Origin of the sequence: Streptococcus sp. 1453 (assembly GCF_013276955.1) — a bacterium.
Lineage (GTDB): Bacteria > Bacillota > Bacilli > Lactobacillales > Streptococcaceae > Streptococcus.
On record NZ_VMLZ01000006.1, the window covers coordinates 1 to 230,686 of the forward strand.

A 230,686-nucleotide genomic window follows, 5' to 3' on the forward strand; every position below is an offset into this window, starting at 1 on the left:
AGAAACCAGCAAAGACGAGGTTCGCAAGCCGTGGTTGGAGTTTTTTGGTAATAAGCCCTTTACTCAACAACCCGAGCGAGCCATCAGCCAAGCAGACCAACTGCTAGATTACAAGAGCTGGTCCGAGGAGGACAGGAAGATGTTTAGTGAACAACGCAGGCGTGAAGAACAAGCCTTACTCGCTCAGGACTATGCCTTGGAACAAGCGGAGGAAAAGGGCTTAGAGCGTGGTCTTGAACGTGGACGTGCAGAGGGGATTGAACAGGGACTGGAGCGTGGAAAACTTTTTGCCTTCCTAGATATGGTTCGTCAAGGTCTTCTGACTTCCGAGGTTGCTAGTCAGCAGTTGGGTATGTCAGTATCTGAGTTTGAGGCGCTATTGAAGGCCCACCATAAATAAGACCTAAAAAATACAGAGAAACCAGCAAAGACGAGGTTCGTAAACCATGGTTGGAGTTTTTCGGGAACAAACCCTTTACCCAGCACCCCGAGCGAGCCATCAGCCAGGCAGACCAACTGCTGGATTAAAAATTCGGAAATATCGTGTAGAAAATAGTAACAGATTTTATCTCTTTGTGGGATGAAATCTGTTTTTTTGTATGATGGGCAGGTCCTACATCTGAGTGGCAAGTTCTTCGTAGGTATCCGCTATCGGTTAATTCATAGCATATATGAATGAAATAAGAACTGAACAAATCAGTCAGGAAAGTCAAAGTAATTTCTATCAATGTTTTAGAAGTACTAGTGAACTATTCCAAATTCAATATCCTATAAACAAAAATCAAAAAGCAAGCCAGGAGACTTATGTAGGATAGCTCAAAATACTAATCTTAGATTGAATAATCAATGGATTTAGAACAAATATAATGAGCTGAAGCTGGGATAGTACAAGGGGCTTTTAAAATATTGTTAGAAATTATTTTAAAATCCCCTTATCAATTTGTTCATATTTTATTTCAATCTATTATATTTCCAAGCTTGATTATCATGAGGTAAGGGCTGAAAGTGGTCTAGGGATAGGAGTGATTTTGGAGATGAGAATCGTCAAAGGAAGGAATAAGGAGATTGTGGCTCTAGGAATAGGAGATAGTGAGATGAAATAAAAGCTAACAATTCAATTTCTAACCAGCTAACCATTTAATCTTGCTGCAAATAGGTATCGAATAAGTCCCGTAAGTCTTAGACATTTTTTAGAAACTGATGATAAGCTCTTCCAATCCAAAAATAGGGAGGGTTTTTCAAACTAAAATCCGAATCCATACTTGGTTTCTAAATTAGATTTAATATATTCACACTACTAAAAACCATCCAATTATAACTATTATTATACTAAAATTTTCATAAATAAAGATATAGAAAAGTTATTAGTTTATAGGAAATAAATCAAAAAAGTGTATACCTATAATCAATATAATAAACATATGCTAAAAAATTCTCTAAAAATCAAGATTTTTGGATGATTAGATGGTAAATTCGGGGGGGGGGGGGTATGGTATAATTATTACTAGACTGTACACTGGGTGCAGTGGGTTAAATAGTTCTATCAATACTATTTAATATCATGTGAGTTTGAAGATGATAAGGCTATTTTTGTTTTCAAAACAACTTACAAAAAAGGAGAAAGATTTCATGGACATTGGAAAATATAACAAAGAAAAGGTTTTCCGATATTCGATTCGAAAATACCACTTTGGTGCTGCCAGTGTCGCGGTTGCGGCCTTGATGTTCTTTGCCAACGGGGCAGTAGCAGCGCATGAACCCATCACTCCAGCTACGACAAATGAAGTAGCTACGATGGGTTCTGATGGAAAGGCAGACGGTGATTTAGGAAGCTCGGATGAGGGAGACTCGGACAAGGTTTTAACTGACCAGCCAGCTGAACTTAAAGCAGCTGATGAGGTGAAAACGCAGGAAGCGCCAGCTGAGGAAACCAATCAAGGGCAAGCAGGAGCTGAGTCTAACTCTGCTCAGTCTGAGACAAATCCAGCTAACCAAGAACCTTCTCAAGCAGGAGAAGTAAAAGAGCAAGAAGAGCCGACCGTCGCTGATACGACAGCAGCCAAATCGACTCAAGGGAATCTGCAAGCTTTGTTGGCAAACTTAACCCTAGACTCTATGAAAGCTCTTCACGACGAAGTGGAAGCGGGTCTAGCAGCAGCTAATGCAGTTTTGAGCGACCCTAAAGCGACACAAGCACAGGTTGACGAGCAAACAAGAGCTATGGAAGCCCTAATCAGCCGTGTCAATCAAGCCTTGACACCTAGCCTAGAAACTCCAACAATCTTGGAAAAGGCAGGTTTGGCATCTACAGGTCTGACACCTACTGGACTCGCTACTCCAGACGGAGCTGCGGCTACGCAAGCAAGCGGAGGGAAGAGTCGTAGAAGAGTTTTGAGCGAGCCTACATCAGATGAAAATCAAGGTACGCCATCTGCTGGAGGAAACACAACAGCTGCTGGGACAAACTCTCAAATGACTCCGCAGGCACTCCCAACCTATACAAATACAGAAGGTAAAAATGGCGTTTATGACCTAAAAGATGAGCTAGAGTTTATCACTGATCAACTCCGAGCTAACGGAGCATCGGCAGATAAAATCCAAGCAGCCAAGGCAGCCGTTGATAAGTTCAATGAAGCCTTCTCTAAAGGTGACACTATTAGTCAAGAAGACTTTAGTGCTGCCTTAGCAGACCTGAAAAAATCACGTGAACTGATCGAAGGAGTCCTCTCTGAAAAAGAGGCTAATGGAGCGGTTGTTTCAAGTCCCCTTGAACCACGAGCTTTGAATGGTGGTTCATCTGACTATGAAGCTATTCCAACTGAGGATGAATCAGCAAGAGCTGACAATGTAACCATCCAACCGCGCACCAACGCTACAGGATGGTCAGGTTTCCGCTCGATGCCGGCAGGAGCACAAACACGTACGAGACGTGCGCCTGGACAGGATAGAGCGATAGCTACAAGAAGTGGTATAGAATCAGCGGACTACGATACAAAAACAGGTTACTTATTTGAGAGTGGTCAGAATGGTTCTCCCTACCCTAAGTATTCTTATGTATTCTATTCAAAAGGTGGAGTAGGGAATACTTATTATGAAGGTGGAAAGATTAGCGAAGCTTACCAAGGGTTTCACATCAATGTTCGACCAACAAAAACAGGTTTATACTGGCAGATAACGGTTAATGAGAACCATAAAACGCTGGGAGTCAATAAGGTTTACTTTACCCTTCCACAAGGTCAAGTTCTAAAGAGCGGATCTGTATCTGTTCAAACGTTTAATAAAAATGGTGGAACATTACTAGAAAGACCAACAGTAGCATCAGGAGAAGATGAGCTGAAGAACGCTTTGTCAAATGCTTTTAGAAATCTTCCTCAGGATTCGCCTTTTAGAGGTGCGGAACTTAAAGATGTAGAAAAAGGAACAAAAGATAAAACAAACGCAAGGATATCAAACATAGGAACAACTCAAGCTCAACGTTTTAAAGTCGGAACTTTAGAAGATATTGCTAGAGAACAAACTTACGGAGCTGGTTATCTAAACAGAGGTTTCTATAATAGACGAGATATTGAACCAAGTAATTTACAAAAATATTCAGATGCTAAATTTAACACCATTCAGAATGATGTTCGTGATGTGTATACTTTCTCGTTAAATAGTGGTGATGACCATTCTTATAAAATCACTTTTGAGACAAGTGGTTCAAACGATTTAGGTAAATTAACTTACGCTGGTGGTCTTAAGCGTGTAGAAAATGCTACTCGTCAATTAATCAACCAATGGTATGCAAGAACACCTGAAGAAAGAGACGACACGGATAAGTTCAAGTTTAAAATAAGCGGGAATGGATATTTTAAAGTTAATCAGAATACTGCGTATGTTAATTTCGCAACTTCTTATCCAGATGGTACACAAGTAAAAGCAGAAGGAGCGAATAAAGCTCTAAACTATCCAAGGTACATTGATGATCCACTTAATACCGGTACAAAAGGGGTTTTAACGTACTCTGGAGATCTTACCGTTAATGGTGCTTTCAATATTGACTTCACTTCATACGGGGAGTACAGTGATGAAAATGATCAACCAATTGAGAAACAAAAAGGGAAACAAGAAGCCAATCAGAGAAATCAGAGTTTTAGAGTAACTGATGAAGATACTAATAAGGTATATGATTTAACAACGGATGCTGGTAAGAAGCAAATGACTATGGACATTATTTCGAAACCTGGTGTTCATAATTTCCGTTATGTACGTAGATTCCCAACTGATAATTCTTCTGATGATGGGAAATTGAGCTTTGTAACAAAACCTAAGACACCAACGCTTGAAGCATTGACTAATAAAGCTGAGATTACGACAAGTGTTACCGCTAGCGGTGGTACTCAAGGTTATAACATGGTTCTCTACCGTAAGTTGGATAATGGAAACCTTGAAAAAGTTAAAATGCTCGAAAATGGCGTAGAGAAGGACGCTATAGTGAAAGCAAATGCTAAAGGTCAAGCTACCTTTACAGGTGTAGAATTAGCCCAAGGTAAGTATGTTGTTAAAACGGTTATAGATCAGGATTGGATTGATTATGACGGTAGCAAACAACAAACTGTTGAGTCAGATAATAGTACAGAGATGACTGCTACCGTTGGTCAAAAGTTTGCTACTAAACCTGTTATTACTCAGGATGTGACAGACTTATCTCTGGCAGTTAAGATTGGTCAAGATAATGCTACTAAGGCTGTAGTTCGTTATACTGATACGAATAGTAAAGAGCAAAATGTTACATTTATCAAAGGGACTGATGGAAACTGGAGCAAAGAAACAGCGACAGCAAACTCAGGGATTAGTATTCAGTCAAGTAGTAATGGAACCGCAGTGGTTACATTACCGAATGGAACAGCAAAACCAGCCTCTACTGTCTATGCTAAACAAAAGGTTGAGAATAAAGCCTATAGTGAGGAAGCATCAAAAGAGGTTTCTCAATTACGTATTGGATTAGCTAACGCGTTTGGAACAGATATTAAAGAAGGGATAAAATTTAAGACTCTGATACCTGATTTTAGAACTACTGGTAATACTCTTAAGTTCTTAGCTAAAGGAAATACAAAAATTAAAGCAATAGAGGTTACTGGAGGAGAAAACTTAGGTATTAGCTGGGTTAAAAATGGACTTGGCACAACAACTGCCTACATTGCTGCTAATAATCCAAGTGGATTTTCTAGGGATAAAGGAGGAGTGCATTCCCTGACAGTGAAGGTTACTCCAGATACAGGAAAACCAGAAACATTTGAGACTAGTGTAATTATTCCACCTAAGGCAGGTACTTTTGAAACAACTAACGAGCAACTAAAAGAAAAAGCAAGTGAAAAACCAACGATTAAAGTGAAAGACTTGAATACAAATCTTGGTTTTGGAAATATTACTTCTCCTGAACTTGAGTGGAAGGCCTATCTTGTAAAAGGTGGTAGAGATGCTGACCCTGATTATCAAAACTATTACTTTAAATCAGCTACTGATTATACAGTTTTAGCTTCATCAAGTATTACTGCTGATGGTAAGGCAACCTTTGATGCTGCAAGTTATAGACAGACGAATGTAGGAACAGATCCGTTAAAAGTCGTCACAGCTTTAGTTCACAAAGGTACTGATACAGTCTTTGATGGAGTTGTATCGCCTCTAAGCACAAGTACAGTTCAGGCAACTTCTCAGAAACAACCTTTCGCAACGAAACCAGTTCTAGCAACAACTACTAATGGAGATATTACGGCTAAAATTGGAGAAAACAGTGCAACAATAGCTGTTTTGAGCTATGAGGTTGCAAGGGGAACCAACTCTGTTATTTTTCAAAAGCAAAATGGAACTTGGATTAAGAATGATTTTGGTGCGGCACCGACAGTTACAGTGACAACTGCTACAGATGGTACAGCGATGGTTACAGTTCCATTTGGTACCGCGCGTTCAGGAACACAACTTAGTGCACAACAAAGAAGTAATGATACAGATCCAAGTGAGGCAGCTAAAATTACTGTTCCAACAGATACGACAGTACCTGAAGTTAAAATTGGGACAGGAGATAATGCTCAAACATTGCCTCAATCAAGAACTGACTCAAATACTAGGGATGCTGTATATGAAGTGGTTCAAGGTCAGGCATTCAGACCAGAACTGAAAGCTTGGGATAATTTTGAGAAGCTAACGAAATTTAGAATAGATAATTTGCGTCCTGGCATAACAGCTACTAATGCAAATGATGCCTTCAATACGACGACTAAGTACAGTCAACAAGCACCATTTAGTCCAACATTCACAGGGAATATACCTGAGAATACAGCACCAGGTGTCTATACATCTACTATAACAGTTAGCGATGGAACAACGGGTGATAAGAACTATTACTTTAAGTATAAGGTTCTTCCAACCGCTCCAACAGTGACACCTACTACTCAGACAGGTAACCAAGTGTTATCAAATGATAGAACTCTAAAGGGAACGGCTACAGCTGGTGCTAAAATCAAAGTAACAGTTGCAGGTCAGACAGTGGCTGAAAATATCCAAGTAGGAAGTGACGGACATTGGACAGTAAACCTTAGAGAAGGGTTAAATAGTAACCATGCTAACCATGCTAACCAGACTCAACTAGTTGCTAAAGACCCTGTAGCTGTTACTCAGACGGTTAATGGCGTAGAAAGTCCTAGCACAAATGTTACTGTTGCGGTAGGTTCGACAACTATTGAACCATCAGAAACAGGTGGAACTAGCTTGTACGCAGGAGCTAAAGAAGTAGTCGTAAAAACACCTCATGATGCAGGTATGTTCTACTTGAGATATACAGATAAAGATACTGGAGCTACAAAAGACTTAGGATTCAAACGCACTAGTATTGATGGGCCGTGGACTTCAGTAGATTCGACACAAGCAGTAGTAAAAGGTACTCCAACGAAAGATGGTTTCACAGAAACAGTGACAATCGCAATGAAGAAACCTATCAAAGTGGGAACAGCCAGCACGAAGACCAATATCTCAGAAGGAAACTATGGTACACCAGCAGATTGGCAAGCTATTTCTGTGACAAATGAGGCACCGACACTAGCTGGACCTCAAGGAAATACAACAACAATCGAAAAAGGTGGACAGTTAAACTTAGATACGCTAGTCACAGCTCACGATAAAGAAGACGATCAAAATGCAACACTAGGGAATGGTGTGACAAAAGAGATTGTTTCGGTAAATGGAGTTGCTGCGACAAAAACTGTCGATGTTAATAGACCAGGTTCTTATGTTGTGAAATACAAAGCAACAGATAGCCAAGGAGTATCATCGTCTGAATTAGATGTAACGGTTAAAGTTAAGCCAACAGCACCGACAGTAACTGCAGGGGATAACGGTGACGTAACAGTAAGACCAGCAATGCAGGATAATGTGAATACAGTAAGTTTCACCTATACAAATGCTAATACGACAAGTCCTACGAATAAGACGGTAACAGCCAATAAGACAAATAATAGCTGGTCACTGACAGGTGCTCCGACAGATGGTGTAACAATCGATGCCACTACAGGTGTAGTTACGATTAAAGACCGAGAAATCAAAGACAATTCACAAGTAACAGCCAAATCAGTCACGACTGATAATGTAGAAAGTACTACTGTAACAGCCAACTCAAAAGTTGGAGATCGTATAGCACCTACCTTTACTTTTAGCGATAAGTATACAGAAGTCGTGAATGGGGAACGTGTTGTTTATGTGACACCAACAGAAGACTTGGCGGATGGTTCAATTACATTAGGAACTGTAGAAGATAATTCTGGTAAGCTGAGTGAAGTAGTATTATTCCAGGGTGATTCTCAAAGCACTAATATGCAATATGAGTTGCAATATAATATAAAATCTAAAACTAATAATGGTGATTTTGCTGCTCCATATGATATTCAGATTACAGGTAAACTACCAAAATTAAATCCAGACACAAGGCGTGCATGGGACCCTAATCTTAATAATGGTAACATAGTGACTCGTTACGTTTCAGCAACAGATGCTGCTGGTAATCAACTGAAGAGTATCAGAAACGTTGCTACTGAACCGACTCGTGTTGTAATTAGACTTCTAACTCAAAAAGATAAATATACTCCTCAAATCTCAACACAGATTTTGAATAAAGATATTACTGCAAGCAATGCGACTGTGACTGCAGACGAGTTTAACAAAATCAAGGAACAGATAGACTTCTCGGCTAAAAAAGGTGACGTGAAAGTAAATCGTAATAGCACTGATTTAACTATTGAGCGTAAAGACAATGGTGCGATTAAACGTAAGGCGGATACGGATACTTATTATGTTGAGGCAACTGTGACTTATCCAGATGGAACAAGGGAAGATTTTGAAATTCCATTAGACCAAGGAGATAAAGTAGCTCCGAAGGTGAAAGTAAATGGTGTCGAATTAAAAGACAATGTGACCGAAAACCCTACTTTTGTAGTATTCCGTGGTGCTACATTTAATCCAACCTTTGAAGTTAACGATAACTCTGGAACAACAACTTATCTAAAAGCATCGGACCTTCCAACAGGGCGTGAATTCGTTAAAGACGAAAGTATGTCTAATGGAACAAATGCGCAACTCAATAGTGATAATACAGTTCCAAGTACTGCAGTTTTAGGTGAACATGAGGCAAAGGTTTTAGTTAAAGATGCTTCAAATAACCAAAAAGAATACAAATTCAAGTATATTGTTGCTGATGTTGAATTAAAAACTTCTGAAAAAACAGTAGAATTCAACTCAACATTAGGAGATGCACACGAGTTTGTTAAAGCGGTTGTTGCTTCAAATTCGGATGGAGATGATAAATACTATCCAAGATCAATGACATTCAAATGGTCTAAGGACAGCTCGGATGTAGCAAATGATACTCAACTTACGACTCCTGGAACTGTAACCTATAAAGCAGTGGCTGATTTTTATAATCAAGGTGGAAAATACACTAAAGATATTGCTGGAATAGGCAATGGAGTAACTATCTACGCACCGGATAAGATAGAAAAACCAGTTACATTTAAAGTCAAACCAACAGCGCCAACAGTAAGACCACAAGATAATGGCACTGTGCTTATTACACATGACAACCAGCCGAATGTAAATCGTATTAGTGTAACATACACAACTCAAGGAGATAATCCAAGGGAAGTGACATACACAGCGACGAAGAATGGTGATTCTTGGTCATTTGGTTCGGGTGCCCCTCTGACAGTAAATCCAACAACAGGAGAGATTAAACTTAAAGACGGTTATGTGAAAGAAGGTTCAACGGTAAAAGTTAAAGCTCTTACTACACCAACAACAGGAAATGTAGAAAGTACTGAAACTACTGAAACTGTAAGAAATAGAGACCACCAGTTCCCTACAGTAACATTCCAAAACGTAGAAACAGATGCTGATGGAAATCGCGTAGTGTATATCACACCAACAGAAGAAGCTAATTTACCAATAGCAACGTTTAATGACAATTCAGGGAAATTAGTAGCAGCTAATTTTGTTGGATATGATGGAAGTCCTACTAATTTAAGCAGTGTAAATCTTGAATTTTCTAATAGATTTGCTAAAGATAGCGCTGAAACACAACATGATGCACCAATTACATTAAATGTTACAGGTAAGTTATCGAAAACAAATCCTGCTGATAGAAATAACTTGTGGACAGATGGAGGAACGATTGGAACTATTTATGCTGATGCAGAAGATGTAGCAGGAAATAGGTTGCATGAGTCTCCAGGAGCTAAAGACAATACTAAAAACAGTCCAACACGTGTAATACTTAAAGCAAGAACACAAGCAACTAAATACATACCTACTATCACTACTCAGCCGTTGGAGAAATATATTACTAGCACGACGACAGTGACTGGGGATGAGTTTAACGCTATGAAGGAAAATTTGACCTTCACTTCGACAAAAGGTAATGTAAATGTAACTAATAAAACATCAGACTTAACAGTTGCTATGAAAGACGGTGGTTTAATTAAGTCTAAAGAGGATGGTAGTCATTATGTCGGAGCAACTGTGACTTATCCAGATGGAACAAGGGAAGACTTTGAAATCCCGGTTAAGAGTATAAAACCAGCTGTACCAACTGTAACTCCTGAAACTAACGGAGATGTTACAGCAACTCCAGTAGACGAACCAAATGTCGATAAACTAGAAGTAACTTATACTCCAGCAGATATAAATCAATTGCAAGATAATGGAGATGTGACGAAAACTCCTCAAGCAGAGACAAAAGTTGTTGCTACTAAGGATGCTAATAATCAATGGAGCATTACAGAAGGTGCGAAAGATGGTATTAGCATAGATCCGAACACTGGTAAAATTACATTGAAGGACCAAGTCGTTAAGGGTCAATCAAATGTTGTAGCTAAGGTTGTTGCTCAAAATGTTTTAAGTGACAGCGCTAGTCAAACAGCTGCTAATGGAGATACTACGTTACCAGTTATCGGTGCTTCTTCGAAACTTGTCGAAGCTGGAAAAGAAGTCAATATTCCTCTTGAGCTATCAGACGATGGAGTAGGTATTGATGAAAGTAATATCAAAGTTACAAACTTACCAGAAGGTTTGAGTTACGATGCAGTAAGCAACTCTATCAAAGGAACGTTGAAAGATGTTTCTAAGAGCGATATAAAAGTAGCTGTTTTAGATAAGAATGGTAATAAAGCTGAGAAAACTATTTCTCTAGTCGCTGTGAAGCCAAAAACAGTTTATGCAATCAGTGGCGGAACTATTGAAAATGTTGATGATGCAGCTAACTTCGTAGAAGTACCACAAGGTGTTACGTTAACTTCTGCAACATGGAAAGATGATTCTAAGCCGACAACAGAAGAAGTAGGACGAACAACTAGAACGATAACAGCAAATCTAGATGGTTATGATAACCTTGAATTGACTACCCCAGTATTCGTTTATCCAGCTGTTACTCTTCGTAAAGTGAATAACCAAGAAGTGACAACATATCATGAGGTTGTTGGTCAACCATTGACATCAGCAGTGTGGTGGACTGGAGGTAGAACGCAACCAGCTAAGCCTGATTTCTATGTAACCTTTGAAGGTGATAAACCAGCAGGAACGACTATTGAATTTGAAGGTGGAATGCCTACAAATACAACAGCGGGACTAATCACTAAAAAAATCATTGTAACTTATCCAAATGGGGCTGGGAAATTTGAAAGAGAACTTACTTTCAGAACTTATGGTTACGAGGCGAACTATCCAACAGGAAAAGACTATTTTGAAACAGAAGTAGGAAAACCATTTACAAATGTTGGTGCTGGCTCTTATGTCAAACCAAGTAGTAATTTAACTACGCCATCAAGAACGTACATAGGATGGGGGGATGGTTTTGGTTCTTCTCCAGTACAACGCGCGCAAACAACTATAGGAGTACGAGAAGAACAGGTCAATGTTCACTATGGAACTAAGGTTGAAAGTGAGCGTGGTGACGAAACACATCGTTATACAGATCAAAACATCAAAGTAACGTTAGCGGTTAAACCAAAAGCACCAACACTTCAAGGTCAAGCAGGAACTAAACCAGCTGTTACGGTATCAAACTTACCAGAAACTTCTCAGTTAGCGACAGGATCAACTGTAAAAGTCCAACTTAAAGACGCTCAAGGCACTGTTGTCGCAGAAAAAGAAATTACAGCTGGAACAACAACAGTAACATTCGTGGCAGCTGACTACAAGAAAGACTTAGCATTAGGAGAGCAACTAAACGCTAATGTCCTTGTCGCTGGAACATACAAGAAAACAATTAGAAAAAATACAACAGAAGACACTGCTTATGAAGTATCTTCTGCTAAGAGTGATTCGGTAACTGTTAAAACGTATGCTGACTTTTACAGAGATCAAGTCACTTATCCAACGAATGCTGAAAAAGTGACTTATGGTAATAGTGATATCGCTAATGGTAACTTTACAGATGCAGCCAAAGAGCGCTTTGCAGCTAAAATTCAAGAAGTTAATGCAAATAATAGTAACTTACCTGCAAATGTAACTTATACTAAGGGAACTACGGATGATAAGGCGAAAGTAGCTACGATTAACTTCCCAGAAGATGGTTCTACTATTGACATTTCTCATACGCAAGTAGCCAAACCAGAAGTTCCGACCTTTAATGCAACTGTAGGAAGTGGCGAAGACGCCAAACTAAGTGATGTGGATCGTACGATTTCTGGTACAGCGCTTGAAAGTGATACGAAGGTTGTATTGACCTTACAAACTGGTAAAACTGTTGAAATTGATGCTAATAACGGAAAAGACCCAGCTAATCTTAAAGCAGGCGAAGGTGCACTGAAAAATGGTGTCTGGACATATAAACTAGAGAATAATATGTACTTACGTCAAACAGACCAAACAGCTGAAATTGGCTCGTCAGACCAACCTGTTAAAGTAAAACAGACTGTCTTTACTGCGGAAAGTGATGAAAGCACGATTTATGTAGCCAAAGAGCGTAATTTCGCAGGGAAAACCATTACAGCAGCTCAGGGAAGTCAAACTCTGACTGACTTGAAAGCAGATGCTCGAAAAGGTATTAAATATACTGAAAAAGATGTCGAAAAAGCCTTCCCAGGTGACTTTACAGCTACATGGAAAGAACAACCTGACGTTGAAACAGTTGGAACGAGAACATATAAGGTTCAATTAACTGAAACTTCTGCAACTGGCACAAATAAAGTCGGCGAATACGATGTAACGATTACAGTGACGAATCCAGCACCAGCAGAGTTGACTTATGAGAATAAACAAAATGGTGAAACTCGTATTAAGTTACCAGATGATGCGGATAAGGTTGCCTTTACGATTCCAGGTGACAACCAACTAAATACTGTGACTGTCACACATTCAGAACGGGATGGATGGACAGTACCAGCTAACTCTGTATTTACAAAAGATGGCGACTACCTGGTTGTTAACTCGAAAGATGTTGGAGGAAACCGTAATATTACAGCTGTTGCCACTAAAGGTGATGGAAATCTTAAGAGTACAGAAACACCAACGTCAATTGCGGTGCCAACTCATGAAGTTGGAACGACTAAAATTAGCAAGGTAGTTGGTGGAGACACCCCTACAAATGAAGAATTGTTGAATGCTGTAACGGTTGATCATAAAGCGTCAGCAACCTTAAAAGATGGTACGACTTATCCAACTGCTCTTGGAACTCATACTATCGAAGTGGTAGTGACTTATGCAGATAACACTACAGAAATTGTCGAAGTTCCGTATGAAGTGAAATCTGCTGATAAGAGCCAACTACAAACAAGTAAGGACGCTCTTGAAACATCAATCGGAGATGTACCAGCAACAGCAGGTAAGACAGAAGCAAGTAAGAAAGCTTACGAAGACGCTAAGGCAGACGCAGAAACAGCGCTAGCGAAAGCAAAAGAAGTGCTCGCAGATACGAGTGCGACAGAAGCGCAAGTGAAAGATGCGAAAGATAAAGCAGACGCAGCTAAGCAAAAACTTGACACTGCGAAAGCAGGATTAGCGGATGTCGATAAGAGCCAACTACAAACAAGTAAGGACGCTCTTGAAACATCAATCGGAGATGTACCAGCAACAGCAGGTAAGACAGAAGCAAGTAAGAAAGCTTACGAAGACGCTAAGGCAGACGCAGAAACAGCGCTAGCGAAAGCAAAAGAAGTGCTCGCAGATACGAGTGCGACAGAAGCGCAAGTGAAAGATGCGAAAGATAAAGCAGACGCAGCTAAGCAAAAACTTGACACTGCGAAAGCAGGATTAGTAGATAAACCAACTTCTGTACCAAGTAATGATGGTAACACCAACAACGGTGCTAATACCGACAATAGCAGTAACAGCAATACTAGTGGCGACACTAATAACAGTGCTGACACGAACAACGGCGGTACTACCACCCCTGCTCCTAATAATAGCAACAGTGTGATACCAGATAACAGTGCCAATACTCCAGCTCCTGGTGTGACGACCGATGATAGTAGTAACACCACCCCTGTTACTCCGTCATCTACTGTTGGACAGGCTCAAGCAAGCACTCCAGCTCAAGAAACACCAGTTTCTACAAACACTCCAAACAATTCAGGCGATACAGCAACTCCTAGCGAGACTCGTCCTGTTGACAAGTCTGAACTTGCTCGATTGGTTGAAGAGCTGGAAACTCGTTTGAAAGACTTGGATGGTATTGATCAATCTGTCATCGACGCTGCGAAGGTCATTCTCGGTGAGGGTCAAGAAGCCCTTAGAAATGCTGACTTGACAGAGGCAGGCTTGAAAGAGATGACTGCCAAGGTCAAAGAAGCACTCGAATCCTTGAAAGGCAAGCAAGCGACTAAGGATGAAGAAGAAAGGAAAGAAACAAGCAAAGAGCAAGGTCATCTTCCATATGGTACCATGATTGGCAGTCTGCTCGCCCTTCTTGGTCTCCTTCTCTTCCTTATCGCGCGTCATAAGAAAGAGTCAGAACTCAAGAAATTGACCAAGGAATTGACTAAGGTTCTGCAAGAAAGCGACCTTACAAATGTAGATGCGAAAGTCCTTGACCAAGCACGAGAAGCTCTCGCTCAAGCAGTTGCCTTCCTAGCCAATGAGAAAGAGTCTGACCACACAGAAGATGAGTTGATTGAGAAACTCAAAGCTATTCTTGCTCAGTTAAGATAAGCGACATGTGAAATATCGCAGGCGACCATAGAAGTTACTACATTGCTGGATAATGACGATAGGAAAAGTTAGTCGCAAACCTGTAGTGGGAAGTTGCCAGCTTCTAGCGGGGAAGTGGTTCTGGGAACAGGACACCATCTTTTGGATGGGAATGCTTCCTCCTCTAGTATCAGTAGAAATCTTTGATGGTAGAGTAAGATAAAGAAGAAACACGAGACAAGTAAGATAGTTCATGAAATGGAACTGAAAATTGCTGGTGTGGACTCTTGAAGGGAGTAATGGATAGAAAGAAGTTGAAAAGCGTCTTTCTATCCATCTTTCTTTAGGAGTATATGTAAGCGCTTTAAAAATAGAAAGGGTAATGGAATGGGGAAACATGAAAGTAGAAAAAACAAACCTATTTTATTAGTAGGGAATGGAATCAATAGATTATTTGCAAACGAGCCAGAAGATGATGATTCCTTTAATGTAGAAAAGTTTAGAGGTGAAAAAGAAGCTGAGAAATGCTCACTACATGCTGAGATAAGCGAGTCTTTGCGTTTTCCAATGAGGATTTTAGTACTCTATAAGGGGAAAGAAGAGACTGTCGCAGAAGAACTAACTGATTTTTTGAAGGATAAGATGACGATTTCAAAAAGAAAGAAAGAGTTTCTTGAGGACTTATTAACGTTAGAAGTAGAGAATATTTTGACGACGAATTACAGCTTTGAATTTGAAAAAACAATCTGTACTAATCCATCTATTGGAAAAATCTTAAATCTATATGGATATGGGAAGGAGGGTGAAATCAGTAAAAAGGAAAAGGAGCTAGGAATTTACCAGTATATAAAATTAGGTGATCGAAAAAAACTATGGCATATACATGGAATAGCAACGAGAAAAAAGTCTATTATACTAGGACAATACTATTATGGCTATTTGCTTTCGCAGGTGATAGGATATACGTCTGAATTATTAAGGAGATGGAATTCTAAAAATGATTTTTATCATCATTCATGGATTGATTGTTTTGTAAGCAATGATGTTCATATCCTTGGTTTTGCTTTAGATTTAGCTGAAATCGATTTGTGGTGGCTACTCGCATACAAGAAGAAACATTTTGAATTTACAAAGGTGTATTTTTACTCTAAAGGTGGAGATTTAGATGATAATGTGAGAATACTCTTGTGTACATATGGCGTTATTATAAAAGAAATAAATACGGCTGACTATCATGATTTTTATAATCAAGCTATTACTGAAATAAGAAATGGGATAAAAATGGATAGAGATGTTACATAAGAAATTGTAAGAGGTCTGTTCCCTCTTGATAAAATGACTCTCATTTGACTTTTTGCACCAAAAATAGCATCATATTCGGTGCAAAGGAGGCGTGATAGATGAACGATAAGCAGGAAATAGTAAACAGGATAGAAAATTTTGAATCGAATCAAGTTTTTATAGCAAATGATTTCTTTGATATTGCAGGATATGAAACTGTTCGTAGTACATTAAATCGTCTTGTAAAAGACAAAAAGGTTACTCGCATTTTGAAAGGTATTTATTATAAACCAAAATATATAGAACTGATTGGAGAGTATGCAATGGCCTCTGTGGATGAAGTTGCTGATGCTATTGCTAGAAAATATAATTGGACCATTGCTCCATCGGGAAACACAGCCCTTAATTTACTTGGTTTATCTACGCAGGTACCAGCAAAATGGACCTATATATCAGATGGAAGATATGCCAGTTTTAATGTTGGTAAGGCAAGGATAGAATTTAAGCATAGAAATAATGGAGATATTTCAAATATGTCAACCTTAACTGCAATGGTGATACAATCTGTCAAGGCAATGGGGAAAGAGAACATTACTTCTCAGCAGATTGACTACTTACGGAAAAAATTATCTGAAGAAGAAAAGTCAACATTACTAGCTGAAGGTAAAACTACAAGTGTCTGGGTATATAGTATTATCAAGAAAATATCAGAGGTATAGGGATGTTTGAGGATAAATCGACTGGGAAAAATAAATCAATTTCTCAGAATGTTTTTAGAAGTCGCGATGTCTATTCTAGCTTCAATCCACTAGAAATTCCATAGATAGAAAACTACATAATCTCTACAGATAGGGCTGATGGAGTTGATGTGAGATGCTTTGGCTTGCTGGAGGAATTCTGGATTGCCAAACTGTATCATTGAAATTATTGCTCAAATTTGTTATGATATAAATATGAATAAAAGTAGACTGGGACGTGGCAGACACGGGAAAAAGAGACATGTATTATTGGCTTTGATTGGTATTTTAGCAATTTCTATTTGCTTATTAGGCGGATTTATTGCTTTTAAAATGTATCAGCAAAAAAGTTTTGAGCAAAAGATTGAATCGCTCAAAAAAGAGAAAGACGATCAATTAAGTGAGGGAAATCAGAAGGAGCATTTTCGTAAGGGTCAAACCGAAGTGATTGCCTATTATCCTCTCCAAGGGGAGCAAGTGATTTCCTCTGTTAGGGAGCTGATAAATCAAGATGTTAAGGACAAGCTAGAAAGTAAGGACAATCTTGTTTTCTACTATACAGAGCAAGAAGAGTCAGGTTTAAAGGGAGTCGTCAATCGTAATGTAACCAAACAAATCTATGATTTAGTTGCTTTTAAGGTTGAAGAGACTGAAAAGACCAGTCTAGGAAAGGTTCACTTAACAGAAGATGGGCAACCTTTTACACTTGACCAACTCTTTTCAGATGCTAGTAAGGCTAAGGAACAGCTGATAAAAGAATTGACCTCCGTCCTAGAGGATAAGAAAATAGAGCAAGACCAGAGTGAGCAGATTGTAAAAAGCTTCTCTGACCAAGACTTGTCTGCATGGAATTTTGATTACAAGGATAGTCAGATTATCCTTTATCCAAGTCCTGCGGTTGAAAATTTAGAAGAGATAGCCTTGCCAGTATCTGCTTTCTTTGATGTTATCCAATCTTCGTACTTACTTGAAAAAGACGCAGCCTTGTACCAGTCTTACTTTGATAAGAAACATCAAAAAGTTGTCGCTCTAACCTTTGATGATGGTCCAAATCCAGCAACGACCCCGCAGGCATTGGAGACTCTAGCTAAATATGGTGTTAAAGCCACTTTCTTTGTGCTTGGGAAAAATGTTTCTGGGAATGAGGACTTGGTGAAGAGGATAAAATCTGAAGGTCATGTTGTTGGAAACCATAGTTGGAGCCATCCGATTCTCTCGCAACTTTCTCTTGATGAAGCTAAAAAGCAGATTACTGATACTGAGGATGTGCTAACTAAAGTGCTGGGTTCTAGTTCCAAACTCATGCGCCCGCCTTATGGAGCTATTACAGATGATATTCGCAATAGCTTGGATTTGAGCTTTATCATGTGGGATGTGGATAGTCTGGACTGGAAGAGTAAAAATGAAGCATCTATTTTGACAGAAATTCAGCATCAAGTAGCTAATGGCTCTATCGTTTTGATGCATGATATTCACAGTCCGACAGTCAATGCCTTGCCAAGGGTCATTGAGTATTTGAAAAATCAAGGTTATACCTTTGTGACCATACCAGAGATGCTCAATACTCGCCTAAAACCTCATGAACTGTATTATAGTCGTGATGAATAAGCAAGAAAAAATAGGTCTGTCAGATATGTGATAGACTTATTTTTTACAAAAGATAGTACTAATTAAAAAATGTTTTATGCTATAATTGATGAATAATACTCAATGAAAATCAAAGAGCAAACTAGGAAACTAGCCGCAGGTTGCTCAAAACAGTGTTTTGAGGTTGTGGATAGAACTGACGAAGTCAGTAACAATACCTACGGCAAGGTGACGTTGACGTGGTTTGAAGAGATTTTCGAAGAGTATAAAATAGAAGGAGAAGCATATGAATACCTATCAATTAAATAATGGAGTAGAAATTCCAGTATTGGGATTTGGAACTTTTAAGGCTAAGGATGGAGAAGAAGCCTATCGTGCAGTGTTAGAAGCCTTGAAGGCTGGTTATCGTCATATTGATACGGCGGCGATTTATCAGAATGAAGAAAGTGTTGGTCGTGCAATCAAAGATAGCGGAGTTCCACGAGAGGAATTGTTCGTAACTACCAAGCTTTGGAATAGTCAGCAAACCTATGAGCAAGCTCGTCAGGCTTTTGAAGAGTCTTTAGAGAAGCTGGGCTTGGACTATTTGGATTTGTATTTGATTCATTGGCCGAACCCAAAACCGCTTAGAGAAAATGACGCATGGAAAACTCGAAATGCGGAAGTTTGGAGAGCGATGGAAGACCTCTATCAAGAAGAGAAAATCCGTGCTATTGGGGTTAGTAATTTTCTTCCCCATCATTTGGATGCCTTGTTTGAAACAGCAACTATCGTTCCAGCAGTCAATCAAGTTCGTTTGGCTCCAGGTGTGTATCAAGAGGAAGTCGTAGATTACTGTCGAGAAAAAGGAATTTTATTGGAAGCTTGGGGGCCTTTTGGTCAGGGAGAACTATTTGATAGTAAGGAAGTCCAAGAAATCGCAGCAAATCATGGAAAGTCTGTTGCTCAGATAGCCTTGTCATGGAGCTTGGCAGAAGGATTTTTACCGCTTCCAAAATCTGTCACAGCCTCTCGTATTCAGGCTAATCTTGATTGTTTCGGAATTGAACTGAGTCACGAGGAGCGTGAAACCTTAAAAATGATTGCTGTTCAGTCTGGTGCTCCACGAGTTGATGATATGGATTTCTAGAAAATCATAAAAAGAATTGTACATTATTCTAATTTTTGATATAATAGTCAGCAGGAAAGAAAGTCTTATGGCGTTCTTCAAGCGAGCTTGGGATAGTGGGAGCCAAGTAGGGCAAAATAAAGAACTGGCGCTTTCTGTAGTATTTTCAAAAACAATGAAGTAATAAATTAGGGTGGAACCGCGTTTCTGACGCCCCTAGGTTAAATTAACCTAGGATTGTCGGATGCGGTTTTTTGCTTATTCAGTCTATTGTGTGAAAGAAAGGAGAGACGTGGAAAACCTTTATCTTGTAAAAGACGATAGTCAACTAGCTGCATTTCGTGATTTTGTAGTAAGAAATACTGAAAAGTTGAAAGATTATCAATCTTTTTTAAAGAATGAACTTGCAGTCTGTGATTTACCGCAAGCCGTTATTTGGTCAAGTTTTAGTGCTGCTACACAGATTATTAGGGAAAGTACTGTTCCAGCCTATACAAATAATAGACGAATAGTTATGACGCCTGATTTAGCTGTTTGGAAAGAGTTGTATTTGTATCAGTTGCTGAACTACGAGTGTTCTCAGCAAACTCAAGCAATAGAAAGTCACTATCATTCTTTATCTGAAAATTTCCTCTTACAGATTGTAGGACATGAGTTAGCTCATTGGTCGGAGCATTTTTTAGATGATTTTGATGGTTACGACTCTTATATCTGGTTCGAAGAGGGAATGGTTGAATATATTAGTCGCAAGTATTTCTTGACAGAAGAGGAATTTCAAGCGGAAAAAATTTGTAATCAGTCTCTTGTAGAACTTTTTCAGAAGAAATATGGTTGGCATTCATTGAATGATTTTGGTTCTTCGACTTATGATAAGAACTATGCAAGTATTTTTTACGAATACTGGCGTAGTTTTTTGACAATAGATAAGTTGGTAGAAAATCTAGGTAGTGTACAAGCGGTCTTCGATTCTTATCATTTATGGGCAAATACAGATAAAAATCTTCCCTTGTTAAATTGGTTTGTTCAGCAGAAATTAATTGAAAAAGAAATATAAAAACTAAAGGAGTAAACAATGTCTAAGAAATTAACATTTCACTGCGTCAGTGGCAGAGATCTCCTTACAGTCGGACTGCCCCACGCTCAGCACTAGGATGCTGAGCTAGACGCAGTACTAACTCGTCTTGCCTCGTATAATCGACGAGGCAGACTCGTGTCGCAAGAAATCATTTTTTATTAAGGAGTATTCAATGTCTAAAAAATTAACATTTTACTGCGTCAGTGGCAGAGACCTCCTTACAGTCGGGCTGCCCCACGCTCAGCACTAGAGTGCCTGAGCTAGACGCAGTACTAACTCGTCTTGCCTCGCATGATCGACGAGGCAGACTCGTGTCGCAAGTAATTTATATAAAAAGGAGTAAATAATGTCTAAAAAATTGACTTTCCAGGAAATCATCCTTACTTTGCAACAATTTTGGAATGACCAAGGTTGTATGCTTATGCAGGCTTATGATAATGAAAAAGGTGCAGGAACAATGAGTCCTTACACTTTCCTTCGTGCTATCGGACCTGAGCCATGGAATGCAGCTTATGTAGAGCCATCACGTCGTCCTGCAGACGGTCGTTACGGGGAAAACCCTAACCGTCTTTACCAACACCACCAATTCCAAGTGGTTATGAAGCCTTCTCCATCAAACATCCAAGAACTTTACCTTGAGTCTTTGGAAAAATTGGGAATCAATCCTTTGGAACACGATATTCGTTTCGTTGAGGACAACTGGGAAAACCCATCAACTGGTTCAGCTGGTCTTGGTTGGGAAGTTTGGCTTGATGGGATGGAAATTACTCAATTCACTTATTTCCAACAAGTTGGTGGATTGGCAACTGGCCCTGTGACTGCGGAAGTTACCTATGGTTTGGAGCGTTTGGCTTCTTACATTCAAGAAGTAGATTCTGTCTATGATATTGAGTGGGCTGATGGTGTAAAATACGGAGAAATCTTTATCCAGCCTGAGTACGAGCATTCAAAATATTCATTTGAAATTTCGGATCAAGAAATGTTGCTTGAAAACTTTGATAAGTTTGAAAAAGAAGCTGGTCGCGCCTTGGAAGAAGGTTTGGTTCACCCTGCCTATGACTATGTTCTCAAATGTTCACATACCTTTAACCTACTTGATGCACGTGGTGCCGTATCTGTAACTGAGCGTGCAGGCTATATCGCTCGTATCCGTAACTTGGCCCGTGTTGTAGCCAAAACCTTTGTCGCAGAACGCAAACGCCTAGGTTACCCACTTTTAGATGAAGCAACACGAGCTAAACTCCTAGCAGAAGACGCAGAATAGTGAGTAATACTGTACTCTAAAATCGTTAGAGGCAAGTCGAAGACTTGCTAGAGGGATATGCACCGCCGTACTGTTATGTGGGGATTTTTGAAACTTTAGGTTCAAAAATCAGTCAGCTAAATCCACTTTGATGAGACTGTTGGAAATCTTGATCAATTTAGCATTGGATTTCCATACAGACTCACAGAGTTAGTTAGCGACGTCCCCAGTACCTAAGGTGCATATCAAAAAAGATTGAAGAAAATGTAAAGGAAAAAACATGACAAAAAACTTATTAGTAGAACTCGGTCTTGAAGAATTACCAGCCTATGTTGTCACACCAAGTGAAAAACAACTAGGCGAAAAAATGGCAGCCTTCCTCAAGGAAAATCGTCTGTCTTTTGAAGCCATTCAAACCTTCTCAACACCACGTCGTTTGGCTGTTCGTGTGACTGGTCTTGCAGACAAACAGTCTGATTTGACAGAAGATTTCAAGGGTCCAGCAAAGAAAATTGCCTTGGATAGTGATGGGAACTTCACCAAAGCAGCTCAAGGATTTGTCCGTGGGAAAGGCTTGACTGTTGAAGATATCGAATTCCGTGAAATCAAGGGTGAAGAATATGTCTATGTTACCAAGGAAGAAATTGGTCAAGCAGTTGAAGCCATTGTTCCTGGTGTTGTAGATGTCTTGAAGTCCTTGACTTTCCCTGTCAGCATGCACTGGGCTAACAACACCTTTGAATACATCCGCCCTGTTCACACTTTAACTGTTCTTTTAGATGAAGAAGAGTTTGATTTGGATTTCCTTGATATTAAGGGAGGGCGTGTGAGCCGTGGCCATCGTTTCTTGGGACAAGAAACCAAGATTCAGTCAGCATTGAGCTACGAAGAAGACCTTCGTAAGCAGTTTGTAATCGCGGATCCTCGTGAACGTGAGCAAATGATTGTTGACCAAATCAAAGCAATCGAAACTGAGAATGGTGTACATATCGAAATTGATGCGGACTTGCTTAATGAAGTCTTGAACTTGGTTGAATACCCAACTGCCTTTATGGGAAGTTTTGATGCCAAATACCTTGAAGTTCCAGAAGAAGTTTTGGTGACTTCGATGAAGGAACACCAACGGTACTTTGTTGTCCGTGATCAAGATGGTAACCTCTTGCCAAACTTCATTTCTGTTCGTAACGGAAACGCAGAGCATTTGGAAAATGTCATCAAAGGAAATGAAAAAGTCTTGGTCGCTCGTTTGGAAGACGGAGAATTCTTCTGGCGTGAAGACCAAAAATTAGTTATTTCAGATCTTGTTGAAAAATTAAACAATGTGACTTTCCATGAGAAAATTGGTTCCCTTCGTGAACACATGATTCGTACGGGTCAGATTGCTATTCTCTTGGCAGAAAAAGCAGGCTTGTCAGTGGATGAAACAGTTGACCTAGCCCGTGTAGCAGCCATTTACAAGTTTGACTTGTTGACTGGGATGGTTGGTGAATTTGACGAGCTCCAAGGAATTATGGGTGAGAAATATGCCCTTCTTGCTGGTGAAACTCCAGCGGTGGCAGCTGCTATTCGTGAACACTACATGCCTACTTCAGCTGAAGGAGAACTTCCAGAGAGCAAGGTCGGCGCAGTGCTTGCCATTGCAGACAAATTGGATACGATTTTGAGTTTCTTCTCAGTAGGCTTGATTCCATCAGGTTCTAATGACCCGTATGCCCTTCGTCGTGCGACCCAAGGTGTGGTTCGTATCTTGGATGCCTTTGGTTGGCACATTGCTATGGATGAGCTGATTGATAGCCTTTATGCTTTGAAATTCGACAGCTTGGCTTATGAAAATAAAGCAGAAGTTATGAACTTTATCAAGGCTCGTGTTGATAAGATGATGGGTTCTACTCCAAAAGACATCAAGGAAGCAGTTCTTGCAGGATCAAACTTTGTTGTGGCGGATATGTTGGAAGCAGCAAGTGCTCTCGCAGAAGCAAGCAAGGAAGAAGACTTCAAACCATCCGTTGAATCACTCTCTCGTGCCTTTAACTTGACTGAGAAGGCAGAAGGAGTTGCTACAGTTGATTCAGCACTCTTTGAAAATGACCAAGAAAAAGCTTTGGCAGAAGCAGTAGAAACACTCGTTTTGTCAGGGACTGCCAGTCAGCAATTGAAACAACTCTTTGCGCTTAGCCCAGTCATTGATGCATTCTTTGAAAATACCATGGTTATGGCTGAAAATGAAGCAGTCCGTCAAAATCGTTTGGCAATCTTGTCGCAATTAACCAAGAAAGCAGCTAAACTTGCACGTTTTAACCAAATCAATACCAAATAAAATCTGTTAAACGGATTAAATCTTATCATAAAGGAGAGAAACATGGATCCTAAAAAAATTGATCGTATCAACGAGCTTGCTAAAAAGAAAAAAGCAGAAGGCTTGACACCAGAAGAAAAAGTAGAACAAGCCAAACTACGTGAGGAGTACATCGAAGGGTATCGTCGCACTGTTCGTCATCACATTGAAGGGATCAAAATTGTGGACGAAGAAGGGAACGATGTTACACCAGAAAAACTACGCCAAGTTCAACGTGAAAAAGGCTTACATGGTCGTAGTCTTGATGATCCAAATTCATAATAAGTATTCTTTCTTTTAACAAAGATAGATGAAATAATAACCAAAAGACTAGCAGACACAAACTGCTAGTCTTTTGTCACTTAAAAAGGAACCAAAATGGTTCCTAAAACGGCTCTATCATTAGTAACTTGCACCGGCTGTAGCGTCTGCGCCACCACCGTGACCTCCAGCATCACCTGCATCAGAAGCTCCAGATGTGGCATCTGCGTCACCGTGGCCTCCGGCAGGAGCTGCAGCATTTCCACCAACTAGACGTTGACCAGTTGTATTGAGGTACCAGTCAAGCCATGGTTGGAAATTAAAGATAATCTCATTGATTCCAGCATATGAACCGTCTGGATAGTACATTGCTTGGTAATTGTGGGTATTGATAACGCCTTCTGGTGTTCCTGGCACAATTGTACGGACATATTCTTGGTCCCCATTACGCAATACGCCGACAACCCATTCAACGTTTTTCATTCTAGAGTCTGGCAATGAACCGTGTACAGTTCCTAAACGGTTTCCTGATTGAGCACGTACACGTTTACCAAACATTGTATTTGGATCTTGGTGGGCGTTATTAAAGTACAAGAATTGGTTATTATCATCTGCAAATGTCAATTCAAATGGCATTGCTTTCAAGAACATATCAATTTGGTTAACTGTCAAGATACCGTGGTCTAATTTAACGTAAGTATCTCCAGAAACAGCTCCAACAAGCTCAGCTGCTTTTTCTACCCATTCAGGATCATCAGGGTCAACTCCTTGAATGGTAGTTGCGATTGGATTTGTACAATATAAATCTTCTGGTGCGATTGGTTTTGGTTTTTTCAATTTTGAAACGACTCCCACATATTTTACAAAGTTGTCTAAACATGTTTCAAGGAAATTAATAGTTCCTTCATTTGTGATATTGCCCTCTGCGTCAAATGCTTCTTTGGCTTTACCAAGAAGGAATTCGTTACCTGGAAGCGTATAGGCATTGACACCTGGAGCGTCAAGAATCTTACGAAGGTGAACTTGGGCACGAGAAGTACCTTGGTCGTAGTAAGAAGCACCCACAATCATGACTGGTTTGTTTTCAAATGGATGAACTTCATATGAAAGCCATTCAAGAACAGATTTAAGAGAAGCTGAGATTGTGTGGTTGTGCTCAGGAGTAGCAATAATGACACCATCAGCACGCGTAATTCTGTTATACAAGAGACGCAATTGGAAGCTTTCATCCCATTTTTCGTCTTGGTTAAACATTGGAACTTCGTCAATTTCAAGAACTTCTAATTCAAATTTGAGTTTGAAGTGACGACGGATGAATTCCAAGAGTTTACGGTTATATGATTGATCGTAGTTTGATCCTACAAGTCCAACAAATTTCATTCTTTTTGGTCTCCTATCTTACAAATTTTCCCAGTCAAAGTCTTCAGCATCTTTGCGAAGTAATTCTTGTGCATTACGCAATTTTTCTGTGATTTTTACAAAGATACGGAAGTCGTCAAACGTGGCATCCAATTTTTTAATAACATCAAGATCCACTAGATCTCCACTTGGATTAAAGGCTTGAAGAGAATGTGAAAGCAAGAATTCATCTGGAAGGACACTTGCTTTAATTTCTGGAGCATTCAAGATTTGGCGAAGTTGCATTTGGGCGCGTGATGAACCAAGCGTACCGTAAGAAGCACCTGTAATCATGATTGGTTTGTTCAAGAGTGGGTAAATACCATAAGACAACCAAGCAAGAGCGCTCATCAAAACAGCTGGGATAGAGTGGTCATACTCAGGAGTACCGATAATAACGCCATCTGCCTCTTCGATTTTAGCAGCAATTTCCAAAATTTCAGCAGGTACTTGCTTGTCAGCTGGTTTATTGAAGACAGGAATGTCTTTAATTTCAACAAGTTCAATTTCAGCTTTTTCAGCAAAGTGTTTTTGCATGTATTGAAGCAATTGACGGTTTGTAGAACGTTTTGAATTTGTTCCAACAATAGCAATAAGTTTTAACATGAGATTTCCTTTCTCTTTTTACATAATACGATTTTAAAACTCCATTGAAACAGTTGTCTCTATAGAGTAGGAATTCCTGAAGAACAGCTTAGGTGACCTTCCTTATCAATGAGAATCGCTTCGATGCCCTCCAAACTTTCGACTTGCCAGAGGATAGAAGCAGGTCTTTCTCCAAATAGACGAGTTGTCCAGATTTCACCATCAACTGATTTATCAGAGATGATTGTGAGACTAGCGAGTTCCGTTTCAACAGGATATCCTGTTTGGCTGTCAAAAATGTGATGGTAATCTTGTCCATCGACGGTCAGGTGACGTTCATAAATGCCTGAAGTCACGACAGATTGATTGACAACAGGAATGGTCATTAAGTGATTTCCCCTCGGATTGGCTGGGTCTTGAATCCCGATTTGCCAAGGCTGATTTCCTCTTGCCTGATTTTTTCCAATGGTCAGGATATTCCCCCCCAGATTGATCAAGGCAGATGTCACTCCCTCTTCTCTAAGAAATTGTGCAACCTTATCCGCACTATAACCCTTGGCTAAACAACCAAGATCGATCTTCATTCCTTTCTGTTTCAAGAACACAGTGGAAGCAGAAGAATCTAACTCGATATAGTAAGGATTGATTAAAGCTAGCACCGCTTCAATTTCTTGAGGTTGGGCCACTTTGGCATCTGAAAAACCGATGCGCCAGGTTTGAATCAAGGGACCAATACTGATGTTGAGATGGCTAGAGGGCGCTAGGCTATGCTCTAACCCAAGTGAAATCAGCTCAAACAGGTCTGGATGAACCGTGACGGGGGCTATTCCAGCTTGATGATTGATTTCCATCAACTCAGATTCCTGACTATTGGCATTGAAGCGGTATTCTAGCTCTCTGAGTAAATCAAAGGATTTTTGGAGCAAGCTATCTGCTCGCTCATCTACTAATGAAATAGTGATAGTGGTCCCCATTAGCCGTTCAGAATGTGAACTAAGAGGCAAGCTACCAACTCCTTTCTCTTATAGAAAATAAGTTGTAATATCAAGCAATCATCTAAATTGAAGCCCTTACATTTTATTTTCATGTTATTAGAATACCATAAAGTTAGACTTTTCACAAATAAAATTTGGAAAAAGTCAAGAAATATGCTCATAAAATTCATGAGGTTTGAAAACAGGATAAATGGGGAATTATTTTTGATAAAAAATGCTGAAATAATAGTAAACCACTTGTAAACGCTAACAGTAAATGGTATACTAGTAGAGTAAATTTAAAATTGAAGGCAGGAAATTTTTTATGAGTAAAATCGTTGTAGTTGGTGCTAACCACGCTGGTACAGCATGTATCAATACCATGTTGGATAATTTTGGAAATGAGAACGAAATTGTTGTATTTGACCAAAACTCTAACATCTCTTTCCTAGGATGTGGAATGGCTCTTTGGATTGGTGAACAAATTGACGGTGCTGAAGGCTTGTTCTATTCTGATAAAGAAAAATTGGAAGCTAAAGGTGCTAAAGTCTACATGAACTCACCTGTTCTTTCAATCGACTATGATAACAAAGTAGTTACAGCAGAAGTTGAAGGAAAAGAGCACAAAGAATCATACGAAAAATTGATTTTCGCTACAGGTTCTACACCAATCTTGCCACCAATCGAAGGTGTTGAAATTGTTAAAGGCAACCGCGAATTTAAAGCAACTCTTGAAAACGTACAATTCGTGAAATTGTACCAAAATGCTGAAGAGGTTATCAATAAACTTGCTGACAATAGTAAACACCTTGAGCGCATCGCCGTTGTTGGTGGTGGTTATATCGGTGTTGAACTTGCCGAAGCCTTCGAACGTCTTGGAAAAGAAGTTGTCCTTGTTGATATCGTAGACACTGTTTTGAACGGCTACTACGACAAAGACTTCACACAAATGATGGCCAAGAACTTAGAAGACCACAACATCCGCTTGGCGCTAGGTCAAACAGTAAAAGCTATCCAAGGTGATGGAAAAGTAGAGCGCTTAGTAACAGACAAGGAAACATTTGATGTGGATATGGTTGTTCTTGCAGTTGGTTTCCGTCCAAACACAGCACTTGCTGATGGTAAGATTGAACTCTTCCGCAACGGTGCCTTCCTTGTAGATAAGAAACAAGAAACTTCAATTCCAGGTGTATTTGCAGTTGGTGACTGTGCGACTGTCTATGACAATGCTCGTAAAGACACTAGCTACATTGCCCTTGCTTCAAACGCTGTTCGTACTGGTATCGTTGGTGCCTACAACGCTTGTGGACATGAATTGGAAGGAATCGGTGTTCAAGGATCAAACGGTATCTCAATCTACGGTCTTCACATGGTTTCAACTGGTTTGACTCTTGAAAAAGCAAAAGCTGCAGGTTACAATGCAACTGAAACAGGCTTTAACGATCTTCAAAAACCAGAATTCATGAAGCATGACAACCATGAAGTAGCCATCAAGATTGTCTTTGACAAAGACAGCCGTGAAATTCTTGGTGCCCAAATGGTATCACGTGATTCTGCTATCAGTATGGGAATCCATATGTTCTCACTTGCTATCCAAGAACATGTGACAATTGATAAATTGGCATTGACAGACCTCTTCTTCTTGCCACACTTCAACAAACCATATAACTATATCACAATGGCTGCACTTACAGCTGAAAAATAAAAATAGATGAGCTATCTGGCCTTGCTTTAAGGTCAGATAGCTTTTTGCTTCATCTGTACCCACACAATTCTTCTTTTTTTATCTTGTGATTCATTCTAATCTAACTTAAAATGAAATGGTAGCTACCAATACAAATGATGAGGATAAAACAAATGACTGAAAATAGATATGAATTAAATAAAAACTTGGCACAAATGCTCAAGGGCGGTGTTATCATGGATGTGCAAAATCCTGAACAGGCCCGTATTGCAGAGGCCGCTGGTGCGGCTGCTGTTATGGCCTTGGAGCGGATTCCAGCTGATATTCGTGCAGCTGGTGGTGTTTCTCGTATGAGTGATCCAAAGATGATTAAGGAAATCCAAGAAGCGGTTAGTATTCCAGTAATGGCTAAGGTCAGAATCGGGCATTTTGTGGAAGCTCAGATTTTAGAGGCTATTGAAATTGACTATATCGATGAGAGTGAAGTTTTATCTCCAGCTGACGACCGTTTCCATGTGGATAAGAAAGAATTCCAAGTTCCTTTTGTCTGTGGTGCTAAGGATTTGGGCGAAGCCTTGCGTCGTATTGCTGAAGGAGCTTCTATGATTCGTACCAAAGGAGAACCGGGTACAGGGGATATCGTCCAAGCTGTTCGTCATATGCGTATGATGAATCAGGAAATTCGCCGCATTCAAAACCTACGTGAGGACGAACTTTATGTTGCTGCTAAGGACTTGCAAGTCCCTGTAGAATTGGTTCAATATGTCCATGAACATGGAAAATTGCCAGTTGTAAACTTCGCAGCTGGAGGCGTTGCAACGCCAGCAGATGCCGCACTGATGATGCAATTAGGGGCAGAGGGTGTCTTTGTCGGTTCAGGTATTTTTAAGTCAGGAGATCCTGTTAAACGAGCGAGTGCTATTGTCAAAGCGGTGACTAACTTCCGTAATCCTCAAATTTTAGCTCAAATCTCTGAAGATTTAGGAGAAGCCATGGTTGGTATCAATGAAAATGAGATCCAAATTCTCATGGCTGAGCGAGGAAAATAGATGAAAATCGGAATATTGGCCTTGCAAGGTGCCTTTGCAGAACATGCAAAAGTGCTAGATCAATTAGGTGTCGAGAGTGTTGAAATCAGAAATTTAGAGGATTTTCAGAAATCTCAGAGTGACTTGTCGGGTTTGATTTTGCCTGGTGGTGAGTCTACAACCATGGGCAAGCTCTTACGAGACCAAAACATGCTGCTTCCCATTCGAGAAGCCATTCTCTCTGGACTTCCGGTTTTTGGAACCTGCGCGGGTTTAATTTTGCTGGCTAAGGAAATTGCTTCTCAGGAAGAGAGTCATCTAGGAACTATGGATATGGTGGTCGAGCGTAATGCCTATGGGCGCCAATTAGGAAGTTTCTACACGGAAGCAGAATGTAAGGGAGTCGGTCAGATTCCAATGACTTTTATCCGTGGTCCAATTATCAGCAGTGTTGGAGAGGGTGTAGAAATTCTAGCAACAGTTGATAATCAAATCGTTGCAGCCCAAGAAAAAAATATGTTGGTAACTTCTTTTCATCCAGAATTGACTGATGATGTGCGCTTGCACCAGTACTTTATCAATATGTGTAAAGAAAAAAGATAGTAAAAGAGTGCAAAAAAATCACTTCCTGTGCTATACTGTAATTGAAATTTTTTTAGTTTGGGCGTTAGAACTGTTTCCTCAGTCCTAGCGTCTTTTCTTTTTGATAAGTATGCTTGGTGGAGAGTAGTTTGTAAACGATTCTGAGAATCTTATGAGCATAAGCAATGACGGCTTTCATCTTGCTTCCTCTTTGGGAAATTCGATTGTAAAACTCTAAGCAGGCAGAGCCTGCTTAGAGTTTTACATATGCTACTATTTTCGTTATAGCTAACTTTATTTCTCATTTATTAAGTATACCTAAGTTTTATGTTTAAATTTTGTATAGAATAGCTGTACCTCATAATAAAGCTATGTTTACGCTTTCAATCAAGCCTCATTTATGATACTATTATGGTAATAGAAAAAAATTCTTAGTTCGCTGAAGACCTTTATTCTAGATCCAGAGGAAATAGAAATTTTATCCATAAAAAATACGTTTCATAAGTTACTTACTTAATATTAATAGAATTCCAATATTGTATAATTAAATCAAAGATGACACTGGAATAAGGAGGATTTATTATGGTTAATAATGTAGCTGTTAAAGTCTCAAACCTTTCAAAAGAATTTTTGTTAGGACAAGACAAAACTGTCTCTATTTTGAAAGATGTTTCTTTATCTGTCAATTATGGGGAATTTGTATCAATACTTGGTGTCAGTGGTTCTGGAAAGTCTACTTTGCTAAGTTGCTTATCAAGTTTGTCTGAACCAACAAGTGGCGAAGTTGTTATCAATGGTGTAAATCCATATACCTTAAAAGAAGGGAAGCTTGCTAAATTTAGAAGGCAAGATATTGCAATTATTTTTCAAAACTATAATCTGGTCCCCGCTCTACCTGTACTAGAAAATGTTACACTTCCTCTGAGACTCTCAGGAAAGAGTGTTGATAGCAATAAAGTAAAAAAAATGTTGGATAGTTTGAATTTTAAAGCAGAACTATCATCATTAGTTGCTACCTTATCAGGTGGAGAACAGCAAAAAGTGGCTATTACTCGTGCAATAATAGCTGATAGTAAAATTATTTTTGCTGATGAGCCAACAGGAGCTCTGGACAGCGTCTCAAGAAAACTTATTTTTGAAACACTTCGTAATTTAGCGAGTCAAGGAAAATGTGTTTTTATGGTCACTCATGATATTGAGTTGGCTTCAAAAACTGACAGAGCACTCATTTTAAAAGACGGAAAAATATCTCGACAAATTATTAAACCTTCAGCTGACGAGCTCTACCAAGCACTTGAAAGTAGTAAAGATTAATTTGAGGAGGATTTATTATGCTAAAATTAATCATTTACCAATTTCAGTACTCAAAAAGACAATGGTTAGGAACAATACCATTACTATTTGTATCTAGCCTGATTGTTGGAACATCTTTATTTGGTATTGCTAGTTCAATAAAGACTGCTAATATTAACGCTTCGCAACTTTTTCAAATGCTAATAATTTTTGGCGGGACTACTCTATTTTTCCTTATTTCAAATAATATAAGACTGCTAATAGATATCTTTAAAAAGGATTACCAATTATGGGCTATCTTAGGCGCAAGCAGAACTCAGCTATCTTTATTAGTATCTGGACAGTTTTATTTAATGGCAGTGATTGTTAGTAGTATTGGTACAATACTTTCATTTATCATGGCAGATAGTTACTACAAATTTTTACAAAATTTATTAGGAAGAGATGAGTTACCTGATTTAGTTATTACAGCCAACATTCAATCAATTTTATTGAGTGTTTTTATAGTCCCAACAATTGTCGGGATAGGGGCTTACTTTTATTCAAGTCGAATACTTAAAATATCATCAATATTAAAACCAAAAAAGAAAAAAAGAAAAGTTACAGTAACTGGATTTGTTAACATCTCTGTTCGTTTATTCCTATGGTTACTATGTGTAGGTTCTATTGTTTCAGCAGGTTTTATCAGAAACAAAGAAATAATTGAAAAACAGTCAAGCATAATATTATTTTTATTAATTATTCACATCCTTATTATTCAATCACTATCTCCATCAATTCAAGTGTTTCTAATAAAATTTTTAATGAGGATATTCCCAACTGAAAATTATGTAATCAATACAGGCTTTTGGAATCTACTATCCAATCCTAGCTATTTGAAAAGTATACAAACTTCAATGAGCATGGGAGTAACTCTCATTTCTGGGTTTATTCTTTACACCCAAAATATGTATTCATTCATGAATACAGCAAACGGAGTAAACGAAGCAAGAGCTTCCTTTATTGCTTATATGTCTGCTCCAATTATTCTGATTATTACTAGTTCTATTTCTCTTACAATTTTATCTTCTAATAAAGATATTGAGGACATTAAACAGTTAAAGACAGTGGGAGTGTCAAGATTACAACTTTTTAAAATACGCATAGGCGAGGCAATAATACATTCGGTGTTAATTTTATTAGTATCAGTAATTTTCAATTTAATTATTTTAATTTTAGTTAGCTTTATTGGCCAACTTTTAGGCCAAAGTGTAGTAGATATATCGGGTTTTTGGCAACCGAGTCTTATAGTTATTTCTTTGTTAGTTATTTTTTATAGTATTACAAAGGGATTCTATATATTTCAAGATAGATAAATTGGAATAGTTACTGAACCAAAAAGAACACACTTATTGACATTGAAACCAAAGAAATACTAAAACTAAAAGGCAAGGATAAAAAACCTTGTCTTTTTTTATTTGAAAAAACAGTAAAAAAGCGCAAAAAATCACTTCCTGTGCTATAGTGTAATTGAAATTTTTTAGTTTGGGCGTTAGAACTGTTTCCTCAGTCCTAGCGCCTTTTCTTTTTGATAAGTATGCTTGGTGGAGAGTAGTTTGTAAACGATTCTGAGAATCTTATGAGCATAAGCAATGACGGCTTTCATCTTGCTTCCTCTTTGGGAAATTCGATTGTAAAACTCTAAGCAGGCAGAGCCTGCTTAGAGTTTTACATGTAATAAACAATGGCGATGTATTGGAGTGCGGACGCAGCTAGGATAAAGAGATGCCAAATCATGTGGAAATAAGGTTTTTTCTTGGCGTAAAATCCAGCTCCAACTGTATAAGAGAGTCCGCCAGTTACCATGAGACTCCAAAAGACTGGAGTTGTTTGACTGATAATGGCTGGAATGATAGTTAGCACCAACCAGCCCATAATCAGGTAAAGGGCAAGGCTAAATTTCTCATTGACCTTTTTAGAAAAGATTTTATAGAGAATACCAAAGATGGTCGTTCCCCATTGGATGGCAATAATCAGATAGCCAAACCAGTTATTCATCAAGGTTAAGACGACGGGCGTGTATGAGCCTGCAATAGCAACATAAATCATAGAATGATCAATGATTCTCAAGACATATTTGTGGGTCGAACCATAGGCCATAGAGTGGTAAATGGTGGATGAGAGGAACATGAGAAAGAGACTGATGACGAAAATGGAAACGCCGATAGAGGATAAAAATCCGTGTGCTTCATAACTATAGGTGGATGAAATAGGGAGTAAGATGAGCATGATGACTGCACCCACAGCATGGGTCACGCTATTAGCAATCTCCTCTCCAAAACTGAGTTGTTTGCTGAGTTTAAGACTAGTGTTCATTTGATTACCTCCTCTTCAGTATGATCGATTAAGTCTAGAGTTTGATGATAGAGTTTAACGGTTTGGCAGCTGGTTTGGATAATAGGGTTAGCTGGGTCAATTCCATGGTTCATGTAGTCCACAAAAGCATCGTAGAGTTGGTCTGAACTTGCTTGAGTTTGTAGAGTATTCAGTGTCTGTGCTATTTCTTGAATAGAAAATACAGACTTGAGGCTTGTGATAGCAATCAGACGGGCAATCTGTTGACGTTGGTATTTTTTCTTGTCAGGCTTTGTCAGGTAACCATGTTTGACATAATTATTGACCATAGATGCTGTTAGTCTCTTGTCTTTATCAGGAGAAATAGGGGCGCAGACCTGATTGACATAGAGCAAAACCTGGTCCAGATAGAGGTCAATGTTTGGAATTTCTGCCCATTTTGGGTAGGAAAAGGTAGTTTTCATTTCCAACTCCTTTTTATCTAGTTTTAATAACTAGATTATAAAATAACAAAAACAGAAAGTCAAGTTTTAACTGCTTGTAGAAAGACTTAAATTATGCTATGATGGGAGAAACTAGTCAGAAATGAGGAGAAAAGATGGAGATTCGTTTAGCTTTTCCAAATGAAGTAGATGCCATCATGAAGGTGATTGAGGAAGCCAAGAAATGTTTAGCAGATGCTGGTAGTGACCAGTGGCAAAATGGTTATCCAAATGCTGATATTATTATTGAGGATATAATCTCAGGTCAAGCCTATGTAGCCTTGGAAGATGGAGAACTACTAGCCTATGCTGCTGTGACTAAGAGTCCAGAGGAGGCCTATGAAGATATTTATGAGGGAAACTGGCAAGCTGGAGAGTCAGAATATCTAGTCTTTCACCGTATTGCTGTGGCAGCAGATGTGCAGGGACAGGGCGTTGCTCAAACCTTCTTAGAGGGCTTGATTGAAGGATTTGATTATCTAGATTTTCGCTCAGATACGCATGCTGAAAACAAAGCTATGCAACATATTTTTGAAAAACTTGGTTTTAAACAGGTTGGTAAAGTGCCTGTTGATGGCGAACGCTTGGCCTATCAAAAATTGAAGAAATAATGCAAAAGAAGTACGCAAAAATGCTCTACTCTTCACCAATTGGCTCCCTTTCTCTCGTAGCTGATGACCATTATTTGTATGGCATTTGGGTGCAGGAGCAGAAGCATTTTGAGAGAGGGATAGGAGATGACACGATAGAAGCAGTTGTTAGTCATCCCATTTTAAACCCAGTTATTGCTTGCTTAGATGCTTACTTTAAAGGCCAGCCTCAAGATTTATCCGACTTGCCCTTGGCTCCAACCGGAACGGATTTTGAAAAGCGAGTTTGGTCCTATTTACAGGAAATTCCTTATGGTCAGACAGTGACCTATGGACAAATAGCCCAAGATCTGCAAGTGGCTTCTGCTCAAGCAATTGGTGAAGCAGTGGGACGCAATCCTTGGTCTATCCTAGTACCTTGTCATCGTGTGCTCGGCGCAGGCAAGCGTCTGACAGGTTATGCTGCAGGAGTGGAAAAGAAAGCATGGCTCTTGGAGCATGAAGGCGCAGATTTTAAAGATATAAACAATAGAAAGTGAAACACATGTTAGAATTTATCGAATACCCAAAATGTTCAACTTGTAAAAAAGCAAAACAAGAATTAAACCAACTCGGTGTGGGCTACAAAGCCGTCCATATCGTCGAAGAAACACCCAGCCAAGAAGTCATTTTAAACTGGTTAGAGACTTCAGGTTTCGAGTTGAAGCAATTTTTCAACACCAGTGGGATCAAATACCGTGAATTAGGGCTGAAAGATAAGGTAGGAAGTCTGTCGAACCAAGAAGCAGCTGAGTTACTAGCAAGTGACGGTATGTTGTTAAAACGGCCAATTTTAGTAGAAAATGGAACTGTTAAGCAAATCGGTTATCGAAAACCTTATGAAGAATTGGGATTGAAATAGTTTTTACTTATCTCTTTGATAGATAAAATATATAGCCTCCCTGTTTCAAAGTATGATAAACTAGTAGGTAGACAAAGTCTGTATCTGACCGTAGCAAATAATTTCATTGACGGCAGAAGTATGGTAGAATGAATCATTATCAGGAGAGGATGTTTTTATGAATGTTACAACGATTTTAGCATCAGATTGGTACCAAAACTTGATGCAATTGATTCCGGATGGCAAGCTGTTTAGCTTGCGTTCGGTCTTTGATGGAATCCCAAGAATTGTCCAACAACTTCCAACAACGATTATGTTGACAATTGGTGGTGCCTTTTTTGGCTTGGTTTTGGCGCTTCTTTTTGCCATTGTGAAGATCAATCGTGTCAGGATTTTATATCCCTTGCAGGCCTTTTTTGTTAGTTTCTTAAAAGGGACACCGATTTTGGTGCAACTCATGTTGACCTACTATGGAATCCCTTTGGCTTTGAAAGCCCTCAATCAGCAATGGGGTACTGGTCTCAATATCAATGCGATTCCAGCGGCTGTTTTTGCGATTGTAGCCTTTGCCTTTAATGAGGCAGCTTATGCCAGTGAAACCATTCGTGCAGCCATTCTCTCAGTCAATCCTGGTGAGATTGAGGCGGCACGAAGTCTGGGGATGACCCGAGCGCAAGTTTATCGACGAGTGATTATTCCAAATGCGGCCGTTGTGGCGACTCCAACCTTAATCAATTCCCTGATCGGTTTGACCAAGGGAACTTCCCTAGCCTTCAGTGCGGGTGTTGTGGAAGTCTTTGCCCAAGCTCAGATTTTGGGTGGTGCCGATTATCGTTACTTTGAACGCTTTATCTCCGTTGCCCTTGTTTATTGGGTGGTCAATATCGGAATTGAAAGCCTCGGTCGTTTCATCGAGAGAAAAATGGCTATTTCTGCACCCGATACAGTGCAAACAGATGTGAAAGGAGACCTTCGTTAATGATTAAGATTTCGAATTTAAGCAAATCCTTTTCAGGACAGACTGTCTTGGATCATCTGGACTTGGATATTCAAAAAGGGGAAGTTGTAGCCTTGATTGGTTCTTCAGGAGCTGGAAAATCAACTTTCCTTCGCAGTCTCAATTATCTTGAAACACCTGACAGTGGCTCTATTCAGATTGATGATTTTTCAGTTGATTTTTCCAAAATCACTCAAGAAGAAATCCTTGCCCTACGCCGTAAGCTGTCTATGGTTTTCCAACAGTTTAATTTGTTTGAACGCCGCACAGCACTTGATAATGTGAAAGAAGGCTTGGTTGTTGTCAAGAAATTGTCTGATCAAGAAGCGACTAAGATTGCCAAGGAAGAGTTGGCTAAGGTTGGGCTTTCTGACCGTGAAAACCATTATCCTCGACATTTATCAGGTGGACAAAAGCAACGGGTTGCTTTGGCGCGTGCTCTCGCTATGAAACCAGATGTCTTGCTCTTAGACGAACCAACTTCAGCTCTTGACCCAGAATTGGTTGGTGAAGTAGAAAAGTCTATTGCAGATGCTGCTAAGTCAGGTCAAACCATGATTTTGGTCAGTCATGACATGTCCTTTGTAGCCCAAGTGGCGGATAAGATTCTCTTCCTAGATAAGGGGAAAATCATTGAGTCTGGAACTCCGGATGAGATTATCCACCATCCTAAAGAAGAGCGGACAAAAGAATTCTTCGCTAGTTACAAACGGACTTATATTTGATATAATAGATAAAGAAAAACTCAGTTAGCTGGACTAGCTGAGTTTACTCTTTAAAAAAGATAGAAATGAGAGAAATCATGCTACTGCAACTATTTTCTTTATATTTCGAGAGTTTGATCTTGACCACCATCCTCGTCCTGATTTTTTTAGGGATTTGGATTGGACTGAGAGCCATGTCGGGAGTTGATAAGACAGCCAAGGCTCGCCAAGCCCATCTTTATGATATGATTATGATTGGGGTCTTGGTTGTTCCAGTATTATCCTTTGCGGTTATGAGTTTAATTCTTGTTTTCAAGGCATAATCCTTGCATGATTGACAAGAAAGAGTTAGAATAAAGATAGTTACAACAAGAAAGAAGGAAACTATATGTACGATACTATTATTATCGGTGCTGGACCTGCAGGGATGACTGCAGCCTTGTATGCTGCTCGCAGCAATCTGAAAGTAGCCTTGATTGAAGGTGGTCTGCCAGGTGGTCAGATGAATAATACATCGGATATTGAAAATTACCCTGGATACGCTAATATTAGTGGGCCAGAATTGGCAGAAAAGATGTTTGAACCGCTTGAAAACCTTGGTGTTGAGCACATTTATGCTTATGTTGAAAATGTAGAAGATCATGGTGATTTTAAGAAAGTGATGACTGATGACCAAACATATGAAACACGTACAGTTATCGTAGCAACTGGATCTAAACACCGTCCTTTGGGAGTGCCTGGAGAAGAAGAACTGAACAGTCGAGGTGTTTCTTACTGTGCCGTGTGTGATGGTGCTTTCTTCCGTGACCAAGATTTGTTGGTAGTTGGTGGTGGAGATTCAGCTGTTGAAGAAGCCATCTTCTTGACTCGTTTTGCTAAAACTGTTACCATTGTTCACCGTCGTGACCAACTTCGTGCTCAAAAGGTTTTACAAGACCGCGCCTTTGCGAATGAGAAAATCAGCTTTATCTGGGATTCTGTAGTCAAGGAAATCAAGGGTGAAAACCGAGTAGAATCTGTCGTATTTGAAAATGTGAAAACAGGTCAAGTGACAGAACAAGCCTTCGGTGGCGTCTTTATCTATGTTGGATTGGACCCTCTTAGCGATTTTGTTAAAGAATTGAATATCCAAGATCAGGCTGGCTGGATTGTGACAGATAACCACATGAAAACTGCAGTTGACGGTATTTTTGCAGTTGGAGATGTTCGCTTGAAAGACCTTCGCCAAGTAACAACAGCAGTTGGAGATGGAGCTATCGCTGGTCAAGAAGCCTACAAGTTTATCACAGAACATAGTTAATCATAAAAAGTTTCCAATCAGATGACTGGAAACTTTTTATAGTCTATTTCGGAAAACTTCGTACATGAGAATGGCTGCAGCAACACTGGCATTGAGACTTTGAACATGTCCATTCATAGGAATGGTAATCATCTCATCAACCTGTTTTTTGATGTTGCTAGAGATGCCTTTTCCTTCATTTCCGATGATGAGGGCAATTTTCCCTTTTGTATTCCACTTGTGGCAAGGAGTCCCATTCATATCCGTTCCAAAGATCCAGAAGCCTTCATCCTTGAGTTTATCTAATGTTTGACTGAGGTTGGTCACTCGGGCAATGGGAACGTGTTCAATAGCACCTGTGGCCGTTTTGGCAACGACAGGAGTTACTCCGACAGCACGGTGTTTGGGAATGATGACACCTGAAACATTGCTCGCATCAGCGGTTCTTAAGATGGAGCCTAGGTTGTGAGGGTCAGTTAAGCCATCCAGAATCAATATAAGTGGATTTTCTTCTTGGCGTGTTTTGGCAAGGATGTGATCCAGCTCGCTATAGGCAAATTCAGACACTCGTAGAACAAAACCTTGGTGGACAGCACCTTCAGTCATCTCGGAGAGGGATTTTTTTGAAGTCCAAGAAATGGACACCTTCTTTTCTGTAGCCAGTTCCTTGACTTTCTCAACATTCTTACCTCGGAGATCTTCTTGGAGGTAGAGTTTGTTTCCTGTATTTGCAAGGAGGGCTTCGGTTACGGCGTGGACGCCATAGACAATATCATTTGTTTTCATGCCTCTATTATAACACAAAACCCCGTCTTGCAACGGGATTTTCTTTATTCTAGAATTAGTAAACCATCTTTAACTGCAAATGGGTCTTTTTCATTGATACGGTCGTAAAACATGATTCCGTTGATGTGGTCAATTTCATGCTGAACAACAATGGAGTTGTAGCCTTTGAGCTTGATACGGTGTTTTTCGCCATCCTTGTCAAAGTAGTCAACAGTGACGCGAGCATGGCGCACCACATAGCCAGGCACGTTGCGGTCAACAGACAGACAACCTTCTCCTTCGCCAAGAGCAGCGTCTTGAACCGAGTGAGAGACGATTTTTGGATTGTACATAATAGCTTGCAAGTCGTAAGCTTCCTGTGGCGTTTCGCCTTCTTCAACAATATTAGGCACTAAAACAGCGATAATGCGTTTTGAGATATCTAACTGAGGAGCAGCCAGTCCAACACCACCTCGGAGTCCCATCTTTTCAGCCATGACAGGATCTTGGGAATGTTTGAGGAATTGCATCATCTTTTCGCCAAGAATGATTTCCTGATCAGATAGGGGAAAAGTAACTTCCTCAGCAACCGCGCGTAGAGTTGGGTTCCCTTCGCGGATAATATCGTTCATATCAATTAAGTGAGCAGCTTTTGTAATACGTTCTATAGCAGACATTTTCTCTCCTTTCATTACCTCTACATGATAACACAAAATGACAAGGATTGAAAGTATTACAGCCTTTAGGATTTATAGAAAATAGATAGGAAGTTCAATTCATACTCAATGAAAATCAAAGAGCAAACTAGGAAGCTAGCTGTAGGTTGCTCAAAGCACTGCTTTGAGGTTGTAGATAGAACTGACGAAGTCAGCTCAAAACACTGTTTTGAGGTTGTGGATAGAACTGACGAAGTCAGTTACATATATATACGGTAAGGCGACGCTGACGTGGTTTGAATTTGATTTTCGAAGAGTATCAATTGTGAAAGAATTACTTATCTATGATATAATAAAAAGAAAAGGCTTGCATAAGAAAGTAGGGAGAATGAAGATGCAAAGAAGACAAGATAGAAATCAGGGTGGTTTAGCTTTTCGTTTTATGAAGGTCTTGGTAAACTTTTTTAGGAGTTATCGCAGGTGGAGCAATAAAGGATTTGTGGCGATACTCTTGCTAGCAGTTGCTTTATCAATGGGCTTGGTCTTGTTGTTTGAAAGTTTCCAAGGAATCCCTTTAACCAGTCAAAAACGAGATACTATTTCTCAAGAGGGGACTAAGCAAAAGTCTCAGGAGCAGGAAGAGGAAAAAACTGCCAGAATTATGGCCAATGGGGATTTGCTCTACCACGATGGACTTTTCTTTTCAGCTAAAAAAGAAGACGGTACCTATGACTTTCATGAGAATTTTGAGTATGTGACTCCTTGGCTTAAGCAAGCAGACTTAGCTATTGGTGACTTTGAAGGAACCATTAATAAGGATCATTATTTAGCAGGTTATCCTCTCTTTAATGCTCCTGCTGAAGTTATGGATGCCATTAAGGATGCAGGTTATCATGTGCTGGATTTAGCTCATAATCATATTTTGGATTCGCAAATTGAGGGAGTTATTTCAACGGCCGATATTATTGAGAAAGCTGGAATCACTCCAATCGGAGTTTATACGCACGAGCCACGTGATCAGGCTCCGCTGGTCATTAAGGAAGTGAATGGTATCAAGGTTGCACTGTTAGCCTATTCCTATGGTTTCAATGGCATTGAGCAGTATATTTCTCAGGAAGACTATAATCGTTATCTTTCAGATTTAAACGAAGATAAGATGAAGGCTGAAATTGAACGGGCAGAGAAGGAAGCAGATATCACCATTATCATGCCTCAGATGGGTGTTGAGTATCGCTTGGAACCAACTGAAGAACAAAAGGCTCTTTATCACAAGATGATTGATTGGGGAGCAGATATTATCTTTGGAGGACACCCACATGTAGTTGAACCATCTGAAACGGTTGAAAAAGATGGAGAAAAGAAACTCATTATCTATTCAATGGGGAACTTCATTTCCAATCAACGGATTGAATCGATGGGAGATGAAGAAAATGCTAAGTGGACTGAACGTGGCGTTCTCATGGACGTGACCATTAAGAAGAAGGATGGAAAAACAACTATCGGAACAGCTAAAGCTCATCCTACTTGGGTCAATCGAACACCAAAGGGAACCTTTTCACCAGAAGGCTATCCTTTATATCATTATCAAACCTATATCTTGGAAGATTTTATAGAGGGTGGCAGTCATCGTGACCAGTTAGATGAAGCGACTAAGGAACGAATTGATACAGCCTATAAAGAAATGAACGAACATGTGGGATTGAAGTGGGATTAGCTTGAATCCAGAGGAAAGTAAATGACGATTAAGGTAATTGCGACAGATATGGATGGGACCTTGCTGGATGCTAGAGGCCAGCTTGATCTCCCACGATTGGAAAAGATTTTAGATCAGTTGGATCAAAAGGGTATTCGTTTTGTTATCGCGACGGGCAATGAAATTCACCGCATGAGGCAACTGCTGGGGCACTTGGTGGATCGAGTGGTTCTGGTGGTTGCCAACGGTGCTCGTATTTTTGAAAACAATGAACTGATTCAGGCTCAGACTTGGGATGATGCCATTGTTGATAAGGCTTTGGCTCATTTCAAGGGTCGAGCGTGTCAGGACCAGTTTGTTGTAACGGGGATGAAGGGTGGTTTCGTCAAAGAAGGTACCATTTTTACAGACCTTGAAAGTTTTATGACTCCAGAAATGATTGAAAAATTCTATCAACGGATGCAGTTTGTGGATGAATTAACCTCTGACCTCTTTGGTGGTGTGCTCAAGATGAGTATGGTTGTTGGTGAGGAACGTTTGAGTTCGGTCTTGGAAGAAATCAATGACCTCTTTGATGGCCGTGTTCGGGCTGTATCGAGTGGCTATGGTTGCATTGATATCCTTCAAGCTGGGATTCATAAAGCATGGGGCTTGGAAGAATTACTCAAGCGTTGGGACTTGAAGGCTCAACAAATCATGGCTTTTGGTGACAGTGAAAATGATGTTGAACTGCTTGAAATGGCTGGAATTGCTTATGCGATGGAAAATGCTGATGATAAAGCCAAAGCTGTGGCGACTGCTCTAGCGCCAGCCAATAGCCGAGGAGGAGTTTATAAAGTCTTGGAAAATTGGTTAGAAAAAGGAGAATGAAGTGGCAGTACAGTTATTAGAAAATTGGCTCCTAAAGGAACAGGGTAAAATCCAAACCAAGTATCGTCACTTAAATCAAGTTTCTGTTGTTGAACCAGACATTCTCTTTATTGGGGATTCCATTGTTGAGTATTATCCTCTGCAGGAACTATTTGGGACTTCAAAAACGATTGTCAATCGAGGCATTCGAGGTTATCAGACAGGGCTGTTATTAGAAAATCTAGATGCGCATCTGTACGGTGGAGCGGTAGATAAAATTGTCCTTTTGATTGGGACAAATGATATCGGAAAAGATGTGCCTGTGAATGAGGCTCTCAATAACCTCGAAGCTATCATTCAATCCATTGCTCGCGATTATCCACTGACAGAGATTAAATTGCTTTCCATTTTGCCAGTCAATGAAGTAGAGGAGTACAAGCAGACAGTCTATATCCGCTCGAATGAAAAAATTCAGAGATGGAATCAAGCCTATCAAAAGCTTGCGTCGGCCTATATGCAGGTGGAATTTGTGCCAGTTTTTGATAGTTTGACAGACCAAGCAGATCAACTAAAAAAAGATTATACTACTGATGGACTGCACCTTAGTGTCACTGGTTATCAAGTTTTGACCAAAGCTTTGAAAGATTATCTTTACTAAATAGCTAAATAATGTTAAATTTGAGCATAATATCTTGTAAAAAATTCTAAAATCCTTTAAAATAAAAGAGTTGGAGGAATTTATGAATGTAAATCAGATTGTACGGATTATTCCTACTTTAAAAGTTAATAATAGAAAATTAAATGAAACATTTTATATTGAAACCCTTGGAATGAAGGCCTTGTTAGAGGAATCAGCCTTCCTATCACTAGGGGACCAAACAGGTCTTGAGAAGCTGGTTTTAGAAGAAGCTCCAAGTATGCGTACTCGTAAGGTAGAGGGAAGAAAAAAACTAGCTAGATTGATTGTCAAGGTGGAAAATCCCTTGGAAATTGAAGGACTCTTATCTAAAACGAATTCGATTCATCGATTATATAAAGGTCAACATGGCTACGCTTTTGAAATTTACTCGCCAGAAGATGATTTGATTTTGATTCATGCGGAAGATGATAGAGCAAGTCTAGTAGAAGTAGGAGAAAAGCCAGAATTTCAAACAGATCTGGAGTCAATTTCTTTAAGTAAATTTGAAATTTCTATGGAATTACACCTCCCAACGGATGTAGATAGTTTCTTGGAACTATCTGAAATTGGGACATCCCTTGATTTTATCCCAGCACAGGGGCAGGATTTGACTGTGGACAGTACGGTTACCTGGGACTTGTCTATGCTCAAGTTCTTGGTAAATGAATTAGATTTAGCCAGTCTGTGCCAGAGGTTTGAGTCTACAGAATATTTTATTCCTAAGTCTGAAAAATTCTTCCTTGGTAAAGATAGAAATAATGTTGAATTGTGGTTTGAAGAAGTATGAAGTGGACCAAGATTATTAAAAAAATAGAAGAACAAATCGAGGCAGGGATTTATCCCGGAGCCTCTTTTGCGTATTTTAAGGACAATCAATGGACTGAGTTCTATTTAGGCCAGAGTGACCCAGAGCATGGCTTGCAGACAGAGGCAGGACTGGTTTATGACCTAGCCAGTGTTAGCAAGGTTGTTGGCGTTGGCACCGTTTTTACCTTCTTGTGGGAAATAGGTCAATTAGATATTGATAGACTGGTAATAGATTTTTTACCTGAGAGTGATTATCCAGACATCACTATTCGCCAGCTCTTGACTCACGCAACAGATCTTGATCCGTTTATTCCCAATCGAGACCTTTTAACAGCTTCTGAATTAAAGGAAGCGATGTTTCATCTCAATAGACGAAGTCAGCCAGCCTTTCTTTATTCGGATGTCCATTTTTTGCTGTTAGGTTTTATCTTGGAAAAAATCTTTAATCAAAACTTGGATGTGATTTTACAAGAACAAGTTTTGAAACCTTGGGGAATGAAGGAAACCCAGTTTGGGCCGGTTGAGCTCGCTGTTCCAACAGTTAGAGGTGTAGAGGCAGGAATGGTACATGATCCAAAAGCTCGTCTCCTGGGCAGACATGCTGGTAGTGCTGGTTTATTTTCGACTGTAAAGGATTTACAAATCTTTTTAGAACACTATTTAGGAGATGATTTTGCAAGAGACTTGAGTCAAAATTTTTCACCTTTGGATGACAAGGAACGTTCTTTAGCATGGAATTTGGAAGGAGATTGGCTAGACCATACGGGCTATACAGGTACCTTTATCATGTGGAATCGTCAGAAGCGAGAAGCGGCCATTTTCCTATCGAATCGTACCTATGAAAAGGATGAGAGGGCTCAGTGGATTTTAGACCGTAATCAAGTGATGGACTTGATTCGCAAAGAAGAGTAAGGAGAGACATGTCAAACAGTTTAAAAGGGACTTTATTAACAGTTGTGGCTGGGATTGCTTGGGGCTTGTCAGGAACGAGTGGCCAATACCTGATGGCACACGGAATTTCGGCTCTGGTTTTGACCAACTTGCGTCTTTTAATCGCTGGTGGAATTCTCATGCTCTTGGCTTATGCCACTGCAAAAGATAAAATGCTGGCCTTTTTAACGGATAGAAAGAGTTTGCTGTCTCTTCTTATTTTTGCTCTAATTGGTCTCTTCCTCAATCAATTTGCCTATCTAACTGCTATTCAGGAAACCAATGCAGGTACTGCAACAGTGCTTCAGTATGTTTGTCCTGTCGGAATTTTGATTTATAGCTGTATCAAGGATAAGGTGGCTCCGACGCTAGGAGAAATTATTTCCATCATATTAGCCATTGGAGGGACCTTCCTGATCGCCACTCATGGGCAGTTGGACCAGTTATCTATTACACCTTCTGGCTTATTCTGGGGGCTCTTTTCTGCTCTGACTTACGCTCTTTATATCATTTTGCCCATAGCCTTGATTAAGAAGTGGGGGAGTAGTTTGGTCATTGGTGTGGGAATGGTCATAGCAGGTTTGGTCGCCCTTCCTTTTACAGGGATTCTACAGGCAACTATCCCAACAAGTCTTGATTTTCTCCTTGCTTTTGCGGGCATTATCCTTATTGGAACTGTCTTTACCTATACAGCCTTTCTAAAAGGAGCCAGTCTGATAGGACCGGTTAAGTCAAGCTTGTTGGCTTCGATTGAGCCAATATCGGCGGTTTTCTTTGCCTTTCTAATTATGAATGAACAATTTTATCCTATTGATTTTCTTGGTATGGCAATGATATTGTTTGCTGTAACTCTGATTTCTTTGAAAGATTTACTCTTAGAAAAATAAAAAGACTCTTTGTCCGTGACAGAGAGTTTTTGCGTAGTATTTTATACTCAATGAAAATCAAAGAGCAAACTAGGAAACTAGCCGCAGGCTGTACTTGAGTACGGCAAGGCGACGTTGACGCGGTTTGAATTTGATTTTCGAAGAGTATTAATTATTTTCAAGATAAAATTCAAAACGTTCGCCTACATACTGACTTTTTACGTATTCAAAAGCAGTTCCATCTTCTAGGTAGGAAACCTGAGTCAGACCAAGAATAGCATGTCCTTTTTCAACTTCTAAATAGTGGGCGATTTTTTCCTTAGCAAGGCGAGCATAAATGGTCTGTTGAGATTTGCCAATACGGTAGCCATGTTTTTGCAAGGTTTGGAAGAAATGACTGGTGATTTCTTCTTTTTTAAAGTCCTTAATGAATTTTTCAGGAATAGAAGCCACTTCATAAACCAGAGGAACTTGGTCGGCATAGCGGACCCGCTCCATTCGGATAATATTTTCCGTTGGAGAAATGCCTAACTTAGCAACTTCTTGTTCATTAGGAATAGTTTTTCTGTAGGAAATGAGCTGGCTAGAGGGAACTTTACCTTGGGACTTAACAATTTCAGTAAAACTGGTTGTCCCTCGCATCTTTTCTTGTACTCGAGTACTGGAAACAAAGGTGCCACTTCCAACTCTGCGCTCCAGAACACCTTCTTCAACTAATAGAGATACGGCTTGGCGGAGGGTCATGCGACTGACCTCAAACTGCTCTGCTAAATCTCTTTCACTGGGAAGCCTCTCCCCAATAGCCCAACGGTGCTCGTCAATATCCTTTTTAATCTGATCATGGATTTTCATATAAGCAGGTAGCATATTTTTCACTTCATTTCTATCTTTTCTCTATTTTACCCCAATAAACTAGAAAAAGTCAATCTTCGCCTTGTTTAGTTGGTAATTCGCCCTTATTTGTGATAGAATATTGAAAAAAGATATTTCTTTTGAGAAAGGAAAAAGATGAGCAACATATCAACTGATTTGCAAGATGTAGAAAAAATCATCGTGCTGGACTATGGTAGCCAGTACAACCAGCTGATTTCACGCCGTATCCGTGAGATTGGCGTTTTTTCAGAACTAAAGAGCCATAAAATTTCAGCTACCGAAGTTCGTGAAATCAATCCTGTAGGAATTATTCTATCAGGTGGTCCAAACTCTGTATATGAAGATGGTTCATTCGATATTGACCCAGAAATCTTCGAACTTGGAATTCCAATTTTGGGAATCTGTTACGGTATGCAGTTATTGACCCATAAACTTGGAGGAAAAGTTGTTCCTGCAGGTGATGCTGGAAATCGTGAATACGGTCAATCAACCCTAACACATACACCATCAGCGCTTTTTGAATCAACACCTGATGAACAGACTGTTTTGATGAGCCATGGTGATGCGGTTACTGAAATTCCTGCTGACTTTGTTCGTACAGGTACATCAGCTGACTGCCCATACGCAGCCATCGAAAACCCAGATAAACACATTTACGGTATCCAATTCCACCCAGAAGTTCGTCATTCTGTATACGGAAATGATATTCTTCGTAACTTTGCCCTTAATATTTGTAAGGCTAAAGGTGACTGGTCAATGGATAACTTCATCGATATGCAGATCCAAAAAATTCGTGAAACCGTCGGTGATAAACGTGTCCTTCTTGGTCTATCAGGTGGGGTTGACTCATCTGTCGTTGGGGTTCTTCTCCAAAAAGCGATTGGCGATCAATTGATTTGTATCTTCGTGGATCATGGTCTTCTTCGTAAAGGAGAAGCGGACCAAGTTATGGACATGCTTGGTGGTAAGTTTGGTTTGAATATCGTCAAAGCAGACGCTGCTAAACGTTTCCTTGACAAACTTGCTGGCGTTTCTGACCCTGAACAAAAACGTAAAATCATCGGTAACGAGTTTGTCTATGTATTCGATGACGAAGCAAGCAAGCTCAAAGATGTGAAATTCCTTGCTCAAGGAACTCTTTATACAGACGTGATTGAGTCTGGTACGGATACAGCTCAGACGATCAAGTCACACCACAACGTGGGTGGTCTTCCAGAAGACATGCAGTTTGAATTGATTGAACCACTCAATACTCTTTATAAAGATGAGGTTCGTGCTCTTGGTACAGAACTTGGCATGCCAGACCATATCGTATGGCGCCAACCATTCCCAGGACCAGGTCTTGCGATCCGTGTCATGGGTGAAATTACTGAAGAGAAACTAGAAACTGTTCGTGAGTCAGACGCTATCCTGCGTGAGGAAATTGCTAAAGCTGGTCTTGACCGCGATATTTGGCAATATTTCACTGTCAACACAGGCGTTCGTTCAGTTGGTGTTATGGGTGACGGTCGTACGTATGACTACACAATTGCAATCCGTGCTATCACTTCTATCGATGGTATGACTGCTGACTTTGCCAAAATTCCTTGGGATGTCCTTCAAAAAATCTCTGTTCGTATCGTAAATGAAGTAGATCACGTTAACCGTATCGTCTACGATATTACAAGTAAACCACCTGCAACAGTAGAGTGGGAGTAGTCATCTAAGGACTAATTTATATATTTTTACGAGCCAGTATCTTTGGGTACTGGTTTTTACTTTATCTGGCTTTTTGACTACTTGTTAAAACTGGGTTAATTTTCGACAGTTTATCAGTCATTATGCAAAGCATATACTCAATGAAAATCAAAGAGCAAACTAGAAAGCTAGACGCAGGTTTCTCAAAATACTGTTTTGAGGTTGCAGATGGAAGCTGACGTGGTTTGAAGAGATTTTCGAAGAGTATTAAAAGATTAGAATTGTCAAAACAATCTGTCTAGGCTTGATTTTATCGCTTATTTACTATAAAATGAGAAGGAAAAACGTCAAACTTTTATATTGCAAATAGGAGAAATCATGACAAAAACATTAAAACGTCCTGAGGTTTTATCACCTGCAGGGACTTTAGAGAAGCTAAAAGTAGCTGTTCAGTATGGGGCAGATGCTGTCTTTATCGGTGGTCAGGCCTATGGTCTCCGTAGCCGTGCCGGTAACTTTACCTTTGAACAGATGGAAGAAGGCGTCCAGTTTGCTGCCAAGTATGGAGCTAAGGTCTATGTAGCGGCTAATATGGTTATGCACGAAGGAAATGAAGCTGGTGCTGGTGAGTGGTTCCGTAAACTACGTGATATCGGGATTGCAGCAGTTATCGTATCTGACCCAGCCTTGATTATGATTGCAGCGACAGAAGCGCCTGGTCTTGAAATCCACCTCTCTACCCAAGCAAGTGCCACTAACTATGAAACTCTTGAGTTCTGGAAAGAGCTAGGCTTAACACGTGTCGTTTTGGCGCGTGAGGTTTCAATGGAAGAATTAGCTGAAATTCGCAAACGTACAGATGTTGAGATTGAAGCTTTTGTCCATGGAGCTATGTGTATTTCATACTCTGGTCGTTGTACACTTTCAAACCACATGAGTATGCGTGATGCCAACCGTGGTGGATGTTCTCAGTCTTGCCGTTGGAAGTACGACCTTTACGATATGCCATTTGGTCAAGAACGCAAGAGCTTGAAGGGTGAAATTCCAGAAGAATTTTCAATGTCAGCTGTTGACATGTCCATGATTGACCATATTCCAGATATGATTGAAAATGGAGTGGACAGTCTGAAGATTGAAGGGCGTATGAAGTCTATTCATTACGTATCAACAGTAACCAACTGCTACAAGGCGGCTGTGGATGCCTATCTTGAAAGTCCTGAAAAGTTTGAATCTATCAAACAAGACTTGGTGGACGAGATGTGGAAGGTTGCCCAACGTGAATTAGCAACAGGTTTCTACTATGGTACACCATCTGAAAATGAGCAGTTGTTTGGTGCTCGTCGTAAAATTCCTGAGTATAAGTTTGTCGCTGAGGTAGTTTCTTATGATGAGGCGACACAAACAGCAACTATTCGTCAACGGAACGTGATTAACGAAGGCGACCAAGTTGAGTTTTACGGCCCAGGTTTCCGTCACTTTGAAACCTATATCGAAGATTTGCACGATGCAAAGGGAAATAAAATCGATCGTGCTCCAAATCCAATGGAACTCTTGACAATCAAAGTCCCACAACCTGTTCAAGTTGGAGACATGGTTCGAGCTCTTAAAGAAGGTCTCATCAATCTTTATAAGGAAGATGGAACCAGCGTCACAGTGCGTGCTTAATGTAGTTGTTTAGTTTTAAAAAATTATGCAAAGTTCTATGTGTAACACCTAAATGAGATTGAAGAACGGCGAAATCCCTTAAGTCGCAAGGGGTTAGCTGTTCTTTTTTAAGTGATAAAGTCGGGTGAAATTTTGAAATCCTATATTTAAACGTAACACTCTCTATTTTTTATTGTAGAGAGTTTTTTTGTTAATAAAATGTTACAAAGTGACATTTATATATTGCATTAAGTTAGATATATGATATAATGTTGTTAAAAAGAGGCGCAACTTTTTAAAACTATAAGGAGGACGCAGGTGGCTAAAAATTTAAAATTAAAATTAGCTCGTGTAGAGCTTGATTTAACACAAGGTCAACTGGCGGAGGCTGTTGGTGTGACACGCCAGACTATTGGTCTGATAGAGGCGGGAAAATACAATCCCAGTCTCTCACTCTGCCAGTCCATTTGCAGATGTTTAGGGAAAACCCTAGACCAACTATTTTGGGAGGAAGAAGATGGTAAATAAATTCATTCATTATCAATTACTTGACGAAAGAGAAGAACAATTAATCAATAAAGCTGGGGCAGAATCCTTTTCCCTCTTTATTGGGCTTGTGCTTCTAAGCTATTTGGTGGCTGTATTAGCTCCTTCTCTTTTTAATCCGAATTTTCTAGTCTATACTCTGATAGTAGGAATTTTCTTCTTTTTTAATCGTGCTCGTTATCTGGGAGTAACCTACTATAGTCGTTTTCATTTTACGATTTTGGGTTGTTTTTTCCTAACCTTGGCGATTACGGCTCTTTTGATGTTACAGAATTATCAATTCAACATAGAAATTTATCAGCATAACCCTTTGAATGTTAAATACCTGTCTGCTTGGGTCATTACTTATGTCATTTACCTTCCCTGGGTCTTTATTGGCAATCTCGGTTTGAAGAGCTATGGCGAATGGGCCCAGAAAAAGTTTGAACAAGATATGGATGAACTGGAGAGTGGAGAATAGCTTGTTACTCTTTTCTCAATCCAGCTAAAATGTGATATAATAGTACTAATTTATTGGAACACATGAAAGTTCTTGAAAATTTTCATTGGTTTCTAGTTAAGGAAGTAGGAAAAGTATGTATCCAGATGATAGTTTGACATTGCACACGGACTTGTACCAGATTAACATGATGCAGGTTTACTTTGACCAAGGGATTCACAATAAAAAGGCGGTCTTTGAGGTGTATTTCCGCCAGCAGCCTTTTAAGAACGGCTATGCAGTTTTTGCTGGTTTGGAAAGAATTGTGAGCTATCTTGAAGACCTGCGTTTTTTAGATAGTGATATTGCCTATTTGGAGTCGCTTGGCTATCATGGGGCATTCTTGGATTATCTCCGCAATTTCAAGTTGGAGTTGACCGTTCGTTCTGCCCAAGAAGGGGACTTGGTCTTTGCTAATGAGCCTATTGTGCAGGTGGAAGGTCCTCTAGCCCAATGTCAGCTGGTCGAAACAGCTCTTTTGAACATCGTTAACTACCAGACTCTGGTGGCGACCAAGGCAGCTCGTATTCGCTCGGTTATTGAAGATGAACCCTTGATGGAGTTTGGAACACGTCGGGCTCAAGAAATGGATGCGGCTATCTGGGGAACACGCGCAGCGGTGATTGGTGGCGCCAATGGAACTAGCAACGTGCGTGCTGGTAAACTCTTTGACATTCCTGTCTTGGGGACTCACGCCCATGCCTTGGTACAGGTTTATGGCAATGATTACGAGGCTTTCAAGGCTTATGCTGCGACCCACAAAAATTGCGTTTTTCTTGTGGATACCTATGACACCCTTCGTATCGGTGTGCCAGCTGCCATTCAGGTGGCGCGTGAGCTGGGTGATCAGATTAACTTTATGGGTGTGCGGATTGATTCTGGAGATATTGCCTATATTTCTAAGAAAGTTCGTCAGCAACTGGACGAGGCTGGTTTTACAGAGGCTAAGATTTATGCTTCTAATGACTTAGACGAAAATACTATCCTCAACCTCAAGATGCAAAAGGCTAAGATTGATGTCTGGGGTGTGGGAACTAAGCTGATTACAGCCTATGACCAGCCAGCTCTTGGAGCAGTTTATAAGATTGTAGCAATCGAAGATGAAAATGGGAACATGCGCAATACGATTAAGCTGTCTAATAATGCAGAGAAAGTGTCGACGCCAGGTAAGAAGCAGGTTTGGCGTATTACCAGTCGTGAAAAAGGCAAGTCAGAGGGTGACTATATTACCTATGATGGTGTGGATGTTGCCAGCATGACAGAAATCAAGATGTTCCATCCGACCTATACCTACATCAAGAAGACCGTTCGTAATTTTGACGCCGTTCCTCTCTTAGTGGATGTCTTCAAAGACGGAAAATTGATTTACAACCTACCTAGCTTGACTGAGATTCAGGATTATGCTCGTAAGGAATTTGATAAGCTTTGGGATGAGTACAAGCGCGTGCTCAATCCTCAGCATTATCCAGTGGATTTGGCGCGTGATGTATGGCAAGACAAGATGGACTTGATTGACAAAATGCGCAAGGAAGCCCTCGGTGAAGGAGAAGAAGAATGAGTTTGCAAGAAACGATTATCCAAGAACTGGGTGTGAAACCAGTGATTGATGCCCAGGAAGAAATCCGTCGTTCCATTGATTTCTTAAAAAGATACTTGAAAAAACATCCCTTCCTTAAAACCTTTGTACTAGGGATTTCTGGAGGACAAGACTCAACCTTGGCAGGTCGATTGGCCCAATTAGCTATGGAAGAACTGCGAGCAGAGACAGGAGATGACAGCTACAAATTTATCGCTGTCCGCCTGCCTTATGGAGTGCAAGCCGATGAAGCAGATGCTCAAAAAGCCCTAGCTTTCATCCAACCAGATGTCAGCTTGGTGGTGAATATCAAGGAATCAGCAGACGCCATGACAGCTGCAGTTGAAGCAACAGGTAGTCCTGTTTCAGATTTCAACAAGGGAAATATCAAGGCACGTTGCCGTATGATTGCTCAGTATGCCCTTGCAGGTGCTCATAGTGGAGCGGTCATTGGAACAGACCATGCTGCGGAAAATATCACAGGTTTCTTTACCAAGTTTGGTGACGGAGGTGCAGATATTTTACCCCTTTTCCGCCTCAATAAACGTCAAGGAAAACAACTTTTGCAGGAACTTGGTGCAGACCCAGCCCTTTATGAAAAGATCCCAACAGCAGACCTAGAAGAAGACAAACCAGGCCTAGCTGATGAAGTTGCACTTGGAGTCACCTATGCAGAGATTGACGACTATCTGGAAGGCAAAACAATCAGCCCAGAAGCTCAAGCGACCATTGAAAACTGGTGGCACAAAGGCCAACACAAACGCCACCTACCCATCACTGTATTTGATGACTTTTGGGAGTAAAAAGGTCCGGGGGACCTTTTTAGCTTCTTGCCCTGAAATTAAAAAGCAAGAAAAACCTCCAGTGGAGGTTTTTACCCTGAGCACAGAAATAAGTAAGCGAAGAAGGTCCGGGGGATCTTTTTAGCCTCTTGCCTAGAAACTGGGGAGCAAGAATAGCCTCCAGTGGAGGTTTTCAGCCTCTCATCTTGAAATGAGAAAGCGAAGAAGGTCTGTGGGACCTTTTTAGCTTATAACCTTGAGATTCGGAATCAAAGCAAGTTTCAATGGAGATTGGACATCGAATCATCTATCAGAAAGCGAGGTAGTATCGTGAAATCTATCGGTACACAAACATTACAGACAGAACGTTTGATTTTAAGAAGATTTGTGGATAGTGATGCGGAAGCCATGTTTCAAAATTGGGCTTCGTCTGCTGAGAATCTGACCTATGTCACCTGGGATCCTCATCCTGATGTCGAGGTGACTCGAAACTCCATTCGTAATTGGGTTGGCTCCTATACAAATCCCAACTATTACAAATGGGCTATTTGTCTCAAAGAAAACCCTAAGCAAGTGATAGGAGATATTAGCATCGTTGAAATGAATGAGAATGATTCTTCTTGTGAAATTGGGTATATTTTAGGAAAAAACTATTGGGGTTGTGGCATGATGACGGAGGCCTTGAAAGCTGTGTTAGACTTTTGTTTTACTCAAGTAGAATTTCAAAAAGTCAAGGCACGTTATGCCAGTCTCAATCCAGCTTCAGGTCGTGTCATGGAAAAGGCTGGAATGTCCTATCTAAAAACTGTTGCAAATGGGGTGGAGAGAAAGTGCTATCTTGCGGACCTTATTTATTATCAGATAAGCAGGGAAGACAAGTGATTTTCTTTTCTGTTTTCATTGAAGTCAACTATTTATTGTAAATATAATAATTGACATCCCAAGTTTATTTGCAACTTTAAAATAGCATATTGATTAGTACAAGACAGATGTTCTAGTTCCTTCTTTAATCTTGTTTAGTATTAGTTAAAAAATCTCTTTGTAGTAACTTTTAGAAGGAGGATGTAATGGCAAAATCTAATACCAATAAGCGCTATGCATTACGTAAACTCGGAAAGATTTTTGGTTCTGTGATAGTCGGGCTAACTTTATTTTTAGGAGGAATCCTGAATACAAGTTTTGTTCATGCTGATGGAACAGGAGTGACATTTATTAAAGACGATACCCGCCGTAAAGGAGAGGAACCGGAGACTGATGTTGATGAAGTAGGAAATATTATTGTTAAGGTTCCGGCTAAGGATAGCGTTGAAACAAAAGTAATTCCAATCGAAACAGAATATCTCGATGACCCAACTCTTGATAAAGGATAGCAAGTGGAGGAAATACCAGGAAAAGCTGGAGAAGTAACGATTATTACAACCTATACTGTAGATGAAGAAGATGGTACAGTCACTGAGCATACCTCTCGTCAAACAAGAAAAGAGATGGAGAAAAGACGTATAAAGAGAGGGACACGAGAACCTGAAAAAGTTGTTGTTCCTGCACAACCATCTACTCCTTCATATTTTGCGTCTGTTACATCTAACCAAGGAACAGATGCAACAGTAGAACCAGATAAACCAGTTGCTCCAACAACAGGCTGGAAACAAGAAAATGGTATGTGGTATTTTTATAACACTGATGGTTCCCTAGCAACAGGTTAGGTACAAAATAATGGTTCATGGTACTACCTCAACAGCAACGGTTCTATGAAAGCCAATCAATGGTTCCAAGTTGGTGGTAAATGGTATTATGTAAATGCATCGGGTGAGCTAGCGGTCAATACAAGTATAGATGGCTATAGAGTCAATGATAATGGTGAATGGGTGCGTTAACAGATTCCTCCCTGCGACACAATTGATAATAGTATGTCTGAATATATAATTATGTATAAAAAGCTATAGATAAGATCATCTTATAGCGACTATAAAAAAGTGAACAAGCCTAGTCTTCTGTACATTAGAATTCAGGTTTGTTCACTTTTTGTTTAAGTCTTTGATTTTGAGACTGAGAGAATGACAGTCACAGTAGGGGATGAGTCTGAAACAAGCTATAATAGTCTCTTGGGAAGGTAGATATTAGTGATTGATATATTGATTTCTATGTGTCTTGCATTTTGATTTACAAACAGCGAAGAAAATATAGGAAGCTGAAATAAAATATGGATGAATCAATTTGGAAAGTCAGCGCAATATATGGCAATATTTTCGAAGCTAGGAGGAAGCATTTTAATTTCAATGTACTAGGCGTCCTCTACAGCTAGCTAGAGTTTCAATTGTAGATGTTCTTTGGTATAATATCTTAGCGATTTATTGGTATTAGAAGATTTAGAGAAATTCTTTCTCAATAAATAAACATGGCATCGCCAAAACTGAAGAAGCGGTAGTGTTCTTGAATGGCATGGTGGTAGGCATCTAAGACTAATTCACGGCCGGCAAAGGCAGAAACCAACATGACCAGAGTTGATTTTGGCAGGTGGAAGTTGGTTGAAAAGGCATCCACAACCTTCCATTGGTATCCAGGTTTGATAAAGATATTGGTCCAGCCAGAATCGGCTTGGATTTGCCCCTCAAACTTGGAACCGATAGTCTCCAAGGTGCGGATAGAAGTGGTTCCGACAGCAATGACACGACCACCATTTTCCTTAACAGAGCGAAGAGTGGTAGCTGCTTCCTCAGAAAGCTGGTAGAATTCTGAGTGCATTTCGTGTTCGTCCAGATTGTCCACAGAAACAGGTCTAAAGGTTCCAAGCCCGACATGAAGAGTCAGATAGACTAGATGAACTCCCTTAGCTTGGATTTCTGCCAGCAGTTCTTTGGTGAAGTGAAGACCAGCAGTCGGTGCTGCAGCAGAGCCACTTTCTTTAGCGTAGACCGTTTGATAGCGTTCACGGTCATCCAATTTTTCATGGATATAAGGCGGTAGCGGCATTTCTCCCAGACTTTCCAAGACTTCTAGGAAAATTCCTTGGTATTCAAAGCGGACAATGCGGCCTCCGTGAGTCAATTCTTCCGTAACGACAGCGCTGAGGCGACCATCACCAAAGCTGACACGAGTACCAACCTTGAGGCGTTTGGCAGGTTTTGCCAGAACCTCCCACTCATCTCCGGCAGTATTTTTGAGTAGGAGAAGTTCCACATGGCCTCCTGTTTCTTCCTTTTGACCATAGAGGCGGGCAGGGAGAACGCGGGTGTCGTTCATGACAAGGGCATCACCGGGTTCCAGCATATCAATAATAGAGTGGAAGTGTTTATCCTGCATTTCTCCCGTCTCACGGTTGACAATGAGGAGTTTAGAGGCATCTCGTTTTTCAAGGGGTGTTTGAGCAATCAATTCCTCGGGTAAGTGGAAATCAAAATCAGCTGTATTCATATATCTGTTCATTCTTTCTAAGTTCTAATCCTATCCATTATAACATGTTTCAAGTTTGGACGCTCTTTTTTTAGAAATTAAATCGTTTTCACTTGACAAAAATTGGTCTATACCATATAATGAATATAGATAGAAATGGAGGATGAAAAGATGAAAGTTATTAAAGTTGAAAACCAAATCGAAGGTGGAAAAGTCGCTTTTGAGATTTTGAAGGAAAAATTGGACAACGGCGCTCAAACTCTAGGACTTGCGACAGGAAGTAGCCCACTTGAATTTTACAAGGAAATTGTTGAGAGTGACCTTGATTTTTCAAATCTAACCAGTGTCAACCTTGATGAGTATGTAGGCCTTGATGGCGACAATCCTCAGTCTTACCGTCACTTCATGCAAGAAAACTTGTTTAACCAAAAACCATTTAAAGAAAGTTTCTTGCCTCGTGGTGTTAAGGATCATGCTGAAGCTGAAGTGGAACGCTACAACCAAATTTTGGCTGACCATCCAGTTGACCTCCAAATCTTGGGAATCGGTCGCAATGGACATATCGGATTTAATGAACCTGGTACTCCATTTGACAGTCAAACACATCTAGTAGAACTTGATCAGTCTACTATTGAAGCCAATGCGCGCTTCTTTGACAAGATTGAAGACGTCCCAACCCAAGCCATTTCAATGGGGATTAAAAATATCTTGGATGCCAAGTCAATCCTTCTCTTTGCTTACGGTGAATCAAAAGCAGAAGCCATTGCAGGAACAGTGTCTGGACCAGTGACCGAAAACCTACCTGCAAGTAGCCTGCAAAACCACCCTGATGTGACCATTATTGCGGATGCTGAAGCGCTTAGCCTACTTGAAAAATAAAAAGCAATGTTCTGTTGAACGCTTTCAACTCTTGTATAAATGTAAGAAAAAATCAAAATTAAACCGCATTTTTGCTTGACAATTATTCCTTTTACGTGTAGAATAAAATAGATATTGAACTTGAAGGGAGTGAAAAAAATGTCTAAAACAGTAGTACGTAAGAATGAATCTCTTGACGACGCACTTCGTCGTTTCAAACGTGCGGTTACTAAAGCTGGTACTCTTCAAGAAACACGCAAACGTGAATTCTATGAAAAACCTTCTGTAAAACGTAAACGTAAATCAGAAGCAGCTCGTAAACGTAAAAAATTCTAATTAGAAATGAAAGGCTGGAGAAATCTAGTCCTTTTTCTTTTAATACTCTTCGAAAATCTCTTCAAACCACGTCAACGTCGCCTTGCCGTATGTATATGACTGACTTCGTCAGTCTTATCTACAACCTCAAAACAGTGTTTTGAGCAGCTTGCGGCTAGTTTCCTAGTTTGCTCTTTGATTTTCATTGAGTATAAATAAATACTCCAAAGCCTGCAAAAATCTGAAATATCCTCCTACAATTTGATATAATAGTAAAAAGAACTCGATTGAAGGAGGAAATGATGTCGGTTTTAGTAAAAGAAGTGATTGAAAAGCTTAGACTAGACATTGTCTATGGCGAACCGGAATTGCTTGAAAAGGAAATCAATACAGCGGATATTACGCGACCTGGTCTTGAAATGACAGGCTATTTTGACTATTATACGCCAGAGCGGATTCAACTTTTGGGGATGAAGGAGTGGTCTTATCTGATCAGCATGCCTTCTAACAGCCGTTATGAAGTTTTGAAAAAAATGTTTCTACCTGAGACACCAGCAGTCATTGTTGCCCGTGGTTTGGTGGTTCCAGAGGAGATGTTAAAGGCAGCCAGAGAATGTAAGATTGCCATTTTAACCAGCCGTACAGCTACTAGTCGTTTGTCTGGAGAGTTATCTAGCTATCTGGATTCTCGTTTGGCAGAACGTACCAGTGTGCACGGTGTCTTGATGGATATCTATGGGATGGGCGTCTTGATTCAGGGAGATAGTGGAATCGGTAAGAGTGAGACAGGTCTTGAGCTTGTCAAACGTGGTCACCGCTTGGTAGCCGATGACCGTGTCGATATCTTTGCCAAGGATGAGATTACTCTCTGGGGTGAACCAGCTGAAATTTTGAAACACTTGATTGAAATTCGTGGGGTTGGGATTATTGATGTCATGAGCCTCTACGGTGCCAGTGCTGTCAAGGATTCTTCACAGGTTCAGCTTGCTGTCTATTTGGAAAATTACGATACGCATAAGACCTTTGATCGTCTGGGAAATAATGCAGAGGAACTTGAAATTTCTGGCGTAGCCATTCCTCGTATCCGTATTCCAGTTAAAACAGGTCGTAATATTTCTGTCGTGATTGAGGCAGCTGCCATGAATTATCGTGCCAAGGAAATGGGCTTTGATGCGACCCGTTTGTTCGAAGAACGCTTGACAAATCTCATCGCTCGAAATGAGGTGCAAAATGCTTGATCCAATTGCTATTCAACTAGGACCCCTAGCCATTCGTTGGTATGCCTTGTGTATTGTGACAGGCTTGATTCTTGCGGTTTATTTGACCATGAAAGAAGCGCCTAGAAAGAAGATCATACCAGACGATATTTTAGATTTTATCTTAGTCGCCTTTCCCTTGGCTATTTTAGGAGCTCGTCTCTACTATGTCATTTTCCGTTTTGATTATTATAGTCAGAACTTGGGAGAAATTTTTGCCATTTGGAATGGTGGTTTGGCCATTTACGGTGGTTTGATAACTGGGGTTCTTGTGCTCTATATCTTTGCTGATCGTAAACTCATCAACACTTGGGATTTCCTAGATATTGCGGCGCCTAGCGTCATGATTGCCCAAAGTTTGGGACGCTGGGGCAATTTCTTTAACCAAGAAGCCTACGGGGCTACAGTAGATAATTTGGATTATCTACCTGGCTTTATTCGTGACCAGATGTATATTGAGGGGAGCTACCGTCAACCGACCTTCCTTTATGAGTCTCTATGGAATCTACTTGGCTTTGCCTTGATTCTGATATTCAGACGAAAATGGAAGAGTCTCAGACGAGGTCATATCACTGCTTTCTACTTGATTTGGTATGGTTTCGGTCGTATGGTCATCGAAGGCATGCGGACAGATAGCCTCATGTTCTTTGGCCTTCGAGTGTCTCAATGGCTATCAGTTGTCCTTATCGGATTGGGTATTTTTATCATTCTATATCAAAATCGAAAGAAGGCCCCTTACTATGTTACAGAGGAGGAAAACTAAATGTTAGAAGTTGCATATATTCTTGTAGCCCTTGCTTTGATTGTATTTTTAGTGTATCTAATCATTACTGTACAAAAGCTTGGACGTGTTATCGATGAAACAGAGAAGACGATTAAAACCTTGACTTCAGATGTGGATGTGACCTTGCATCATACCAATGAATTGTTGGCTAAGGTCAATGTCTTGGCAGATGATATCAATGTCAAGGTGGCAACGATTGATCCACTCTTTAGTGCTGTTGCTGATTTATCTCTATCTGTTTCAGACCTCAATGACCATGCGCGTGTCTTGAGCAAGAAAGCTTCATCAGCTGGTTCAAAAACACTCAAGACTGGGGCAAGTTTGTCAGCTCTTCGTCTTGCAAGTAAATTTTTAAAAAAATAAAAAAGGAGAAACCTTATGGGTAAACTATCCTCAATCCTTTTAGGAACCGTTTCAGGTGCAGCTCTTGCCTTGTTTTTAACAAGCGACAAGGGCAAACAAGTTTGCAGTCAGGCTCAAGATTTTCTGGATGATTTGAGAGAAGATCCAGAGTATGCCAAGGAGCAGGTCTGTGAAAAACTGACAGAAGTTAAGGAGCAGGCTACAGATTTCGTTCTGAAAACCAAAGAACAGGTTGAGTCAGGTGAAATCACTGTGGACAGTGTACTTGCTCAAGCCAAATCATGTGCTCGCCAAGCGACTGAAGCATCAAAAGATCGATTCAATAATATCAAGGAGCAATGGCAAGAAAAGGCCGAAACTCTTGATGAATCAGAAGAGATTGTGATTGATATAACAGAAGAATAAAAGAAATAGTAACTATTCTAGGTCCTATAAACTCTCTAGTGGATTATACCTCTATAGAGCTTATAGGTTTTTTTATGTGGATAAAACCTTAAATAAAAAGAAATTTAATGATTTTTGAAAGTAGATAAGTATAATCTACTTTTTTGTGAATAGAGTTGTTTTTAAAAAAATATCAATATATTCACAATGTTATACTTAAATATACAATATTTTTCGAATTTTAAAGAATATAAGGCCAAATATTTGATTAAGTATGTAGAAAATAGTATAATTGAGCTGTGATAGCTGTGATAGCTGTGATGTTATTTGCTAATAGCAATCATCATAGTGATTTTTTTAGCTTAACTCTTTTTAAGGAGTTGAAGTTAGAAAGATTGCTTTTTTATTATATTTTCCTTAGGAGGAGAAATGGAACACAAATCGAATTCATATAAAGTAAATCGACAGCAAGGTGAAAAGGTACTGCGCTTTTCGATTCGTAAATATAGCTTTGGTGCAGCTTCAGTAGCTGTAGCAGCACTGATGTTTTTAGGTACGCATGCCGTTAGTGCGGATGTGATAGATGATAAAAACCAATCTGTCATAGGCGCACCGAATCCAAATGAGGAGGAATCGCCTCTGATAGAGCCTGCTCCAACATCAAAAAATGAGGAAATCAAGGAAACTGAAAAAGTTGAGGTAGCTAAGAAAACTGAGAAAATAGAAGAACCAGCTGAAAATAAAGAAGCCCTAGAGGCTAACTCTCTAAATAACGGCACATCTACTAGCGCCATAACTGCAACTAAAGATGCTGGTGCTGATAAAGTGGCAGAGAAACAAACATTAGATAAGTCTCAGTTACAAGCTAGTATCACAAACGTTCAAGAACTCTTGGATAAAGTCAACAAAGAAAAAGCTCCAGCTTCAACTCTTGCTGCAATCCAAGCAGATTTAGAAAATGCTAAAAATGCATTAAATAATAATGAGTTAACACAAGCTGAAGTAGATGCGGCAGCTAAAAAACTTAATGAGAAAAGTTTTGTCTTATCTTCAATGCCTAAGCTTGGCACTCCTGAAAAAGTAGTAAAAGAAGGCAAAAATACGATTGCTAATACTGGATCTCGTGATTCTCGTAATGGTCAAAGTATGGGTGAAGGAACTGGATTTAGGGCAGATGGTGAACGTGTGGAAGGCGCGTTAAATAACGTAAAAGAGTATATATCAGAGGATAAATTTAATGGTGGTGGAACAACTATTGGTCAACGTGCCCGAACAATTGAAAAAACATTCATGAAGGCCAAATATAGTCAAGAAGACGGCAAGAAGTTTATTACTTATGATGTTTACTTCCAAAATGATGGTAAAGCTTTGAGTGGAACTACTGGAGATGCATTTTGGTTTTATCCTCCTCGTGATCTTTTGTATAGCGGTGGTAGATATGTAGGGGATACTATTGCTGAAGCTTACTATGAACGTTATCAAAATAATGCAGGTACTGGACTGCTTTCTGAAAATCCTGGAAATTTTACTAAAGTAGATACGTATAATGCACTTGAAAAGCTTTTGAGAAATAGAAGTAATCAGGATGATAGTACCAGAAGCCAATGGGGCGATAGGATTAGTCTTTATCAATTAGATGGTGGTCCTGCTAGGGGAAATCCTAGTCAGGTACAACAAATGTTAAAAGACTTACAAACTAATGAAGAGTTAAATCGTATTATTAGATTAAATAATGACCCCAAAGGGAGTCTTCCTGAACTGTCTTATTCTCAGCTATTAACTATAAGCGGTGGGCGAAATTATGCTTATAAATATCATGTTAAGATGCGTTTGAGAGATAATGTTACTCCTGAACAAGCCAAAAAAGCGGGTGCAATAGCTGTAACCGCTAAAGAAGGAAAAGCTATCACTGCGCTTCAGGCATATGTGTATGCTGCTACTGGAACGAGATTGGAAAGTAAACCAGATGCACAATTATATCCTATAAAAGGGAAAGAAGTTACAACAACAGTTGGGGAATCTCTTGGAAATATAAGTAATCCTGTAGCATCAGATTTTGTAGTTCGAGATAATGATACTAAAGATTTCCCTGGTGACATGCATTGGAGTTGGCTAAATGGGGAACCAAGTACTAGTACAGCAGGAGTATTCAATCATCAAGTAAAAGCTACCTACAGCGACAATACTTCAAATACTACTACTGCCACACTAAAGGTTATTCCACATAAACCTGCTATTGATCAAAGTTCTGTAAATGAAAAAGCAGGGAAGACTGGGCAAACGGTTACTGTAAATGTAGGTAATGGAGTGCCTAAGGATTCTATAGTGACCTTATATAGTGATGGTACGGTTATTGGAACTGGGAAAACTACTGGAACAACTGCTACAATTACGGTATCAAAAGCATTACCGTCAACAGGGATTACAGCTAAAACAAGTGTAACAAATAACTATGGAAAAGTAGAATCAGCTTTTAGTGCGCCTGCAATACCAACACCTGAACCTGACAGAGTGGCTCCAACTGTAAAAATTGTTGATAAAATAAGAAATAATGCTGAAACAACATTAACGGATAATGTTTCAAATGCACCAACTATTGATGTTTATCGCGGTGCAAATATTGAGTTGCCTTTAAAATATTACGATAACAATGCGGCTGGTAAAGTAAACATTCAGTATGTTTCTGGACTTCCTAGCGGTGTTTGGTTCAATGCAAATGCTTCTGCGAATTCTAATGCAATCATTAGCGAATCAGGAAAAACTGAAAATGCTCAAGGAAGTTATACCGTTCGTGGTCATGTTGACGCTACTGCGCGATTAGGTATTTCTACAGTTACATTAAAAGTATCGGATGCGGCAAACGGAGATGTAAATCAAGGGAATAAAAAAGAAGTGAAATTCCGTGTTCGTGTGTTAGATCTTGACTTTGAACAAGGTGTTTCTACGCAAACCGGTGCTTCAAAAGTTTCTAAGGAAGTAGAAGTAAACCAAGCTGTAGGGGATCCAAATAATTACTTAACAGTAAATGATGGGTCACAAAGAAGCGATAGCTTATTCCCAAGTGGTATGACATTCCGTTATATTAGAGGTACAGAGTATAAGACAAACTTAACATATACTGATCCTGGTAAATATACTGTAAAAGCAGCTGCCTTCTATCCAACAACATATGTACCAACAAATGGCGAATCAGTCACTGCAACAAATGCGACAGGAGATAATGTAACTGAAATCCGTGGACGTGCTTATGTTGCTAGAGATATTGAATTCCAAGTGAAACCAACAGCACCAACTGTAACACCTCAAGAAAATGGGGATGTAATTGTTTCACATACTAACCAAAGAAATGTAAATACGTTAAGCTTTACGTACACAAATGGTAATGGAGCACAACAAACAGTTACTGCAACGAAAAATGGTAACAGTTGGACATTAGATAACCCTTCAATAGATGGAATAACGATTGACACAAGTACAGGTGCTGTAACAATTAAAGACCGTTCAGTTGGTGATGCTTCTCAAGTAACTGCAAAAGTAGCAACATCAGATAGTGTTAATAGCAATAATACTACGGCAATTGCAAAAACAGGGGATCGTGTCCCTCCAACATTTGAATTCAATTCAAAATATACAGAAGTAGTGAATGGTCAACGCGTAGTTTATGTTACACCAACAGAAAACTTATCAAATGGTTCTATTACATTAGGAACAGTAAAAGATAACTCTGGTAAGTTATTAGAAACAGTATTATTCCACGGGAATGGTTCATCTTATAACTTAGAATATGGATTAACTTATAATGACAAACCTAGAACTACTAATGGAGATTTTAATGCTCCTCACGATATTGTAATTAAGGGAACAGTTCCAAAAATTAATCCGAATACAAATAATATCTGGGAAAATGATTCAGCATTAGTAACACGTTATGTTTCAGCAATGGATGCTGCGGGAAATCAATTGAAAAACCAATCAAATGAAAATTCAAATCCGTTACGTGTACAGTTCAAGATTTTGTCACAAGCAGCTAAATATAATCCGCAAGTAGCAACGCAGACTATTAATAAAGACGTTACTGCTAATGGTGCTAGATTGTCAGATGATGAATTTAATGCCATTAAATCCAATATTACATTTACAGCTAATAAAGGTGATGTGAGAGTAGCGCATAATACTCCAGATATGAACATTACCATGAATGAAAACGGAGCAGTAAAACGTAACTCGAATGGTACTTATTATGTTGGTGCAACAGTTCGTTATCCTGATGGAACAAGTGAAACAATTCAAATTCCAGTTGAAAAATCAGATAAAATTCCACCAACTGTAAAAATGAATGGTAAAGAGTTGACTGAAAATGCAGCGGATAATCATTTCATTATTTATAGAGGTGCTAACTTTAATCCAACATTTGAAGTGAATGATAATTCTGGAGTAACGACTTATCTAAAAGCAGACGGTATTCCAAATGGTGTTTGGTTCAACAAGCAAGGAAGCGCTGATTCTCCTAAGACAGAGAATATGCCTAATGGGACAAGATATCAATTGTCAACAAATAACACTGTTGATAGTGATGCTACATTAGGTGAGCGTGAAGCGCGTGTTACTGTAAAAGATGCGTTAAATAACGAGAAAACTTATAAATTCAAATATACGATCGTAGACGTTGATGTTAAAGATAGTCCTAAGAACGTTCGATTAAACTCACAATTAGGAGATCCACATCACTTCTTGACAACTACAGCAGCCAATAGAGTTAATTCAGACGATAAGTATTTCCCAGGCGGAATGCAATTCAAATGGATTAAGAATAATCAAGAGGTAGCACAAACTACAACATTACCAACATCAGGGCATGTTACAGATTATACAGTAGTTGCTGAGTTTGCAAATGGTGCAACAAGTTATAATAAAAATATCGATGGTAAGGATGTAACCATTTATACACCTGCTAGAGTTGGAAAACCAGTTACATTTATTGTGACGGAAGATTCTCCTCCAACTGTGAAAATGACAAATCCATCTGATAATGGAACAACTGAATTATCAGGAGACGATTCAAATTCTCCAATTGTGACTATTTATCGTAATGGTCAATTAGATATTCCGTTAAGCTTCTATGATAATGAAGCAACAGGACGTGTAAATCTTCAATATGTAGAAGGATTACCAAAAGGCGTAACATTTGGAGGAACGAATAATACAGTTTCAGTTACGGGAGCAGTGGTAAATTCAAATGGTAGACATACGATTTCAGGACGTGTTGCAGCTGATGCTACATTAGGAATGTCTACAGTAACTATGAAGGTTTCAGATGGAGCAAATGGTGTAGATTCAGGAAACAAAGGGGAAGTGAAATTCCGTATCCGTGTCTTAGATGTTGACTTTGAAGAAGCAAGATCACCAGAACCAAATCAAAGTTCTATTACTGTAGAAGCAAATGTAGGTATTAACGTTCCGGATCCAAACCACTACTTAACAGTTAATGATGGAACAAACCGTACAGACCAGGGCAATTTCCCAAGTGGAATGACATTCCGTTATGTAAGTAGTGATGGAAGATCAACAACTCGTACTCTTCAATATAATGCTCCGGGCCAATATACTGTTAAAGCAAGAGCTTATTTCCCAGTAGACTATGCGGGAACAAAAGGAATTGGTGAAGTAGTTTCTGGACAAACTGGAGATAATACAGAAATTAATGGACGTCGTTATATTGAAAAAACAATTGTATTCAAAGTAAAACCAACAACTCCAGTTGTTGCACCTCAAGATAATGGGGATGTAGTAATTACTCAACGAAATGAAACGAATGTTAATCGACTAAGTGTAACGTATACTACACAAGGAGATAATCCTCGAGAGCTAACATATACTGCAGCTAAAAATGGAGATACATGGTCATTTGGATCAGATGTTCCACTTACGATTGATAGCACTACAGGTACTGTAAAAATTAAAGACCGTTTAGTACAAGATGGTTCAACTGTTAAAGTCAAAGCAATCACTATAGATGGTATTCTAAGTGATGAAGGTACAGGTGATGCTAAACCAGGTGACGCGATTTATCCAACGATTGACTTCCAAAATACGGAAACAGATGCAGAAGGATATCGTGTAGTATATATCACACCGACAGAAACAACTGACTTACCAGTGGCAACGTTGAGTGATAATTCAGGGAAATTAGTATCAGCTAATTTTGTTACATATAGTGGAGATCCTACTAACTTACGAAATGTTAATCTTGATTTTTCTAATAGATTTGTTAAAGATAATGCTGAAACACAACATGCAGCACCTGTTACACTAAATATTACAGGTACATTGGCAAAACAAAATCCTCAAAATCGATTATGGACAGAAGGGGAAAGAATAGCGTATATCTGGGGTGATGCAGAGGATGCAGCTGGAAATCGATTACACGGTTCTCCAGGAACTAAAGAAACTTCTCCGAATAGTAGAACACTGGTGGCGCTTAAAGTAAGAACACAAGCAACGAAATATACGCCGACTGTAACGACTCCACAAATTAATCGTGATATTAGAAAAGCTAATTCAACATTAACTGATGAGGAATTCAATAGCATTAAAAACACGTTAACATTTAGAACAGATAAAGGTACAGTTAATGTCGATAAAGATACAGCGGATTTATCATTTACATCGAACAAACAAGTAAATAAAAATGCTGATGGTTCGTTATATATCACAGCAACTGTGTCGTATCCAGATGGCTCTACAGAAACTGTTGATATTCCGATAACTGCGCCGGCGCAAAAAGACATTTATACACCAACGACAGTTGCGAAAACAGTAGATAAAGGAAATAACCCAACGGCAAAAGATAGCATTTCAAATGCGAATGATTTACCGATAGACACAACGTTTGCATGGAAGACAGGGACTTTAGATACATCAACACCAGGAGTAAAACAAGCGACAGTAACGGTGACGTATTCAGATAAAACAAGTGATGAAGTAACAGCTACTGTGAACGTTAGACCAACGAAACCAACGATAGCTCCAGAAGCAAATGGAGATGTTACGGTAACTCCTGTAGATGAACCGAATGTGACTAAATTAGAAGCAAGTTATACTCCAGCAGACAGTCATCAATTGGATCATAATGGAACGGTGACGAAAACTCCTCAGACCGCTACAACGATTGTGGCTACTAAGGGAACTGATAACCAATGGACGATTACAAGTGGTGGAAAAGATGGTATTAGTATTGATTCAAATACTGGTGCAATTACATTAAAAGACCAAGTTGTAAAAGATCAGACAAGTGTGACCGCTAAAGTTGCCGCTCAAAATATCGAAAGTGCTGAGGGAACTGGAACGGCTACTGATGGTGATCGAACAGTGCCAGTGATTGGAGCTTCTTCACAAATAGTAGAAGTTGGAAAAACGCTTAATATTCCTCTTGACCTATCAGATACAGGAGTAGGTATTGACGAAGGAAATATTAACGTTACAAACTTACCAACAGGTCTAAGCTATGATACAACTACTAAATCAATTATGGGTACTTTAGGTACAGTTTCTAACAATACTGTTACAGTAGCTGTCTTAGACAAGAACGGAAATAAAGCAGACAAGACAATTACGATTACAGCTGTTAAACCAAAAACAATTTTCGCTATTAAAGGTGATACTATTGAAAATGTTGATACCGCAGCTAACTTTGTAGAAGTGCCTGAAGGGGTTACTGCATCATGGAAAAACAATGATAAACCATCAACAGCAACAGTAGGAACTACGAATAAAATTGTGACAGTTAGTGTACAAGGGTATACAAGCACCAAAGATATAGATGTGCCAGTCAAAGTATATGACAAAGTGACACTCAAGAAACAAACATACGTGAATGCATTAGGAACATTATCTAATGGACAAAATCCAGCAAGTTACGTGAACGCCTTACCTAAGGGAGCAACCGTAAAATGGAAAGATGGTAAAGTTCCAGATGTAAGCAAAGCAAACAAAGAGCTAAAAGGAATTATAGAGGTTTCTCAAGCTACAGATGATCCAAACAAACCGATTAAGTATGATTTAGAAGTAAACTTACCTACTTATAGTGCAACGTTGACACACTCTAGCTATGAGACAACAGTAGGGACAGACTTTGGGAATTTTGATGCCAATAGAGGAGGATATTTCACTCACGATTATCCAGTTCAAGGTGACGCTAAGGTCAAAGGATTTTGGAGTTCTAAACGCTACTACAATGCAGGTAGAGATAAGACAGCTAATACTATAGGAAGAGTAGAAGACACGATTGGTGTATACTTCCCTAACGAAGACGGGGTGATAGATTATAATGAAAACCGTAAGCAACTATTACCTATTACCTTTGACGTCAAACCACAGGCACCAACGTTGAATGCAGAAGAGTTCAAAGGTAAATCAGGTGAAAAACCAGCCGTTACGGTATCAAACTTACCAACAAGTTCGCAGTTATCTACAGGAGCAACTGTAAAAGTTCAACTGAAAGATGCTCAAGGGAATATAGTTGCAGAAAAATCTGTTACACCTAGTGAAACATCAGTAACATTTGCAGAAACCGATTATAGAAGAGAATTATCACTAGGGGAACGATTAAGTGCTAATGTTATTGTTGATGGAACATATAAGAAACTAGTGAAAAAAGCGACTGGAACTGAGTTAGAAGATGATTCATATAGTTTATCTTCTGGTAATAGTAATGAGGCAGTTGTTAATCCGAAAGCGCCAGTGATTACGACAGAGTTAACAGGCAAAGGGAATACGAATAGCCCAGTAACCGTGAGCGTAACAGCAGAGCCAGGCTCAACAGTTAAGTTATACGATAAAGATAACAATGAGCTAGGTGAAGGCACAGCAGGAGACAACGGAGTAGCAACAATAACAGTTACGAAGAATATCCCAGCAGGAAATGTGACAGCCAAAGCAACAGACGCATCAGGAAATGAATCAGACGCTTCAGCACCAAAAGAAGCAACAGATACAACAAAACCAAATGCGCCAGTGATTACGACAGAGTTAACAGGCAAACCAGGAACTCAGGTAGAAATACCAGTCAAACCTGATACTAATGGAGGTTCTGGTCAAGATACACCTGCACCAACAAATCCAACTCCAAATGCAGTTACTCCGAATGCAGATCAGGTAGATACTAAGACTACTATTGATAATGGAGCTAAGTCAAATGATTCTCAAAATGTATTGCCAAATACAGGAACAGAATCAAATGCGACTCTTGCATCTCTAGGACTTCTTGGTATGCTAGGCGGTCTTGGACTTGCTCTTAGAAAGAAAAAAGAAGACTAAAAATTTAGTCAAATGAACATTCATTCTTTTGTATTATAAAGACAAACTAGATTGGTTCTGGGAATCGTGTTATCCATAAAATACAAAGAATGATTAGATAAAGAAAGCGAACAATGCTAGGATTTTGTTAAACGGAATTCTAAGTATTGTTCGCTTTTGTGGTATAATAATTACTATGCAGAAAAAACCAACGTCAGCCTATGTGCACATCCCATTTTGTACCCAGATTTGTTATTATTGTGACTTTTCAAAGGTTTTCATCAAGAATCAGCCGGTAGATAGTTATTTGGAACATCTGTTAAAAGAGTTTCAATCTTATGATATTCAAAAGTTGAGAACCCTCTATATCGGTGGTGGCACACCGACAGCTTTGTCAGCTCCGCAACTGGAGGTATTACTGGATGGCTTGACTAAAAACTTGGACTTGTCTGTCTTAGAAGAGTTGACCATTGAAGCCAATCCAGGCGACTTGGATGCGGATAAGATAGCCGTTTTGAAAAACTCGGCTGTCAATCGTGTTTCTCTAGGCGTGCAAACTTTTGATAACAAAATGCTGAAAAAGATTGGGCGCAGTCATTTGGAGAAGGATATTTATGAAAATATCGACCGCCTGAAACTGGCTGGTTTTGACAATATCTCCATCGATTTGATTTATGCGCTGCCAGGTCAAACCATGGAGCAGGTCAAGGAAAATGTGGCTAAAGCCATTGGGTTGGATATTCCCCATATGAGTCTTTATAGCTTGATTTTGGAAAATCACACGGTCTTTATGAATCGGATGCGACGAGGAAAATTGCCTCTGCCTAAGGAGGAACTGGAAGCTGAGATGTTTGAGTACATCATCGCAGAGCTAGAGCGAGCTGGTTTTGAACATTATGAGATTTCCAATTTCTCCAAACCCAGTTTTGAAAGTCGTCACAATCTCATGTACTGGGACAATGCTGAATACTATGGCATCGGTGCTGGGGCGTCTGGCTATGTCAATGGTGTTCGCTATAAAAACCATGGTCCGATTCGTCATTATCTCAGTGCAGTTGAGGAAGGCAATACTCGTATCACAGAGGAACACTTGAGTCAAAAAGAGCAAATGGAAGAAGAAATGTTCTTGGGCCTCCGCAAGAAATCAGGAGTCTCGATGGCGCGATTTGAGGAAAAATTTGGACTGTCTTTCGATGGACTTTATGGAGAAATTGTCAGAGACTTGGTACAACAAGGTCTCATGCAAATAGACGGTGACCGAATTCGCATGACAAAAAGAGGTCTCTTTTTAGGAGACACCGTAGCAGAACGATTTATTTTGGAGTAGGATGATGGGCTTAACTTATCAAATGAAAATGAAAATTCCTTTTGATATGGCTGATATGAACGGTCATATTAAACTTCCAGATGTGGTTTTGCTATCCCTACAAGTTTCAGGGATGCAGTCTATTGAACTAGGAGTTAGTGATAAGACTATTTTGGAGGACTATAATCTAGTCTGGGTTATCACAGAATATGATATTGAGGTGGTTCGTTTGCCTCGTTTTGCGGAAGAAATCACCATCGAAACGGAAGCTTTGAGCTACAATCGACTCTTTTGCTACCGTCGCTTTACTATTTATGATGAAGTAGGTCAGAACCTTATCCACATGATGGCGACCTTTGTTCTCATGGATCGAGACAGTCGAAAAGTCCATGCAGTAGAACCTGAGATTGTGGCTCCGTACCAGTCTGATTTTGATAAAAAGCTCATCCGCGGACCAAAGTATGAATCCTTGGACGAGCCAGTCAGCAAGGATTACCATGTTCGTTTTTACGACTTGGATATGAATGGCCATGTCAATAACAGTAAATATCTGGACTGGATTTTTGAGGTTATGGGAGCTGATTTTTTGACCCAATATATTCCCAAGAAAATCAACCTCAAGTATGTCAAGGAAGTTCGACCAGGTGGGGTGATTACATCGGCTGTTGAACGGATTGGACTGAAAAGCAAGCATGAGATTACAAGCGACGGTGCTACCAATGCCCAAGCTATCATCACTTGGCAAGAAATGAAGAAGGATTAGAGAAAAATATGAAATATAAAGGCTATTTAATTGATTTAGACGGAACCATTTATAAGGGGAAAGATCGAATTCCGGCAGGAGAGGCTTTTGTCCATGAATTGCAAAAGCGAGATATCCCCTATCTCTTTGTGACCAACAATACAACCCGCACTCCAGAGAGTGTTCAGGAGATGCTGGCTCAGAATTTTAATATCGATACACCCCTATCGACTGTCTACACAGCGACTTTGGCAACGATCGACTATATGAACGACTTGGGGCTTGAAAAGACGGTCTATGTCATCGGAGAAGCAGGCCTCAAGGAAGCCATCAAGGCGGCTGGCTATGTGGAAGACAAGGAAAATCCTGCCTATGTGGTAGTAGGTCTGGACTGGCAAGTCGACTATGAAAAATTTGCGACAGCAACTCTAGCTATCCAAAAGGGAGCTCATTTTATCGGAACCAACCCTGACCTCAACATCCCGACAGAGCGTGGTCTTTTGCCTGGTGCTGGTTCACTGATTACCCTTCTTGAAGTGGCAACACGAGTGAAGCCGGTTTATATCGGGAAACCAAATGCTATCATTATGGACAAGGCGGTTGAGCACTTAGGTTTGGAACGTGAAGAGTTAATCATGGTTGGGGACAATTATTTGACTGATATCCGAGCAGGGATTGACAATGGCGTTCCAACGCTCTTGGTGACGACTGGTTTTACCAAGGCAGAAGAAGTAGCAGACCTGCCAATCGCACCGACTCATGTGGTTTCTAGCCTTGCGGAGTGGAATTTTGATGAAAACTAAACTGACCTTTTGGGGCTCTATGCTCTTTCTCCTGTCCCTCTCAATCCTTCTGACCATTTATCTGGCTTGGATTTTCTATCCTATGGAGATTCAGTGGCTAAACTTAACAAATCGAGTCTATCTAAAACCAGAAACCATTCAATACAATTTTCATATCTTGATGAATTATCTGACCAATCCTTTTAGTCAGGTCTTGCAGATGCCTGATTTTCGTTCGTCAGCAGCTGGTCTGCACCACTTTGCGGTGGTCAAGAATCTCTTTCATCTAGTTCATCTAGTAGCTCTAGTGACACTGCCAAGTTTCTATTTCTTTGTCAATAAGATTGTGAAAAAGGGATTCTTATCTCTCTATCGTAGAAGTCTCCTAGCTCTAGTAGTCTTGCCTTTGCTGATTGGTCTTGGGGGAGTTTTGATTGGTTTTGACCAATTCTTTACCCTTTTCCATCAAATTCTCTTTGTGGGAGATGATACTTGGCTTTTTGACCCAGCCAAGGATCCGGTTATTCTGATTTTACCAGAGACCTTCTTCCTTCATGCCTTCCTCCTCTTTTTTGCCCTCTATGAGAGCTTCTTTGGCTATCTGTATCTGAAAAGTCGTAGGAAGTGAAACGAAAGCTGTTTTTAATTAACATATATAAAAATGCACATTATTTGAAACCATCGTTAAGAATGAATTAACCAAATCCAATTGTGTCAATCGTTCGCGAACAGTCTATTTTTCTTGAAAAATAGGTAAATTCCCAAACTAAGTTCTACTGCTAATCCAAGTGGAAGTTAGTCTGATAAAAATCGTAAAAACCAGTGAGAATCCGTGTCAGGGTAAATTCCACTGGTTTTAAACATGCTTGATTTTATTGCTTTTGTAACCAAAATGAATCGAAAAAAAGAGCGCACAAAATCCCCTCATCTGAAAGCGTTTCAGATTAAATTCCGCTATGGTGGAAGTTAGTGTGAGACGTTTGAATGGGGTTGAAGATTAGTTTTTAGAACTTATGTTGGAGTAATTTAGACGACTGGCAGACGTCTTCTGCAGGTATTTTAGAAATGCCGAGAAGCTTAGGAATCTCTTCTCCGTAAGTAAAGGCAAAGAGTTCATAGGCTGACTTTCCATTCAAAGCAGCGCGTTTGACACTGTTGACATGAGAGCAGACGAGATTGATATCCTCTTGAGTTAAGTTGTCAAAAGAAGTTCCTTTAGGTAGAATGTCGCGAATCAGCGTGTGATTTTTCTCAATTCTGCCTTTCTGGTCAGAGCGATTAGGGTCACAAAAGAAGAGTTTACTCTCTCCTCGCACATCCATTTCGATATCATCGACCCTGGCAAACTCTCCACCATTATCTGTCAGGATGACAGGGAAGAGTTGGAAGAAATCTTTGTCAGCTTGGTGAAGAGTGTTCTTGATGTCATAGAGGTGTTTGGTAACCTCAAGAGCAGTTTTATTATCCAGCAGTCTAGCGAAGATAAAGTTACAGAAAGATAGATTGAAGGTGAGTAAGACTTTCCCTCCCATTCTGCCCATAACGGTGTCCATTTCCAGCCAAGAGTTCAGTTGATTCAGTGCTAAATAGTTTTGGAAATCCTCATAGGAACGGCCTTTTTTAGCTTCTTTAGGGATGGAAGGTAGATTATTTTTCCGTCTTTCTTTGAATTTAACGGCTCTGACTAGGTCAATAGGAGCGATAGATAGGTATCCTTTTCGGATGTGTCGATAGACGGTTGAGGAGCTGACATCAAGATTGTGAGTTTTGAGGATATGATAGATGTGTTGTCCTTTTTTAACACCCTCAGAAATGACTTTGTCCATGTCCCAGAAGGTCTTGGAATTGAGGGGAGTTCCTTCACGAGATTCAACAAGAGTTTGTTCGTACTGCTTTTGAGCTTGCTTAGCGAGGTAGAAGATCTTTTTATAGCCACAATTCTGTCTTCTTTGAGGACATCCATTACAGACAAAGGGAGTTTTGTCAAGTAGAGGGCAAGGAAGGTTATGGCATGTAGACTCTCGGACTCGTCTGTTTCGTTTGACTTCTTTGGAGACAGTGGTCGGGTCTTTTAGAATGGACTGTCCGATAGCTTTGAAGGTTTCACCGCGCTCTAAGCCTAGTTGGATATCGTTACGGTCTGAAAGGGTAAGATGTTTATGTTTTGTCATAGTGAGCCTCATTTCTAACTCAAACGTCTCACACTTAATTCCACCATAAAAATCCGTTTTAGACTAATTTCCACTTTGGTCAAGCAAGTGGAAGTTACTTTGAGAAGTTACGTTCTTGAAAAATAGGCTTTTTTTTCTAAAAATCCCTAGTCAAGCGCTTTATTTTTTTGTATAATAGAAGTAGCAAAGTATAGATAAGAAGAGAAAAGCATGATTACACTATTTCTATCACCGAGCTGTACATCATGTCGTAAGGCTAAGACCTGGTTAGAAAAACATAAGGTTCCCTTTGTGGAACACAATATTATGACCAGTCCTTTAACAAGAAAAGAATTGCAACACATCCTTTCCTTGACCGAAAATGGTACTGATGACATCATTTCAACTCGTTCAAAAATTTTTCAAAAATTGAATATTGATGTAGAGAGTATTTCGGTATCGGAATTGCTTCATTTGATTGAGCAGTACCCTAGTCTTTTGCGTCGTCCAATTATTATCGATGCCAAACGTATGCAGATCGGTTTTAATGAAGATGAGATTCGTGCTTTTCTCCCTCGTAGTTACCGTAAGCAAGAACTAAAAGAAGCAAGAATGAGAGCTGGTATTAGTTAATGAACAAACAGTATAGTTACCCACTAGATTTGTCGTGGAGCACTGAAGAACTTGCTTCAGTGCTTTCTTTTTTTAATGATGTTGAAGCTGCCTATGAAGGCAAGGTAGAGGCTAAAAAGTTACTGGACTCCTATAAGCGATTCAAGGCGGTTGTGCCAAGCAAGAGTGAAGAAAAACGTTTGGGACGAGAATTTGAAACAGTCAGTGGCTATTCGCTTTACCGAGCAGTTCAGGCGGCTAAGGAAAAAGGGGAAGGAAAGATTTCTCTTGGAAAGTAAATTTGAATTTGCTAAAGAGCTAATTAAGAAAGCGGGTCAGTACATCCTTGACCACATGCAGGAAGACTTGCGTGTTGAGACCAAGTCCTCTCCGACAGACTTGGTGACCAGACTGGACAAGGAAGTTCAGGAACTCTTGGTTGGTGAGATTTTATCCCGTTATCCTGAGGATAAGATTTGTGCTGAAGAAGGTTGTCTGCGAGCTTCGGTTCAAGAAGGAAAGGTTTGGGTCATTGATCCCATTGATGGTACCAATAACTTTGTAGCCCAGCAGGAAGATTTTGCTGTTATGATGGCTTATTTTGAAAATGGTCAGGGGCAGTTTGGACTGATTTATGATGTGGTCAAAGGGGATTGTTATCACGGTGGTGGTAAGTTTCCGGTTTGCCGAAATAATAAGCCCCTAGCTCCCTTTCAAGCAAAACCACTTGGAAATTTTCTTATTGCAGGCAATAGTGGTATGTTGGAAACCAATGAATGGGGTCTGGCTGATTTGAGTCGAGCTGTCCTCGGTGTTCGTGTCTATGGGAGTGCGGCCATTAGTTTTGCCAAGATTTTATCAGGGCGTTTGTTGACCTATGTCACCTATCTGCAACCATGGGATTATGCTGCGGCTAGTATTTTAGGGGAAAGTCTGGGCTATCGGGTGGTGACCCTATCGGGTCAACCGCTTGATTTTCAAACCAGACAACCGGTCATGATGCTACCTCTTGAGATGCAGGAGGAAATTCACTCCTATATTTACGAAAGGAAAAGAACTTAAATGCAATTTCCAGAAGGATTTGTTGAAAAATATGAAGAGATACTAGGAGATGAGGCAAGAGATTTTCTTGCCTCTTTTGAGGAGGAAGCGGTTTCGGCCTTTCGGGTCAATCCTTTAAAAGAAGCGCAACTTTCCTTTTCTGATACCATTCCTCAAACTCCTTGGGGACATTATGGGAAGGTTTCAGGAAAATCGCCTGAACATGCTACAGGTTTGGTTTATTCGCAAGAACCCGCTGCTCAAATGGTGGCTCAGGTAGCCCAGCCCAGTCCTGGAATGAAAGTCTTGGATTTGGCAGCTGCACCAGGTGGAAAATCAACTCAGCTGGCAGCCTATCTAGCAGGGGAGGGTCTCCTTGTCTCCAATGAAATTTCAAGCAAACGGGCTAAGATTTTGGTTGAAAATATGGAGCGATTTGGGGTGACAAATGTTGTGGTGACCAATGAATCTGCTGACCGCTTGGCCAAGGTTTTTAAGGGCTATTTTGACCTCATTGTCCTTGATGCCCCTTGCTCAGGGGAAGGGATGTTCCGTAAGCAACCAGATGCTATGGACTATTGGAGCTTAGATTATCCAAGTCAATGTGCTAGTGTGCAAAGAGAAATTCTGGAAGATGCAGTAACCATGCTAGCTGAAGGTGGTCGCTTGGTTTATTCAACCTGTACCTGGGCACCTGAAGAAAACGAAGAGATTGTCAATTGGTTGCTGGAAGAGTATGATTTTGATTTACTGCCAGTAGAGCATATCAATGGAATGGTAGCTGGTATTGATTTGCCAGAAACGGCTCGGATGTACCCTCATCAGTTTAAGGGAGAGGGGCAGTTTGTCGCCCATTTACAATTTAATGGTGAAAATCCAGCCCCTAAATATAAGGAAAGTAAGAGCAATCTCAGCCGAGAACAAGTTACTTTGTGGCAGGAATTTGCCCAAAAACACTTGAAAATCAATCTAAGGGGAATCTTGCAGACTTTTGGGGACCAACTCTATCTCCTGCCAGAACTTTTGCCAGAGTTAGGGAAACTCAAGATTGCTCGCAATGGCCTGCATCTGGGTACCTTTAAGAAGAAACGCTTTGAGCCTAGTTTTGCTCTTGGTCTAGCCTTGAAACCGAGTCAGGTCAAGCAGTCGGTTGAAATTGACCAAGAAGAGTTTGTAAAGTATGTGGCTGGAGAAACTGTTCAGCTGGCAGAAAGTCTGCCAAATGGTTGGTATCAAGTTTTGGTTCAAGGCAATGGGTTGGGCTTTGCTAAGGTGACTGGAAATGTTTTGAAAAATTATTTTCCAAAAGGCCTTAGATTCAAGTGAAAATGCTAGTCAAAGTAGCTTGTCTATGTTATAGTGGAAGTATGGATTTTTTTCAAATTGTCTTTCATTTTAAGTCAAAATTGGTGGGAAAGGTAACTAAGCAACTTTCTAGTAAAATTAAGCTATCAACTCCAGTTGGCTCCCAATTTTCAAAAGAAAAATATAAATAAATAGTTGAAAAAATTCACAGCATTCACCATTATTTTCAAGGAGAAAAACAGTGAAAAAAAGGAAAAAACTCGCTCTATCCCTTGCAGCTCTTTTGCTGGCAGGTTCTTTGGCGGGATGTGCTAGCTGGATTGATCGTGGGGAATCCATGACAGCTGTTGGCTCAACGGCTCTTCAGCCCTTGGTCGAAGCAGCAGCAGATGAATTTGGCTCTATGCACGTTGGAAAAACAGTCAACGTCCAAGGTGGAGGATCTGGTACAGGTCTGTCTCAGGTTCAGTCTGGAGCCGTTGATGTAGGAAATTCAGACGTATTTGCCGAGGAAAAAGACGGTATCAACGCATCCGCTCTAGTGGATCATAAGGTAGCCGTAGCGGGCTTGGCGGTGATTGTAAATAAGGAAGTTGATGTTGAAAATCTGACAACTGAACAACTCCGTAGCATCTTCACAGGTCAAGTGACCAACTGGAAAGAAGTCGGTGGGAAAGACCTAACCATTTCCATTATCAACCGCGCGGCAAGTTCTGGTTCGCGTGCAACCTTTGATAGTGTTGTCATGGATGGTCAATCTGCCGTGCAGAGTCAAGAACAGGATTCAAATGGGATGGTCAAAAACATTGTTTCCCAGACACCAGGAGCCATTTCTTACCTAGCCTTTGCCTATGTGGATGACTCGGTGAAACGCATGAAGTTGAATGGCTATGAGCCGATTGCAGAAAATGTTACAAGTAATAACTGGCCTTTGTGGTCTTATGAACACATGTACACCCTAGGTCAGCCCAATGAATTGGTGGCAGAATTTCTTAACTTTGTCCTCTCAGATGAAGCGCAAAGCGGAATCGTTAAGGGAATGGGCTATATTTCTGTTAAGGAAATGAAGGTTGAAAAAGATGCTGTAGGAACGGTGACAGCACTAGAAGGGAGTCACTAATGAATCAAGAAGAATTAGCTAAAAAATTACTTTCTCCCTCAAAGAACTCTCGTTTAGAGAAATTAGGAAAGGGTTTGACCTTTGCCTGTCTGTCTTTGATTGTTATCATTGTGGCTATGATTTTGATATTCGTAGCCCAAAAAGGTTTGTCGACCTTCTTTGTAAATGGGGTTAATATCTTTGATTTCCTCTTTGGACAAACTTGGAATCCTTCAGGTAAACAATTTGGTGCCCTTCCCATGATTTTGGGTTCCTTTATTGTCACAATCCTATCAGCCCTTATCGCAACTCCTTTTGCCATTGGTGCGGCAGTCTTTATGACCGAAGTATCACCAAAGGGTGCAAAAATCTTGCAACCAGCCATTGAATTGCTAGTCGGAATTCCTTCCGTCGTGTATGGATTTATCGGTTTGCAGGTCGTAGTTCCCTTTGTCCGTAGTGTCTTTGGTGGAACTGGTTTTGGGATTTTGTCAGGGATTTTCGTTCTCTTTGTCATGATTTTACCGACGGTAACCTTTATGACAACCGATAGCTTGCGTGCGGTACCTCGTCATTATCGTGAAGCTAGTTTGGCTATGGGTGCCACTCGCTGGCAAACAATCTGGCGTGTGACTTTGAAGGCGGCGCGTTCAGGAATTTTTACAGCAGTGGTCTTTGGGATGGCGCGTGCCTTTGGTGAGGCCTTGGCCATTCAGATGGTGGTCGGAAACTCAGCCGTTGTCCCAACTTCATTGACAACACCTGCTGCGACCTTGACCTCTGTGTTGACCATGGGTATCGGAAATACCGTCATGGGAACCGTTGACAATAACGTACTCTGGTCACTGGCCTTAGTCTTGCTCTTGATGAGTTTGGCCTTTAACAGTGTGATTAAATTGATTACGAAAGAAAGAGGAAAGAAAAACTATGCACGCTAAGAAATTAGATAAAATTGCAACAGCTGTCCTCTACTCAATTGCAGGAATTATCGTTGCCATCTTGGCATCCTTGATTCTTTATATCTTGGTTCGTGGTTTGCCCCACATCTCTTGGTCTTTCTTGACTGGTAAATCCTCTTCTTACCAAGCAGGCGGAGGGATTGGAATTCAGCTCTATAATTCCTTCTTCCTTCTGGTCATTACCTTGATTATCTCTGTGCCCTTATCTATGGGGGCTGGGATTTTCCTAGCTGAATATGCCAAAAAAGGTCCTGTGACCAATTTTGTCAGAACCTGTATTGAAATCTTATCTTCACTGCCATCAGTGGTTGTGGGTCTCTTTGGTTATTTGATCTTTGTAGTTCAGTTTGAGTATGGATTTTCAATCATTTCCGGTGCCTTGGCCTTGACAGTCTTTAATCTTCCTCAGATGACTCGAAATGTTGAGGACAGCTTGAAACACGTTCACCATACGCAGCGTGAGGCCGGTCTGGCCCTTGGGATTTCTCGTTGGGAGACTGTGGTTCATGTGGTCATCCCAGAAGCCCTTCCAGGTATCGTGACGGGGGTTGTCTTGGCCTCTGGTCGTATCTTTGGTGAGGCGGCTGCTCTCATCTATACAGCAGGACAATCTGCTCCAGCACTTGACTGGTCTAACTGGAATATTCTCAGTGTAACCAGCCCAATCTCTATCTTCCGTCAAGCAGAAACCTTGGCTGTCCATATCTGGAAAGTCAATAGTGAAGGAACCATTCCAGATGGAACTATCGTATCAGCAGGTTCTGCGGCCGTCCTCCTCATCTTTATCCTCATCTTTAACTTTGGAGCTCGCAAACTCGGAAGCTACTTACACAAGAAATTAACCGCTGCCTAAAGGAGAAGCCATGTCAAAATATAATTGGGATGAAAAGCATATCATCACCTTTCCTGAAGAGAAAGTGGCCCTCTCTACTAAGGATTTACATGTTTACTACGGTAAAAATGAATCTATTAAGGGCATTGATATGCAATTTGAAAAAAATAAAATTACAGCCTTAATTGGCCCTTCTGGTTCAGGGAAATCAACCTACCTCCGCAGTCTCAACCGTATGAATGATACCATTGATATTGCCAAGGTAACAGGTCAAATTCTCTATCAAGGGATTGATGTCAACCGCCCAGAAATCAATGTTTATGAGATGCGCAAGCACATCGGAATGGTCTTCCAACGCCCAAATCCCTTTGCCAAGTCTATCTACCGCAACATTACTTTTGCTCATGAACGTGCAGGAGTTAAGGACAAGCAAGTCTTGGATGAAATTGTGGAAACCTCTCTTCGTCAAGCTGCCCTTTGGGACCAGGTCAAAGATGATTTACACAAGTCGGCCTTGACCCTATCAGGTGGTCAGCAGCAACGTCTCTGTATCGCTCGTGCTATTTCTGTTAAACCAGACATCCTTTTGATGGATGAACCAGCGTCAGCCTTGGATCCGATTGCGACAGCTCAGCTGGAAGAAACCATGTTGGAATTGAAGAAGGACTTTACCATCATCATCGTGACCCACAGTATGCAACAGGCTGCGCGTGCTAGTGACTACACAGGTTTTTTCTACTTGGGTGACTTGATCGAGTACGATAAGACCTCTAATATTTTCCAAAATGCCAAACTACAGTCAACCAATGACTATGTAACAGGACACTTTGGATAGAAAGGAAACAGTATGACAGAAGCGATTTTACAGGTATCAGACCTGTCCGTTTACTACAATCAAAAGAAGGCCTTGAATAGTGTTTCCCTATCTTTCCAACCTAAGGAAATTACAGCCTTGATTGGTCCATCTGGATCAGGGAAGTCAACTCTTCTCAAGGCTATCAACCGTATGGGGGATCTCAATCCAGAGGTGACCACAACTGGTTCGGTGGTTTACAACGGCCACAACATCTACAGCCCGCGTACAGATACAGTTGAATTGCGGAAGGAAATCGGCATGGTTTTCCAACAACCAAACCCCTTCCCTATGTCTATCTACGAAAATGTTGTTTACGGGCTTCGTATCAATGGAGTGAAGGACAAGCAGGTGCTGGATGAAGCAGTAGAAAAAGCCTTGCAACGAGCTTCTATCTGGGATGAGGTCAAGGACCGCCTGCATGATTCAGCTATCGGGCTTTCAGGTGGACAACAGCAACGTGTCTGCGTTGCCCGTGTCTTGGCAACCAGTCCTAAAATCATCCTCTTGGATGAACCGACTTCAGCCTTGGACCCTATCTCGGCTGGTAAGATTGAGGAAACCTTGTATGGTCTAAAAGATAAATACACCATGCTCTTGGTCACACGTTCCATGCAACAAGCCTCTCGTATCTCTGACAAGACAGGATTTTTCCTTGATGGAGATTTGGTCGAGTTTAACGATACCAAGAAGATGTTCCTCAACCCACAACACAAGGAAACAGAAGATTATATTTCAGGAAAATTTGGATAAGGAGATAAATGATGTTACGTTCTCAATTTGAAGAAGATTTGGAGAAATTGCACAACCAGTTCTATGCTATGGGACAAGAAGTGCTCTCCCAAATCAATCGGACAGTGCGTGCCTTTGTTACGCATGACCGTGATTTGGCCAAGGAAGTCATCGAAGACGATGCAGAAGTAAACGAATACGAAGTGAAATTGGAGAAGAAATCATTTGAAATGATTGCCCTCCAACAACCGGTTTCTCAGGACTTGCGTACAGTTCTAACAGTCTTGAAGGCTGTATCTGACTTGGAACGTATGGGTGACCATGCCGTTTCCATTGCCAAAGCGACAATTCGTATGAAGGGGGAGCAACGCATCCCAGCTGTTGAAGAAGAAATCAAGAGAATGGGGCGCGATGTCAAGAATTTCGTTGAAGCAGCCCTTGAACTCTATCTGAATGGTTCAGTGGATCAGGCCTATGAAGTAGCAACCATGGATGAAAAGATCAACCATTACTTTGATAGCATTCGTGACTTGGCTACAGAAGAAATCAAGAAAAATCCAGATGCCATCGTTACAGGTCGTGATTATTTCCAAGTGATTGCCTTCTTGGAACGTATTGGAGACTATGCTAAAAATATCTGTGAATGGGTTGTTTACTTTGAAACAGGTAAGATTGTCGAACTATAAAGTATTCAAATGATAAAATTATTGTGAAAGCTTACTTTTTAATACAGTAAGCTTTCATTGTATAGATGGTTTACTTTGTCAGAGGTGAATAATGAACTACATACAGAATATCAGAAAAAAAGTTGGAAAAGATAAAATTATTTTAAATTTTACCTGTGGAATATTAAGTCAATCAGGAAAAATTTTATTACAAAAACGAGCAGATAAAGGAACGTGGGGATTACCAGGTGGTGATTGTGCATAATAAGAGGTGCTTAAAACATTGATAAAATAAGAAGTTGAGTTTTTACCAATTATATATACTGTAAAAAGTTCAAAAAGAATGCTATAATTTAAAATGGAGGATATTGTCATGAAAATTAATGCTGTAGATTTATTTTGTGGTGTTGGAGGGTTGACCTGTGGTGTTCAGCAAGCAGGTATAAATGTAATAGCAGGTTATGATATAGATCCTCGTAGTCAATTTGCATACGAATTTAACAATAACGCGAGATTTATTTTAAAGGACATAAAAAAAATAGATAGCAAGGAAATTACTAATCTTTTTCCAGATGATACTGATATAAAAGTTTTAATGGGATGTGCTCCATGCCAACCTTTTTCGACTTATAGTCATAAGTATAAAAATAATGAGAATACACTTCAGAAGATGGATCTTTTAGACTATTTCGGACAACAAGTACAGTATGTTCAGCCCGATATTGTTTCAATGGAAAATGTTCCACAAATGGTCAATGAAAAGGTATTTGATAAATTTATCCAGATTTTGAATGATAATAATTACTTAATTGATTACAAAGTGGTATTCGCGCCAGATTACGGTGTTCCTCAAAAAAGAAAGAGATTATTGCTTTTAGCTTCAAAATTAGGAGAAATCAAATTAATTCCTGCACAATTTAATAAAGATAATTACCCTACACTTCGAGATACAATTGGAAATTTACCAAAATTGAAGGCAGGAGATACTGATTTAAATGATCCTCTTCATAGAAGCAGAAATCTATCTGAATTGAATATGAAGAGAATAAAGCAGTCAAAACCTGGTGGAACTTGGAAGGATTGGGACCAGGAGCTGTTACTGGAAGCTTATAAGAAAAACAGCGGAGCTTCTTTTGGATCGGTATATGGTCGTTTAGAGTGGGATAAACCTGCTAATACAATTACAACACAATTCCCAGGAATAGGAAATGGGAGATTTGGACATCCTGATCAAGATAGAGCTTTAAGTCTACGTGAAGGTGCAATGTTACAAACATTTCCGAGAGATTACTTATTTACACAACCTGAACTTGGGGGGAAATATCCTATTTCACAGGTAGCATTACAAATTGGGAATGCTGTCCCTCCGAAGTTAGGTGAAGTTATTGGAAATAGTATTAAGAAACATTTAGAGGAGGTTGCTAATGTCTAGATTAACATTTTCGATTGCAAATAATGCAGTTACACATTTAGGGAGGAACTTATATTCAACGACTCCACCAGCCTTAGCAGAGCTAGTGGCTAATTCATATGATGCGTATGCAACTGAGGTCAATATCGTTTTATCAAATGATGCGATTTCGATAATTGATAATGGAAAAGGATTAGATTTTCAAGAATTTGAAAGTAAATATGCTAGAATTGGCTCCACTAAACAGAGAGAAGAACCATTTAATGGATTAGCTGAACGCAAACCGATGGGGAAAAAGGGGATTGGAAAATTAGCTGCGTTCAGTTTGGGTAGTACATATACTGTATATTCTAAGACCAGAGATACAGACAGATGGTTGGGTTTTACATTACAATATCAAGATATGATAAATAGTGAGACCTATCCTGTAGAAGTGGAAGAAACAGATTTGCCTGAAAAATTCGCTGCATACAGTAGGTATCAGTCGGGATTTATTGTTGATATTACTGATATCAGACGCAAAATAACTGTTGCAACTAGAGAGAATATTAAAATTCAACTTTCAAGGCGCTTCTATATAAATCAGGCCAAATCATCATTTTTATTAAAAGTAGACGGTGAGGAATTGAAATTAGATTCTAATTCGTATTATGATAAATTACAGTATATGGTTTATTTGGGGTATGAAAATGAAGAGATACTTAGAGAAAAATTTCCGAATGTCATTTTGGAAGAATATCAGCAGATAGATACAATAAAAAAGTATTTTTGTAGTCAGAATATAAAGGGATGGATCGGGACAACTTACAAACCAAAAGATTTAAAAAATAATGAGGGATCTAGTTTTGCAAATATCATTATTTTAGCAAATGGTAAAATAGCTGATGAGGATATATTAAAAAGTAAACCTAACGCTCGAATAGCTAATAACTATATTGTTGGTGAAATTGAAGCAGACGAGTTTATTGAGAAATTAAATGATCCAATTACTTCTAGTAGACAAGGTCTTGACGACTCTATTTCAGAGGTTGAAGAATTAATAAATTATCTAGATTCTGTACGAAAGTATGTTATTGAGCGATGGGATGATATGAGGCAGAATCACGCAATAGCAAATTTGCCTGAACGTATTAAGAATAATCCTTCTTACAAAGATTGGCTTGAAAGCCTTACGGATCCGCAAAAAAAAATAAATAATAAACTTTTAGATTTACTATCCAGTAAATTAGATGATGAGATTTCAGTTGATGCAACAGCAGTGGATTCAATGGTAACGTCCATATCTAGTGTAATAAATAATATTGAAGCAGATGACTTGATTGCCAGTTTTGATAAAGAGAGTGACGCAGAAGTTCAGTTTGATTTATTGTTTAAATTAATGGATAACATTTCTAAAACAGAGGATTTAAACCATTCTAATCTTATAAGAAAGCGTCTTTCTGCAATTGAAGAGCTTGAACGTTTAATGTCTGAAACGAACACTCCAGAAAAATTATTTGAGAGGCATTTATCAGATAATCCATGGCTAATTATGCCTTATTGGAATATTGATAGAAATATTATAGATGAGACTGATTATTTGAAAAATCAGAGATATTTTAGATTAGATATGGACGAAAATAATTTTAGAAAAAACTTTCTTGATATTTTGATAAGAGTTGCAGAAGAAACTTATCCTATAATAGTTGAGTTGAAGAAAAATACTGCTGTTGGTTATGCTAAGGTAGGTTTTACAGATATTTATAATCAGATTACTAATTATAGAAGGGCTATGATTCAAAAAATTCCTGATTTAATAGATGTTAAGGAAAAGGATATTAAGGTTATATTTATTCTTTCGGAAGACACCGGACTTCCAGGTAAGGGACATAGTATAGAATTAAATGATTCTGAAATTAAGATGCTAGAAGACCAGAATATATCTTTATTGAAGTATAATAAGATTTTGGCTGAAGCTAAAAAGATGTATAGAGAGCATTTAAAATATCAAAGAGAGGCAAAAATAATTCCTGATTTAAGTATTGATTGTGAGTAGCAGTTTTTGTGATAGATTTTATTTAAAAGGATACAAAAGACAACGGTAGCCTCAATATCTGGATAAATATGGGTTAACTCAAATGAAGAATTTGAAAGTAAACGAATTTATATGTCCCATTCAAAAAAATATCCTGACTAATATGTGCCAGATTGAATGGACCAACGATGATATGGTCATACAAATCCGTGTCCGCAAACACTATGTCAGGTATGGAGTTGACTTACCAGATGGTGCTATTGAATTAGGAGAATCGGCTTTAGAAGCTTTAGTGCGAGAGTTTTATGAAGAAACAGGAGTCGAAGTGAGGGTGGAAAAACTCTTAAATGTTTATACAAAATATTCAGACAGTTATCCGAATGGTGATGAGGCTCAAGTTCTTACAATCTTGTATTTAGTTTCATCTGAAACTTCTATCTCTACAAATTTTTTTACAAGTGATGAAACTTTAGAATTAGGATTTTTTGATCATAGTGACATACAAAATATTGCAATTGTAAACCAGCAGCATCAAGATATGATAAATGATTTTTTTGAAAATAAGTTCCCAATAGATAGATAAACTAACCACTGTATTTCTATTTTTTAGTAAATATATTTTATGAAAATGTAAGAAAAACACTTGACAAGTATCTTGGATAGCGTTATAATTATACAAAATTAACAGAGAGGTTGTTTATTTATGAAATCAAAAAAATGGATATTTGTTTTATGTAGTTTTCTTGCAAGTTTCTTCTTAGTAGCTTGTCAGTCGGGTTCTAATGGTTCTCAGTCAGCTGTTGAGGCCATTAAGCAAAAGGGGAAATTAGTTGTGGCGACCAGTCCTGACTATGCACCTTTTGAATTCCAATCCTTAGTTGACGGGAAAAATCAGGTAGTCGGTGCGGACATTGATATGGCCCAAGCTATCGCTGATGAACTTGGGGTGAAGTTGGAAATCTCAAGCATGAGTTTTGATAATGTCTTGACTAGTCTTCAAACTGGTAAGGCTGACCTAGCAGTTGCAGGAATTAGCGCAACTGATGAGAGAAAAGAAGTCTTTGATTTTTCAATCCCTTACTATGAAAACAAGATTAGTTTCTTGGTTCGTAAGTCTGATGTAGAAAAATACAAGGATTTAACTAGCTTAGAAAGTGCTAATATTGCAGCTCAAAAAGGGACTGTTCCAGAAGCTATGGTCAAGGAACAATTGCCAAAAGCTCAGCTGACTTCCCTAACCAATATGGGTGAAGCTGTTAATGAATTACAGGCTGGAAAAGTAGATGCTGTTCATATGGATGAGCCTGTTGCCCTTAGTTATGCTGCTAAAAACGCAGACCTAGCTGTCGCAACTGTCAGCTTGAAGATGAAGGACGGCGAAGCTAATGCAGTTGCCCTTAGAAAAAATAGTGCTGATTTGAAAGAAGTAGTGGACAAGGTCATCCAAAAACTCAAGGATGACGGCACCTACCAAAAATATCTTGAAAAAGCGGCAACCTTAACAGAAGTTGAAGAATAATACTCAATGAAAATCAAAGAGAAAACTAGGAAGCTAGCCGCAGGTTGCTCAAAGCACTGCTTTGAGGTTGTAGATAAGACTGACGAAGTTCAGCTCAAAACACTGTTTTGAGGTTGTGGATAGAACTGACGAAGTCAGTAACCATATCTACGGTAAGGCGACGCTGACGTGGTTTGAAGAGATTTTCGAAGAGTATAAGAAAAAAGCAGAGTTGGAAGTCAGTCCAATTCTGCTTTTAAATAGTCTAAAACATTTTCCAGATTGTCTAAGGATACCTTGGCAAATTGATAAGGGCAGGCACCCAAGTAAGCCTCTTCAAAGAAATCCAAGCCCAGTTGGCTGTGCTTGAGACTGGCGATTTTAGGATACTGTCTGAGATCAAGTAATAAACCATCGTGTAGGGGAAAGTGAGGAAGGGGACAAGGAGTGTTAGCTAATCTTTCCTCGATTTGCTTCTGGTAAGCTTCCTGATTGGACAAGCGAGCTAGACGGTTTTTCTCAAACAATTGACTGTCAATATAGAGTGACAGGGCCTTTTGCATGATGAGGTTGCTGTCGTAGTCTAGGATATTTTTGTAGGCCACAAAGGCTTCCTTGATAGCATTTGGCAGGATGAGTGCTGTTATCCGCAGGGCTGGAAAGAGGCTGGTTGAGAAGGACTTGATATAAATGACGCGCTTCTCTGTATCCTGATAGTGGAAGGTCTGGCCCTTCTTGGAGTCCAAATCCCCCAGATAGTCGTCCTCTACGATATAGACACCATACTTGGCAGCTAAGTCAAGAATAGCTCGTTTGTCCTGCTCACAATAGGAATGCCCCAAAGGATAGTGAAAACGAGGAATGGTATAGAAAAACTTAATTTTTCCTGTTTTGAAGTGGCTTTCCAGTTCCTCCAAGTCAATTCCATCAATGCCTCGTTCAATCGTTTGATAGTCCAGACCCTGAGCAATCAAGAGGCGATTCATCCGATGGTAGGTCGGTTGTTCCACCAAGATTTCCTTGGCTTGGCTAGGGAAGGAAATTTGAGAGAGAATAAAAAGGGCTTGTTGGGTTCCAGAAGTCAGTACCAGTTGGTCAGCTTTGCAATAGAGAGCTTGATCAAAGAGGAGTTTATGAATGGATTGTCTTAAGTCTTCTAAACCTTCTTGGTTGTCATAGTAGTTGAAGAGGTAGTTTTCCCGGCCAATTAAGGTTTCATTGACACAGAGTCGGAAATCGTCATAGGCACTGGCATGTTCGTCAGTGACTTCGATTTCTAGATCCTGGTGTTGCCCTTGTTCTAGGACATAGTAACCACTCTGGGGCTTGGCATATAGGTATTGTTCGTGCCGTAATTCCAGCAGGGCGCGTTGAATAGTGTCCTTGCTGCAGTGAAAGTCAAGGCTCAGTTGACGGATAGAAGGCAGGCGACTTCCCGTTGGAAAGCGTCCAGACTCGATACCGTTTTTCAGATAGGAAACGACCTCTTGGTACTTGCTTTGTCTCTTCATTCCAGACCTCCCTTGATTTTGTTACATTGTACCCTTTTTTTTCCTTCTTGGCAATGTCTAGGGTGTTTCTCTCGTTCACATCTAGGGGCAAATGTGGTATACTTAGGAGTAACATTTATAGAATAATACTCTTCGAAAATCTCTTCAAACCACGTCAGCTTCGCCTTGCCGTAGATATGGTTACTGACTTCGTCAGTTCTATCCACAACCTCAAAACAGTGTTTTGAGCTGACTTCGTCAGTCTTATCTATCTACAACCTCAAAGCAGTGCTTTGAGCAACCTGCGGCTCGCTTCCTAGTTTGCTTTTTGATTTTCATTGAGTATAACAGATAAGAAAGTGAATGGATAAGAACGTGCAGGAACCAGTGAAATTATTTCAATACAATACCCTTGGAGCCTTGATGGCTGGCCTTTATGGTGGTACTATGACAGTAGGAGAATTGCTAGAACATGGTGACCTTGGTTTGGGAACCTTGGATTCTATTGATGGAGAATTGATTGTCTTAGATGGCAAGGCCTATCAGGCCAAAGGCTCAGGAGAACAACCAGAAATTGTAGAAGTATCACCAGATGCCCTTATTCCTTATGCAGCAGTAGTACCACATCAGGCAGAGGTTATTTTCCGCCAGCGCTTTGAGATGACGGACAAGGAATTGGAAGAACGAATCGAGTCTTATTATGATGGGGAAAATCTTTTCCGCTCGATCAAGATTCGTGGGGAATTTTCGCATATGCATGTGCGCATGATTCCTAAGTCGACACCAGATACCAAGTTTGCTGAGGTCGCAACCCACCAACCTGAATATAGTCGTGACAATGTAGCAGGAACCATTGTTGGTTTCTGGACGCCAGAGATTTTCCATGGGGTTAGTGTGGCAGGCTACCATCTGCACTTCATCTCAGATGATTTGACCTTCGGTGGTCATGTCATGGACTTTGTCATCAAGGAAGGCATTATCGAGGTGGGAGCTGTTGACCAATTGGATCAACGTTTCCCAGTCCAAGACCGTCAATACTTGTTTGCTAAGTTCAATGTTGACGAGATGAAAAAAGATATTGAAAAGGCGGAATAGGAGAAGAAAATGACCATTCATATTATCATTACCATGGTGCTGTTGCTGGCTTTCTTGATAGGGAGCATTTGGTATGCCAAAAAGAAATACCAGATTAATCTAGCTGTCTTGGGCTTGGGGGCTGTTGCCTTCTTTGTCTCTTCACAGATTTTGGAAAAACTGGTGCATATCTTAGTTTTGCATCCTCAAAAAGACGGTAGTATTGCCCTCTTGCAAGAACAACCGCTTGTTTATATCATCTATGGCCTAGCCATGGCAGCATTTTTTGAGGAAACTGCTCGTCTTGTTTTCTTCAAATGGTTGGAGAAAAAGAGAAGTTTGGAAAAGGCAGATGCCTTGGCCTATGGACTGGGGCATGGTGGCTTGGAATTGATTTTCCTAGGTCTTACTAGTTTGATTAATCTCTACATCGTTCTCTCAGCAGTTCAAACTCAGAATCCACAGGTTATGCAATTGCTGTCTGAAAATATGTTGAAAACTATCCAGTCGCTATCAGTCTGGCAGATTTATTTGCTTGGTTTTGAGCGAATCTTGGCCCTAGGTTTCCAATTACTCTTGACTGTTTGGGTTTACCAAGCTGTTCGCCAGAAGAAATGGATTTATCTCCTAGCAGCCTATGGCCTACATGCCTTCTTTGATCTGGCACCATCTCTAGTCCAAGTTGGCTGGTTGACAAATCCAGTCTTGGTTGAAGTTGTCCTAGCACTTGAACTTGTTCTGCTTGCCTATGGAACCAAGGCAATCTTTTGCAAAAAATCATAAAAAAAAGGGGGAAACCTCTTTTTTTGTTTAAAATAAGCCCAAGATTTTTTTAGGGTCGTCAAATGGTCTTAAAAATGGTATAATGGAATGAATTTTGTAAAAGGAAGAGTGACATGTCTGTAAGAGAAAAAATGCTTGAAATCTTAGAAGGAATTGATATCCGTTTTAAGGAAGCCTTGCATAGCTATAGTTATACAAAAGTAGGTGGAGAGGCTGATTATCTGGTCTTTCCACGAAATCGTTTTGAGTTGGCTCGTGTTGTTAAATTTGCCAACCAAGAAAATATTCCTTGGATGGTTCTTGGAAATGCTAGTAACATCATTGTTCGTGACGGTGGGATTCGTGGATTTGTCATCTTGTGTGACAAGCTCAATAACGTTTCCGTTGATGGCTATACCATTGAAGCAGAAGCTGGTGCTAACTTGATTGAAACAACTCGCATTGCCCTTCGTCATAGTTTGACGGGTTTCGAGTTTGCTTGTGGCATTCCTGGAAGCGTCGGCGGTGCTGTCTTTATGAATGCGGGAGCCTATGGTGGCGAGATCGCCCACATCTTGCAGTCTTGTAAGGTCTTGACTAAGGATGGAGAAATCGAGACCCTTTCTGCCAAGGACTTGGCTTTTGGTTACCGCCATTCAGCTATTCAGGAATCTGGTGCAGTTGTCTTGTCAGCTAAATTTGCTCTAGCTCCAGGAACTCATCAGGTCATCAAGCAAGAAATGGAACGTTTGACGCATCTACGTGAACTCAAGCAACCTTTGGAATACCCATCTTGTGGCTCGGTCTTTAAGCGTCCAGTCGGGCATTTTGCAGGTCAGTTAATTTCAGAAGCTGGCTTGAAAGGCTATCGTATCGGTGGCGTAGAAGTGTCAGAAAAGCACGCAGGATTTATGATCAATGTTGCTGACGGAACGGCCAAAGACTACGAAGACTTGATTGAGTCTGTTATTGAAAAAGTCAAGGAACACTCTGGCGTTACTCTTGAGAGAGAAGTCCGTATTTTAGGTGAAAACAAGTAGGAAGCTGTATTTGAAAAGCTGCTGCTATGTCATGGAAAGGGGGTGAAAGCCTATCGTTAGTGCAGATGTATGTAGGCAGTTCAATCTCCTACACGAGGTAGTGGCGGCCTGACAGAGCCCTGATCTGTTAATCTATGAAAAAGAAGGAATAAATGACAATTGAAAAAACCAATTATTGAATTCAAAAACGTCTCTAAAGTTTTTGAAGACAGCAACACCAAGGTTCTCAAAGACATCAATTTTGAGTTGGAAGAAGGGAAGTTCTATACTCTTCTAGGCGCGTCTGGTTCAGGGAAATCAACTATCCTAAACATCATTGCAGGTTTGCTAGATGCGACGACAGGAGATATTTTGCTGGACGGTGTCCGCATCAATGACATCCCAACCAACAAGCGTGACGTCCATACGGTCTTCCAATCCTATGCCTTGTTTCCACATATGAATGTGTTTGAAAATGTTGCTTTTCCACTCCGCTTGCGCAAGATTGACAAGAAAGAAATCGAGAAACGCGTAGCGGAAGTTCTCAAGATGGTTCAGTTGGAAGGGTATGAAAAACGTTCCATCCGCAAACTTTCTGGAGGACAACGCCAGCGTGTGGCTATTGCCCGTGCCATTATCAACCAACCCCGTGTGGTCTTGTTGGACGAGCCCTTGTCAGCGCTGGATTTGAAATTGCGAACAGACATGCAGTATGAACTGCGTGAACTACAACAACGATTAGGAATCACCTTTGTTTTTGTTACTCACGATCAGGAAGAAGCCCTCGCCATGAGTGACTGGATTTTCGTTATGAATGATGGCGAGATTGTCCAGTCTGGAACACCTGTGGATATCTACGATGAGCCAATCAACCATTTTGTTGCCACCTTTATCGGTGAGTCAAATATCTTGCCAGGAACCATGATTGAGGACTACTTGGTTGAGTTTAACGGCAAACGCTTCGAAGCGGTCGATGGGGGAATGAAGCCAAATGAACCTGTTGAGGTCGTGATTCGTCCAGAGGACTTGCGGATTACCCTTCCTGAAGAAGGCAAGCTCCAAGTTAAGGTCGATACCCAGCTCTTCCGTGGAGTTCACTATGAAATTATCGCCTATGACGTACTTGGAAATGAATGGATGATACACTCGACTCGTAAGGCCATCGTGGGTGAGGAAATCGGTCTGGACTTTGAACCAGAAGACATCCACATCATGCGTCTCAATGAAACAGAAGAAGAGTTTGATGCTCGTATAGAAGAATACGTGGAAATCGAAGAGCAAGAAGCAGGTTTGATCAATGCAATCGAGGAGGAAAGAGATGAAGAAAACAAGCTCTAAACTCTTTGTAGTGCCCTACATGCTCTGGATCGCACTCTTTGTCCTGGCACCCTTGGTCTTGATTTTCGGACAATCCTTTTTCAATATCGAAGGCCAGTTCAGTTTAGAAAATTATAAATCTTACTTTGCGTCACAAAACTTGACCTACCTAAAAATGAGTTTCAACTCTGTACTCTATGCAGGAATTGTGACCTTTGTGACCTTGCTTATCAGCTATCCAACAGCCCTCTTTTTGACCCGTCTCAAGCACCGTCAACTCTGGCTCATGCTGATTATCCTGCCTACCTGGATCAATTTGCTCCTCAAGGCCTATGCCTTTATCGGAATTTTTGGTCAAAATGGCTCTATTAACCAATTTTTGGAATTTATCGGAATCGGTTCGCAACAGTTGCTTTTTACTGATTTCTCCTTTATTTTTGTCGCAAGCTACATCGAGCTCCCCTTTATGATTTTGCCCATTTTCAATGTCTTGGACGATATGGACAACAATCTCATCAATGCCAGCTATGACCTAGGTGCGACCAAGTGGGAAACCTTCCGCCATGTCATCTTCCCTTTATCGATGAATGGTGTGCGAAGTGGAGTTCAGTCTGTCTTTATCCCCAGCTTGAGCCTCTTCATGCTGACCCGTTTGATTGGTGGGAACCGTGTTATTACGCTGGGAACGGCTATTGAACAGAATTTCCTAACCAATGACAACTACGGTATGGGTTCAACCATCGGTGTAATTCTCATCTTGACCATGTTCATCACCATGTGGGTGACCAAGGAAAGGAGAGAACGATGAAAAAATTTGCCAACCTTTATCTGGGACTGGTCTTTCTTGTCCTCTACCTGCCGATTTTTTACTTGATTGGCTACGCCTTTAATGCAGGCAACGACATGAACAGCTTTACAGGCTTTAGCTTGAGCCATTTTGAAACCATGTTTGGAGATGGGAGACTCATGCTGATTTTGGCTCAGACATTTTTCTTGGCCTTCCTATCAGCCTTGATAGCGACCATTATCGGGACTTTTGGTGCCATTTACATCTACCAGTCTCGTAAGAAATACCAAGAAGCCTTTCTATCACTCAATAATATCCTCATGGTTGCGCCTGACGTTATGATTGGTGCTAGCTTCTTGATTCTCTTTACCCAACTCAAGTTTTCACTTGGCTTTTTGACTGTTCTATCTAGTCACGTGGCCTTTTCCATCCCTATCGTGGTCTTGATGGTCTTGCCTCGACTCAAGGAAATGAATGGCGACATGATTCATGCGGCCTATGACTTGGGAGCTAGTCAATTTCAGATGTTTAAGGAAATCATGCTTCCTTACCTGACTCCGTCTATCATTGCAGGTTACTTCATGGCCTTCACCTATTCGCTGGATGATTTTGCCGTGACCTTCTTTGTAACAGGAAATGGCTTTTCAACCCTATCAGTCGAGATTTACTCTCGTGCTCGCAAGGGGATTTCCTTAGAAATCAATGCCCTGTCTGCTCTAGTCTTTCTCTTTAGTATTATCCTAGTTGTAGGTTATTACTTTATCTCTCGTGAGAAGGAGGAGCAAGCATGAAAAAAATCTATTCATTTTTAGCAGGAATTGCAGCGATTATCCTTGTCTTGTGGGGAATTGCGACTCATTTAGATAGTAAAATCAATAGTCGAGATAGTCAAAAATTGGTTATCTATAACTGGGGAGACTATATCGATCCTGAACTCTTGACTCAGTTTACAGAAGAAACAGGAATTCAAGTTCAGTACGAGACTTTTGACTCCAACGAAGCCATGTACACTAAGATAAAGCAGGGTGGAACGACCTACGATATTGCCATTCCAAGTGAATACATGATTAACAAGATGAAGGACGAAGACCTCTTGGTTCCGCTTGATTATTCAAAAATTGAAGGAATCGAAAATATCGGACCAGAGTTTCTCAACCAGTCCTTTGACCCAGGTAATAAATTCTCCATCCCTTACTTCTGGGGAACCTTAGGAATTGTCTACAACGAAACCATGGTAGATGAAGCGCCTGAGCATTGGGATGACCTTTGGAAGCCAGAGTATAAGAACTCTATCATGCTCTTTGATGGGGCGCGTGAGGTACTGGGACTAGGACTCAATTCGCTAGGCTACAGCCTTAACTCCAAGGATAACCAGCAGTTGGAAGAGACAGTGGATAAGCTCTATAAATTGACTCCAAATATCAAGGCTATCGTTGCGGACGAGATGAAGGGCTACATGATTCAGAACAACGCTGCTATCGGTGTGACCTTCTCTGGTGAAGCCAGCCAAATGCTAGAAAAAAATGAAAATCTACGCTATGTGGTACCAACTGAGGCCAGCAACCTTTGGTTTGACAATATGGTTATACCAAAAACAGTCAAAAATCAAGATGCCGCCTATGCCTTTATCAACTTTATGTTGAAACCTGAAAATGCACTCAAAAATGCAGAGTATGTCGGCTATTCAACACCAAACCTACCAGCTAAGGAATTACTCCCAGAGGAGAAAAAAGAAGATAAAGCCTTCTATCCAGATGCTGAAACCATGAAACACCTAGAAGTTTATGAGAAATTTGACCATAAATGGACAGGGAAATATAGCGACCTCTTCCTACAGTTTAAAATGTATCGGAAGTAGGAGTAGAACGTAAGAAAACGAATCAGTTAGAGCTGGTTCGTTTTTTTATGTAAAAGGTAATTTTTGTAACTGTATGTTTTTCTATGATAGTTGCTTATTTTCTTACCTAGTAGTATACTAAGTTTAACCTTACAGAAAGCGGTAACAAATAATGAAAATGTCTACTTTTTTCAAAAAAAGTTTCTGGCCAACCTTTTTGACTGTTCAGCAAACATATATACTATTTTATCTAAAGGATGGTTTGGATCGACAATACCTAACAACTGAGTTCATATATTTGGTGATAGGAAACTTTATATTTGCAAATATTTGCGTAGCTATCTTTAGCAATTCGAAAACTTGGGATAAAAGTTGGGATAAAAAGAAAAATGGCAGTAAGAAAAAGTATATTCTGAAAAAGTAATCTGAGATGTAGGGAATTGCTCTGATTCAACGAAGATGATTTTCAGTTGACGCAAGCTTAAAAAAACGTTATAATAAGAAAGTTGAGAATTGATTTTCAATCAACTTAGTCCAGAGAAATGGCGGTGCTGCGAGCCATCTAAGCTAGGAAGTCATGCTACTCAATCATACAATTGCATAAGAACAAGAGAATGACAAGTTCATTGAATGAAGGTGGTACCGCGGTTTTTCGCCCTTCGTGATATGAGCTTGTCTTTTGATTTTTGGAGGTGTTGATGAAAACATTTCTTGTCAAACAAAAATTTCGTCTTGGAGGCGAACGCTTCGCTATCAAGGATGACAGGGGAGAAATCGCCTATCAGGTGGAGGGATCATTTTTTAAGATTCCTAAAACTTTTACTATCTATGATGCTAATGGTGAACAGGTCAGTCAGATTAGTAAAGAAATCTTGACCTTGCTTCCTCGTTTTGAGATTCAGCTTCGGGATGGCTCGAGTTTTGTCATTCGCAAGAAGTTGACCTTCTGGCGAGATAAGTATGAGTTTGATAATCTAGGTCTTCGTATCGAGGGCAATATCTGGGATTTGAATTTCAAATTGCTGGATGATCGCGATCAGTTGATTGCGGAAATTAAGAAGGAACTCTTCCATCTGACCTCTACCTATACCGTAACGGTTCTGGAGGACGCTTATGCAGACCTAGTTATTTCCCTCTGTGTCGCGATTGACTATGTGGAAATGCTGGAAAGCCAATCACATTAAACAAGCAAATAAGGAGACAATATGAAACAACTATCTAGTGCACAAGTCCGCCAAATGTGGCTTGATTTCTGGGCGACCAAAGGTCACTCAGTAGAACCATCAGTGAGTTTGGTTCCTGTAAATGACCCAACACTTTTGTGGATCAACTCTGGGGTAGCAACCCTTAAGAAATACTTTGACGGAACCATCATCCCTGAAAATCCACGTATTACCAATGCCCAAAAAGCGATTCGTACCAACGATATTGAAAACGTAGGGAAGACTGCACGTCACCATACCATGTTTGAAATGTTGGGGAACTTCTCTATCGGGGATTACTTCCGTGATGAAGCCATCACTTGGGCTTATGAGCTTTTGACAAGCCCTGAATGGTTTGACTTCCCAGCTGAAAAACTTTACATGACCTACTATCCAGATGATAAAGATTCTTACAACCGCTGGATTGAAGTGGGAGTGGACCCAAGTCACTTGATTCCGATCGAAGATAACTTCTGGGAAATCGGTGCGGGACCGTCTGGACCAGACACAGAGATTTTCTTTGACCGTGGGGAAGCCTTTGACCCAGAAAATATCGGTCTTCGTTTGCTTGCAGAAGATATTGAAAATGACCGCTATATCGAAATCTGGAACATCGTTTTGTCACAATTTAACGCAGACCCTGCTGTTCCTCGTAGTGAATACAAGGAATTGCCACACAAGAACATTGATACGGGCGCTGGTTTGGAGCGTTTAGTAGCGGTTATCCAAGGGGCTAAGACTAACTTTGAAACAGACCTCTTCATGCCAATCATTCGTGAAGTGGAGAAATTGTCTGGTAAGGTCTATGACCAGGATGGCGACAACATGAGCTTTAAGGTTATCGCTGACCACATCCGTTCCCTTTCATTTGCTATCGGTGATGGTGCCCTTCCAGGAAATGAAGGTCGTGGGTACGTCCTTCGTCGTCTTCTCCGTCGTGCTTCTATGCATGGTCAAAAACTGGGTATCAACGAGCCTTTCCTTTACAAACTGGTTCCAACTGTTGGAAAAATCATGGAAAGCTACTACCCAGAAGTGCTTGAAAAACGTGACTTTATTGAAAAAATCGTTAAGAGCGAGGAAGAGTCATTTGCTCGTACCCTACACTCAGGTCAACACTTTGCCCAAGGTATCGTAGCAGACTTGAAAGAAAAAGGACAATCTGTCATCGCTGGTTCAGATGTCTTTAAACTTTACGACACTTATGGATTCCCAGTTGAATTGACTGAAGAAATTGCTGAAGAAGCTGGTATGACTGTAGACCGTGAAGGTTTTGAAGCAGCCATGAAAGAACAGCAAGAACGCGCGCGTGCGTCAGCTGTCAAGGGTGGCTCAATGGGTATGCAAAATGAAACCCTTCAAAACATCACTGTAGAAAGTGTCTTCAACTACAATGCTAGCCAATTGTCTTCTAAATTGGTGGCTCTCGTGGCTGACAATGCAGAAGTAGAAGCTGTATCAGAAGGAACTGCCTCTCTTATCTTTGCGGAAACGCCATTCTATGCTGAAATGGGTGGACAGGTCGCTGACCATGGACAAATTTTGGATGAGTCAGGTAAGGTTGTGGCTACTGTGACCAATGTTCAGAAAGCCCCAAATGGTCAAGCTCTTCATACAGTTGAAGTCCATGCAACACTTGCTTTGAACCAAGAATATACCTTGGCAATTGATACAAATCGTCGTCACCGTGTCATGAAAAACCATACTGCGACTCACTTGCTTCACGCTGCCCTTCACAATATCCTTGGAAACCACGCAACACAAGCAGGATCTCTTAACGAAGTTGAATTCCTTCGCTTTGACTTTACCCACTTCCAAGCAGTAACTGCAGAAGAATTGCGTGCTATTGAACAGCAAGTCAACGAAAAAATCTGGGAAGCTCTTGAAGTCAAGACAGTTGAAACAGATATTGACACTGCCAAGGAAATGGGAGCTATGGCCCTCTTTGGTGAGAAATACGGCAAGGAAGTCCGTGTTGTTACTATCGGTGACTACTCTATCGAGCTTTGTGGTGGTACCCACGTTGGTAACACTTCTGAAATTGGTCTTTTCAAGATTGTCAAAGAAGAAGGTATCGGTTCAGGAACTCGCCGTATCTTGGCAGTGACTGGTAAGGAAGCCTTTGAAGCCTACCGTGAACAAGAGGACGCTCTTAAAGCTGTCGCAGCAACTCTTAAAGCACCACAAGTCAAGGAAGTACCTCACAAGGTAGAAGGACTTCAAGAACAACTTCGTCAACTTCAAAAAGAAAATGCTGAGTTGAAAGAAAAAGCCGCAGCTGCAGTCGCGGGCGATGTCTTCAAGGATGTGAAGGAAGTCAATGGTCACCGTTACATTGCTAGCCAAGTATCTGTATCTGACGCTGGTGCCCTTCGTACTTTTGCGGATAACTGGAAACAAAAAGACTACTCTGATCTTCTTGTCCTAGTTGCTGCTATCGGTGACAAAGTCAATGTCCTTGTAGCAAGCAAGACAAAAGACCTTCATGCAGGAAACCTTGTCAAAGAATTGGCACCAATCGTCGATGGACGTGGTGGTGGTAAACCAGACATGGCCATGGCAGGAGGAAGCAACCAAGCTAAAATCCAAGAATTGTTGGATTCAGTAGCAGGTAAATTGTAATTAAGTAAAGATCTATCCATTTGGGTAGGTCTTTTTGTGAATGCAAAAAAGCCAAATCCGCTTGGACCTGGCTTGATTATCATTAGCTATTAGATTGTATTGGTTGCCCAGACACTTACCGAAGCAGCTGAGACAGGGAATTGTCCATAACCTTCCTCATCAATTGTAACTTGACCTTGGTGGTTTCCAAGTAAGTCTATGAAAGTTTGGTTAGCCCATTCTTGGCCGACAAACATAGACTTGCTGTTTTCTTGGTCATTTGAGATAAGGACTGCGATTGGGGATTGATTTTCATCACCTGAACGTACCCAACCGATACAGTTTGCGTCATCAAAGTAGTCTGTTTGCTCTCCGTAGGCCAAATCTTTTCGGATGGCTAGGAGACGGTCAAGGACTTCTTTGAAATCTTCTTGAGCATATTGCCCTGAAATCCCATAGTAGTCACCGTAAAAGACACATGGAAGGCCATTTTGGCGTAACAGAATGAGGGCATAGGCCGCTGGTTTGAACCATTCTTCAACAGTAGACTCAAGAGCCTGACCTCGTTGGGTATCGTGGTTGTCGACAAAGGTTACAGCCTTGTCAGGTTTGAGTTCAACCAAGCTATCTGTAAAAATGCCACGAAGGTCATAGTTGGAACCTGCTCGGCTAGCATCAAAGAGATTCTGGTGGAGACGAACATCGACAAGGTCAAAGCGTTCTTCCGTTTTTTCGAGATAGTCCAGATTGGCTTCCTTGTCTGGATTCCAAAATTCCCCAAAAACATAGAAATCTTGACCATATTTTTCCTTCATATCGCGGATAAAATTGCTCATAAAGAAAGAGTCAATGTGCTTAACGGCATCCAAGCGGAAACCAGCTACACCAGTCGTTTCCATGAACCAATCAGCCCAGTCATAGATATTTTGGATGACTTCAGGATGTTTAAAGTCTAGATCAGCATACATGAGGTAGTCGTAGTTTCCGTTTTCATTATCAACCAATTCCTCGTTGGCCCAACCCTTGTTGTCTCCTTGAATCAGATAAATCCCAGACTTTCGGCGTTTTGCATCGTAGTCTGTACCTGTGAAGTGGTACCAGTGCCAGTGGAAGTCATTGTAGGTATCTTGGCGACCATCGAAGGTAAAACTAGTCCAGCCATTGATGGTGAAAGGTTCTCCGAGTTCAACTGTACGGTCTACAGGATCCACTTCGATGACCTGAAAGGCTTCCCTGTGATCGGCCGCAGCCTTGTGGTTGAGTACCACATCGGCCATAGGCTGGATTCCCTGTGCTTTTAGGGCTTGAATGGCTTGAAGATAGTCTTCTTTAAAACCATACTTGGTGCGGACAGTCCCTTTTTGCTTAAACTCTCCTAGGTCAAATAAGTCATAGACCCCATAGCCGACATCTTTTTCATTGGTAGCTTTGAAAGCTGGTGGCATCCAGACGTGACTGATACCCAGATGAGCTAGGTGTGGAGCATCTTCAGCCAGACGCGTCCAGTGCTGACCATCGTGGGGCAGATACCATTCAAAGTATTGCATGAGTGTTTGATTTTGCATGATGTTTCCTCTTACTTGTCAATCTTGTTCTTTATTCTATCATAAAGTATCTCTCGGAGCAAACGTTTGCGTAAGAATAGAAGGAAACTATTGTATCTACTTAAAATAAAGTGTTGATTTTTTTGTATCAAAGTGCTAGTATAATAGTATGTAATATAGATAAAGATAGGAGTCATCCCATGATTGAATTTCAAAATGTAAGTAAGTTGTATGGTGATAAAGAGGCCTTGAGCAATCTCAATTTGCAGATTAAAAATGGGGAGATTATGGGCTTGATTGGCCATAATGGGGCTGGAAAATCGACCACTATAAAATCCCTAGTCAGTATCATTTCACCCAGCAGTGGTCGTATTTTGGTAGACGGTCAGGAGTTATCGGAAAATCGCTTGGCTATTAAACGAAAGATTGGCTACGTAGCAGACTCGCCTGACTTATTTTTACGCTTAACGGCCAATGAATTTTGGGAATTGATTGCTTCATCCTATGATCTGACTAGCTCTGACTTGGAGGCTAGTCTAGCTAGGCTATTGAACGTTTTTGATTTTGCTGAAAACCGCTATCAGGTTATTGAAACCCTTTCTCACGGAATGCGTCAGAAAGTCTTTGTCATCGGAGCACTCTTGTCCGATCCCGATATTTGGGTCTTGGACGAACCCTTGACAGGTTTGGATCCCCAGGCTGCCTTTGATTTGAAGCAAATGATGAAGGAACATGCACAAAAAGGCAAGACAGTCTTGTTTTCAACTCATGTCCTTGAGGTGGCAGAGCAAGTCTGTGATCGGATTGCCATTTTGAAAAAGGGGCATTTGATTTATTGTGGTAGTGTAGAGGACTTGAGAAAAGACCACCCAGACCAGTCTTTGGAAAGTATCTACCTTAGTCTTGCTGGTAGAAAAGAGGAGGTTGCGGATGCGTCTCAAGGTCATTAAAAAATTAGTTGATATCAATATCCTTTATTCATCTCAAGAAGCTAATCTGGCTAACCTACGAAAGAAGCAAGCCAAGAATCCTGGGAAAAAAGTAAATGTTTCCGCTAGAGTCCTAAGTTCTTACATTTTTTCCAGTCTCTTGATGCTTTTGATGTTTATAAATATAGCCTTTCGTTTTCCTTTTGAGGAAATACCAAGTTTTTTTAGTAGCATGGTTGCTATTTTACTGGTGCTTGCCTTTTCAACTTCTTTCACTGCCTTTTACAATGTCTTTTATGAGAGTAAGGATTTGGTATCGTATAGGCCCTATGCCTTTAAAGAATCAGAGATTATAATTGCTAAAGGACTGTCTGTCCTCTTGCCAGCTCTGCCTGGAATTGTACCAATCCTAGCTTATTTTCTAGTTCTCTACATTAGGCTAGCACCTTCTCTTTGGCTTGGCTTGCCTTTGATGCTGCTGTCCTTGGCCTTATTATTTGTCTCTGTTACTTTAGTGATGGTAGTGGCAGTGCATTTCTTGGCTCAGACTAGGGTCTTCAGAAAGTATCAGTCTATTTTTTCGAATGTGATGATTGGGATAGGGGTTCTCATACCTTTAATATTTGTCCTCTTTCTACAGTCGACTTTTGGAAGTATTGTTGACAAAGTTAGAGACATTCCATTTCTCCTTTATCCTCTTCATATCTTTTACAAAATAGCAGTGGAGCCTTTTTCGACAGAAGCCATAGCGGGTCTACTAGCTTGGATAGGGTTAACTCTCTTCTTGCTTTACCTGACCAAAAAGAAGGTTCTTCCTCATTTTTATGACGTGATTCTGCTTAACAGTGAGGAGAAGGTCAAGAAAGAACGTCGCAATAAGGAGAGAATTTCAACTACTAATAAAAAGGGTTTTTTCCGTATGGTTTTACGCTACCACCTCACCCTCTTGGGACAGGGAACTGGCGTGATTACAGTGCTTTTTACAAGTGCTTTCCTTCCTTATCTCATGATGATCGGTCTGATTTCCAAAATCCGAGATTCTCAGATAGTTCCAGACATTCATCCTCCATACTGGTTACCCTTGTTTTTTATAGCTCTCTTTATAGCAGTTGTCAATAACAATATCACCAGCCTGCATTCAATTGCCTTGTCCTTGGAGAGGGAAAATTTTGATTTTCTGAAGAGTTTACCCTTTGACTTTGCTCGTTATGTGAAAGTGAAATTTTGGATTATATTTGCTGTCCAGTCCTTTTTACCAATTCTGACTTTACTTGGTCTTTCTCTATATCTAGGCTTGCCCATCCTTTCGATGATTTACCTTCTTGTAGTCTGGACCCTTGCCAGTGTCATCCTTTCTTGTCACCATTATTTTAAGGATGTGAAAAATCTGTCAACCAATTGGAGTAGCATTACGGACCTAGTGAATCGTTCAAATGGTATAGTCAAAATTGTTTTACTCTTAATTTATTGTGTTATCTTGTCGATTTCAGCCCTTGTGAGCATATTCTTGGTTCAGTCTCTCGCCCCTGTCCTTGCTATCAGCTTGGGAGTAGGAGTTCTTATCCTCTTGCTTGCTCTTGCTATTTTTGGCTATCATTACTACCTGTCACGCATATTGACAGAAATAGAAAAAAGATGAGATAGTTGGTCGCTTGCTTGATAAATTTCATTTGACAAAACACTTTCATAGTTTATTATAATGTAGTTATAAAATATTAAGATTGGTAATCAAAAATATAGGGAGGAATGTTTTGAATAAGAAATATAATATAGTTCTATTATTGTTGTTTATAGTTTATTTATTTGGATATTTTTCAATTTCAAAAACGTTAATTCCTATAATGTGTCTTTTTCAAGTATTTTTGATAGAACATATATTTAGAGTTCGAAATAGAATGATGCAGATAGGTGAAATTATAATTATTGTTGCTTCTATAATATTATTTATTGATAGTATATTGAGTTTGTAACAAAAGGCTTCTCTATAGAATCAAATTTTCCAGATACCTGCTGAAGCTGATTTATCTTCTACTATCTACGTCACTAAACTTGACAGACATATATTGCAGTTACAACCTCTCTACCTATAATCTCAAAGTTAAACTGAGGCTAGTTTCTTAGTTTGCTCTTTGATTTTTGTTGATAAAAAGAAATGCTCCTCCAAGACGGAAGAGCATTTTTTATTGTGATTTTGATTCGGTTTCTGCCGACTCTGGGTGGAGTTCTTGGTAACTTGGTGCTTTGAAAAGGTCAGCACTGGTTTTGCCTTGTCGTTGGCTAAAGAGACTGGTTGATTGACTACCTTTTTCCTGCTCAATCTTTTGCAGAATTGGTAAAGAATTGAGGTAAGAAATACTTTCTGTATCAACTTTTCCAAGATGATCTGCTTGGTAGAAACGTATCAAATCGCCAGTTTGAATCTGGTCGCTGATTTTTAGCTGTTGACTAGCTGCTTGACGAACAATTTCTAGTTCAGTCTGAGCTTGTTCATCAAGATTGCTGATTTCAAGACCGCTTTCAGTATAGTAGGTTCGTCCGTCATAGCTAGTATATTTTGGCGTGACGAAGGAATTGGCAGTTCGAAAGGCAACGATTTCTTGATGATCTGGTGATAGGAGGTCTTGGCCGACTTGAAGGAAGGAATTGGACTCAATACCAAGGAGGTGTTCGAGAGTCGGTAAGATATCGATTTGTCCACCGTAGGTATTGATGATTTGCCCTTTTTCATAGCCAGGCATGACTACCATAAAAGGCACTCGTTGCAACATGGCATTATCGTAATTAGACCAGTTCTCAGAAGTCTTTCCAATCAAGGGTGCCAGGTCAGGATTGCGGGAATTGGAAATACCATAATGGTCTCCGTAGATGACGATGATGGATTTTTCATAGAGGCCACTTTCTTTGAGATAGTCAAAGAAGGCCTTGATAGCACTGTCCAGATAGTTGGCTGTTTGGAAGTAGCCATTGATCGTTTCATCTTTGGTTTTAGCCAAGGGGAAACCAAGCTCATCGCTTGTCAGATTGCTAGCATAGGGATAGTGATTGGACACCGTGATATACTTGGCATAAAAAGGCTGCTGCAAGTGCTCTAGATATTGGATAGAATCTTTCATCATGATTTTATCATTTAAACCATATTGGAAAGAATTGCTACTGTCTTGCTTGGTGAAGTAGGAAGCATCAAAGAAGTATTGGTAACCCCATTGTTTGTAGGTCGTATTTCGGTTCCAGAAGGTCCCGATATTGCCGTGAAAGACAGCACTTGATTGGTAGCCGTTTTTTGATAGGATAAAAGGCGCAGCTTGCTGGGTATTGGTACCTCCATAGTTGACCATGAAGGAACCTTGGTCAAGTCCAAACAAACCAGTTTCCAGCATGGTTTCTGCATCTGAGGTCTTACCAGCCTTGACTTGGTTAAAGATATTCGAAAAGGCTAGGGTTGATTGCGAATGGTAGAGGGAATTTAGGAAGGGAGTGACTTCATGCTCAGTTCCATCTATGTTGAGTTTATAGTCCAGCAGGAACTGTTGGAAACTTTCCAAGTGGAGATAAATCACATTTTTTCCTTTGGCCAAGCCAAAATAGTCTGGATTGGGCTTAGCAGAATGTTCTTGAATATAATCTGTAATAGGTTGAAGATCAGTCTCAGAGGCCTTGGCACGTTCCTTGTTGGCGCTGTAGGATTGGTTGGCACTATAACCTAGAAAAGCTGGTAAACTGAGGGCGCGGACAACATAATAATTCGAAAATCCTCGCGACAGGAGATCGGGACGCTCAATTTCAGCCAAGAAAAGATTAGCAGAAAAGAGCAGGGCTGAGAGAGCAGTGATAGCAACACTGGAGCGGAATTTGAAGGGTCTCCTATCCAGCTGGATGAATTTTTTATAGAAAAGGAAAGCCAGCAATGGGAAATCCATAAAATAGATGAAATCCCAAGGACGCAGTAACTCTAGTTCTGCAGTGCCGACAGACACCTTGCTGACCACCTTCATGGTATTAGCCGTGATAAAGTCGCTAAATTCTCGATAGTAAAAGACGTTAGAATAAAGCCAAATGAATAAAAGGCTATAAATAGCTATACTCAGGCCATAAAAAATCTTGGTTGACCGAGCATAGAGGGCTAGAGCCAGCAGGAGTAGTCCCAAGGGAAGGGGATTGAAAAAGGCGATAAAGGCAAGGTAATTTCCCTGCAACTTGCCCACTTGAATATCTAAATTAAAGTCAACGGCATAGGCTAATAAGGTTTTGAGCCAATATAGGATTAAAAGGGTTAGGACAAAACCCAGTCTGGTACCGACGGCTTTTTGGATTTTGTTAAAATTGCTTTTCACACATTTACTTCCTAATTTTTTATTAGTATTAGTATACCATTTTTTAAAAGAAGAGTAAAAAAGCAAGGGTAGTTTCTTTTTTGAGAATTGGCTAAAAGTTTGATATAATGGTAGTTATGAATAGAATAAGAGTCAGCAAAAGGGTTGAAAAGAAGCTCGCTAAGGGGCTAGTTTTACTAGAAGCCAGTGATCTTGAGAATGTTCATCTCAAGGATCGGGAAGTAGAAGTGCAGAGTCAGGAAGGAACCTTTCTTGGGACTGCCTACCTTTCTCAGCAAAACAAGGGCTTGGGCTGGTTTGTGAGCACAGACAAGGTGACCTTCAATCAAGCTTTCTTTGAAACGCTGTTTAGACAAGCTAAAGAAAAGAGAAGAACCTACTATCAAGATGATTTGACAACTGCCTTTCGTCTCTTCAACCAAGAGGGAGATGGCTTTGGGGGTCTGACAGTGGATCTTTATGGCGACTATGCTGTCTTTTCTTGGTATAACTCTTATGTTTATCAGATTCGCAAGGTTATCTCAGAAGCTTTTAGACAGGTTTTTCCTGAGGTTTTAGGAGTATATGAGAAGATCCGTTTTAAGGCTTTGGACTATGAATCTGCCCATGTTTATGGTCAAGAAGCACCTGACTTTTTCACTGTTTTGGAAAATGGTGTCTTGTATCAAGTCTTTATGAATGATGGCTTGATGACAGGGATTTTCCTAGACCAGCATGAGGTTCGCGGTAGTTTAGTGGATGGATTGGCTATGGGCAAATCCTTGCTCAATATGTTTTCTTATACAGCAGCCTTCTCAGTAGCTGCAGCTATGGGGGGAGCAAGCCAGACTACTTCGGTTGACCTAGCTAAACGTTCACGAGAATTGTCACAAGCGCATTTTCAGGCCAATGGAATCAGCACAGACGAGCATCGTTTTATAGTTATGGATGTCTTTGAATATTTCAAATACGCTAAGAGAAAAGGCTTGACCTACGATGTGATTGTCCTAGATCCGCCTAGCTTTGCTCGGAATAAAAAACAAACTTTCTCTGTGGCTAAGGATTATCACAAGTTGATATCTCAGAGTCTTGAGATTTTAAATCCGGGAGGGATTATCATTGCCAGTACCAATGCTGCCAATGTTTCCCGCCAGAAATTTACAGAACAAATTGATAAAGGCTTTGCAGGAAGAAGTTACCAGATTTTAAATAAATACGGTCTTCCAGCAGATTTTGCCTATAATAAAAAAGATGAAAGTAGTAATTACCTCAAGGTGATTAGTATGAAGGTTAGTAAATGAAATTGATCGTTTCAGTAATGCCAAGAAGTTTAGAGGAGGCTCAGGCTCTGGATGCCACGAGGTACCTGGATGCCGACATCATTGAATGGCGTGCCGATTATCTGCCTAAAGAAGCGATTTTGCAGGTAGCTCCAGCTATTTTTGAAAAATTCGCAGGCCGTGAGTTGGTTTTCACATTGCGAACTCGCTCTGAAGGGGGAGAAATCGACCTTTCTCCAGAAGAGTATATCCATCTAATCAAGGAAGTGGCACAACTCTATCAACCAGACTATATTGATTTTGAGTACTATAGCTACAAGGATGTTTTTGAGGAAATGCTGGACTTCCCAAATCTTGTTTTGAGTTACCATAATTTCCAAGAAACACCTGAAAATATGATGGAAATCTTGTCAGAGTTGACGAGCCTAAATCCAAAACTTGTTAAGGTTGCGGCTATGGCTCACACGGAGCAGGATGTGCTAGACTTGATGAACTATACACGAGGCTTTAAAACCCTCAATCCTGAACAGGAATATGTTACCATTTCTATGGGCAAGGTGGGCAAGGTCTCTCGTATCACTGCGGATGTGACGGGTTCGAGTTGGTCTTTTGCCAGTCTGGATGAGGCTAGTGCCCCTGGTCAGATTTCTCTAGCCAACATGAAAAAAATTCGGGAGATTTTGGATGAAGCTTGATGGCTATACACGTTTAGCTGCCGTTGTTGCCAATCCTATTAAGCATTCTATTTCCCCCTTTATTCACAACAGCGCCTTCGAGGCGACAGCTACCAACGGTGCTTATGTGGCTTGGGAGATTGAAGCGAGTGACTTAGCAGAAACGGTGGCCAATATTCGTCGCTACCAGATGTTTGGTATCAACCTATCCATGCCCTATAAGGAGCAAGTGATTCCATATTTGGATGAACTGAGTGACGAAGCGCGCTTGATCGGTGCGGTCAATACGGTTGTTAATGAGAATGGCAATTTAATTGGATATAATACAGATGGCAAGGGATTTTTTAAGAGCTTGCCTTCTTTTACAATTACAGGTAAGAAGATGACCCTGCTGGGTGCAGGTGGTGCTGCCAAGTCCATTTTGGCGCAAGCTATTTTGGACGGCGTCAGTCAGATTTCAGTCTTTGTTCGTTCAGTTTCTATGGAAAAAACAAGACCTTACCTAGACAATTTACAGGAGCAGACAGGCTTTAAAGTGGACTTGTATGCTTTAGAAGATGTTTCTGTCTTGCAAGCAAGGATTGCCGAGTCGGATTTACTGGTCAATGCGACAAGTGTAGGAATGGACGGTCAATCATCTCCAGTTCCTAAAAGCATTGTCTTATCAGAAACTCTTTTAGTAGCTGATATCATTTACCAACCCTTTGAAACCCCATTTTTGAAATGGGCTAGGAGGCAGGGCAATCCAGCGGTCAATGGTCTGGGAATGTTGCTCTATCAAGCTGCAGAAGCTTTTCAACTGTGGACAGGAAAGGAAATGCCAACAGAAGAAATTTGGCAGTCTTTAACAGAAAAATACCAATAAAGAAAGGGAGATTCTCCTATGAAAATCAGAATCGATATTCCTCATCATCCTTATGATATTCAGATTGAAAAAGATTGTCTGGCTCAGGCTGGTCAATGGTTGCGAGAACTCTGGCAACCACAAAAAGTGGTCATTGTAACAGACAACCATGTAGCTTCTCTTTATGCAGAGAAGGTCAAGCTCAGCCTAGAAGATGCTGGTTTTCAGGTAGCTGTTTTTGACTTTTTAGAAGGGGAAGAAAGAAAGAATTTAACTACTGTCCAGAAAGTCTATGAATTTCTAGTCAAGCAGGGGCTGACTCGTAGCGATGGAATCGTGGCTCTAGGTGGCGGTGTCGTTGGGGACCTGGCTGGTTTTGTAGCCTCTACCTATATGCGGGGCATTCACTTTGTTCAGATACCGACTAGCTTGACAGCTCAGGTGGATTCTTCTATCGGTGGAAAGACAGGCGTCAATACTCCATTTGCTAAAAATATGGTGGGTACCTTTGCCCAACCAGACGGGGTTCTGATTGACCCACTTGTTCTTGAAACCCTCGGAAAAAGAGAGTTGATTGAAGGAATGGGTGAAGTTATCAAGTATGGCTTGATTGAGGATCCAGAACTGTGGGCTCTTTTGACGGAGCTGGATGGTTCTGTTGAGAGCATTCTGGAACATGCAGAGACCTTGATTGAACATTCTTGTCAGGTCAAGCGCAAGATGGTGGTTGAGGATGAGCTGGACAATGGTGTTCGCCTTTACCTCAATTTTGGTCATACTATTGGCCATGCCATCGAAGCGACTGCCGGTTATGGAAAAGTCATGCATGGTGAAGCTGTAGCCATGGGAATGGTACAGATTTCCAAGGTTGCTGAGGGAAAAGGCTGTATGCCAGCTGGTATTACCCAGTCCATCACAGAGATGTGTCAGAAATTTGGCTTGCCTGTTGATTATGAAAACTGGGATGTTGACAAGCTTTATCAGGCTTTGACTCATGACAAGAAGGCGCGTGGTAATACCTTGAAATTGGTCTTGGTACCAGAGCTTGGTTCAGCGACCATTCACCCAGTTTCTCTGGAAGAGATGAAAGACTACTTGGTAAAATAAGGAGAGTGTATGAGATATTTAACTGCAGGAGAATCACACGGCCCCCGTCTGACGGCTATCATTGAAGGAATTCCAGCTGGACTTCCTTTGACAGCAGAGGGTATCAATGAGGATTTGAAACGCCGTCAGGGTGGCTACGGTCGTGGTGGTCGTATGAAGATTGAGAGCGACCAAGTTATCTTTACTTCGGGTGTTCGCCATGGGAAGACGACAGGGGCTCCTATTACAATGGATGTCATCAATAAGGACCACCAAAAATGGCTGGATATCATGTCTGCGGAAGACATTGAAGAGCGACTTAAAAGCAAACGAAAAATCACCCATCCTCGCCCAGGACATGCCGATTTGGTTGGGGGGATCAAGTACCGTTTTGATGATTTGCGGAATTCCTTGGAACGTTCATCTGCCCGTGAAACCACCATGCGGGTGGCAGTTGGGGCTGTAGCCAAACGCCTCTTAGCTGAACTGGATATGGAGATTGCCAACCATGTCGTGGTCTTTGGTGGTAAGGAAATAGATGTACCTGAAAATCTCACAGTTTCTGAGATTAAGGAAAGAGCTGCCCAGTCTGAAGTTTCTATTGTCAACCAAGAAAGAGAACAGGAAATCAAGGATTATATTGACCAAATCAAACGTGACGGTGATACCATCGGTGGAGTTGTGGAGACAGTCGTCGGAGGTGTTCCAGTCGGCCTAGGTTCCTATGTCCAATGGGACAGAAAATTGGATGCGCGATTGGCTCAGGCAGTTGTCTCTATCAATGCTTTTAAAGGGGTGGAATTTGGTCTTGGCTTTGAAGCTGGTTACCGCAAAGGTAGCCAAGTTATGGATGAAATTCTCTGGTCTAAAGAAGACGGCTATACTCGTCGTACTAACAATCTTGGCGGTTTTGAAGGTGGTATGACTAATGGGCAACCGATCGTTGTTCGTGGAGTTATGAAGCCCATTCCTACTCTCTACAAACCACTTATGAGTGTAGATATCGAAACCCATGAACCCTACAAGGCAACAGTCGAAAGAAGTGATCCGACTGCTCTTCCAGCAGCAGGTGTGGTCATGGAAGCCGTTGTGGCAACGGTTCTGGCACAAGAAATCCTCGAAAAATTCTCATCAGACAATCTCGAGGAACTAAAAGAAGCGGTAGCCAAACACCGAGACTATACAAAGAACTATTAAGGAGTTCCTATGGCAAAAACAATCTATATCGCAGGTCTTGGTTTGATTGGTGCCTCTATGGCACTTGGTATCAAACGCGATCATCCAGATTATGAAATTTTAGGCTATAATCGTAGTCAAGCTTCGAGAGATATCGCCTTGAAAGAAGGCATGATTGACCGTGCAACGAATGATTTTGCCAGTTTTGCTCCTTTGGCAGATATCATCATTCTCAGCTTGCCAATCAAGCAAACCATTGCTTTCATTAAGGAATTGGCCGACTTGGACTTGAAAGAAGGCGTCATTATTTCAGATGCTGGCTCAACCAAGTCAGCTATTGTAGATGCAGCGGAGAACTATTTGGCTGGCAAGCCTGTTCGCTTTGTCGGTGCTCATCCCATGGCCGGTAGTCACAAGACAGGGGCTGCTTCTGCGGATGTCAATCTTTTTGAAAATGCCTATTATATCTTTACACCTTCAAGCCTGACAAGTCAGGACACGCTTGAGGAAATGAAGGAACTGCTTTCAGGTCTTCATGCTCGTTTTATCGAGATTGATGCCAAGGAGCATGATCGTGTGACTTCTCAGATTAGCCATTTTCCTCATATTCTGGCTTCCAGTCTCATGGAGCAGACTGCGGTCTATGCTCAAGAACATGAGATGGCGAGGCGCTTTGCGGCCGGTGGTTTTCGAGATATGACTCGAATTGCGGAAAGCGAGCCGGGTATGTGGACCTCCATTCTCTTATCTAATCGTGAAACCATTCTGGATCGAATTGAGGATTTCAAGGAACGTTTAGATGAGGTTGGACAAGCCATCAGTAAGGGAGATGAAGAGCAAATTTGGAACTTTTTCAACCAAGCGCGTGAGCAACGCCAAGCCATGGAAATCCATAAGCGTGGTGGTGTGGATAGCTCTTATGACCTCTATGTCGATGTTCCCGATGAAGAAAATGTCATCTTGCGGATTTTGGAATTGCTACGTGGAACTTCCTTGGTTAACATCCACATCAACGAGGAAAACCGTGAGGATATTCACGGGATTCTACAAATTTCATTTAAAAATGCTCAAGATTTAGAACGAGCCGAGCACCTCATAACAGAAAACACCGACTATACAGTCGTTATCAAATAAGGAGAAAATCATGTCAAATATTTACGATAGTGCAAACGAACTCAGTCGCGGCCTACGCGAATTGCCAGAATACAAGGCTGTCAAAGCGGCTAAAGATGCGATTGCAGCAGACGCTGAGGCAAGCAAAATCTTTACAGAATATGTTGCTTTCCAAGAGGAAATTCAAAAACTAGCACAAACAGGTCAAATGCCAGATGCTTCCTTCCAAGCGAAGATGGAAGGCTTTGGCAAGCAGATTCAAGGAAACAGCCTATTGTCGGAATTCTTTACCAAGCAACAACAATTGGCCATTTACCTTTCTGACATTGAAAAAATTGTTTTCGAACCAGTTTCAGAATTGCTAAAATAAGAAAATAACTATCATAAAGTCAGAAATTTTAAGGAATTTCTGGCTTTTTATGATAAAATAAGTAAAAGTATTGCAAGTATGAGGTCCAGTATGAAACTAAAAACAAACATTCGCCACTTACACGGCAGTATCCGAGTTCCAGGTGACAAGTCTATCAGTCACCGTTCTATTATCTTTGGAAGTTTGGCTGAGGGTGAGACCAAGGTTTATGATATTCTTCGAGGTGAAGACGTTCTTTCGACCATACAGGTCTTTCGTGATCTTGGTGTAGAGATTGAGGATGAAGACGGTGTCATTACTATTCAAGGTGTAGGTGTGGACGGCTTGAAAACTCCACAAAATGCCCTTGATATGGGAAATTCTGGCACCTCGATTCGCCTGATTTCAGGTGTCCTTGCTGGTGCAGACTTTGAAGTAGAAATGTTTGGCGATGATAGTCTTTCCAAACGTCCTATGGATCGTGTGACGATTCCACTGAAAAAAATGGGCGTCAGCATTTCGGGACAAACTGAGCGAGACCTTCCTCCCCTTCATTTAAAAGGGACGAAAAACCTAAGACCTATTCATTATGAGTTGCCAATTGCCTCTGCCCAAGTCAAGTCAGCCTTGATGTTTGCAGCCTTGCAGGCTCAGGGGGAGTCCGTGATTATCGAAAAAGAATGCACCCGTAATCATACTGAAGATATGTTACAACAATTTGGTGGCCATTTAAGTGTGGAGGGCAAGAAAATCACAGTCCAAGGGCCACAAAAATTGACAGGACAAAATGTGGTTGTTCCAGGAGATATTTCAAGTGCAGCCTTTTGGTTAGTTGCAGGATTGATTGTTCCAAATTCTCGTGTGATGCTTAAGAATGTGGGCATCAACGAAACGCGTACAGGTATCATTGATGTCATTCGCGCCATGGGTGGAAAATTGGAAATAACTGAAATCAATCCAGTCGCTAAATCTGCTACCTTGACTGTTGAGTCTTCTGACTTGAAAGGAACAGAGATTGGTGGTGCCTTGATTCCACGCTTGATTGATGAATTGCCTATTATTTCCCTACTTGCGACCCAAGCACATGGTGTAACAGTTATCAAGGATGCTGAGGAACTTAAGGTTAAGGAAACAGACCGCATTCAGGTTGTGGCAGACGCTTTAAATAGCATGGGAGCAGATATTACTCCTACAGCTGATGGAATGATTATCAAAGGGAAATCAGTCCTTCACGGTGCTAGAGTCAATACGTTTGGTGACCATCGTATCGGCATGATGACAGCCATTGCAGCCCTTTTGGTTGCAGATGGAGAAGTGGCGCTTGATCGTGCAGAAGCCATCAATACCAGCTATCCTAGCTTCTTTGATGATTTGGAGAGTTTGATTCATGGCTAAGGTGTTATTAGGCTTTATGGGGGCTGGCAAATCCACAATCGCCAGAGTTTTAGATCCAAATTATCTCGATATGGATGCCCTGATTGAGAAACGCTTAGGTATGTCCATTGCGGAATTTTTCGCTGAAAAGGGAGAAGTGGCCTTTCGACAGGTAGAGTCAGAAGTTCTAGCTGATTTACTACAAACAGACCAAGTCGTGTCAACTGGTGGAGGAGTAGTCATTTCTCAACGAAATCGTGACTTACTAAAGACAAATTCTGATAATATCTACCTGAAAGCAGATTTTGAAACCCTCTACCAACGTATCGCAGCTGATAAGGACAATCAGCGCCCGCTTTTTCTAAATAATAGCAAGGAAGAACTTGCAGCTATTTTTCAAGAAAGACAGGTCTGGTATGAGGAGGTAGCCAGTCGGGTTTTGGATGTGACCAAGTTAAGCCCAGAGGAAATTATAGAGGAACTAAGATGAAAATTGCTTATCTAGGTCCCAAGGGATCATTTTCACACCACGTTGTGCAGACAGCTTTTCCTCATGAGGAATTGCAGGCCTTTGCCAATATTACAGATGTCATCAAGGCCTATGAGCAAGGATTGGTGGACTATTCTGTGGTGCCAGTTGAAAATTCTATCGAGGGTAGTGTTCATGAAACCTTGGACTACCTTTTTCATCAGGCTCGCATCCAAGCAGTGGCAGAAATCGTTCAGCCTATTCATCAGCAGTTGATGGTGGTCCCAGGCCACACTAAGATTGAAAAGATTTTTTCACATCCACAGGCCTTGGCTCAAGGAAAGAAATTCATCGATGAACAATATCCAGAGGCTCAAATCGAGGTAACAGCTAGTACAGCTTATGCGGCCCGTTTTATTTCCGAACATCCTAATCAGCCTTTTGCGGCTATTGCACCAAGAAGTTCTGCTGAAGAATATGGCTTAGAACTGATTGCTGAAGATATTCAAGAAATGGAAGCCAATTTCACACGTTTCTGGGTTTTGGGAGCTGAAGGTACAGCCATTCCCTTGCAAGCACAAACTGAGAAAATGACTTTGGCCTTGACCTTACCTGACAACCTTCCAGGTGCACTTTATAAGGCACTGTCGACCTTTGCTTGGCGAGGAATTGACTTAACAAAAATTGAAAGTCGTCCACTCAAGACAGCGCTAGGCGAATACTTTTTCATTATCGATGTGGACTATGCTGATAAGGGCCTGGTCCACTTTGCCCAAAAAGAATTAGAAGCCATCGGAATCCAGTATAAGGTTCTGGGTGCCTATCCTATTTATCCAATATCAGACCATGGAAAGGAGAGAAGATGAGTAAAGAAAATCCTCTCAGTCATCATGAAAAATTACGTTATGATTATTTGCTAAAAAATATTCACTATCTCAATGAGAGAGAAAAAAATGAGTTTGCCTATTTGCAAGAAAAGCTAACTCTTGCTAGGGTAAATAGTAGTTCCAGCTTGGAACAAGAAAGAGAAGAGCAGGTTGACTTACCAAGCTATGCAAACCGGAGTCGCTCACAATACAAATCACAAGCACTCTCTTCCCCTCCCAAAAAGAAAAGACGGAAGCTCCGTCTTAAACGCATTTTTATGGTGATTTTCTCTCTTCTAGTCTGTGTGGCTTTAGCCATGGTATTCATGTTTTTACGTGGTTATCAAGATGCTAGTGCAAAGAAAACTGCTGATGCTAAGGCAGCACAGGTTCAAGTCTTTAATGGTCAGGACACTAGAGACGGGGTTAATATTTTGATCATGGGGACGGATGGTCGAATCGGCCAAAACAGTGCTGAGACGCGGACGGACTCTATTATGGTATTAAATGTTGGCGGCTCAGATAAGAAAATGAAGCTGGTCAGCTTCATGCGTGACAATTTGGTTTATATAGACGGTTACAGCCAAGTCATTAACGGTAGAAAACAGACGGATAACAAGTTAAACGTAGCCTATGAGTTAGGAGAACAAGAGGGGCAAAAAGGGGCAGAAATGGTTCGTCAAGTTTTGAAAGATAATTTTGATTTGGACATTAAGTACTACGCCTTGGTCGATTTTCAGGCCTTTGCTACAGCGATTGACACACTTTTCCCTGATGGGGTGACGATTGATGCTCAATTTTCAACATTGAATGGGCGTCCACTAACAGAAGCTACAGTCGGAGATGATTTACATGCGACTGAGACTGAGTCTCCAACCCAGACTATTAAAGTCGGAAAACAGCAGATGAATGGCTCTACCTTGCTCAATTATGCTCGTTTCCGTGATGATGATGAGGCGGATTACGGCCGTACCAAAAGACAGCAACAAGTTTTAACAGCAATTTTAGAGCAAATTAAAGATCCTACTAAACTTTTCACTGGTTCTGAAGCTCTTGGAAAAGTTTTTGCTATGACCTCAACCAATGCACCCTATACTTTCCTCCTAACAAACGGTTTATCTGTTTTGGATGGAGCAAAAAATGGTATTGAAAAATTGACGATTCCAGAACTGGGTGACTGGGTAGATGCCTATGATGTTTATGGAGGCTTGGGTTTGCTGGTCGATCAAAACAAGTATCAGAATAAATTGTCTCAGATGGGTTTGAGATAAAATAAGATGGGAGAATCAAAGCTTGAAGGCTATTTATCTAGCAGTCAGGCTTTGATTTTTTACAGTCTGCAATAGATTTTCACCCCCTATTTGTGGTATAATGAAACGATACGATAGAAAGAATAATGAACAATATGACTGATTTAAAAGCAATTCAGGCTCGTAGTCTGGAGATGGCTGAATATTTTGTGGCCTTTTGTAAAGAACATGATTTGCTTTGTTACCTCTGTGGAGGGGGTGCTATTGGTGCCCTTCGAAACAAGGGCTTTATTCCTTGGGACGACGACCTAGACTTTTTTATGCCCCGTAAAGATTATGAGAAATTAGCAGAATTATGGCCTCGTTATGCAGATGAACGTTATTTCTTGTCAAAGAGTCACAAGGATTTTGTTGACCGCAATCTTTTTATTACCATTCGTGACAAGGAAACCACCTGTATCAAGCCTTATCAGCAGGATTTAGAATTGCCACATGGTCTGGCCTTGGATGTTTTGCCTTTGGATTATTATCCTAAAAATCCAGCTGAGCGGAAAAAACAGGTTCGTTGGGCCTTGATTTATTCACTCTTTTGTGCCCAAACTATTCCAGAAAAGCATGGTGCACTTATGAAATGGGGAAGCCGTATTTTACTGGGTGTGACTCCAAAATCTCTCCGTTATCGCATTTGGAAAAAAGCTGAGAAAGAAATGACCAAGTATGATTTGTCTGAGAGTGATGGCATTACAGAATTATGCTCAGGTCCTGGCTACATGAGAAATAAGTACCTAATCGAATCTTTTGAGGACAATCTTTTCTTGCCATTTGAGGGGACAGAGATGCCTATTCCAGTTGGTTATGATGCCTATCTCAGTACTGCTTTTGGGGATTATATGACGCCACCACCAGCAGACAAGCAGCTACCGCATCATGATGCTGTCATCGCTGATATGGATAAGTCTTATACAGAATACAAGGGAGAATATGGTGGCTAAGAAAAAAATCTTATTTTTTATGTGGTCTTTTTCTCTCGGAGGTGGAGCAGAGAAGATTTTATCTACCATTGTTTCAAATCTGGATCCAGAAAAGTATGATATTGATATTCTTGAAATGGAGCATTTTGACAAGGGATACGAATCAGTTCCTAAACATGTAGGCATTTTAAAATCCTTTCAGGATTATCGCCAAGCCAGATGGTTACGAGCTCTTTTGTGGAGAATGAGAATTTATTTTCCAAGACTGACTCGGCGCTTGCTTGTGAAAGATGACTATGATGTTGAAGTTTCCTTTACCATTATGAATCCACCACTGTTGTTCTCTAAAAGAAGAGAAGTCAAGAAAATCTCTTGGATTCATGGAAGTATTGAAGAATTTCTTAAGGATAGCTCAAAAAGAAAATCACATAGACGACAGTTGGATGCTGCGGATACCATTGTAGGGATCTCAAAAAAGACCAGCCATTCTATCAAGGAAGTCTACCCAGATTATGCTTCAAAATTACAGACGGTCTACAATGGTTATGATTTTAAGACTATCCTAGAAAAATCTCAAGAGAAGATTGCTATCGAGATTGCGCCTCAAAGTATCTGTACTATCGGACGGATTGAAGAAAATAAGGGTTCTGACCGTGTGGTGGAAGTGATACGGTTATTACACCAAGAGGGGAAAAATTATCACCTTTACTTTATAGGTGCTGGTGATATGGAAGAGGAACTGAAAAAACGGGTCAAAGAGTATGAGCTTGAGGACTACGTACATTTCCTTGGCTATCAAAAAAATCCTTATCAGTATTTATCTCAGACGAAAGTTCTATTGTCTATGTCTAAGCAAGAAGGTTTTCCTGGAGTGTATGTGGAAGCCTTGAGTCTGGGACTTCCTTTTGTCTCTACAGATGTTGGAGGGGCTGAGGAATTATCCCAAGAAGGTCGATTTGGACAAATCATTGAGAGCAATCAAGAGGCAGCTCAGGCAATTACAAACTACATGACATCTGCCTCAAACTTCGATGTCGATGAGGCTAGCCAATTCATTCAACAATTTACAATTGCCAAACAAATCGAACAAGTAGAAAAACTATTAGAGGAGTAGCATGGAAACTGCATTAATTAGTGTCATTGTGCCAGTCTATAATGTGGCGCAGTACCTAGAAAAATCGATAGCTTCCATTCAGAAGCAGACCTATCAGAATCTGGAAATTATTCTTGTTGATGATGGTGCAACAGATGAGAGTGGTCGCTTGTGTGATTCAATCGCTGAACAAGATGACAGGGTGTCAGTGCTTCATAAAAAGAACGAAGGATTGTCGCAAGCACGAAATGATGGAATGAAGCAGGCTCACGGAGATTATCTGATTTTTATTGACTCAGATGATTATATCCATCCAGAAATGATTCAGAGCTTATATGAGCAATTAGTTCAAGAAGATGCGGATGTTTCGAGCTGTGGTGTCATGAATGTCTATGCTAATGATGAAAGCCCACAGTCAGCCAATCAGGATGACTATTTTGTCTGTGATTCTCAAACATTTTTAAGGGAATACCTCATAGGTGAAAAAATACCTGGAACGATCTGCAATAAGCTAATCAAGAGAGAGATTGCAACTGCCCTATCCTTTCCAAAGGGATTGATTTACGAAGATGCCTATTATCATTTTGATTTGATCAAGTTGGCTAAGAAGTACGTGGTTAATACTAAACCCTATTATTACTATTTCCATAGAGGGGATAGTATTACGACTAAACCCTATGCAGAGAAGGATTTAGCCTATATTGATATCTACCAAAAGTTTTACAATGAAGTTATGAAAAACTATCCTGATTTGAAAGAGGTCGCTTTTTTCAGATTGGCCTATGCTTACTTCTTTATTCTGGATAAGATGTTGCTAGATGATCAGTATAAACAGTTTGAAGCCTATTCTCAGATTCATCGTTTTTTAAAAAGCCATGCCTTTGCTATTGCTAGGAATCCAATTTTCCGTAAGGGGAGAAGAATTAGTGCTCTGGCTCTATTCATAAACATTTCCTTATACCGATTCTTATTACTGAAAAATATTGAAAAATCTAAAAAATTACATTAGAACGGGGGTGAGCAAGTGATTGATGGAAAACGATTATTATTTAGTTTGACCATAGTCAGTTATGCCTTGACGCTAGTAAGTGGAATTGTGTATCTGTTTAATAATAACAATGTTAGCTTGCTTTCTACTTTATTGTTCTTACTGGTTAGTAGCTTAATTGCCTGCTGGAATGACATCAAGTATTACTTAATCCATTTTATTTTCTATTTAACTATTTTTGTCTTTCTGGTATCAAGACCGACCATTGATTATTTTAGGGATGGCGCTCTGGATACCTATCATCCGATAGCCTATCGTTTTGCCTTTATAGTCGTCATGGTTTCGATTCTGGGCTTGACCACAGGAGGCGTCCTGGCTCGTTACTTCATAGCTAGGAAGAAAATAAAAGTAGCAAATATAGGAAATTCTCTAAAAGAGGTTTATACCAAGAGGTTACGCTTTGTATCACTAGGAGTTTTTCTTCTAACCTATCCTTTCTATTTCATTCGGTTATTTGAACGACTCCTGTATCGCTTGCAGACTTCCTACTATGCCTACTATGCAAATTTTGAAAGTAAACTGCCTTATTTTACCTATATCTTATCAACCTTTACGGTCTATGCAATGTGTATGTATTTGGCAACCAAGCCAAAGAAATTGCAGGCCACAGCAGTGCTTGTCTCCTTTATTGCAGCCAATACCATTCATTTGGCAATTGGGACACGAAATCCCTTTATTTTAAGTATTTTATTTGCTTTTGTTTATTACTTTATGCGGGAGCAAACTGAAAAGGGAAAATGGATTGGGTTTAAAGAAAAGTTAGCAATTTTTGTAGGTTCTCCTATTCTCATGTTAGCGATGGGAGTGCTCAATTATGTGCGGGATAATGTCCAAGTTTCCCATACAGGTTTCTGGGATATCTTGCTTGACTTTATCTATAAACAAGGAACCAGTTTTGGCGTTCTGGCTCGAGGTTTTCTATTTAACAGTAGCCTCCCTTACCGAGATTTCCGTAATTTTACTTTTGGTCCTGTTCTTGATTATTTTGCAAGGGGAAGCTTGGGGGCCATTTTCGGAGGAAAAGCCTTTGAACATACAACCAATAGTGTGGAGCTAGCTATCGATAGTAATAGTTATGCCCACAATTTGTCCTATCTTGTTTTGAACAAGGAATACTTGAAAGGACATGGTATCGGAAGTAGTTATATCATGGAGTTGTATACAGACTATGGTATGATAGGGGTCTTTCTACTTAGTCTCTTACTCGGTATGCTATTCATAGCCATGCTGCAAGTAGCCTATCGTTCAAGAACAATCCTATTTGCCTTGTCCCTACTCATCTTGAATAATCTATTCTTTATGCCAAGAAGTAGCTTTTCAGAAAGTTTCTTCAATCTATTTACAATGCAATTCTGGGGAATTGTTCTTGTGATTATATTTGTAGCAAAAATGCTTACAAAAGAGAACCAGTATCTACTCAACAAAGGAGAAAAAAATCATGTTTGAACATTATTCAGTAGCTGATTTGTTTGCAAATCTTTATAAAAAACGAAAAGCAAATATTTTAGCTCTCATCGCTTTATTTGCTCTTATTGCTGTACCATTTACCATTAAAGCAGTTAAGAATAAAAATACTGTCAAAGACACAACAAGTTATTCAACTTATATCAGCTATAAAATCACCCCTCCAGAAGATTCAGCTAAAACGATTTTGAATCATCAAATTGGTGGTTATAGTGATTTCTACGGGAAATTGATTGATGGGAATTTGAATGGAGCTTATCTTTTCAATGATGTAGAACCGAGTGAACTGAAAAAAATTGCTAGTGAATTGGATACGACAGAAACAACCTTGAAAAATTCTACGAATGATTATTGGTGGAAAAAACTGACCGTCTACTATATGATTGACGATGCAGGGGTTGGTGTGAAAATTTTGACACCAAGTAAAGATGTCAATGACTTGTTAGAGCGAAAAATTGATGGATTGATTGAGAAATTTAAACACACTTATGCAAATGTAAAAATTGAAAAATTGGAAACCATCAACTCTAAAGAATTGAATGCAAATGGTGAGACAGCGCTTGGATTGAATGTGAAGAATTTGATTCTCCGTTTAGCTGTTATTGGAGTAGTCTGTGTGATTTTGGTTGTGATGGGAAATGTATTGGTTTATCTTTTTAACCCAACAATCAATAGAGCAGGTGATTTTTCTCAATATCAAATTGATTTTGTAACAGAGATCACAACAATTGCCAACCTAGCAGATGTCTTGTCATACAAAAATGCTGGACAAGAATTAACCATCGTTAGCTCAAACAAAGCTATTCTAGATAAATTGAAACAAAATCAAGAGTCTTTAAAAGGAATGCATTTTGTCGATTTACAAGATGTGCCATCGCTTTTAGAAAGAGATACAGTCCTTCTTGTTGAAGAGTATGGAGTGACTCGTTATAAGAAATTTGAACAAAGTCTTCAAATTCTTAGAAACCTAAATCGTTCTATCCTCGGTGTAGCAACCTTTAAATTATAAGTATTCTGATGTATCAGGTCTTCAAAGTTGGCTAAGAGCCGATTTTGAAGGCTTTTTCTATTTGTTAGCAGAAATTTCCCTTTAGAATCTTTTATAGAAAGACCCTAGGGAAAATCTAGCATGACAGAGGAGCCTTCTTTTGATAAAATCGTAAAAATCTAGTATAATAGATAGAACTGAAAGTATGAGGTTACTAGCAATGAAAATGAAACAAATTAGTGATACAACTTTGAAAATCACGATGTCTTTAGAGGATTTGATGGATCGTGGCATGGAGATTGCTGACTTTCTCGTTCCTCAAGAAAAAACAGAAGAGTTCTTTTATGCTATCTTGGATGAGTTAGAGATGCCTGATAGCTTTCTGGATACAGGTATGTTGAGCTTCCGTGTGACTCCAAAACCTGATAAGGTAGATGTCTTTGTAACTAAATCAAAGATTGACCAAAATCTAGATTTTGAAGACTTATCGGATTTGCCAGATATGGAAGAATTGGCTCAAATGTCTCCAGATGAATTTATCAAAACCCTGGAAAAAAGCATCGCAGACAAAACCAAGGATGATATCGAAGCCATTCAATCTCTAGAGCAAGTCGAAGCCAAGGAAGAAGAGCAAGAGCAGGCTGAACAAGAAGCTGAGAGCAAGAAAGAGCCTTACATCTACTACATCCTTTCTTTTGCTAAGTTGGCTGACTTGGTTACTTTTGCAAAGACAGTGACTTTTGAGATGGAAACTTCTGAACTCTACAAGATGAATGAGCGCTATTATCTGACCATTTTAGTGGATATTGAAAATCATCCAAGTCCATATCCAGCTTGGCTGTTGGCCCGTATGCGTGAGTTTGCAGACGATAGTGATATTAGTCGTTCAGTCTTACAAGAGTATGGTCAAATCTTGATGAATCACGATGCAGTGCTTAATCTGCAAAAGATTGGATAATCCTTTCTGGAAAGCTATTTCTAGATTTTAAGAAGAGCGAATCGTCTGATTCGTTTTTTCTTTTTATACTGAAATAGCGATTTACTATAATAGGAATTTTCACAAAATTCTGTTATAATGGCTATATTAGAAAATTTCGAGGAGACAAACATGACAGTTAAAATTGCTTTACTAGGATTTGGTACCGTTGCAAGTGGTGTACCTTTCCTCCTAAAGGAAAATGGAGAAAAAATCAATCAATCAGCACATTCAGAGATTGAAGTTGCTAAGGTGTTGGTCAAGGATGAAGATGAAAAGAATCGCTTGCTTGCAGCAGGGAATGACTTTAACTTTGTAACCAATGTGGATGATATTTTGTCAGATCAAGACATTACGATCGTAGTGGAATTGATGGGGCGTATCGAACCAGCTAAAACCTTTATCACTCGTGCCTTGGAGGCTGGTAAACACGTTGTTACTGCAAACAAGGACCTTTTGGCTGTCCATGGTGCAGAATTGTTAGAAATCGCTAAAGCTAACAAGGTAGCACTTTACTACGAAGCAGCGGTAGCTGGTGGTATTCCAATTCTTCGTACCTTGGCAAATTCCTTGGCTTCTGACAAAATCACGCGCGTGCTTGGAGTAGTCAACGGAACTTCCAACTTCATGATGACCAAGATGGTGGAAGAAGGCTGGTCTTACGATGATGCTCTTGCGGAAGCGCAAAGACTTGGTTTTGCAGAAAGCGACCCGACAAATGACGTGGATGGGATTGATGCAGCCTACAAGATGGTCATTTTGAGCCAATTTGCTTTTGGTATGAAGGTTGCCTTTGACGATGTAGCCCACAAGGGAATCCGCAATATCACACCAGAAGACGTAGCTGTAGCCCAAGACCTTGGCTATGTAGTGAAATTGGTTGGTTCTATCGAGGAAACTCCTTCAGGTATTGCTGCAGAAGTAACTCCAACCTTCCTTCCTAAAGCGCACCCACTTGCTAGTGTGAATGGGGTAATGAACGCTGTTTTTGTAGAATCTATCGGTATCGGTGAGTCTATGTACTACGGACCAGGTGCAGGTCAAAAACCAACTGCAACAAGTGTTGTAGCAGATATTGTCCGTATCGTTCGTCGCTTGAATGATGGTACCATTGGCAAAGACTTCAACGAATATAGCCGTGATTTGGTCTTAGCTAATCCAGAAGATGTTAAAGCAAATTACTACTTCTCAATCTTGGCACCAGACTCAAAAGGTCAGGTCTTGAAATTGGCTGAAATCTTTAACTCTCAAGATATTTCCTTCAAGCAAATCCTCCAAGATGGCAAAGAAGGTGATAAGGCGCGTGTCGTCATCATCACACACAAGATTAATAAAGCCCAGCTTGAAAATGTCTCAGCTGAATTGAAGAAGGTTTCAGAATTCGACCTCTTGAATACCTTCAAGGTGCTAGGAGAATAAGATGAAGATTATTGTACCTGCAACCAGTGCCAATATCGGGCCAGGATTTGACTCGGTCGGTGTAGCTGTAACCAAGTATCTTCAAATTGAGGTCTGCGAAGAACGAGATGAGTGGCTGATTGAACACCAGATTGGCAAATGGATTCCTCATGACGAGCGTAACCTCTTGCTAAAAATTGCTTTGCAAATTGTACCAGACTTGCAACCAAGACGTTTGAAAATGACTAGTAATGTTCCCTTAGCGCGTGGTTTGGGGTCTTCCAGCTCGGTTATTGTTGCTGGGATTGAACTAGCCAACCAACTGGGTCAGCTCAACTTGTCTAATCATGAAAAATTGCAGTTAGCGACAAAGATTGAAGGGCATCCTGACAATGTGGCTCCAGCAATTTATGGTAATCTCGTTATTGCAAGCTCTGTTGATGGGCAAGTTTCAGCTATCGTAGCAGACTTCCCAGAGTGTGATTTCCTAGCCTATATTCCCAACTATGAATTGCGTACTCGAGACAGCCGTGGTGTCTTGCCTAAGAAATTGTCTTACAAGGAAGCTGTTGCAGCTAGTTCTATCGCCAATGTGGCGGTTGCGGCCTTGTTGGCAGGAGATATGGTGACAGCTGGTCAAGCAATCGAGGGAGACCTCTTCCACGAGCGCTATCGTCAGGACTTGGTGAGAGAATTTGCGACGATTAAGCAAGTGGCCAAAGAAAATGGTGCCTATGCAACCTACCTCTCTGGTGCTGGGCCGACAGTTATGGTTTTGGCTTCTCATGACAAGATGCCGGCGATTAAGGCAGAATTGGAAAAGCAACCCTTCAAAGGAAAACTGCATGACTTGAAGGTTGATACCCAAGGTGTCCGTGTCCAAGCAAAATAAAGAATAGATGATAGGATGGGGAAACTCTCGACCAGAGGGCTTCCTATCCTTTTTTTGAAAAGAAGTTTATACTCAATGAAAATCAAAGAGCAAACTAGGAAGTTAGCTGCAGGTTGCTCAAAGCACTGCTTTGAGGTTGCAGATGTAAGCTGACGTGGTTTGAAGAGATTTTCGAAGAGTATTAGTTAAAAACTTGATAAAGGAGAAATAAAGATGGCAGAAATTTATCTAGCAGGTGGTTGTTTTTGGGGCCTAGAGGAGTACTTTTCACGAATTTCTGGAGTGCTAGCAACCAGTGTTGGCTACGCTAATGGTCAAGTCGAAACGACCAATTACCAGTTGCTCAAGGAAACAGACCATGCAGAAACGGTTCAAGTGATTTACGATGAGAAGGAAGTAGCACTCAGAGAAATTTTGCTTTATTATTTCCGTGTTATTGATCCATTATCAGTCAATCAACAAGGGAATGACCGTGGACGTCAGTATCGGACCGGTATATATTACCAGGATGAAGCAGACTTGCCAGCTATCTACACAGTGGTGCGGGAGCAGGAACGCATGCTTGGGCGAAAGATTGCAGTAGAGGTGGAGAAACTTCGCCACTATATTCTGGCTGAAGATTACCACCAAGACTATCTTAAGAAGAATCCTTCAGGTTACTGTCATATCGATGTAACCGATGCTGAGAAGCCATTGATTGATGCTTCTAATTATGAAAAGCCTAGTCAAGAGGTGTTAAAGGAAAGCTTATCAGAAGAATCCTATCGTGTTACCCAAGAAGCTGCTACAGAGGCTCCATTTACCAATGCTTATGACCAAACCTTTGAAGAGGGAATTTATGTAGACATCACGACGGGTGAGCCACTCTTTTTTGCCAAGGATAAGTTTGCCTCAGGTTGTGGTTGGCCAAGTTTTAGCCGTCCGATTTCCAAGGAATTGATTCATTATTACAAGGATCTGAGCTATGGAATGGAGCGAATCGAGGTTCGTTCTCGGTCAGGCAATGCTCACTTGGGTCATGTTTTCACAGATGGACCGCGTGAGTTTGGTGGTCTCCGTTACTGTATCAATTCTGCATCCTTGCGTTTTGTATCCAAGGATGAGATGGAAGAGGCAGGGTATGGCTATTTATTACCGTACTTAAACAAATAAAACAGAGAGGGTGGGCACTTCCCACTTTCTTCATTTTTAGAATACGAATAGAAGGGATTTATGAAACACCTATTATCTTACTTCAAACCTTACATCAAGGAATCAATTTTAGCACCCTTGTTCAAGCTACTAGAAGCTGTGTTTGAGCTCTTAGTTCCCATGGTGATTGCAGGAATTGTTGACCAATCCTTGCCCCAAAGAAATCAAGGTCATCTCTGGATGCAGATTGGTCTGCTCCTTATCTTTGCAGTAATTGGTGTTGTAGTGGCCTTAATAGCCCAGTTCTACTCAGCAAAGGCAGCGGTTGGGTTTACCAAAGAACTGACAAACGACCTTTATCGTCATATTCTTTCCTTGCCCAAGGATAGCAGAGACCGTTTGACAACTTCTAGCTTGGTGACTCGCTTGACTTCGGATACCTACCAGATTCAGACTGGTATCAATCAATTCCTGCGTCTCTTTTTGCGAGCGCCCATTATCGTTTTTGGTGCCATTTTTATGGCTTATCGAATCTCAACTGAGCTGACTTTCTGGTTCTTAGTCATGGTTGCCATTTTGACCATTGTTATTGTAGGGCTTTCTCGGTTAGTCAATCCTCTCTACAGCAGTCTCAGAAAGAAAACGGACCAACTGGTTAAGGAAACGCGCCAGCAATTACAAGGGATGAGAGTTATTCGTGCTTTTGGTCAAGAAAAACGAGAGTTACAGATTTTTCAAACTCTTAACCTAGTCTATGCTAGATTACAAGAAAAAACAGGTTTCTGGTCTAGTTTATTAACACCTCTGACTTATCTGATTGTCAATGGAACTCTTCTTGTTATTATCTGGCAAGGCTATATTTCTATTCAAGGAGGCTTGCTCAGTCAAGGTGCTCTTATTGCCCTCATCAACTATCTCTTACAGATTTTGGTGGAATTGGTTAAGCTAGCCATGCTGATAAATTCCCTCAACCAGTCCTATATCTCAGCCAAGCGAATCGAGGAAGTCTTTGCTGAGGCTCCAGAAGATATCCATTCAGAATTAGAACAAAAGCAAGTTACTAGCAATCAGGTTTTACAAGTTCAAGAACTGACCTTTACCTATCCTGATGCGGCCCAGCCTTCTCTGAGAGACATTTCCTTTGATATGACTCAAGGGCAAATCCTTGGTATCATTGGGGGAACAGGTTCTGGTAAGTCAAGCTTGGTAAAAGTCTTACTTGGTCTTTATCCAGCAGACAAGGGAAGCATTGACCTTTATCGAAATGGATCTAGTCCTCTTAATTTGGAGCAGTGGCGGTCTTGGATTGCCTATGTGCCCCAAAAGGTCGAACTTTTTAAAGGAACCATTCGTTCCAATTTGATTCTAGGTTTCAATCACGAAGTAACTGACCAAGAACTTTGGCAGTCCTTGGAGATTGCGCAAGCTAAGGATTTTGTCAGTGAAAAGGAAGGACTCTTGGATGCCCTAGTTGAAGCAGGAGGAAGAAATTTCTCAGGTGGACAAAAACAAAGGCTGTCTATCGCACGTGCAGTCTTGCGCCAAGCTCCGTTCCTTATCCTAGATGATGCGACCTCGGCCCTCGACACCATCACCGAGTCCAAGCTTTTGAAAGCTATTCGAGAAAATCTGCCAAATACGAGCTTAATCTTGATCTCTCAACGAACCTCAACACTTCGGATGGCAGACCAGATTCTCCTCTTGGAAAAAGGTGAGCTCCTAGCTATCGGCAAGCACGAGGACTTGATGAAATCGAGTCAAGTCTATCGTGAAATTAATGCATCCCAACATGGAAAGGAGGGCTAGTATGAGACGACAAACTGCAAACCAGACGCTCACACGTTTGGCAAAAGATTTAGCAAGTCATCCTTTCCTCCTTTTCCTAGCCTTTCTAGGAACCATTGCCCAAGTTGCCTTATCGATTTACTTACCTATTCTGATTGGTCAGGTCATCGACCAAGTCCTAGTGGCTGGCTCTTCACCAGTTTTTTGGCAAATTTTTCTCCAGATGCTCTTGGTAGTCATAGGAAATACTCTGGTACAATGGGCCAATCCTCTCCTCTATAATCGCCTCATTTTCTCTTATACTAAAGACTTGCGAGAGCGAATCATCCATAAGCTCCATCGGTTACCGATTGCTTTTGTTGATCAGCAAGGAAGTGGAGAGATGGTCAGTCGTGTGACCACAGACATCGAACAGTTGGAAGCTGGTTTGACCATGATTTTTAACGAATTTTTCATTGGTGTTTTGATGATTTTGGTTAGTATTCTAGCAATGCTTCAAATTCATCTCCTCATGACCCTCTTGGTCTTGCTGTTGACGCCACTGTCTATGGTAATCTCACGCTTTATTGCCAAACGCTCCTATCATCTCTTCCAAAAGCAAACAGAGACAAGGGGAATTCAGACTCAGTTGATTGAAGAATCGCTTAGCCAGCAAACCATTATCCAGTCATTTAATGCTCAGGTAGAATTTATCCAAAGGCTGTGTGAGGCTAATGACAACTATGCAGGTTATTCGCAGTCAGCTATCTTTTATTCTTCAACGGTTAATCCTTCGACTCGATTTGTCAATGCACTCATTTATGCGCTTTTAGCTGGAGTGGGTGCTTATCGTATCATGATGGGATCCACCTTGACCATTGGGCGTTTAGTGACTTTTTTGAACTATGTTCAGCAATATACCAAACCTTTTAACGATATTTCTTCAGTGCTAGCTGAGTTGCAAAGTGCTCTCGCTTGCGCAGAGCGTGTTTATGGAGTCTTAGAGAGTCCTGAGGTGGCTGAAAGTGGTAAGGAAGTCTTGACCAGTGACCAAGTTAAGGGAGCTATTTCCTTTAAACATGTCTCTTTTGGCTACAATCCTGAAAAGATTTTGATTAAGGACTTATCTATCGATATCCCAGCCGGTAGCAAGGTGGCTATTGTTGGTCCGACAGGTGCTGGAAAATCAACTCTTATCAATCTCCTTATGCGTTTTTACCCTATTAACTCAGGAGATATCTTGCTGGATGGGAAATCCATTTATGACTATAGTCGTGCCTCTTTACGCCAGCAGTTTGGCATGGTCCTTCAAGAAACCTGGCTCAAGCAAGAAACCATTCATGACAATATTGCTTTTGGCAATCCGGAAGCCAGTCGGGAGCAGGTGATTGCTGCTGCAAAAGCAGCCAATGCAGACTTTTTTATCCAACAGTTACCTCAAGGCTATGATACCAAGTTGGAAAATGCTGGAGAATCTCTTTCTGTTGGTCAAGCCCAGCTCTTGACCATAGCCCGAGTCTTTCTGGCTATTCCAAAGATTCTTATCTTAGACGAGGCGACTTCCTCCATCGATACACGGACAGAAGTGCTGGTACAGGATGCCTTTGCTAAACTCATGAAGGGGCGTACAAGCTTTATCATTGCCCACCGCTTGTCAACCATTCAGGATGCGGATTTGATTCTTGTCTTGGTGGATGGCGACATTGTTGAGTATGGGAGCCATCAGGAACTCATGGCTCGAAAGGGTAAGTATTATCAAATGCAGCAAGCAGCAGATTTTAGCTTTGAATAAGCTATTCTCTTTTGAAAGTTTATGGACAAAAAAAGTTGCCTTCGGGTGACTTTTTTGTTACAATAGCTAGAAAAATTGTTCACTGTAATACTCCATGAAAATCAAAGAACAAACTAGGAAGTTAGCCGTAGGTTGTTCAAAGCACTGCTTTGAGGTTGTAGATAAGACTGACGAAGTCAGTAACATATATCTACTCCAAGGTGAAGCTGATGTGGTTTGAAGAGATTTTAGAAGAGTATAAATTGTCTTTTAGAAAAGGAACCTAGAATGAAAGTCTTTCAGCATGTAAATATCGTGACTTGTGACCAAGATTTCCATGTTTATTTGGATGGAATCTTAGCAGTTAAGGATTCTCAAATCGTCTATGTCGGTCAAGAGAATCCAGAGATTTTAGAGCAGGCTGAGCAGATTATAGACTATCAGGGAGCTTGGATCATGCCTGGATTGGTCAATTGCCATACCCATTCTGCTATGACAGGCTTGAGAGGAATTCGGGATGATAGCAATCTCCATGAATGGCTCAATGACTATATTTGGCCTGCAGAAGCTGGGTTTACACCAGATATGACTACCAAGGCGGTCAAAGAAGCTCTGACAGAGATGCTCCAGTCGGGAACAACAACCTTTAATGATATGTATAATCCCAATGGTGTGGAGATTGAGCGGATTTATCAGGCAGTGAAAGATTCCAAGATGCGTTGTTATTTCTCACCGACCCTTTTTTCTTCTGAGGCAGAGACAACTGATGAGACCATAAGCAGAACACGATCTATCATCGAGGAAATCTTAGGATATAAAAATCCAAATTTCAAGGTTATGGTAGCTCCGCATTCTCCCTACAGCTGTAGTAGAGATTTGTTGGCAGAAAGCTTGGATATGGCAAAAGAGTTGGATATCCCCATCCATATCCATGTTGCGGAGACTAAGGAGGAATCAGGCATTATCCTGAAACGATACGGCAAACGCCCCCTTGCTTTTCTTGAAGAACTGGGTTATTTAGAGCATCCGTCTGTCTTTGCTCACGGGGTTGAATTAAATGAGCGAGAAATTGAACGCTTAGCAACTTCTCAAGTAGCTATTGCTCACAATCCTATTAGTAACCTCAAATTGGCCTCAGGGATTGCTCCAATCATCCAACTCCAAAAAGCAGGAGTAGCAGTCGGAATTGCGACAGATTCAGTTGCTTCCAACAACAACCTTGATATGTTTGAGGAAGGACGAACAGCAGCCCTTCTTCAGAAGATGAAAAGTGGAGATGCCATCCAATTTCCTATCGAAACAGCCCTCAAGGCACTGACAATCGAAGGGGCTAAGGTTCTAGGGATGGAAAATCAGATAGGAAGTCTAGAAGTCGGCAAGCAAGCAGATTTTCTCGTTATTAAACCACAAGGGAAAATCCATCTCCAACCTCAAGAAAATATGCTGTCCCATCTAGTTTATGCTGTCAAATCCAGTGATGTTGATGATGTCTATATTGCTGGAGAACAGGTCGTTAAGCAAGGTCAAGTCCTGACAGTAGAACTTTAAAAGAAAAATCACGAAAAAATTTAAAAAAAGTTTGCAAAAATCTTGCATTCTTTTTTTAACTATGCTATACTTATATACGGTTTGAAAAAACTGCCTAAGACAGTAGGGGAGCTCGACTCATAAATATCCTACCGAGGACAAAACGTATCATGTAAAAAGAAGCGTATTGTACTTTCGTGTCTAGGTTTGGGCGCGTTTTTCTTTTGGAAAAATTCCCCAAGCAAAATAATAACGGAGGTGAACACACTAATGAGTGAAGCAATTATTGCTAAAAAAGCGGAACTAGTTGACGTAGTAGCTGAAAAAATGAAAGCTGCTGCATCTATCGTCGTTGTAGACGCTCGTGGTTTGACAGTTGAGCAAGACACAGTTCTTCGTCGTGAGCTTCGTGGAAGCGAAGTTGAGTATAAAGTCATTAAAAACTCAATCTTGCGTCGTGCAGCTGAAAAAGCTGGTCTTGAAGATCTTGCATCTGTATTCGTTGGACCATCTGCAGTAGCATTTTCTAATGAAGATGTTATCGCACCAGCGAAAATCTTGAACGACTTTTCTAAAAACGCTGAAGCACTTGAAATCAAAGGTGGTGCAATCGAAGGCGCTGTCGCATCTAAAGAAGAGATTCTTGCACTTGCAACTCTTCCAAACCGCGAAGGACTTCTTTCTATGCTCCTTTCTGTACTTCAAGCGCCAGTGCGCAACGTTGTTCTTGCAGTCAAAGCGGTTGCAGACAACAAAGAAGACGCAGCTTAATCTTAAGCTACGCAGCGTAGCCTAGCTACGAAAATCTATCATAAATTTAAAACATATTTGGAGGAAATAACAATGGCATTGAACATTGAAAACATTATTGCTGAAATTAAAGAAGCTTCAATCCTTGAATTGAACGACCTTGTAAAAGCTATCGAAGAAGAATTTGGTGTAACTGCAGCTGCTCCTGTAGCTGTTGCTGCAGCTGGTGCTGCTGACGCTGGTGCTGCTAAAGATTCATTCGACGTTGAATTGACATCTGCAGGCGACAAAAAAGTTGGCGTTATCAAAGTTGTACGTGAAATCACAGGTCTTGGTCTTAAAGAAGCTAAAGAACTTGTTGACGGTGCACCAGCACTTGTTAAAGAAGGCGTTGCAACTGCAGAAGCTGAAGAAATCAAAGCTAAATTGGAAGAAGCTGGAGCTTCAGTTACTCTTAAATAAGAGGCATATACCAATTAGAATTCGGAATACTATAGTATCAGCCTTTTAGAATCGTGAACACATTTTAGAAACTGATAAATTAATTTAGTTTCCTACCAAAAACCCTACCAAAAATTAATTTGGCAGGGTTTTTGTTTTTAACAAATTTATCGTGGAGAACAATTGAATATTGTTCTCCTTTTTTTATTTTCAGGAGGGAAAATGACAAAAGAATTACAATCATCACGCTATATTGTCATTTCATTTTTAGTACGTGAAATGGGAATAGATATTGTTGAGGCCATCTCTCTTATGGCTGAATTGGAAAAAAGTGGCTTGGTTCGATTGGAATCAAGTGGAAATTTAATACTCAAAGAACTTGGAGGAGCGTTATGAAACGAATAACCGCAAATCAATATCAAACTTCAGAACGGTATTACAAATTACCTAAAATTCTTTTTGAGGATGAGAAATATATGGATATGAAACTAGAAGTAAAGGTAGCTTATTCTATTTTAAAGGATCGTTTAGAATTATCTCTCAGTCGTGGTTGGATAGATGAAGAAGGTGCGGTTTATTTAGTATTTTCTAATTCTAAACTTATGAAGCTATTAGGTTGTTCGAAGTCAAAATTACTGTCCATCAAAAAAATTCTTAAAGAATATGACTTAATTGATGAAGTTCAACAGTCTTCAAGTGAGAAAGGAAGACTAGCAAATAAGATTTATTTAGGAGAGTTGTCTTCTACCCCAGTAGCTAGTTCGAACAGGCCTAGTGTTAAAAAAAGACTAGGGCAGGACGAAAATGAAACGGCCCCCGTCTCACATTCAACCCCTAGTGAGACTGAAGTTAGTGAGACTAAATATAGTGAGACTGATTCTTTATTTATTGAGGATGAGGAGGAGAGGAATACTCAACCTATCTTGAAAAGAAAAGTAGAAAAGGTCACAAAATATGATCGAGATTATATTTGGGGATTGGTACAAGATCAATTTAGACGAGAGGGTTTTTCTGAAACAGCCAGTGAAATTGCTATGACTGATTTTGAGAGAATCTATCAGTATGCTCTTGACAATGTTCGATTTGTGAGACGAGCGGAAGTACTTGCTGAATTTGTGTTTAATGGTCTATATTCCGTTTGGAATAATCGTGTCAGAAAAGGAGGTGGTTAAATGTCGCCAATCGAATGGATATTAGTGATGCTCATTTTATTTTCAAGTGGTGTGACACTTTGGACATTGATAGTCGATCAGAAAGGGGTGATAAAGAAATGAGATTTATTGATTTATTTTCAGGTATCGGAGGATTTCGACTTGGAATGGAAAGTGTTGGACATGAGTGTATTGGATTTTGTGAGATTGATAAATTTGCTAGAGAATCTTATAAGTCCATTTTTCAAACGGAAGGAGAAATAGAATTTCATGACATACGAGATGTTTCAGATGACGAATTTAAAAAACTTAGAGGGAAAGTCGATATCATCTGTGGGGGATTCCCTTGTCAAGCATTTTCAATCGCAGGAAGACGATTGGGATTTGAAGATACTAGAGGAACTTTGTTCTTTGAAATTGCTCGGGCGGCCAAACAAATCCAACCACGTTTTCTTTTTCTTGAAAATGTTAAAGGCCTACTCAATCACGATAAGGGACGGACGTTCACCACAATCCTTACCACACTTGATGAGTTGGGGTTTGATGTTGAGTGGCAGGTGCTTAACAGTAAGGATTTTGGCGTTCCCCAAAACAGAGAGAGGGTGTTTATTATCGGACATTCTAGAAAGAAAGGTACCAGACTCTTATTTCCTTTCAGACGAGAAGGTCAAACAACTAACTCTGAGACTTTAAAAACACTAGGGAATTTGAATCCATCAAAAAGTGGAATGAGCGGTAAAGTCTATTATTCAGAAGGGCTTGCGCCAACCTTAGTTCGTGGAAAAGGAGAAGGATTTAAAGTTGCTATTCCTTGTATGACACCAGACAGATTAGAAAAGAGACAAAATGGTAGACGTTTCAAGGATAATCAAGAGCCAATGTTTACTTTAAATACTCAGGATCGCCATGGTATTGTCGTTGTTGGAGATTTACCAACTAGCTTTAAGGAAACTGGTCGCGTCTATGGAAGTGAGGGCTTATCTCCAACACTGACTACGATGCAAGGTGGAGATAAAATCCCCAAAATACTGATTCCAGAACCAATCCAATTTCTAAAAGTCCGAGAGGCAACGAAAAAAGGATATGCTCAAGCAGAAATAGGAGATTCAATCAATTTGGAGAGACCAAGTTCTCAGTATCGTCGTGGTAGAGTTGGAAAAGGCATAGCTAATACGTTAACAACCAGTGGGCAAATGGGAGTAGTAGTGGCTAGCTATGAAGGAGAAGATAAACAAGTTTATCATGTAGCCGGTGTCTTAATTGATGGGCAATTTTACCGTTTGAGGATACGACGAATCACTCCTAAAGAGTGTTTTAGACTGCAGGGCTTTCCTGATTGGGCTTTTGAAGCTGCTAGAAAAGTCTCTAGTAATAGTCAGCTCTATAAACAAGCTGGTAATAGTGTAACCGTTCCTGTGATTGCTGCAATCGCAAAGAAATTAAAAGAAATAGAGGAAAAAGATGAAAGCGTTAAATAAAGAGTCAATACTAGATTGTGATGAATTAGAAACAGAATTACATGATGCAGAAATCAGACAGCTGGATGAACAAATATTTTTGATGCCCAATTATCCATGTGAGTTTGAGGTGACATTTTTAGATGATTACCATAAAAAACACAACTACCCCCTATTTTACGAATCCTATCTTCAAAACATTATGGAATTCCTTGAAAGTCAGGATATAAAGAACGGAGCTGATGCCTTTGTAGATGATCATCAAAATCTTGTTTTTGTTTTATATGGGCAAGGCTATCGAGCCGAGGGAAAAGAGGGAATACTTACAACCCAAGTAACTGTAAAAGCTTATGATGAAGACAAGAAATCGATTAACTTCTCAAATTTATTAGATTCCTTAATCGTCTCAGAATATCAAATGGAACCGAATCTTTGGGAGGTCTCCCATGATTGATCTCTATCTAAGTAAAAATAGCCAAAGAAATCAGCTTCTTTTAGACTTCTTTCAAAACTATGGCATCGAGGTATCTTGTCATTCAGTTTCTGAAATGACAAAGGATAAATTAATTGAGATGATGAGCTATTCTTCAGATTGTTTTGAGTTTCTATCTCCCAATTTATTACGATTTAAGAACCGTGACAATCTAAGATTAACGGATTTCATTGAGATGATCTTAAAAAATCCTGAACTAACCATCAGACTTCCTCTTGCGGTTTCAAATAAGCGGGTTTATCCAAATCTGAATTTGGAAGAGGCTAGAGCTTTATTGCCAAGAGATACGAAACAATTGATTTACATGGCACAAACACATTATTTATCTAACTAAAGGAGAAGAAATATGGCTGAACGATTTTGGGAGAACTTGTCCATTATTTTGGCTGAAAGAAATATCAGCTGGATTGAGTTAACCAGAAAAATGTTTGCGGGAGAGTTTCACTATCCAAGTGAATTGAATCGTTTGTATCAAAAGATTCGCCACTACAAGATGGAACAACGAATGCCTCAAAGTCCATGGGTAGAAAGGATTGTGCAGGTATTAGATTTAGATTATGAAGATTTATTTCGGAGGTAACTATGAAAAGAATAATTCCAGTTTATATATTCCAACAAGTAAATGTCCTATTGGTATCTCTATACTTACTGAAATTTCTTTGTATAGGTGAGTTAACTATACTACAGATTCTCTATGGTTCGTCACTCATTTCTTTTTTATGGATGTATGGCCAACGCAAACAAGCTCATAAGGTCAATATGAAATCTAGGATGAAATGGCTTGGTATTGGATTCGTTAGCCTACTGATTATAAGTCTATATTTTAGTCTGATTCATGTTCAAGGGAGCACGAATCAAGCAAACTTAATTGGCCTTCAAAATCAAGTTCCTTGGTTTTCATTTTTATTGTTCTTAATCAATGCGAGTATGGTTGAAGAATTTCTGTATCGAGAAATTTTATGGAACTTTGTTAGAAAATTAGATATTCGAGTTGCTTTGACAAGTGTTTTATTTGCCTTAGCACATCATCCAGGAACCATTCTAGCTTGGTGTTTGTATGTTTCACTTGGGATGTTTTTAGGGCTTGTACGCTATAAATCTGACTTATGGGGCAGTATGGGTCTACATTTAGTGTGGAACCTATCAGTCTATGTCTTATTTTTTCTTTAATAATAGCTGGTCCGTCTTACGTATGGATTAATTTTGAAATAAAAAAACTAAATGAATTGATTTTAAAGAAATAAAATGCTAACATATATAGAAGATGTTAGCATTTTATTTCTAAGAAAGGAGAATGATATGGTTGATAAAAGAGAGAAACTGATGAACTCTTTCAATCAGTATGGTTTTTTAACTTTTAAACAAGTAATAGATGAAAATTTACACTACAAAACCTTATTAAAAATGGTTACAGAAGGAAAAATCGATGCTGAAGAAAAAGGGTTATATCGCTTACCTGATATTTATTTAGATGAGTGGTTTGTCCTTCAGTATCGATTTCCAAAGGGAATCTTTTCTTTGGAGACAGCACTTTGGTTACATGGTTTATCTTTGACCATCCCTTTTAACATGACGATGAGTTTTCCTTATGGTACGAATACCAAAAACATTAAGGAAGCAGATATATGTCCTATTATCTTACGCTCTCACTATAGTGAAGGAATTGTTGAAATAGAGCGTCTTCCTGGTCAATTTATTAAAGTTTATGAAATTGAACGAGTTTTGGTTGAATGTCTAAGACCAGTTCATCAGGTGGATCTTCAAATTATTGCACCAGCGTTTAAAAAATATTTTCAACAAAATCAAATTAATTTACACAAATTATTTTATTATGCCCAGCTATTTAAAGTAACTGATAAGTTACAATCTTATACGGAGGTGCTATCTTAATGTTTTCAAATGCGAATAGCTTTAAAGCAAAAATCAAAAATATTTCAAAAGATAAGGAAATTCCAGCTCAACAAGTACAACAACATTATTTAATTGAGCAAGTGTTAAAGATGATTTCTACTAGTTCTTACAGAGATTCCTTCATTGTAAAAGGAGGGTATCTAATAGGTCAAATGATTGGACTAGATAAGCGAACCACAATGGATTTAGATGTCACTCTGAAGGGAACCGAAATGAGCAGAGAAAATTTGATTCATATCTTTGAAGAGATTCTTTGTTCTAAAACTGATGGATTTTCATTTTCAGTAGATAAGCTAGAACCTATTCGCCAAGATGATGAATATGGAGGATTTTCATTAAAATTAAATGCAACTTTTGATACATTAAAGGAGGTTGTTTTTATTGATATTACTACTGGTGATAAGATCACACCAAGAGAAATTACTTATTCAATGACTTCTATCTTTACTAATGAAAGCATCAAGATATGGACATATAATCTAGAGACTGTACTTGCTGAAAAGTTAGAAACAATCATCAGTAGGGGACTAGCTTCGACGCGTCCACGTGATCGATATGATCTTTTCACCTTGTATAAACTTAGAAAAGAAGAGATTAATCTTGAAGTATTAAAAAATGCACTGGAGAATACGGCAGAAAAACGTAAAAGTAAAGATACTATTTATAATTGGGAAGAACAAGTGAGAGGAATTGAAATTTCTGATTATCAGAAAGAGCTATGGATTCGTTATCAACGCCAATTTAAGTATGCTAAAGATATCTCATTTGATAATTCTGTTCAGATTATTAAGGAAATTATGCAACAAATATTTTAGTACAAAAGTAACTCATTAGTAAAGCAGTGAGTTGCTTTTTTTATTATGTGACTATCAGTCCGTCTCACTTTGTTAGGTGCGAGACAAACAAATCACCCGTTAGACGGGTGGTCATGATTTTTGATTTTTTCTAAAAACCGGGAAAATCTATCTTGAAAGTACCTATTTAGGCAAGTGGATCTGTAAGCACATTTTAGTAAATAATTTGATTGCTGAATACTTGACTAATACTGCGTTTAGAGGGATATATAGTGTGTAAAAATTTCTTGTTGGGGAAAAATGAACATAAGAAAAATTGAAGCAAAGAATAACAAAAGAAAAAAGAGAATTTGTGCATATGTTCGAGTTTCGACAACCAACGGAAGTCAACTTGATTCGCTAGAGAATCAAAAAGTTTATTTTGAAAAGTTGTATGCTGAACGTGAAGATGTTGATTTTTTGGGTGTTTTTTGTGACAGAGGGATTTCAGGTTCAAAGTATGAAAGACCTGATTTTCAAACTATGCTAGATGCTTGTAGAAAAGGACAAATTGACGTTATCCATACTAAGTCAATATCTAGGTTTGCAAGAAATCTTATCAATGTTCTTAAAATCAGTCGAGAATTAAAAACTCTTGGTATTGATATCTTTTTTGAAGAGCAGAATATCCATACCTTATCTAATGAAGGTGAAGTTGTCTTGACTGTGTTAGCAAGTTTGGCTGAGGAAGAGTTACAAAGCATGAGCGGAAACCAACGGTGGAGTTTTCGTAGAAAGTTCCAGAAGGGAGAATTACTCATTAATACTAAACGGTTTTTAGGGTATGATTTAAACGAAAAAGGTGAACTTGTTATAAACCAAGTAGAAGCGCAAATAGTAAGAACCATCTTTTATAGTTATTTAGAAGGAATGGGTACACATAGGATTGCTAAAAAGCTTAATGAGGACAAGGTTCCAACTGTAACAGAAAAGAAATGGTATAATAGCACAATTTGTAGTATCTTAAAAAAACGAAAAATACAAAGGCTCTTTACTGCTTCAAAAATACTTTCATGATGGTGTAAACGGTCCAAAGAAATTAAATCAAGGACAGTTGAAACAATACTATATCGAAGATAATCATGAAGGAATTGTATCTAAGGAAATATGGGAAAAGGTTCAGGTAAAAATGAAAAGCCGTTCTCGGATCCAAGGTACAAATAAAACCTATAAATTTTCCAGAATGTTAAAATGCCAATATTGTGGTTCAACATTAAAAAGACAGGTATCTTATAAGAAAAAGATTGTTTGGTGTTGTTCCAAATATATCAGAGAAGGAAAAAAGTCATGTAAAGGTATGAGAGCCCCTGAAAGGGATATTGAAAATTGGAAACTAAGTTCACCAGTAATTGTGTTAGAAAGGATAGAAGATGGAGAAAAACATTACGGTTATCTACAGCAAACAGTCATATCTCAAATTCAGAAAACAATCAGAGTAGCCGCTTATTGTCGAGTGTCTACAGACCAAGACGAACAGCTATCAAGTTATGAGAATCAGGTCAATTATTACCGTGAATTCATCTTAAAACATGAAGATTATGAGTTGGTAGATATTTATGCAGATGAAGGTATTTCAGCAACTAATACAAAAAAACGTGAAGCTTTTAACCGACTGATACAGGATTGTAGAGAAGGTAAGATTGACAGAATTTTAGTTAAATCTATTAGTAGATTTGCTAGAAATACATTGGACTGCATTAAGTATGTAAGAGAACTGAAAAATCTAGGTATTGGAGTAACTTTTGAAAAAGAGAATATTGATAGCTTAGATTCAAAAGGGGAAGTACTACTAACTATTCTATCGTCACTTGCACAGGATGAATCAAGATCTATTTCAGAAAACTCAACTTGGGGAATTCGTAAGAAGTTTGAGCGTGATCTAGTTCAGGTAAATACTACAAACTTTATGGGATATGACAAAGATGAAAAAGGAAATCTTATTATAAACCCTGAACAAGCAAAGGTAGTAAGGTATATATTTGATAGATTTCTAGAAGGATACAGTCCAGAATTTATTTCCAAAGAGTTAAGAGAACAGGCAATACCAGGTTGCACAGGTAAAGCAAAGTGGTGCCAAGTGCTATATGGAAAATGCTTCAAAATGAAAAATACAAGGGTGATGCTTTGCTTCAGAAAACCTATACCGTTGATTTCCTGACGAAGAAACGAATTGTTAATGATGTGCAAGTTAATCAATATTATATTGAAAACAATCATGAACCAATTTTAAATAAAGAGAAGTGGGAGATTGTTCAGTTAGAAATAGCAAGAAGAAAGAGATTTAGAGAATAACATAAGCTTCAATTTTATATCATGCAGAAAGAAAACAATCACTTTACAACAAAAGTATTTTGTGCCGAATGTGGTTCAGCATTTGGTAGAAAAAATTGGACTACAAGTCGAGGTAAACGTAAGGTTTGGCAATGTAACAATCGATATAGGGTCAAAGGACAGATTGGCTGCCAGAACAACTATATTGATGAAGAAACGTTAGAGAAAGCCGTAGTAATGGCTGTAGAACTACTAAGTGAGAATGTTGACTTGTTGCACGGAAAGTGGAACAAAATCCTAGAAGAAAAGCGTCCGCTAGAAAAGCACTATAGTTTGAAGTTGGCTGAAATGATAAACAAGCCCTTGTGGGAATTTGATTATCATGAGATGTGTCAGATATTGGATAATATTATAATTACAGAGGATGGACAGATAACTGTCAGATTCTTAGAGGGAACTGAGGTAGATTTGTAGAGTAGACGAAAGGTTATAATGACAGTGGGCAACCATTGTGGTTATAGCTTTTTTTTGCATTTTTGTGATAGAATATATAATATTAGAGATAGTTGGAGTTGTAGTAAGAATTATGGAAAAAGAAACTTTTCGTGAGAGATTAAAGAGTCCTGAGTTTGAGGCGGTGATTTTGCCAATTTTTGACTTTTTTGAGCCGTTTATACATCAGGAATCAAAATTTAATGAAAGTGAAGATGAAAATGACTCTGATGAATCAGTATTGAAGTATTATCAAATGTTGGTTGAGCAGAACATCAGGGAAAGTATCTCAGTATTACGTAAAAAAGTTAGTTCAAAAGATTATGTAGCTATGAGAAGTTTTGTGTTGTCTCTTCAACAAAATACAATTCAATTTTTAACTAATGAGAAGTACAGAACGAAAGTTAAATGGAAAAAGATTTTGAATTCCTATATAAATGTTTCGAGAATTTTTTTAGAAAACGAAAAATTACAACTTCTTCACGATGGTTTTCCTGGAGTGGGGCAACAAGTAGTTTTGGCGATTAGTTTGATAGACTTACAAGAAGATAATATCAAAGCAAATGATGAAATTCAAAACATCTGTGATTTGTTTGCGAATGATCCGAATGTAATGGTTGTTCCTATTCATGGATGCTCTACTGATGTATTTAGAACAATTTTGGATAGATTCCCTGTACTGAATATTATCCATTTAGCTGGCCATACATATACGAAACCTAACGGGGAGATACTACTTTCTTTTGTAGATTCAAACATTACTTTTATAAAATTTAGTAATTGGATTTCTAACCATAGATTTTATTGTTCATTTCTTAACTGTTGTTCAACTTTAGAGTTCGCATTGTATTCACGTTTACAAAATTCAAACTTTTCTATTTTTCATAGAGGGATAGTTGAATCGAGCATAGCATATGAGTTTTCGGAACATTTCTATAAAGTGATTCAAATTAGTGGAGATTTTAATCAAGCCTGGGAACTAGCTGTTGCAAATTGTACTGAGGTCCCCTTGAATTACGTCAATTGTTAGTATGTTTAGTTATATAGGGAGGTAGATAGTGATATGGCTAATAGCACTGAGAGGATTGGCATACATCATTGTGGATGTATTGCAGAAAGAAATAGTTGGATGTTTAGAGAGCAGCCAGTTAATGATATAGGTATAGATGCTCATATGGAATTTGTTGTAGATGGTAAACCAAGACAACACCTTGCATTACAAATCAAATCAGGACCAAGTTGGTTTAGGGAGAAAAAAGATAACTGCATTATTTTTCGGACCATAAATGAGAGACAGTATAATTATTGGACGATGAATTCTCTTCCGTGTATAATTGTTCTGTTTAATCCTGATGATGGTATGTGTATCTGGCAAGAGTTAACTCCTAAAACAATTAAAAAAACTAAAGAGGGAGGAGGCAAAGGATATTATGTGAAAGTTCCGATAAATCAAGTTTTTTTGGATAAACAATCAAATAATCACCTTCTTTCCTATACGAATTTACCGCAACATATTCAAAATTATAACTTTCTACTATCTCAGAAAAAATTTATGGAAATTATACAAAATGGAGGTGAAGTTAAACTACATTCAACAGAGTGGGTTAATAAGTCTAGTGGTAAAGGTGATACTAAGTTAATTGTTAATGATGGTCAAGAAACTAAAGAGTATGCCTATCCTTATTGGTTTCCGTTTACACCGTATACCGATGTTTTTCCTCGATTATTTCCATGGGCAGATTTTTCTGTTGATGAAGAATTTCTTGAAGAAAGTGATTATGAATTATGGCAACAACTTCATTGTTGCTATGATAGTGAAATGGATGATTGGATTGTTGTAGGAGACACATTTGAGCAATTCCGCCCCAAATTAGACCCTATGCGCTACGTTGACCATGCTGGTGAAGTTGCAGAATATATGTTGATTCTCAGTTTGAATGAATTGGGAAAATCGTTCTTAGAGGTAGAGAAATTTATATCTGAAACTAGACCATACACCAAAGCAAGACCAGAATCAAAAGATGAATAAAGGAGAATAATCATGAAAAAGCTTAAACTTAATAGTGGTATGAAATCAGAAAAAACTATAGATGGATATAGACTAAATCCTACTGAGAAGTATGTTATTAATTTAAAAAATGAAATGGGATTTGCAATATCTACAATGCAAGCAATTCATATGTTTGGTTTTCCCCCAGCATTTAAAAATTGGCATGCTTGGCTATTTGAGAATGGTTTTAGTATGGAAACACCAAATCCAACAAATGAATTTGTAGCAAAGTTTTATGGAAGAGAACCTCTTTGGAAAACTCCATATTCAATGGGGATAGTTGTAAAAGCAGAGGAAGATGATGATTACTACATTGTTATGGAATGCAGTAGTAAAAATACAGGTTTCGAACACACTCAAATTCTTCTTAATATGGGTGGTTGTATGCAAGAAGATTACACCCACTTGATGTTTGAATTTCCTGAAAAATAATAATCGGTCAGTAAGTTACAGTTTGCTTTATGGATGGAGCTGAAGTCGTATTATAAAACTCTAAAAGTATAGATAAATTCTCTGTTTTTGGTATATAATAGAGTTCAAGAAAGAAGATTAGTTATCATGGAGAACGTGTTACAATGGAATATTCTTAATGAAAAAGAATTTATACTTTGAAAGAATTGTATAAATCAATATGTGGTTTAGTAGTCCAAACTGGGACTTTCATAAGTAATTAATAGTGCAGAGGTATTAACAATATGAAAATTGAGATAAGGTCTCTAAGTTTTGATAAAGTCAAAGATAAGTATGATTATTTATTGAAGGAAATTGATAAACTTCCCGAAAATGATAAGGAAATAATATTAGATTTTAGATTTCTTAGGTGGGCGGAACCGATTGCAATGATATATTTTGGTTATCAATTTAGAAAAATTATTGAAGGCCTGGAAGGAATAGTAGTTTCTATCATTGAAGGTACTGGAAAAAATAGTGGTTACTATGGATGGGCTTATTTAAATATTTTGTTCCACATGCTACTGAAGGTAAAAAATACTGGTCATGTTCAAGGAAATAATACCTATATCCCCATAACAAATATAAATGTAAAAGAAGAGTATGGGAAAAGTTTCTTACGTGGTGAATATTTCTAGAGGGGAGATTATATCATTGGTCGTGCTACTCAATTTGCGCAGATAATTACAGGTCGCAGTGAGTTGCAAGAAATATTGAAATATATTATCAGAGAAATAATTAGAAATGTTCCTGAACATTCAGGTAAAGACGATTTATGGATTTGTGTTCAATCTTGGCCTAGTAGTATCTATTCCAGAGCTCAAATTGTAATAATGGATGAAGGAATTGGAGTTCATAGGAGCTTAACGGAAAACAAATTTCATAAAAGAGAGAATGAGACCAATCTTGATTCATTACGTTCAGCAATAAGACCAGGTATATCTAAAGCATTTCGAAGAGGAACAGAAAATAGGGATACTGATAGATGGAGTAACTCAGGATTTGGACTATATGTAGTAAGTTAGTTATGTAAGAAATTAAATGGGAGATTTTTATTAATAAGTGGTGCTAACTACGTTTATACAAGTGGCGATATTGAAGAAATTGAATATGGATTGAATCAATTAGATGGAACATTAGTTGCAATTGAACTTCCACTCCAGAATACCGATATTGATAGTACTGCACTGTTGAGTTCAATAATTGAAACTGGAGAAAAAACGGCAACTCACGATATAGTTTCTATTTCTAAAGCATCATTTCCATCTAGAAATATAAAATTTTAATGTATTTAGTTCAATAGTATAATACTAATTTTGAGCAACTTGATTTCGTTCTATAGTATTGGTAGGCACTATCATTACATGTTGAATGTGTAAGCTTGTTAGTGAAACGTAGCTAATCTTCAAAAGGTTCTCCAAACCTTTTGAGTCCCACAAACGCATCATGTTGAGGCGGTAAGTTTGCTAGTCAAGGAGTAAAACGACGAAGATTAGCATTTACTTCCGCCCATGCGATAGCTGTCCGTGATTGACAAGTGCTAGCACGCAGACAGAACGGAGATAGCGAACCGCTGAGTGTGTCGCTCTGCTCGTAAAAGCTTAGAAACCTTTGAACGAAAGGGATAATGAAAGCCTTGATTGCAAGGCTTTTTGCTTTATGGTGGGTAAGTATCAGAGTGAGAAAATTTTTGGAATGAGTAGAAGTGATAGCTAGAAATTATCAGTTTCTATTTCCATTTACCCTGTGGGTACGTGTTTGTTTCCATTGACAAGGAGTTTGTGGGAATAGAAATGTACCCACCTTGTTTGAATCAAGTGAAGTGTAGTTGAAGGAAATCTGTTGAAAGCAATACTTCATTTTACCGAATAAGTAATAATTTAGGCAACTTCAAATCGATTAAAAAAAACTATTTTAAAGGTTAAGAGTAGACAAAAATTGTCCACTCTTTTTTGCAAACTCAATTTATCAATAAATGAAATGAGGGAATGTAAAATGAAATATTTTGAGGTTGAGTTAGAAAATCCTGATGAATTTTTAAAACTACAAACAGAAGATTTTGTGAAAGCTAATCGCTTGCTACTAAGGAAGATAATCCAGAGCGTTACAGTCTATGAAGAAAACTTCGTCATATCCTTTAAATCTGGCATCGAATTGGAAGTATGAGTCTCATTCCATAACTTTTATATTGAACATATCATCTTGTTGTGTTATACTATAAATTGATATAAACAAAGATGTAGGAGGAACCGAAACTATGACAGCCTCAATGCGTTTAAGATAAGCTGGCAATAAAAAAAGCAGAATCTATACCCGATGATAGGCTTTTTTGTTGTGCTTATTTATACGATATTGAGCATTCATTAGTTACGGTGAGGATATTGGTTATTTAACTATACCTTTATTTAACTATGTCTTTAATATGAATGTTTCCAAATTGTATGTATGCAGACCAAAAGCCACATTGTGGGGTTTGGCCTGCATTTTTTATTGCCTAGAATGCTATTCAAAATAGAAATTCAAGCAAAATAATATGCAGGAGATAATATAAATGGAAAAATACAACAATTGGAAACGAAAATTTTATGCAATATGGGCAGGGCAAGCAGTATCATTAATCACTAGTGCCATCCTGCAAATGGCGATTATTTTTTACCTTACAGAAAAAACAGGATCTGCGATGGTCTTGTCTATGGCTTCATTAGTAGGTTTTTTACCCTATGCGATTTTGGGACCTGCCATTGGTGTGCTAGTGGATCGTCATGATAGGAAGAAGATAATGATTGGTGCCGATTTAATTATCGCAGCAGCTGGTGCAGTGCTTGCTATTGTTGCATTCTGTATGGAGCTACCTGTCTGGATGATTATGATAGTATTGTTTATCCGTAGCATTGGAACAGCTTTTCATACCCCAGCACTCAATGCGGTTACACCACTTTTAGTACCAGAAGAACAGCTAACGAAATGCGCAGGCTATAGTCAGTCTTTGCAGTCTATAAGCTATATTGTTAGTCCGGCAGTTGCAGCACTCTTATACTCCGTTTGGGATTTAAATGCTATTATTGCCATCGACGTATTGGGTGCTGTGATTGCATCTATTACGGTAGCAATTGTACGTATACCTAAGCTGGGTAATCAAGTGCAAAGTTTAGAACCAAATTTCATAAGGGAGATGAAAGAAGGAGTTGTGGTTCTGAGACAAAACAAAGGATTGTTTGCCTTATTACTCTTAGGAACACTATATACTTTTGTTTATATGCCAATCAATGCACTATTTCCTTTAATAAGCATGGAACACTTTAATGGAACGCCTGTGCATATTTCTATTACGGAAATTTCCTTTGCATTTGGGATGCTAGCAGGAGGCTTATTATTAGGAAGATTAGGGGGCTTCGAAAAGCATGTATTACTAATAACAAGTTCATTTTTTATAATGGGGACCAGTTTAGCCGTTTCGGGAATACTTCCTCCAAATGGATTTGTAATATTCGTAGTTTGCTGTGCAATAATGGGGCTTTCGGTGCCATTTTATAGCGGTGTGCAAACAGCTCTTTTTCAGGAGAAAATTAAGCCTGAATATTTAGGACGTGTATTTTCTTTGATCGGAAGTATCATGTCACTTGCTATGCCAATTGGGTTAATTCTTTCTGGATTCTTTGCTGATAAAATCGGTGTAAATCATTGGTTTTTACTATCAGGTATTTTAATTATTGGCATTGCTATAGTTTGCCAAATGATAACTGAGGTTAGAAAATTAGATTTAAAATAAACAATATTGGAGGAAATGTTATGGAATTAATATTAAAAGCAAAAGACATTCGTGTGGAATTCAAAGGACGCGATGTTTTAGATATAAATGAATTAGAAGTATATGATTATGACCGTATTGGTTTAGTAGGAGCAAATGGTGCTGGAAAAAGCACTTTACTCAGGGTACTTTTAGGAGAATTAACTCCCCCAGGATGTAAAATGAATCGTCTGGGTGAACTTGCCTATATTCCCCAGTTGGACGAAGTAACTCTGCAGGAGGAAAAAGATTTTGCACTTGTAGGCAAGCTAGGTGTTGAGCAATTAAATATACAGACTATGAGCGGTGGTGAAGAAACAAGGCTTAAAATAGCACAGGCCTTATTGGCACAGGTTCATGGTATTTTAGCGGATGAACCTACGAGCCATTTAGACCGTGAAGGAATTGATTTTCTAATAGGACAGCTAAAATATTTTACAGGTGCACTGTTAGTTATTAGCCATGACCGCTATTTTCTTGATGAAATAGTAGATAAAATATGGGAACTGAAAGATGGCAAAATCACTGAGTATTGGGGAAACTATTCTGATTATCTTCGTCAGAAAGAGGAAGAACGTAAGAGCCAAGCTGCAGAATACGAACAATTTATTGCGGAACGTGCCCGATTGGAAAGGGCTGCGGAGAAAAAGCGAAAACAGGCTCGTAAAATAGAACAGAAGGCAAAAGGTTCTTCAAAGAAAAAAAGTACTGAAGACGGAGGGCGTTTAGCTCATCAAAAATCAATAGGAAGTAAGGAAAAAAAGATGTATAATGCTGCTAAAACCCTAGAGCACAGGATTGCGGCCTTAGGAAAAGTAGAAGCTCCGGAAGGCATTCGCAGAATTCGTTTCAGGCAAAGTAAAGCATTGGAGCTCCATAATCCATACCCTATAGTCGGTGCAGAAATTAATAAAGTATTTGGGGATAAGGCTCTGTTTGAAAATGCATCTTTTCAAATTCCGTTAGGAGCAAAAGTGGCGTTAACTGGTGGTAATGGAATCGGAAAAACAACTTTAATCCAAATGATCTTAAACCATGAAGAAGGAATTTCTATTTCGCCTAAGGCAAAAATAGGTTACTTTGCACAGAATGGTTACAAGTACAACAGTAATCAGAATGTTATGGAGTTTATGCAGAAGGATTGTGACTACAATATATCAGAAATTCGTTCAGTGCTAGCATCTATGGGGTTCAAACAGAACGATATTGGAAAAAGTTTATCTGTTTTAAGCGGTGGAGAAATTATAAAATTGTTGCTTGCTAAAATGCTCATGGGTAGATATAACATCCTAATAATGGATGAACCCAGTAACTTCCTTGACATACCAAGTTTAGAGGCTTTGGAAATACTAATGAAGGAGTACACCGGAACTATCGTGTTTATCACCCACGATAAACGATTACTCGAAAATGTAGCAGATGTAGTTTATGAAATTAGAGATAAGAAAATAAATCTGAAACATTAAATTTAAGGTAGTCGCTGGTCAGTATAGTCTGTTCTGGTTGGCGACTCCATTGTTAAAGAGTATAAAGACTTTAGATTTTATGAATATTAAAAATAGGAACAGTCAATTGAACTGCTCCTATTTTTCTGCTAAATATATTGTAGTTTTCTTATATGTATAATGATAGATTAGCGGATTCTCATCTACGGTACTTACTTCAAATATGAAGAAGTGATCGCGGTTATCTCTGGACTTTTCCTTATTGAGGACAAAGTAATTCTTACGTGAAGTCGCCATTGTTTTTAGGATATCATCAGTTAGGAAGGTCAATGGAATATTCATGTTAGAGTAGCGGTAGAAGTCACGTTCAAAATCTTGGTAGCTCTCGCTATAATAGTCCATTTGTAGGTGATTACGCTGAAACTCAAGCTGATTCATAGAGCACCTCCTCGACAAGTTCAATACTAATAATGTCTTTTAATTTCAAATTGATGTGACCTGTTGTAGTTTTTATCAAAATGAAATCTTTGGTCAGACTTGGTATTGTTCCAGTGTAGGAAACACGCTTGTTTTTTTCAATCACTTGAATGCGTGTGCGTAGCTGCCCGGCGTATACTTGACTGAGGAGTAATAATTTCTTCTCTAGTGATAAGTCAGACATGTACGTTACTTTGTTTGTATCATCAGAGAGTGCTGATGCATGTTCAGATAGGAAAAAGCCCATCCATTTTTGCATCTTTGTATCCTGGTACTCTCTTGCTGATTGAAATGGTAAATATGAACGGTCAATCATATCAAATCCTTTCTATGCAGAGGCAAGGGTATTTTTATCAAATTGAATCGTAAAACCTTGAATTCCCCCACCTGTGTAACATTCTTTAAAGCGATTGATTACCTCAGTATAGATTATCACAGATGAGCTTGTTGGCTTAATGCTAAATGTAAATTCCAATGGTAATCGGTTTTCAGATTTAGCATGTACTAGTCGTATCGATATTTCAGTTGTTTTGAGTTTTCTCTGACGAAGTTTTGAAGTTGCTGTTTCAACGATTCCATGTAAAAATCTTTCAAGCATTTCAATATCATTACATCCTTTGCTACGGATTTCTGAAAATTGTACTGTATTTTTTTCTTGTTTCATTTTAATCCCTCCAATCCACCCGCGGAATGACCACCGATAAGTTTACTGCGTTCAATATTTCTGGAACCTTCAGTTAGGACGGTTCCTTTTTGTATGGCTAAAAAACCAAACTGTTCTCTGACAACATCAATAGCTGTCTGAAGTCTATTATCTTTTTCAATTTGTTCTACATCATCAAAGAGTGATAGTAGAGTATAGCTTTCATCTACGAAGCCACTATAAGATACACCAATTTGTCTCACTGCACCAGAGGTGTATTTTTTCGGAATAATACAAGTACATGACTCACCATTGTTTTGGGGAGATTTGCGGGTTCAATTTTATTCTGAGCATTTATAGATTTTTTCATCTCAGTCCTAGAATAGCCAATATGAATAGAAACGACAGTAGTCAATACTAGGGCTACTGTTCCGTTCCACAGTATCATTTAAAAATCATTTTCACACCCTTTCGTCTATTAGTATAGAAGAAAGCTCTCAGCACATATTGAGGTAGTGGGATTGCTGGTGAAAGAAGGATAAACCCCACAGTTTCAGAGTTTAGAAAAGGCTTGATTTCAAGCCTTTTTGTCATTATCGAGAGGAGTATCAGTTTAATTGTTTGAAGTGAGGTAGTCGGAATAATAGCAGAATTATTTAAAATCTATTTCCAAATACACATGGGAGTCAAAATGGCAAAAATATAAAGGTGTCTGTGGGTGTATATTGCTCCCTTTTTTATTAGGAGTTTTTTTCTATATTTTTGGAGTAGTGATTTAAATATTGTTCATAAATACTTTTTTCTCCAAGTATTTCAAATACTTGGAGTGCTTGTTGCATTTTAGATTTTCCAGCATTAGCATCATGGTGAAATTCAAAATATCCTTGTGCGTAGAGAAATACAGTTTGTTCATAATAATTTAGTTCATTTTCTAGTAATTGTGATATTTCTTTTATTAGGTATTTACAATTTTCAAATTGTTCAATGTCAACGCTTGATATTAAGCAATTAATTGAGAGTTGCGTAACTAACTTTTTATTAGTTTTATTTAGAGAAGAGTAGATATAATTTTTTAACATTTCTTTTGTAAGTAAGAACAATGCTTCATATTTTATTGTTCGGGCACAATTTCCCAGAAGAATAATTTCATAATATCCCCACTTTTCAACTTTAAAAAGAAAGTCTGTTAATTGAAGGATTTCTTCTTCAGTTGGAGCGACATCATTATCTAGTGTGTGTATGATAGACTTTATCATTGTTTTTTCAAATGAATTTAAATTGTAATTTGAGGAATCAGAAAGTAAAGTTGAAATATTTTGGATATTTTGTAAAGAATACTCTTTTCTAATATACTGTATCAAGTTAGCAAACGATTCAGTTTTTGTATAATCATTATCATGTAAAATGAGAAATTCATCCAGAGATATATGTAATTTGTCCAAAATATTAATCAGTCGGATGCAAGATATCTCTGATTCGCCTCGCTCAAAACGAGAAATCTGTGATTTCGATAAATTATCATCAGCAATAGAGCACAAGCTGATTTGTTTCCCTTTACGAATTTTTCTAAGTGTTGTACCAAGTTTTGATTTCATATTTTTCCCACTTTCCCAACAAAATTTTAAATACTTTTTATTTATTATACAATAATTAAAAAGTAAAAGGAGGAATAATATGAAAAAAATATCAAAACTTATACCAATTTTGATATTGGTGATGGATATTATTATCATTGTTGGAGGATAAAATGCTTAGGTGTACACCTAAGTCTTTAGAATATCTAAAGACTTAGTATTAAGGAAGATATTTATAAATGATAGTCAGATTAATATTTGAATTGCCTTTGGTAATAAATCACAAATTATTATATTTAAAATAAGAATTTCCCTGCATCAGCGAACTCGTTTATATTTTATTGTTTGCAGTTTCGAGATTTAAATATTTTATTTATACGACTCATGAATCTATTATAATTGAGGTAGAAATTTTATGAAAATAGTTTTACTTGTAATTGATGCGTTAGGGCTGAAAAATGAACAGTCATTCGGAACATTAAACAGGATTTTAAAGTATAGTAGTGCAAATAATTTTTTCTCAACCTTTAATATTTGTAATAAAGAATTGAAAAAACAAGAAATAAATAACATTAATGTAAATAGTACTTATATCACTCCTTCAACTAGAATTCCAGATTCATATTTAGGACATTCTGAGATGATTGATGCAAGAATCGAAGTACAAGAAGTTTTCATTACGGAATCTTTGTGTGAAAAATTATCATTTTTATCAAAATATGGAGAAGTGAGATTAGACAATGGAATCATTTTAGTAGGAGATAAATTTGTCATTGGGAATAATGGGGAGTGTCAACCTGGCTTGAATTTAAACATTCTCTGGTTAACTAAACCAAATATAGGAGAAAAAGAAATGGACAAATTAGCTCAAAATTTGTTAAACGTTTCTAATTGTACTAGGGTGATACAAATGTGGGGAAATGAGGTAACTTTAGAAGAAGTATACAATAAAGCAATTAAGGAAAGAAATTACTTGGGCAAAACATATGAATTTCTCTGTATACCACCACTTAATATTTATAATGAAAAATATCAGGTGAAGCACTTTGGTAAGGAAGCAACTAATAGAAACTTGTTGGAAACATTGGCCGAGTCAGGAATCAATATTCAATTAATTGGAAAAGTTGGGAAAATGTTTACACTGAATTGGAATAATGTAAAGATAAACTATTCAGGAGCGGACACTCAAAAAACCATAAACGAATTGATTGAACATATCTCGAATCAAGATAATAATTGTTTTATTTTTTGTAATATTCAGGAAATTGATTTAGCTGGCCATGAACAAAATATTGAAAAATCTGTTAAAGTGTTAAGGATAATTTCGGATAATTTAATGAAAATAGTCAATGAGGTTGAAGAAGATGATATTATAATAATTACAGCTGATCATGGAAATGATCCAATGGATGGAAGCACATTTCATTCATATGAAGATGTACCACTAATTATTTTATCTAAAAAGAATATGTGTTTTAATCGCGATTTTGGTATAAGTCTGAGAGAAATCGCTTATTCAATTGAGAGGCTTTTTGGATTAAAAAGTACTGGGAAGGAGCTATTTTATAGTGAAAATTAATAGTAAGACTGCGGTTACATTTGGAAGATTCAATTACTTTTCAAAAGGTCATATATATTTCTTTGAAGAGATACTAAAAAAATGGGAAAAATTAGTGATTGTCTGTTTAGAGAACTCTACTAGTGATGAACGGTTAGACACCTCAGATGATTTGCTTCTTAATGTTTTTTACAAAGAATGTGATGCAAATTTTGAAAAGACTTTGCTTCCAATCACAACGAGATTGGAAGCGATAAATATTTTTGCAAAAAAATATCCAAATAGGGTAACGGTGACTCAAGGTGGAAGACCAGAAAACAGTCCAAACGATTTTAATAGATGTTTTCCCGTAAGTCAATTTGATCTGGTATTTAGTAAGGATTATAGCAAGTACTTTGATCTTTTAAGATTTGAAGCGTTCGAAAAAATTTTAGAGAGAAAGGTAATTGCGATACATCCTTCGAAATATATACATAATACAGAAATTGCTAGACTGTCTGATAAAAAGGATATGTTTTGGCCTGAGGTTTGGAACTACTATAAAAAGAAAGGTATCAGAGTATAAATCAATGTTTTTTGAAAATAGGGATGATATACATATATTCGAGAGGATAGTTAGTCAATTAAAAAATCATACTATTTTGCCAAGTAGTAATTTAGTTAGAAATGATGAAAGTTATTTTACATTTAGTCCATTTCAAGATACTGAGCAATTCTTTATAAAAAAATCACTAAATAGTGGAATAAAAAAACAGTTTTGTGTACGTTATATCAATAAACTAGACTTAACAAATCCATTATGCCTAAATAGCCAATTGACCATTACGATTCAAAATTATAATCGAATAAATCAAGTAAGTGAAATGGAAAAAATCATAAAGATAATTTCAAAAATTATCAATAAAAGTTTGATTATAGAGGTACCTGTATCGATAAAAGAATATTTTCATAACTTTAACGGTTCTATACGATATACCTCTGATGTTAAAAAAGCTTCTTTACCTGACGTTGAAGGAGAGCATTATTATCTAAGATTATATACAGATTATTATGATGAAAAAATTGTTGTTGGAAATTTTTTACTGGTTGATTTCAATAAAGAAACTAACATTTCACAATTAGATAGTATTTTTTTTCAAGAACGTATAGGAATGATTCAAGAAAATGTAGAATATATTTTTCAGCGGAAAAAATATCACTATTGTTATCAATTATTAAAGAGTAAACAATTAGAAGAAATCAATATTCATCGCTTATTAAATGATTTTATAACTATATCTACCTTATTTGAGAACAATATTTTACCTACTGCAAAGGGGATTGGTAGTGAGTTGTCTCGGAAAATAAAAGATTTATTCATTTATTCCAAATATTATTGTAATCTTTCCAGTGATGAATTGATTTATTTTTATAATGAATTTTTAAAATATTTTAAAATAGCTAAGCACTCGGAAAGATTATTTAGTGATAAAATAAATAAAATTAAAGTTGGTTTAAAAAACAATATCAATAGTATCAAAAATATGAATTCTCTTGATTGGGAATATTACCATAATACATATGGGATTCCGAAAGAATACTTTGGAATCATGGATCAGATTTCAATAACAGATTATAATTTTAGGAGAGCATAATGGATTATATAAAAAAAATAAGAAAAAAGGTCGGTAAGGATAAAATTTTTTTAAACTTTACTAGTGGAATACTGCATAATTCTGGGAAAATACTTTTACAAAGAAGAGCAGATAGAGGAACATGGGGATTACCTGGAGGTGCTATTGAATTAGGAGAATCAGCTGCAGAAGCGTTGGTGAGAGAATTTTATGAAGAGACGGGAATTAAAGTTATACCTGTGAAACTTCAAAATGTTTATACAAAATATACTGATTCATATCCGAACGGTGATGAAGCACAAGTTATTACTATTTTGTATTTAGTTAATGCCGTAAATGATTTTATTGACCATAACTTTAACAATGATGAAACCCTAGAATTAGCTTTTTTTGATTATGATGAAATTCAAAATCTAAAAATTGTCAATCAACAACATGAAGATATGATTAAGGATTTTTACGAAAAAGATACTCCGGTAGAAAGGTAATTTTTCATAATCGGAAAATAATATCCAATTCCTTTAGTAACTACAAAATATTTACCTGCTTTATAAAAGTGTTAAAACTAATAATTCAATAGAAAGTTAAAATTGATGAAAAATATACTTATCTTACATCCATATAGAGAAAACTATACAGATATACTCAGTTGTCTTCCTACTAATCATCACTTCACCTTACTAATTGATGAGTCAAAGAGAGAGTCGTTTAGAGTTAAATTACCCAAAAATGTTAAATTGGCTGGTGTTGCTGGAGACCAGAATACACGTAGAGAAAAGGCAGAAAAATTACTTAAATCAGAGTCTTTTGATGCGATTATACCTTTAGATGAATTTGATATCCTATTAGCGGCAGAACTGAGAGAAAAATTTCATATTGGAGGTCAAAAAGTAGATGAAGCGATTATTTTTCGTGATAAAAATGTAATGACAAAAAGAGTTAAAGAGTTAGGAGTTAGAATTCCTGAATCACAAAAAATAGATTGTTTTTCTGAACTTCAATATTTTTTTGATAGACATCAAGATATTATTTTAAAACCATTAAGTGGTGCAGGGTCTGTGGACACTTTCCGTGTTCAAACAATTAATGATTTGGTTAAACTAAAGGAAAGTTTATTTAATCAAGGGGAACAAATACTTGTTCAAGAGTATATTGAGAGTGATATTTATCATATTGATGGTTTTGTGAGCAATGGTGAAATTATCTATTGTGAGCCTTCTAAGTATCTTTATAATCCATTGTTAATCAAACAAGGAGGCTCAGCAGCAGCTGTTTCGTTAGATAAGGACAGCACTGGCTATAAGGAACTAGTAGGTTATGCTATTTTTTTATCAAGTAAATTGGATTTACAAGGGACATACTTATTTCATTTAGAAGTCTTTTATGATTTGAAGGATATTATTTTTCTGGAAATTGCCTGCAGAATCGGAGGCGCACGTATTAGGCAAAATTTAGAATATAAATTTGGTTGCAATCCTCTTAAGCTGCTGATTTATAGTATCAGCGGAGAAATATTACCTGAACTTCCCAAAGAATTTCCAAATACAGGTTGGCTTCTAACCGCAAAACGAGCAGGAACTATTAAAGAATTACCAACTATAACTAATGAGATAAAACAACAGTTTTCTATTTTTGATTATATCGAGTACGTGAAGGTGGGACAAAATTTGAATAGTGCCTTTCATAGCGCAGATGCAGTAATTGGATTATCACTATACGGTAAAGACTTTAAGAAAACTGAACAAGCGCTCCTATCTATTGAAAAGTGGCTACTGCAACATACGAGGTATAACTAATGAAGTTTTTTATTTATCGTTATCATCCATCTGGTATCGGAATTAAACCAGATATTAATTTGTCAATAATATGTCCCGAACATTTAAAAAATGTATACCTAGAGCAGTCATTTTTAGAGGAAAATATCTTTACTTTAGAGAACTTTGATTTTTCTGAATTACTAACTTTTTTTGATAACCGAGATAGCATTTCTGATATTTTTACACTTGATGAAGGATTAATGCATATTGTAGGTATTTTAAAATCTATTTTTACCAATACTAAAGATGCATGGAAAATAAATTTTGCGTATAAAGATAAAAAATTAATGAGACAAATGTTAGCCGGAAAAGTCTTGCAACCAACTCTACTTAATCCAATATCAGTGTTACCTGAGGAGTTTATGATTAAACTTCGTAGTGAAGCATCTGGGAAGGGAGTTCGTAAAGTTTCTCAAGTACCGAATTACTACACTAGTAAGGATTATTTACTCGAAACAGTTGAGCAGTTCGATGCGATGTTTACTTGTGATGGAATTGCAGTAAATGGAAAAATAGCTTATTTCTTCACCCATGAGTATGTTGGAAATATTTTAGATATTAAAGATAGCTTCTTTAATGTCATAAAAACAAATTCGAAATATAGTGACACTTCCTTTATTAAGAGATTGAAGGAAGAGACGCAGACAGTTTTGTATAACTTAGGGACTGAAGCTGTCCATCCCTTTCATGCAGAATTTTTTTATCATTCTGAAAGTGATCGATTGAGCTTTTGTGAAATTGGGAAACGGTTTGGAGGCGGAAATATTCCTTTATTGATTAAGCTGGCTTTTCAATTTGATATCCTTGAAACTTATTGGCGCTTAAAAAACGATATTTCATATCATCCAAAATGTTTAAATCAACCAAAGCGTTTTGCGTCAACATTAGCAGTTTTTCAAAATGGCAAGAGACAAGAACCTCCAGTTTTACCAGTAAAATATGACTACTTCAGAGAATATCCCGAAAAATTAGGGGAAAAAGCTACTTCATTAGAGGATTTGAGATACTTAATTACATTTTCAGCTGATATTAAAGAGGATTTTGAGCAAGTTTTTGAGAGTTTAAAGGAATATTTATATGAACAAAGAAAATAAAAATATCTTGCTGATGTTAGTTCAAGGTCAAACCACAAATTTCGGAAATATTATCTTTGATTATGCTAACAAGGTATTAATTGCGAACTTGGCAACAAAATCGTCTTTTTTTATGATGTTGTACCAATCCAGTGAATCAATTATTCAATTGCTTCTAAATTTATTTGCAGGTCATTTTGCAGATTTTAACGAACGGAAAAAAACTCTTATAATCACAGATTTAATTGCTGGCATCGTTACCTTTTTATTATTCTTATTTTATAATCCACAAAACATTTGGACTTTTATTGCTGTTAATATCATACTTGCCATTTTATTTAGTTTTAATAGACCTACATATAAGGCAATTGTTAGAGATTTATTATCGCAAGAGGGAATTTATAGATATAACTCTTTATCCAAAATCTTATCAGAGGTTGTTGCAGTCTCAGCACCATTGTTATCTGTTTTTGTTATACAGCAGTTCGGTTTTAAATATGGAATGCTAATCAATTCATTGTCTTTTTTTGTCTCAGCATTCTGCGAGTCTCATTTCCAAACTATATTTCGTAGCGAAACAAAAAAGGTCAATTTATTTAAAGGAATTAGAGAAGGTTTTAACTATGTTGTTTCTGATAAATCTCTATTAGTGATTTTAGTTGCTAGTGCTTTTTTAAATTTTTTGGATGCCATTTATGCATTCTATCTACCATTTACTTCTTCTTTTTCCGGGTTTGATCATATCTATGCTTTTATCCTTATTGCTCAGTCGTTTGGTAGTATTGTTGGTGCCTTGCTTGCTGGATTATATAAAAAGCAACTGGGGCCAAAGGAGTTCTTTCACCTATTATTACCAGCTTCCATAGCGCTACTATTGCTAGGATTTTTTCATTCTTCACAGATTGTTGTATTATTACTCTTTGGTTCGTTTACATTTTGTGTGACGGTATTTAATATCAATCTAATGTCATATCTACAAATATCAGTTGATTCAGAATTTTTAGGACGAGTGTTTAGTATCATTTTTATGATAAGCGGTCTATTTATTCCATTTGGTAGCTTTGTCGCAGCAGCTCTTGATATGAAAAGTTGGTCACTCTTTCAATATATAGGAATTGGTCAGCTATTTATTTATTTCATTGGATTTATGATTTTTATGATGACAAAATGTAATGATGAAGATAAGATATAGTAAAAGTCGTTATTAACTTTTAAAAAATATAAATAAGAATGGTAGAGCATACTCCACCATTCTTATTTATATTTTTCAATTCGAGGAAAGTTATTTTCAAACTTATATTGAGCCAGCTAATATTAGTTTACATAGCCACAAGATTTAAAATTCTAAGGTAAATTTTATAATCATATTTGTATTTTTGCTAACAAGTATATAATCCTAAAGATTAGCGGTATTTCATACGGTAAAGCAGATATATCTGAATCCGTAAAAGCAGTTCATTGTACTGCTTTTTTCTTTTACGACTTACTCTGTTTGGTTTCATGAGCAAGCCCACAAAGTGAACTAATAACAAATCGTGAGAAGTCATAGTGATGAAATTTCTGTAACAGAAGTAGTGCGAATTGCTGAACCATTAAATGAGTATCTCTCGAAGTAGAAGCGCCTATTTTGACTTTTAATCTGATAGAGTGGTAGTTTGAAAATGTAAATGATAGCTACTGTTCATAAAACATAGAATGTATGTAGGGTGTTGTGAGAGGAGCTAGAAATTAGCACTTACCTGATTATTCCAACAACCCCAAAAATGTGATAAAAATTTCAACTACTCTTATCTATAATAAAGCTACCTGTTCTTTGAAAATTGAATCCACTCCGTCTTGATTAGCGTGCCTGTGTAAGTAGGGACTGAGAGTATTTCCCTGTGAAGGGCAACTGGCACAAGACGTGTGTGAGAATTTTCTAACAGACACGGAGTTTATCGTTACCAGACTTAAACGATGCGACAAACTAGATAAAGGAGTTAATCATGAAGGTAGTAAACTTGTATGATTTGAAACAAATGGGAAATAAAGGTGGTTGTACCATCCAATTGATTCATCACTTTCCCTTTGGTATGGGCTTAGGACATCTCAAAAAAGACTACATTGAATTTAAACGTGTTGGTATCTTTGATGGGAAGGCAGTAGAAGTTACTCTTCGAGAACCTTATTCGAGAGATCTACTGCAGGTTGTCAAGTCGATTAAGCAACATCAGAAATTGATAGCTTATCGCTATAAAGAAGGAAAACTGCTATTTGTGAAGAAGGAGGCGTCAGATGTCCTCTGAACAACAGGAACGAATGGCAGTTCAATATGCAGAGCGTAGTCTTTTATTTACTGTAAAAAGTCTTTTAAAGATTCTAGAATGGTCTAGACGTCAGGCTTTAGCACAGGATTCCGCCTATAAGATAGGAGTGCAGAAATTAGAAGAATTGCTACAATCTCCCTATGCGATTGATACGATTAATCTGAAAAAAGATTTTTTAGACAAACCAATTGATATAGAGAAATTTAAAGCTTTTTTAGAAAAAGAAGAGATTCCTTTAGCCATCGCTTGGCAAGGGGATTCTCTACATTTCTACGCGAAAGACCGTTCGATTTTAGACAATCATTTAGACCATCTTTTAGAAAAAATGGTTAATGATCCGGAGAAATTAGCTGATTTTACCATGGATAAGTCATTAGATGATGCTATTGATGAAGCTAAATCCCAAATTACCTTTAGACAAGAAGGAGCCGTCAAACAGAAAGAGATGGTGAGATGATGTACAGTGGAAAAAAATTCCTACTATTCTCACTGTTAGGTATCTTACTAGGCTATCTTTTTCATCGTTTGACGCTTTTGTATGATTCCTATACTGGAAATACCTTAGATAAATGGACTCATCTTCTGATGGAAGGTCAAGATGAAGTTCTTCAGTCGCCATGGAATGTTTCTTTTACTGGAAAATCAAGTGCTTTTTTTCTACTAGGTTTTGTGATGATGTTACTGGTTTATCTCTATCTAGAGACTGGTAAAAAACAATACCGAGAAGGGGTAGAATACGGGAGCGCCCGTTTTGGAACTCTAAAAGAAAAGAAGCTCTTTTACGGTAAGGAATTTTCTCATGATACGATCTTAGCACAAGATGTTCGTTTGACATTATTAGATAAAAAACCACCCCAATATGATAGAAATAAGAATATTGCGGTGATTGGAGGTTCAGGAAGTGGGAAGACATTTCGCTTTGTGAAACCCAATCTGATTCAGATGAATAGTTCTAATATTGTAGTGGATCCTAAAGATCACTTGGCCGAGAAAACAGGCAAACTCTTTTTAGAACATGGCTACCAAGTAAAGGTGTTAGATTTAGTCAATATGAAGAACTCAGATGGCTTTAATCCTTTTCGCTATATAGAAACAGAAAACGATTTGAATCGCATGCTGACTGTTTATTTTAATAACACCAAAGGCTCTGGCTCCCGAAGTGATCCATTTTGGGATGAAGCTTCTATGACTTTGGTTCGAGCTTTAGCCTCTTACTTAGTCGATTTCTATAATCCACCTAAAACAAGAGAACAGCTCATAGAAGAAAGTCGTTTAAGTCAAAAGGAATATCAAAACTTGTTGAAACGTCAAAAAAAAGAAGTGGAAGAGCGAAAAAAACGAGGTCGTTATCCAAGTTTTGCTGAAATCTCAAAACTCATTAAACACTTATCTAAGGGTGAAAACCAGGAAAAAAGTGTCTTAGAAATTCTATTTGAAAATTATGCTAAAAAGTATGGGACTGAAAATTTTACCATGCGAAATTGGGCAGATTTTCAAAATTATAAGGATAAGACTCTGGATTCTGTTATAGCTGTAACCACTGCTAAATTTGCCCTCTTCAATATTCAAAGTGTCATGGACTTGACCAAAAGAGATACCCTTGATATGAAGACATGGGGCAAGGAAAAATCAATGGTTTACTTAGTTATCCCAGATAACGATAGTACCTTTCGCTTTCTTTCAGCCCTCTTTTTTTCAACCGTATTTCAAACCCTAACAAGACAAGCAGATATTGATTTTAAGGGTCAATTGCCTCTTCATGTGAGAGTTTACTTAGATGAGTTCGCAAATATCGGAGAAATTCCAGATTTTGCTGAACAAACCTCAACAGTCCGTTCTCGAAATATGAGTCTCGTTCCTATTCTTCAAAATATTGCCCAACTTCAAGGGCTCTATAAAGAAAAAGAAGCTTGGAAAACCATTTTGGGGAACTGTGATAGCTTAGTCTACTTAGGTGGTAATGATGAAGATACCTTTAAATTTATGAGTGGCTTACTCGGTAAACAAACCATTGATGTTCGAAATACTAGTCGTTCCTTTGGCCAAACAGGTTCAGGATCCCTTTCTCATCAAAAGATTGCTCGTGACTTAATGACACCCGATGAGGTCGGAAATATGAAACGGCATGAATGCTTGGTTCGAATTGCCAATATGCCTGTCTTTAAAAGCAAAAAATACAATTCCACTAAGCATCCAAACTGGAAGTACCTAGCTAATCAAGAAAGCGATGAACGGTGGTGGAACTATCAAATCAATCCTTTGAATCAAAGACAAGAAAATTATCTTGACGACCTTAGAATTCGTGATTTAACTTTTGAATCTAGTTTAAAATAAAAATAGAAAAGAGGAAATAGATGATTACGCATTTTAAAGGTTTTGTTTATGGAGTAGACGCAAGTGCTATGTTTGCACAAGCTATGTCTTTGTTACAGAAGGGATTGATTGCAGTTGGTGCCTTTCTCGTTGTTGTGGGGATTGTCAACCTTGCAACCAACATTAAAGATGGTGGACCAGGTGTTCGGAATGCCATTCTTGAAATTGTCGGTGGTGTTATGGTAGGGGCTGCTGGAGCCTTTGTAACCCAGATTTCAATTTAGGAGGATAAACAATGACATGAATCTTAGTTTAGTCTCACCCTTTGTTTACCTTGCATCTGAAAAAATATCAGCTGAAAATTTATTTGAAGGATTTAATGTGGATTTACAATCTACGGTAGATCTGATTAAATCCCTATCTAGCTACAATCCAACAGTTTGGACTTATATGTCTAGTATTACTAAAAGTGTCATGCAGCCTCTTGGAGTTGCGATTTTATCAGTTGTTCTCATCTTAGAATTTTCGAAGATGGCAAAGAAGATTGCTAACTCAGGAGGAGCGATGACCTTTGAAGCATTAGCGCCGATGTTGATTAGTTATATTATGGTCGCAGTGGTAATTACCAACACTACCGTGATTGTAGAAGCCATCATCGGGATTGCGAGTCACGCCATTGAACAAGTGGCCTCGATTGTGGCTCACGGTGGGGCAAAGTATGATACCATCTCTGGATTAAAAGGTTCAGGATTTATTGGCCGGATGATTGTGGGATTTTTCGCCCTCCTCATTTGGCTAGTTCGGATAGTAAGTGCAGCCATGGTTAATCTTTTGGTATCTATTCGATTTATTCAACTCTACCTTATGATTCCATTTGCCCCTCTTACGATTCCAACATTTTTAAGTGATGAGTGGAAGTCTATTGGTATTGGCTATTTAAAAAATATTATGGTCTATGCGGTACAAGGGATTCTTATTTTTCTGATTGTTTCTCTTGTTCCTTTGTTTGAATCTGCTGGGAAAATAGCTGTTTCAAATGGTGCAGGAGTCTTGCAATCTCTTGCGATTATGTTTGGTAGTTTAATACAAGCTATCTTACTGATTATTGCCCTCGTTGGTTCTCAACGTACGGCTCGCTCAATCTTAGGTATGTAATTAGATAAAGGCTAGGAAGTGATTGCTTCTTAGCCTTTTTAGAAAGGAAAGTCATGAATACACGTGTCTTTAAAGACATCTCAAAATACCAACACAGGGCTTGGTTAGGTTTCACCACAAGACAAATCATTTTTGTTTTACCAGCCTTTATTGTCACAATTATTGTTTTGGGCTTGAATCTCTTTTTCTGGCAATTTGGAGATTGGTTTGTTTACGGTTTTGTGTTTGCCTTTACCATTCCCCTCATGCTTTTTGGAGTCTATAAACCCAATGATTTATATTTTGAACATTATTTGAAATACCGTCTTCATTTTGAACTAACGGTTCCTCTACGCACAATTACAGGAAAGAAAGGACCTGAACATGAAAAGAAAATCAAATACATTAAAGAAACAAAAAACTTCAATGACTAATAAAAAGAAAGAAGTTAAAGGGAAAAAAGAGGAAGTGTTACCCTCTACGGCTAATACTCTCTCTTATCAAGCCCTGTATCAAAATGGTCTGATGCAGGTGAAAGAAGATTATTTCTCACAAAGCTACTTACTTGGTGATGTCAATTACCAGACCGTTGGTTTAGAAGATAAGGGGGCAATCATTGAGAAGTATTCTGATTTGATTAACTCTTTAGATGACCAAACCAACTTCCAATTGACCATTTTTAATAAAAGATTGAATTTAGAAAAGTTTAGACAAAGTGTTTTGTATGAGGAAAAAGAAGATGGATATGATACCTATCGTAAAGAATTGAATCGGATGATGAATCAGAATTTAGACAGTGGGGAAAATAACTTTTCGGCTGTGAAACTGATTAGCTTTGGAAGAAAGGACACTAATCCCAAACAAGCCTATCGTTCCTTGTCTCAAATTGGAGAATATTTCAAGAGTGGTTTCTCAGAAATTGATGCACGATTTGAATCCTTGGCTGGAGAAGAACGGGTGAACTTGTTGGCCGATATGCTTAGAGGAGAACACCATCTTCCTTTTTCTTACCGTGATTTAACGAAATCTGGTCAGACAACTCGTCACTTCATAGCGCCTAATCTCTTAGATTTCAAAAACAAGAATTACCTACAAATAAATGACCGCTTATTGCAGATTGTCTATGTGAGAGACTACGGTATGGAATTAGGGGATCAGTTTATCCGAGACCTCATGCAAGGAGATCTGGAATTGATTGTAAGCCTTCATGCTCAAAGTTCGACCAAGGCAGATGCCATGAAGAAACTACGAACAAAGAAAACCTTAATGGAATCCCAAAAGATTGGGGAACAACAAAAACTAGCTCGTACAGGTATCTATTTGGAAAAAGTAGGTCATGTATTAGAAAGCAATATCGATGAAGCTGAGGAACTCTTAAAAACCATGACCGAGACAGGAGATAAACTATTTCAAACGGTCTTCTTGATTGGGGTCTTTGGTCAGGATGAAGAAGAACTCAAACAAGCCCTAGACACTATCCAACAAGTGGCCGGCTCAAATGACCTAATGATTGATAAACTTCCATATATGCAAGAAGCAGCCTTTAATAGTTTGCTGCCATTTGGTTGTGATTTTTTAGAGGGAGTATCACGGAGTTTATTAACATCTAATGTAGCAGTAAACTCACCTTGGACTTCAGTAGATTTACAAGACCGTAGTGGGAAATATTACGGTATCAATCAAATCTCAAGCAATATTATTACCATTGATCGCAGCCTATTAAATACACCGTCTGGTCTGATTTTAGGAACATCTGGAGCTGGGAAAGGGATGGCAACTAAGCATGAAATTATCACGACCAAAATCAAGGAATCTGGTGAAAATACTGAAATTATCATCGTGGATCCAGAAGCAGAATACAGTGTCATTGGACGAGCTTTTGGGGGAGAAATGATTGATATTGCGCCCGATTCCCAAACTTATCTCAATGTCCTTGACTTGTCTGAGGAAAATATGGATGAGGATCCTGTAAAGGTAAAATCAGAATTTCTTTTATCTTTTATCGGCAAATTATTGGATAGGAAAATGGATGGAAGAGAAAAATCGATTATCGACCGAGTCACCAGACTCACCTATCAGTCATTTAAAGAACCTTCTTTGGAAGAATGGGTCTTTGTCTTGAGCCAACAACCAGAAGAAGAAGCGCAGAATTTGGCACTTGATATGGAACTGTATGTCGAAGGTTCTCTTGATATTTTTTCTCATAAGACCAATATTCAGACAGGATCTAATTTCTTAATCTATAATGTTAAAAAGTTAGGAGATGAGCTGAAACAAATCGCTCTCATGGTTGTTTTTGATCAGATATGGAATCGTGTTGTTCGGAACCAAAAATTAGGGAAGAAGACCTGGATTTATTTTGATGAAATGCAGCTTCTCTTATTAGATAAATATGCCAGTGATTTCTTCTTTAAATTGTGGAGTCGTGTCAGAAAATATGGAGCCAGTCCGACTGGAATAACTCAAAACGTCGAAACCTTATTGTTAGATCCAAATGGTAGACGGATTATTGCCAATAGTGAATTTATGATTCTCCTCAAGCAAGCAAAAAATGACCGAGAAGAACTGGTTCAACTCTTAGGCTTGTCAAAAGAACTCGAAAAATACCTTGTCAATCCAGAAAAAGGGGCAGGACTGATAAAAGCTGGTTCAGTTGTCGTACCCTTTAAAAATAAGATTCCTCAAGGTACTCAATTGTTTGATATCATGAGTACGGATCCTGATAAAATGGCTTCTAACTAAGGGGAAGGTAAATGAAGGATAAAAGAAAAATCATACGTGCCCGAAAGGCATTTAGAAGAAGCCTAAAAGATGAGAAAAAATTCTTGAAAAAAGGAAAGAAGGAGGTAAGGAAACAGAAAAAAGATTCCGCTGTACTGGATGAAAAAGCATGGAAAAAAGAGATAAAGCAAAAGCTAGAGGAGATGAGAGAAGCTTCAAAGGAGAGAGTAAAACAAGCAAATGAAGACTACAATCATATTCTTCAAAATAGTCCTCCCTCTCTTTTGAATCGCAAAGAATTAAGAGACAGACGGTTGCCTCATGCTAGGAAACGATTGAAAATAGCCAAGAAGCAATTTAGAGAAGCCAAGGTAGAAGCAAAAGAAGAAAGAAAAGAGAGTCGTAAAGAAAGAAAAACCAATCAAAAATTTCTCTACGGTCAGGAATCGAAACAAAAATCTAATTTTTTCTTTCAAGGGAAGAGTTTAGAAGAATTAAAAGCTAAGAAAGAAGTCAAGGCCGCCAAAGAAAATTTAAAATCTACTAAACAAGCCTATAAATCCAAAAAGGTTAGTAGGAAAGCCAAAACTTTCCTTTATGTCCTTGGACGTGAAGGTGGAGAGTTAGCTTCAGAAAATGAAGATTTAGAAGGCTATCGCACACTTCAAGAGACCATTAGAAAAGGGAAACGCTACAGTCGGCTTTCTTATAATCTTGGAAAAGCTAGTGTCAAAACAGGACAAGCAACAGGTCGTTTTACCAAGAAAAGACTGACCAACACAAAAGAGCGATACCATCATTTTAAGGATGGAAAAGGATGGAAACTAGCGAAAGAGAATCCAAGTTCCTTTAAAAATCGGTTTCGAAAATTAAAGAAACAAGGTCTTACAAGTGTTCGAAATATCTATCAAAAACTAAAAGCAGCCTTTTCCTTCTTTACATTTGCGGCTGGAAATCCTGCAACCTGGATAGTTGGAGGATTAGTCTTTCTTCTCTTACTTATGATGAGCTTCTTTTTAGGATTTTCATCTGCTAGTTTGATTCAACAAGATGAATTTGAATTAACAAAAGCTTATACCCACCTAACTTGGGAAGATGCAGAATATACTCGCACAAATGACAAAGGAATTACCTATTACACAAAAGTTGATGATGTGATGGGGTATATGAACTTTAAATTCCATGACTATGAGTTAGACAAACCAGTTCACTTATTTAGTTCAGAAACTTACAAGGATTATCTATCTACTTTGTGGCATGATTTAAACGATGGGGAAGATTTGAAATCCATGCAAGACCTTTATGAAACTCCTAAGTATAAACTATCGAAAGACGATCAAGAGGAAATAAAGGAACTAAAAGAAGAGGGTGTGTATGCTTCCATGCAGGAATTGGACAATCCATTTGAGGGGAAAAGCAACGAAGATAGTCTAACCATGACTTATCGTTATGGATACTATGATTTAGACGGAAAACCTACCCTTCAGGAGTACATTCTACTAGAAGCGAAGGCTCACCAAACAATTGTCGCACCAATGGATGGAGTTGTATCTCTTGACGGAGATGATGTTATCCTTACTAACGGAAAAGGAGAGAATGAGAGTCGATTGACCTTGTATTCTATTCATAATGGCCGTGCGATTGAGGGAACAAGGGTCTTAACTGGTGATGTTATTGGTGAGACCCCAGACGATACAGGTTTGAAAGTTTCCTATCAAAAGTATAAGAACAAGAAAGAAAAATTGGTGTATGTCAATCCGCAATTTTATTTTCCAAAAGTCATTCAACTTCAGACAACTATCTTACCTGCCATTGGTCAGTTTGGTGGGGATGAGTTTGAACGAGCAAAACATATTTATGAGTTTTTGAAATCTCAAGGGGCAAGTCCCCAAGCCATTGCGGCTATTTTAGGAAATTGGTCGGTAGAGTCTTCTATCAATCCTAAACGAGCTGAAGGGGATTATTTATCTCCTCCAGTTGGCGCTACCGATTCCTCATGGGATGATGAAAGCTGGTTAGCGATAGGAGGGCCAGCCATTTATAGTGGTGCTTATCCTAATATCCTTCATAGAGGTTTGGGGTTAGGTCAATGGACGGATACCGCAGATGGTTCAACACGTCATACAGCTTTGTTAAATTATGCACGCACCCAAAATAAGAAGTGGTATGATTTAGACCTCCAACTTGATTTTATGCTTCATGGGGATAGTCCTTACTATCAAAGTTGGTTAAAAGATTTTTTTAAAAATACGGGCAGTGCAGCCAATCTCGCCCAACTCTTTCTGACCTATTGGGAAGGAAATTCTGGTGATAAACTACTGGAAAGACAAACCAGAGCAACGGAATGGTATTATCAAATTGAAAAAGGCTTTAGTCAAACAAATGGAGGACAGGCAAAAAGTGACCCACAATCCCTTGAAGGGGTTCGTGGGGACTTGTATGATCATTCTGTTCCTGGTGGTGGAGATGGTATGGCCTATGCCTATGGACAATGTACATGGGGTGTTGCGGCTCGTATGAACCAGTTAGGATTAAAGCTAAAAGGTAGAAACGGAGAGAAGATTTCAATCATTAATACCATGGGAAATGGTCAGGACTGGGTTGCGACAGCTTCAAGTCTTGGTGGGGAAACTGGCTCTACACCAAGAGCAGGTGCCATTGTTTCTTTTGTGGGAGGTACACATGGCACACCAGCCATCTACGGTCATGTGGCTTTTGTCGAGAAAGTATATGATGATGGTTCTTTCCTTGTGTCTGAGACAAACTATGGGGGTAATCCTAACTATACCTTTAGAAAAATCTCTCAAGCAGATAGTGCCATCAGTTTTGCCTATACTACGAAATAAAAGAATCATGTCATCAGTTTAGGTGACATGATTCTTATTTTTTATAGAGCGACATATTTAATGCCATAGGCTGATAACTTACTTGATGATCATCTTTAATCAATTGACTGTAAGCAACAAATCCGAACTGTTCATAAAATTGAATGACTTTAGGATGATTGATACTATCTAAAAATACCATCTGAGTTCCTACAATTGCTCGAAATTCTTCAATTTTTTGAATTACAATTTCAAATAACTCTTGTCCTGATAGTTTATTTAGCTTTGTGTTTTTGCCGAATTGACCGATAAGTAACACAGGGAGATAATCAATATTTTTGGGACTTTTCCCTTTTAGGACGAGTTTCTTTTTTAAGGATTTCTCTAAATCAGAAATATCAACAACTTTGAGAGATAAACTAAAGAATCCTATGATGTTATTTGTTTCAGTTTCTTCAACGATAAAATTACGAGAACGATGTTGTTTTTCAAAATTGGGAGCTTTATCAGATAGATAAGTCAACATCTCTTCATTACCGTTGAAATCAACATTTTCTAAAATGATAGTTTTAAATAGATCCTGAACTTGTTTCTCAGTTTTATCAGGAGCTAGCACTTGAATATTTTCAAGATATTGCTTAAGTGGTGTTACTTGAATTGTCATCTTACAGATACTTTGAAATGAGTTTATTTTTCGTTGGATCGGTAGCGTCCTGTGATTCAATAGATTTCAAGACGGCTTGTAGCTTTTTAGATGGTTTATGATTAAGAATTTTTAGAGCATCTTCGTTTGTTAGTTTTATATCACGTGTTAAACTGATTGTAGCCATTTGTTCTACCTCCTGTTTCTACTTAAATTCATTATAGCTTATTTTGAACAAAAGTTCAATCTGAAGATAGTGTATGTTTTTTACAGTGTATAAATCCAAAATAAGTTTTTCTCTTGCGTTTGTAGCTCATATTCGTTAGAATAATGGTGTAGATGAGTGGTTGGCTCATGGTCAATCTGATAGTAATCTTGGACATAAGGGCCAAGCGGTGGCGGACACCAGAACAAAATCCGATAGCAATCTTGGACGTAAGGGCCAAGCGGTGGCAGACACCAGAATAAACCGACTGACTAGGTGGCTTACAGGTTCTGTAAGTCATCTTTTTTACTTTGATAGTAACGTTTTATCATTTTAAGGAGAACGAGGTTTTGGCTCGTTCTCTTTTTTTGTTGTGATACTTCTTTCAAGGAATATTTGGTAGGATTGGAGTGAAAAAAGATTAACTAGGAAAGAAGGAAGTATATGGAAACCATTTATCAACGTGATTCGGATCAAGATGGACTGACTGATGCTCAAGAATTTGCGCTAGGAACCAATCCTCTTAGCGCAGATTCTGATGGTGATGGACGTTCAGATTTAGTGGAAGTAGAAGAAGGAACCAATCCCTTAGAAAAGGATTTACAAGACATAGACCAAACAAGTATAACTGAACCATCTTCAGTATTTATGGAAATGAAACAAAAGATTTCAGATATGATGGAGAGTCACTACAAGGAATTTATACAGGCTCTGATTAGTATTGAAACAGGGATTGAAAACGAACAAGACCTTGAAGACTTATATACTTACTACATGAGAACAGATGCCGTTTCTCTTTTGTCTAGTGATTTAGAAACCAGTCCTCAAAAGGTTGAAATGGAGATAGAGTTGTAGGGGAATCATGTGATTCTCCTATTTTCGTATAGATGAAAGGAGCAAGTATGGAAGTAATGCAATTATTGGCTATGTTTCGTGGAACAATTCAAAAAGATAGGGAGAAAATGACCCTATTTCTTCGTTATCAAGCGCAACATTTTGATGAGAAATGGCAGGATTTGGTAGAGAATTTTTTGACTGAAGAGGGCAAGTTAGAAGAGATTCCTCACGTCTATTCTTTTGATCAAGATATTATTTCTTTCCTAGAGGCTAGTTCTGAAAATAATGACCAAGATTTAGAAAGTTACACAAGAAATTTTGGACAAGCAGGTCTAAGTAAATTATCTCAATTAAGTAATTTTGAGAAAAACTTGGTGCTAGAAGTCGCAACCTATAACCTTTCCACTCGATTTTATATCCAATCTGAAAAAGAGAAGCTAACACCATTAAGTGAGCTTGTATGTCATCAGAAACAGGATGTCAATTTAGTCAATGTCTATCGGGTTGCGAATAATCTATCTGACCGCATTAGTAGAGATATAGAGGAGTTTCTTCTAATGGTTGACTCAAAAGAGCTTAAAAAAGAAGTTCTTGAGATTCATTTTGAAGAAAAAGAGGGAGATGTTCTAGCTTATTTGGGTTCAGAATTGATGGCTACTTTAGATACTGTTACGGATCTTGTCCATCATGAAGAAAACTACCAACAACTTCCACTGACACAAAAGCTGAAGATTATTACTCACTTTGATGATGTAAAGGCTATAAGCGAAAAGTCTAAGCAAGTAGCGGAATCCTTATCTCCTTCAAGCGATATTGAACAGGAAACGGAAGAAACGAACCCCTTTTCTAATGTCGATAAAATTGTAGAAGACGCTTTGAGGGAATATCCAATCGGTTCACAAGTAAGTTATAAAGGACAAGTATTTCAGTTGGTTTCGATTGAAAATGCCCAGTTAAATGACTTAGTTCGCCTAGAGCTATTCAATGATTCCAACCAGTTATTTGAAGAAAATCCTATCTTATACTTGAACAGTTTAGAAGAGATTGGACAAGTATTGTCTCTCGTAGAACTTGAAAAAGAAAATTCAGAGATTGAGATTGATTCATCAAGTGAAAGTCAGGAAATAGATTTGTTTTCCTACCTGGAAGAAGAAAATGAAAATGAAAAGGAAACAGAAACGCTTATTGTAGGCATAGAAGAGACGGATGTCCCTGTTCAAGATTTTGTTTTTCCAGATGATTTAGAGGACTTTTATCCTAAGACAAATCGAGAAAAAATTGAAACGAATATCGCCGCAATTGATCTTGTTAAAAGATTAGAAAAAGAGAGACGACAAGCAAGTCCAGAAGAACAAGAACTACTAGCCAAGTATGTTGGATGGGGTGGTCTTGCTAATGAATTTTTCGATGAACTCAATCCAAAGTATGAAGCAGAACGTTTAACTCTTAAGAGTTTAGTAAGTAAATCAGAATACTCCACCATGAAACAAAGTTCTCTCACAGCCTATTATACAAACCCAATGATTATTCGCCAGATTTGGCAAAAATTACTGGATGATGGTTTTGAGGGAGGAAGGATATTAGATCCTTCTATGGGGACTGGGAACTTCTTTGCGGCGATGCCTAGAAGTATACGAGATAAATCAGAGCTCTATGGGGTTGAATTAGACAGTGTGACAGGCGCAATCGCAAAACAACTCCACCCCAATACCCATATTGAAGTGCGAGGATTTGAAGAAGTTCCCTATCAAAATAATAGTTTTGATTTAGTCTTAACGAATGTTCCTTTTGGAAATTTTCGCATTGCCGATAAAAACTACGATAAACCTTATATGATTCATGATTACTTTGTCAAACACTCACTTGATTTAGTAAGAGACGGAGGACAAGTGTCGATTATCTCATCTATTGGGACAATGGATAAGCGGACAGATAATGTCTTACAAGAGATTAAAACCAACACTCATTTTTTAGGGGGTGTTCGTTTGCCGGATACGGCTTTTAAAACGATTGCAGGTACTCGAGTGACCACAGATCTCCTCTTCTTTCAAAAGGATCAAGCAAAGAATCTTAATGAGGAGGAACTTGTCTTTAGTGGCTCTATTCCCTTTGAGGAAGATAAGCGTGTCTGGATCAATCCTTATTTTGATGGGAAATACAACACACAAGTTTTGGGTGAATATGAAGTACGTAATTTTAATGGAGGAACCCTCAATGTAAAGGGGGAATCAGAAACATTATCTACTGATATAATGAAAGCATTCGAGAATGTGGAAGCACCTAAACAAATTGACAATTCTTTGAAAGCACCTGTTTTTATCCAAGAAGAAGTGGATAATTCGATCCCAAGTCGTATACGTGAGGACTTAGCGCTCTATTCTTTTGGATATGAGGGAAATCAAATTTATTACCGAGATACGCATGGCATTCGGAAAAGTTCAAAAGTAGACGAAATTAGTTATTATGTAGATGAGAAGGGAGATTTTAAAGCTTGGGACAGTTCTTTGTCTGAACATAAAATAGACCGATTCGTGCAACTTCATTTGACAGAAGAGGAAGCACTAGATGTTTACAAGTCAGAAGAAGCGAGTAAAAGAGGGAAATATAAGGGACTGTTCAAAAAAACTGTCTTTTATGAAAGTCCCTTATCGGATAAGGATATTAGTCGCATTAAGGGCATGGTTGATTTGAGAGAGACCTATCAATCCTTAATTGAAATTCAACGTCATCAAGATTATAGTCGGACAGAATTTCAGGTGTTACTTAGTAAACTCAATCATAACTATGACCGCTTTGTAAGTCAATTTGGATACTTGAATGCCTCAGTCAATCGGAACTTATTTGATAGTGACGATAAGTATTCTTTACTAGCAAGTTTAGAAGATGAATACATCGATTCTAAAGACCAGAAAGTAAAATATAAAAAATCTTTAGCCTTTGAGAAAGCATTGGTTAGACCAGAGAGAGAGATTACAAGAGTATCAACGGCTTTAGATGCCTTAAACTCCAGTTTATCGGATGGTAGAGGAGTTGATTTAGACTATATGGTATCAATTTATCCCGAACATAGCCAAGCTGCTATTTTAGATGAGTTAGGTGACCAGGTTTTAATGGATCCAGAAAGTTATTTAAGAGGGGAAAGAAAATATCTTTCTAAGAACCAGTTTTTGTCAGGAGATATTCTCAATAAGATAGAAGTAGTTCAACTATTAGTAGATGAAAACAACCAAGAATTTGACTGGTCTCATGCTTTAGATTTGTTAGAATCTGTTCGCCCTCCACGGATTCATCTGGCAGATATTGAGTTCAAAATAGGGTCACGTTGGATTCCTCAATCCGTTTATGGTAAATTTGCCTTTGAATGTTTTACCAATCGTGAATTTGAATTGTCTTCGCCAGATGTTGAACAAGTCATTGAAGTGAATCCTGTCGATGGCCAGGTTCATTTAAGGACATCATTTGTTTATCGCTATCCAAGTGCCAAAGATAGTAGTCTTGGAGTTAGTGGGTCACGTTATGATACAGGAAGAAAGATTTTTGAGAATTTACTTAATTCGAACCAACCGACGATTACCATGACTGTTACGGAAGGGGAAAAGAAAAAGACTATCACAGATTTGGAAAAAACCTCTGTTCTAAGAGCAAAAGAGCAGCATTTACAAGAGCTCTTTCAAGAATTTGTCTCACGGTATCCAGAAGTCCAACAGGTCATTGAGGAAAGCTATAATCGTCTTTATAATCGAACAGTTAGTCGAGAGTATGATGGTAGCCATCTAGTCATTGATGGCTTGGCACAAAACATCAGTCTTCGTCCTCATCAAGAGAATGCTATTCAAAGAATCGTAGAAGAAAAAAGAGCTTTATTAGCTCATGAGGTAGGTTCAGGAAAGACCTTGACCATGCTTGGTGCTGGGTTTAAATTAAAGGAGTTGGGGATGGTTCATAAGCCCTTGTATGTGGTGCCCTCTAGTTTGTCTGCTCAGTTTGGCCAAGAAATCATGAAATTTTTCCCTACTAAAAAAGTCTTTGTGACCACTAAGAAAGATTTTGTGAAGGCGAGAAGAAAACAATTGGTGTCACGTATCATTACAGGAGATTACGATGCCATTGTCATTGGGGATTCTCAATTTGAAAAAATCCCTGTCAGTAAGGAAAGACAGATGAATTATATCGAGGACAAACTCAATGAACTACGAGAGATTAAAACACATTCTGAAAATAAGTACACCGTTAAAGAAGCAGAGCAATCAATAAGTGGTCTTGAGAGACAATTGGAAGAACTCCAACGCTTTAATCGTGATAGTTTTATTGATTTTGAGAACTTAGGAATTGATTTTCTCTTTGTGGATGAAGCACATCACTTTAAAAATATACGTCCAATTACTGGACTTGGAAATGTAGCAGGGATTACCAATACAACGTCTAAGAAGAATGTGGATATGGAAATGAAGGTTCGACAGATTCAGGAAGAACATGATTTTAAAAACATTGTCTTTGCGACAGGAACACCTGTTTCCAATTCTATTAGTGAGTTATATACTATGATGAACTACATTCAACCAGATATCTTAAAACGCTATCAAGTTGATTATTTTGACTCTTGGGTAGGTGCTTTTGGAGAAATTCAAAACTCTATGGAATTAGCTCCTACAGGGGATAAGTACCAACCTAAGAAACGATTTAAAAAGTTTGTCAATCTACCTGAGTTGATGAAAATCTACAAAGAAACAGCCGACATTCAAACACAAGATATGTTGGATTTACCTGTTCCAGAAGCTCATATTATCCCTATTGAGAGTGAGTTAACTGAAAACCAGAAACTCTATTTAGAAGAATTGGTTATGAGGTCAGATATGGTCAAATGTGGAACAGTAGATCCGAGTCAGGATAACATGTTAAAAATTACGGGCGAGGCACGAAAACTAGCAATTGATATGCGTTTATTGGACTCTAGTTATAGTCTAGCAGACAATCATAAACTGCTTCAGGTAGTGGATAATGTTGAGAGAATTTATCGTGAAGGAATGGAAAATAAGGCTACTCAGATGATTTTTTCAGATATTGGAACACCTAAGAAAAAGGACAATGGCTTTGATGTTTATTCTGAGATTAAGGCTTTATTAGTTGATAGAGGAATCCCTAGTAAGGAAATTGCCTTTGTACATGATGCCAATAGTGATGAAAAGAAGAATAGTTTGTCTCGAAAGGTCAATGCAGGAGAGGTGCGGATTCTCCTTGCCTCAACTGAAAAAGGAGGAACAGGTTTAAATGTTCAGAGCAAGATGAAAGCAGTTCATCATCTGGATGTCCCTTGGAGACCAAGTGACATTCAGCAACGCAATGGACGGATTATCCGACAGGGAAATGAAAACAAGGAAGTGGATATTTACCACTACATTACCAAAGGTTCATTTGATAATTATCTATGGGCAACTCAGGAGAACAAACTCCGTTATATTAAGCAGATTATGACTTCTAAGGAGCCGATTCGTGCTGCAGAAGACATTGATGAGCAAACCATGACAGCTTCTGATTTTAAGGCATTAGCAACAGGTAATCCTTATCTCAAATATAAGATGGAACTAGAGAATGATCTAACTCTATTAGAAAATCAAAGACGCGCCTTTCAACGCAGCAAGGATCACTATCGTCATACAATCTCTTACTGTGAAGAAAATATGCCCATTCTTGAGAAACGATTAAGCAAGTATGAAGGCGATATTCAACAGTCTGAAATATCGAAAGACCAGGCATTTTCTATGAGGGTAGGTAAACAAGCTTTTGATCAACGAGCTGAAGCAGGGGAATCCCTACACCGTCTTATCCGTCATAATCAAGCTGACAGCAAAGAATTTCGTACCCTAGCAAGCTATCGAGGATTTGACATTAAAATGCTTAGTCTTCCAATAAATCAACCTCTTCCTGAAACCTTCTCTGTTAAGATTGTAGGAGAAAATCAATATTCTGTCAGTTTAGATTTGTATTCTCCTTTAGGGACAATTCAAAGGCTTCAGCATACGATTGATCACATTAAAGAGGACCAAGTGAAAACTCAGAACTTATTGGATGAATTAAAGGATAAATGGACTACTGCTAAGGTAGAAATTGAGAAAAATTTTCCAAAGGAAGAGGATTATCAAACAAAAAAGGCCGAATACGATGTACTCGCACCATTGATTGAAACAGAAACGGATTTAGATATTATTGATCAGGCCTTAAGACAATTCCACGAAAAAGGAAAAGAAAAGCAAGAACAACTTTCTTTTGAATTAGATTAAAAAATAGATACAAATAGCGGACAAGAAAAGAAAAGCGCGGTAAAATAAAGATAGAAAGAAACGAGGTAATAATTATGATGGAAGATACCTATTATCAATTAGAAGAGGCTTTGGTACAGGGATTTCAAACGCCTGAAGAATACCAAGCCTACAAGGAGCTAAAGGAACATTATGAGGAAGTGACGGGGGATTACAGTTTTTCTAAACGAGAACTCACTAGTCAATTGGAAATCTCTCTTCAGAATCATCGAAGTGTGGACTTTGAAGAACATGAAAAGGAGGAGTATTTGGACTTAGTTCAAAAATTAGAAGAGTTTGATTCCTCTCTTGCCACTCATTATCGTCAATTTATTGTCTAGAAAGGAGAAAGTCATGAATGATTTACTCCTTATCCCAGTAATTTTTTTAGCAGTAGGAGGAATACTCATTCTTTTATGGCGGCTCTTTCTTATTGCCAGTGGACTTTTCCTGATTGGTTTTGTCAGTTTTCTTATTTTCGTGGAGGGATATGGAATTTATCTTCTCTTTACAGAAACTGAACTTTACACGGCAGATTTAGCTCAAAATGGATTATTTGGTTTTACGACTTTCTTTATCATCTTTAATTTAGTTTTACTTGCTTTAGCATGCTGGGCAGGATACAAGTGGAAGAGGGGATATTAACGTTTGAGCAAATTTCAGAAAGTTCAAGCCAAACTTCCGAAATCTTAAAAAACACTGTGACAAACAAACAGTTTGAAAAAGTCAAGACTAAATGGGAGCAAGAAAGCAATCGAAAAAGCTCATAAAGGATCAGAAAATTATCTTAAATAAAGAGAAACAGCTTTTTCAAAGAAGATCATAAAGACAAACATCAGTTTTGGTGCTTGTCTTTTTAAATCACTCTGCTATTGAAAACTGATAAATGTTTTAATTTGTACTAAAATAGATTGAAACAAAAATATTCCCTTTTGATACTTTTAAGGATATGAGGTTCAAAAATAAATGGTAAGACAAACTAAATGTAATCTTGTGTCAATTTCATTATTTTCATCACTTTTTGTTAGTCAAAAGGTAACTTGTTTTTGAGAAGATAAAACAGATTGAAATTGCTCATGGATTGTGTCAGAAAGAAGTTTATAAGCGGTGATACTAGCATCTTTCTTATCAGTTTTGGTCTAATGAATTGATAATGATTTGGCAAACTACTTGATTAACAAAGGGTTATAGGTGTAAACTTTATAGTTTTGTTCATGTAGGAGATTCAACTAATTAAAGACATAATATCCAGTGTCTTCAAGATCTCTGTATCAAGGATACGGGAATCGGAATGAAAAACAGTGATGTCCTCCGAGTTTTTGAACGGGGTTTCTCAGGATATAATGGCCGCCTAACCCAGCAGTCATCTGGACTTGGCCTCTATCTAAGAAAATTTCTGAAGAACTAGGTCACCAGATTCGTATCGAGTCTGAGGTCGGAAAAGGAACGACAGTGAGAATTAGATTTGCTCAAGTGAACCTAGTCTTTGGATGAGAGGAATTACTAAGAGCTTGGGAGATTTCTTTCAAGCTCTTCTTTAGGATTCAGTTTGATGAGAAAAAAGCCTCAATCAGATAAAAAATATTAGTCTTACAAAATTGTAAGATTACCATTTTAAATGTAAGTTAACTGTAAGATATAGCAGTAATATTTCTGATATAATTTTTAAAAAAAGATAAAGAGGTGATGTATGAAAAAGTTTAATGCTTTTCAACTTAAAACATTTTTTATGATTCTCATGGTTTTTGATCATTTATACCTTATTCCTGGTCTACTTCCACCATTGTGGCAAGATATTTTCCATGTGTTAACACGTGCTGTAGGTCCTTTCTTTGCCTTTATGACTGTGGAAGGATTCCTTCATACAAGGAATCGGTTCAAATATAATGCTCGACTCTTCCTGTGGGCTGGAATCATGTTTGCTGGAAATTTTGGGTTAAACCTTCTCCTTCAGCAAGAAAGTCTAGTTATTTACAACAACATTTTCTATACTCTGGCAGTCGGTGTGTTGGCTCTAAACACTTGGACTTTCCCAGTTGAAAAATTAAAGATTAACCAAAGTTTTGCAAAAATTATCAAAGTATTTTTAGCTCTTCTAATTTCTATTTATGCCTGTGTTGCCTATGAAGGTAGCATGTCTATGATTCCATTTATGGGTTCTATAATTTTTAGGGTTGATGGAAATTTTCCACCAACCCTATTTTAGTGTATACAAAAAGGCCAACATCCATTATATTAAAAGCGCTGAAACCTAAAACAAAAGGATGATGACCATATGAACAATATACTAGAAGCTACACTACAAATCAAAGATAAAAACATTATTTGGGATAATAAAGTTCAAGAGAAGATATTTAAAAAGAGAAAATCTTTATTTTATGCAGCTACTTATACGCATAAACCAGAATTTTGTACCGTTTGTGGGTGTGTTAGCCGAAATAATAATATCGTTAAAAACGGCACGAAAACATCTCGTATCACTCTCTGTTCTGTTTCAGGCCTAGCGGCCTACTTAAATCTACGCAAGCAGAGATTTCTCTGTAGAGAATGCGGCTCTTCATTTACCGCAGACACTAGTCGAATCGTAGAAAAACACTGTCATATCTCTAAACGCTTAAAAAACGAAATTAAATCAAAAATAAGTGAAACAGTATCTGAAACCTATATCGCAAAAGAAACAAATGTTTCAGTTCATACGGTAAGACGTATCATAGATGATACAACACGTTTACTAAAGATTAAACCATTACACGATTTACCTGAGCATTTGTGTTTTGATGAATTTAAATCCGTCAAATCTTCCGATAGTAATATGAGCTTCATTATTTGTGATAGCACTACACACAAGCTGGTCGATGTTGTACGAGATAGAAAATCTTACAGCTTGAAAAAGTATTTTCATCGTTTTGAGCCTAAGACTAGATTAAAGGTAAAAACTATCTCCATCGACATGTACTTACCGTACATTCAATTAATAAAAGAAATGTTTCCTAACGCTAAAATTATCATTGATCCTTTTCATATCGTACAAGCCTTAAATAGAGAATTAAATCGAACTCGGGTACGTGTCATGAATAAGCATCGCTATAAAGACTCTAAATTATATCGAAAGTTAAAACATTATTGGAAGTTAATTTTAAAGAACTCTAATGAACTTCAGAACTATAAATATAATCGTTATAAGCTTTTTGAAAGCTTCATAACAAGTAAAGGAATCGTAGATTATATCTTAGAAAAAAATCCATCTCTTAAAAATGATTATGAGGTTGTACATTCACTTCGTGAATGTATACAGGATAGAGATTATATAGAGTTCAAGGAAACGATTGAAGCAGCTACGCAATTAGACCTATCTCCTGGTTTAAAAAGAGTATTAAAGACTCTTATGACTTACTTGCCATATATTCAAAATACTTGTGAGTATCCAACTAGAACAAATGGCCCTATTGAAGGAATAAACAATAAAATAAAAGTGCTTAAAAGAAATGCCTACGGCTTTAGAAACTATTACCATTTTAGAAATAGGATTATTTTAATAACAAAAATGTTTGGCCCAAAACAAAAAGGAATTAAGCAACAATTAGTTGCTTAATCCCTTCCTAAATTTCTTCATCAACACTATTTGACAAAGAGCCCTTTTTTAGTGCTCAAAATAGCACTCAATTTTAAATGGATTTGGTGTTCAAAAAATATAATCAAATGCAACAAACTAATTTCATTTTTAATAGGCACAATTAATTTTAGAAGATAGTACGAAAAAATATTGACTATTTTCTTTAGAATGTGTAAAATTTAGATAGATTATTTAAAGTGAGGTTTTTTTATCTTGTCTATATTAAAGAAGAAAGTTAATATGTTTAGTGTACTATTGAATGTGGTATTAATAGCTATTATAGCTATTGGAGTGCTATTTTTCTTACCTAAGGAACATAAATCAGAAATCAAATCGTCAATTAATATCGAAAGTATTGAAAAAGTGAATGAAGTTGTATTTTTGAATGCGGGAATTAATGAAATTATTTCTGAAACAAAAACAACTCAAGTTTTTGGGTTTGATGTGCCGTTCTCTAAAAAAGCAGCATTAGTAATTTTAAATTATAAAGCTAAATTTGGAATTAAAAGTAGTGTAAAGGTTGAACAAATAAGCGAAAAAGAATATAAGGTTATTGTTCCAAAATTGGAAGTAATTGGTGTTGAACTTTCAAAAGATAATCCTTATGATTTATATGATAGTCATGGAGAGTTATTAAGTGGAACTACAGAAGATATTGATACTGGGAAATTGGTCGCTAACCAACTTTCTAGTGATAAACAAGCAGAGTATTTAGATAAATTTAAGAGTGAAATTAAAGAATCTGCAATCAATTATTATAAAACAATATTTTCTTCAATGGATTCTGAAGTAAAAGTAACTATAGAATTTACAGAATAATTTTTGAAATACAAAACCCTGGCCATCTCTGGTCAGGGTTTTGTGTGGTTCTATAATTTTTAGGGTTGATGGAAATTTTCCACCAACCCTATTTTAGTGTATACAAAAAGGCCAACATCCATTATATTAAAAGCGCTGAAACCTAAAACAAAAGAATGATGACCATATGAACAATATACTAGAAGCTACACTACAAATCAAAGATGCACACAATGAAGGTGTTACATTCCATTTCTTAGAGAATATTAAAGAAGTATTGCGTGATGAGAGTGGGAAAGTAACTGGTGTAAAGGTTATTACAATGGAACTTGGTGAATCAGATGAAAGTGGAAGAAGATCAACGCATTAGGTATGATGATGTTGTATATCTGAGGTGTTTTAACGATCTAGTTTAGAGTTAGACTATCGCTAGGTAGCTTAGAAAGGAAGGGGAGTTAAACCATGGTTTTATGAAGAAGGTTGTAGTAAGGTATATAATGTGTATGAGAGGATATAGATGTTAAAATTTTAATAGATATGTTTAACTCATTATGTGATAAAACTTACAAGTCCTTTTTGTTATTCTTGACCTAGTTTTTATAGAAAGAAGGTCTAAGATGTTAAATAAAGTCAAAACTAAAGCCTTAATTAGTGTTGGAGTAGTAGCCGCAACTAGCTTTATTCTCATGATGGGATATACTGCTGGGCAACATTCTACTGCCAAACAAAGTCGCAAAGAGATTGAATTGGCTGCAGCTAAACTTGTAGAGGACAAACAAGCAGAAGATAAGGCAAGTATTTTGTCATCTGATACTGTAAAAGAATTTTTGACGCAGTACTATACGAAAGAAAAGCTCGGAGAAAATAATACACGTATTCAACCTTATATGACTGAATCGGCTTATTCTCAAGAATTGACAAGTCAAAACGATGCTATGAACCAAGTATATAAGGACTATATTTTGGATTATCATTTTGAAAAAGCTGATATCTTTGTCAACCAGACTACGAATCAAGCCATTGCCATGGTCTCTTATAATGTAACCTATGTATCTGATTTAAAGAATGCTAACCAATCAAAGACCAATCAGACAGAAACTAGAACGGTTAAGTTGTCTTATTCGAAACTACCAGGTAAGTTATTGGTCAACCAAGTACAGGTTTGGAAATCTGGCTTAGATGATTTAGATAAGACCACTCCTAAAACTTTAGAAGAATCCTCATCAGTTCCATCATTGCCAAATACTACAACAAAATGATGATGTTTTATGAATATAGAGGAATGTAAGCAAATTTCAATTCTTGATGTAGCCAATCGTTTGGGGATCTCCTTTAAACAAGTTTCGAGCAGTGTCTATGAACATCCTGAACACGATTCATTTCGGATTTTTTCAACTACCAATACTTTTAAATGGTTTTCAAGAGATATTCAAGGTGATGTCATTGATTTTGTTCGACTTGTTCAGGGAATTTCCTTTAAAGAAGCTCTAGACTTTCTTTCTGAAGAACCTTTTCAAAAAGAAGCTGTTCAAGAAAAAAGAGAGAGACCATTTTATTATCCTTTAAAGAGAGTTGAAGATTCTAACTGCAGTCTGGCTAGATATTATTTAACAGAATGTAGAGGAATCTCAGAAGAAATCGTACAAAAGATGATTCAACAAGGTTTGATAGCACAAGCCAGTTGGAAAACAAATGAAACAGTTGAACCTGTTATTGTATTTAAAAGCTTTGATCATCGTCATAAGCTGCAGGCAGCAAGCTTACAAGGGATACATAAGAATCACTCTCTTCCTAGAGAGAGGTTAAAAACGATTCTAAAAGGAAGCCATGGACATGTTGGAATATCCTTTGACATAGGTAAACCAAATAGACTGGTCTTTTGTGAATCGTTCGTTGACTTGATGAGCTATTACGAGCTACATCAACAAAGTCTATCAGATGTTCGCTTGGTATCTATGGAGGGATTAAAAAGGTCTGTTGTGGCTTATCAAACTTTACGGCTGATAGCTTAAGGAAATCAAAAGTTGGAATTCTTAGATACAGTAACACCTTCAAAGTTATTACCTTTGATCAATACAATTCGTGATACCACTACCTATTTCGATAATCATCCTGATTTATTGACATTTGCGGTAGATTGTGATGATGCAGGAAAAGATTTTTCTGATAAGTTATCTCAAGAAGGATTGCCTGTTTTACTGGATTTACCTGATAATGAATTTGGGAAAGAAAAAATAGACTGGAACGATATTCTTCGAGAAAACAAATCAGATTTTCAATCTATGATTGAGACTGCAAAAGAGAAATTGGGGAATCAACCAGTAAGACAAACCTCTCAATGTTTAGAATTGTGATAACAAAATCAAGATGTTCTAGCTAAAATTAGTATGAAGGAGGATCGTATATGACCATAATCGAACGCTTAGAAGAAAAGGTCACTAGGCAAGAAAGCAAGGTAGCAAGAGAGTCAGAAAAACTAGCTGCTTATAAAGAGCAACTAGAGACAGCGATGTTTGCGACGTTCAAAAGGCGTCAAAGCATCAGTCACATGAGTTTTGAAGAAGCTCTTGACCATGCCTTTGGTAGAGAAAGACAATTCGATGATTCTGAATTTAGAAAGGATGAAATGAGTGAATGACAAAAGATTGGAATTTTAATCAACCATTAGAGAGTAAATCAGAAAATCAAGAAGATCCAGATAAAATTGCGGCCTTATTTGGAAATCATCAAGGAGGTAATGATGTAAATTATGAAGCAGCTTTTCAAAAGCGAAAACAAGCACCTGTGACGGAATCAAATCCTAGTTCTAAACCTAAAGTTACAGAGGTTAGAACAGGAAAAGAGACAGATATCACTACAAGTTATCAGCAACATCTTAAAAGACTGATTGCGGATAACAATAGCGATATTCAAAGCAGTCAAAAGAAAATTGAAGAGCTACATACGTTGATTGACACAAAGAATAAAGACAATAAGAAATTGCAGTCCATTTATGATGCGATTTCAGAATTACACTAAGCAGTCCTGATAGGCTGCTTTTTTTGAGAGGTTATAGATGTTTACAACATTTTTTAAGAAAAATCACGACAATAGTGATGTATTTAAAAAGCTGATTCATAGACTATCTGATATGTCTGCCCAAGATCTTGAAAAAATAGACCGACTGCTAGATATCATTTTCACTCCAGATCAAGGATCAGAACAACTAAAAACAGAAGCAACTTATAGAGAAGAAACTTTGGACGACACATTAAAGGAAGCTAAGAATCAACTTCATAAGGAACAATTGGAGAAGAATTTAGAGAGATTTAGGAAAAATAGTCAATAATGCACCAAAAATGGTGCATTTACTTTTTCTAAATGTTATAATGGTGGTATAAAAATAAAAGGAGTTTGCCATGATTGGAAAGAACATAAAATCCTTACGTAAAACACATGACTTAACACAAGACGACTTTGCCCGAATTGTAGGAATTTCTCGAAATAGCTTGAGCCGGTATGAAAATGGAACGAGTTCAGTCTCTACGGAACTAATAGACATCATTTGTCAGAAGTTTAATGTATCTTATGTCGATATTGTAGGAGAAGATAAAATGCTCAATCCTGTTGAAGATTATGAATTGACTTTAAAAATTGAAATTGTGAAAGAAAGAGGTGCTAATCTACTATCTCGACTCTATCGTTATCAAGATAGTCAGGGAATTAGCATTGATGATGAATCTAATCCTTGGATTTTAATGAGTGATGATCTATCTGACTTGATTCATACGAATATCTATTTCGTAGAAACTTTTGATGAAATAGAGAGATATAGTGGCTATTTGGATGGAATTGAACGTATGTTAGAGATATCTGAAAAGCGGATGGTAGCTTAATGGAAATCCAAGATTATACTGATAGTGAATTCAAACATGCTTTAGCAAGGAATCTTCGTTCACTGACAAGAGGAAAAAAGTCCAGTAAGCAACCTATAGCGATTTTGCTTGGAGGGCAAAGTGGTGCTGGTAAGACTACAATTCATCGTATTAAACAGAAAGAATTTCAAGGAAATATTGTTATCATAGATGGTGATAGTTTTCGTTCTCAGCATCCACACTATTTAGAACTGCAGCAAGAATATGGCAAAGATAGCGTTGAATACACCAAAGATTTTGCAGGAAAAATGGTAGAGTCTTTAGTAACAAAATTGAGTAGTTTGGGATACAATCTTTTGATCGAGGGAACTTTACGAACGATTGACGTTCCAAAGGAAACAGCACAACTCTTGAAAAGTAAGGGATATGAAGTACAATTAGCCTTGATTGCGACAAAGCCTGAGCTGTCCTATCTGAGCACTCTTATCCGATACGAAGAACTGTACGCTATCAATCCAAATCAAGCACGCGCAACTCCAAAAGAACATCATGATTTCATTGTAAATCATCTAGTTGATAATACACGACAATTGGAAGAACTGGCTATCTTTGAAAGCATTCAAATTTATCAACGAGATAGAAGTTGTGTATATGATTCAAAAGAAAATACAACTTCAGCAGCAACAGTTCTTCATGATTTACTATTTGGAGAATGGAATCAAGTGGAGAAAGAGATGCTTAAATCTGGAGAAGAAAGATTGAAAGATTTAACTAATCGAAATGGTGGTTAGATCACGAATTTTAAAATATAGTCTATTTAGGATAAAAAAAGTCTTTAAAATCAGAACAACGCATAGTATTAGGTGTTGAAACTTGATACTATGCGTTTTCTTGTAGGAAGATTTACTCCATTTTCTTCTGAGATTGAGTTTTTCCTCATCTATATTTAAGGATATTTGAAAGTTATATTTTAGAAAAACAATTATGGAGTTCTTAATACGGAATCTAGTATAAATGATGATTCAAAGTGGAGTTTTGTATGCTTTTTGCTTTTGTTGAGTATAAAATTTATTAACTGAAGTCGAACTACAAACATTAATTTAAGATGAAGTAAACTGTAACATCCGGAAATGTCTCTTACTAGATTTCAGAATAAATCACTGACATAGGATTAAAAGAACTAAGTATTTCTTTTTGTTTTGAATGAGATACGTGAGTATAGATTTGTGTAACTGATATAGAACTGTGTCCAAGAATTTGTTGAATGTATTGAATATCTATATCATTATCTAGAAGCATTGTTGCAAAGCTATGTCTAAACATATGTGGTGTAATAGTTTTAGATAAGCTATTTTGTTCAACGATTCTCTTTAAAATTAAACGTACACTTTGCTCTGACAATGGTTTAAGTGAATGTTTCCCTGTGAACAAGAAATCATTGGATTCATTTCTTGTTTTATTTATATATGTTTCTAATAAATTGAATGTTTTTTGATCTCCTAAAAATAGGATACGTTCTTTCTTACCCTTTCCTATAATATGGAGTGTCTTATTGGAAAGATTAATGTCTTTGAGATGAATGTGGCAAAGTTCAGAAATTCTGATGCCTGTTGAAAGTAAAAGTGAAATAATTAGTAGATTTCTTTCAGCGTGTTGTTTTTGATAGTCAGTTAATGTTCTTGGGATGAAAACTAGCATTGTCCATGACAATAACATGAGATGTCTTTAAAGCAGGCAGGAGTTGCGTTTTGAACCACTCCACAAAGAAGTCACTCGTCATGCTTTCCTTGTAAACCATGGGAGCTATAAACTCTCCGTCTACCTGTCCTGCAACAATTGAAGTCCGCTAATCTTTTCATAAACTTTCTCCCCTCTAGGAGCCCGTGCATAAGGACGATAGAAGTAGAAATCGATTCCCGTTTCGTCAATATATACGATTGGTAAGTCTTTTAGGTTATCCAAAATATCAACAAATCCAGCGACTTTCTCTGGATTTTGTTCCTTAAAGCTAGTCGTCTTTTTTAAAGTGACCTTAATCTGCTTTAAAGCTGCCCATACTGAAGAACAGCACAATCAAAATGTGCTTCATTTCCCGAAAAAAAGCATTTGGATGAGCCTCTACAAAGGCTTTTAATTCCTCTAAAGGAATCTTTCGCTTTTTGACGGCTTGCTTTTCCGCTCTAAATGTCCTTGTTCACGTAATTTCTTTTCCCAAGTGAAGAGAGTTCTGACGCCAACATCAAAAACTTTGGCTACCTCGACATGGCTGTGTCCCTCTTTGATGTAATATAATGCTCGTTGTTTAAAATCTGTACTATATGCCATAGCTTTATTATGACATACCCGTTTGAAACTAAGCAACTATAATTGGTAGAGAATCATTTCATCTATTCTTTGTTTACCAGTTTATAGAAATGGCTAGTATAGTGTAATTTTAACTTGTCTTCTCCTAAAATATCAAGGACTTGTATGGCCTGTTTCATTTTTTCAATTCCGCTATCTGAATGACGCTTAAATTCAAAGTAACCAGTTGCATAGAGAAAAACTGTCTGTTCATAAAAGTTTAATTCATTATCTAATAATGCTTTTATTTCGGTGATTAGACAAGTACAGTTTGAAAATTCTTCCTTATCTACGCTCAGAATTAGACAATTGATGGCCAACTGAGTGACAATTCGCTTATTTGTTTTATTCAATGAAGAGTAGATGTAATTGTTCAACATTTCCTTTGTTAATAGGAAGTAGGAGTTGTAGTTTATTGTTCGTACACAGTTACCTAATAAAGTGATTTCATAGTAACCCCATTTTTCAACTTTAAAGAGATAATCTGTCAATTGAAGTAATTCTTTATCTGATGGAATAATGCTGGAATCCATTGTATTTAGGATGGATTTTATCATTGTTTTCTCGAAAGAATTTAAAGTGTAATGTGATGAGTCAGAAAGTAGAGCAGCTATATTTTTGATGTTATGTGATGAATATTGCTTACGAATATATTGAACCAAATTAGCGAATAATTCAGCATTAGTATAATCTTCATTATGTAAAACAAGAAACTCATCTAAAGTAATGTGTAATTTGTCTAAAATATTGATAAGTCGAATACAAGATATCTCTGATTCCCCACGTTCGAATCTAGATATTTGAGATTTTGAAAGATGTTCATCTGCTACAGAGCATAGACTAATTTGTTTTCCTTTACGAACTTTTCTAAGTGTGATGCCAAGTTTTGATTTCATAATTTCCCATTTTCCCAACAAAAATTAAATCCGTTTTTATTTATTGTACAATAAATAAAAACGGAAAGGAAGTCCGAGTATGAAGAAAATTTCAAAATTTTTGCCGATTTTGGTTTTGGTGATGGATATTATCATAATTGATGGTGGGTAAAATGCTTAAGTGTACACTTAAGTCTTTAGATACTCTAAAGACTTAAGATTTTATAGATACATAGTATGAAATACAGAGATAAATTTACATAATATCAATTTATTTTAGGTACATTTTATAGAATAAAATACGGTATTTATAATTTGGGAGGTTTTAATTGAAAAAACAGAATTTATTTAAAATATCAAATAATGTACAAGAATATTCGAATGCTTTTAATACTATGCGTTTAAATTTTCAAGGAGAAAATCCTGTTTTTGTTGACCACAAAAGAGAAGATTTACTTCATAATATTAAGCGAATTAACAACGAATATTCCGAATGCTATAAAACAACGCTAATTTACCAATTTCTTTGCAGACGCCTATTTATCTTGGTAGAGAGGTGAATTATTCACAACCGAATCGATTTATGAAGGATACCAATCAAAATTCAGAAGTACATGTTACAATAGGGACAGTTGCTTTATGGTTATTCATAAACTTGTGATATGTTTTTTCCAGTGAGAGAAAATTATTACTGTGTGATAAAATCATGATTAATTGAAATTCTAGCTACGTATTGGTATTTTTAATAATTATCCGTAAATTAAGAATAAATGAATTTGTAGCAACTTAAAGAAAGCATAATATTTGAGCTCCGGCAGTAGCTAACTGTACTAAATATCAAGTAAGGACTATCAATGTTAATAAACCCAAATTTTAAAATAGAGGATTTAGGAGAAAATCAGTTGTTTTTTATCAATAAAAATAAGGGTACGGGATACTATGTTGATAATATTAATCTAAGCAGGCTAAGAAAACTTGAAGAGCAAGGAATTTTTTTACAACCTTTGAAAAAAATTGGTTATTATATAGAAGAAAATATGAATATTCCCATTGCAAAATTAAGTTGGACTAATAACCTTTACCCTAATTGTAATTTATCCAGTAATACCGTTTTTTATTTGCTTATATCAATGTTTATGATTTTCCTTAGCGTTTTAGCATTAACAGTTATGAAATTTCCATTACCAGATATAAATAATCTCAAAATGGAGGGGATTGGGTATGTATATATATTAGGGATATTTTATACTGGTATATATTTGATACATGAAAACTTTCATATTATTGTAGCAAGGTTACAAGGGATTGAGGTAAAAAAAATAGGGTTTAAGTTTAAATATTACATTTTTCCAATTGCTTTTGTAAAAATTTTGCCAACAGGCAAGGATAGAGTTAGAGCTAATATCGCTTTAGCTGGAAATGTTGCAGATTTATTACTATTAATAATTTATTATTTTATTTGCTTGATATCAAAGAATGTTTATTTTTATTACGTACTTTTTTTTCAATTTGGTTTAGCATTTTGGAACTACAATATTTTATTGCCAACAGATTTTCATTTATTTTTAATATCATACTTTAAAAGACGTAATTTTAGAAGCAAAGCGCTTAATTACACAAAAGATTTCTTTTTCCATCCTTCGTTCGAAAAGATTACAAAGATAACTAAGACTAATGTCATATATCTATTATATGGTGGTGCTACAACATTTTTTTTTATTTATATCTATTTCAGTTTATTTTGGATGGCATATATATATATAATTAAAGGAGGGTGATGCTATTGTATTTTAAAAGAGAATCATTATTTAATAATAGTGATAAGGAAAAGCTTATAGATATTGACACTGACTATTTTAAAAAAATAAAAAAAATTGAAAACAAATTGGATTCCATAACAAATGAACTATTAACCGTTTTGAATGTTGAAATGCAATCATTTTATGAAATTAATAATAAGATTGCTTTGAAGAAGCTGATGAAGTTGAAGAGAAGTATAAAACAAAATAAGAAAATTAAGCAAAATTTTAGCTCATTTAAAGAGATTGATGCTTTAATCAGAAAAAGAGAAATTTATAAAGAAAAACTTGTTTCTTTAACGAATCAGCTAGAGGAAATTTTTCAAAAAAGAATAAATAATTATGATTTTTTTATGAATGATCCCTTATTTGTTAGAGCCTTAAATTACACGAATAGAGATTTTTTTGAAGAATTAAATAAAAATAAGAGAGAGAAGGCGACATTAAGCATAAGAAAAGAGAAAAGCTTGTATAACTATATTCAAAGAGCAACAGTTAAATGTAGCCCTCTATCTTATTTCGGTACAACTGTATTTGAGGGAGATGGTTTAGACAAAATTGATAGTTTTAATAATAATAATATTTACATTACAATATTATTATTTGCTCTATCTAATATAGATAGTACAAAGTATAAATTAAGATATAGATTCGGTCCATTGATTGAGGATAGAGGTAAGATGTTTATTTTACACGAGAAATATTTTCTATCTAGTCAGCACAAACCATGGATATTAAAAAGGGAAGATAGAGCATACCATAACTCCTTAATAGAGTTATTTAGAATTATGTTTAATAATAATGACTCAGTTTATGGTGAATATATTGAAGATATGTTAAAAGATAGTCCTTTTTTTGACTTTGATTTTTTAGTTTCATCTGAGTTAATTTATATAGACTTTAATTATTATTTGAAGAATCCTCAAAATCTGCTAACCCTATTGTATAACGATAAAATGTTTAGTGATAAAAAAAATCTGCTTAATTATTTGAGAGGCGAAGTCAATCCTGATATGGAGCAGATGATAAAAAAAGAGTTTCATGAGGTACTTAATTTTATTGACAATAGATCAATAAAAAAAAGATTTAAAGATTTTATAACTCGCGTCCCCCTTATTTACCATAATTCTTATTCATTAGGTAGTGTCGACAAAGAATTCAATATAGATGTTGAATGTTTTAAGGATTTTATTGAGGAAAATACTTTATCAAAGCTCTACACAACTTGTATGGTTCAAGTATCAAGTAAGTTTGGAAATACAAATGTATTAGAACTGTTAAACTATATAAATGATCACTTTAAAGAACTAATTACTCACACAAAACCTAGTATTACCTATTCTGATGTAAAAAAAAGCCTATTAGTTTTTTTTCAAAAAACCAATGATGGGATGATTTTAGAAAATAATTTAAATATAGGAGTAGGGGTTCTTTCAAGAGAATTGTCATACTTGAAATCTTATAACTTTGATATTTTTCAAAAGTATCATGAGAATATTCAAAAGTTGTTCAATAATGAAGCGGAGGTGTATGAATTAGTGATAGATTCTGAAAGTTCAAATAACCTTCGTGAAAGTTTTTCTAATTTTCCGAAGCTTTATTGGCCATATGATATTAAATATTTAAGTTTTCATATTGATGATAATAGATTACAATTTTTATTTAAAGGTAAGCCTATTAATCTTATTTATACTGGTGCGGTTCCTTATCATTTATTTTTTGGAACTAAACGTTTATTGCTAGAAATTATTCACCCGTATAAAGTGAACTATGAAAGAATGAAAAAAAGTAATGATGAAAAGAGGAAGAAGAAGGTTTTATCTAGAAACTATTTTCAAAATATTAGTAATAAAACAAATTTTGAATTTTATCTATTTATTCATAATTTTTTTGAGGAGAATAAACTACCAAAAGAATTTTTTTTAACGGAAAAATCTTCTTTTAGGAATAACAAACCAGTTTGGTTTTCACTTGATTCTTCAAACTCTTTAACTATTTTAAAAACTATTCTAGATAAGAGGGATTACGACTTACATGTAGCTCTTCCCAATAGTTTTGAAAGTAAGACAACAGAATATGTAGCTTGGTTAATAGAAGGTTATTAGTATGTGGTACAGTTTTCATATTTATGGTATAGAAGCAATAAATTTTTTCAAAACTATTTCAAATGATAAATATAAATCAATAAAAAAATTTTTTATTTATTATATGGATGTGGAAGGATTTCATGTTCGTTTGAGAATCTTTTTAGAAAATAAAAATAAGAAAAATGTGATTTTCAATGATTTATCAAAAGATTTTAATGAGTACATTATTTTAGAAAAGTTATATGATCCTGAATACAATATTTTAGGAGAAAAGCTAGATACTTATGAGGAGTATTCTGCCATCTTGTCTAGAGATATTATTGAAAAAAATATATATAAACCGTCTTTTAACTTTATTAAAATAGCGATTTTTAATTTTGTTTCTGAAATTTTAGCAGATGATACACTATATTTTTTAGAAAAATATATAGATTTTTGGAAAGGTTCTTTCTTTATAAGAAAATTTCACTCAGTTGTTTCAAATTTCAATGAAGATTGTGGAGATTTGGATTATTTTGAAATACTGAGTCAATATTGGATTAAGGAAGCTGAGGCTATCCGGAATAATTTAGATTATGAAAGTATCAACAGTTCATTACTATTTAAAATTTGTCATATGACTTTTAATAAATTAGGGTACACAATTGTTGATGAAGTAAATCTTTTTGAGGAAATTTTAAATGAACACCAGGGAGTAAAATATGGAAGGTATTAATATTCAACATAAAGAATTGATTTCACCTAGAGGAATTAAAGGTGATGTGAGACTATTTTTAAGTAGAGTGTCAACAAAAGGATATCCTGAGCTTCCTTCCTCTATGTCAGGGGCTGGAACAAGCCCATTTAATGATAAAGACAGAGGGATATTTCTTTCAGAGATGGAAGCTATTGAACGTATAGCGAATAGTATAAGTACCAGTCGTTGTCTTGTATCTGATGCAGAGTCTCTAGGTGATTTGGCAGCAGATATGGATGAATTTCCTACTATTTCAAAAATAAGCGAGCCAGCTTCCATTAATAATGAATTTAGCTCTAAGAAGCTATTGCGATGGGTACAATCTATTGAGATACAAAGTAAAAGTCGGAAATATATCCCATTAGAATTCGTTTGTTTATACACAAATCGCCTATTTAATGGGGAGGGCATTACTAATCCTATATCAACTGGTATGTCCGTACATGATACTTATACACTTGCTATTTTGAATGGAATTTATGAAGTGATTGAAAGGGATGCGATTGCTTTAACATGGTTATTGCAGTATCCTGGGAAAAGAATAACCAATAAGCCATATGGATTAGATTTTAATGTTTTTGATAATGAGTTTTTGGGAAATACAGAGTTATATGATGTCTCAACGATTGACGGAATATATACATTTTGCTTAAAAGCCAAGAGTTATCATAATCAAAATATTTCTACAGTGTTGATGTTTGCTACTCATATTAATCCGATGGAAGCATTAAAAAAACTAAAAAAGGAATTAATTTCAGTAATCTATAGTATGGTTGAATCTAGTAAATTTTTCCCAGATATTATTAATCAGAATTATAATGATTTTGTCTCTGTGGAGCAAGGTGGCTTATATATGGCTCATCAAAAAAATCAGGATTATTTTAACTTTTTTAATACAGCTCAAGAAATTGTTTTTGATGAAAAGTTCAATAATATATTTGAGAATGAGGGTGAAGAACTAAAATATATCAAAGGTCTGTTGAAAAATAGAAGTATTTATGTTACAGACTTAACAAATCGTGAATGTAGAGAGAGGGGCATAAAAGCTGTTAAAGTAAATATTCCATCTCTGCAACCGATTTCGTTTGTTCATAGAAGTAGATTTTTATGTCATAAACGCATAAAAGAGTATTCAATAGAGAAGTTGGGTCATTATGAATTTGAAAAACTGAACTTAATGCCCCTACCCTTTTCGTAGTAGAAAGTGAGAGCAATCATTTATGAAAATTATCGTTTCGGGAATCAGTACTGTACTTAATGAATTTTATAATGAAGCGCAGAAAGTGTTTACTAATCAAGGTGATACCGTTTTGTATGAAGCTTATAAAATTGAAAAAAACTATTATGATAGTGACATATTGTTTCTTGTTTTTGATGGTATGCCATTAAATTTTTTTGAAAATCAGAGTATTTATAGTACTGGGATTATCATTCCGATTTTTATAGACTCTAGTAAATTTTACGTAGGCGGAATATTAAAGCAGTCTTATCATAAAGGGGAAGTTTGTGGGAAATGTATGCTTGGTAGAATGAAAGAATTTATTGGTGTTAGTCCGATGTATGATTGTATTTTTTCTCAAACTAATTTCAATCCAGTAATGGTTAGAAAAATAACTATTTATAATTTTATGAGAAGTCTTTTCTCATATATTATAAAATCAAACAACAAATTATGTCAAAACATCTTAGTATATTCTTTTGATATGAATACTTTTTTTACAAGTTATCAGATAGGATATACCAAGTGTCCTAATTGTGATTTTAATGATTATAACCAAATTGATAAATTATTCGATGAAATGGAGTTCTTATGATAAGCTTTTTTAATGATCCTATGGTAAAGTTCCCCAAGTATCCGTTCTTGTTGCCAACTATTTCTATTTTTGAAGATTCAGGTTATATTTTTTATGGTTCTATTGATGGGCCATTTAAACTTAATGGTAAGAAAACATATGAAGTTGTTTCAAAGATTATACCCTTAATCCGAAAGAAACATACTGTTTTTGAAATTATAGAAAAAACGTCTTTATCTGAAGATGTTGTATTCAAATTTCTACAGATTTTGTATATAAAATCATGTCTAGTAGATTATGTAGAGTATGAAAGGTTGAGTTTAAATGATAAAAATCTGCTGACTTCTTTGTCTCATCATAAGAATTATCATTCCCTAGCTGATTATAAAGTCTCTTTAGAAAAAAGAAATATTTTTATTTCATCTCACTTTCAAAAACTTGTTTCCCGATTAGCTGCCCTGCTTACGGAGGTAGGCTTTAAGATTATAGATTCAGCCAATGAAATAGATAATGATACATTGATTTTATGTATTAACAATACTACAATTATTGAAAATTACTACCAAAATAATGAAGTGATTTATTTTGGTATTCAACGAGACTATTTACAAGTTGGTCCAGTTTTTTTTGATAAGGCAGTAAAACCGTCAATGTATATGCCAGACATTGATAGTAACAGTTTTATTAATGAATTGAATTGGTGTAGTCAAATAGCATCTATGATTATTAGTTTTTTTATGGAATGTAGCCAAACAATTCCCGTAGATCGATTTTATATTATTGATGCTAATGGAGAACTAAGTAGTACTACGAAAATTCCTTATTTTAAGAATTTTACTGGTGTAAATAAAATTGTAGCTGAATATGAAGATTCTTGTAAATTTCTTGCAACTAAATATCTTAATAAAAATAATCATTTGGTTCACTATAAAGATTCTAATTTAAAGCTAACATTTAACAATAATACTTCAAGTTTTTGGGAGAAGTTGCCTGTTGAACAAAAATTTAAATCTTCTAACATTGATAACCTTATAAAGAGTATTACTGATTTTAAAGAAAATAGTAATAAAAAATTTAGTCCAACTGGTGGCGGTCTAAATTCAACATTGTTATATATCATAAATTATGATGATGATGAGCTGTATGGCAGAGGAATCTATTATTATTCAAATATAGATAAATCCTATTATAGAATTAACGATAAAGTGGACAATCCGAGTATGGAGGAAATTGTTCGACATGATTCGCATCAGTATAAGTGTATTATCGTACCTGTAAGTGATATATCTGTTATTGCATCTAAATACAATGAATTCGCTTTTAAAGTTGCAAACTTGAATCTTGGAGTAGCTCTATCTTATATTTTTGAAAAAGCAAGTTCAAGTAACGTTTTGGTAGATATTATATTTGAATTTGATGAAGAGCAATTGCTAAAATGTTTTTCAACGACTAATAATAGTGAAAGTATTGGATATGCAGTGGGGATAAAAAATGATTAAAAAAATTGTACAAGAAACTAGAGTTTCTCTTGATAAAAAAAGATTATTACAGTCATGCTTGTTTGAAGATAATTATGTAAATATTGGAGAACGATCTTTAAACTCAAGGGAATCTTATAGAGAGTTTTCTAAGAATGTAGCTCCAAAATCTACTTTAGAAGATCTAATGGATTATTATGAACATTTCAAACAAAACCTTTCTCTATTTTCTTTGACTGAAGATGATGTAAGCTTTTGTTTCGTAGATAATAAATCAATGATTTCTAGAGAGAAAAAAATTTATAAAATTATTAATAATAATGTTGAAGAAATTATATCAGAAAGTTTGATTACTAAAGATTCGCTATATATACAAGAAGAAATGCACAATGCAACGGTTGTTATCTTTTTCTTGTGGAATACTCAAAATTTGGAAAACGTTGATACAGTTTTTTACAAGGATATTCTCTTTATCAGCGGATTTCTTGGACATCAGTTATCAATTTTAGCTACTCGAAAAGAAACTAGAGGAACAGTTTTTGCGGGAATTACACTTGTTGAATTTTATGGTCTGACTAAGAATTCTTTGAATACCCAAATGCCAGTTTTCGCGTTTGCAGTAGAATAGGGGATAAAAATGGAAAAATTAGTTATATCTAATGTTGTTAAAACATACAAAGACACAGTTGCTTTAAGGGATGTGAATCTAGAATTGGAAAAAGGTAAGAGGTATTTTTTACTTGGAAAAAACGGATCAGGAAAATCTACTTTAATTGATTGTATCGCAGGGCATATAAGCTATACGGGCAGTATTACTTATAATAAAAAGGTTCAATTTTATAGAGAAATAGCTTATCAACCTCAGCATTTTAATATACTAGAAAATTTGAAAGTGTCAGAAGTAATCAATTTTTTTAAATCTTCGGTCTCGTCGTATCGGTTTGATCAGGAGCTCTATAATTTTCTTGAGATTGCTAATATTTTAAAGAAAAAGGTGAAATCTTTATCAGGTGGACAGCGTAAATCCCTATCAATATTCATTTCATTGGTAATGAATAAGAAAATTGTAATTTTGGATGAACCATTTTCAGAGTTGGATTTTGAAAAGAAAAAAGAACTCAATCAGTACTTATCCCAAAATTATCTTGATAAATTATTCATTGTTATTAGTCATGAATTAGAGGATATGCAGTTATTCACGAGTGATTTGATAATTTTAGATAATGGTAATGTCAAGTGTTGTGGAGACTATAATAATCTGTTTTCTAACTATAAAGTGAATACCATAGAAGATTTATATTTGGCAGTTACTGGGAAGACAATATATGAAAAGAGGATTTAAATATTGAAAAAAATATTACGGATGACTAAGTTTAGTTTTTTAGAAAATATGAGAAATTATGGAATCATTATCAGTTCAATTATTCCATCTACTGTATTTTTAATTATTGGTCTAGCAATTAAAAATATATTAAATAACACAGATCTTATAAGTTTGTTACTCTATGGGCAATTTTTACCTATGAGTTTGATGCTACTCGTTTTATCATTCTCTTTCACTTTAAACATTAGTAGTTTTACAGAAAAAAGACAAACAAATTTTTTTAATTTTTTATCACATACTGATGTTAGTAATCTAGAATTTTATATTGGTACTTTTGTAGCTATGCTCTTGTTGTTTAATGTATTCCAATTACCTCTTTTACTTTTGTTTTTATCAATAGTGAAAAATATGTATACTCACATTATCCATCTTAGTATTGCTTCAAATATTATTTTTATAGTGATGTATCCATTAGGAATATTAATTTCCTTATTTATTAAGAGTATGTCTAAAGTTAATGCAATCATGACACCTGTAAATTTGATATTGATGTTTTCAATCTCAATGCCAACTTTATTCGCTAGTTTATTAGGAAAGGAAGTCACGATATTTTACACGTATCTTTTTTGGAATCCTCTGATAATTTTGAATGATTTTATTTTATTTGAAATGAATATAAGTGAAAAAATGTGGTTATCCAAAGAACTCTCTCTCTTTTTATTGTTTATCTTGTTTTTTGTATTCACTTTAGCGGCTTATTGTTTGGAAAAAAGAAGAATTCAGGAAATTTGAAAATATCTCCTATTAAAAAATAACTTATCTTACGACATAAATGTCCCCCGGTACTAGCAGGTTAAATTCTATTTTAACCTGCTAGTACCGGGGGAGATTAAAAATACGTAAATTGTAATTGAGAGCGGTGATAATCTTATGCAACAGTTAATGTATTTTTAAATTATAAAGAGAGGAGGAATAGAATAATGGAACATATTCTTGAAGAAATAAATCCATTTATTACTGAAGAACTTTTTTTGGAAGAACAGTTAGAAATGGATAATATGGCAGCTTCATGGGGCAGTGTTAGCTCAGTAAGTTCAGGTTCTTGTCCAGCATCAACGGTTGCTTCAGCTTCTTCAGCTTCTAGTTTTGGGTAATAACGACATCAGTAAAATATTTTAGAAAAGGATAAAAATGGAAAATATTATTGATATTGAATTAGTAAGTTCAACGGACATTTTTGTAGAGGAACAGTTGGAAATGGATAATATGGCTGGAACATGGGGTTCTGCTTCAACATTTTCCTCTGCATCGACTTTTGGAGGTTGTGCAGCTACTGCTTCAAGCGGAGGCAGTGCATCGTCCTTCGGTTAGTTTGCATAATTTATCATAGAAAAAGGGTATTGAAAATGGAAAATATTTATAACACTACTATCTCTACTATTAATCCCAGTGTTATGGAAGATGTTTATATAGAAGAGCAATTTGATGAAGCGGAGCTAGCAGGTTTCACTTCTGCGGGTTCATTTGCGACTGGAGGTAGCTTAGCATGTGCTGGTAGTTGCGGTAGCTCTATATCATCTGCTTCCTCAGTATCTAGTGCAGGTGACTAATCTATTATGAAAAAAACATTTAGAACCCTAACGAGTGGGTTTGGAAATACAGATGATGTTATTCGACTAAGGCTTGACATAACTTCCTCTAAGGGGTTTATAAAAAAGGGGGTTGAAGTAAAAGCTATTGTTGATGATCAAACTGGAGAAGTTAGATTATTTGTGGATCCAGACATGCTTAGGTAGCAATAACTAAATAAATATCTCCCCCTGGTTTGGCTACTTGAAGGTATTACTTTGATTTTTCTAATTATTTAATAGATCTATTAAATAATTTTGTTATTAAACTGTAAATTCAACTTAAAATTGAATTTTGAAACTGGGCAAAAACTCAATTTCAGGAGAAAATGAAGTAAATCTTTCCACAATAAAACGTATAGCATCAAGGTTTTAACACTTGATATTATGCGTTTTTTTTGATTTTAAAGATTTTTTACCCAGTCTCCATGATTTCTAAATGTTGCAATAGTATTATCAAGTAAAAAGAAATTGCCATGGTTGGAGACCATATTAAATCTTTACGAAAGTCACTTGACATGACATAACCATAATTTGCACGAATTTGGGATACTTTACGAAATACCATTAGTCGTTACTAGAACGGCACAAGTCTAATTTTAGCAGAACTGATATTATAGTATTTGCCAGAAGTTCAACGTATCCTCCGTAGATATTGCGGGAGGAGAAAAGATGTTAAATACAGATGAAGATTACGAACTGACTTTAATCAAGGAATGTGCGAGGAATATCTTAACTCGACTTTATCGTTATCAATACATTCAATATATTTCCTTTGATGATGTGACTAATCCGTGGATTTTGATGAATGATGACTTGTCTGTTATAGTGAATACCAACATCTATCTGCTGACTAGTTTAGAAGAACTGCAATGTTACAGTAGATGTATCGTGTACATGCTAAAAAAATCAGAAAAGTGAATGGTAGGCTTAATGAATTTACATGATTATAGTGAGAATGAGTTTGCCCGTGCCGTAGATTGCAATATTCGAATACTAATGAAAGGATAGTAAATGTGCCAAAATCCAATAGTTATCCTACTACGTGGACAATGCGAAGTATAAAGACAACTGTTTATTATATCAAGCTTAAAGAGTTTCAGGGCAATATAATCATTATTGATGGTTATAATTTTGGAGCGCAGCATCCACATTACCTGAATCTCCAATAATTTATGGAAAGGATAGTATTGAAAACACCAAACGATTTTCAGGTAAACTGGTGGATTTCTTTGTAGAAAAATTAAGTGATATGAGCTATCATCTTTTAATCAAGGTAAACTTGCGAACGGTTGATGAACCAAAGAACTAACAGAATTATTGAAAAGTAAGAGGATGATGTTCAATTAGCTTTAATCACCACAAAATCTGAACTGTTCAATCATAGCATCCTTATCTAAAATAAAGTACTATATGCTATTAATCTCGACTAGACACGAGCGAATACTAGAGAACTTCATGACCTAATAGTGAACAGTCTCGTTGATAATACACGGCAATTTGAAGAACTAGCTATCTTTGAAAGAATTCAAATTTATCAACGAGATAGAAGTTGTGTATATGATTCAGGAGAAGATAAAACTTCGGCAGCAAATGTTCTTCATGACTTACTATTTGGAGAATGGAATCAAGCGGAGAAAGAGGTGCTTAAATCTGGAGAAGAAAGATTTAACTAATCGAAATGGTTGTTAAATCACGAATTTTATAATATAGTCTGTAGGACCATCATTAAAAAATAACGATTCTATTTTTATTTTCTCTATTTGCTTGCTCTTCATCTTTTTTAAAAGTTATATTCTTTCTTCAGTGATGATTTCTTAACAATATAAGTACGAATTCAGCATAGTTTATGATTAATTTAAATCTAGGTTCTTATTAAACTCTTGATTTTTTCAATTAGCTATGGTATTCTTTTGTTAGTTAATAAACTTACAAAGGAGAAAAGATGTTTTCACCTACTAAATTAAAAGAAAAAAGAGAAAGACAAGGATTGTCTCAATCTCAACTTGCCTCTAGTTTGGGAATTAGTAGAGCCTCATACTTTAATTGGGAATCAGGTAAAACAAAACCGAATCAAAATAATTTAAGGAAGTTGAGCCAGATTTTAAATGTAGATCCTCGATATTTTGAATCAGAGTATGAAATAGTAGAAACCTATCTCAAGCTAACGGAGAAGAATCAAAAAGCGACACTTCATTATGCTATAGAACTGTTGAACAATCAAAACTCTAAAGTTGTAGAAGTTTCTGAACGATTTGCTTATAAGGTCTATGAAAAGTTATCAGCTGGTACGGGAACGGCTTACTTTGATGATGGTAATTACGATACAGTTTATTTCAATCACCAATTTGATTATGACTTTGCATCATGGGTGTTTGGTAATTCAATGGAACCGACATATGAAAATGGTTCAGTTGCCCTTATTAAGCAAACAGGATTTGATTATGACGGAGCTATTTATGCGATAGATTGGGATGGTCAAACTTATATAAAGAAAGTTTATCGTGAAGAAAATGGGCTTCGTTTAGTTTCTCTCAATCGAAACTATTCAGATAAGTTTGCGCCTTATGATGAGAACCCTCGCATTATAGGGAAAATCGTTGGGAACTTTATGCCTTTAGAGGACTAAGTATGAGTTGGTTTGATTATAGTCTCGAACCTAAAAGTGACATTGCCTTTATTGATATGAAATCTTTTTACGCAAGTGTAGAATGTGTAGATAGAGGATTACACCCACTTAAGACTTCGCTTTGTGTTATGAGTCGTGCAGATAATTCTGCTGGTTTAATTCTTGCATCCTCTCCTATGTTTAAAAAGGTCTTTGGAAAGACGAACGTTGGACGTTCCTATGATTTACCATTTGATGTAAAGACTCGCAAATTTTCTTATTATAATGCTAATAAGCAAGGTTTACCGACAACGATAGACTATGTTCGTTATATAGAGGAATGGGCAAAATCAACCGTGATTGTCCCTCCGAGAATGGATACTTATATAGCAGTCAATATGGAGATTCAAAAAATCTTTCAAGATTTTGCGGCACCAGATGATATTTATCCCTATTCAATTGATGAAGGATTTATTGATTTAACAAGTTCATTAAATTATTTTGTACCGGATAAAAGTATTAGTAGGAAAGATAAATTAGATATTATTTCTGCTGCTATTCAAAAAAAGATTTGGAGAAAAACTGGAATCTATTCAACTGTAGGCATGTCTAATGCCAATCCCTTATTAGCTAAGTTGGCACTTGATAATGAAGCTAAAAAGACTCCGACAATGAGAGCCAATTGGTCCTATGAGGATGTCGAAAAGAAAGTATGGACTATTCCTAAAATGACAGATTTTTGGGGAATTGGAAATCGCATGGAGAAGAGATTACATAATTTAGATATCTTTTCGATTAAAGAATTGGCTCAGGCTAATCCTGACTTGATTAAAAAAAAGCTTGGTATAATGGGTCTAGAGTTATGGTTCCATGCCAATGGGATTGATGAAAGTAATGTTCATAAACCTTATAAGCCAAAGTCAAAAGGGATAGGGAACTCTCAAGTTTTACCAAGAGATTATATTAAACAAAGAGATATTGAGATCATACTTCGTGAGATGGCAGAACAAGTTGCAGTTAGATTGAGAAGAGCTGGTAAAAAAGCAACAGTAGTTTCTATACACTTAGGGTATTCTAAAGTGGAACAGAAACGATCTATTCATACTCAAATGAAAATTGAACCAACCAATCAAACGGTACTACTAACAAACTATGTTTTAAAGTTATTTCACACTAAATACACTTCAGGAGCTATCAGAAGTGTTGCAGTGAACTACTCTGGTTTAGTAGATGAATCCTTTGGATTGATTTCATTATTTGATGATATTGAAAAAATAGAAAAAGAAGAAAGGCTGCAGTCCGCAATCGATGCTATTCGAACAGAATTTGGTTTTACTTCATTATTGAAAGGGAATGCCCTAGACCAGGCTTCTAGAACAATTGCAAGGAGTAAACTCATCGGAGGACATTCAGCTGGAGGATTAGATGGGCTAAAATGATAAATCGTTCTTATTTACCTTTTTTGTCTGCAAGAGAGTATCAAGATCGTGGGATGGCAAAGTGGATGGGATTCTTTTTATCAGAACATTCAAATTCTCTTTGGGAAGAAAAAAATAAAGAAGATATCTCCATTTCCCTATCAATGGAAGAGAAAGTTCTATTTGTTCGTCAACTTTATACGAATGTGTTCCCTGCAACGTTTGTTTTCAAGTTCTCCAATAGAAGAAAAGTAGTATCGGGTACTGTTAAAGAGATAGGAAAAGAGTTTATATCTATTAAATCAGACACTGGTTTTCTTCGATTAAGATGGGAAGATATACTCGATATCCAGATAGAAGGGGTGGATTTATATGAATCGTAAAGAATTATATGATGATAAATTGCAGCTGGACTATTTTTCTGATTCTTATTTAAGGTTTGAGTCAGATTTTTATAAGTATTCTGCTTTAGACATACCATTAACATTTATCACTGATGATATTTTACGCACAATGGCTATGTCTCAAAAACATTATTTTAAACTTAACAAAAGTAAATCTTTAGACGGTCGTGACCATTACTTTATTTTTTCTATAAAGATGAACAAAGATAGTAGTGGCATTAGACAGTATGAATATCAGAGACATTGTTTTAAATTGTGAGAATTTACTAATTTTTTTTAAAAACATATAGTTATTTCAATCAATATATTTATCGGAGGTTTCGTATGATGAAAAAGATAAGAAGTTCATTATTTAGTTTATTTATTAATAAGCCTATGAAATGGCATTATGTTGTAACGATTTTGATACACAGTATTTTTCTTTTATTTTATTTTATTAGTACGCACAAAATATTTGATCTACTAGGAATACTTTCTTTTATTTTTCTAATAGGTTTTGCATATATAAATTATAAAGAAATCAATACAGATTTAGGCACTATAAAAATCCAAATGTTAAAAAACGTACAGAGAAAAGATATAGAGTATTGGTGTACACTAGGTATTAATTTTCTGACTTATATATTTATCTTCATCTTATACGTAAGTATTGAAAGTTGTAAACAGTATTTTATTTTTGATCTAAAATGGTTAGTGAGTATATTGCTAGTTTATCGTCTAGTGTTTGATCTTATAAAGATTGCCCCATTCATTTCTTTCATCTATATTGTAATTCCAATAACAGTGCTTTCAGTTATTGGAATTAATGATTCGTTGTTAAATTGGACCTTTGTATCTCTAATATTAGTAACTATAGTTAATCATTTATTAACTAATGAAATTCAATATTTCCTATCTAAAAGAGAAAGAAAGATAGCATTTAAAAAACATTCACTAAAAATTAGATTGTTTAGAATAAAATGTAAAATCTTATTATTTATCCCATTGTTATACTGTTCGTTATTGTTTTCAGAAATTATTTCGAAAAGCGAAATTTTTTTATATTTGATAAATCGGATATCCCATACCAATCTTGAAATGGGTGAAAATTCGTTATTATCTTTTTTTAATTTTTACACAATAGCAATAAAATTATTGTTTTTAACATTTTCAATAGTAATTTGGGGTGAGTATAGTGACAGTATTTTGAAGAAAATTGCCAGGTTGTTAGTCACAAAAAAAAATAGTAACTTTCACAATATTACCAATAGTCATAAACCTAATCATAGTATTTGGATTTTCTTTATACTGCTACTATCGACTTCAATTGTAGTTTCACAGTTATTGTATAATGATATGAGATCGAGATATAGAGGTAGCTATTATTTGTTAGTTAAGGATGAAGAAAAAAATTACAAAATAGATAATAATAAAAAATTATCTTTTCAAAATCAAAAAATTAAGATTGAGGGGGAGGAATTTTTTTACGACAATGCCAGTATGACGATAAAAGATAAAAATAAAGAAAAAGTGGGAGAAATAAATGACTCAGAGATAAGGATTAATATCCAAGATAAAAATCTAATTTATGTTTTAGAAGATTCAGATAAATATAAAAATTAATTTTCAGAGAGCATTTGCTCTCTTTTTAATCCCCTCATTTCTCTGTGATAACTTCTTCGAATAATCCTTGGTATCCTAATATCATCCTAAGAAAATCAATCCTCAATTTTCTACTGGGGGGTTGGGGGCTAGCCACCACATTTTCATATCGTTTGTTTTTTGAACCATAAGGTTTGAAATGGCAAGCGATATGATTTTTGGGATATTGTGGACACAATATCTGAGCTCGCAAAGCCTTACAAGATGATAGATTTTGTCTTTGCAAGTTTCCCGTGGTTAATACGGGGTCGGGGATTGTCCAACCATTGATGAAAGTGAGGAAATAGTATGTCAGAACAATACAGAGACATTCGAAAAGAGGTTAATTTAACCGCAAATGAATTGGAAATGATTGAAGTGATAATGAAAAATAAGGGATTTGAACATTTTTCGCCCTTTGCTCGAAATAAATTGCTGGAGGAAGAGTTTGAAATGACTGCTGAAAAGTGGTTTTCCCTTTGGCAATCCCAAAAACTAGAACAAATCAGTCGTGACGTTCATGGTGTTTTAATATTGGCACAGTCCGAACATCAAGTTATCCAAGATCATGTATCTATTCTCTTAACCTGCGTACAGGAGTTGATTAAAGAAGTTGGAAACTCCATTCCCCTCAGCCAAGACTTCCGTGATAAATACATGAGGTGAGTACATGGAACATCGTTACCGAACCAATCTCAAGAAAGTGTTTCTGTCTGATAGCGAATTGAGTCAGTTGAAACATTGTATCGACCAAAGCGGTTGTCAATCTTTTTCAGAATATGCTCGACGAACCCTACTTGACCCTGGCATGAATTTTATCACCATTGATACAACTGGTTATCAAGATTTGATTTTTGAATTAAAACGAATCGGTAATAATATTAATCAAATAGCCAGAAGCATAAATTATTCGAATTTAATAACGGAAGTTGAGTTAAATGAATTGAGAAAAGGTATAGAAGAGTTAATAGTAGAAGTGGAGAAAGATTTTCTTATTCAATCTGAAAAATTGAGGAAATTTTATGGTCATCACTAAACACTTTGCGATTCATGGAAAAAATTATCGTAGCAAACTAATCAAATATATTTTGAATCCAAGTAAAACAAAAAATCTAGCACTAGTTTCAGATTTTGGTATGAGAAATTATTTAGATTTTCCTAGTTATAAAGAACTAGTGAAGATGTACAATGATAATTTTTTAAGTAATGATGGTCTTTATGAATTTCGTCATGATAGGCAAGAAGTAAATCAACGAAGAATTCATTCTCATCATATTATTCAGTCTTTTTCTCCAGATGATCATCTTACTCCCGAACAAATCAATCGGATTGGTTATGAGACAGTTAAAGAGTTGACAGGAGGTAGATTTCGTTTTATCGTAGCAACACATGTCGATAAAGGTCATATCCACAATCATATCATTCTAAATTCAATTGATCAGAATTCTGATAAAAAGTTTCTATGGAATTATAAGTCAGAACGTAATCTACGAATGGTTTCAGATCGTCTCTCAAAAATTGCAGGTGCAAAGATTATAGAAAATCGTTATTCGCGTCGTCAGTATGAAGTTTATCGAAAAACCAATTACAAATATGAAATAAAACAACGAGTATATTTTCTAATCGAGAACTCGAAAAATTTTGAAGATTTCAAGAAAAAAGCAAAAGCTTTACATTTGAAAATTGATTTTAGACACAAGCATATTACTTTTTTTATGACTGATTCAAATATGAAACAAGTCGTACGTGATAGTAAATTGAGTAGAAAACAACCTTATAATGAAACTTATTTTAAGAAAAAGTTTGTTCAAAGGGAAATCATAAACATCTTAGAATTTTTACTTCCGAAAATGAAGAATATGAATGAATTGATTCAACGAGCAGAATTTTTTGGATTAAAAATAATTCCGAAAGAAAAACATGTTCAATTTGAATTTGATGAGATAAAGCTTTCAGAACAGGAATTGGGAAAAACGAATCGGTATAGTGTTAGTTATTTTCAGGACTATTTTAATAACAAAAATGAAACTGTTGTCTTAGATAATAAAAATTTAGTTGAACTTTACAATGAAGAAAAGCTAATTAAAGAAAAAGAGTTGCCGACAGAAGAGGTGGTATGGAAATCCTATCAAGATTTCAAGAGAAATAGGGATACTGTTCATGAGTTTGAAGTAGAGTTGAAACTTAATCAAATAGAAGCAGTAGTAGACGATGGAATTTACATTAAGGTACAGTTTGGTATCCGACAAGAAGGACTTATTTTTGTACCAAATATTCAAATCAATATGGAAGAAGAAAAAGTTAAAGTATTTCTCAGAGAAACTAGTTCTTACTATGTATATCATAAAGATTCAGTAGAAAAAAATCGCTTTATGAAAGGTAAAACTTTGATTAGGCAATTTAATGTTCAGTATGAACCTCAGTATATGTATAGAAGAATTCCTCTTAGCAAAATTAAAGAAAAAATAGAACAATTAGATTTTCTTATATCTGCTGAAAATAGTCCGAATGATTTTGAAGATATAACTAATGATTTCATTTCTCAAATATCATATCTAGAGAATATGATTGAACAAGTCCAAGATAAAATTGATAATTTGTCTAGTTTAGAGGAAATATTGTTGAATGATACGGAAAATGGTTCAGGAAATTTAGAAGATAATATTAAAGTCAAGATATCAGTAAACACAATAGAGAAAGATTTATACGTATATAAAGGAAGAATTGAAAAACTGAAGGAACAACATAGAGAAGCTATAAATTTATTTGAGATGTTTAATCGTACGTTAAAGAACTACAAGAAAACAAAAAATACGAAATCTAGCAAGGAAAATGAGATGCATTTAGAGTAAACAATTTCCTAAAAAGTATATATAGAATAGTTTCATGTGCCAATTTGTCACATTTTTAAATATATGAAATTAACTATATTATACTTGTTTTAGGAGACAACAAATGTTGAAAAGGATTAGAGATTTACGTGAAGATGATGATTTAACACAAGAATATATTGCGAAAATCGTTTTGAATTGCACAAGATCAGCTTATTCTAAAATGGAAGCTGGTAGTAGGTTAATCTCTATAAATGATCTCATTAAACTAGCAGATTTTTATAAGGTAAGTCTAGACTACCTTGTAGGTCGAGTGGATAATAAAGAAAACCATTACACCAAAAAGTAGTAGGTTAAGAAAGCACATTGACAATTGAATAGTCCAAAATGGTACTTTCCTCATTTGTGGAGCAGATTTGAATGGCTCGCCATGATAAGAGCGATTTTAAAACCATCAATAAAATAGAGCGATACTTTATATGCCATGATACAAATGATATACAATGATACTTCTGACCGTTCAGGCTGCCACCGTAAAAGAGCAGCAAGTGAAATTCTTATGATGACTTCATCAGTCATGCCATGGAGGTGAAAAAATCTAAGAAAGGAAGTAGTAAAATCATGGAAACAGTAAACTATAAAGATTTAGTTGCGATTGGTTTTCCAGAGCACACATCGAGAAATATTATTAGACAAGCAAAAAAAATTGCTGTAAAAAAGTTTGAAGAAGCTAGAAAAAATGATAAGAATGCGGTACAATTAGGATGTTCACCTTTCGATAATAAAAGGTTAGGCATTGCTCCTAAAAATATTGTAGAAAATTTAATTGGTATTTCTTTTTCAGATATAGAAGGTGAGAAAAATGGTTATATCAAAGACAAAGAAATATAAAGGTGTATACAAAGATTCAAAAGGAAAAATTTACTTTCAAATTGAATTAGGAGTTGATCCAATAACTGGGAAAAGAATTCAAAAGAAAGGAAGGAAAAATCAACAGGGACTACCGTTTAATTCTTTTAAGGAAGCTTATGAAGAGATACTTCGTTTAAAACATGAATTTGTGAACTCTACTATTAATAATAGTTTTCTAACTTTTAGAGAGTTTATGGAAGAGATTTATTTAAAATATTATCAACAAAAAGTTCAATTTGTAACTTATCAGACCGCTTTACCACATCATCAGTTATTTATTAAGCAATTTGGTAGTAAAAAATTATCAGATATTAGTACTATTGACTGTGAAAGATTTCGCTTAGCTATTATAGACAAGTATTCTAGTAACTATGCTAAAAATATGTGGTCTAGATTTAAAGCGTGTCTGGGCTATGCAGAAAGATTGGGTTATATTGATAGAGTTCCTTTTAAAAGATTAGATAATCCTAGAGGAAAACACCCTGATACAAAATTTTGGACATTTGATGAATTTAAGAAGGTAATAAACTCTTTTGATATTAGTGAGTATGAAGGACTCCATAATTACATGACGATCTGGTTATATTTTATGACTGGTTTAAGAGTTAGTGAGGGTATTGCTCTTAAATGGGAAGATATTGATTTTGAACGTAAATGGATTCATGTTCATTCGACAATTGAGAAAGATAAAAACGGTGTATGGTATGCTAAACAACAAACAAAGACAGTAGCAGGGAATCGTAAAATTGATTTAGATGATTTTACGATTACAATACTTAAGAAATGGCGAGAAGTTCAAATCAAGAATGATGATAAAGATTATGTAATATCACGTTTTGGTGCCCCCTTGTGTAAGTCTACAATTTCTAGGATAATAAAAAGGCATGCTAGGGTTACTGGTGTACCAGAAATTACGGGGAAAGGTTTAAGACATAGTCACGCTTCCTATCTTATAAATGTATTGCATAAGGATACCTTATATGTTTCATATCGATTAGGACATGCTGATAAGTCAACCACGTTGAATACATATAGTCACTGGTATTATTCAGGTGATTCAACAATTTCAGAAGAGATTACAGACAGTTTAGATAATCTTGGATTATCAATTTACCTACCAAATTCCTGCCAAAGTTGAAAATGGAGGAATTAACCCACTAATACTGGGAGAAAATAAGATTAGCAAATTGTTACTCTTAAATAATAGAGCGACTACATTAGTAGCTTAAAAACATGATTAAACCGTTATTCTTAGGAGTAGCGGTTTTTCTTTTTGTATAAAAAAGTTGGCGAGTAAGTAATACTCAATAAAAATCAAAGTGCAAACTAGCAAACTAGCCGCAGGCTGCTCAAAACACTGTTTTGAGGTTGTGGATGAAACTGACGAAGTCAGCTCAAAACACTGTTTTGAGGTTGTGGATGAAACTGACGAAGTCAGCTCAAAACACCGTTTTGAGGTTGTGGATAGAACTGACGAAGTCAGCTCAAAACACCGTTTTGAGGTTGCAGATAGAGCTGACGAAGTCAGTATCATATACCTACGCTAAGGCGACGCTGACGTGGTTTGAAGAGATTTTCGAAAAGTATAAAATAGATTGAATTTAGAATAGTCCACCGAGTTTTATAAAATATTGTTAGAAATTGGTTTGAATTCCGAAATCAATTTGTTTGGTTTTAATTAAATTTAATTAGAATTTTCCAACTGTTTAACTCAACATAAAAATCCCCAATCGAAGCGATTGAGGATTAAGCAAATGAATCTTAAACAATACCTTGTGCAATCATAGCGTTTGCTACATTTTCAAAGGCAGCGATGTTAGCTCCTGCAAGGTAGTCTTTATCAAGACCATATGTTTCTGAAGTTGTTTTAGCTGTGTTGAAGATGTTTGTCATGATGTCTTTGAGACGTCTATCAACTTCTTCACGAGTCCATGAGAGGCGAAGACTATTTTGGCTCATTTCAAGAGCTGAAACGGCTACACCACCAGCGTTGGCAGCTTTGGCAGGTCCGTAGAAGATACCATTTTCTTTGTAAACTTTGATGGCATCAAGGTCGCTTGGCATGTTGGCACCTTCAGATACACAGATAACACCTTGAGCAACCAAACGTTTAGCTGCTTCACCGTTGATTTCGTTTTGAGTCGCACATGGAAGAGCGATGTCATAGTTTCCAGCGTAAGTCCATACAGAACCTTCATGATAAGTGGCAGTTGCTTTTTCAGCTGCATACTCAGTCAAACGAGCACGACGTTTTTCTTTAACATCAACCAAAAGATCGAAGTCGATACCATTTTCATCGATGACATAACCATTTGAGTCAGATACAGAGATAACAGTTGCACCAAGTTCAGTTGCTTTTTGAAGAGCGTATTGGGCTACGTTACCAGAACCTGAAATAACCACTTTCTTACCGGCAAAGCTGTTACCGTTAGCTTTGAGCATTTCTTCAGTGTAGTAAACCAAACCGTAACCAGTTGCTTCTGGACGAATCAAGCTACCACCAAATCCAAGAGGTTTACCAGTCAAGACACCAGCATCAAATTGGTTAAGGCGTTTGTATTGACCATAAAGGTAACCAATCTCACGTCCACCAACACCGATATCACCAGCAGGTACGTCAAGTGATGGGCCGATGTATTTTTGCAATTCAGTCATGAAGCTTTGGCAGAAGCGCATCACTTCGGCATCTGTTTTACCTTTAGGATCGAAGTCTGATCCACCTTTACCTCCACCGATAGGAAGTCCAGTCAAGACATTTTTAAAGATTTGTTCAAATCCGAGGAATTTCAAGATCCCTTGGTTTACAGTTGGGTGGAAACGAAGTCCGCCTTTGTATGGTCCAACAGCTGAGTTGAATTGAACACGGTAGCCACGGTTTACTTGAACTTTTCCATCACGGTCAACCCAAGGAACACGGAAAGAAATCACGCGCTCTGGTTCAGTAATACGTGCCAAGATATTTTCTTCGATATACTCAGGGTGTTTTTCAAATACAGGTTCTAAAGTGTTGAAAAATTCTTCAACAGCTTGGAGGAATTCAGCCTCGTGCCCGTTACGAGCTTTTACAGTTTCAAACACGCTTTGGATATATTCTTTAGCAGATGTCATATCGTTCTCCTTTTATTGTCATATTTTATTACATGAGTTATTATAGCAGAATTTTTTTTCACTGTAAAGAAAAAACAGAAATTTTCTAAAAATTCTTTCAATTCAGTTTTTGGGATTTTTTGAAAATAGATAAAAAAACGAACGTTTTTCTTGGAAATATCTTTCTCAAAGAGAAAAATCTGAAAATATGCTATAAGAAAAGAAAATGTTTAGCAATTCAGAAATCACTTGTTAATTTATCCGTGATATGTTAGATTTGCCAACAAAACTATGACCATTTTGGAGGAAAGCAATATTTACATCTCCTTATTCAGGGCAGGATTTTCTAGACAAGTATAGATGTCTTGCTGGAGTTGGATCATGGAACCCAAGCGGTTATTGAGATTTAGAACTATCATCAGAATTTTTTCATTAGACTTGTTCGGTAACCATGAAGTACTATACTATCCATGAACAAGACCCAGAAAAAGTAGCTTTATTTCTTAAAAAATTTAATAGTTTAAAGCACCTAGCACCTGTTTATATTGATGAAACAGGATTCGATACTTATTTTTATCGAGAGTATGGTCGCTCTTTAAAAGGTCAGTTAATAAGAGGCAAAGTATCTGGAAGAAGATATCAGAGGATTTCTTTGGTTGCAGGGCTAACAAATGGTGAGTTAATCGCTCCAATGATCTACGAAGAGAGGATGACGAGCGACTTTTTTGAAGCTTGGTTTCAGAAGTTTCTCTTACCAACATTAAACAAACCATCAGTTATTATTATGGATAATGCAAGATTCCAATAGAATGGCTAGGATAGAACTCTTGTGTGAAGAGTTTGGGCATAAACTTTTACCTCTTCCTCCCTACTCACCTGAGTACAATCCTATTGAAAAATATGGGCTCATATCAAAAAGCACCTCAAAAAGGTATTAGCAACTTGCAGTACTTTTTACGAGGTACTTTTGTCTTGTTCTTGTTTCAGTTTGTTATAAACGCCTAAGATAAGAGCTATACTAGGTAAATAAAAATCTCTATACTATCTGAAAGTGAAGATTACTCACTATAAGATAGTATAGAGTCTTTTTGGTGTGTTAAATTATCCTACCCATTCCCCATTGTCATTGACACGGTAGCCGTCAGGGGTCGTCGTATTGATTGCTAGGGCACCAGAGCTATAGGCATAGTACCATTTGCCAGATACTTTCATCCAACCTGTTTTCATAGCACCTGAATCTTGAAGGTAGTACCAGCTACCGTTATCTTTGAGCCAACCAGTCTTCATAGCGCCTGAACCGTCGAGATAGTACCAGCTACCGTCTTTCACCCAGCCTGTTTGCATCCAACCAGAGTTGTCAAAGCGATACCAAGTTCTATTTATTTTTTCCCACCCATTACTCGTGTATGAGCCGTCATTGTGTTTAAACCACCAACGTCCGTTTGATTGAATCCAACTTCCGAAGTATTGAGAATGATTGAACCAACTTCTTAGTCGATTAAGAAATTCGGCAGGGTCATTGGTCTCATCGTCTAGTTTCTGACTTGAATTTGTATTTGCAGTTTTGGTTTTATGAGTTCCGATAGCCTTCAAGTCTTTGTCAAAAAGATTTGCCTTAGTCGCAAATGTTTGAATCTGAGAAGAATTTGCTTCTGTGTATTGAATGGCCTTTCCATAACCACCAGCTAATTCTTCAGAGCCACCAGATGCTGTTCCGAAACTTTGTGCAACGGTAATCCATCCATTTTGAGTGACAGGGTTTTCAAAGGCTGCAAGCCCCATATAGGTCAGCTTTGGATCAATTAAGGATTTATAGTGTCCAGTTTGACCTGTAACACTGACACCACTACGAGATTTAACATAATCGGCTTTTTCATCATACCATTGCTGGATGGCCTTCATAAATCCATTGTAGTTCCAAGCCAAATTTTCTGAAAGGGAGAAATTTCCTGCAGGCCAGGAAGTCCAAATATCCTTGCTAGACAAGCGTGTGTGATCAATGGTGATCGAAGCTTCTGCTGCACGAACGAAGGCTGTTTTTTCTAGTGCAGTTGACCATTTGATAGGAACATAGCTAGTAACTAGACCTTCATCTGCTGCCTCTTTTCGAATGGCATTGATACGGTCTAAGATAGCCTGTTTATCTGGCGTTAAGAAAGTCCCTTCAATCCCAACTAGAGTAGTACCAGAAGAAGCACTAGTGACCTCAGAGTTTAAGATATTGTAGGATTGACCATTGATTGCTTGAGTGGAAACCAGCCTATCATTAGCAGCTACTGATTGTGATGTAAGAGTTCCAGCTCCTAACAAGGAAAGTACTAAAACTGTAGCAAGTGTGAACTTTTTAGTTTTATTGTTCATTTTGTGTCCTCCTATTTTTATTATAACATCTCTACTGGGCAGAGTAAACTAAAATTCGGTATAGCTAGGGACTAGATTTATTTTAAATTTAGATGTTAGCAAAAATTTTTCTTAAATTTGGTGTATAATATAAATAGATGATTTTAATGAATCTACTCGACTTGTTCGATAACTATCTGAAGCGAGATTAGGTGCTCAGAAATTGAATTTTTAAGGTTCCCACTTAGTCATGCTTTTTAGGTTTCACATCTTTAAATAAGCTGAACACTCCATGGCAACATATAAATTATAGTTTAGAGGATGTAGAACAAATCTTCCTTCATCAAGGAAGTCAAAGAACTCAATAACACAGGGATTCCATTCCCCTAGAAAGGTTAAATAAATGAAATCATATAAGAAATTTACGATTCTTGCTCTAGCTCTTCTTGGATTTACTAGCCAAACAGTTTTAGCTAATGATGCTAGTCATCCTACGAATAACTCTATCGCTAGTTCAACTACTAGCTCTGCAAATGCTTCTCAAGCAGCTACAGAAAACCAGCCAACTCTTCCTACTGAGTCTAAGCTACAAACTGGTTGGGTAAAAGAAGACGGGAAGTGGACTTATTATAGTCAAACGGGTGTCAAATTTACAGATACTCTTTATGATGGCTACCTATTTGATAAGAATGGTTACTTACTTGAAAATAGCTGGTATCAGATGGCTAACAAGTGGTACTACGCCAATGGTTCAGGAAAATATCTGTCTAACCAATGGAGTCAAATCAATGGTAAATGGTATGCATTTGATCAAAATGGTGTCATGATGGCTAATACCTGGAAGGGAAATTATTATCTGAAGTCCAGTGGGGCTATGGCAGATAAAGAATGGGTGTACGATCCGAACTACTCTAGCTGGTTTTATCTCAAGGCAGGTGGGCACTATGCTGAACAGCAATGGATTGGCTCTTACTATCTAAAATCTGGTGGCTACATGGCTCACAAAGAGTGGCTTTATGATCCAGATTATAAAGCTTGGTATTATCTTAAAGAAGATGGCGTTTATGTCACTGGAACTTATACTATTGATGGAAGTAGTCATTTTTTCAAAGATAATGGTAAATGGGTGCAAGAACTTCCAAAAGGATTTGAAAAGGGGCGCTATACTAAAACTATCTTCCTAGATCCTGGGCATGGTGGACGTGATTCGGGTGCTTACTATTATGGAATAGCTGAAAAAGATTTGAATCTACAGGTCTCTCGTAAATTACGGAAACGTTTAGAAGAACTTGGCTATACAGTTCTAACATCTCGTGATAGTGATGTGGATGTTGACTTTGTGACGGAGCGTTCTCGTATGGTAAATAAAACGAATGCAGACTTCTTTATTAGTATTCATTTTAATGCTACTGGGAATGACACAACACTGAATCTGGGAATACAGACTTATTCTTATAAGGAAGATGCAGGTTACCCGAGCAAGATTAACCAATACTGGCACAATAATCCAGACCGTATAAGTGAAAGTAATCGTTTGGCAGCTGATCTTCATTCATCTCTCTTGACCGAGACAGGAGCTAGAGATGCTGGGCTTTTGCAAGCCACCTTCGCTGTTCTTCGTGAGACTGCGAAACCTGCTGTGTTATTAGAGTTGGGTTATATGGATAATTCAGAAGAAAACCAACGAATCCGTAGTGAACAATACCAAGATAAGTTGGTTGAAGGTATTATTAAAGGAATTCAAAAATATTACGCCGGAAATTAAGAAACTAGATCAAACTAAGCTTTGGAGATTGTCCTAGGCTTAGTTTTTTATTGGTAAGGAACTGAGAATCAAGATAAGGAAGAGTAAATCTGCTCTAATAAAAAAACTTTGTACTCTGGAAGCTATTGTGTGGCTAGCTAGAGTGCAAAGTTTTTTGAGTTTTTAGTTAAAACGAAGACTAAGTACAAGGTTATTAAGAGAGTGGTGGGCATTAAAATGATTTATTATTTTTGCTTTGTAGCAAGGTAACATAGTCACTTTTGGTGTGGAATAAGTGGGAAAGAAAAACAGTTTTTTGAGTTTGATCGATAAAGTAAAGCAAGATATATTGCCCTATAATTTTTCCTCGTGTTGGGTACTTACTGTTGATTTTTAGTCCGATTTTCTCATCAGCGTCAAAACCTGCTTCAGGAAAGATTTCTAAACTTTTTAAGCTGTCTAAAATTCTGGCTACAGTATTCTTAGCCGACTGGGGTGATAAAAGAACAGTGCTGATGTAGTTATGGATACTGTCAATTGCTTGACTCACTTCAGTAGATAGAATCACTTTATAAGTCATATCGTAGCCTCATGTCATCTAGGGAAGTTCCTTGCCCGGATTCATATTCTCTTAAGGCGCGTTCAGATTGGGCTTGTAGCTCCTGAATCAATCGTTCACGGTGTAAATCTTCTGCGGTTTTTATTGGTAAATCCTGTTCGAGAACAATTTGCTCGATAAAAAGACTAATAGCATCCGTCATAGTCATTCCTTTTTCTTTGATGATAGCTCTAGCTTGTTCCATTGATGACTCATTGATTTTAAAATTGTATTGCTTAGTAAGTGATGTCGTCATGGTATATCTCCAATCTATACTATATATAGCTAGTATATATCTTTTATATTTTTTAGGCAAGAAAAAACTCTATACTTTTGAGTCTGGAACATGAAAACAGCAGTTGATTTCAAGAAACAAAAAAAACAGCCGAAGCTGTCTTTTTATCATTATTTGAGACCGTATTTTTTGTTGAAACGATCCACGCGTCCATCTGCTTGAGTGAACTTTTGACGTCCAGTGTAGAATGGGTGTGAGTCTGATGAAATTTCCACACGGATCAATGGGTAAGTTTCGCCTTCGAACTCAACTGTTTCGTTAGAGCGTTTTGTTGAACCGCTAAGGAATTGGTAACCAGTAGTTGTGTCCATGAAGACAACTGGGCGATATTCTGGATGGATATCTTTTTTCATTTTGCAATATTTCCTTTCTGCCATGGTCTCTTTGCGAGCCATAGATTGTTACCATACTAGTCTATCAGATTCTGAAAAGTTTGGCAAGTATTTTATCAGTTTTTAAGCAAGTTTTTTAACTTTTGGTAGATGATTTCGTTTTCTTCTAGGCTATAGGAATTAGCACCACTTGCTAGAGGGTGGCCTCCACCATCATGTTCCTTGGCAATTTCATTGATAGGATGGATTTTACTGCGTAAGCGAACACGGTAGTGGCCATCAGCCTGCTCTACAAAAATTCCCCAGAGACTGACGCTGTCAATACGTCCAGGTGCACCGACAATGGCTGCAGTTTCAGCATCAGTAACATTAAATTGTTTCAAGACTTCTTGACTCAGGATAACGCGAGCAGCACCATTTTCATCCACTTCCAGATGGTCATAGATGTAGCCTTGAAGTTTAGCAATTTTGTAACTCATAGTGTCCATTTTGCGAGTGAGAGCCGCAAAGTCAAAGTTATGTTCTCTCAAATAAGCAGCCAGGCGAAGAGTCCGTGCAGTCGTAGAAGGATAAAGGAAGCGGCCTGTATCACCAATAATTCCTGCAAAGAGCAACTCAGCAGCGCGATCTGACAAGGCCAGCTGGGTTGTTTGGGCAAATAGGGTAATCATCTCACTAGCGCTACTTGAACTAGTATCTACCCAAGATATGTCACCGTATACATCATCATTTGGATGGTGGTCAATCTTAATGAGAAATTCACCTTGACGATAGCGCTTATCATCGATACGAGCAGTATTCGCCGTATCACAGACGATAACAAGTGCCCCTTGGTAGACACTATCTTCAACAAGATCCATCTCAGCCATCCAAGTTAGAGTTGGTTCATCAAAACCAACGGCTTTGATGGTTTTTTCTGGAAAATGATGTTTGAGAAGAGCTTTCAAGCCCACTTGACTTCCCAAAGCATCTGGGTCTGGTTTCATATGACGGTGAATGATAATCGTGTCGTATTCTTTGATTTTTTCTAAAATTTGATGGCAAATGTCCATAAATAACCTCAATTCTTTCTCATTTCATTGTAGCACAAGAATTTTTATTTTTAAAATGAAAAAGATGTGATATAATGGAGAAAGATAAATTGAGGAGGACGATATGGCATTAGCAAAAATTGTATTTGCCAGTATGACCGGTAATACCGAAGAAATTGCAGATATTGTAGCAGACAAATTACGTGACTTGAGCTTGGATGTCGATGTTGATGAATGTACAACCGTTGACGCTTCAGACTTCTTGGAAGCTGACATCGCTATCGTTGCGACCTATACTTATGGTGATGGTGAATTGCCAGATGAGATGATGGACTTCTACGAAGACCTAGCAGACCTCAACTTGAATGGCAAAATCTACGGAGTGGTTGGTTCAGGTGACACCTTCTACGATGAATTCTGTAAGGCTGTCGATGACTTTGACCGTGTTTTTGTGTCAACAGGAGCAGAAAAAGGTTCAGAGTGTGTTAAAGTTGATCTTTCTGCTGAGGAAGAAGACATTGAACGCTTGGAACAATTCGCAGAAGAATTGGCTGCTAAAGTAGGATAAGCATAAACGTGCGCTGATGCAAACAATCAGTGCATTTTTCTTATCGTGACTTGGGATTTTACTAGCCTATTTGATGGCTTTTTGATACAATAATTCAAATAAAGGAGGAGACTGTATGGATTTAGATAGTATTCGTCAAGAAATTGATCAAATAGACGACCAAATTGTCAAACTGTTGGAAGAACGAATGCACTTAGTTGAAGAGGTTGTGACTTATAAGAAAGCTTCGGGTAAACCGATTTTAGATACCAAGAGAGAAACAGTTATTTTTGAAAAAGTTAGGAGTCGTGTAGAGGACAAGCGCTATCAGGAGACTATTGTCGCAACGTTTTCGGACATACTCAAACGTTCGCGTGATTATCAGGATCAAAACATCAAATGAAAAAAGAACGATTTTATTCGCTAGGGATTTTTCTAGCTGCCATGTTGGGCGGACTGGTTCGCTACATGGTTTCTACTTGGTTACCAGTTAGTCCAGATTTTCCTTGGGGCACTCTCTTTGTCAACTATCTGGGAATTTTCTGCCTAGTTTATCTTGTTAAGGGCTATTTGGTCTATAAGGGAACCAGTAAAGGCGTTATTTTAGCTCTGGGGACTGGTTTTTGTGGGGGGCTGACAACTTTTTCCAGTCTCATGCTTGATGCTGTGAAACTGCTTGATACAGGGCGTTATCTTAGTTTAGTCCTGTATTTGCTTTTGAGCATTGGTGGTGGCCTGCTCTTGGCCTATTGTCTGGGGAGGAAGAAATGGTAATGGTCTATCTTGCAATTGCTTGTGGTTTCGGAGCTTTAGTGCGCTATTTCTTTTCCCGCTATAATCAAGCATCTAAATTGCCCTTGGGAACGCTCATAGCCAATCTTCTAGGTTGTTTTTTGATTGGCTTATTCTACAATCATGTGGAATCTAAGGAAGTCTATGCCATTTTAGCAACAGGATTTTGCGGAGGTTTGACAACTTTTTCGACCTTGAATGACGAACTTCAAAGACTGTTAAGTGATAAGAAGGTCTTTTATTCTTACCTGACTTTGACCTACCTAGGTGGTTTGGTTGCGATTTTTTTAGGAATTCTGCTATAAATTTCTTTACTTTTTGGTGGAAATTTGGTAAACTGTATCTTGTGTGTAATGGACGCACAAAAATACAGTTTATCCGCTGAGGAAGATTCCTCAAGATTGACAAAGATAGGAGAATAAAATGAATCCATTAATCCAAAGCTTGACTGAAGGTCAACTTCGTACAGATATCCCATCATTCCGTCCTGGTGACACTGTTCGTGTACACGCGAAAGTTGTCGAAGGTAACCGTGAACGTATCCAGATTTTTGAAGGTGTTGTTATTGCACGTAAAGGTGCTGGCATCTCAGAAAACTACACAGTTCGTAAAATCTCTAACGGTGTAGGTGTTGAGCGTATCTTCCCAATCCACACTCCACGTGTTGAAAAGATCGAAGTTGTTCGTTACGGTAAAGTACGTCGTGCGAAATTGTACTACTTGCGTGCTCTTCAAGGTAAAGCAGCTCGTATCAAAGAAATCCGTCGTTAATTCGACTAAAAAACTCTGCTTTTCAGCAGAGTTTTTATCTAGCTCCCTTAGTTCAATGGATATAACAACTCCCTCCTAAGGAGTAGTTGCAGGTTCGATTCCTGCAGGGGGCAGTAATTAGACATCAAAAACCGCTCAGCTGAGCGGTTTTCGTCTATTCATACCCTTTTACAGTACCCATGTACGGATGGCATGGGCAACGCCAGATTCGTCATTTGTTTTGGTGATGTATTTGGCGATTTTTTTGATTTCTGGATTTCCGTTTTCCATGACTACAGGGTTGCCAACGACTTCCAGCATGGCACGGTCATTTTCTTCGTCACCGATAGCCATGGTTTGATCTTTGGTCAATCCGAGTTTTTCAGCTAGGTGAGTGATGGCTGAACCTTTGTCCACATTCTTTTTAAGGAGTTCGAGGTAGAAAGGAGCAGATTTGTTGATGGAGTAGCGTTCGTAAAATTCTGCTGGTATCTTTTCAATCGCAGCATCGAGAATTTCTGGCTCATCTATGAACATACACTTGACGATTTCCTTGCCAGCCATTTCTTCAGGTGTACGGTAGAAGATGGGCATGCTGACGAGGGTTGATTCGTGCACCGTGTATTTTCCGATATTGCGATTGGCAGTATAGATACCGTCTTTAGTAATAGCGTGCATGTGGACACCGAGCTTACGGCTGAGAAATTCCATATCCAGATAATCCTCATAGGTCAAGGATTCGCTGATAATCTCATGTCCTGTAGCAGTTTCTTGGACAAGGGCACCATTGAAGGTCACAACATAGTCACCCTCGTCTCTCAACTGCAAGTCGTCCAGAAGTTTGGCAACACCTGCGATGGGGCGGCCAGTTGCAATGACGACTTTGACACCAGCTTCTTTGGCATCTTGGATGGCAGAAAAGACTTCAGGCGTAATCTCCTTTTGGCTATTGACTAGGGTTCCGTCGATATCGACGGCGATTAGTTTAATACTCATAAATTTCCTCTTCTAGTTTTTATTTGGAGTAAAATGATCGTTCTCAATCAAGTGTAAAAATTGCTGGGTAATGCTAGCAAAGATACTGTTTTGGTCCAACATTTCTTTTGGAAAATAGAAACGATTATCTCCGTGGCGACTGCCAGCAAGTGATTGGACGATAGGAGACAGGCTAGAGAGTTCGGCCAGTTGACCATTTTTTTGTAAAATCTCAATCTGTGTCCGTGGATTTTCAGATTCAGGACGATAGATATCATAAGGGAGGTCAAAGTTCTTATGAATGGCTGTGTAGTAGTAGGGATCAAAGCCGATATCCTCAACTAATTTTCTCATGCTGGCGAGTTGGTCTTGATCCTCTTGTGAAAAAGTAATGGATTTAAAGACCTTGCGGTTGACAAAGCGTTGCGACAAGTCTGCAAGAATCTTATCAGGATTGGTCATCCAGAGCTGGAAGTAGGTATTCATCACACCATCATCCAGAGCCAGATAGTCAGTCAAGGTCACATTTTTTTCAAAGAAAGGCAGGAGATGTGGGGATGTTCGTGCAAAGAAGTCCTTGTCCTCAGGATAAAGTTCCTTGGCGCGCTTGAGGAGATTCTGTAGGAGAACTTCCATAGCCCGTGTTGCTGGGTGGAAATAAACCTGCATGTACATCTGGTAACGACTGAGGACGTAGTCTTCGATAGCATGCATGCCATTGCGCTGAAAGGCGATCCCATTTTCGATAGGGCGAATGACTCGGAGAATGCGAGTCAGGTCAAATTCCCCATAGGATGCTCCTGTAAAATAGGAGTCGCGCAAGAGATAGTCCATGCGATCTGCATCAATCTGACTAGAAATGAGCTGCACGACCTGCTTGTTAGGGTAGGTATGGTCTATGACACTGGCAACCTTTTCTGGAAAGTCTGGCGCCACTTGTAGCAGAACTTGGTGAATCTCCGTCTCAGGACTTTGAATAATCTCCTGAGTAATGGCTTCATGGTCTGTATCAAAGAGATGTTCAAAAGTGTGGGAGTAAGCACCATGTCCAAGGTCATGTAGGAGAGCAGCGGTCATGGTCAAGAGAGATTCGGCAGGATTCCATTCTTCAGGATATTTTTCTTCAAAAATCTCCGTGATACGTCGTGCAATTTCATAGACTCCTAGACAATGGGAGAAGCGACTGTGTTCTCCACCGTGGAAGGTATAACTGGAAGTTCCCAGTTGCTTGATACGGCGCAAACGTTGAAATTCTTTTGTATTGATCAAGTCATAGATGATTTGATTATTGACATGGATGTAGTTGTGAACAGGGTCACGGAATACTTTTTCGTTCATATGACCATTATAGCAAAAAGCTAGAGTTTTTGGTAAAATAGTAGGACAAGAGACAAGAAAGAGGACCTGATGTGAAGATTCGGATGCGAAATACGATTCAGTTTGATGAGCAGTTGGAAGTGATTGACCAGCTTTATGACGTGGAAGTGCATGAAAAAGGAGATTATAGCTACCTGCTTTTTTATAATGAGGAAAAGGAAAAAGTAGTGATTAAATTTCATGGTCAAGAACTTGTGATGAGTCGATTTTCCAATCCCAAGACCATTATGCGCTTTCTAAAGGATAGCGATAGTTTGGCCTATATTCCTACACCTATGGGTATGCAGGAGTTTATCATCCAAACGAACCATTATCAAGTAGATGGGCAAAAGATTGAACTAGATTATCAACTACAAAATCAAGAGGGGCTACCCTTTGCAAGCTATCAATTGGAAATTACTTGGGGCTAGGCTCATGTCTTTTTCAAATTTAGCTAGCTATCTTCTTGGATTGGCTCCCTAGTGTGGTAGATTGGTCTATTTTTTGGTATAATAAAAGTTATGGAAATCGAAAAAACCAATCGTATGAATGCGCTCTTTGAATTTTATGCGGCGCTTTTGACAGATAAGCAAATGAATTATATCGAGCTCTACTACGCTGATGATTACAGCCTTGCTGAGATTGCCGAGGAGTTTGGTGTCAGTCGTCAGGCTGTCTATGATAATATCAAGCGGACAGAAAAGATTCTGGAAGATTATGAGATGAAGTTGCACATGTACTCGGACTACATTGTCCGCAGTCAGATTTTTGATCAGATTTTGGAGCGCTATCCCAAGGATGACTTTCTGCAGGAGCAGATAGAAATTTTAACAAGCATTGATAATAGAGAATAAGAGGAAGAAAAATGGCATTTGAAAGTTTAACAGAACGTTTGCAGAACGTCTTTAAAAATCTACGTAAAAAAGGAAAAATCTCTGAGGCTGATGTCCAAGAAGCAACCAAAGAAATTCGCTTGGCCTTGCTTGAGGCCGACGTTGCCTTGCCTGTTGTAAAGGATTTTATCAAGAAAGTTCGTGAGCGTGCCGTCGGGCATGAGGTCATTGATACACTTAATCCTGCGCAACAGATTATCAAAATCGTTGATGAGGAATTGACAGCTGTTTTAGGTTCTGATACGGCTGAGATTATCAAGTCACCTAAGATTCCTACCATCATCATGATGGTCGGTTTGCAGGGGGCTGGTAAAACAACCTTTGCTGGTAAATTGGCCAACAAACTCAAGAAGGAAGAAAATGCCCGTCCTTTGATGATTGCGGCGGATATTTACCGTCCTGCTGCCATTGATCAGCTGAAGACACTGGGTCAACAGATTGATGTGCCTGTCTTTGCACTTGGAACAGATGTTCCAGCTGTTGAGATTGTACGTCAAGGTTTGGAACAAGCCCAAGCCAATCATAACGACTATGTCTTGATTGATACGGCAGGTCGTTTGCAGATTGATGAGCTTTTGATGAATGAACTTCGTGACGTGAAAGCACTAGCTCGACCAAACGAAATTCTCCTTGTGGTTGATGCTATGATTGGTCAGGAAGCAGCCAATGTTGCGCGTGAGTTTAATGCTCAGTTGGAAGTGACTGGGGTGATCCTTACCAAGATTGACGGCGATACTCGTGGTGGTGCAGCTCTATCTGTTCGTCACATTACTGGAAAACCAATCAAGTTCACTGGTACAGGTGAAAAGATTACGGACATTGAAACCTTCCACCCAGACCGCATGTCTAGTCGTATCCTTGGCATGGGGGATATGCTCACTTTGATTGAGAAAGCTTCTCAAGAATACGATGAGCAAAAAGCCCTTGAAATGGCTGAGAAGATGCGCGAAAACACCTTTGATTTCAATGATTTCATTGATCAGCTGGATCAGGTGCAAAACATGGGGCCGATGGAAGACTTGCTCAAGATGATTCCAGGTATGGCCAACAATCCAGCCCTTCAAAACATGAAGGTGGATGAGCGTCAGATTGCGCGTAAACGTGCCATTGTGTCTTCCATGACACCTGAAGAACGTGAAAACCCAGATTTGTTAAATCCAAGCCGTCGCCGTCGTATTGCCGCAGGTTCTGGAAATACTTTTGTAGAAGTCAATAAATTCATCAAGGACTTTAACCAGGCTAAACAGCTCATGCAGGGTGTTATGTCTGGAGATATGAACAAAATGATGAAGCAAATGGGAATCAATCCAAACAACCTTCCTAAAAATATGCCAAATATGGGAGGAATGGATATGTCTGCCCTTGAAGGAATGATGGGACAAGGTGGTATGCCTGACTTGTCAGCTCTCGGAGGAGCGGGAATGCCAGATATGAGTCAAATGTTTGGTGGCGGACTAAAAGGTAAAATCGGTGAATTTGCCATGAAACAGTCTATGAAACGTATGGCTAACAAAATGAAAAAAGCGAAGAAGAAACGCAAGTAAGATAAGGGATTGATGCAAATCTCATTTGATGAGAAAATGAAGTAAAAATTTCTATGATAAAACGTATAGTATCAAGGTTTTAGAATACCTGATATTATACGTTTTTTGATTTTAACAATTTACAGATATTTGTATTATAGTGTACGAAAAAATCCACTCAGTTGTCTGAGCGGATTTGGTGTTTAGACTCTTAGTCTTTATTTTCGTATGGCAAGATCAAGTTCAAGATGATTCCTGTCATGGCTGATAGGGCAGTACCTGAAAGGGTAACTGGACCAAGTTTAAGGATAGCTCCTCCAAGTCCAAGCACCAACATAGCACTTGCGATGATGAGATTTCGCATTTGAGCAAAATCAACACGTTCTTTAATCAAAACTTTCAAACCGTTGCTGGCGATAACCCCATAGAGAAGGATTGACATACCACCAAGTACAGCGTTTGGAATGGTTGAAATCAAAGCAGTGAATTTACCAAGGAAGCTAAGGGCAATTGCGATGAAGGCAGCGTTACGGATGACTGAGACAGAAGCGATACGAGTCATACCGATAACTCCTGTATTTTCTCCGTAAGTTGTATTGGCTGGTCCACCAAGGAAGGCAGAAACAGAAGTTGCGATACCGTCACCAAGAAGAGTACGGTGAAGACCCGGTTCTTTCAAGAATTGACGGCCACAGATTTGACCCAAAACAGTATGGTCTCCGATGTGTTCAGAAATTGTTACGATAGCGATTGGCAAGATAGCGATGGTTTCTGGACCAAAGTAAAGATTGTACTCTTTAAAGGCACCACCTGTGTTAAATGGCAAGTAGAAACCAGGAATTTCAAACCAGTTAGCTTCTAGGACAGGCGTAAAGTCAACCAAGCCAAGAGTTAGTGCGAAGAGGTAACCACCGATAATGGCAAAGAGGAAAGGAATGATTCGTAGGAAGCCTTTTCCTTTTGTATTGATAAAGGCAGCAATCAAGAACGTAACAACGGCTACCAGAGCATTTTTCCAATTTCCGTCCGCTACAAGACCTGCATTGGTAACAGCTGAACCTGCAAGTCCAAGACCGATAACGATGATCATAGGTCCGATGATGATTGGTGGCAAGAGTTTATCAATCCATTTTGTACCTGCAAAGCGGACACCAGCAGCCACAAGGACATAGACTAAACCAGTCAAGATAACCCCTGTTTGAGCAGCAGATACATCACCACCCATTTCTTTCATAGCAAGTGACATAGCTGTGATAAAGGCAAATGAAGAACCTAGATAAACTGGAACTTTAAAACCAGTTGAAATCATGTAGATGAGTGTTCCAACACCTGAAGCAAAAAGGGCAACAGATACAGGCATTCCCAAAATTAATGGTACCAAGATAGTCGCCCCAAACATGGCGAAAACGTGTTGGAAACTAAGGAGAATTCCTTTTCCAGCCGAAGGACGTTGGTCAACGTCTAGTAACAAATCAACAGTTGATTCTTGTTTCATATAAACCTCACTTTTGGGCATCAAAAAAGAGCCCATTATTTTACAGCAATAGGCCCTCAGAGTAAGACTTCTTTAAAATCTAGACTTTAAAGAGTTTTAAATATTTCTGCGTCTTCGTCACCTCACGGGATGACATTAAAAACCTTTGCTTAGGATAGTATAGCAGAAAAAAATGATTTTGTAAATCATTTTTTTCCCGAGCCTAGAAATAAAAAAGCGAGGTTGACTTTGTAAATATTTTTTTACTAAACAAAGTATAAATTTCTAATTATCTTTTTATATTTTCTTAAATGCTCGTAAAGCCTTATTCTATGTGCTTTCGAGTATTTTTACTGTAGGAAGATACTTCACGTTTCTTTGCATATTTCCTCATGTCTTAGCTGTCAGAAGTGGTAAATAAGTAGTAAATTCATTTGTACTACTAAGCAACAAGACGCTCCTGTTGCTTCTCTTTATTCAAGCGTTTCATTTCTGCCATTGCAGAATCGAATGTTGCATGTGCGTAATAGTTCAGCGTCATGGCTATATTAGCATGTCCCATAATGTACTGTAATGCCTTTGGATTCATTCCTGCATTTGCATAGTTGGTACAGAATGTATGTCGCAAACTATGTGGAGTGATGTGTGGCAATTTATCCTCGTTATACTTATTGTATTTCTTAACAAGACCTTTCATCATGCCGTTGTAATCACTTGCCACTTTTGGATAGTTCTTTCTATTAAGAAAGAGGAAATCACTATATCCATCAATCTCAACACGCTTATCATTCTTTCGATTCGCTAACACTCGCTTAAATGCTTGATAGGCTTCTTCAACCATAGGAACTTGACGTTCGCCACTTTTGGTCTTTGGTGTTTCAATGTAGTACCCAATTTCAGTATCTCTCAATAGCTGATGGTCTATATTGACAAGACGATTCTCAAAATCTAAATCTGGAAGTGTCAAACCACCAAACTCTGAAATACGAAGACCTGTTTTTAAGAGTATCAGAATTTCATCATAATTTTTGCTGTAGGTTTTATCAGCTTTTGCAAAGGCTAACAGTTTTTCTTCCTGTTCTTCTGTTAGTACGGTCTTAGGGACAGTATCATCATCAAGAACTGCTTTCAGTTGAAAGTCAAATGGATTCTTCCGAACACAATCATCTTGTATAGCAATATAGAATGAAGCCTTTAAAGAACGTTTGTAGTTATTGATGGTTTGATAAGCATAACCATTTTCACTCATTCTAATAGCCCATTCTTTAGCGTCTGATGGCTTAATACTGTCAATACTTCTTACACCTAACTTGTCTTTCTTCAAAATATCCATAAGATATTTGCGTCCAGTTTCAGTGTTTTTTCTAACCTTTGGTCTTTGAGCGTTCTGTTTTGCGTAAAGCTGGCAGAGTGTCATTTTCTTTCCTACAACATCAATACCATCATGAATGTCTTTCTGTAACTCTGCGATTTTCTCTCTAAGTGAGATACAATCACGCTTTCCTGCTGGTACTCGGTCTGTAGCCACAAGTTTCCACGAGTAAACAAATTGCGGTTCTCCAAATGAATCTATATATTTGTATAAGTATCTTCCGTCTTTTCGTTGGCTCTCTCCAGTCTTTAAGATTCGACCTTTATTGTCACGTCTTTTTTCTGACATGGCATTTGCTCCTTTCCTTTATGGAAAGAGCCTTGATACGACTTAATACTATTTTATCATATACAAGACCCTTTGGCGACGCTAGATTGCGTCCAATGTATCTATAATTTTTTCAAATTGTTTTCGTTTAATCTGAATACGATTGCCATTCATAATCAGCCAATTTGCATTTTTATTTTCCTCTGCCAAGCGTCGTAGCTTGTTTTCGCCAATACGAAAATATTTTGACGCTTCTTCAATGGTTAGGGTATAACGTTCCCAAATAGGAATGTCAGTCTGCTTCATAAAATCCTCCTTTCCAAATCACTTATTTGGATTTCATAAAAGTTGTTTTACCAGCAATCGAACAGCTTTAGCAAAGCTCACGGGAGTTCCACCCCTGCATGGTTCTCATGTAGCCATACTCATTGCCTGCGACGGTTTTATCACGCTCGGACTATTGACTGTATGGGAGTATCATTATCACGATAAGAATGTCGTTGCAGGCAATCCTGCTAAAGATTGCTTCTCGGATCACTAACATGAATCGCTCGCTATCTTTATAAGATAGGTCATGGCGGTTAGTTCCGTTGGCTCTTTTCTTATCGAAACGTATTCAATTACTTTTATTCAGTTTTCAAAGAACAATGGCTCGTTAGCCTATCAAAACACATTGAAAGCTCAATATGCTTTGATGG

General features: G+C 37.8%; 216 protein-coding genes, 1 tRNA gene, 14 pseudogenes and 1 other annotated feature. Of the genes and pseudogenes, 194 read left to right on the plus strand and 37 right to left on the minus strand.

Annotated elements, in window-relative coordinates; genetic code table 11:
• The 11 genes and pseudogenes from HW098_RS05550 to HW098_RS05615 form a co-directional block, all read left to right on the plus strand.
• Positions 1 to 400, plus strand: a pseudogene (locus tag HW098_RS05550) (hypothetical protein); the annotation flags it as partial.
• A 1,229-nt stretch (positions 401 to 1,629) separates the two neighbouring features.
• Entirely contained in the window at positions 1,630 to 14,667 is a 13,038-nt protein-coding gene (locus HW098_RS10515; protein ID WP_240149461.1) for a YSIRK-type signal peptide-containing protein, read from the plus strand.
• 366 nt (positions 14,668 to 15,033) lie between these two features.
• Entirely contained in the window at positions 15,034 to 15,948 is a 915-nt protein-coding gene (locus HW098_RS10520; RefSeq protein WP_240149462.1) for a hypothetical protein, read from the plus strand.
• Positions 15,949 to 16,046: 98 nt separating this feature from the next.
• On the plus strand, positions 16,047 to 16,646 hold the full coding sequence (locus tag HW098_RS05580) for a DUF6088 family protein (protein WP_176139511.1): 600 nt from the start codon (positions 16,047 to 16,049) through the stop codon (positions 16,644 to 16,646).
• 234 nt (positions 16,647 to 16,880) lie between these two features.
• Positions 16,881 to 18,272, plus strand: coding sequence for a peptidoglycan-N-acetylglucosamine deacetylase PgdA (gene pgdA, locus HW098_RS05585; RefSeq protein WP_176139512.1), 1,392 nt, complete (start codon positions 16,881 to 16,883; stop codon positions 18,270 to 18,272).
• 102 nt (positions 18,273 to 18,374) lie between these two features.
• A complete protein-coding gene (locus HW098_RS10525) occupies positions 18,375 to 18,560 on the plus strand; it encodes a hypothetical protein (protein ID WP_240149463.1) in 186 nt (61 codons plus the stop codon).
• On the plus strand, positions 18,538 to 19,380 hold the full coding sequence (locus HW098_RS05595; protein ID WP_176139513.1) for an aldo/keto reductase: 843 nt from the start codon (positions 18,538 to 18,540) through the stop codon (positions 19,378 to 19,380). The genes HW098_RS10525 and HW098_RS05595 overlap by 23 nt, the downstream gene beginning before the upstream one ends.
• 271 nt (positions 19,381 to 19,651) lie before the next feature.
• Entirely contained in the window at positions 19,652 to 20,413 is a 762-nt protein-coding gene (locus HW098_RS05600; RefSeq protein ID WP_176139514.1) for an elongation factor Tu, read from the plus strand.
• A 367-nt stretch (positions 20,414 to 20,780) separates the two neighbouring features.
• Positions 20,781 to 21,698 (plus strand): glycine--tRNA ligase subunit alpha, encoded by a 918-nt coding sequence (glyQ, locus tag HW098_RS05605; RefSeq protein WP_000038733.1) that lies wholly within the window; start codon positions 20,781 to 20,783, stop codon positions 21,696 to 21,698.
• Between the two features lie 259 nt (positions 21,699 to 21,957).
• A complete protein-coding gene (gene glyS, locus HW098_RS05610; protein WP_176139515.1) occupies positions 21,958 to 23,994 on the plus strand; it encodes a glycine--tRNA ligase subunit beta in 2,037 nt (678 codons plus the stop codon).
• A gap of 42 nt (positions 23,995 to 24,036) precedes the next feature.
• A complete protein-coding gene (locus HW098_RS05615; protein ID WP_049522002.1) occupies positions 24,037 to 24,294 on the plus strand; it encodes a DUF896 family protein in 258 nt (85 codons plus the stop codon).
• Positions 24,295 to 24,414: 120 nt separating this feature from the next.
• Here HW098_RS05615 and HW098_RS05620 read toward each other — a convergent pair whose 3' ends face one another.
• Genes HW098_RS05620 through HW098_RS05635 form a run of 4 tightly spaced genes read right to left on the minus strand, consistent with a single transcriptional unit; the run spans position 24,415 to position 27,412 of the window.
• Positions 24,415 to 25,653 carry an NAD(P)H-dependent oxidoreductase gene (locus tag HW098_RS05620; RefSeq protein WP_176139516.1) on the minus strand — a complete coding sequence of 413 codons (1,239 nt, stop codon included), beginning with the start codon at positions 25,651 to 25,653 and terminating at the stop codon, positions 24,415 to 24,417.
• An 18-nt stretch (positions 25,654 to 25,671) separates the two neighbouring features.
• Positions 25,672 to 26,277: an NADPH-dependent FMN reductase gene (locus HW098_RS05625; protein ID WP_000915952.1), complete on the minus strand. Its 606-nt coding sequence runs from the start codon at positions 26,275 to 26,277 to the stop codon at positions 25,672 to 25,674.
• Between the two features lie 59 nt (positions 26,278 to 26,336).
• A complete protein-coding gene (locus HW098_RS05630; protein ID WP_176139517.1) occupies positions 26,337 to 27,260 on the minus strand; it encodes an FAD:protein FMN transferase in 924 nt (307 codons plus the stop codon).
• Positions 27,230 to 27,412, minus strand: coding sequence for a hypothetical protein (locus HW098_RS05635; RefSeq protein ID WP_173229241.1), 183 nt, complete (start codon positions 27,410 to 27,412; stop codon positions 27,230 to 27,232). The genes HW098_RS05630 and HW098_RS05635 overlap by 31 nt, the downstream gene beginning before the upstream one ends.
• Positions 27,413 to 27,555: 143 nt before the next feature.
• Between HW098_RS05635 and HW098_RS05640 the strand changes: the two genes are divergently transcribed.
• From HW098_RS05640 to HW098_RS05660, 5 genes are all read left to right on the plus strand, one after another.
• Complete coding sequence (locus HW098_RS05640) at positions 27,556 to 28,935, plus strand: FAD-dependent oxidoreductase (RefSeq protein ID WP_176139518.1); 1,380 nt, start codon at positions 27,556 to 27,558, stop codon at positions 28,933 to 28,935.
• Positions 28,936 to 29,087: 152 nt separating this feature from the next.
• A complete protein-coding gene (gene pdxS, locus HW098_RS05645) occupies positions 29,088 to 29,963 on the plus strand; it encodes a pyridoxal 5'-phosphate synthase lyase subunit PdxS (RefSeq protein ID WP_000138517.1) in 876 nt (291 codons plus the stop codon).
• Entirely contained in the window at positions 29,964 to 30,545 is a 582-nt protein-coding gene (pdxT, locus tag HW098_RS05650; protein ID WP_176139519.1) for a pyridoxal 5'-phosphate synthase glutaminase subunit PdxT, read from the plus strand.
• A 561-nt stretch (positions 30,546 to 31,106) separates the two neighbouring features.
• The gene (locus HW098_RS05655) at positions 31,107 to 31,838 is read left to right on the plus strand and encodes an ABC transporter ATP-binding protein (RefSeq protein WP_154859138.1); all 732 of its coding nucleotides are present in this window, start codon (positions 31,107 to 31,109) and stop codon (positions 31,836 to 31,838) included.
• Between the two features lie 17 nt (positions 31,839 to 31,855).
• Positions 31,856 to 33,172: a beta-carotene 15,15'-monooxygenase gene (locus HW098_RS05660; protein ID WP_176139520.1), complete on the plus strand. Its 1,317-nt coding sequence runs from the start codon at positions 31,856 to 31,858 to the stop codon at positions 33,170 to 33,172.
• A gap of 352 nt (positions 33,173 to 33,524) precedes the next feature.
• On the opposite strand, the gene HW098_RS05665 is transcribed toward HW098_RS05660, so the two are convergent.
• Together HW098_RS05665 and HW098_RS05670 are read right to left on the minus strand one after the other, a co-directional pair.
• Positions 33,525 to 34,172 (minus strand): hemolysin III family protein, encoded by a 648-nt coding sequence (locus HW098_RS05665; protein ID WP_176139521.1) that lies wholly within the window; start codon positions 34,170 to 34,172, stop codon positions 33,525 to 33,527.
• A complete protein-coding gene (locus tag HW098_RS05670) occupies positions 34,169 to 34,615 on the minus strand; it encodes a DUF1836 domain-containing protein (protein WP_176139522.1) in 447 nt (148 codons plus the stop codon). Before HW098_RS05670 ends, HW098_RS05665 begins: the two co-directional genes overlap by 4 nt.
• Before the next feature lie 134 nt (positions 34,616 to 34,749).
• Between HW098_RS05670 and HW098_RS05675 the strand changes: the two genes are divergently transcribed.
• From HW098_RS05675 to trxB, 7 genes are all read left to right on the plus strand, one after another.
• Positions 34,750 to 35,244, plus strand: a complete 495-nt coding sequence (locus HW098_RS05675; protein WP_176139523.1) for a GNAT family N-acetyltransferase — start codon at positions 34,750 to 34,752, stop codon at positions 35,242 to 35,244.
• A complete protein-coding gene (locus HW098_RS05680) occupies positions 35,244 to 35,762 on the plus strand; it encodes a methylated-DNA--[protein]-cysteine S-methyltransferase (RefSeq protein WP_176139524.1) in 519 nt (172 codons plus the stop codon). Before HW098_RS05675 ends, HW098_RS05680 begins: the two co-directional genes overlap by 1 nt.
• A gap of 5 nt (positions 35,763 to 35,767) precedes the next feature.
• A complete protein-coding gene (locus tag HW098_RS05685; protein ID WP_176139525.1) occupies positions 35,768 to 36,124 on the plus strand; it encodes an arsenate reductase family protein in 357 nt (118 codons plus the stop codon).
• A gap of 157 nt (positions 36,125 to 36,281) precedes the next feature.
• The gene (locus HW098_RS05690; RefSeq protein WP_176139526.1) at positions 36,282 to 37,082 is read left to right on the plus strand and encodes an amino acid ABC transporter permease; all 801 of its coding nucleotides are present in this window, start codon (positions 36,282 to 36,284) and stop codon (positions 37,080 to 37,082) included.
• A complete protein-coding gene (locus HW098_RS05695) occupies positions 37,082 to 37,825 on the plus strand; it encodes an amino acid ABC transporter ATP-binding protein (protein ID WP_000590965.1) in 744 nt (247 codons plus the stop codon). Before HW098_RS05690 ends, HW098_RS05695 begins: the two co-directional genes overlap by 1 nt.
• Before the next feature lie 77 nt (positions 37,826 to 37,902).
• Positions 37,903 to 38,127 carry a DUF4059 family protein gene (locus HW098_RS05700; RefSeq protein ID WP_000926599.1) on the plus strand — a complete coding sequence of 75 codons (225 nt, stop codon included), beginning with the start codon at positions 37,903 to 37,905 and terminating at the stop codon, positions 38,125 to 38,127.
• A gap of 65 nt (positions 38,128 to 38,192) precedes the next feature.
• Entirely contained in the window at positions 38,193 to 39,104 is a 912-nt protein-coding gene (gene trxB, locus HW098_RS05705) for a thioredoxin-disulfide reductase (protein ID WP_176139527.1), read from the plus strand.
• 36 nt (positions 39,105 to 39,140) lie between these two features.
• Here trxB and rlmB read toward each other — a convergent pair whose 3' ends face one another.
• Together rlmB and def are read right to left on the minus strand one after the other, a co-directional pair.
• Positions 39,141 to 39,869, minus strand: coding sequence for a 23S rRNA (guanosine(2251)-2'-O)-methyltransferase RlmB (gene rlmB, locus HW098_RS05710; RefSeq protein ID WP_176139528.1), 729 nt, complete (start codon positions 39,867 to 39,869; stop codon positions 39,141 to 39,143).
• A 44-nt stretch (positions 39,870 to 39,913) separates the two neighbouring features.
• On the minus strand, positions 39,914 to 40,525 hold the full coding sequence (def, locus tag HW098_RS05715; RefSeq protein ID WP_001272956.1) for a peptide deformylase: 612 nt from the start codon (positions 40,523 to 40,525) through the stop codon (positions 39,914 to 39,916).
• A gap of 108 nt (positions 40,526 to 40,633) precedes the next feature.
• Between def and HW098_RS10530 the strand changes: the two genes are divergently transcribed.
• The 7 genes from HW098_RS10530 (at position 40,634) to HW098_RS05750 (ending at position 46,349) form a co-directional block, all read left to right on the plus strand.
• Complete coding sequence (locus HW098_RS10530; RefSeq protein ID WP_240149464.1) at positions 40,634 to 40,783, plus strand: hypothetical protein; 150 nt, start codon at positions 40,634 to 40,636, stop codon at positions 40,781 to 40,783.
• Between the two features lie 115 nt (positions 40,784 to 40,898).
• Positions 40,899 to 42,218, plus strand: a complete 1,320-nt coding sequence (locus HW098_RS05725; RefSeq protein WP_176139529.1) for a CapA family protein — start codon at positions 40,899 to 40,901, stop codon at positions 42,216 to 42,218.
• A 21-nt stretch (positions 42,219 to 42,239) separates the two neighbouring features.
• Positions 42,240 to 43,067 (plus strand): HAD family hydrolase, encoded by an 828-nt coding sequence (locus HW098_RS05730; RefSeq protein WP_176139530.1) that lies wholly within the window; start codon positions 42,240 to 42,242, stop codon positions 43,065 to 43,067.
• Between the two features lies 1 nt (position 43,068).
• Positions 43,069 to 43,704: a GDSL-type esterase/lipase family protein gene (locus HW098_RS05735; RefSeq protein WP_176139531.1), complete on the plus strand. Its 636-nt coding sequence runs from the start codon at positions 43,069 to 43,071 to the stop codon at positions 43,702 to 43,704.
• An 82-nt stretch (positions 43,705 to 43,786) separates the two neighbouring features.
• Complete coding sequence (locus HW098_RS05740; protein ID WP_176139532.1) at positions 43,787 to 44,512, plus strand: CppA N-terminal domain-containing protein; 726 nt, start codon at positions 43,787 to 43,789, stop codon at positions 44,510 to 44,512.
• A complete protein-coding gene (locus tag HW098_RS05745; protein WP_176139533.1) occupies positions 44,509 to 45,444 on the plus strand; it encodes a serine hydrolase domain-containing protein in 936 nt (311 codons plus the stop codon). The genes HW098_RS05740 and HW098_RS05745 overlap by 4 nt, the downstream gene beginning before the upstream one ends.
• 8 nt (positions 45,445 to 45,452) lie before the next feature.
• Complete coding sequence (locus tag HW098_RS05750; RefSeq protein WP_176139534.1) at positions 45,453 to 46,349, plus strand: DMT family transporter; 897 nt, start codon at positions 45,453 to 45,455, stop codon at positions 46,347 to 46,349.
• A 147-nt stretch (positions 46,350 to 46,496) separates the two neighbouring features.
• On the opposite strand, the gene HW098_RS05755 is transcribed toward HW098_RS05750, so the two are convergent.
• Positions 46,497 to 47,195 (minus strand): GntR family transcriptional regulator, encoded by a 699-nt coding sequence (locus HW098_RS05755; RefSeq protein WP_000936193.1) that lies wholly within the window; start codon positions 47,193 to 47,195, stop codon positions 46,497 to 46,499.
• Between the two features lie 141 nt (positions 47,196 to 47,336).
• Here HW098_RS05755 and guaA point away from each other — a divergent pair, with 141 nt between their 5' ends.
• From guaA to HW098_RS05800, 8 genes and pseudogenes are all read left to right on the plus strand, one after another.
• On the plus strand, positions 47,337 to 48,899 hold the full coding sequence (gene guaA, locus HW098_RS05760) for a glutamine-hydrolyzing GMP synthase (RefSeq protein WP_176139535.1): 1,563 nt from the start codon (positions 47,337 to 47,339) through the stop codon (positions 48,897 to 48,899).
• A gap of 357 nt (positions 48,900 to 49,256) precedes the next feature.
• Positions 49,257 to 50,543 carry a U32 family peptidase gene (locus tag HW098_RS05765; protein ID WP_176139536.1) on the plus strand — a complete coding sequence of 429 codons (1,287 nt, stop codon included), beginning with the start codon at positions 49,257 to 49,259 and terminating at the stop codon, positions 50,541 to 50,543.
• A 297-nt stretch (positions 50,544 to 50,840) separates the two neighbouring features.
• Positions 50,841 to 51,050 carry a helix-turn-helix transcriptional regulator gene (locus HW098_RS05770; RefSeq protein ID WP_001107500.1) on the plus strand — a complete coding sequence of 70 codons (210 nt, stop codon included), beginning with the start codon at positions 50,841 to 50,843 and terminating at the stop codon, positions 51,048 to 51,050.
• A complete protein-coding gene (locus HW098_RS05775) occupies positions 51,040 to 51,528 on the plus strand; it encodes a DUF6773 family protein (RefSeq protein ID WP_023941693.1) in 489 nt (162 codons plus the stop codon). Before HW098_RS05770 ends, HW098_RS05775 begins: the two co-directional genes overlap by 11 nt.
• Before the next feature lie 115 nt (positions 51,529 to 51,643).
• Positions 51,644 to 53,104 carry a nicotinate phosphoribosyltransferase gene (locus tag HW098_RS05780; RefSeq protein WP_050201388.1) on the plus strand — a complete coding sequence of 487 codons (1,461 nt, stop codon included), beginning with the start codon at positions 51,644 to 51,646 and terminating at the stop codon, positions 53,102 to 53,104.
• Entirely contained in the window at positions 53,101 to 53,925 is an 825-nt protein-coding gene (gene nadE, locus HW098_RS05785; RefSeq protein WP_054362567.1) for an ammonia-dependent NAD(+) synthetase, read from the plus strand. Before HW098_RS05780 ends, nadE begins: the two co-directional genes overlap by 4 nt.
• 309 nt (positions 53,926 to 54,234) lie before the next feature.
• On the plus strand, positions 54,235 to 54,786 hold the full coding sequence (locus tag HW098_RS05790; RefSeq protein WP_055387720.1) for a GNAT family N-acetyltransferase: 552 nt from the start codon (positions 54,235 to 54,237) through the stop codon (positions 54,784 to 54,786).
• A gap of 431 nt (positions 54,787 to 55,217) precedes the next feature.
• Positions 55,218 to 55,778, plus strand: a pseudogene (locus HW098_RS05800) (G5 domain-containing protein); the annotation flags it as partial.
• A gap of 508 nt (positions 55,779 to 56,286) precedes the next feature.
• Here the strand turns inward: HW098_RS05800 and queA are convergent.
• The gene (gene queA, locus HW098_RS05805) at positions 56,287 to 57,315 is read right to left on the minus strand and encodes a tRNA preQ1(34) S-adenosylmethionine ribosyltransferase-isomerase QueA (RefSeq protein WP_176139537.1); all 1,029 of its coding nucleotides are present in this window, start codon (positions 57,313 to 57,315) and stop codon (positions 56,287 to 56,289) included.
• 150 nt (positions 57,316 to 57,465) lie between these two features.
• Between queA and HW098_RS05810 the strand changes: the two genes are divergently transcribed.
• The 11 genes and pseudogenes from HW098_RS05810 to HW098_RS05860 all read left to right on the plus strand — a co-directional run bounded on the left by HW098_RS05810 (position 57,466) and on the right by HW098_RS05860 (position 74,006).
• The gene (locus HW098_RS05810) at positions 57,466 to 58,173 is read left to right on the plus strand and encodes a glucosamine-6-phosphate deaminase (protein WP_049524427.1); all 708 of its coding nucleotides are present in this window, start codon (positions 57,466 to 57,468) and stop codon (positions 58,171 to 58,173) included.
• Positions 58,174 to 58,311: 138 nt separating this feature from the next.
• Entirely contained in the window at positions 58,312 to 58,488 is a 177-nt protein-coding gene (gene rpsU / locus HW098_RS05815; RefSeq protein WP_000048054.1) for a 30S ribosomal protein S21, read from the plus strand.
• A gap of 281 nt (positions 58,489 to 58,769) precedes the next feature.
• Positions 58,770 to 59,705 carry an HPr(Ser) kinase/phosphatase gene (hprK, locus tag HW098_RS05820; protein WP_166731227.1) on the plus strand — a complete coding sequence of 312 codons (936 nt, stop codon included), beginning with the start codon at positions 58,770 to 58,772 and terminating at the stop codon, positions 59,703 to 59,705.
• On the plus strand, positions 59,698 to 60,486 hold the full coding sequence (gene lgt / locus HW098_RS05825; RefSeq protein ID WP_176139538.1) for a prolipoprotein diacylglyceryl transferase: 789 nt from the start codon (positions 59,698 to 59,700) through the stop codon (positions 60,484 to 60,486). Before hprK ends, lgt begins: the two co-directional genes overlap by 8 nt.
• Positions 60,487 to 60,913 (plus strand): annotated as a pseudogene (locus tag HW098_RS05830) (DUF948 domain-containing protein).
• Positions 60,886 to 61,275 (plus strand): YtxH domain-containing protein, encoded by a 390-nt coding sequence (locus tag HW098_RS05835; protein WP_176139539.1) that lies wholly within the window; start codon positions 60,886 to 60,888, stop codon positions 61,273 to 61,275. The pseudogene HW098_RS05830 and the gene HW098_RS05835 overlap by 28 nt, the downstream one beginning before the upstream one ends.
• 408 nt (positions 61,276 to 61,683) lie before the next feature.
• Positions 61,684 to 70,569: a Rib/alpha-like domain-containing protein gene (locus HW098_RS05840; RefSeq protein ID WP_176139540.1), complete on the plus strand. Its 8,886-nt coding sequence runs from the start codon at positions 61,684 to 61,686 to the stop codon at positions 70,567 to 70,569.
• A gap of 175 nt (positions 70,570 to 70,744) precedes the next feature.
• Positions 70,745 to 71,875, plus strand: a complete 1,131-nt coding sequence (gene hemW / locus HW098_RS05845) for a radical SAM family heme chaperone HemW (protein WP_176139541.1) — start codon at positions 70,745 to 70,747, stop codon at positions 71,873 to 71,875.
• A 4-nt stretch (positions 71,876 to 71,879) separates the two neighbouring features.
• The gene (locus HW098_RS05850; protein ID WP_176139636.1) at positions 71,880 to 72,617 is read left to right on the plus strand and encodes an acyl-[acyl-carrier-protein] thioesterase; all 738 of its coding nucleotides are present in this window, start codon (positions 71,880 to 71,882) and stop codon (positions 72,615 to 72,617) included.
• Positions 72,618 to 72,625: 8 nt separating this feature from the next.
• Positions 72,626 to 73,399: a TIGR01457 family HAD-type hydrolase gene (locus HW098_RS05855; RefSeq protein WP_176139542.1), complete on the plus strand. Its 774-nt coding sequence runs from the start codon at positions 72,626 to 72,628 to the stop codon at positions 73,397 to 73,399.
• Positions 73,389 to 74,006: a TIGR01906 family membrane protein gene (locus HW098_RS05860; RefSeq protein ID WP_176139543.1), complete on the plus strand. Its 618-nt coding sequence runs from the start codon at positions 73,389 to 73,391 to the stop codon at positions 74,004 to 74,006. Before HW098_RS05855 ends, HW098_RS05860 begins: the two co-directional genes overlap by 11 nt.
• A 376-nt stretch (positions 74,007 to 74,382) precedes the next feature.
• Here the strand turns inward: HW098_RS05860 and HW098_RS05865 are convergent, their stop codons facing one another.
• On the minus strand, positions 74,383 to 75,549 hold the full coding sequence (locus HW098_RS05865) for an IS30 family transposase (protein WP_176139544.1): 1,167 nt from the start codon (positions 75,547 to 75,549) through the stop codon (positions 74,383 to 74,385).
• Between the two features lie 210 nt (positions 75,550 to 75,759).
• Between HW098_RS05865 and HW098_RS05870 the strand changes: the two genes are divergently transcribed.
• From HW098_RS05870 to HW098_RS05940, 15 genes and pseudogenes are all read left to right on the plus strand, one after another.
• The gene (locus HW098_RS05870) at positions 75,760 to 76,161 is read left to right on the plus strand and encodes a Spx/MgsR family RNA polymerase-binding regulatory protein (RefSeq protein WP_000631263.1); all 402 of its coding nucleotides are present in this window, start codon (positions 75,760 to 75,762) and stop codon (positions 76,159 to 76,161) included.
• Entirely contained in the window at positions 76,161 to 76,439 is a 279-nt protein-coding gene (locus tag HW098_RS05875; RefSeq protein WP_023936063.1) for a UPF0223 family protein, read from the plus strand. Before HW098_RS05870 ends, HW098_RS05875 begins: the two co-directional genes overlap by 1 nt.
• Complete coding sequence (locus HW098_RS05880; protein WP_176139545.1) at positions 76,429 to 77,202, plus strand: inositol monophosphatase family protein; 774 nt, start codon at positions 76,429 to 76,431, stop codon at positions 77,200 to 77,202. Before HW098_RS05875 ends, HW098_RS05880 begins: the two co-directional genes overlap by 11 nt.
• Entirely contained in the window at positions 77,203 to 78,507 is a 1,305-nt protein-coding gene (locus HW098_RS05885) for an RsmF rRNA methyltransferase first C-terminal domain-containing protein (protein ID WP_176139546.1), read from the plus strand.
• A gap of 220 nt (positions 78,508 to 78,727) precedes the next feature.
• Positions 78,728 to 79,606, plus strand: coding sequence for a phosphate ABC transporter substrate-binding protein PstS family protein (locus tag HW098_RS05890; protein ID WP_033688482.1), 879 nt, complete (start codon positions 78,728 to 78,730; stop codon positions 79,604 to 79,606).
• Positions 79,606 to 80,523 carry a phosphate ABC transporter permease subunit PstC gene (pstC, locus tag HW098_RS05895; RefSeq protein WP_049495124.1) on the plus strand — a complete coding sequence of 306 codons (918 nt, stop codon included), beginning with the start codon at positions 79,606 to 79,608 and terminating at the stop codon, positions 80,521 to 80,523. Before HW098_RS05890 ends, pstC begins: the two co-directional genes overlap by 1 nt.
• On the plus strand, positions 80,513 to 81,397 hold the full coding sequence (gene pstA, locus HW098_RS05900) for a phosphate ABC transporter permease PstA (protein ID WP_000543046.1): 885 nt from the start codon (positions 80,513 to 80,515) through the stop codon (positions 81,395 to 81,397). The genes pstC and pstA overlap by 11 nt, the downstream gene beginning before the upstream one ends.
• 10 nt (positions 81,398 to 81,407) lie before the next feature.
• Positions 81,408 to 82,211, plus strand: coding sequence for a phosphate ABC transporter ATP-binding protein PstB (pstB, locus tag HW098_RS05905; protein WP_000049848.1), 804 nt, complete (start codon positions 81,408 to 81,410; stop codon positions 82,209 to 82,211).
• A gap of 12 nt (positions 82,212 to 82,223) precedes the next feature.
• Positions 82,224 to 82,982, plus strand: a complete 759-nt coding sequence (pstB, locus tag HW098_RS05910; RefSeq protein ID WP_176139547.1) for a phosphate ABC transporter ATP-binding protein PstB — start codon at positions 82,224 to 82,226, stop codon at positions 82,980 to 82,982.
• Between the two features lie 11 nt (positions 82,983 to 82,993).
• Positions 82,994 to 83,647, plus strand: coding sequence for a phosphate signaling complex protein PhoU (phoU, locus tag HW098_RS05915; protein ID WP_176139548.1), 654 nt, complete (start codon positions 82,994 to 82,996; stop codon positions 83,645 to 83,647).
• Positions 83,648 to 83,738: 91 nt separating this feature from the next.
• Positions 83,739 to 83,879, plus strand: a pseudogene (locus HW098_RS05920) (DNA mismatch repair protein MutT); the annotation flags it as partial.
• Positions 83,880 to 83,999: 120 nt separating this feature from the next.
• The gene (locus HW098_RS05925; protein ID WP_176139550.1) at positions 84,000 to 85,058 is read left to right on the plus strand and encodes a DNA cytosine methyltransferase; all 1,059 of its coding nucleotides are present in this window, start codon (positions 84,000 to 84,002) and stop codon (positions 85,056 to 85,058) included.
• Complete coding sequence (locus HW098_RS05930; RefSeq protein ID WP_176139551.1) at positions 85,051 to 87,072, plus strand: ATP-binding protein; 2,022 nt, start codon at positions 85,051 to 85,053, stop codon at positions 87,070 to 87,072. Before HW098_RS05925 ends, HW098_RS05930 begins: the two co-directional genes overlap by 8 nt.
• 172 nt (positions 87,073 to 87,244) lie before the next feature.
• Positions 87,245 to 87,634, plus strand: a complete 390-nt coding sequence (locus tag HW098_RS05935) for an NUDIX domain-containing protein (protein WP_240149467.1) — start codon at positions 87,245 to 87,247, stop codon at positions 87,632 to 87,634.
• Positions 87,635 to 87,754: 120 nt separating this feature from the next.
• Entirely contained in the window at positions 87,755 to 88,570 is an 816-nt protein-coding gene (locus HW098_RS05940) for an ABC transporter substrate-binding protein (protein WP_000837375.1), read from the plus strand.
• A 218-nt stretch (positions 88,571 to 88,788) separates the two neighbouring features.
• On the opposite strand, the gene HW098_RS05945 is transcribed toward HW098_RS05940, so the two are convergent.
• A complete protein-coding gene (locus tag HW098_RS05945) occupies positions 88,789 to 90,060 on the minus strand; it encodes a PLP-dependent aminotransferase family protein (RefSeq protein ID WP_176139552.1) in 1,272 nt (423 codons plus the stop codon).
• 342 nt (positions 90,061 to 90,402) lie between these two features.
• Here HW098_RS05945 and budA point away from each other — a divergent pair, with 342 nt between their 5' ends.
• The 10 genes from budA (at position 90,403) to alaS (ending at position 100,659) form a co-directional block, all read left to right on the plus strand.
• The gene (budA, locus tag HW098_RS05950) at positions 90,403 to 91,134 is read left to right on the plus strand and encodes an acetolactate decarboxylase (RefSeq protein WP_000360314.1); all 732 of its coding nucleotides are present in this window, start codon (positions 90,403 to 90,405) and stop codon (positions 91,132 to 91,134) included.
• Positions 91,135 to 91,143: 9 nt separating this feature from the next.
• Positions 91,144 to 91,896, plus strand: coding sequence for a YhfC family glutamic-type intramembrane protease (locus HW098_RS05955; RefSeq protein WP_176139553.1), 753 nt, complete (start codon positions 91,144 to 91,146; stop codon positions 91,894 to 91,896).
• A gap of 113 nt (positions 91,897 to 92,009) precedes the next feature.
• Positions 92,010 to 92,915, plus strand: coding sequence for a UDP-N-acetylmuramate dehydrogenase (gene murB, locus HW098_RS05960; protein ID WP_176139554.1), 906 nt, complete (start codon positions 92,010 to 92,012; stop codon positions 92,913 to 92,915).
• 159 nt (positions 92,916 to 93,074) lie between these two features.
• Positions 93,075 to 94,232, plus strand: a complete 1,158-nt coding sequence (locus tag HW098_RS05965; RefSeq protein ID WP_176139555.1) for an ABC transporter ATP-binding protein — start codon at positions 93,075 to 93,077, stop codon at positions 94,230 to 94,232.
• Positions 94,213 to 95,019: an ABC transporter permease gene (locus tag HW098_RS05970; protein WP_000753801.1), complete on the plus strand. Its 807-nt coding sequence runs from the start codon at positions 94,213 to 94,215 to the stop codon at positions 95,017 to 95,019. Before HW098_RS05965 ends, HW098_RS05970 begins: the two co-directional genes overlap by 20 nt.
• Complete coding sequence (locus tag HW098_RS05975; protein WP_176139556.1) at positions 95,016 to 95,789, plus strand: ABC transporter permease; 774 nt, start codon at positions 95,016 to 95,018, stop codon at positions 95,787 to 95,789. Before HW098_RS05970 ends, HW098_RS05975 begins: the two co-directional genes overlap by 4 nt.
• A complete protein-coding gene (locus HW098_RS05980; RefSeq protein WP_176139557.1) occupies positions 95,786 to 96,856 on the plus strand; it encodes an ABC transporter substrate-binding protein in 1,071 nt (356 codons plus the stop codon). The genes HW098_RS05975 and HW098_RS05980 overlap by 4 nt, the downstream gene beginning before the upstream one ends.
• 151 nt (positions 96,857 to 97,007) lie before the next feature.
• Complete coding sequence (locus tag HW098_RS05985; RefSeq protein WP_176139558.1) at positions 97,008 to 97,259, plus strand: hypothetical protein; 252 nt, start codon at positions 97,008 to 97,010, stop codon at positions 97,257 to 97,259.
• A gap of 274 nt (positions 97,260 to 97,533) precedes the next feature.
• On the plus strand, positions 97,534 to 98,019 hold the full coding sequence (locus HW098_RS05990; RefSeq protein ID WP_049522288.1) for an LURP-one-related/scramblase family protein: 486 nt from the start codon (positions 97,534 to 97,536) through the stop codon (positions 98,017 to 98,019).
• 21 nt (positions 98,020 to 98,040) lie between these two features.
• Entirely contained in the window at positions 98,041 to 100,659 is a 2,619-nt protein-coding gene (alaS, locus tag HW098_RS05995; protein WP_176139559.1) for an alanine--tRNA ligase, read from the plus strand.
• Between the two features lie 89 nt (positions 100,660 to 100,748).
• Here alaS and HW098_RS06000 read toward each other — a convergent pair whose 3' ends face one another.
• Entirely contained in the window at positions 100,749 to 102,203 is a 1,455-nt protein-coding gene (locus tag HW098_RS06000) for an alpha-amylase (protein WP_176139560.1), read from the minus strand.
• Between the two features lie 179 nt (positions 102,204 to 102,382).
• On the opposite strand from HW098_RS06000, the gene HW098_RS06005 reads away from it, so the two are divergent.
• Together HW098_RS06005 and HW098_RS06010 are read left to right on the plus strand one after the other, a co-directional pair.
• Positions 102,383 to 103,132 carry an ABC transporter ATP-binding protein gene (locus tag HW098_RS06005; RefSeq protein WP_176139561.1) on the plus strand — a complete coding sequence of 250 codons (750 nt, stop codon included), beginning with the start codon at positions 102,383 to 102,385 and terminating at the stop codon, positions 103,130 to 103,132.
• Complete coding sequence (locus tag HW098_RS06010; RefSeq protein ID WP_176139562.1) at positions 103,113 to 104,750, plus strand: hypothetical protein; 1,638 nt, start codon at positions 103,113 to 103,115, stop codon at positions 104,748 to 104,750. Before HW098_RS06005 ends, HW098_RS06010 begins: the two co-directional genes overlap by 20 nt.
• Before the next feature lie 541 nt (positions 104,751 to 105,291).
• Here HW098_RS06010 and HW098_RS06015 read toward each other — a convergent pair.
• Positions 105,292 to 107,442 (minus strand): sulfatase-like hydrolase/transferase, encoded by a 2,151-nt coding sequence (locus HW098_RS06015; RefSeq protein ID WP_176139563.1) that lies wholly within the window; start codon positions 107,440 to 107,442, stop codon positions 105,292 to 105,294.
• A gap of 116 nt (positions 107,443 to 107,558) precedes the next feature.
• Between HW098_RS06015 and HW098_RS06020 the strand changes: the two genes are divergently transcribed.
• From HW098_RS06020 to msr(D), 46 genes and pseudogenes are all read left to right on the plus strand, one after another.
• Complete coding sequence (locus HW098_RS06020) at positions 107,559 to 108,722, plus strand: class I SAM-dependent rRNA methyltransferase (protein ID WP_176139564.1); 1,164 nt, start codon at positions 107,559 to 107,561, stop codon at positions 108,720 to 108,722.
• Entirely contained in the window at positions 108,719 to 109,396 is a 678-nt protein-coding gene (gene aroD / locus HW098_RS06025) for a type I 3-dehydroquinate dehydratase (protein ID WP_173233364.1), read from the plus strand. The genes HW098_RS06020 and aroD overlap by 4 nt, the downstream gene beginning before the upstream one ends.
• Positions 109,386 to 110,240, plus strand: a complete 855-nt coding sequence (locus HW098_RS06030; protein ID WP_176139565.1) for a shikimate dehydrogenase — start codon at positions 109,386 to 109,388, stop codon at positions 110,238 to 110,240. The genes aroD and HW098_RS06030 overlap by 11 nt, the downstream gene beginning before the upstream one ends.
• An 18-nt stretch (positions 110,241 to 110,258) precedes the next feature.
• Entirely contained in the window at positions 110,259 to 111,326 is a 1,068-nt protein-coding gene (gene aroB / locus HW098_RS06035) for a 3-dehydroquinate synthase (RefSeq protein ID WP_176139566.1), read from the plus strand.
• A gap of 9 nt (positions 111,327 to 111,335) precedes the next feature.
• Positions 111,336 to 112,502, plus strand: a complete 1,167-nt coding sequence (aroC, locus tag HW098_RS06040) for a chorismate synthase (RefSeq protein WP_176139567.1) — start codon at positions 111,336 to 111,338, stop codon at positions 112,500 to 112,502.
• A 9-nt stretch (positions 112,503 to 112,511) separates the two neighbouring features.
• On the plus strand, positions 112,512 to 113,615 hold the full coding sequence (locus HW098_RS06045) for a prephenate dehydrogenase (protein ID WP_176139568.1): 1,104 nt from the start codon (positions 112,512 to 112,514) through the stop codon (positions 113,613 to 113,615).
• A gap of 10 nt (positions 113,616 to 113,625) precedes the next feature.
• Complete coding sequence (locus HW098_RS06050) at positions 113,626 to 113,964, plus strand: YlbF/YmcA family competence regulator (protein ID WP_070478366.1); 339 nt, start codon at positions 113,626 to 113,628, stop codon at positions 113,962 to 113,964.
• Between the two features lie 90 nt (positions 113,965 to 114,054).
• On the plus strand, positions 114,055 to 115,338 hold the full coding sequence (gene aroA, locus HW098_RS06055; RefSeq protein ID WP_176139569.1) for a 3-phosphoshikimate 1-carboxyvinyltransferase: 1,284 nt from the start codon (positions 114,055 to 114,057) through the stop codon (positions 115,336 to 115,338).
• Positions 115,331 to 115,807: a shikimate kinase gene (locus HW098_RS06060; protein WP_176139570.1), complete on the plus strand. Its 477-nt coding sequence runs from the start codon at positions 115,331 to 115,333 to the stop codon at positions 115,805 to 115,807. The genes aroA and HW098_RS06060 overlap by 8 nt, the downstream gene beginning before the upstream one ends.
• On the plus strand, positions 115,804 to 116,652 hold the full coding sequence (pheA, locus tag HW098_RS06065; RefSeq protein WP_176139571.1) for a prephenate dehydratase: 849 nt from the start codon (positions 115,804 to 115,806) through the stop codon (positions 116,650 to 116,652). Before HW098_RS06060 ends, pheA begins: the two co-directional genes overlap by 4 nt.
• On the plus strand, positions 116,649 to 117,923 hold the full coding sequence (psr, locus tag HW098_RS06070) for a polyisoprenyl-teichoic acid--peptidoglycan teichoic acid transferase Psr (RefSeq protein ID WP_173270246.1): 1,275 nt from the start codon (positions 116,649 to 116,651) through the stop codon (positions 117,921 to 117,923). The genes pheA and psr overlap by 4 nt, the downstream gene beginning before the upstream one ends.
• 125 nt (positions 117,924 to 118,048) lie before the next feature.
• Positions 118,049 to 118,894 (plus strand): phosphorylcholine transferase LicD, encoded by an 846-nt coding sequence (locus HW098_RS06075; RefSeq protein ID WP_176139572.1) that lies wholly within the window; start codon positions 118,049 to 118,051, stop codon positions 118,892 to 118,894.
• Complete coding sequence (locus HW098_RS06080) at positions 118,884 to 119,987, plus strand: glycosyltransferase (RefSeq protein WP_176139573.1); 1,104 nt, start codon at positions 118,884 to 118,886, stop codon at positions 119,985 to 119,987. Before HW098_RS06075 ends, HW098_RS06080 begins: the two co-directional genes overlap by 11 nt.
• 1 nt (position 119,988) lies before the next feature.
• Positions 119,989 to 120,975 carry a glycosyltransferase family 2 protein gene (locus tag HW098_RS06085; RefSeq protein WP_176139574.1) on the plus strand — a complete coding sequence of 329 codons (987 nt, stop codon included), beginning with the start codon at positions 119,989 to 119,991 and terminating at the stop codon, positions 120,973 to 120,975.
• Positions 120,976 to 120,990: 15 nt separating this feature from the next.
• Complete coding sequence (locus tag HW098_RS06090; protein WP_050389933.1) at positions 120,991 to 122,460, plus strand: O-antigen polysaccharide polymerase Wzy family protein; 1,470 nt, start codon at positions 120,991 to 120,993, stop codon at positions 122,458 to 122,460.
• On the plus strand, positions 122,453 to 123,487 hold the full coding sequence (locus HW098_RS06095) for a prephenate dehydratase (protein WP_176139575.1): 1,035 nt from the start codon (positions 122,453 to 122,455) through the stop codon (positions 123,485 to 123,487). The genes HW098_RS06090 and HW098_RS06095 overlap by 8 nt, the downstream gene beginning before the upstream one ends.
• Positions 123,488 to 123,686: 199 nt before the next feature.
• Entirely contained in the window at positions 123,687 to 124,424 is a 738-nt protein-coding gene (gene mecA / locus HW098_RS06100; protein ID WP_176139576.1) for an adaptor protein MecA, read from the plus strand.
• Between the two features lie 150 nt (positions 124,425 to 124,574).
• Positions 124,575 to 125,861, plus strand: a complete 1,287-nt coding sequence (locus HW098_RS06105) for a homoserine dehydrogenase (RefSeq protein ID WP_176139577.1) — start codon at positions 124,575 to 124,577, stop codon at positions 125,859 to 125,861.
• Between the two features lies 1 nt (position 125,862).
• Positions 125,863 to 126,732: a homoserine kinase gene (gene thrB, locus HW098_RS06110; protein WP_176139578.1), complete on the plus strand. Its 870-nt coding sequence runs from the start codon at positions 125,863 to 125,865 to the stop codon at positions 126,730 to 126,732.
• Positions 126,733 to 126,945: 213 nt separating this feature from the next.
• Complete coding sequence (gene msrB, locus HW098_RS06115; protein WP_176139579.1) at positions 126,946 to 127,884, plus strand: peptide-methionine (R)-S-oxide reductase MsrB; 939 nt, start codon at positions 126,946 to 126,948, stop codon at positions 127,882 to 127,884.
• 60 nt (positions 127,885 to 127,944) lie between these two features.
• Complete coding sequence (locus tag HW098_RS06120) at positions 127,945 to 129,669, plus strand: ABC transporter ATP-binding protein (RefSeq protein WP_176139580.1); 1,725 nt, start codon at positions 127,945 to 127,947, stop codon at positions 129,667 to 129,669.
• 1 nt (position 129,670) lies between these two features.
• Complete coding sequence (locus HW098_RS06125) at positions 129,671 to 131,419, plus strand: ABC transporter ATP-binding protein (RefSeq protein WP_176139581.1); 1,749 nt, start codon at positions 129,671 to 129,673, stop codon at positions 131,417 to 131,419.
• 94 nt (positions 131,420 to 131,513) lie between these two features.
• The gene (locus tag HW098_RS10745; RefSeq protein WP_275690326.1) at positions 131,514 to 131,639 is read left to right on the plus strand and encodes a hypothetical protein; all 126 of its coding nucleotides are present in this window, start codon (positions 131,514 to 131,516) and stop codon (positions 131,637 to 131,639) included.
• 47 nt (positions 131,640 to 131,686) lie between these two features.
• Positions 131,687 to 132,946, plus strand: a complete 1,260-nt coding sequence (locus HW098_RS06130; RefSeq protein WP_176139582.1) for a TRZ/ATZ family protein — start codon at positions 131,687 to 131,689, stop codon at positions 132,944 to 132,946.
• A gap of 75 nt (positions 132,947 to 133,021) precedes the next feature.
• Positions 133,022 to 133,157, plus strand: a sequence feature (ribosomal protein L10 leader region).
• A 38-nt stretch (positions 133,158 to 133,195) separates the two neighbouring features.
• On the plus strand, positions 133,196 to 133,696 hold the full coding sequence (rplJ, locus tag HW098_RS06135) for a 50S ribosomal protein L10 (protein ID WP_176139583.1): 501 nt from the start codon (positions 133,196 to 133,198) through the stop codon (positions 133,694 to 133,696).
• A 72-nt stretch (positions 133,697 to 133,768) separates the two neighbouring features.
• Positions 133,769 to 134,137: a 50S ribosomal protein L7/L12 gene (gene rplL, locus HW098_RS06140; protein WP_001196965.1), complete on the plus strand. Its 369-nt coding sequence runs from the start codon at positions 133,769 to 133,771 to the stop codon at positions 134,135 to 134,137.
• A 201-nt stretch (positions 134,138 to 134,338) separates the two neighbouring features.
• Positions 134,339 to 134,512, plus strand: coding sequence for a hypothetical protein (locus HW098_RS06145; RefSeq protein WP_078142618.1), 174 nt, complete (start codon positions 134,339 to 134,341; stop codon positions 134,510 to 134,512).
• Positions 134,509 to 135,288: a replication initiator protein A gene (locus HW098_RS06150; RefSeq protein ID WP_176139584.1), complete on the plus strand. Its 780-nt coding sequence runs from the start codon at positions 134,509 to 134,511 to the stop codon at positions 135,286 to 135,288. The genes HW098_RS06145 and HW098_RS06150 overlap by 4 nt, the downstream gene beginning before the upstream one ends.
• A 98-nt stretch (positions 135,289 to 135,386) precedes the next feature.
• Positions 135,387 to 136,745 carry a DNA (cytosine-5-)-methyltransferase gene (gene dcm / locus HW098_RS06155; protein ID WP_176139637.1) on the plus strand — a complete coding sequence of 453 codons (1,359 nt, stop codon included), beginning with the start codon at positions 135,387 to 135,389 and terminating at the stop codon, positions 136,743 to 136,745.
• Positions 136,729 to 137,178 carry a hypothetical protein gene (locus tag HW098_RS06160; RefSeq protein WP_176139585.1) on the plus strand — a complete coding sequence of 150 codons (450 nt, stop codon included), beginning with the start codon at positions 136,729 to 136,731 and terminating at the stop codon, positions 137,176 to 137,178. The genes dcm and HW098_RS06160 overlap by 17 nt, the downstream gene beginning before the upstream one ends.
• Positions 137,171 to 137,551 carry an arsenate reductase family protein gene (locus HW098_RS06165; RefSeq protein WP_000566546.1) on the plus strand — a complete coding sequence of 127 codons (381 nt, stop codon included), beginning with the start codon at positions 137,171 to 137,173 and terminating at the stop codon, positions 137,549 to 137,551. Before HW098_RS06160 ends, HW098_RS06165 begins: the two co-directional genes overlap by 8 nt.
• A 12-nt stretch (positions 137,552 to 137,563) precedes the next feature.
• Positions 137,564 to 137,797, plus strand: coding sequence for a hypothetical protein (locus tag HW098_RS06170; RefSeq protein WP_000840776.1), 234 nt, complete (start codon positions 137,564 to 137,566; stop codon positions 137,795 to 137,797).
• A 2-nt stretch (positions 137,798 to 137,799) separates the two neighbouring features.
• On the plus strand, positions 137,800 to 138,387 hold the full coding sequence (locus HW098_RS06175; protein WP_084926499.1) for a type II CAAX endopeptidase family protein: 588 nt from the start codon (positions 137,800 to 137,802) through the stop codon (positions 138,385 to 138,387).
• A 129-nt stretch (positions 138,388 to 138,516) separates the two neighbouring features.
• Positions 138,517 to 139,107, plus strand: a complete 591-nt coding sequence (locus HW098_RS06180; RefSeq protein WP_125394517.1) for a type IV toxin-antitoxin system AbiEi family antitoxin domain-containing protein — start codon at positions 138,517 to 138,519, stop codon at positions 139,105 to 139,107.
• Complete coding sequence (locus tag HW098_RS06185) at positions 139,107 to 139,943, plus strand: nucleotidyl transferase AbiEii/AbiGii toxin family protein (protein WP_176139586.1); 837 nt, start codon at positions 139,107 to 139,109, stop codon at positions 139,941 to 139,943. Before HW098_RS06180 ends, HW098_RS06185 begins: the two co-directional genes overlap by 1 nt.
• Before the next feature lie 279 nt (positions 139,944 to 140,222).
• Positions 140,223 to 141,452, plus strand: a pseudogene (locus HW098_RS10260) (recombinase family protein).
• A pseudogene (locus HW098_RS10535) lies at positions 141,415 to 142,706 on the plus strand (recombinase family protein). Before HW098_RS10260 ends, HW098_RS10535 begins: the two co-directional pseudogenes overlap by 38 nt.
• Positions 142,707 to 142,818: 112 nt before the next feature.
• Positions 142,819 to 143,754, plus strand: coding sequence for a hypothetical protein (locus HW098_RS06205; RefSeq protein ID WP_084925406.1), 936 nt, complete (start codon positions 142,819 to 142,821; stop codon positions 143,752 to 143,754).
• A gap of 33 nt (positions 143,755 to 143,787) precedes the next feature.
• Positions 143,788 to 144,753: a DUF4365 domain-containing protein gene (locus HW098_RS06210; RefSeq protein WP_084925404.1), complete on the plus strand. Its 966-nt coding sequence runs from the start codon at positions 143,788 to 143,790 to the stop codon at positions 144,751 to 144,753.
• Positions 144,754 to 144,765: 12 nt separating this feature from the next.
• On the plus strand, positions 144,766 to 145,206 hold the full coding sequence (locus tag HW098_RS06215) for a hypothetical protein (RefSeq protein ID WP_084925402.1): 441 nt from the start codon (positions 144,766 to 144,768) through the stop codon (positions 145,204 to 145,206).
• A gap of 263 nt (positions 145,207 to 145,469) precedes the next feature.
• A complete protein-coding gene (locus HW098_RS06220; RefSeq protein WP_084925401.1) occupies positions 145,470 to 145,862 on the plus strand; it encodes a hypothetical protein in 393 nt (130 codons plus the stop codon).
• 75 nt (positions 145,863 to 145,937) lie between these two features.
• A complete protein-coding gene (locus HW098_RS06225) occupies positions 145,938 to 146,249 on the plus strand; it encodes a hypothetical protein (RefSeq protein ID WP_125394513.1) in 312 nt (103 codons plus the stop codon).
• 90 nt (positions 146,250 to 146,339) lie between these two features.
• Complete coding sequence (locus tag HW098_RS06230; protein ID WP_158086276.1) at positions 146,340 to 146,510, plus strand: hypothetical protein; 171 nt, start codon at positions 146,340 to 146,342, stop codon at positions 146,508 to 146,510.
• Between the two features lie 709 nt (positions 146,511 to 147,219).
• Positions 147,220 to 147,390, plus strand: coding sequence for a hypothetical protein (locus HW098_RS06235; protein ID WP_000873143.1), 171 nt, complete (start codon positions 147,220 to 147,222; stop codon positions 147,388 to 147,390).
• A 385-nt stretch (positions 147,391 to 147,775) separates the two neighbouring features.
• A complete protein-coding gene (gene mef(A), locus HW098_RS06240) occupies positions 147,776 to 148,993 on the plus strand; it encodes a macrolide efflux MFS transporter Mef(A) (protein WP_000417519.1) in 1,218 nt (405 codons plus the stop codon).
• Between the two features lie 20 nt (positions 148,994 to 149,013).
• Positions 149,014 to 150,477 carry an ABC-F type ribosomal protection protein Msr(D) gene (gene msr(D), locus HW098_RS06245; RefSeq protein WP_176139587.1) on the plus strand — a complete coding sequence of 488 codons (1,464 nt, stop codon included), beginning with the start codon at positions 149,014 to 149,016 and terminating at the stop codon, positions 150,475 to 150,477.
• A 117-nt stretch (positions 150,478 to 150,594) separates the two neighbouring features.
• On the opposite strand, the gene HW098_RS06250 is transcribed toward msr(D), so the two are convergent.
• The 5 genes from HW098_RS06250 to HW098_RS06270 all read right to left on the minus strand — a co-directional run bounded on the left by HW098_RS06250 (position 150,595) and on the right by HW098_RS06270 (position 153,171).
• On the minus strand, positions 150,595 to 150,894 hold the full coding sequence (locus HW098_RS06250) for a DUF5960 family protein (protein WP_001072467.1): 300 nt from the start codon (positions 150,892 to 150,894) through the stop codon (positions 150,595 to 150,597).
• Positions 150,881 to 151,249 (minus strand): hypothetical protein, encoded by a 369-nt coding sequence (locus tag HW098_RS06255; protein WP_000567222.1) that lies wholly within the window; start codon positions 151,247 to 151,249, stop codon positions 150,881 to 150,883. The genes HW098_RS06250 and HW098_RS06255 overlap by 14 nt, the downstream gene beginning before the upstream one ends.
• A gap of 12 nt (positions 151,250 to 151,261) precedes the next feature.
• Positions 151,262 to 151,597 (minus strand): hypothetical protein, encoded by a 336-nt coding sequence (locus tag HW098_RS06260; protein ID WP_000806926.1) that lies wholly within the window; start codon positions 151,595 to 151,597, stop codon positions 151,262 to 151,264.
• On the minus strand, positions 151,594 to 151,839 hold the full coding sequence (locus tag HW098_RS06265) for a hypothetical protein (protein ID WP_001813542.1): 246 nt from the start codon (positions 151,837 to 151,839) through the stop codon (positions 151,594 to 151,596). The genes HW098_RS06260 and HW098_RS06265 overlap by 4 nt, the downstream gene beginning before the upstream one ends.
• A 477-nt stretch (positions 151,840 to 152,316) precedes the next feature.
• Positions 152,317 to 153,171: an Rgg/GadR/MutR family transcriptional regulator gene (locus tag HW098_RS06270; RefSeq protein WP_084925416.1), complete on the minus strand. Its 855-nt coding sequence runs from the start codon at positions 153,169 to 153,171 to the stop codon at positions 152,317 to 152,319.
• Positions 153,172 to 153,250: 79 nt separating this feature from the next.
• On the opposite strand from HW098_RS06270, the gene HW098_RS06275 reads away from it, so the two are divergent.
• From HW098_RS06275 to HW098_RS06350, 16 genes are all read left to right on the plus strand, one after another.
• Positions 153,251 to 153,322 (plus strand): SHP2/SHP3 family peptide pheromone, encoded by a 72-nt coding sequence (locus HW098_RS06275; RefSeq protein WP_142358420.1) that lies wholly within the window; start codon positions 153,251 to 153,253, stop codon positions 153,320 to 153,322.
• Positions 153,323 to 153,565: 243 nt separating this feature from the next.
• Complete coding sequence (locus HW098_RS06280) at positions 153,566 to 154,729, plus strand: hypothetical protein (protein ID WP_084925397.1); 1,164 nt, start codon at positions 153,566 to 153,568, stop codon at positions 154,727 to 154,729.
• Positions 154,719 to 155,273, plus strand: coding sequence for a hypothetical protein (locus HW098_RS06285; RefSeq protein ID WP_084925395.1), 555 nt, complete (start codon positions 154,719 to 154,721; stop codon positions 155,271 to 155,273). Before HW098_RS06280 ends, HW098_RS06285 begins: the two co-directional genes overlap by 11 nt.
• 4 nt (positions 155,274 to 155,277) lie before the next feature.
• Positions 155,278 to 156,342: a hypothetical protein gene (locus HW098_RS06290; protein WP_084925393.1), complete on the plus strand. Its 1,065-nt coding sequence runs from the start codon at positions 155,278 to 155,280 to the stop codon at positions 156,340 to 156,342.
• On the plus strand, positions 156,342 to 156,809 hold the full coding sequence (locus HW098_RS06295) for an NUDIX domain-containing protein (RefSeq protein WP_084925390.1): 468 nt from the start codon (positions 156,342 to 156,344) through the stop codon (positions 156,807 to 156,809). The genes HW098_RS06290 and HW098_RS06295 overlap by 1 nt, the downstream gene beginning before the upstream one ends.
• A gap of 105 nt (positions 156,810 to 156,914) precedes the next feature.
• Positions 156,915 to 158,117 (plus strand): Nikkomycin biosynthesis domain protein, encoded by a 1,203-nt coding sequence (locus HW098_RS06300; RefSeq protein WP_084925389.1) that lies wholly within the window; start codon positions 156,915 to 156,917, stop codon positions 158,115 to 158,117.
• On the plus strand, positions 158,117 to 159,232 hold the full coding sequence (locus HW098_RS06305) for a biotin carboxylase (protein ID WP_084925387.1): 1,116 nt from the start codon (positions 158,117 to 158,119) through the stop codon (positions 159,230 to 159,232). Before HW098_RS06300 ends, HW098_RS06305 begins: the two co-directional genes overlap by 1 nt.
• Positions 159,216 to 160,403 (plus strand): MFS transporter, encoded by a 1,188-nt coding sequence (locus HW098_RS06310; RefSeq protein WP_084925385.1) that lies wholly within the window; start codon positions 159,216 to 159,218, stop codon positions 160,401 to 160,403. Before HW098_RS06305 ends, HW098_RS06310 begins: the two co-directional genes overlap by 17 nt.
• A 793-nt stretch (positions 160,404 to 161,196) precedes the next feature.
• The gene (locus HW098_RS06315) at positions 161,197 to 161,496 is read left to right on the plus strand and encodes a hypothetical protein (RefSeq protein WP_003042486.1); all 300 of its coding nucleotides are present in this window, start codon (positions 161,197 to 161,199) and stop codon (positions 161,494 to 161,496) included.
• Positions 161,486 to 161,974, plus strand: coding sequence for a hypothetical protein (locus HW098_RS06320; protein ID WP_000093672.1), 489 nt, complete (start codon positions 161,486 to 161,488; stop codon positions 161,972 to 161,974). Before HW098_RS06315 ends, HW098_RS06320 begins: the two co-directional genes overlap by 11 nt.
• Positions 161,974 to 163,851: a type IV secretory system conjugative DNA transfer family protein gene (locus HW098_RS06325; RefSeq protein ID WP_012677090.1), complete on the plus strand. Its 1,878-nt coding sequence runs from the start codon at positions 161,974 to 161,976 to the stop codon at positions 163,849 to 163,851. Before HW098_RS06320 ends, HW098_RS06325 begins: the two co-directional genes overlap by 1 nt.
• Before the next feature lie 20 nt (positions 163,852 to 163,871).
• Positions 163,872 to 164,114 (plus strand): hypothetical protein, encoded by a 243-nt coding sequence (locus tag HW098_RS06330; RefSeq protein ID WP_000627865.1) that lies wholly within the window; start codon positions 163,872 to 163,874, stop codon positions 164,112 to 164,114.
• Positions 164,115 to 164,130: 16 nt separating this feature from the next.
• On the plus strand, positions 164,131 to 164,985 hold the full coding sequence (locus HW098_RS06335; RefSeq protein ID WP_176139588.1) for a conjugal transfer protein TrbL: 855 nt from the start codon (positions 164,131 to 164,133) through the stop codon (positions 164,983 to 164,985).
• 53 nt (positions 164,986 to 165,038) lie between these two features.
• Positions 165,039 to 165,398 carry a PrgI family protein gene (locus tag HW098_RS06340; protein WP_001097589.1) on the plus strand — a complete coding sequence of 120 codons (360 nt, stop codon included), beginning with the start codon at positions 165,039 to 165,041 and terminating at the stop codon, positions 165,396 to 165,398.
• Positions 165,349 to 167,706, plus strand: coding sequence for an AAA family ATPase (locus HW098_RS06345; RefSeq protein ID WP_176139589.1), 2,358 nt, complete (start codon positions 165,349 to 165,351; stop codon positions 167,704 to 167,706). Before HW098_RS06340 ends, HW098_RS06345 begins: the two co-directional genes overlap by 50 nt.
• Positions 167,707 to 167,717: 11 nt before the next feature.
• Complete coding sequence (locus HW098_RS06350) at positions 167,718 to 170,531, plus strand: phage tail tip lysozyme (RefSeq protein WP_024475353.1); 2,814 nt, start codon at positions 167,718 to 167,720, stop codon at positions 170,529 to 170,531.
• 34 nt (positions 170,532 to 170,565) lie between these two features.
• Here the strand turns inward: HW098_RS06350 and HW098_RS06355 are convergent, their stop codons facing one another.
• Genes HW098_RS06355 through HW098_RS06365 form a run of 3 tightly spaced genes read right to left on the minus strand, consistent with a single transcriptional unit; the run spans position 170,566 to position 171,659 of the window.
• Complete coding sequence (locus HW098_RS06355; protein WP_000155338.1) at positions 170,566 to 171,174, minus strand: hypothetical protein; 609 nt, start codon at positions 171,172 to 171,174, stop codon at positions 170,566 to 170,568.
• Position 171,175: 1 nt separating this feature from the next.
• Complete coding sequence (locus HW098_RS06360) at positions 171,176 to 171,340, minus strand: hypothetical protein (protein WP_176139590.1); 165 nt, start codon at positions 171,338 to 171,340, stop codon at positions 171,176 to 171,178.
• Positions 171,341 to 171,395: 55 nt separating this feature from the next.
• The gene (locus tag HW098_RS06365) at positions 171,396 to 171,659 is read right to left on the minus strand and encodes a hypothetical protein (RefSeq protein WP_191995516.1); all 264 of its coding nucleotides are present in this window, start codon (positions 171,657 to 171,659) and stop codon (positions 171,396 to 171,398) included.
• Between the two features lie 143 nt (positions 171,660 to 171,802).
• On the opposite strand from HW098_RS06365, the gene HW098_RS06370 reads away from it, so the two are divergent.
• The 4 genes from HW098_RS06370 (at position 171,803) to HW098_RS06385 (ending at position 179,136) form a co-directional block, all read left to right on the plus strand.
• Positions 171,803 to 172,213 (plus strand): thrombospondin type 3 repeat-containing protein, encoded by a 411-nt coding sequence (locus HW098_RS06370; protein ID WP_176139591.1) that lies wholly within the window; start codon positions 171,803 to 171,805, stop codon positions 172,211 to 172,213.
• A 47-nt stretch (positions 172,214 to 172,260) separates the two neighbouring features.
• Positions 172,261 to 178,473 (plus strand): SNF2-related protein, encoded by a 6,213-nt coding sequence (locus HW098_RS06375; RefSeq protein WP_176139592.1) that lies wholly within the window; start codon positions 172,261 to 172,263, stop codon positions 178,471 to 178,473.
• Between the two features lie 74 nt (positions 178,474 to 178,547).
• Entirely contained in the window at positions 178,548 to 178,832 is a 285-nt protein-coding gene (locus tag HW098_RS06380) for a DUF5962 family protein (protein WP_054421519.1), read from the plus strand.
• A gap of 13 nt (positions 178,833 to 178,845) precedes the next feature.
• On the plus strand, positions 178,846 to 179,136 hold the full coding sequence (locus HW098_RS06385) for a DUF5966 family protein (RefSeq protein ID WP_176139593.1): 291 nt from the start codon (positions 178,846 to 178,848) through the stop codon (positions 179,134 to 179,136).
• Positions 179,137 to 179,555: 419 nt separating this feature from the next.
• Here the strand turns inward: HW098_RS06385 and HW098_RS10540 are convergent.
• Positions 179,556 to 179,753 (minus strand): annotated as a pseudogene (locus HW098_RS10540) (transposase); the annotation flags it as partial.
• Here HW098_RS10540 and HW098_RS06390 point away from each other — a divergent pair.
• The 12 genes and pseudogenes from HW098_RS06390 to pezT form a co-directional block, all read left to right on the plus strand.
• Positions 179,750 to 179,985, plus strand: a pseudogene (locus tag HW098_RS06390) (ATP-binding protein); the annotation flags it as partial. The pseudogenes HW098_RS10540 and HW098_RS06390 overlap by 4 nt on opposite strands.
• Positions 179,986 to 180,181: 196 nt before the next feature.
• A complete protein-coding gene (locus tag HW098_RS06395; RefSeq protein WP_176139594.1) occupies positions 180,182 to 180,697 on the plus strand; it encodes a TraX family protein in 516 nt (171 codons plus the stop codon).
• A 69-nt stretch (positions 180,698 to 180,766) separates the two neighbouring features.
• The gene (locus HW098_RS06400; RefSeq protein WP_001059646.1) at positions 180,767 to 182,083 is read left to right on the plus strand and encodes an ISL3 family transposase; all 1,317 of its coding nucleotides are present in this window, start codon (positions 180,767 to 180,769) and stop codon (positions 182,081 to 182,083) included.
• A gap of 261 nt (positions 182,084 to 182,344) precedes the next feature.
• Positions 182,345 to 182,923 carry a DUF4230 domain-containing protein gene (locus tag HW098_RS06405; RefSeq protein ID WP_176139595.1) on the plus strand — a complete coding sequence of 193 codons (579 nt, stop codon included), beginning with the start codon at positions 182,345 to 182,347 and terminating at the stop codon, positions 182,921 to 182,923.
• A 166-nt stretch (positions 182,924 to 183,089) separates the two neighbouring features.
• The gene (locus HW098_RS06410) at positions 183,090 to 183,272 is read left to right on the plus strand and encodes a glutamate synthase (protein WP_240149465.1); all 183 of its coding nucleotides are present in this window, start codon (positions 183,090 to 183,092) and stop codon (positions 183,270 to 183,272) included.
• Positions 183,273 to 183,519: 247 nt separating this feature from the next.
• Positions 183,520 to 184,161: a peptidylprolyl isomerase gene (locus HW098_RS06415; RefSeq protein WP_176139596.1), complete on the plus strand. Its 642-nt coding sequence runs from the start codon at positions 183,520 to 183,522 to the stop codon at positions 184,159 to 184,161.
• A 9-nt stretch (positions 184,162 to 184,170) separates the two neighbouring features.
• Positions 184,171 to 185,256: pseudogene (locus HW098_RS06420) on the plus strand (DNA primase).
• A 50-nt stretch (positions 185,257 to 185,306) separates the two neighbouring features.
• Positions 185,307 to 185,540, plus strand: coding sequence for a DUF5965 family protein (locus HW098_RS06425; RefSeq protein WP_000152417.1), 234 nt, complete (start codon positions 185,307 to 185,309; stop codon positions 185,538 to 185,540).
• Positions 185,537 to 185,920 (plus strand): DUF5945 family protein, encoded by a 384-nt coding sequence (locus HW098_RS06430; RefSeq protein ID WP_000159212.1) that lies wholly within the window; start codon positions 185,537 to 185,539, stop codon positions 185,918 to 185,920. The genes HW098_RS06425 and HW098_RS06430 overlap by 4 nt, the downstream gene beginning before the upstream one ends.
• A gap of 37 nt (positions 185,921 to 185,957) precedes the next feature.
• A complete protein-coding gene (locus HW098_RS06435; protein WP_176139597.1) occupies positions 185,958 to 186,230 on the plus strand; it encodes a hypothetical protein in 273 nt (90 codons plus the stop codon).
• A 70-nt stretch (positions 186,231 to 186,300) separates the two neighbouring features.
• Positions 186,301 to 186,777: a type II toxin-antitoxin system antitoxin PezA gene (pezA, locus tag HW098_RS06440; protein WP_176139598.1), complete on the plus strand. Its 477-nt coding sequence runs from the start codon at positions 186,301 to 186,303 to the stop codon at positions 186,775 to 186,777.
• Positions 186,777 to 187,547 (plus strand): type II toxin-antitoxin system toxin PezT, encoded by a 771-nt coding sequence (gene pezT / locus HW098_RS06445; protein WP_176139599.1) that lies wholly within the window; start codon positions 186,777 to 186,779, stop codon positions 187,545 to 187,547. The genes pezA and pezT overlap by 1 nt, the downstream gene beginning before the upstream one ends.
• A 349-nt stretch (positions 187,548 to 187,896) precedes the next feature.
• Here the strand turns inward: pezT and HW098_RS06450 are convergent.
• The 3 genes and pseudogenes from HW098_RS06450 to HW098_RS06465 all read right to left on the minus strand — a co-directional run.
• Positions 187,897 to 188,427 (minus strand): annotated as a pseudogene (locus HW098_RS06450) (tyrosine-type recombinase/integrase); the annotation flags it as partial.
• A gap of 4 nt (positions 188,428 to 188,431) precedes the next feature.
• A pseudogene (locus HW098_RS10545) lies at positions 188,432 to 189,081 on the minus strand (IS630 transposase-related protein); the annotation flags it as partial.
• Positions 189,082 to 189,143: 62 nt separating this feature from the next.
• Positions 189,144 to 189,995, minus strand: a complete 852-nt coding sequence (locus tag HW098_RS06465; RefSeq protein WP_176139601.1) for an Rgg/GadR/MutR family transcriptional regulator — start codon at positions 189,993 to 189,995, stop codon at positions 189,144 to 189,146.
• 79 nt (positions 189,996 to 190,074) lie between these two features.
• Here HW098_RS06465 and HW098_RS06470 point away from each other — a divergent pair, with 79 nt between their 5' ends.
• From HW098_RS06470 to HW098_RS10555, 28 genes and pseudogenes are all read left to right on the plus strand, one after another.
• Positions 190,075 to 190,146 carry an SHP2/SHP3 family peptide pheromone gene (locus HW098_RS06470; protein ID WP_176139638.1) on the plus strand — a complete coding sequence of 24 codons (72 nt, stop codon included), beginning with the start codon at positions 190,075 to 190,077 and terminating at the stop codon, positions 190,144 to 190,146.
• Positions 190,147 to 190,828: 682 nt separating this feature from the next.
• On the plus strand, positions 190,829 to 191,752 hold the full coding sequence (locus HW098_RS06475; RefSeq protein ID WP_176139602.1) for a site-2 protease family protein: 924 nt from the start codon (positions 190,829 to 190,831) through the stop codon (positions 191,750 to 191,752).
• 5 nt (positions 191,753 to 191,757) lie between these two features.
• Positions 191,758 to 193,878 (plus strand): hypothetical protein, encoded by a 2,121-nt coding sequence (locus tag HW098_RS06480; RefSeq protein WP_176139603.1) that lies wholly within the window; start codon positions 191,758 to 191,760, stop codon positions 193,876 to 193,878.
• Position 193,879: 1 nt separating this feature from the next.
• Entirely contained in the window at positions 193,880 to 194,575 is a 696-nt protein-coding gene (locus HW098_RS06485) for a lantibiotic dehydratase C-terminal domain-containing protein (RefSeq protein WP_176139604.1), read from the plus strand.
• Entirely contained in the window at positions 194,562 to 195,794 is a 1,233-nt protein-coding gene (locus HW098_RS06490) for a YcaO-like family protein (RefSeq protein ID WP_101514494.1), read from the plus strand. The genes HW098_RS06485 and HW098_RS06490 overlap by 14 nt, the downstream gene beginning before the upstream one ends.
• Before the next feature lie 22 nt (positions 195,795 to 195,816).
• Positions 195,817 to 196,410, plus strand: coding sequence for a hypothetical protein (locus HW098_RS06495; protein WP_075567433.1), 594 nt, complete (start codon positions 195,817 to 195,819; stop codon positions 196,408 to 196,410).
• The gene (locus tag HW098_RS06500) at positions 196,407 to 197,888 is read left to right on the plus strand and encodes a hypothetical protein (protein WP_176139605.1); all 1,482 of its coding nucleotides are present in this window, start codon (positions 196,407 to 196,409) and stop codon (positions 197,886 to 197,888) included. Before HW098_RS06495 ends, HW098_RS06500 begins: the two co-directional genes overlap by 4 nt.
• Entirely contained in the window at positions 197,881 to 198,495 is a 615-nt protein-coding gene (locus HW098_RS06505) for a hypothetical protein (RefSeq protein WP_176139606.1), read from the plus strand. Before HW098_RS06500 ends, HW098_RS06505 begins: the two co-directional genes overlap by 8 nt.
• Positions 198,496 to 198,504: 9 nt before the next feature.
• Positions 198,505 to 199,209 (plus strand): ABC transporter ATP-binding protein, encoded by a 705-nt coding sequence (locus HW098_RS06510; protein ID WP_176139607.1) that lies wholly within the window; start codon positions 198,505 to 198,507, stop codon positions 199,207 to 199,209.
• Between the two features lie 3 nt (positions 199,210 to 199,212).
• Entirely contained in the window at positions 199,213 to 199,983 is a 771-nt protein-coding gene (locus HW098_RS06515) for a hypothetical protein (RefSeq protein ID WP_176139608.1), read from the plus strand.
• 188 nt (positions 199,984 to 200,171) lie between these two features.
• Positions 200,172 to 200,345, plus strand: a complete 174-nt coding sequence (locus HW098_RS06520) for a thiocillin family RiPP (RefSeq protein ID WP_176139609.1) — start codon at positions 200,172 to 200,174, stop codon at positions 200,343 to 200,345.
• Between the two features lie 37 nt (positions 200,346 to 200,382).
• A complete protein-coding gene (locus tag HW098_RS06525; RefSeq protein ID WP_176139610.1) occupies positions 200,383 to 200,562 on the plus strand; it encodes a thiocillin family RiPP in 180 nt (59 codons plus the stop codon).
• A 35-nt stretch (positions 200,563 to 200,597) separates the two neighbouring features.
• Positions 200,598 to 200,801 (plus strand): thiocillin family RiPP, encoded by a 204-nt coding sequence (locus HW098_RS06530; RefSeq protein WP_176139611.1) that lies wholly within the window; start codon positions 200,598 to 200,600, stop codon positions 200,799 to 200,801.
• A gap of 6 nt (positions 200,802 to 200,807) precedes the next feature.
• Positions 200,808 to 200,987 carry a hypothetical protein gene (locus tag HW098_RS06535; RefSeq protein ID WP_049511729.1) on the plus strand — a complete coding sequence of 60 codons (180 nt, stop codon included), beginning with the start codon at positions 200,808 to 200,810 and terminating at the stop codon, positions 200,985 to 200,987.
• A 308-nt stretch (positions 200,988 to 201,295) separates the two neighbouring features.
• Positions 201,296 to 201,740 (plus strand): annotated as a pseudogene (locus HW098_RS06540) (helix-turn-helix transcriptional regulator).
• Positions 201,741 to 201,752: 12 nt separating this feature from the next.
• Positions 201,753 to 202,495, plus strand: a pseudogene (locus HW098_RS10550) (zeta toxin family protein).
• A 269-nt stretch (positions 202,496 to 202,764) separates the two neighbouring features.
• Complete coding sequence (locus tag HW098_RS06545) at positions 202,765 to 203,448, plus strand: LexA family transcriptional regulator (RefSeq protein WP_176139612.1); 684 nt, start codon at positions 202,765 to 202,767, stop codon at positions 203,446 to 203,448.
• Positions 203,449 to 203,450: 2 nt separating this feature from the next.
• Positions 203,451 to 204,866 (plus strand): Y-family DNA polymerase, encoded by a 1,416-nt coding sequence (locus tag HW098_RS06550; RefSeq protein WP_176139613.1) that lies wholly within the window; start codon positions 203,451 to 203,453, stop codon positions 204,864 to 204,866.
• Positions 204,863 to 205,228 (plus strand): hypothetical protein, encoded by a 366-nt coding sequence (locus HW098_RS06555; RefSeq protein ID WP_176139614.1) that lies wholly within the window; start codon positions 204,863 to 204,865, stop codon positions 205,226 to 205,228. Before HW098_RS06550 ends, HW098_RS06555 begins: the two co-directional genes overlap by 4 nt.
• Positions 205,218 to 205,508 (plus strand): DUF5960 family protein, encoded by a 291-nt coding sequence (locus HW098_RS06560; RefSeq protein ID WP_176139615.1) that lies wholly within the window; start codon positions 205,218 to 205,220, stop codon positions 205,506 to 205,508. Before HW098_RS06555 ends, HW098_RS06560 begins: the two co-directional genes overlap by 11 nt.
• A 65-nt stretch (positions 205,509 to 205,573) precedes the next feature.
• A complete protein-coding gene (locus HW098_RS06565) occupies positions 205,574 to 206,851 on the plus strand; it encodes a hypothetical protein (RefSeq protein ID WP_176139616.1) in 1,278 nt (425 codons plus the stop codon).
• A gap of 327 nt (positions 206,852 to 207,178) precedes the next feature.
• Entirely contained in the window at positions 207,179 to 207,535 is a 357-nt protein-coding gene (locus HW098_RS06570) for an SAG1252 family conjugative relaxosome accessory protein (protein WP_176139617.1), read from the plus strand.
• Positions 207,536 to 207,539: 4 nt separating this feature from the next.
• Positions 207,540 to 207,905 carry a MobC family plasmid mobilization relaxosome protein gene (locus HW098_RS06575; protein WP_061706388.1) on the plus strand — a complete coding sequence of 122 codons (366 nt, stop codon included), beginning with the start codon at positions 207,540 to 207,542 and terminating at the stop codon, positions 207,903 to 207,905.
• On the plus strand, positions 207,892 to 209,721 hold the full coding sequence (locus HW098_RS06580; RefSeq protein WP_176139618.1) for an SAG1250 family conjugative relaxase: 1,830 nt from the start codon (positions 207,892 to 207,894) through the stop codon (positions 209,719 to 209,721). Before HW098_RS06575 ends, HW098_RS06580 begins: the two co-directional genes overlap by 14 nt.
• A 103-nt stretch (positions 209,722 to 209,824) precedes the next feature.
• Entirely contained in the window at positions 209,825 to 210,049 is a 225-nt protein-coding gene (locus HW098_RS06585; protein ID WP_176139619.1) for a helix-turn-helix transcriptional regulator, read from the plus strand.
• A gap of 272 nt (positions 210,050 to 210,321) precedes the next feature.
• Positions 210,322 to 210,591, plus strand: a complete 270-nt coding sequence (locus tag HW098_RS06590; RefSeq protein WP_000450956.1) for a DUF3173 family protein — start codon at positions 210,322 to 210,324, stop codon at positions 210,589 to 210,591.
• Positions 210,563 to 211,750 carry a site-specific integrase gene (locus HW098_RS06595; RefSeq protein ID WP_176139620.1) on the plus strand — a complete coding sequence of 396 codons (1,188 nt, stop codon included), beginning with the start codon at positions 210,563 to 210,565 and terminating at the stop codon, positions 211,748 to 211,750. Before HW098_RS06590 ends, HW098_RS06595 begins: the two co-directional genes overlap by 29 nt.
• Positions 211,751 to 211,931: 181 nt before the next feature.
• Positions 211,932 to 212,159, plus strand: coding sequence for a hypothetical protein (locus tag HW098_RS10555; protein ID WP_240149466.1), 228 nt, complete (start codon positions 211,932 to 211,934; stop codon positions 212,157 to 212,159).
• A 214-nt stretch (positions 212,160 to 212,373) separates the two neighbouring features.
• Here the strand turns inward: HW098_RS10555 and gdhA are convergent, their stop codons facing one another.
• The gene (gene gdhA / locus HW098_RS06605; RefSeq protein WP_176139621.1) at positions 212,374 to 213,720 is read right to left on the minus strand and encodes an NADP-specific glutamate dehydrogenase; all 1,347 of its coding nucleotides are present in this window, start codon (positions 213,718 to 213,720) and stop codon (positions 212,374 to 212,376) included.
• A 448-nt stretch (positions 213,721 to 214,168) separates the two neighbouring features.
• Between gdhA and HW098_RS06610 the strand changes: the two are divergent.
• Positions 214,169 to 214,696 (plus strand): annotated as a pseudogene (locus HW098_RS06610) (transposase); the annotation flags it as partial.
• A 104-nt stretch (positions 214,697 to 214,800) separates the two neighbouring features.
• On the opposite strand, the gene HW098_RS06615 reads toward HW098_RS06610, so the two are convergent.
• Positions 214,801 to 216,060: a CAP domain-containing protein gene (locus tag HW098_RS06615; RefSeq protein ID WP_176139622.1), complete on the minus strand. Its 1,260-nt coding sequence runs from the start codon at positions 216,058 to 216,060 to the stop codon at positions 214,801 to 214,803.
• Positions 216,061 to 216,442: 382 nt separating this feature from the next.
• Here HW098_RS06615 and HW098_RS06620 point away from each other — a divergent pair, with 382 nt between their 5' ends.
• Positions 216,443 to 217,804: an N-acetylmuramoyl-L-alanine amidase gene (locus HW098_RS06620; protein WP_176139623.1), complete on the plus strand. Its 1,362-nt coding sequence runs from the start codon at positions 216,443 to 216,445 to the stop codon at positions 217,802 to 217,804.
• A gap of 211 nt (positions 217,805 to 218,015) precedes the next feature.
• Here HW098_RS06620 and HW098_RS06625 read toward each other — a convergent pair whose 3' ends face one another.
• From HW098_RS06625 to HW098_RS06640, 4 genes are all read right to left on the minus strand, one after another.
• Positions 218,016 to 218,363, minus strand: a complete 348-nt coding sequence (locus HW098_RS06625) for a type II toxin-antitoxin system RelE/ParE family toxin (RefSeq protein ID WP_083977813.1) — start codon at positions 218,361 to 218,363, stop codon at positions 218,016 to 218,018.
• Positions 218,353 to 218,637: a type II toxin-antitoxin system RelB/DinJ family antitoxin gene (locus tag HW098_RS06630; protein WP_023941319.1), complete on the minus strand. Its 285-nt coding sequence runs from the start codon at positions 218,635 to 218,637 to the stop codon at positions 218,353 to 218,355. The genes HW098_RS06625 and HW098_RS06630 overlap by 11 nt, the downstream gene beginning before the upstream one ends.
• A 149-nt stretch (positions 218,638 to 218,786) precedes the next feature.
• Positions 218,787 to 219,029, minus strand: a complete 243-nt coding sequence (locus HW098_RS06635; protein ID WP_000710764.1) for a type B 50S ribosomal protein L31 — start codon at positions 219,027 to 219,029, stop codon at positions 218,787 to 218,789.
• Between the two features lie 95 nt (positions 219,030 to 219,124).
• Positions 219,125 to 220,060, minus strand: coding sequence for a bifunctional oligoribonuclease/PAP phosphatase NrnA (locus HW098_RS06640; protein WP_176139624.1), 936 nt, complete (start codon positions 220,058 to 220,060; stop codon positions 219,125 to 219,127).
• Positions 220,061 to 220,163: 103 nt separating this feature from the next.
• Here HW098_RS06640 and HW098_RS06645 point away from each other — a divergent pair, with 103 nt between their 5' ends.
• From HW098_RS06645 to HW098_RS06670, 6 genes are all read left to right on the plus strand, one after another.
• Entirely contained in the window at positions 220,164 to 220,607 is a 444-nt protein-coding gene (locus HW098_RS06645; protein ID WP_176139625.1) for a flavodoxin, read from the plus strand.
• Between the two features lie 115 nt (positions 220,608 to 220,722).
• Positions 220,723 to 220,989: a chorismate mutase gene (locus tag HW098_RS06650; RefSeq protein ID WP_176139626.1), complete on the plus strand. Its 267-nt coding sequence runs from the start codon at positions 220,723 to 220,725 to the stop codon at positions 220,987 to 220,989.
• On the plus strand, positions 220,986 to 221,360 hold the full coding sequence (gene crcB, locus HW098_RS06655) for a fluoride efflux transporter CrcB (protein WP_176139627.1): 375 nt from the start codon (positions 220,986 to 220,988) through the stop codon (positions 221,358 to 221,360). The genes HW098_RS06650 and crcB (HW098_RS06655) overlap by 4 nt, the downstream gene beginning before the upstream one ends.
• On the plus strand, positions 221,354 to 221,683 hold the full coding sequence (crcB, locus tag HW098_RS06660) for a fluoride efflux transporter CrcB (RefSeq protein WP_176139628.1): 330 nt from the start codon (positions 221,354 to 221,356) through the stop codon (positions 221,681 to 221,683). The genes crcB (HW098_RS06655) and crcB (HW098_RS06660) overlap by 7 nt, the downstream gene beginning before the upstream one ends.
• A 118-nt stretch (positions 221,684 to 221,801) precedes the next feature.
• Positions 221,802 to 222,149 carry a 50S ribosomal protein L19 gene (rplS, locus tag HW098_RS06665; RefSeq protein WP_001068669.1) on the plus strand — a complete coding sequence of 116 codons (348 nt, stop codon included), beginning with the start codon at positions 221,802 to 221,804 and terminating at the stop codon, positions 222,147 to 222,149.
• Between the two features lie 41 nt (positions 222,150 to 222,190).
• Positions 222,191 to 222,262, plus strand: a tRNA-Arg gene (locus tag HW098_RS06670).
• 55 nt (positions 222,263 to 222,317) lie between these two features.
• On the opposite strand, the gene yidA is transcribed toward HW098_RS06670, so the two are convergent.
• Positions 222,318 to 223,124 carry a sugar-phosphatase gene (gene yidA, locus HW098_RS06675; RefSeq protein ID WP_176139629.1) on the minus strand — a complete coding sequence of 269 codons (807 nt, stop codon included), beginning with the start codon at positions 223,122 to 223,124 and terminating at the stop codon, positions 222,318 to 222,320.
• Positions 223,125 to 223,136: 12 nt separating this feature from the next.
• Positions 223,137 to 224,441, minus strand: a complete 1,305-nt coding sequence (locus HW098_RS06680) for an HD domain-containing protein (protein ID WP_176139630.1) — start codon at positions 224,439 to 224,441, stop codon at positions 223,137 to 223,139.
• Positions 224,442 to 224,512: 71 nt separating this feature from the next.
• Here HW098_RS06680 and HW098_RS06685 point away from each other — a divergent pair, with 71 nt between their 5' ends.
• The 3 genes from HW098_RS06685 (at position 224,513) to ffh (ending at position 226,896) form a co-directional block, all read left to right on the plus strand.
• Positions 224,513 to 224,890: a DUF1934 family protein gene (locus HW098_RS06685; protein WP_176139631.1), complete on the plus strand. Its 378-nt coding sequence runs from the start codon at positions 224,513 to 224,515 to the stop codon at positions 224,888 to 224,890.
• A 90-nt stretch (positions 224,891 to 224,980) separates the two neighbouring features.
• Positions 224,981 to 225,313: a putative DNA-binding protein gene (locus tag HW098_RS06690; RefSeq protein ID WP_000402066.1), complete on the plus strand. Its 333-nt coding sequence runs from the start codon at positions 224,981 to 224,983 to the stop codon at positions 225,311 to 225,313.
• A gap of 11 nt (positions 225,314 to 225,324) precedes the next feature.
• A complete protein-coding gene (gene ffh / locus HW098_RS06695) occupies positions 225,325 to 226,896 on the plus strand; it encodes a signal recognition particle protein (protein ID WP_176139632.1) in 1,572 nt (523 codons plus the stop codon).
• A 190-nt stretch (positions 226,897 to 227,086) separates the two neighbouring features.
• Here the strand turns inward: ffh and HW098_RS06700 are convergent, their stop codons facing one another.
• From HW098_RS06700 to HW098_RS06710, 3 genes are all read right to left on the minus strand, one after another.
• The gene (locus HW098_RS06700) at positions 227,087 to 228,370 is read right to left on the minus strand and encodes a solute carrier family 23 protein (protein ID WP_176139633.1); all 1,284 of its coding nucleotides are present in this window, start codon (positions 228,368 to 228,370) and stop codon (positions 227,087 to 227,089) included.
• A gap of 421 nt (positions 228,371 to 228,791) precedes the next feature.
• Positions 228,792 to 230,009 (minus strand): tyrosine-type recombinase/integrase, encoded by a 1,218-nt coding sequence (locus HW098_RS06705; RefSeq protein ID WP_001291561.1) that lies wholly within the window; start codon positions 230,007 to 230,009, stop codon positions 228,792 to 228,794.
• 81 nt (positions 230,010 to 230,090) lie between these two features.
• Positions 230,091 to 230,294, minus strand: a complete 204-nt coding sequence (locus HW098_RS06710) for an excisionase (protein WP_000814511.1) — start codon at positions 230,292 to 230,294, stop codon at positions 230,091 to 230,093.
• Between HW098_RS06710 and HW098_RS10560 the strand changes: the two genes are divergently transcribed.
• Positions 230,278 to 230,529: a hypothetical protein gene (locus HW098_RS10560; RefSeq protein ID WP_001845478.1), complete on the plus strand. Its 252-nt coding sequence runs from the start codon at positions 230,278 to 230,280 to the stop codon at positions 230,527 to 230,529. The genes HW098_RS06710 and HW098_RS10560 overlap by 17 nt on opposite strands.
• The last annotated feature ends 157 nt before the right edge of the window (positions 230,530 to 230,686 follow it).

Excerpts from the sequence above, each read along its gene's own strand:
- HW098_RS05700 (WP_000926599.1), top strand. The coding sequence starts at position 37,903 with ATGCTACTGCAACTATTTTCTTTATATTTCGAGAGTTTGATCTTGACC.
- HW098_RS06255 (WP_000567222.1), bottom strand. The coding sequence starts at position 151,249 with ATGATTGACCGTTCATATTTACCATTTCAATCAGCAAGAGAGTACCAG.
- HW098_RS06350 (WP_024475353.1), top strand. The coding sequence starts at position 167,718 with ATGAAGGATAAAAGAAAAATCATACGTGCCCGAAAGGCATTTAGAAGA.
- glyS (WP_176139515.1), top strand. The coding sequence starts at position 21,958 with ATGACAAAAAACTTATTAGTAGAACTCGGTCTTGAAGAATTACCAGCC.
- rplL (WP_001196965.1), top strand. The coding sequence starts at position 133,769 with ATGGCATTGAACATTGAAAACATTATTGCTGAAATTAAAGAAGCTTCA.
- HW098_RS05835 (WP_176139539.1), top strand. The coding sequence starts at position 60,886 with ATGGGTAAACTATCCTCAATCCTTTTAGGAACCGTTTCAGGTGCAGCT.
- HW098_RS05970 (WP_000753801.1), top strand. The coding sequence starts at position 94,213 with ATGAAGAAAACAAGCTCTAAACTCTTTGTAGTGCCCTACATGCTCTGG.
- pdxT (WP_176139519.1), top strand. The coding sequence starts at position 29,964 with ATGAAAATCGGAATATTGGCCTTGCAAGGTGCCTTTGCAGAACATGCA.
- HW098_RS06335 (WP_176139588.1), top strand. The coding sequence starts at position 164,131 with ATGAATCTTAGTTTAGTCTCACCCTTTGTTTACCTTGCATCTGAAAAA.
- HW098_RS06315 (WP_003042486.1), top strand. The coding sequence starts at position 161,197 with ATGAAGGTAGTAAACTTGTATGATTTGAAACAAATGGGAAATAAAGGT.
- HW098_RS06165 (WP_000566546.1), top strand. The coding sequence starts at position 137,171 with ATGATTGATCTCTATCTAAGTAAAAATAGCCAAAGAAATCAGCTTCTT.
- HW098_RS06570 (WP_176139617.1), top strand. The coding sequence starts at position 207,179 with ATGTCAGAACAATACAGAGACATTCGAAAAGAGGTTAATTTAACCGCA.
- HW098_RS06005 (WP_176139561.1), top strand. The coding sequence starts at position 102,383 with ATGATTGAATTTCAAAATGTAAGTAAGTTGTATGGTGATAAAGAGGCC.
- HW098_RS06380 (WP_054421519.1), top strand. The coding sequence starts at position 178,548 with ATGATGGAAGATACCTATTATCAATTAGAAGAGGCTTTGGTACAGGGA.
- HW098_RS06320 (WP_000093672.1), top strand. The coding sequence starts at position 161,486 with ATGTCCTCTGAACAACAGGAACGAATGGCAGTTCAATATGCAGAGCGT.
- HW098_RS06215 (WP_084925402.1), top strand. The coding sequence starts at position 144,766 with ATGAAAAAGCTTAAACTTAATAGTGGTATGAAATCAGAAAAAACTATA.
- HW098_RS06060 (WP_176139570.1), top strand. The coding sequence starts at position 115,331 with ATGGCTAAGGTGTTATTAGGCTTTATGGGGGCTGGCAAATCCACAATC.
- HW098_RS06220 (WP_084925401.1), top strand. The coding sequence starts at position 145,470 with ATGAAAATTGAGATAAGGTCTCTAAGTTTTGATAAAGTCAAAGATAAG.
- HW098_RS06205 (WP_084925406.1), top strand. The coding sequence starts at position 142,819 with ATGGAAAAAGAAACTTTTCGTGAGAGATTAAAGAGTCCTGAGTTTGAG.
- hemW (WP_176139541.1), top strand. The coding sequence starts at position 70,745 with ATGCAGAAAAAACCAACGTCAGCCTATGTGCACATCCCATTTTGTACC.
- HW098_RS05855 (WP_176139542.1), top strand. The coding sequence starts at position 72,626 with ATGAAATATAAAGGCTATTTAATTGATTTAGACGGAACCATTTATAAG.
- HW098_RS06260 (WP_000806926.1), bottom strand. The coding sequence starts at position 151,597 with ATGAAACAAGAAAAAAATACAGTACAATTTTCAGAAATCCGTAGCAAA.
- rplS (WP_001068669.1), top strand. The coding sequence starts at position 221,802 with ATGAATCCATTAATCCAAAGCTTGACTGAAGGTCAACTTCGTACAGAT.
- HW098_RS05580 (WP_176139511.1), top strand. The coding sequence starts at position 16,047 with ATGAACGATAAGCAGGAAATAGTAAACAGGATAGAAAATTTTGAATCG.
- HW098_RS05660 (WP_176139520.1), top strand. The coding sequence starts at position 31,856 with ATGCTAAAATTAATCATTTACCAATTTCAGTACTCAAAAAGACAATGG.
- HW098_RS05675 (WP_176139523.1), top strand. The coding sequence starts at position 34,750 with ATGGAGATTCGTTTAGCTTTTCCAAATGAAGTAGATGCCATCATGAAG.
- aroA (WP_176139569.1), top strand. The coding sequence starts at position 114,055 with ATGAAACTAAAAACAAACATTCGCCACTTACACGGCAGTATCCGAGTT.
- HW098_RS06235 (WP_000873143.1), top strand. The coding sequence starts at position 147,220 with ATGAAATATTTTGAGGTTGAGTTAGAAAATCCTGATGAATTTTTAAAA.
- HW098_RS05680 (WP_176139524.1), top strand. The coding sequence starts at position 35,244 with ATGCAAAAGAAGTACGCAAAAATGCTCTACTCTTCACCAATTGGCTCC.
- HW098_RS06120 (WP_176139580.1), top strand. The coding sequence starts at position 127,945 with ATGAAACACCTATTATCTTACTTCAAACCTTACATCAAGGAATCAATT.
- HW098_RS06345 (WP_176139589.1), top strand. The coding sequence starts at position 165,349 with ATGAAAAGAAAATCAAATACATTAAAGAAACAAAAAACTTCAATGACT.
- HW098_RS05695 (WP_000590965.1), top strand. The coding sequence starts at position 37,082 with ATGATTAAGATTTCGAATTTAAGCAAATCCTTTTCAGGACAGACTGTC.
- def (WP_001272956.1), bottom strand. The coding sequence starts at position 40,525 with ATGTCTGCTATAGAACGTATTACAAAAGCTGCTCACTTAATTGATATG.
- HW098_RS06125 (WP_176139581.1), top strand. The coding sequence starts at position 129,671 with ATGAGACGACAAACTGCAAACCAGACGCTCACACGTTTGGCAAAAGAT.
- HW098_RS06490 (WP_101514494.1), top strand. The coding sequence starts at position 194,562 with ATGGAAGGTATTAATATTCAACATAAAGAATTGATTTCACCTAGAGGA.
- HW098_RS06365 (WP_191995516.1), bottom strand. The coding sequence starts at position 171,659 with ATGACTTACAGAACCTGTAAGCCACCTAGTCAGTCGGTTTATTCTGGT.
- HW098_RS05595 (WP_176139513.1), top strand. The coding sequence starts at position 18,538 with ATGAATACCTATCAATTAAATAATGGAGTAGAAATTCCAGTATTGGGA.
- HW098_RS05665 (WP_176139521.1), bottom strand. The coding sequence starts at position 34,172 with ATGAACACTAGTCTTAAACTCAGCAAACAACTCAGTTTTGGAGAGGAG.
- HW098_RS06270 (WP_084925416.1), bottom strand. The coding sequence starts at position 153,171 with ATGAAATCAAAACTTGGTACAACACTTAGAAAAATTCGTAAAGGGAAA.
- HW098_RS05775 (WP_023941693.1), top strand. The coding sequence starts at position 51,040 with ATGGTAAATAAATTCATTCATTATCAATTACTTGACGAAAGAGAAGAA.
- HW098_RS06645 (WP_176139625.1), top strand. The coding sequence starts at position 220,164 with ATGGCATTAGCAAAAATTGTATTTGCCAGTATGACCGGTAATACCGAA.
- HW098_RS06705 (WP_001291561.1), bottom strand. The coding sequence starts at position 230,009 with ATGTCAGAAAAAAGACGTGACAATAAAGGTCGAATCTTAAAGACTGGA.
- HW098_RS06620 (WP_176139623.1), top strand. The coding sequence starts at position 216,443 with ATGAAATCATATAAGAAATTTACGATTCTTGCTCTAGCTCTTCTTGGA.
- HW098_RS06700 (WP_176139633.1), bottom strand. The coding sequence starts at position 228,370 with ATGAAACAAGAATCAACTGTTGATTTGTTACTAGACGTTGACCAACGT.
- HW098_RS06435 (WP_176139597.1), top strand. The coding sequence starts at position 185,958 with ATGTTTACAACATTTTTTAAGAAAAATCACGACAATAGTGATGTATTT.
- HW098_RS06150 (WP_176139584.1), top strand. The coding sequence starts at position 134,509 with ATGAAACGAATAACCGCAAATCAATATCAAACTTCAGAACGGTATTAC.
- HW098_RS06290 (WP_084925393.1), top strand. The coding sequence starts at position 155,278 with ATGTTTTTTGAAAATAGGGATGATATACATATATTCGAGAGGATAGTT.
- HW098_RS06210 (WP_084925404.1), top strand. The coding sequence starts at position 143,788 with ATGGCTAATAGCACTGAGAGGATTGGCATACATCATTGTGGATGTATT.
- HW098_RS05975 (WP_176139556.1), top strand. The coding sequence starts at position 95,016 with ATGAAAAAATTTGCCAACCTTTATCTGGGACTGGTCTTTCTTGTCCTC.
- HW098_RS06485 (WP_176139604.1), top strand. The coding sequence starts at position 193,880 with ATGTGGTACAGTTTTCATATTTATGGTATAGAAGCAATAAATTTTTTC.
- HW098_RS05925 (WP_176139550.1), top strand. The coding sequence starts at position 84,000 with ATGAAAATTAATGCTGTAGATTTATTTTGTGGTGTTGGAGGGTTGACC.
- HW098_RS06630 (WP_023941319.1), bottom strand. The coding sequence starts at position 218,637 with ATGACGACATCACTTACTAAGCAATACAATTTTAAAATCAATGAGTCA.
- HW098_RS05850 (WP_176139636.1), top strand. The coding sequence starts at position 71,880 with ATGGGCTTAACTTATCAAATGAAAATGAAAATTCCTTTTGATATGGCT.
- pgdA (WP_176139512.1), top strand. The coding sequence starts at position 16,881 with ATGAATAAAAGTAGACTGGGACGTGGCAGACACGGGAAAAAGAGACAT.
- HW098_RS06680 (WP_176139630.1), bottom strand. The coding sequence starts at position 224,441 with ATGAACGAAAAAGTATTCCGTGACCCTGTTCACAACTACATCCATGTC.
- HW098_RS06625 (WP_083977813.1), bottom strand. The coding sequence starts at position 218,363 with ATGACTTATAAAGTGATTCTATCTACTGAAGTGAGTCAAGCAATTGAC.
- HW098_RS06145 (WP_078142618.1), top strand. The coding sequence starts at position 134,339 with ATGACAAAAGAATTACAATCATCACGCTATATTGTCATTTCATTTTTA.
- HW098_RS06280 (WP_084925397.1), top strand. The coding sequence starts at position 153,566 with ATGAAAATAGTTTTACTTGTAATTGATGCGTTAGGGCTGAAAAATGAA.
- HW098_RS06465 (WP_176139601.1), bottom strand. The coding sequence starts at position 189,995 with ATGAAATCAAAACTTGGCATCACACTTAGAAAAGTTCGTAAAGGAAAA.
- HW098_RS06590 (WP_000450956.1), top strand. The coding sequence starts at position 210,322 with ATGGAAACAGTAAACTATAAAGATTTAGTTGCGATTGGTTTTCCAGAG.
- ffh (WP_176139632.1), top strand. The coding sequence starts at position 225,325 with ATGGCATTTGAAAGTTTAACAGAACGTTTGCAGAACGTCTTTAAAAAT.
- HW098_RS05730 (WP_176139530.1), top strand. The coding sequence starts at position 42,240 with ATGACGATTAAGGTAATTGCGACAGATATGGATGGGACCTTGCTGGAT.
- aroB (WP_176139566.1), top strand. The coding sequence starts at position 110,259 with ATGAAAATCAGAATCGATATTCCTCATCATCCTTATGATATTCAGATT.
- HW098_RS05690 (WP_176139526.1), top strand. The coding sequence starts at position 36,282 with ATGAATGTTACAACGATTTTAGCATCAGATTGGTACCAAAACTTGATG.
- HW098_RS06505 (WP_176139606.1), top strand. The coding sequence starts at position 197,881 with ATGATTAAAAAAATTGTACAAGAAACTAGAGTTTCTCTTGATAAAAAA.
- HW098_RS06180 (WP_125394517.1), top strand. The coding sequence starts at position 138,517 with ATGGTTGATAAAAGAGAGAAACTGATGAACTCTTTCAATCAGTATGGT.
- HW098_RS05935 (WP_240149467.1), top strand. The coding sequence starts at position 87,245 with ATGGTCATACAAATCCGTGTCCGCAAACACTATGTCAGGTATGGAGTT.
- lgt (WP_176139538.1), top strand. The coding sequence starts at position 59,698 with ATGCTTGATCCAATTGCTATTCAACTAGGACCCCTAGCCATTCGTTGG.
- pstC (WP_049495124.1), top strand. The coding sequence starts at position 79,606 with ATGAATCAAGAAGAATTAGCTAAAAAATTACTTTCTCCCTCAAAGAAC.
- HW098_RS06415 (WP_176139596.1), top strand. The coding sequence starts at position 183,520 with ATGTTAAATAAAGTCAAAACTAAAGCCTTAATTAGTGTTGGAGTAGTA.
- HW098_RS05625 (WP_000915952.1), bottom strand. The coding sequence starts at position 26,277 with ATGTTAAAACTTATTGCTATTGTTGGAACAAATTCAAAACGTTCTACA.
- HW098_RS06075 (WP_176139572.1), top strand. The coding sequence starts at position 118,049 with ATGAACAATATGACTGATTTAAAAGCAATTCAGGCTCGTAGTCTGGAG.
- psr (WP_173270246.1), top strand. The coding sequence starts at position 116,649 with ATGAGTAAAGAAAATCCTCTCAGTCATCATGAAAAATTACGTTATGAT.
- HW098_RS06160 (WP_176139585.1), top strand. The coding sequence starts at position 136,729 with ATGAAAGCGTTAAATAAAGAGTCAATACTAGATTGTGATGAATTAGAA.
- HW098_RS06405 (WP_176139595.1), top strand. The coding sequence starts at position 182,345 with ATGTTTAGTGTACTATTGAATGTGGTATTAATAGCTATTATAGCTATT.
- HW098_RS05615 (WP_049522002.1), top strand. The coding sequence starts at position 24,037 with ATGGATCCTAAAAAAATTGATCGTATCAACGAGCTTGCTAAAAAGAAA.
- HW098_RS06520 (WP_176139609.1), top strand. The coding sequence starts at position 200,172 with ATGGAACATATTCTTGAAGAAATAAATCCATTTATTACTGAAGAACTT.
- HW098_RS10525 (WP_240149463.1), top strand. The coding sequence starts at position 18,375 with ATGAAAATCAAAGAGCAAACTAGGAAACTAGCCGCAGGTTGCTCAAAA.
- yidA (WP_176139629.1), bottom strand. The coding sequence starts at position 223,124 with ATGAGTATTAAACTAATCGCCGTCGATATCGACGGAACCCTAGTCAAT.
- HW098_RS05980 (WP_176139557.1), top strand. The coding sequence starts at position 95,786 with ATGAAAAAAATCTATTCATTTTTAGCAGGAATTGCAGCGATTATCCTT.
- HW098_RS06330 (WP_000627865.1), top strand. The coding sequence starts at position 163,872 with ATGATTACGCATTTTAAAGGTTTTGTTTATGGAGTAGACGCAAGTGCT.
- HW098_RS06305 (WP_084925387.1), top strand. The coding sequence starts at position 158,117 with ATGAAGTTTTTTATTTATCGTTATCATCCATCTGGTATCGGAATTAAA.
- HW098_RS06000 (WP_176139560.1), bottom strand. The coding sequence starts at position 102,203 with ATGCAAAATCAAACACTCATGCAATACTTTGAATGGTATCTGCCCCAC.
- HW098_RS05990 (WP_049522288.1), top strand. The coding sequence starts at position 97,534 with ATGAAAACATTTCTTGTCAAACAAAAATTTCGTCTTGGAGGCGAACGC.
- HW098_RS05685 (WP_176139525.1), top strand. The coding sequence starts at position 35,768 with ATGTTAGAATTTATCGAATACCCAAAATGTTCAACTTGTAAAAAAGCA.
- HW098_RS06575 (WP_061706388.1), top strand. The coding sequence starts at position 207,540 with ATGGAACATCGTTACCGAACCAATCTCAAGAAAGTGTTTCTGTCTGAT.
- HW098_RS06595 (WP_176139620.1), top strand. The coding sequence starts at position 210,563 with ATGGTTATATCAAAGACAAAGAAATATAAAGGTGTATACAAAGATTCA.
- HW098_RS06525 (WP_176139610.1), top strand. The coding sequence starts at position 200,383 with ATGGAAAATATTATTGATATTGAATTAGTAAGTTCAACGGACATTTTT.
- HW098_RS06355 (WP_000155338.1), bottom strand. The coding sequence starts at position 171,174 with ATGACAATTCAAGTAACACCACTTAAGCAATATCTTGAAAATATTCAA.
- HW098_RS06410 (WP_240149465.1), top strand. The coding sequence starts at position 183,090 with ATGAACAATATACTAGAAGCTACACTACAAATCAAAGATGCACACAAT.
- guaA (WP_176139535.1), top strand. The coding sequence starts at position 47,337 with ATGAGCAACATATCAACTGATTTGCAAGATGTAGAAAAAATCATCGTG.
- HW098_RS05655 (WP_154859138.1), top strand. The coding sequence starts at position 31,107 with ATGGTTAATAATGTAGCTGTTAAAGTCTCAAACCTTTCAAAAGAATTT.
- HW098_RS06425 (WP_000152417.1), top strand. The coding sequence starts at position 185,307 with ATGACCATAATCGAACGCTTAGAAGAAAAGGTCACTAGGCAAGAAAGC.
- HW098_RS05750 (WP_176139534.1), top strand. The coding sequence starts at position 45,453 with ATGTCAAACAGTTTAAAAGGGACTTTATTAACAGTTGTGGCTGGGATT.
- HW098_RS06095 (WP_176139575.1), top strand. The coding sequence starts at position 122,453 with ATGTTTGAACATTATTCAGTAGCTGATTTGTTTGCAAATCTTTATAAA.
- hprK (WP_166731227.1), top strand. The coding sequence starts at position 58,770 with ATGTCGGTTTTAGTAAAAGAAGTGATTGAAAAGCTTAGACTAGACATT.
- HW098_RS06175 (WP_084926499.1), top strand. The coding sequence starts at position 137,800 with ATGAAAAGAATAATTCCAGTTTATATATTCCAACAAGTAAATGTCCTA.
- HW098_RS05755 (WP_000936193.1), bottom strand. The coding sequence starts at position 47,195 with ATGCTACCTGCTTATATGAAAATCCATGATCAGATTAAAAAGGATATT.
- HW098_RS05865 (WP_176139544.1), bottom strand. The coding sequence starts at position 75,549 with ATGACAAAACATAAACATCTTACCCTTTCAGACCGTAACGATATCCAA.
- trxB (WP_176139527.1), top strand. The coding sequence starts at position 38,193 with ATGTACGATACTATTATTATCGGTGCTGGACCTGCAGGGATGACTGCA.
- budA (WP_000360314.1), top strand. The coding sequence starts at position 90,403 with ATGGATAAGAACGTGCAGGAACCAGTGAAATTATTTCAATACAATACC.
- HW098_RS06295 (WP_084925390.1), top strand. The coding sequence starts at position 156,342 with ATGGATTATATAAAAAAAATAAGAAAAAAGGTCGGTAAGGATAAAATT.
- HW098_RS06385 (WP_176139593.1), top strand. The coding sequence starts at position 178,846 with ATGAATGATTTACTCCTTATCCCAGTAATTTTTTTAGCAGTAGGAGGA.
- HW098_RS10745 (WP_275690326.1), top strand. The coding sequence starts at position 131,514 with ATGAAAATCAAAGAACAAACTAGGAAGTTAGCCGTAGGTTGTTCAAAG.
- HW098_RS06530 (WP_176139611.1), top strand. The coding sequence starts at position 200,598 with ATGGAAAATATTTATAACACTACTATCTCTACTATTAATCCCAGTGTT.
- HW098_RS06555 (WP_176139614.1), top strand. The coding sequence starts at position 204,863 with ATGATAAATCGTTCTTATTTACCTTTTTTGTCTGCAAGAGAGTATCAA.
- crcB (WP_176139628.1), top strand. The coding sequence starts at position 221,354 with ATGGTAATGGTCTATCTTGCAATTGCTTGTGGTTTCGGAGCTTTAGTG.
- nadE (WP_054362567.1), top strand. The coding sequence starts at position 53,101 with ATGAGTTTGCAAGAAACGATTATCCAAGAACTGGGTGTGAAACCAGTG.
- HW098_RS06615 (WP_176139622.1), bottom strand. The coding sequence starts at position 216,060 with ATGAACAATAAAACTAAAAAGTTCACACTTGCTACAGTTTTAGTACTT.
- HW098_RS06640 (WP_176139624.1), bottom strand. The coding sequence starts at position 220,060 with ATGGACATTTGCCATCAAATTTTAGAAAAAATCAAAGAATACGACACG.
- HW098_RS10530 (WP_240149464.1), top strand. The coding sequence starts at position 40,634 with ATGAAAATCAAAGAGCAAACTAGGAAGCTAGCTGTAGGTTGCTCAAAG.
- msrB (WP_176139579.1), top strand. The coding sequence starts at position 126,946 with ATGGCAGAAATTTATCTAGCAGGTGGTTGTTTTTGGGGCCTAGAGGAG.
- HW098_RS06495 (WP_075567433.1), top strand. The coding sequence starts at position 195,817 with ATGAAAATTATCGTTTCGGGAATCAGTACTGTACTTAATGAATTTTAT.
- HW098_RS06690 (WP_000402066.1), top strand. The coding sequence starts at position 224,981 with ATGGAAATCGAAAAAACCAATCGTATGAATGCGCTCTTTGAATTTTAT.
- HW098_RS06430 (WP_000159212.1), top strand. The coding sequence starts at position 185,537 with ATGACAAAAGATTGGAATTTTAATCAACCATTAGAGAGTAAATCAGAA.
- pezT (WP_176139599.1), top strand. The coding sequence starts at position 186,777 with ATGGAAATCCAAGATTATACTGATAGTGAATTCAAACATGCTTTAGCA.
- queA (WP_176139537.1), bottom strand. The coding sequence starts at position 57,315 with ATGAATACAGCTGATTTTGATTTCCACTTACCCGAGGAATTGATTGCT.
- HW098_RS06710 (WP_000814511.1), bottom strand. The coding sequence starts at position 230,294 with ATGAAGCAGACTGACATTCCTATTTGGGAACGTTATACCCTAACCATT.
- HW098_RS06080 (WP_176139573.1), top strand. The coding sequence starts at position 118,884 with ATGGTGGCTAAGAAAAAAATCTTATTTTTTATGTGGTCTTTTTCTCTC.
- HW098_RS06340 (WP_001097589.1), top strand. The coding sequence starts at position 165,039 with ATGAATACACGTGTCTTTAAAGACATCTCAAAATACCAACACAGGGCT.
- HW098_RS05985 (WP_176139558.1), top strand. The coding sequence starts at position 97,008 with ATGAAAATGTCTACTTTTTTCAAAAAAAGTTTCTGGCCAACCTTTTTG.
- rpsU (WP_000048054.1), top strand. The coding sequence starts at position 58,312 with ATGTCTAAAACAGTAGTACGTAAGAATGAATCTCTTGACGACGCACTT.
- HW098_RS05885 (WP_176139546.1), top strand. The coding sequence starts at position 77,203 with ATGCAATTTCCAGAAGGATTTGTTGAAAAATATGAAGAGATACTAGGA.
- HW098_RS05635 (WP_173229241.1), bottom strand. The coding sequence starts at position 27,412 with ATGAGCATATTTCTTGACTTTTTCCAAATTTTATTTGTGAAAAGTCTA.
- HW098_RS06325 (WP_012677090.1), top strand. The coding sequence starts at position 161,974 with ATGTACAGTGGAAAAAAATTCCTACTATTCTCACTGTTAGGTATCTTA.
- HW098_RS05765 (WP_176139536.1), top strand. The coding sequence starts at position 49,257 with ATGACAAAAACATTAAAACGTCCTGAGGTTTTATCACCTGCAGGGACT.
- HW098_RS05810 (WP_049524427.1), top strand. The coding sequence starts at position 57,466 with ATGAAAGTTATTAAAGTTGAAAACCAAATCGAAGGTGGAAAAGTCGCT.
- HW098_RS06250 (WP_001072467.1), bottom strand. The coding sequence starts at position 150,894 with ATGAATCAGCTTGAGTTTCAGCGTAATCACCTACAAATGGACTATTAT.
- HW098_RS06050 (WP_070478366.1), top strand. The coding sequence starts at position 113,626 with ATGTCAAATATTTACGATAGTGCAAACGAACTCAGTCGCGGCCTACGC.
- pstA (WP_000543046.1), top strand. The coding sequence starts at position 80,513 with ATGCACGCTAAGAAATTAGATAAAATTGCAACAGCTGTCCTCTACTCA.
- HW098_RS06300 (WP_084925389.1), top strand. The coding sequence starts at position 156,915 with ATGAAAAATATACTTATCTTACATCCATATAGAGAAAACTATACAGAT.
- pstB (WP_176139547.1), top strand. The coding sequence starts at position 82,224 with ATGACAGAAGCGATTTTACAGGTATCAGACCTGTCCGTTTACTACAAT.
- HW098_RS10560 (WP_001845478.1), top strand. The coding sequence starts at position 230,278 with ATGTCAGTCTGCTTCATAAAATCCTCCTTTCCAAATCACTTATTTGGA.
- HW098_RS06360 (WP_176139590.1), bottom strand. The coding sequence starts at position 171,340 with ATGGCTACAATCAGTTTAACACGTGATATAAAACTAACAAACGAAGAT.
- crcB (WP_176139627.1), top strand. The coding sequence starts at position 220,986 with ATGAAAAAAGAACGATTTTATTCGCTAGGGATTTTTCTAGCTGCCATG.
- HW098_RS06585 (WP_176139619.1), top strand. The coding sequence starts at position 209,825 with ATGTTGAAAAGGATTAGAGATTTACGTGAAGATGATGATTTAACACAA.
- aroD (WP_173233364.1), top strand. The coding sequence starts at position 108,719 with ATGAAATTGATCGTTTCAGTAATGCCAAGAAGTTTAGAGGAGGCTCAG.
- dcm (WP_176139637.1), top strand. The coding sequence starts at position 135,387 with ATGAGATTTATTGATTTATTTTCAGGTATCGGAGGATTTCGACTTGGA.
- HW098_RS06085 (WP_176139574.1), top strand. The coding sequence starts at position 119,989 with ATGGAAACTGCATTAATTAGTGTCATTGTGCCAGTCTATAATGTGGCG.
- pdxS (WP_000138517.1), top strand. The coding sequence starts at position 29,088 with ATGACTGAAAATAGATATGAATTAAATAAAAACTTGGCACAAATGCTC.
- HW098_RS05945 (WP_176139552.1), bottom strand. The coding sequence starts at position 90,060 with ATGAAGAGACAAAGCAAGTACCAAGAGGTCGTTTCCTATCTGAAAAAC.
- HW098_RS05930 (WP_176139551.1), top strand. The coding sequence starts at position 85,051 with ATGTCTAGATTAACATTTTCGATTGCAAATAATGCAGTTACACATTTA.
- HW098_RS05870 (WP_000631263.1), top strand. The coding sequence starts at position 75,760 with ATGATTACACTATTTCTATCACCGAGCTGTACATCATGTCGTAAGGCT.
- phoU (WP_176139548.1), top strand. The coding sequence starts at position 82,994 with ATGTTACGTTCTCAATTTGAAGAAGATTTGGAGAAATTGCACAACCAG.
- HW098_RS06650 (WP_176139626.1), top strand. The coding sequence starts at position 220,723 with ATGGATTTAGATAGTATTCGTCAAGAAATTGATCAAATAGACGACCAA.
- HW098_RS06185 (WP_176139586.1), top strand. The coding sequence starts at position 139,107 with ATGTTTTCAAATGCGAATAGCTTTAAAGCAAAAATCAAAAATATTTCA.
- HW098_RS06635 (WP_000710764.1), bottom strand. The coding sequence starts at position 219,029 with ATGAAAAAAGATATCCATCCAGAATATCGCCCAGTTGTCTTCATGGAC.
- HW098_RS06475 (WP_176139602.1), top strand. The coding sequence starts at position 190,829 with ATGTTAATAAACCCAAATTTTAAAATAGAGGATTTAGGAGAAAATCAG.
- HW098_RS06045 (WP_176139568.1), top strand. The coding sequence starts at position 112,512 with ATGGCAAAAACAATCTATATCGCAGGTCTTGGTTTGATTGGTGCCTCT.
- HW098_RS06400 (WP_001059646.1), top strand. The coding sequence starts at position 180,767 with ATGAACAATATACTAGAAGCTACACTACAAATCAAAGATAAAAACATT.
- HW098_RS06020 (WP_176139564.1), top strand. The coding sequence starts at position 107,559 with ATGAATAGAATAAGAGTCAGCAAAAGGGTTGAAAAGAAGCTCGCTAAG.
- HW098_RS06560 (WP_176139615.1), top strand. The coding sequence starts at position 205,218 with ATGAATCGTAAAGAATTATATGATGATAAATTGCAGCTGGACTATTTT.
- HW098_RS06545 (WP_176139612.1), top strand. The coding sequence starts at position 202,765 with ATGTTTTCACCTACTAAATTAAAAGAAAAAAGAGAAAGACAAGGATTG.
- HW098_RS05955 (WP_176139553.1), top strand. The coding sequence starts at position 91,144 with ATGACCATTCATATTATCATTACCATGGTGCTGTTGCTGGCTTTCTTG.
- thrB (WP_176139578.1), top strand. The coding sequence starts at position 125,863 with ATGAAGATTATTGTACCTGCAACCAGTGCCAATATCGGGCCAGGATTT.
- pstB (WP_000049848.1), top strand. The coding sequence starts at position 81,408 with ATGTCAAAATATAATTGGGATGAAAAGCATATCATCACCTTTCCTGAA.
- HW098_RS06010 (WP_176139562.1), top strand. The coding sequence starts at position 103,113 with ATGCGTCTCAAGGTCATTAAAAAATTAGTTGATATCAATATCCTTTAT.
- HW098_RS06580 (WP_176139618.1), top strand. The coding sequence starts at position 207,892 with ATGGTCATCACTAAACACTTTGCGATTCATGGAAAAAATTATCGTAGC.
- HW098_RS06535 (WP_049511729.1), top strand. The coding sequence starts at position 200,808 with ATGAAAAAAACATTTAGAACCCTAACGAGTGGGTTTGGAAATACAGAT.
- HW098_RS05740 (WP_176139532.1), top strand. The coding sequence starts at position 43,787 with ATGAATGTAAATCAGATTGTACGGATTATTCCTACTTTAAAAGTTAAT.
- HW098_RS05860 (WP_176139543.1), top strand. The coding sequence starts at position 73,389 with ATGAAAACTAAACTGACCTTTTGGGGCTCTATGCTCTTTCTCCTGTCC.
- HW098_RS06375 (WP_176139592.1), top strand. The coding sequence starts at position 172,261 with ATGGAAGTAATGCAATTATTGGCTATGTTTCGTGGAACAATTCAAAAA.
- murB (WP_176139554.1), top strand. The coding sequence starts at position 92,010 with ATGTCTGTAAGAGAAAAAATGCTTGAAATCTTAGAAGGAATTGATATC.
- HW098_RS06395 (WP_176139594.1), top strand. The coding sequence starts at position 180,182 with ATGAAAAAGTTTAATGCTTTTCAACTTAAAACATTTTTTATGATTCTC.
- HW098_RS05940 (WP_000837375.1), top strand. The coding sequence starts at position 87,755 with ATGAAATCAAAAAAATGGATATTTGTTTTATGTAGTTTTCTTGCAAGT.
- aroC (WP_176139567.1), top strand. The coding sequence starts at position 111,336 with ATGAGATATTTAACTGCAGGAGAATCACACGGCCCCCGTCTGACGGCT.
- HW098_RS06310 (WP_084925385.1), top strand. The coding sequence starts at position 159,216 with ATGAACAAAGAAAATAAAAATATCTTGCTGATGTTAGTTCAAGGTCAA.
- HW098_RS05875 (WP_023936063.1), top strand. The coding sequence starts at position 76,161 with ATGAACAAACAGTATAGTTACCCACTAGATTTGTCGTGGAGCACTGAA.
- pheA (WP_176139571.1), top strand. The coding sequence starts at position 115,804 with ATGAAAATTGCTTATCTAGGTCCCAAGGGATCATTTTCACACCACGTT.
- HW098_RS05840 (WP_176139540.1), top strand. The coding sequence starts at position 61,684 with ATGGAACACAAATCGAATTCATATAAAGTAAATCGACAGCAAGGTGAA.
- HW098_RS06500 (WP_176139605.1), top strand. The coding sequence starts at position 196,407 with ATGATAAGCTTTTTTAATGATCCTATGGTAAAGTTCCCCAAGTATCCG.
- gdhA (WP_176139621.1), bottom strand. The coding sequence starts at position 213,720 with ATGACATCTGCTAAAGAATATATCCAAAGCGTGTTTGAAACTGTAAAA.
- mecA (WP_176139576.1), top strand. The coding sequence starts at position 123,687 with ATGAAAATGAAACAAATTAGTGATACAACTTTGAAAATCACGATGTCT.
- rplJ (WP_176139583.1), top strand. The coding sequence starts at position 133,196 with ATGAGTGAAGCAATTATTGCTAAAAAAGCGGAACTAGTTGACGTAGTA.
- HW098_RS05780 (WP_050201388.1), top strand. The coding sequence starts at position 51,644 with ATGTATCCAGATGATAGTTTGACATTGCACACGGACTTGTACCAGATT.
- HW098_RS05620 (WP_176139516.1), bottom strand. The coding sequence starts at position 25,653 with ATGAAATTTGTTGGACTTGTAGGATCAAACTACGATCAATCATATAAC.
- HW098_RS06170 (WP_000840776.1), top strand. The coding sequence starts at position 137,564 with ATGGCTGAACGATTTTGGGAGAACTTGTCCATTATTTTGGCTGAAAGA.
- rlmB (WP_176139528.1), bottom strand. The coding sequence starts at position 39,869 with ATGAAAACAAATGATATTGTCTATGGCGTCCACGCCGTAACCGAAGCC.
- HW098_RS05640 (WP_176139518.1), top strand. The coding sequence starts at position 27,556 with ATGAGTAAAATCGTTGTAGTTGGTGCTAACCACGCTGGTACAGCATGT.
- alaS (WP_176139559.1), top strand. The coding sequence starts at position 98,041 with ATGAAACAACTATCTAGTGCACAAGTCCGCCAAATGTGGCTTGATTTC.
- HW098_RS10515 (WP_240149461.1), top strand. The coding sequence starts at position 1,630 with ATGGACATTGGAAAATATAACAAAGAAAAGGTTTTCCGATATTCGATT.
- HW098_RS06550 (WP_176139613.1), top strand. The coding sequence starts at position 203,451 with ATGAGTTGGTTTGATTATAGTCTCGAACCTAAAAGTGACATTGCCTTT.
- glyQ (WP_000038733.1), top strand. The coding sequence starts at position 20,781 with ATGTCTAAAAAATTGACTTTCCAGGAAATCATCCTTACTTTGCAACAA.
- HW098_RS05670 (WP_176139522.1), bottom strand. The coding sequence starts at position 34,615 with ATGAAAACTACCTTTTCCTACCCAAAATGGGCAGAAATTCCAAACATT.
- HW098_RS06510 (WP_176139607.1), top strand. The coding sequence starts at position 198,505 with ATGGAAAAATTAGTTATATCTAATGTTGTTAAAACATACAAAGACACA.
- pezA (WP_176139598.1), top strand. The coding sequence starts at position 186,301 with ATGATTGGAAAGAACATAAAATCCTTACGTAAAACACATGACTTAACA.
- HW098_RS06105 (WP_176139577.1), top strand. The coding sequence starts at position 124,575 with ATGACAGTTAAAATTGCTTTACTAGGATTTGGTACCGTTGCAAGTGGT.
- HW098_RS06030 (WP_176139565.1), top strand. The coding sequence starts at position 109,386 with ATGAAGCTTGATGGCTATACACGTTTAGCTGCCGTTGTTGCCAATCCT.
- HW098_RS05745 (WP_176139533.1), top strand. The coding sequence starts at position 44,509 with ATGAAGTGGACCAAGATTATTAAAAAAATAGAAGAACAAATCGAGGCA.
- HW098_RS06130 (WP_176139582.1), top strand. The coding sequence starts at position 131,687 with ATGAAAGTCTTTCAGCATGTAAATATCGTGACTTGTGACCAAGATTTC.
- HW098_RS05725 (WP_176139529.1), top strand. The coding sequence starts at position 40,899 with ATGCAAAGAAGACAAGATAGAAATCAGGGTGGTTTAGCTTTTCGTTTT.
- HW098_RS06565 (WP_176139616.1), top strand. The coding sequence starts at position 205,574 with ATGATGAAAAAGATAAGAAGTTCATTATTTAGTTTATTTATTAATAAG.
- HW098_RS10520 (WP_240149462.1), top strand. The coding sequence starts at position 15,034 with ATGGGGAAACATGAAAGTAGAAAAAACAAACCTATTTTATTAGTAGGG.
- HW098_RS06370 (WP_176139591.1), top strand. The coding sequence starts at position 171,803 with ATGGAAACCATTTATCAACGTGATTCGGATCAAGATGGACTGACTGAT.